The organism is Pantoea sp. ICBG 985 (assembly GCF_002928365.1).
Lineage (GTDB): Bacteria > Pseudomonadota > Gammaproteobacteria > Enterobacterales > Enterobacteriaceae > Pantoea > Pantoea dispersa.
This window is the reverse complement of record NZ_POWM01000002.1, coordinates 230,687-461,372: the sequence shown is the minus strand read 5'-3', so window position 1 is coordinate 461,372 and position 230,686 is coordinate 230,687. Positions and strand designations below refer to the sequence as shown.

General features: G+C 54.7%; 197 protein-coding genes, 2 tRNA genes, 4 pseudogenes and 1 other annotated feature (2 of these 204 cut by a window edge). Of the genes and pseudogenes, 100 read left to right on the top strand and 103 right to left on the bottom strand.

The window, feature by feature from the left end; all coding sequences use genetic code 11:
* The 6 genes from C1Y42_RS08130 to C1Y42_RS08105 all read right to left on the bottom strand — a co-directional run.
* Positions 1-762, bottom strand: partial view of a carbohydrate kinase family protein gene (locus C1Y42_RS08130; protein WP_104093166.1) — the 5' portion only. It extends 291 nt beyond the left edge of the window; the window shows 762 of its 1,053 coding nt (coding positions 1-762); it begins with the start codon at positions 760-762; the stop codon falls past the left edge of the window.
* Between the two features lies 1 nt (position 763).
* Positions 764-1,624 (bottom strand): ketose 1,6-bisphosphate aldolase, encoded by an 861-nt coding sequence (locus C1Y42_RS08125; RefSeq protein WP_104093165.1) that lies wholly within the window; start codon positions 1,622-1,624, stop codon positions 764-766.
* A 12-nt stretch (positions 1,625-1,636) separates the two neighbouring features.
* Positions 1,637-2,320: a D-lyxose/D-mannose family sugar isomerase gene (locus tag C1Y42_RS08120; RefSeq protein WP_104093164.1), complete on the bottom strand. Its 684-nt coding sequence runs from the start codon at positions 2,318-2,320 to the stop codon at positions 1,637-1,639.
* A gap of 57 nt (positions 2,321-2,377) precedes the next feature.
* Positions 2,378-3,316 (bottom strand): ABC transporter substrate-binding protein, encoded by a 939-nt coding sequence (locus tag C1Y42_RS08115; protein WP_021509812.1) that lies wholly within the window; start codon positions 3,314-3,316, stop codon positions 2,378-2,380.
* 289 nt (positions 3,317-3,605) lie between these two features.
* Positions 3,606-4,589 (bottom strand): COG4158 family protein, encoded by a 984-nt coding sequence (locus C1Y42_RS08110; protein ID WP_021509811.1) that lies wholly within the window; start codon positions 4,587-4,589, stop codon positions 3,606-3,608.
* Between the two features lie 10 nt (positions 4,590-4,599).
* Entirely contained in the window at positions 4,600-6,105 is a 1,506-nt protein-coding gene (locus C1Y42_RS08105; RefSeq protein ID WP_104093163.1) for a sugar ABC transporter ATP-binding protein, read from the bottom strand.
* A 144-nt stretch (positions 6,106-6,249) separates the two neighbouring features.
* Between C1Y42_RS08105 and C1Y42_RS08100 the strand changes: the two genes are divergently transcribed.
* Entirely contained in the window at positions 6,250-8,835 is a 2,586-nt protein-coding gene (locus C1Y42_RS08100) for an ATP-binding protein (protein ID WP_104093162.1), read from the top strand.
* On the opposite strand, the gene phnE (C1Y42_RS08095) is transcribed toward C1Y42_RS08100, so the two are convergent.
* From phnE (C1Y42_RS08095) to phnF, 14 genes are all read right to left on the bottom strand, one after another.
* Complete coding sequence (gene phnE / locus C1Y42_RS08095) at positions 8,789-9,673, bottom strand: phosphonate ABC transporter, permease protein PhnE (protein ID WP_104093161.1); 885 nt, start codon at positions 9,671-9,673, stop codon at positions 8,789-8,791. The two genes, C1Y42_RS08100 and phnE (C1Y42_RS08095), sit on opposite strands and share 47 nt — an antisense overlap.
* Positions 9,670-10,533 carry a phosphonate ABC transporter, permease protein PhnE gene (gene phnE, locus C1Y42_RS08090; protein WP_058757354.1) on the bottom strand — a complete coding sequence of 288 codons (864 nt, stop codon included), beginning with the start codon at positions 10,531-10,533 and terminating at the stop codon, positions 9,670-9,672. The genes phnE (C1Y42_RS08095) and phnE (C1Y42_RS08090) overlap by 4 nt, the downstream gene beginning before the upstream one ends.
* Before the next feature lie 266 nt (positions 10,534-10,799).
* Positions 10,800-11,729, bottom strand: coding sequence for a phosphonate ABC transporter substrate-binding protein (phnD, locus tag C1Y42_RS08085; RefSeq protein ID WP_031280167.1), 930 nt, complete (start codon positions 11,727-11,729; stop codon positions 10,800-10,802).
* A 26-nt stretch (positions 11,730-11,755) separates the two neighbouring features.
* Positions 11,756-12,583 (bottom strand): phosphonate ABC transporter ATP-binding protein, encoded by an 828-nt coding sequence (phnC, locus tag C1Y42_RS08080; protein WP_021509805.1) that lies wholly within the window; start codon positions 12,581-12,583, stop codon positions 11,756-11,758.
* Positions 12,584-12,663: 80 nt separating this feature from the next.
* Positions 12,664-13,434 (bottom strand): phosphonate metabolism protein PhnP, encoded by a 771-nt coding sequence (phnP, locus tag C1Y42_RS08075; RefSeq protein WP_104093160.1) that lies wholly within the window; start codon positions 13,432-13,434, stop codon positions 12,664-12,666.
* A complete protein-coding gene (phnN, locus tag C1Y42_RS08070) occupies positions 13,431-13,967 on the bottom strand; it encodes a ribose 1,5-bisphosphokinase (RefSeq protein ID WP_104093159.1) in 537 nt (178 codons plus the stop codon). Before phnN ends, phnP begins: the two co-directional genes overlap by 4 nt.
* Complete coding sequence (gene phnM, locus C1Y42_RS08065; protein ID WP_058774782.1) at positions 13,967-15,103, bottom strand: alpha-D-ribose 1-methylphosphonate 5-triphosphate diphosphatase; 1,137 nt, start codon at positions 15,101-15,103, stop codon at positions 13,967-13,969. Before phnM ends, phnN begins: the two co-directional genes overlap by 1 nt.
* The gene (phnL, locus tag C1Y42_RS08060) at positions 15,100-15,804 is read right to left on the bottom strand and encodes a phosphonate C-P lyase system protein PhnL (protein ID WP_021509801.1); all 705 of its coding nucleotides are present in this window, start codon (positions 15,802-15,804) and stop codon (positions 15,100-15,102) included. Before phnL ends, phnM begins: the two co-directional genes overlap by 4 nt.
* 167 nt (positions 15,805-15,971) lie before the next feature.
* Positions 15,972-16,733, bottom strand: coding sequence for a phosphonate C-P lyase system protein PhnK (gene phnK, locus C1Y42_RS08055; protein ID WP_021509800.1), 762 nt, complete (start codon positions 16,731-16,733; stop codon positions 15,972-15,974).
* Positions 16,723-17,571, bottom strand: a complete 849-nt coding sequence (locus C1Y42_RS08050) for an alpha-D-ribose 1-methylphosphonate 5-phosphate C-P-lyase PhnJ (protein WP_058782061.1) — start codon at positions 17,569-17,571, stop codon at positions 16,723-16,725. The genes phnK and C1Y42_RS08050 overlap by 11 nt, the downstream gene beginning before the upstream one ends.
* A complete protein-coding gene (locus C1Y42_RS08045) occupies positions 17,564-18,640 on the bottom strand; it encodes a carbon-phosphorus lyase complex subunit PhnI (RefSeq protein WP_021509798.1) in 1,077 nt (358 codons plus the stop codon). Before C1Y42_RS08045 ends, C1Y42_RS08050 begins: the two co-directional genes overlap by 8 nt.
* The gene (phnH, locus tag C1Y42_RS08040; protein ID WP_104093157.1) at positions 18,640-19,215 is read right to left on the bottom strand and encodes a phosphonate C-P lyase system protein PhnH; all 576 of its coding nucleotides are present in this window, start codon (positions 19,213-19,215) and stop codon (positions 18,640-18,642) included. Before phnH ends, C1Y42_RS08045 begins: the two co-directional genes overlap by 1 nt.
* On the bottom strand, positions 19,212-19,661 hold the full coding sequence (gene phnG, locus C1Y42_RS08035; protein ID WP_058757348.1) for a phosphonate C-P lyase system protein PhnG: 450 nt from the start codon (positions 19,659-19,661) through the stop codon (positions 19,212-19,214). Before phnG ends, phnH begins: the two co-directional genes overlap by 4 nt.
* Positions 19,658-20,374, bottom strand: coding sequence for a phosphonate metabolism transcriptional regulator PhnF (gene phnF / locus C1Y42_RS08030; protein WP_059012653.1), 717 nt, complete (start codon positions 20,372-20,374; stop codon positions 19,658-19,660). Before phnF ends, phnG begins: the two co-directional genes overlap by 4 nt.
* Before the next feature lie 312 nt (positions 20,375-20,686).
* On the opposite strand from phnF, the gene C1Y42_RS08025 reads away from it, so the two are divergent.
* Both C1Y42_RS08025 and C1Y42_RS08020 read left to right on the top strand, forming a co-directional pair.
* Entirely contained in the window at positions 20,687-22,852 is a 2,166-nt protein-coding gene (locus tag C1Y42_RS08025) for a bifunctional diguanylate cyclase/phosphodiesterase (protein WP_104093156.1), read from the top strand.
* A 572-nt stretch (positions 22,853-23,424) separates the two neighbouring features.
* A complete protein-coding gene (locus C1Y42_RS08020; RefSeq protein WP_104093155.1) occupies positions 23,425-23,877 on the top strand; it encodes a transposase in 453 nt (150 codons plus the stop codon).
* Positions 23,878-23,945: 68 nt separating this feature from the next.
* Here the strand turns inward: C1Y42_RS08020 and C1Y42_RS08015 are convergent, their stop codons facing one another.
* The 4 genes from C1Y42_RS08015 to nac all read right to left on the bottom strand — a co-directional run bounded on the left by C1Y42_RS08015 (position 23,946) and on the right by nac (position 28,936).
* On the bottom strand, positions 23,946-25,727 hold the full coding sequence (locus tag C1Y42_RS08015; protein ID WP_104093154.1) for a thiamine pyrophosphate-requiring protein: 1,782 nt from the start codon (positions 25,725-25,727) through the stop codon (positions 23,946-23,948).
* Positions 25,728-25,853: 126 nt separating this feature from the next.
* Positions 25,854-26,693: a GNAT family N-acetyltransferase gene (locus tag C1Y42_RS08010; protein ID WP_104093153.1), complete on the bottom strand. Its 840-nt coding sequence runs from the start codon at positions 26,691-26,693 to the stop codon at positions 25,854-25,856.
* Positions 26,694-26,786: 93 nt separating this feature from the next.
* Entirely contained in the window at positions 26,787-27,746 is a 960-nt protein-coding gene (cbl, locus tag C1Y42_RS08005; protein WP_021509789.1) for an HTH-type transcriptional regulator Cbl, read from the bottom strand.
* A 272-nt stretch (positions 27,747-28,018) separates the two neighbouring features.
* The gene (gene nac / locus C1Y42_RS08000) at positions 28,019-28,936 is read right to left on the bottom strand and encodes a nitrogen assimilation transcriptional regulator NAC (RefSeq protein WP_058757341.1); all 918 of its coding nucleotides are present in this window, start codon (positions 28,934-28,936) and stop codon (positions 28,019-28,021) included.
* A 185-nt stretch (positions 28,937-29,121) separates the two neighbouring features.
* Here nac and C1Y42_RS23555 point away from each other — a divergent pair, with 185 nt between their 5' ends.
* Entirely contained in the window at positions 29,122-29,271 is a 150-nt protein-coding gene (locus C1Y42_RS23555) for a hypothetical protein (protein WP_158251395.1), read from the top strand.
* 122 nt (positions 29,272-29,393) lie between these two features.
* Here C1Y42_RS23555 and C1Y42_RS07995 read toward each other — a convergent pair whose 3' ends face one another.
* From C1Y42_RS07995 to C1Y42_RS07985, 3 genes are read right to left on the bottom strand one after another with little or no spacing between them, the layout of a single operon-like run.
* The gene (locus C1Y42_RS07995) at positions 29,394-30,425 is read right to left on the bottom strand and encodes an ABC transporter permease (RefSeq protein WP_058777949.1); all 1,032 of its coding nucleotides are present in this window, start codon (positions 30,423-30,425) and stop codon (positions 29,394-29,396) included.
* A gap of 14 nt (positions 30,426-30,439) precedes the next feature.
* A complete protein-coding gene (locus C1Y42_RS07990; RefSeq protein WP_021509786.1) occupies positions 30,440-31,924 on the bottom strand; it encodes a sugar ABC transporter ATP-binding protein in 1,485 nt (494 codons plus the stop codon).
* A gap of 32 nt (positions 31,925-31,956) precedes the next feature.
* A complete protein-coding gene (locus C1Y42_RS07985) occupies positions 31,957-32,880 on the bottom strand; it encodes a sugar ABC transporter substrate-binding protein (RefSeq protein WP_104093152.1) in 924 nt (307 codons plus the stop codon).
* A 507-nt stretch (positions 32,881-33,387) separates the two neighbouring features.
* On the opposite strand from C1Y42_RS07985, the gene C1Y42_RS07980 reads away from it, so the two are divergent.
* From C1Y42_RS07980 to C1Y42_RS07970, 3 genes are all read left to right on the top strand, one after another.
* Positions 33,388-33,463, top strand: a tRNA-Asn gene (locus C1Y42_RS07980).
* A gap of 300 nt (positions 33,464-33,763) precedes the next feature.
* A complete protein-coding gene (locus tag C1Y42_RS07975; RefSeq protein ID WP_104093151.1) occupies positions 33,764-34,609 on the top strand; it encodes a DUF3289 family protein in 846 nt (281 codons plus the stop codon).
* A complete protein-coding gene (locus tag C1Y42_RS07970) occupies positions 34,606-34,998 on the top strand; it encodes a DUF943 family protein (protein ID WP_233210691.1) in 393 nt (130 codons plus the stop codon). Before C1Y42_RS07975 ends, C1Y42_RS07970 begins: the two co-directional genes overlap by 4 nt.
* Before the next feature lie 136 nt (positions 34,999-35,134).
* Here C1Y42_RS07970 and C1Y42_RS07965 read toward each other — a convergent pair whose 3' ends face one another.
* Both C1Y42_RS07965 and C1Y42_RS07960 read right to left on the bottom strand, forming a co-directional pair.
* Complete coding sequence (locus C1Y42_RS07965) at positions 35,135-35,584, bottom strand: GNAT family N-acetyltransferase (protein WP_021509782.1); 450 nt, start codon at positions 35,582-35,584, stop codon at positions 35,135-35,137.
* 85 nt (positions 35,585-35,669) lie between these two features.
* Complete coding sequence (locus C1Y42_RS07960; protein WP_021509781.1) at positions 35,670-36,614, bottom strand: LysR family transcriptional regulator; 945 nt, start codon at positions 36,612-36,614, stop codon at positions 35,670-35,672.
* A 146-nt stretch (positions 36,615-36,760) separates the two neighbouring features.
* On the opposite strand from C1Y42_RS07960, the gene C1Y42_RS07955 reads away from it, so the two are divergent.
* The 9 genes from C1Y42_RS07955 to C1Y42_RS07915 all read left to right on the top strand — a co-directional run bounded on the left by C1Y42_RS07955 (position 36,761) and on the right by C1Y42_RS07915 (position 45,667).
* On the top strand, positions 36,761-37,711 hold the full coding sequence (locus C1Y42_RS07955) for a PDR/VanB family oxidoreductase (protein WP_199188969.1): 951 nt from the start codon (positions 36,761-36,763) through the stop codon (positions 37,709-37,711).
* Positions 37,708-38,904 carry an amidohydrolase family protein gene (locus C1Y42_RS07950; RefSeq protein ID WP_021509779.1) on the top strand — a complete coding sequence of 399 codons (1,197 nt, stop codon included), beginning with the start codon at positions 37,708-37,710 and terminating at the stop codon, positions 38,902-38,904. Before C1Y42_RS07955 ends, C1Y42_RS07950 begins: the two co-directional genes overlap by 4 nt.
* Positions 38,894-39,349: a RidA family protein gene (locus tag C1Y42_RS07945; protein WP_021509778.1), complete on the top strand. Its 456-nt coding sequence runs from the start codon at positions 38,894-38,896 to the stop codon at positions 39,347-39,349. Before C1Y42_RS07950 ends, C1Y42_RS07945 begins: the two co-directional genes overlap by 11 nt.
* A gap of 14 nt (positions 39,350-39,363) precedes the next feature.
* The gene (locus C1Y42_RS07940) at positions 39,364-40,242 is read left to right on the top strand and encodes a creatininase family protein (RefSeq protein ID WP_021509777.1); all 879 of its coding nucleotides are present in this window, start codon (positions 39,364-39,366) and stop codon (positions 40,240-40,242) included.
* 13 nt (positions 40,243-40,255) lie between these two features.
* Positions 40,256-41,227 carry an ABC transporter substrate-binding protein gene (locus tag C1Y42_RS07935; RefSeq protein ID WP_021509776.1) on the top strand — a complete coding sequence of 324 codons (972 nt, stop codon included), beginning with the start codon at positions 40,256-40,258 and terminating at the stop codon, positions 41,225-41,227.
* Positions 41,224-42,054 carry an ABC transporter ATP-binding protein gene (locus tag C1Y42_RS07930; protein WP_021509775.1) on the top strand — a complete coding sequence of 277 codons (831 nt, stop codon included), beginning with the start codon at positions 41,224-41,226 and terminating at the stop codon, positions 42,052-42,054. The genes C1Y42_RS07935 and C1Y42_RS07930 overlap by 4 nt, the downstream gene beginning before the upstream one ends.
* A complete protein-coding gene (locus C1Y42_RS07925; RefSeq protein WP_021509774.1) occupies positions 42,051-42,848 on the top strand; it encodes an ABC transporter permease in 798 nt (265 codons plus the stop codon). Before C1Y42_RS07930 ends, C1Y42_RS07925 begins: the two co-directional genes overlap by 4 nt.
* Before the next feature lie 54 nt (positions 42,849-42,902).
* Positions 42,903-44,291 (top strand): FAD-binding oxidoreductase, encoded by a 1,389-nt coding sequence (locus C1Y42_RS07920; RefSeq protein ID WP_021509773.1) that lies wholly within the window; start codon positions 42,903-42,905, stop codon positions 44,289-44,291.
* 104 nt (positions 44,292-44,395) lie between these two features.
* Complete coding sequence (locus tag C1Y42_RS07915; protein WP_021509772.1) at positions 44,396-45,667, top strand: TonB-dependent receptor; 1,272 nt, start codon at positions 44,396-44,398, stop codon at positions 45,665-45,667.
* Positions 45,668-45,841: 174 nt separating this feature from the next.
* Here C1Y42_RS07915 and C1Y42_RS07910 read toward each other — a convergent pair whose 3' ends face one another.
* From C1Y42_RS07910 to C1Y42_RS07900, 3 genes are read right to left on the bottom strand one after another with little or no spacing between them, the layout of a single operon-like run.
* On the bottom strand, positions 45,842-46,498 hold the full coding sequence (locus C1Y42_RS07910; protein WP_088518053.1) for a methionine ABC transporter permease: 657 nt from the start codon (positions 46,496-46,498) through the stop codon (positions 45,842-45,844).
* Positions 46,479-47,603 (bottom strand): methionine ABC transporter ATP-binding protein, encoded by a 1,125-nt coding sequence (locus C1Y42_RS07905; protein WP_104093149.1) that lies wholly within the window; start codon positions 47,601-47,603, stop codon positions 46,479-46,481. The genes C1Y42_RS07910 and C1Y42_RS07905 overlap by 20 nt, the downstream gene beginning before the upstream one ends.
* Positions 47,604-47,614: 11 nt before the next feature.
* A complete protein-coding gene (locus C1Y42_RS07900; RefSeq protein WP_104093148.1) occupies positions 47,615-48,442 on the bottom strand; it encodes a MetQ/NlpA family ABC transporter substrate-binding protein in 828 nt (275 codons plus the stop codon).
* A 212-nt stretch (positions 48,443-48,654) separates the two neighbouring features.
* Between C1Y42_RS07900 and C1Y42_RS07895 the strand changes: the two genes are divergently transcribed.
* The 3 genes from C1Y42_RS07895 (at position 48,655) to C1Y42_RS07885 (ending at position 51,603) form a co-directional block, all read left to right on the top strand.
* On the top strand, positions 48,655-49,296 hold the full coding sequence (locus C1Y42_RS07895) for a TetR family transcriptional regulator (RefSeq protein ID WP_021509768.1): 642 nt from the start codon (positions 48,655-48,657) through the stop codon (positions 49,294-49,296).
* Positions 49,297-49,374: 78 nt separating this feature from the next.
* Positions 49,375-50,757 (top strand): D-arabinono-1,4-lactone oxidase, encoded by a 1,383-nt coding sequence (locus tag C1Y42_RS07890; protein ID WP_104093147.1) that lies wholly within the window; start codon positions 49,375-49,377, stop codon positions 50,755-50,757.
* Between the two features lie 18 nt (positions 50,758-50,775).
* Positions 50,776-51,603: a glycosyltransferase family 8 protein gene (locus C1Y42_RS07885; protein WP_104093146.1), complete on the top strand. Its 828-nt coding sequence runs from the start codon at positions 50,776-50,778 to the stop codon at positions 51,601-51,603.
* A gap of 290 nt (positions 51,604-51,893) precedes the next feature.
* Here C1Y42_RS07885 and C1Y42_RS07880 read toward each other — a convergent pair whose 3' ends face one another.
* Positions 51,894-52,916, bottom strand: coding sequence for an LLM class flavin-dependent oxidoreductase (locus tag C1Y42_RS07880; RefSeq protein ID WP_021509376.1), 1,023 nt, complete (start codon positions 52,914-52,916; stop codon positions 51,894-51,896).
* A gap of 217 nt (positions 52,917-53,133) precedes the next feature.
* Here C1Y42_RS07880 and C1Y42_RS07875 point away from each other — a divergent pair, with 217 nt between their 5' ends.
* Both C1Y42_RS07875 and C1Y42_RS07870 read left to right on the top strand, forming a co-directional pair.
* Positions 53,134-54,201 (top strand): fatty acid desaturase, encoded by a 1,068-nt coding sequence (locus C1Y42_RS07875; RefSeq protein WP_104093257.1) that lies wholly within the window; start codon positions 53,134-53,136, stop codon positions 54,199-54,201.
* On the top strand, positions 54,098-54,883 hold the full coding sequence (locus C1Y42_RS07870) for a phosphate/phosphite/phosphonate ABC transporter substrate-binding protein (protein ID WP_040679873.1): 786 nt from the start codon (positions 54,098-54,100) through the stop codon (positions 54,881-54,883). The genes C1Y42_RS07875 and C1Y42_RS07870 overlap by 104 nt, the downstream gene beginning before the upstream one ends.
* 39 nt (positions 54,884-54,922) lie before the next feature.
* On the opposite strand, the gene fusA is transcribed toward C1Y42_RS07870, so the two are convergent.
* Positions 54,923-57,022, bottom strand: coding sequence for an elongation factor G (fusA, locus tag C1Y42_RS07865; RefSeq protein WP_104093145.1), 2,100 nt, complete (start codon positions 57,020-57,022; stop codon positions 54,923-54,925).
* Between the two features lie 211 nt (positions 57,023-57,233).
* On the opposite strand from fusA, the gene C1Y42_RS07860 reads away from it, so the two are divergent.
* Positions 57,234-58,145 (top strand): ketopantoate reductase family protein, encoded by a 912-nt coding sequence (locus C1Y42_RS07860; protein ID WP_104093144.1) that lies wholly within the window; start codon positions 57,234-57,236, stop codon positions 58,143-58,145.
* A 215-nt stretch (positions 58,146-58,360) separates the two neighbouring features.
* Here C1Y42_RS07860 and C1Y42_RS07855 read toward each other — a convergent pair whose 3' ends face one another.
* The gene (locus C1Y42_RS07855; protein WP_104093143.1) at positions 58,361-59,131 is read right to left on the bottom strand and encodes a YdcF family protein; all 771 of its coding nucleotides are present in this window, start codon (positions 59,129-59,131) and stop codon (positions 58,361-58,363) included.
* Positions 59,132-59,230: 99 nt separating this feature from the next.
* Between C1Y42_RS07855 and C1Y42_RS07850 the strand changes: the two genes are divergently transcribed.
* Positions 59,231-60,298 (top strand): LacI family DNA-binding transcriptional regulator, encoded by a 1,068-nt coding sequence (locus tag C1Y42_RS07850; protein ID WP_104093142.1) that lies wholly within the window; start codon positions 59,231-59,233, stop codon positions 60,296-60,298.
* Between the two features lie 43 nt (positions 60,299-60,341).
* Here C1Y42_RS07850 and tmaR read toward each other — a convergent pair whose 3' ends face one another.
* The 3 genes from tmaR to dacD all read right to left on the bottom strand — a co-directional run bounded on the left by tmaR (position 60,342) and on the right by dacD (position 63,221).
* A complete protein-coding gene (gene tmaR / locus C1Y42_RS07845; protein WP_021509369.1) occupies positions 60,342-60,662 on the bottom strand; it encodes a PTS system regulator TmaR in 321 nt (106 codons plus the stop codon).
* Positions 60,663-60,833: 171 nt separating this feature from the next.
* Positions 60,834-61,892 carry an FUSC family protein gene (locus C1Y42_RS07840; protein ID WP_058757324.1) on the bottom strand — a complete coding sequence of 353 codons (1,059 nt, stop codon included), beginning with the start codon at positions 61,890-61,892 and terminating at the stop codon, positions 60,834-60,836.
* A gap of 162 nt (positions 61,893-62,054) precedes the next feature.
* Positions 62,055-63,221, bottom strand: coding sequence for a serine-type D-Ala-D-Ala carboxypeptidase DacD (gene dacD / locus C1Y42_RS07835; protein ID WP_182689020.1), 1,167 nt, complete (start codon positions 63,219-63,221; stop codon positions 62,055-62,057).
* Positions 63,222-63,423: 202 nt separating this feature from the next.
* On the opposite strand from dacD, the gene sbcB reads away from it, so the two are divergent.
* Positions 63,424-64,845 carry an exodeoxyribonuclease I gene (gene sbcB, locus C1Y42_RS07830; protein ID WP_104093141.1) on the top strand — a complete coding sequence of 474 codons (1,422 nt, stop codon included), beginning with the start codon at positions 63,424-63,426 and terminating at the stop codon, positions 64,843-64,845.
* A 208-nt stretch (positions 64,846-65,053) separates the two neighbouring features.
* Here sbcB and C1Y42_RS07825 read toward each other — a convergent pair whose 3' ends face one another.
* Together C1Y42_RS07825 and C1Y42_RS07820 are read right to left on the bottom strand one after the other, a co-directional pair.
* On the bottom strand, positions 65,054-66,412 hold the full coding sequence (locus C1Y42_RS07825; RefSeq protein WP_021509365.1) for an APC family permease: 1,359 nt from the start codon (positions 66,410-66,412) through the stop codon (positions 65,054-65,056).
* 366 nt (positions 66,413-66,778) lie between these two features.
* Entirely contained in the window at positions 66,779-68,194 is a 1,416-nt protein-coding gene (locus tag C1Y42_RS07820; RefSeq protein ID WP_021509364.1) for a glutamine synthetase family protein, read from the bottom strand.
* 211 nt (positions 68,195-68,405) lie between these two features.
* On the opposite strand from C1Y42_RS07820, the gene puuD reads away from it, so the two are divergent.
* The 3 genes from puuD to C1Y42_RS07805 are packed head-to-tail and all read left to right on the top strand — an operon-like array spanning position 68,406 to position 71,026.
* Positions 68,406-69,170 (top strand): gamma-glutamyl-gamma-aminobutyrate hydrolase, encoded by a 765-nt coding sequence (gene puuD, locus C1Y42_RS07815; protein ID WP_104093140.1) that lies wholly within the window; start codon positions 68,406-68,408, stop codon positions 69,168-69,170.
* Positions 69,167-69,724 carry an HTH-type transcriptional regulator PuuR gene (gene puuR, locus C1Y42_RS07810; protein ID WP_031280073.1) on the top strand — a complete coding sequence of 186 codons (558 nt, stop codon included), beginning with the start codon at positions 69,167-69,169 and terminating at the stop codon, positions 69,722-69,724. The genes puuD and puuR overlap by 4 nt, the downstream gene beginning before the upstream one ends.
* Before the next feature lie 21 nt (positions 69,725-69,745).
* The gene (locus C1Y42_RS07805) at positions 69,746-71,026 is read left to right on the top strand and encodes an FAD-binding oxidoreductase (protein ID WP_058782004.1); all 1,281 of its coding nucleotides are present in this window, start codon (positions 69,746-69,748) and stop codon (positions 71,024-71,026) included.
* A gap of 195 nt (positions 71,027-71,221) precedes the next feature.
* On the opposite strand, the gene C1Y42_RS07800 is transcribed toward C1Y42_RS07805, so the two are convergent.
* Complete coding sequence (locus C1Y42_RS07800) at positions 71,222-72,049, bottom strand: SDR family oxidoreductase (RefSeq protein WP_058782005.1); 828 nt, start codon at positions 72,047-72,049, stop codon at positions 71,222-71,224.
* Between the two features lie 180 nt (positions 72,050-72,229).
* Between C1Y42_RS07800 and hisL the strand changes: the two genes are divergently transcribed.
* From hisL to C1Y42_RS07740, 12 genes are all read left to right on the top strand, one after another.
* Positions 72,230-72,277 carry a his operon leader peptide gene (gene hisL / locus C1Y42_RS23400; protein WP_100396937.1) on the top strand — a complete coding sequence of 16 codons (48 nt, stop codon included), beginning with the start codon at positions 72,230-72,232 and terminating at the stop codon, positions 72,275-72,277.
* Positions 72,253-72,374, top strand: a sequence feature (His leader region). (Overlaps the previous gene by 25 nt.)
* A 54-nt stretch (positions 72,375-72,428) precedes the next feature.
* Complete coding sequence (hisG, locus tag C1Y42_RS07790) at positions 72,429-73,328, top strand: ATP phosphoribosyltransferase (RefSeq protein ID WP_031280070.1); 900 nt, start codon at positions 72,429-72,431, stop codon at positions 73,326-73,328.
* 3 nt (positions 73,329-73,331) lie between these two features.
* Positions 73,332-74,639, top strand: a complete 1,308-nt coding sequence (hisD, locus tag C1Y42_RS07785; protein WP_058782006.1) for a histidinol dehydrogenase — start codon at positions 73,332-73,334, stop codon at positions 74,637-74,639.
* Positions 74,636-75,712: a histidinol-phosphate transaminase gene (gene hisC / locus C1Y42_RS07780; protein WP_058757314.1), complete on the top strand. Its 1,077-nt coding sequence runs from the start codon at positions 74,636-74,638 to the stop codon at positions 75,710-75,712. Before hisD ends, hisC begins: the two co-directional genes overlap by 4 nt.
* Positions 75,709-76,776 carry a bifunctional histidinol-phosphatase/imidazoleglycerol-phosphate dehydratase HisB gene (gene hisB / locus C1Y42_RS07775; RefSeq protein ID WP_021509354.1) on the top strand — a complete coding sequence of 356 codons (1,068 nt, stop codon included), beginning with the start codon at positions 75,709-75,711 and terminating at the stop codon, positions 76,774-76,776. The genes hisC and hisB overlap by 4 nt, the downstream gene beginning before the upstream one ends.
* Positions 76,776-77,366 (top strand): imidazole glycerol phosphate synthase subunit HisH, encoded by a 591-nt coding sequence (gene hisH, locus C1Y42_RS07770; RefSeq protein ID WP_021509353.1) that lies wholly within the window; start codon positions 76,776-76,778, stop codon positions 77,364-77,366. Before hisB ends, hisH begins: the two co-directional genes overlap by 1 nt.
* Positions 77,366-78,103 (top strand): 1-(5-phosphoribosyl)-5-[(5-phosphoribosylamino)methylideneamino]imidazole-4-carboxamide isomerase, encoded by a 738-nt coding sequence (gene hisA, locus C1Y42_RS07765; RefSeq protein ID WP_059011594.1) that lies wholly within the window; start codon positions 77,366-77,368, stop codon positions 78,101-78,103. The genes hisH and hisA overlap by 1 nt, the downstream gene beginning before the upstream one ends.
* Positions 78,085-78,861, top strand: a complete 777-nt coding sequence (gene hisF / locus C1Y42_RS07760) for an imidazole glycerol phosphate synthase subunit HisF (protein WP_104093138.1) — start codon at positions 78,085-78,087, stop codon at positions 78,859-78,861. The genes hisA and hisF overlap by 19 nt, the downstream gene beginning before the upstream one ends.
* The gene (gene hisIE, locus C1Y42_RS07755) at positions 78,855-79,466 is read left to right on the top strand and encodes a bifunctional phosphoribosyl-AMP cyclohydrolase/phosphoribosyl-ATP diphosphatase HisIE (RefSeq protein ID WP_021509350.1); all 612 of its coding nucleotides are present in this window, start codon (positions 78,855-78,857) and stop codon (positions 79,464-79,466) included. Before hisF ends, hisIE begins: the two co-directional genes overlap by 7 nt.
* A 105-nt stretch (positions 79,467-79,571) precedes the next feature.
* Positions 79,572-80,048, top strand: a complete 477-nt coding sequence (locus tag C1Y42_RS07750; protein WP_104093137.1) for a YbaK/prolyl-tRNA synthetase associated domain-containing protein — start codon at positions 79,572-79,574, stop codon at positions 80,046-80,048.
* A 66-nt stretch (positions 80,049-80,114) separates the two neighbouring features.
* Positions 80,115-80,912, top strand: a complete 798-nt coding sequence (locus C1Y42_RS07745) for an ABC transporter substrate-binding protein (protein ID WP_021509348.1) — start codon at positions 80,115-80,117, stop codon at positions 80,910-80,912.
* Between the two features lie 112 nt (positions 80,913-81,024).
* Complete coding sequence (locus C1Y42_RS07740; protein WP_104093136.1) at positions 81,025-82,323, top strand: succinylglutamate desuccinylase/aspartoacylase family protein; 1,299 nt, start codon at positions 81,025-81,027, stop codon at positions 82,321-82,323.
* A gap of 145 nt (positions 82,324-82,468) precedes the next feature.
* Here C1Y42_RS07740 and C1Y42_RS07735 read toward each other — a convergent pair whose 3' ends face one another.
* The 28 genes from C1Y42_RS07735 to wbaP form a co-directional block, all read right to left on the bottom strand.
* Entirely contained in the window at positions 82,469-82,861 is a 393-nt protein-coding gene (locus tag C1Y42_RS07735) for a GtrA family protein (protein ID WP_104093135.1), read from the bottom strand.
* Between the two features lie 48 nt (positions 82,862-82,909).
* Positions 82,910-84,949 (bottom strand): hypothetical protein, encoded by a 2,040-nt coding sequence (locus C1Y42_RS07730; protein WP_104093134.1) that lies wholly within the window; start codon positions 84,947-84,949, stop codon positions 82,910-82,912.
* Positions 84,939-85,892: a glycosyltransferase family 2 protein gene (locus C1Y42_RS07725; RefSeq protein ID WP_104093133.1), complete on the bottom strand. Its 954-nt coding sequence runs from the start codon at positions 85,890-85,892 to the stop codon at positions 84,939-84,941. Before C1Y42_RS07725 ends, C1Y42_RS07730 begins: the two co-directional genes overlap by 11 nt.
* Before the next feature lie 134 nt (positions 85,893-86,026).
* On the bottom strand, positions 86,027-87,436 hold the full coding sequence (gndA, locus tag C1Y42_RS07720; RefSeq protein ID WP_104093132.1) for an NADP-dependent phosphogluconate dehydrogenase: 1,410 nt from the start codon (positions 87,434-87,436) through the stop codon (positions 86,027-86,029).
* Between the two features lie 133 nt (positions 87,437-87,569).
* Positions 87,570-88,682 (bottom strand): glycosyltransferase family 4 protein, encoded by a 1,113-nt coding sequence (locus C1Y42_RS07715; protein ID WP_104093131.1) that lies wholly within the window; start codon positions 88,680-88,682, stop codon positions 87,570-87,572.
* Positions 88,679-89,827, bottom strand: coding sequence for a glycosyltransferase family 1 protein (locus C1Y42_RS07710; RefSeq protein WP_233210690.1), 1,149 nt, complete (start codon positions 89,825-89,827; stop codon positions 88,679-88,681). Before C1Y42_RS07710 ends, C1Y42_RS07715 begins: the two co-directional genes overlap by 4 nt.
* A 39-nt stretch (positions 89,828-89,866) precedes the next feature.
* A complete protein-coding gene (gene gmd, locus C1Y42_RS07705) occupies positions 89,867-90,901 on the bottom strand; it encodes a GDP-mannose 4,6-dehydratase (protein WP_104093130.1) in 1,035 nt (344 codons plus the stop codon).
* Positions 90,902-90,944: 43 nt separating this feature from the next.
* Positions 90,945-92,123 (bottom strand): acyltransferase, encoded by a 1,179-nt coding sequence (locus C1Y42_RS07700; RefSeq protein WP_104093129.1) that lies wholly within the window; start codon positions 92,121-92,123, stop codon positions 90,945-90,947.
* Positions 92,124-92,145: 22 nt separating this feature from the next.
* On the bottom strand, positions 92,146-93,039 hold the full coding sequence (locus C1Y42_RS07695; protein WP_104093128.1) for an NAD(P)-dependent oxidoreductase: 894 nt from the start codon (positions 93,037-93,039) through the stop codon (positions 92,146-92,148).
* A 3-nt stretch (positions 93,040-93,042) separates the two neighbouring features.
* Positions 93,043-96,018, bottom strand: a complete 2,976-nt coding sequence (locus C1Y42_RS07690) for a glycosyltransferase (RefSeq protein WP_158251394.1) — start codon at positions 96,016-96,018, stop codon at positions 93,043-93,045.
* A 55-nt stretch (positions 96,019-96,073) separates the two neighbouring features.
* Positions 96,074-97,603, bottom strand: a complete 1,530-nt coding sequence (locus C1Y42_RS07685) for a methyltransferase domain-containing protein (RefSeq protein WP_104093126.1) — start codon at positions 97,601-97,603, stop codon at positions 96,074-96,076.
* On the bottom strand, positions 97,600-98,889 hold the full coding sequence (locus C1Y42_RS07680; protein ID WP_104093125.1) for an ABC transporter ATP-binding protein: 1,290 nt from the start codon (positions 98,887-98,889) through the stop codon (positions 97,600-97,602). Before C1Y42_RS07680 ends, C1Y42_RS07685 begins: the two co-directional genes overlap by 4 nt.
* Positions 98,886-99,680 carry an ABC transporter permease gene (locus tag C1Y42_RS07675; protein WP_104093124.1) on the bottom strand — a complete coding sequence of 265 codons (795 nt, stop codon included), beginning with the start codon at positions 99,678-99,680 and terminating at the stop codon, positions 98,886-98,888. Before C1Y42_RS07675 ends, C1Y42_RS07680 begins: the two co-directional genes overlap by 4 nt.
* Entirely contained in the window at positions 99,681-101,060 is a 1,380-nt protein-coding gene (gene cpsG / locus C1Y42_RS07670) for a phosphomannomutase CpsG (protein WP_104093123.1), read from the bottom strand. It lies immediately after the preceding gene.
* Between the two features lie 14 nt (positions 101,061-101,074).
* Positions 101,075-102,490, bottom strand: a complete 1,416-nt coding sequence (locus C1Y42_RS07665) for a mannose-1-phosphate guanylyltransferase/mannose-6-phosphate isomerase (protein ID WP_104093122.1) — start codon at positions 102,488-102,490, stop codon at positions 101,075-101,077.
* A gap of 519 nt (positions 102,491-103,009) precedes the next feature.
* The gene (gene galE / locus C1Y42_RS07660) at positions 103,010-104,023 is read right to left on the bottom strand and encodes a UDP-glucose 4-epimerase GalE (protein WP_104093121.1); all 1,014 of its coding nucleotides are present in this window, start codon (positions 104,021-104,023) and stop codon (positions 103,010-103,012) included.
* Positions 104,024-104,068: 45 nt separating this feature from the next.
* Positions 104,069-104,965: a UTP--glucose-1-phosphate uridylyltransferase GalF gene (gene galF / locus C1Y42_RS07655; protein WP_021509335.1), complete on the bottom strand. Its 897-nt coding sequence runs from the start codon at positions 104,963-104,965 to the stop codon at positions 104,069-104,071.
* Between the two features lie 442 nt (positions 104,966-105,407).
* Entirely contained in the window at positions 105,408-106,748 is a 1,341-nt protein-coding gene (locus tag C1Y42_RS07650; RefSeq protein ID WP_104093120.1) for an MOP flippase family protein, read from the bottom strand.
* Complete coding sequence (locus tag C1Y42_RS07645) at positions 106,745-107,968, bottom strand: glycosyltransferase (RefSeq protein ID WP_104093119.1); 1,224 nt, start codon at positions 107,966-107,968, stop codon at positions 106,745-106,747. Before C1Y42_RS07645 ends, C1Y42_RS07650 begins: the two co-directional genes overlap by 4 nt.
* Positions 107,969-107,971: 3 nt before the next feature.
* Positions 107,972-109,234, bottom strand: coding sequence for a colanic acid biosynthesis pyruvyl transferase WcaK (gene wcaK / locus C1Y42_RS07640; protein ID WP_058757295.1), 1,263 nt, complete (start codon positions 109,232-109,234; stop codon positions 107,972-107,974).
* 309 nt (positions 109,235-109,543) lie between these two features.
* Positions 109,544-111,754, bottom strand: a complete 2,211-nt coding sequence (locus C1Y42_RS07635; protein ID WP_058757294.1) for a phage tailspike protein — start codon at positions 111,752-111,754, stop codon at positions 109,544-109,546.
* A gap of 69 nt (positions 111,755-111,823) precedes the next feature.
* On the bottom strand, positions 111,824-112,858 hold the full coding sequence (locus C1Y42_RS07630) for a glycosyltransferase (protein ID WP_104093255.1): 1,035 nt from the start codon (positions 112,856-112,858) through the stop codon (positions 111,824-111,826).
* Positions 112,859-113,017: 159 nt separating this feature from the next.
* Positions 113,018-113,770: a glycosyltransferase family 2 protein gene (locus C1Y42_RS07625; RefSeq protein WP_058769966.1), complete on the bottom strand. Its 753-nt coding sequence runs from the start codon at positions 113,768-113,770 to the stop codon at positions 113,018-113,020.
* 70 nt (positions 113,771-113,840) lie between these two features.
* Positions 113,841-114,758 (bottom strand): glycosyltransferase family 2 protein, encoded by a 918-nt coding sequence (locus C1Y42_RS07620; protein ID WP_058757292.1) that lies wholly within the window; start codon positions 114,756-114,758, stop codon positions 113,841-113,843.
* 447 nt (positions 114,759-115,205) lie between these two features.
* Entirely contained in the window at positions 115,206-117,383 is a 2,178-nt protein-coding gene (gene wzc, locus C1Y42_RS07610; protein ID WP_021509327.1) for a tyrosine-protein kinase Wzc, read from the bottom strand.
* Positions 117,384-117,395: 12 nt separating this feature from the next.
* Positions 117,396-117,830, bottom strand: a complete 435-nt coding sequence (locus tag C1Y42_RS07605; protein ID WP_021509326.1) for a protein-tyrosine-phosphatase — start codon at positions 117,828-117,830, stop codon at positions 117,396-117,398.
* Between the two features lie 9 nt (positions 117,831-117,839).
* Positions 117,840-118,970 (bottom strand): polysaccharide export protein, encoded by a 1,131-nt coding sequence (locus C1Y42_RS07600; protein WP_031280061.1) that lies wholly within the window; start codon positions 118,968-118,970, stop codon positions 117,840-117,842.
* A 299-nt stretch (positions 118,971-119,269) separates the two neighbouring features.
* Complete coding sequence (gene wbaP, locus C1Y42_RS07595; protein WP_058757291.1) at positions 119,270-120,703, bottom strand: undecaprenyl-phosphate galactose phosphotransferase WbaP; 1,434 nt, start codon at positions 120,701-120,703, stop codon at positions 119,270-119,272.
* Between the two features lie 789 nt (positions 120,704-121,492).
* Here wbaP and C1Y42_RS07590 point away from each other — a divergent pair.
* The gene (locus C1Y42_RS07590) at positions 121,493-123,061 is read left to right on the top strand and encodes a TerC family protein (RefSeq protein WP_104093117.1); all 1,569 of its coding nucleotides are present in this window, start codon (positions 121,493-121,495) and stop codon (positions 123,059-123,061) included.
* A gap of 199 nt (positions 123,062-123,260) precedes the next feature.
* Here the strand turns inward: C1Y42_RS07590 and asmA are convergent, their stop codons facing one another.
* The 3 genes from asmA to udk all read right to left on the bottom strand — a co-directional run bounded on the left by asmA (position 123,261) and on the right by udk (position 126,459).
* Positions 123,261-125,060 (bottom strand): outer membrane assembly protein AsmA, encoded by a 1,800-nt coding sequence (gene asmA, locus C1Y42_RS07585; protein WP_104093116.1) that lies wholly within the window; start codon positions 125,058-125,060, stop codon positions 123,261-123,263.
* Positions 125,061-125,119: 59 nt separating this feature from the next.
* Positions 125,120-125,701 (bottom strand): dCTP deaminase, encoded by a 582-nt coding sequence (dcd, locus tag C1Y42_RS07580; RefSeq protein ID WP_021509321.1) that lies wholly within the window; start codon positions 125,699-125,701, stop codon positions 125,120-125,122.
* Between the two features lie 119 nt (positions 125,702-125,820).
* Complete coding sequence (udk, locus tag C1Y42_RS07575) at positions 125,821-126,459, bottom strand: uridine kinase (protein ID WP_010615887.1); 639 nt, start codon at positions 126,457-126,459, stop codon at positions 125,821-125,823.
* Positions 126,460-126,688: 229 nt separating this feature from the next.
* On the opposite strand from udk, the gene C1Y42_RS07570 reads away from it, so the two are divergent.
* From C1Y42_RS07570 to yegD, 3 genes are all read left to right on the top strand, one after another.
* Complete coding sequence (locus C1Y42_RS07570) at positions 126,689-127,300, top strand: phosphatase PAP2 family protein (RefSeq protein WP_021509320.1); 612 nt, start codon at positions 126,689-126,691, stop codon at positions 127,298-127,300.
* Positions 127,301-127,643: 343 nt separating this feature from the next.
* Complete coding sequence (locus C1Y42_RS07565; RefSeq protein ID WP_104093115.1) at positions 127,644-130,208, top strand: diguanylate cyclase; 2,565 nt, start codon at positions 127,644-127,646, stop codon at positions 130,206-130,208.
* Positions 130,209-130,283: 75 nt separating this feature from the next.
* Positions 130,284-131,636: a molecular chaperone gene (yegD, locus tag C1Y42_RS07560; RefSeq protein ID WP_104093114.1), complete on the top strand. Its 1,353-nt coding sequence runs from the start codon at positions 130,284-130,286 to the stop codon at positions 131,634-131,636.
* Positions 131,637-131,751: 115 nt separating this feature from the next.
* Here the strand turns inward: yegD and C1Y42_RS07555 are convergent, their stop codons facing one another.
* Both C1Y42_RS07555 and C1Y42_RS07550 read right to left on the bottom strand, forming a co-directional pair.
* On the bottom strand, positions 131,752-133,086 hold the full coding sequence (locus tag C1Y42_RS07555) for a carbohydrate porin (protein WP_058780350.1): 1,335 nt from the start codon (positions 133,084-133,086) through the stop codon (positions 131,752-131,754).
* A 221-nt stretch (positions 133,087-133,307) separates the two neighbouring features.
* Positions 133,308-134,270, bottom strand: a complete 963-nt coding sequence (locus C1Y42_RS07550) for an aldo/keto reductase (RefSeq protein ID WP_021509316.1) — start codon at positions 134,268-134,270, stop codon at positions 133,308-133,310.
* 240 nt (positions 134,271-134,510) lie between these two features.
* Here C1Y42_RS07550 and C1Y42_RS07545 point away from each other — a divergent pair, with 240 nt between their 5' ends.
* The 8 genes from C1Y42_RS07545 to yegS all read left to right on the top strand — a co-directional run bounded on the left by C1Y42_RS07545 (position 134,511) and on the right by yegS (position 148,175).
* Positions 134,511-135,740 (top strand): MdtA/MuxA family multidrug efflux RND transporter periplasmic adaptor subunit, encoded by a 1,230-nt coding sequence (locus tag C1Y42_RS07545; RefSeq protein WP_058780348.1) that lies wholly within the window; start codon positions 134,511-134,513, stop codon positions 135,738-135,740.
* Complete coding sequence (locus C1Y42_RS07540; RefSeq protein WP_104093113.1) at positions 135,740-138,862, top strand: MdtB/MuxB family multidrug efflux RND transporter permease subunit; 3,123 nt, start codon at positions 135,740-135,742, stop codon at positions 138,860-138,862. The genes C1Y42_RS07545 and C1Y42_RS07540 overlap by 1 nt, the downstream gene beginning before the upstream one ends.
* Positions 138,859-141,933: a multidrug efflux RND transporter permease subunit MdtC gene (gene mdtC, locus C1Y42_RS07535; protein WP_104093112.1), complete on the top strand. Its 3,075-nt coding sequence runs from the start codon at positions 138,859-138,861 to the stop codon at positions 141,931-141,933. Before C1Y42_RS07540 ends, mdtC begins: the two co-directional genes overlap by 4 nt.
* 98 nt (positions 141,934-142,031) lie before the next feature.
* Positions 142,032-143,438, top strand: coding sequence for a multidrug transporter subunit MdtD (gene mdtD, locus C1Y42_RS07530; RefSeq protein ID WP_031280060.1), 1,407 nt, complete (start codon positions 142,032-142,034; stop codon positions 143,436-143,438).
* The gene (gene baeS, locus C1Y42_RS07525; protein ID WP_058757282.1) at positions 143,435-144,820 is read left to right on the top strand and encodes a two-component system sensor histidine kinase BaeS; all 1,386 of its coding nucleotides are present in this window, start codon (positions 143,435-143,437) and stop codon (positions 144,818-144,820) included. Before mdtD ends, baeS begins: the two co-directional genes overlap by 4 nt.
* A gap of 9 nt (positions 144,821-144,829) precedes the next feature.
* Entirely contained in the window at positions 144,830-145,537 is a 708-nt protein-coding gene (baeR, locus tag C1Y42_RS07520; RefSeq protein ID WP_031280058.1) for a two-component system response regulator BaeR, read from the top strand.
* A gap of 139 nt (positions 145,538-145,676) precedes the next feature.
* Positions 145,677-147,047, top strand: coding sequence for a tRNA 5-hydroxyuridine modification protein YegQ (gene yegQ, locus C1Y42_RS07515; protein WP_104093111.1), 1,371 nt, complete (start codon positions 145,677-145,679; stop codon positions 147,045-147,047).
* A 228-nt stretch (positions 147,048-147,275) separates the two neighbouring features.
* Positions 147,276-148,175, top strand: a complete 900-nt coding sequence (yegS, locus tag C1Y42_RS07510) for a lipid kinase YegS (RefSeq protein ID WP_058757280.1) — start codon at positions 147,276-147,278, stop codon at positions 148,173-148,175.
* A 132-nt stretch (positions 148,176-148,307) separates the two neighbouring features.
* Here yegS and C1Y42_RS07505 read toward each other — a convergent pair whose 3' ends face one another.
* Positions 148,308-149,429, bottom strand: coding sequence for a Gfo/Idh/MocA family protein (locus C1Y42_RS07505; RefSeq protein WP_104093110.1), 1,122 nt, complete (start codon positions 149,427-149,429; stop codon positions 148,308-148,310).
* A 308-nt stretch (positions 149,430-149,737) separates the two neighbouring features.
* Between C1Y42_RS07505 and C1Y42_RS07500 the strand changes: the two genes are divergently transcribed.
* Positions 149,738-149,813 (top strand) — tRNA-Asn (locus C1Y42_RS07500).
* Positions 149,814-149,974: 161 nt separating this feature from the next.
* On the top strand, positions 149,975-151,225 hold the full coding sequence (locus C1Y42_RS07495; RefSeq protein WP_047727089.1) for an integrase arm-type DNA-binding domain-containing protein: 1,251 nt from the start codon (positions 149,975-149,977) through the stop codon (positions 151,223-151,225).
* 217 nt (positions 151,226-151,442) lie between these two features.
* Here the strand turns inward: C1Y42_RS07495 and C1Y42_RS07490 are convergent, their stop codons facing one another.
* Positions 151,443-152,297 carry an AraC family transcriptional regulator gene (locus C1Y42_RS07490; protein ID WP_104093109.1) on the bottom strand — a complete coding sequence of 285 codons (855 nt, stop codon included), beginning with the start codon at positions 152,295-152,297 and terminating at the stop codon, positions 151,443-151,445.
* A gap of 310 nt (positions 152,298-152,607) precedes the next feature.
* Between C1Y42_RS07490 and C1Y42_RS07485 the strand changes: the two genes are divergently transcribed.
* The 5 genes from C1Y42_RS07485 to C1Y42_RS07465 all read left to right on the top strand — a co-directional run bounded on the left by C1Y42_RS07485 (position 152,608) and on the right by C1Y42_RS07465 (position 157,752).
* Complete coding sequence (locus C1Y42_RS07485; RefSeq protein ID WP_052949064.1) at positions 152,608-153,270, top strand: TetR/AcrR family transcriptional regulator; 663 nt, start codon at positions 152,608-152,610, stop codon at positions 153,268-153,270.
* A gap of 66 nt (positions 153,271-153,336) precedes the next feature.
* Positions 153,337-154,581, top strand: coding sequence for a S9 family peptidase (locus C1Y42_RS07480; RefSeq protein ID WP_146068789.1), 1,245 nt, complete (start codon positions 153,337-153,339; stop codon positions 154,579-154,581).
* A gap of 52 nt (positions 154,582-154,633) precedes the next feature.
* Positions 154,634-155,503: an aldo/keto reductase gene (locus C1Y42_RS07475; RefSeq protein ID WP_047727086.1), complete on the top strand. Its 870-nt coding sequence runs from the start codon at positions 154,634-154,636 to the stop codon at positions 155,501-155,503.
* A gap of 43 nt (positions 155,504-155,546) precedes the next feature.
* Positions 155,547-156,797 carry a carboxylesterase gene (locus tag C1Y42_RS07470; protein WP_199188968.1) on the top strand — a complete coding sequence of 417 codons (1,251 nt, stop codon included), beginning with the start codon at positions 155,547-155,549 and terminating at the stop codon, positions 156,795-156,797.
* A 25-nt stretch (positions 156,798-156,822) separates the two neighbouring features.
* Positions 156,823-157,752, top strand: a complete 930-nt coding sequence (locus C1Y42_RS07465; RefSeq protein ID WP_047727084.1) for an NAD(P)-dependent alcohol dehydrogenase — start codon at positions 156,823-156,825, stop codon at positions 157,750-157,752.
* Between the two features lie 372 nt (positions 157,753-158,124).
* Here the strand turns inward: C1Y42_RS07465 and C1Y42_RS07460 are convergent, their stop codons facing one another.
* Positions 158,125-158,739 (bottom strand): TetR/AcrR family transcriptional regulator, encoded by a 615-nt coding sequence (locus C1Y42_RS07460; RefSeq protein WP_047727083.1) that lies wholly within the window; start codon positions 158,737-158,739, stop codon positions 158,125-158,127.
* An 83-nt stretch (positions 158,740-158,822) separates the two neighbouring features.
* Here C1Y42_RS07460 and C1Y42_RS07455 point away from each other — a divergent pair, with 83 nt between their 5' ends.
* The 7 genes from C1Y42_RS07455 to C1Y42_RS07425 are packed head-to-tail and all read left to right on the top strand — an operon-like array spanning position 158,823 to position 166,590.
* On the top strand, positions 158,823-160,280 hold the full coding sequence (locus C1Y42_RS07455; protein WP_341843858.1) for an efflux transporter outer membrane subunit: 1,458 nt from the start codon (positions 158,823-158,825) through the stop codon (positions 160,278-160,280).
* A gap of 14 nt (positions 160,281-160,294) precedes the next feature.
* A complete protein-coding gene (locus C1Y42_RS07450; protein WP_047727081.1) occupies positions 160,295-161,455 on the top strand; it encodes an HlyD family efflux transporter periplasmic adaptor subunit in 1,161 nt (386 codons plus the stop codon).
* A 20-nt stretch (positions 161,456-161,475) separates the two neighbouring features.
* Positions 161,476-163,023, top strand: coding sequence for a DHA2 family efflux MFS transporter permease subunit (locus C1Y42_RS07445; protein ID WP_104093108.1), 1,548 nt, complete (start codon positions 161,476-161,478; stop codon positions 163,021-163,023).
* A gap of 18 nt (positions 163,024-163,041) precedes the next feature.
* Positions 163,042-163,701, top strand: a complete 660-nt coding sequence (locus tag C1Y42_RS07440; RefSeq protein WP_195765224.1) for a paraquat-inducible protein A — start codon at positions 163,042-163,044, stop codon at positions 163,699-163,701.
* The gene (locus C1Y42_RS07435) at positions 163,698-164,321 is read left to right on the top strand and encodes a paraquat-inducible protein A (RefSeq protein ID WP_047727079.1); all 624 of its coding nucleotides are present in this window, start codon (positions 163,698-163,700) and stop codon (positions 164,319-164,321) included. The genes C1Y42_RS07440 and C1Y42_RS07435 overlap by 4 nt, the downstream gene beginning before the upstream one ends.
* A complete protein-coding gene (locus C1Y42_RS07430) occupies positions 164,318-165,979 on the top strand; it encodes an intermembrane transport protein PqiB (RefSeq protein ID WP_104093107.1) in 1,662 nt (553 codons plus the stop codon). Before C1Y42_RS07435 ends, C1Y42_RS07430 begins: the two co-directional genes overlap by 4 nt.
* The gene (locus C1Y42_RS07425) at positions 165,976-166,590 is read left to right on the top strand and encodes a membrane integrity-associated transporter subunit PqiC (protein ID WP_047727077.1); all 615 of its coding nucleotides are present in this window, start codon (positions 165,976-165,978) and stop codon (positions 166,588-166,590) included. The genes C1Y42_RS07430 and C1Y42_RS07425 overlap by 4 nt, the downstream gene beginning before the upstream one ends.
* A gap of 234 nt (positions 166,591-166,824) precedes the next feature.
* Here C1Y42_RS07425 and C1Y42_RS07420 read toward each other — a convergent pair whose 3' ends face one another.
* From C1Y42_RS07420 to C1Y42_RS24030, 13 genes and pseudogenes are all read right to left on the bottom strand, one after another.
* The gene (locus C1Y42_RS07420) at positions 166,825-167,748 is read right to left on the bottom strand and encodes an SDR family NAD(P)-dependent oxidoreductase (protein WP_199188966.1); all 924 of its coding nucleotides are present in this window, start codon (positions 167,746-167,748) and stop codon (positions 166,825-166,827) included.
* Between the two features lie 70 nt (positions 167,749-167,818).
* Positions 167,819-169,048: a lipid A deacylase LpxR family protein gene (locus C1Y42_RS07415; protein WP_199188965.1), complete on the bottom strand. Its 1,230-nt coding sequence runs from the start codon at positions 169,046-169,048 to the stop codon at positions 167,819-167,821.
* A complete protein-coding gene (locus tag C1Y42_RS07410) occupies positions 169,041-170,000 on the bottom strand; it encodes an MBL fold metallo-hydrolase (RefSeq protein ID WP_104093105.1) in 960 nt (319 codons plus the stop codon). Before C1Y42_RS07410 ends, C1Y42_RS07415 begins: the two co-directional genes overlap by 8 nt.
* Before the next feature lie 149 nt (positions 170,001-170,149).
* Entirely contained in the window at positions 170,150-170,986 is an 837-nt protein-coding gene (locus tag C1Y42_RS07405; RefSeq protein WP_229692546.1) for a MipA/OmpV family protein, read from the bottom strand.
* Positions 170,987-171,243: 257 nt separating this feature from the next.
* The gene (locus tag C1Y42_RS07400; RefSeq protein ID WP_104093104.1) at positions 171,244-174,333 is read right to left on the bottom strand and encodes an efflux RND transporter permease subunit; all 3,090 of its coding nucleotides are present in this window, start codon (positions 174,331-174,333) and stop codon (positions 171,244-171,246) included.
* On the bottom strand, positions 174,330-175,463 hold the full coding sequence (locus tag C1Y42_RS07395) for an efflux RND transporter periplasmic adaptor subunit (RefSeq protein ID WP_047727069.1): 1,134 nt from the start codon (positions 175,461-175,463) through the stop codon (positions 174,330-174,332). Before C1Y42_RS07395 ends, C1Y42_RS07400 begins: the two co-directional genes overlap by 4 nt.
* Positions 175,460-175,981: a TolC family protein gene (locus C1Y42_RS23695; RefSeq protein WP_047727068.1), complete on the bottom strand. Its 522-nt coding sequence runs from the start codon at positions 175,979-175,981 to the stop codon at positions 175,460-175,462. The genes C1Y42_RS07395 and C1Y42_RS23695 overlap by 4 nt, the downstream gene beginning before the upstream one ends.
* On the bottom strand, positions 175,981-176,571 hold the full coding sequence (locus C1Y42_RS07385; protein ID WP_047727067.1) for a TetR/AcrR family transcriptional regulator: 591 nt from the start codon (positions 176,569-176,571) through the stop codon (positions 175,981-175,983). The genes C1Y42_RS23695 and C1Y42_RS07385 overlap by 1 nt, the downstream gene beginning before the upstream one ends.
* 837 nt (positions 176,572-177,408) lie before the next feature.
* Positions 177,409-177,999 (bottom strand): TetR/AcrR family transcriptional regulator, encoded by a 591-nt coding sequence (locus C1Y42_RS07380; protein ID WP_047727063.1) that lies wholly within the window; start codon positions 177,997-177,999, stop codon positions 177,409-177,411.
* Between the two features lie 525 nt (positions 178,000-178,524).
* Complete coding sequence (locus C1Y42_RS24035; RefSeq protein WP_154299577.1) at positions 178,525-178,941, bottom strand: hypothetical protein; 417 nt, start codon at positions 178,939-178,941, stop codon at positions 178,525-178,527.
* A gap of 107 nt (positions 178,942-179,048) precedes the next feature.
* A pseudogene (locus C1Y42_RS07365) lies at positions 179,049-179,457 on the bottom strand (hypothetical protein); the annotation flags it as partial.
* Positions 179,458-179,689: 232 nt separating this feature from the next.
* Positions 179,690-180,034: a hypothetical protein gene (locus C1Y42_RS23820; protein WP_052949062.1), complete on the bottom strand. Its 345-nt coding sequence runs from the start codon at positions 180,032-180,034 to the stop codon at positions 179,690-179,692.
* Positions 180,035-180,080: 46 nt separating this feature from the next.
* Positions 180,081-180,362 (bottom strand): annotated as a pseudogene (locus C1Y42_RS24030) (RNA-dependent DNA polymerase); the annotation flags it as partial.
* A gap of 213 nt (positions 180,363-180,575) precedes the next feature.
* Between C1Y42_RS24030 and C1Y42_RS07355 the strand changes: the two are divergent.
* The 26 genes and pseudogenes from C1Y42_RS07355 to C1Y42_RS07235 all read left to right on the top strand — a co-directional run bounded on the left by C1Y42_RS07355 (position 180,576) and on the right by C1Y42_RS07235 (position 206,143).
* Positions 180,576-181,583, top strand: a complete 1,008-nt coding sequence (locus C1Y42_RS07355; RefSeq protein ID WP_104093103.1) for a TauD/TfdA family dioxygenase — start codon at positions 180,576-180,578, stop codon at positions 181,581-181,583.
* A 20-nt stretch (positions 181,584-181,603) separates the two neighbouring features.
* A pseudogene (locus C1Y42_RS07350) lies at positions 181,604-183,193 on the top strand (phenylalanine aminomutase (D-beta-phenylalanine forming)).
* Positions 183,190-184,242: a histidinol-phosphate transaminase gene (locus C1Y42_RS07345; RefSeq protein ID WP_047727057.1), complete on the top strand. Its 1,053-nt coding sequence runs from the start codon at positions 183,190-183,192 to the stop codon at positions 184,240-184,242. The pseudogene C1Y42_RS07350 and the gene C1Y42_RS07345 overlap by 4 nt, the downstream one beginning before the upstream one ends.
* 71 nt (positions 184,243-184,313) lie before the next feature.
* Entirely contained in the window at positions 184,314-185,036 is a 723-nt protein-coding gene (locus C1Y42_RS07340; RefSeq protein WP_229692544.1) for an alanyl-tRNA editing protein, read from the top strand.
* A gap of 59 nt (positions 185,037-185,095) precedes the next feature.
* A complete protein-coding gene (locus C1Y42_RS07335) occupies positions 185,096-186,097 on the top strand; it encodes a hypothetical protein (RefSeq protein WP_233210688.1) in 1,002 nt (333 codons plus the stop codon).
* 51 nt (positions 186,098-186,148) lie between these two features.
* Positions 186,149-187,507: an FAD-binding oxidoreductase gene (locus C1Y42_RS07330; RefSeq protein ID WP_233210687.1), complete on the top strand. Its 1,359-nt coding sequence runs from the start codon at positions 186,149-186,151 to the stop codon at positions 187,505-187,507.
* Positions 187,508-187,547: 40 nt separating this feature from the next.
* On the top strand, positions 187,548-188,783 hold the full coding sequence (locus tag C1Y42_RS07325; protein ID WP_047727051.1) for a hypothetical protein: 1,236 nt from the start codon (positions 187,548-187,550) through the stop codon (positions 188,781-188,783).
* Positions 188,780-189,964, top strand: a complete 1,185-nt coding sequence (locus C1Y42_RS07320) for an MFS transporter (protein WP_047727049.1) — start codon at positions 188,780-188,782, stop codon at positions 189,962-189,964. The genes C1Y42_RS07325 and C1Y42_RS07320 overlap by 4 nt, the downstream gene beginning before the upstream one ends.
* A 263-nt stretch (positions 189,965-190,227) precedes the next feature.
* Positions 190,228-191,145, top strand: coding sequence for a hypothetical protein (locus C1Y42_RS07315; protein WP_072059297.1), 918 nt, complete (start codon positions 190,228-190,230; stop codon positions 191,143-191,145).
* A gap of 348 nt (positions 191,146-191,493) precedes the next feature.
* On the top strand, positions 191,494-191,688 hold the full coding sequence (locus tag C1Y42_RS07310; RefSeq protein ID WP_041165340.1) for an AlpA family transcriptional regulator: 195 nt from the start codon (positions 191,494-191,496) through the stop codon (positions 191,686-191,688).
* 53 nt (positions 191,689-191,741) lie between these two features.
* A complete protein-coding gene (locus C1Y42_RS07305) occupies positions 191,742-192,329 on the top strand; it encodes a DUF2857 domain-containing protein (protein ID WP_047727047.1) in 588 nt (195 codons plus the stop codon).
* A complete protein-coding gene (locus C1Y42_RS07300) occupies positions 192,319-192,528 on the top strand; it encodes a TraR/DksA family transcriptional regulator (RefSeq protein ID WP_038807496.1) in 210 nt (69 codons plus the stop codon). Before C1Y42_RS07305 ends, C1Y42_RS07300 begins: the two co-directional genes overlap by 11 nt.
* 393 nt (positions 192,529-192,921) lie before the next feature.
* On the top strand, positions 192,922-193,140 hold the full coding sequence (locus tag C1Y42_RS07295; RefSeq protein WP_047727043.1) for a hypothetical protein: 219 nt from the start codon (positions 192,922-192,924) through the stop codon (positions 193,138-193,140).
* Positions 193,141-193,212: 72 nt separating this feature from the next.
* Positions 193,213-193,863 carry a lytic transglycosylase domain-containing protein gene (locus C1Y42_RS07290; RefSeq protein WP_047727039.1) on the top strand — a complete coding sequence of 217 codons (651 nt, stop codon included), beginning with the start codon at positions 193,213-193,215 and terminating at the stop codon, positions 193,861-193,863.
* Positions 193,860-194,138: a TrbC/VirB2 family protein gene (locus C1Y42_RS07285; RefSeq protein WP_047727037.1), complete on the top strand. Its 279-nt coding sequence runs from the start codon at positions 193,860-193,862 to the stop codon at positions 194,136-194,138. Before C1Y42_RS07290 ends, C1Y42_RS07285 begins: the two co-directional genes overlap by 4 nt.
* A gap of 11 nt (positions 194,139-194,149) precedes the next feature.
* Positions 194,150-196,897 carry a VirB3 family type IV secretion system protein gene (locus C1Y42_RS07280; protein WP_047727036.1) on the top strand — a complete coding sequence of 916 codons (2,748 nt, stop codon included), beginning with the start codon at positions 194,150-194,152 and terminating at the stop codon, positions 196,895-196,897.
* Positions 196,898-196,919: 22 nt separating this feature from the next.
* The gene (locus C1Y42_RS07275; protein WP_047727034.1) at positions 196,920-197,648 is read left to right on the top strand and encodes a type IV secretion system protein; all 729 of its coding nucleotides are present in this window, start codon (positions 196,920-196,922) and stop codon (positions 197,646-197,648) included.
* Between the two features lie 11 nt (positions 197,649-197,659).
* Positions 197,660-197,935 carry an EexN family lipoprotein gene (locus C1Y42_RS07270; RefSeq protein WP_047727032.1) on the top strand — a complete coding sequence of 92 codons (276 nt, stop codon included), beginning with the start codon at positions 197,660-197,662 and terminating at the stop codon, positions 197,933-197,935.
* A gap of 71 nt (positions 197,936-198,006) precedes the next feature.
* A complete protein-coding gene (locus C1Y42_RS07265; protein WP_047727031.1) occupies positions 198,007-199,038 on the top strand; it encodes a type IV secretion system protein in 1,032 nt (343 codons plus the stop codon).
* 89 nt (positions 199,039-199,127) lie between these two features.
* Positions 199,128-199,268: a hypothetical protein gene (locus C1Y42_RS23685; protein ID WP_047727029.1), complete on the top strand. Its 141-nt coding sequence runs from the start codon at positions 199,128-199,130 to the stop codon at positions 199,266-199,268.
* Positions 199,261-199,944 carry a virB8 family protein gene (locus C1Y42_RS07260; RefSeq protein ID WP_047727028.1) on the top strand — a complete coding sequence of 228 codons (684 nt, stop codon included), beginning with the start codon at positions 199,261-199,263 and terminating at the stop codon, positions 199,942-199,944. Before C1Y42_RS23685 ends, C1Y42_RS07260 begins: the two co-directional genes overlap by 8 nt.
* On the top strand, positions 199,941-200,831 hold the full coding sequence (virB9, locus tag C1Y42_RS07255; protein WP_195765223.1) for a P-type conjugative transfer protein VirB9: 891 nt from the start codon (positions 199,941-199,943) through the stop codon (positions 200,829-200,831). The genes C1Y42_RS07260 and virB9 overlap by 4 nt, the downstream gene beginning before the upstream one ends.
* Complete coding sequence (virB10, locus tag C1Y42_RS07250; protein ID WP_047727024.1) at positions 200,828-202,135, top strand: VirB10/TraB/TrbI family type IV secretion system protein; 1,308 nt, start codon at positions 200,828-200,830, stop codon at positions 202,133-202,135. Before virB9 ends, virB10 begins: the two co-directional genes overlap by 4 nt.
* On the top strand, positions 202,125-203,144 hold the full coding sequence (virB11, locus tag C1Y42_RS07245) for a P-type DNA transfer ATPase VirB11 (protein WP_104093102.1): 1,020 nt from the start codon (positions 202,125-202,127) through the stop codon (positions 203,142-203,144). The genes virB10 and virB11 overlap by 11 nt, the downstream gene beginning before the upstream one ends.
* A 313-nt stretch (positions 203,145-203,457) precedes the next feature.
* Complete coding sequence (locus C1Y42_RS07240) at positions 203,458-204,819, top strand: MFS transporter (RefSeq protein WP_047727021.1); 1,362 nt, start codon at positions 203,458-203,460, stop codon at positions 204,817-204,819.
* On the top strand, positions 204,797-206,143 hold the full coding sequence (locus tag C1Y42_RS07235) for an enolase C-terminal domain-like protein (protein WP_047727020.1): 1,347 nt from the start codon (positions 204,797-204,799) through the stop codon (positions 206,141-206,143). The genes C1Y42_RS07240 and C1Y42_RS07235 overlap by 23 nt, the downstream gene beginning before the upstream one ends.
* 53 nt (positions 206,144-206,196) lie before the next feature.
* On the opposite strand, the gene C1Y42_RS07230 is transcribed toward C1Y42_RS07235, so the two are convergent.
* The 3 genes from C1Y42_RS07230 to C1Y42_RS23395 all read right to left on the bottom strand — a co-directional run bounded on the left by C1Y42_RS07230 (position 206,197) and on the right by C1Y42_RS23395 (position 208,748).
* Positions 206,197-207,768: an IS66 family transposase gene (locus tag C1Y42_RS07230; protein ID WP_104093101.1), complete on the bottom strand. Its 1,572-nt coding sequence runs from the start codon at positions 207,766-207,768 to the stop codon at positions 206,197-206,199.
* A 19-nt stretch (positions 207,769-207,787) separates the two neighbouring features.
* On the bottom strand, positions 207,788-208,135 hold the full coding sequence (gene tnpB, locus C1Y42_RS07225) for an IS66 family insertion sequence element accessory protein TnpB (protein ID WP_047727017.1): 348 nt from the start codon (positions 208,133-208,135) through the stop codon (positions 207,788-207,790).
* A gap of 241 nt (positions 208,136-208,376) precedes the next feature.
* Positions 208,377-208,748 carry a winged helix-turn-helix transcriptional regulator gene (locus C1Y42_RS23395; protein ID WP_158251393.1) on the bottom strand — a complete coding sequence of 124 codons (372 nt, stop codon included), beginning with the start codon at positions 208,746-208,748 and terminating at the stop codon, positions 208,377-208,379.
* 96 nt (positions 208,749-208,844) lie between these two features.
* On the opposite strand from C1Y42_RS23395, the gene C1Y42_RS07215 reads away from it, so the two are divergent.
* The 3 genes from C1Y42_RS07215 (at position 208,845) to mobC (ending at position 212,462) form a co-directional block, all read left to right on the top strand.
* Positions 208,845-209,147, top strand: coding sequence for a TrbM/KikA/MpfK family conjugal transfer protein (locus C1Y42_RS07215; protein WP_047727016.1), 303 nt, complete (start codon positions 208,845-208,847; stop codon positions 209,145-209,147).
* A gap of 699 nt (positions 209,148-209,846) precedes the next feature.
* Positions 209,847-211,706 carry a type IV secretory system conjugative DNA transfer family protein gene (locus C1Y42_RS07205; protein ID WP_104093100.1) on the top strand — a complete coding sequence of 620 codons (1,860 nt, stop codon included), beginning with the start codon at positions 209,847-209,849 and terminating at the stop codon, positions 211,704-211,706.
* A 9-nt stretch (positions 211,707-211,715) separates the two neighbouring features.
* On the top strand, positions 211,716-212,462 hold the full coding sequence (gene mobC / locus C1Y42_RS07200; RefSeq protein ID WP_044784812.1) for a MobC family replication-relaxation protein: 747 nt from the start codon (positions 211,716-211,718) through the stop codon (positions 212,460-212,462).
* 192 nt (positions 212,463-212,654) lie between these two features.
* Here the strand turns inward: mobC and C1Y42_RS07195 are convergent, their stop codons facing one another.
* Positions 212,655-213,602 (bottom strand): ArdC family protein, encoded by a 948-nt coding sequence (locus tag C1Y42_RS07195; protein ID WP_047727009.1) that lies wholly within the window; start codon positions 213,600-213,602, stop codon positions 212,655-212,657.
* A 543-nt stretch (positions 213,603-214,145) separates the two neighbouring features.
* On the opposite strand from C1Y42_RS07195, the gene C1Y42_RS07190 reads away from it, so the two are divergent.
* Positions 214,146-216,071, top strand: a complete 1,926-nt coding sequence (locus C1Y42_RS07190) for an ATP-dependent endonuclease (RefSeq protein WP_047727008.1) — start codon at positions 214,146-214,148, stop codon at positions 216,069-216,071.
* The gene (locus tag C1Y42_RS07185; protein WP_104093099.1) at positions 216,068-217,735 is read left to right on the top strand and encodes a UvrD-helicase domain-containing protein; all 1,668 of its coding nucleotides are present in this window, start codon (positions 216,068-216,070) and stop codon (positions 217,733-217,735) included. Before C1Y42_RS07190 ends, C1Y42_RS07185 begins: the two co-directional genes overlap by 4 nt.
* A gap of 190 nt (positions 217,736-217,925) precedes the next feature.
* Here C1Y42_RS07185 and C1Y42_RS07180 read toward each other — a convergent pair whose 3' ends face one another.
* Positions 217,926-219,659, bottom strand: coding sequence for a hypothetical protein (locus C1Y42_RS07180; protein ID WP_104093098.1), 1,734 nt, complete (start codon positions 219,657-219,659; stop codon positions 217,926-217,928).
* A gap of 59 nt (positions 219,660-219,718) precedes the next feature.
* Positions 219,719-220,804, bottom strand: a complete 1,086-nt coding sequence (locus tag C1Y42_RS07175; RefSeq protein WP_047727201.1) for a DUF4297 domain-containing protein — start codon at positions 220,802-220,804, stop codon at positions 219,719-219,721.
* A 771-nt stretch (positions 220,805-221,575) separates the two neighbouring features.
* Between C1Y42_RS07175 and C1Y42_RS07170 the strand changes: the two genes are divergently transcribed.
* Entirely contained in the window at positions 221,576-221,875 is a 300-nt protein-coding gene (locus C1Y42_RS07170; RefSeq protein WP_047727006.1) for a DUF2188 domain-containing protein, read from the top strand.
* A gap of 2 nt (positions 221,876-221,877) precedes the next feature.
* Positions 221,878-222,498, top strand: coding sequence for a hypothetical protein (locus tag C1Y42_RS07165; RefSeq protein WP_044784805.1), 621 nt, complete (start codon positions 221,878-221,880; stop codon positions 222,496-222,498).
* A gap of 209 nt (positions 222,499-222,707) precedes the next feature.
* On the opposite strand, the pseudogene C1Y42_RS23680 reads toward C1Y42_RS07165, so the two are convergent.
* The 4 genes and pseudogenes from C1Y42_RS23680 to C1Y42_RS07145 all read right to left on the bottom strand — a co-directional run.
* A pseudogene (locus C1Y42_RS23680) lies at positions 222,708-222,863 on the bottom strand (restriction endonuclease); the annotation flags it as partial.
* Between the two features lie 20 nt (positions 222,864-222,883).
* On the bottom strand, positions 222,884-223,684 hold the full coding sequence (locus tag C1Y42_RS07155) for a TIGR02391 family protein (protein WP_047727004.1): 801 nt from the start codon (positions 223,682-223,684) through the stop codon (positions 222,884-222,886).
* Positions 223,685-223,705: 21 nt separating this feature from the next.
* Positions 223,706-224,185, bottom strand: a complete 480-nt coding sequence (locus tag C1Y42_RS07150; protein ID WP_044784598.1) for a hypothetical protein — start codon at positions 224,183-224,185, stop codon at positions 223,706-223,708.
* A 78-nt stretch (positions 224,186-224,263) separates the two neighbouring features.
* Entirely contained in the window at positions 224,264-225,202 is a 939-nt protein-coding gene (locus C1Y42_RS07145; RefSeq protein ID WP_044784574.1) for a hypothetical protein, read from the bottom strand.
* A gap of 843 nt (positions 225,203-226,045) precedes the next feature.
* Between C1Y42_RS07145 and C1Y42_RS07140 the strand changes: the two genes are divergently transcribed.
* On the top strand, positions 226,046-227,407 hold the full coding sequence (locus tag C1Y42_RS07140) for a HEPN/Toprim-associated domain-containing protein (protein ID WP_044784577.1): 1,362 nt from the start codon (positions 226,046-226,048) through the stop codon (positions 227,405-227,407).
* A gap of 321 nt (positions 227,408-227,728) precedes the next feature.
* On the opposite strand, the gene C1Y42_RS07135 is transcribed toward C1Y42_RS07140, so the two are convergent.
* From C1Y42_RS07135 to C1Y42_RS07125, 3 genes are read right to left on the bottom strand one after another with little or no spacing between them, the layout of a single operon-like run.
* A complete protein-coding gene (locus C1Y42_RS07135; RefSeq protein ID WP_021509306.1) occupies positions 227,729-228,502 on the bottom strand; it encodes a molybdopterin-binding protein in 774 nt (257 codons plus the stop codon).
* Complete coding sequence (locus C1Y42_RS07130; RefSeq protein ID WP_104093097.1) at positions 228,499-229,329, bottom strand: cytochrome b/b6 domain-containing protein; 831 nt, start codon at positions 229,327-229,329, stop codon at positions 228,499-228,501. The genes C1Y42_RS07135 and C1Y42_RS07130 overlap by 4 nt, the downstream gene beginning before the upstream one ends.
* Before the next feature lie 41 nt (positions 229,330-229,370).
* Positions 229,371-230,006, bottom strand: a complete 636-nt coding sequence (locus C1Y42_RS07125) for a hypothetical protein (protein WP_104093096.1) — start codon at positions 230,004-230,006, stop codon at positions 229,371-229,373.
* 230 nt (positions 230,007-230,236) lie between these two features.
* Here C1Y42_RS07125 and C1Y42_RS07120 point away from each other — a divergent pair, with 230 nt between their 5' ends.
* Positions 230,237-230,686, top strand: partial view of a chorismate mutase gene (locus C1Y42_RS07120; RefSeq protein ID WP_058775774.1) — the 5' portion only. Its footprint extends 96 nt past the window's final position; the window shows 450 of its 546 coding nt (coding positions 1-450); its start codon is at positions 230,237-230,239; its stop codon lies beyond the right edge, outside the window.

The following is a 230,686-nucleotide window of genomic DNA, read 5'->3' as shown; positions in this document are numbered from 1 at the left end:
TGGCTGCTGGCCCCAGGCGCCTTCCGGTGCATGAATCACCACGCGCTGGCGCACACCCTGCGCCAGCAGCCAGCGTGCCGCAGCAGCAAACGCCGCCGGTGACGCCAGCGTGCCACTGCTGCGCAGCTCGATGCCGGTGAGCGCCTGCGCTTCCAGTTCGTTAATCACCAGATAATCGAGCCAGCGTAGCGCCGGCTTCACCAGCGTCTGATACTCGCCGGCGCGCGAAACCAGATCGAGCGAAGTGAGATAGCCGCGCTGCTGCATCTCCGCCAGCAGCCGGGCGCTGCGGGTACCGTACTGCGCATCGGGCTGGTCGAGCTTATCCAGTAACAGCAGATAGCCGAGGTGGAAGATGCGGTGCGCGGTGGCGAGGTGAGCAAAGTGCGCCACATCGAGCTGCGCATTGGCCCCGCGCGCGTGAAAAAAGGTGCGCTGACCGTCCGGCGCGGTCATCACCTGCGTCATCGCCGTGGCTGCCGCACCGGTGCGCTGTACGTGCTGACGGTCAACATGATGCTCATCCAGCAGTTGCAGCAGGTAATCGCCGTCGCTGTCCTCGCCCAGCATCCCCACGGCGGCCAGCGGCAGACCGACCTGCATGCGCGCCAGGGTAAACAGCACATTCAGCGCCGCACCGCCGCTGCATTTCTCGCTGTGGCTAATCTCGGCCAGCCAGCCCTGTTCTGGCCAGTGGCTGATGCGCTGCACGTGATCCACCAGCATGTTACCCGCCGCCAGAATGCCGTTGCGTGCTGCCATGTCAGGCCCTCCCGGCGCTGCCAAACACCTGCATCTGCTGGGCCACAACGCTGACGATGTCGCGTTCAACCGCCATTAACAGTTCGGCGAACGAGTCGTAGCGCGCGTCGCGCTGGGTGATTTGCGTTTCAATCGCCCCGAGCGCCGCCTGCGACATACCGGTGTAGAAGTTGATTTTGTGGATGCCGAGGCTGATGGCGCGGCGGAAATCGGCGTCGCTGATGCCGGAACCACCGTGCAGCACCAGCGGAATGCCGGCCGCTGCGCGAATCGCCGCCAGACGGTCAAAATCAAGCTTTGGCTCGCCTTTGTATTTGCCGTGCGCGTTGCCGATGGCCACTGCGAGGCAGTCGATGCCGGTTGCCTGGACAAATTCCGCCGCCAGCGCCGGGTCGGTGAATTTATTGCTGTCCGCTTCGCCAAACAGCGCGCCCCCCTCATCGCCGCCCACGGCGCCCAGCTCGGCCTCAACCGAAATACCCAGCGCGTGGCACATCTTCACCACTTCCCGCGTCTGGCGAATGTTCTCGTCATAGCTCAGGGTTGAACCATCGAACATTACCGAGGTGAAGCCGAGGCGAATCGCCTGCATCACCGCATCAAAATGCAGGCCATGATCGAGGTTGAGCACCACCGGGATGGCGTGCAGCGCCGCTTCGGCACGGATAGCGGCGATCAACGGTTCCAGGCTGACGTATTTAAAATGCACCTCGGCAATGTTGATGATAAACGGCGAACGCTGCTGCTCCGCCGCATGGAACAGCGCGCGCAGAAAGTGGGTATCGAGAACGTTGAACGCGCCGAGCGCGTAACCGTGCTGCTGCGCATGGGCGAGGCCCTGCGCCAGAGAGATCAGTGCCATGGAACACTCCTGTTATGCCAGCCAGCGGTGATATTCGTTACACAGCAGCCAGCGCGGCGCTTCATCCTCATCAATCGGATTAAAGCGCGCCAGCGGGGTAAGAAAGACGTTGTCGTGCTCATCGTCATTGGGCATGGAGACTTCGCCCACCAGCACATCGCCGTAGCCGGTTTCGCCCCAGAAGCTGTGCCAGACACCGGGCAGTAACGTGACGCTTTCGCCGGGTGACAGCCGCAGCTGGGAACCGGCGGCATGAGTCTGGCAGATGCCATCCAGCGTGACCTGTACCGGCGTATCCGCCAGCCGATCGCCGTCGCGATTGTGTAGCGTGACAATCAGGTTGCCACCGCCGCGGTTGATAATGTCTTCCATTTTTTGCGGATGATAATGCATCGGCGTCACCTGCCCTTCGCGCACGTGCATGATCTTCTCTGCATACGGTTTGCCCCACGGCTGTCCGCCGCGTGAACCGTTGCGCAGGGTAAACAGCGTCAGGCCGGTCTGGCTGAAATCATCGGCACCAAAACTGGTGACATCCCAGCCGAGGTGCAGCGCCAGCAGTTCGGCGGCGGCTGAAGTGTCCAGCGCGCGCCACTGGCTGAGACCGTAATCGGCCCACGGCGGCAGATGCACATCCTGCCGCAGAAAGAATTCACGGGTCAGTTGCAAAATAGCGTTAACTTCGGAACGTTGCATAGCTGCGTCTCCGGCGGGCGTCGCGGCGCGCAGTGTGCACCGCGACGCCCGTGTGGCTTATTTCACCGTCCAGCCTTTGTAGCTGCTGACATTGTTACGATCGATCAGCGTTACCGGAATCAGCACCGGCTTATCCGGCGCTGGCTTGCCCTGCAGGATGTCATAGCCAATCTCAACCGCTTTGGCCGCCATCACCTGCGGATCCTGGGCTGGTGTCGCGACAAACAGCGAGCCTTTGCGCTTCAGCGCCTCTTCGCCGTCTGGCGATCCATCGACGCCGACGATAAAGAATTCGTTGCGCTGCGCCTGTTTCGCCGCCAGATCGGCACCGATAGCGGTAGGATCGTTGATGGCGAACACGGCATCAATCTTCGGATTGGCCGACAGCAGACCGGTCATCACTTCCAGTCCGCCTTCGCGACTGCCTTTGGCGTTCTGGTTGTAAGAGAGCAGTTTGATATCCGGGTGGGTTTTCAGCTCATTCATACAACCTTCCACGCGGTTCTGCACCGCTGACACCGGTGGTCCGTTGATGATGACCACGTTGCCTTTGGCTTTCAGGCGGTCGGAGATGTATTTACAGGCCATGGCCCCGGCCTGGGTGTTATCGGAAGTGATGGTGGCATTGGCACCGTCGGCGGCCACGTCCACCGCCACCACCACGATGCCGGCATCACGCGCGCGCTTCACCGCCGGCGCGATGCCTTTGGAGTCGGCGGCGTTGAGGATGATCATGTCCACTTTAGCGGCAATGAAGTTGTCAATCTGCGCTACCTGCTGGCCAAGATCATAGCCGCTGGAGACCAGCGTCACGTTGACCTTATCGCCCGCCAGCTGACGCGCCTTGAGCTCCGCCCCTTTGGTGATCTGGACGAAGAACGGGTTAGCCAGATCGCCCACCGTCACGCCGATGGATTTCAGTTCTTTGGCCTGCACAAATGGCGCACTGAACAGCGTCGCGGCCAGCAGTCCGGTGATAATCGGATTAAAACGCATAGTCGATGTTCTCCTGCTTTTTTGGTTTTATGCCCTGATTGCCTTTGCCTTTGCCCTCACCCTAACCCTCTCCCGCGTGCGGGAGAGGGAACCGTTCTGCATAGTTTTCAGGTGAAGCTCTCGTTTTCCAGATCTTCGCTCCGGGCTGCCCCCTCTCCCGCGAGCGAGAGAGGGAACCGTTCTGCATGGTGTTCAGGTGAAGCACGTTAGTTACCTCTTCTCTCCGGACAGCCCCCTCTCCCGCAAGCGGGAGAGGGTTGGGGTGAGGGCCAAAGCCAGCGCCCGCCCCTCACCCCACGTGATGCCGCGTACGGTACTTATCGATCAGCACCGCAATGATGATCACCCCGCCCTTAATCACCAGCTGCCAGAAGTACGACACGCCCATCAGCGTCATGCCGTTGTTCAGCGTGGCGATAATCAGCGCGCCAATCAGCGTGCCGGTAATGGTGCCAATGCCGCCGACAAAGCTGGTCCCGCCCAGAATCACCGCGGCGATCGCGTCCAGCTCATAGCCCACGCCGAGGTTGCCGTTAGCGCTGTACAAACGCGATGCGCTCATCAGGCCACCCAGCCCGGACAGCAGGCCGCTCATGGCGTAGACGAACACCAGTACCGCGCCGACTTTAATACCGGTCAGGCGCGCTGCCTGCATGTTGCCGCCCACCGCATAGATATGCACGCCAAGCGTGGTGCGGCGCAAAATAAACCAGCACAGCGCAATCACCGCAAAGGCAATGATAATCAGCCACGGGATCGGGCCGAGATAACCGTTGCCTATCCACTCAAAGTTGATATCCGAGTTAATCACCGTGGTGCCGTTAGCCAGCAGATAGGCCGCCCCGCGCAGCGCGGTATAGGTGCCCAGCGTGACGATAAACGGCGGCAGGCCCGCCCAGGCGACCAGAATGCCGTTGAACAGCCCCATGATCAGCCCGGCTCCGAGCGCGGCGGGGATGGTTAGCCCGGCAAACGCCGGATCGAGCGACACCACCATCGCTACCACCGCCGTGGTGCCCAGCATTGAGCCAACCGACAGGTCAATACCGCCGGTGAGAATGACAAACGTCATGCCCGCCGCCAGTACAATGTTGATCGAGGCCTGACGCGTGATATTCAGCAGGTTAGCTTCGGTAAAAAAGTTCGGGGCGACAAAGCCAAATACCGCCACGATCAGGATCAGAATCGGCAAGATACCCACGGTTTGCAGCAGGTCACTCATCAACGCACGTTTTAGCGTTGGACTTTTTACGCGTGCGGTTTCACTGGTCATTCCCGTCTCCTCAGGCCTGGACCGGCTGCGCGCCGGTGGCCAGTGTCATTATGTTTTCCTGGCTAATCTGCTCGCCGCTCAGCTCGCCGGCGATGGTGCCTTCGCGCATCACGTACACGCGGTCGCTCATGCCCACCACTTCCGGCAGCTCGCTGGAGATCATCAAAATTGCCACGCCCTGCTGCGCCATCTGGTTCATCATGCGGTAGATTTCACTCTTGGCGCCGACATCCACGCCGCGCGTCGGCTCATCCAGAATCAGGATGCGCGGCGCTATCGATACCCAGCGCGAAATCAGCAGCTTCTGCTGGTTGCCACCGGATAAACCGCCAGCGCGCACCTGGGCGTGCGGCACGCGGATATTCAGCGATTGAATCGCCTCGCTGGCGATCTTCTGCCCTTTACGCCGGTTAAGCAGGCCGTAGCTGGCATCGCGCTCAAGCGTGGCCATCACGATGTTTTCCTGCGCTGCCAGTTCCAGAAACAGCCCCTGCTCTTTGCGGTTTTCGGTCAGGAAACCGATGCCGCGCGCAATGGCGTCTCGCGGCGAGTGAATCTGCACTTTTTCCCCGTCGATCCAGATTTCTCCGCCGGCTGGCTGATGCACACCAAAAATCAGCTGCGCCAGCTCGCTGCGGCCGGCACCGACCAGTCCGGCCAGCCCGACAATCTCCCCGGCGCGCACAGCCAGGCTGCTGGGATGCACTTTGCGGTTGTCGGTCAGATGATTTACCGCCAGGCGAATTTCGCCGAAGCTAATGGCGCGATCTTTGTTGAACAGATCGCTGAGCGGACGGCCAACCATCATGCGCACCAGTTCGCTGGCGTTCAGCTGTTCGCGCGTCAGGCTGCCGACGTACTGGCCGTCGCGCAGCACGCTGACGCGATCGGAGAGTTCATACACCTCCGCCATGCGGTGGCTGATGTAGATGATCGCCATGCCTTCGCTGCGCAGGCGTTTGATCAGCGCAAACAGCTGTTCGGTTTCGCGATTCGAGAGCGCAGCGGTGGGTTCGTCCATCACCAGGATGCGGCTGTTGCGATGCAGCGCGCGGGCAATTTCCACCTGCTGCTGTTCGGCGATGCTCAGGCGACTCACCAGATCGGTGGCGCTGAACTGCGCGCCAAGGCGGTTAATCACCTGCTGCGCTTCTTCCGCCATCTGGCGACGCTTCACCAGCCCGCCACGGGAAATTTCACTGCCGAGAAAGATGTTTTCCGCCACCGTCAGATTCGGTGCCAGGTTGATTTCCTGATAAATCAGGGTGATCCCTGCCGCCAGCGCCTCTTTCGGGCCCCGGATGGCGTAGGGTTGACCATCGATAAGAATTTCCCCGCTGCTGGCGGTATACGCGCCGGCCAGAATCTTCATTAAGGTACTTTTACCGGCACCGTTTTCGCCCATCAGCGCGTGCACTTCACCCGGCCAGACGGTCAGGTCGACGCCTTTCAGCGCATAGAAGCTGCCGAAGCGCCGGGTAATTGCCCGCATTTCTAATATCGGTGTCGCCGCCATCTTCAGGCTCCTGCTGCCAGTGGATAGCCGCGAGTTAAGCAACGCCAGATAAATGGAAAATGTCAGACGCCGTTCATATTTGTCATATTGCGCTCCGGTCGCGCTTCTATACTCGCCGGAGTTGAGCGGTAAGGAGCGGCAGCAATGAGTCACAGTCTGCACTGGCACGCCGGCGCGCGCGGGCGCCTGCTGATGTTTAACCTGCTGGTGGTGAGCGTTACGCTGGCGGTGAGCCTGGTGGCTATTTTCGGTTTTCGCCACGCCGGTCACATTCAGGAGCAGGCGCAGGCACAAACGCTGGCCGATATGAACGGCAGCCTGGCGCTGGCGCGTGATACGGCCAAAGTTGCCATCGCCGCGGTGCGGCTGGCGCAGGTGGTGGGCGCGCTCGAATACCAGAGCGAATCGGCGCGTCTGCAGCAGACCCAGCAGGCGCTGCAGCAGTCGCTGAGTCAGCTGGCCAGCGCGCCGCTGGCCGCACAGCAGCCGGCGCTGCTGGCACGCATCCGCGAGCGCAGCCAGATGCTGGAGCAAAGCATCAGCCAGCTGCTGCTGGAGGGGCATCAGCGCCATTTACAGCGTAACGTGATGCTCAGCGGCCTGTGGCAGGCGCAGCTGCTGCTCAACCGTATCGACCTGCTGGCCAGCGACGGCGCGTTTCTGCCGCTGCGCCAGCAGACGGCCGCGCTGTTAACCGTGGCAATTCAGTCCGCCACGCCGCAGGCCGCAGTGCAACAGCTCAACAGCGTGCTGCCGATCTGGTCTGCGCTGCCGCTGCAGGGCGTGCTGGCGATGCAGCGCGCGCGGCTGGTCAGCACCAGCCAGCAGCTGCTGCCGGTGGCCGGTCAGCTGGAGCAGAGTGACATCGCCATCGCCTACGCCACGTATCGCATCAAGGCGCTGGTGGCGATGCTCAACGAAGACATCACCCACTACGTTCAGCTGGTGGCGCAGCAGAGCGATGCGCGCAGCGCCACCGCCCATCAGGAACTGGATTCAATCATCGGTTTCATCGGTCTGTTTATGCTACTGGCGCTGCTGATTACCGGTTACGCCGGTTACTACATCTACCGCAATCTCGGTTCCAGCCTTACCGCCATCGCACACGCCATGACGCGGCTGGCGCAGGGGGAGAAAAGCGTCAGCGTGCCCGGCCTGGCACGGCGCGATGAGCTGGGCGATCTGGCGCGCGCCTTTAACGTGTTCGCCCGCAACACCGCTTCGCTGGCCCACACCTCGCAGCTACTGAAAGAGAAAAGCAACCAGCTGGAATCGACCTTCCTCGCCATGCGCGACGGCTTCGCGCTGTTTGATAACAGCGGTCAGCTGGTGGTGTGGAACGCGCAGTACGCCGAACTGCTGGGCTTCGCGCCGCGCGAGCTGCATCGCGGCATGCACTATCAGCGTTTGCTCGATCGCGTCGATGTGCAGCTCAGCAGCCTGCACGACGCGCAGGAAGTCAGGTTGCCGGATGGCCGCACGCTGGAACTGCGCTTCAGCCCGGTGCCGCGGCGCGGCATGGTCAACACGGTGCTGGAGCGCACCTCGCGTAAGGCGCTGGAAGCGGCACTGCTGCACAGCCAGAAGATGAAAGCGGTCGGTCAGCTGACTGGCGGCCTGGCGCACGATTTCAATAATTTGCTGGCGGTGATCATCGGCAGCCTGGCGCTGACCGTCGATCAGTTGCCGCCCGGCACGCTGGCCAGCCGCATTGAGCGCGCGCGGCTGGCCGCCGATCGCGCCGCACAGCTGACGCAGCGTCTGCTGGCCTTCTCACGCAAACAGGCACTTTATCCGCGTGCCGTTGCGGTGGTGGAACTGGTGGAAAACCTGCAGTCGCTGCTGCAGCACTCCCTGCTGCCCGGCCAGCATCTGGTGGTGGATGCGCAGCGCCCAGGCTGGCCGGCGTGGATTGATGCCGGCCAGCTGGAGAACGCCCTGATGAATCTGGTGGTGAACGCGCGCGATGCCATGGAGCGCCAGAGCGGCGAGATCCGCCTGCGCATCTGGAATCAGCGGATTCAGGAGGCCGATGGCAAGCGCGACCGCGTCACCATTGAAGTGATCGACCACGGCTGCGGCATGTCCGCCGAAGTGAGGGAACAGGTGTTTGAACCCTTCTTTACCACCAAAGCCACCGGCAGCGGCAGCGGACTGGGGCTGTCGATGGTGTACGGATTTGTGCGCCAGTCCGGCGGACAGATCGAACTGGAGACCGCGCCGGGCCAGGGCACCACGGTGCGTCTGCTGCTGCCGCGCGCGCCGGAAGCCGCGCAGCCGCTGGTGAGCGCGCCGGTGCTGACGCCGCGCGCCAGCCGCGATCGCCTGATACTGGTGCTGGATGACGAGCCGGCGGTGCGCCAGACGCTGTGCGAACATCTGCATCAGCTGGGTTACCTGACGCTGGAGTGTGCTGACGGCGAGAGCGCGCTGACGCTGCTGCGCCAGACGCCGGATATCGATCTGCTGATCAGTGACCTGATGCTGCCGGGCGCCCTGAACGGTGCAGATGTGATTCGTCAGGCGCAGCAGCAGTGGCCACAGCTGGCCACCCTGCTGATTAGCGGTCAGGATCTGCGCCAGACGCCGGTGACGCTACCGCTGTGTGAACGGCTGGCGAAACCCTGGCAGCAGGCGCAGCTGGTGCAGGCGCTGGAGCGCGCCTGGCAGCGCAGCGAACGGCTCAGTCGCGCACGGCAGGCTGCCACAGCGGCACCCCTTTCCCGGTGATGTAGCGTTTACGCAACCGGCTGGAGATGGCGTCCATCACCATCACCACCACCACCAGAATCACGGTCAGGAACATCACTACATCCCAGTTCCACAGGCGCATGTTTTCGGCGTAGACCAGCCCGACGCCACCGGCGCCGACAAAGCCCAGCACCGCCGCCGAGCGGGTGTTGGACTCAATCTGATACAGACTCAGCGCGAGAAAGGTGGGAAACGATTGGGTAAAAATGCCGTAACGGTGTTTTTGCAGGCTGTTGGCCCCCACTGCGCTCAGGCCGCGACTGGGTGAGCGTTCAACCGCTTCATGCCCTTCGGCATACAGCTTGCCCAGCAGGCCGATGTCCTGCATCACAATCGCCAGCACCCCGGCCAGCGGGCCCATGCCCACCGCCCGCACGAAGATCAATCCCCAGATGGCCATGTCGATGCCGCGCAGCACATCCAGCAGCCGGCGCACCAGCAGCGATATTGGCCGCGTCAGCGGATCGTGCATCACATTGCGCGCCGCCAGAAACGAGATCGGCAGCGCGATGACGGTGGCGGTGAGCGTGCCGGCAAACACGATCGCCAGCGTGATACCGACCTGCGAGAAATAGTAGCCAAACGGCCAGTTGACGAAATCCTGCCAGACGAACATGCGCAGGAAATAGCGTCCGAGCTGCTGGCAGCCGATGACAAAGCGCTGCCAGTCGATGCCAAACACGCTGAAGAAGAACAGATAGTAGAGCACCAGCGCCAGCGCAATCAGCGCGATGCGCCGCAGATAACGGTTTTGCGCGGCAAACAGTGCAGCATGCTGCTGTTTCAGTTTCGCCACGTCGGGCGCTAAGGCGATCATTTTACGTCTCCTTCAACCACACGGCGGCGCAGCCAGCCGGATAGCGTATCCAGCAGCGACACCACCACGATGATCAGCAGCAGCGTCATGCTGACCTGATCGTAGCGATCCAGTTTGATGTTGGTCATCAGCTCCTGACCGATGCCGCCCGCGCCCACCAGCCCGAGGATGGTGGAGGAGCGGAAGTTAATTTCCAGCCGCATAAAGCTGTAGGAGAGAAAGGTCGGTTTCACCTGCGGCCAGAAGGCGAAGCGCATACGCTGCAGCTTGCTGGCACCACAGGCGGCGAGACCGCGCACCGGTTTGTCGGAGGCGCTCTCAATCGATTCGTAGAACAGTTTGGTCAGGCTGCCGATGGTGTGCAGCGCCAGCGCCAGAAAGCCGGGGATAGCGCCGATGCCGAACGCCATCACGAACATTACCGCCCACGCCAGCTCCGGCATGGTGCGCAGGAAGGCAACAAAGGCGCGAATCGCCATGCGCAGGCTGCGCGGCGTCTGGGTGTTATCAGCGGCGAAAAACGCCAGCACGGCGGCGATCAGTACCGCAATAAGGGTGGAGGACAGCGCCAGCTGCAGGGTTTCCCAGATCAGCGGCAGCTGAAAGTGCAGGCGATAGCCCCAGTAAGCCAGCGAACCTTCGGTTTTAACGTCCGCGAACAGCAACGGCAGGTGCAGCACCGGCAGCGTCGCGCCGATGTAGTCAAAGAAGTGAGGCAGCGATTGCCAGACCGTGACCAGGTTGAATTCCGCCACGTTGCCGGCTGCGAGATAGAGCGCCACCAGCAGCAGCGACCACAGCAGCGTGTCGCGCTTTTGCTGGCGGCGAATACGTTGGTAGTAGTGTTCGAAATCGGTCAAGGGAGAGATCCTTTGTTGATGGCGAGGGATTGCCCTCACCCTAACCCTCTCCCGCCAGCGGGAGAGGGAATTGTCCGGCAGTATGATGCAGGCACGTGCTCCATCCTCTACTGCCAGCGGCGAGGGAATTGTCCGGTAAACAATGCCGGCACGTGCGTCCCCCTCTCCCGCCAGCGGCGAGGGAATTGTCCGGTAGCTCGTGCGGCCCCCTCTCCCCCCGGGAGAGGGCTGGGGTGAGGGAAATACCGCACATAGCCACCCGCTCGTTACCCGCGAGCACCCTTCATCAGGTCGCGCTTCATATCGATGATATTCTGGTAATCCGCGACGCTGGCGGCGCCGATGTGCTGGGCACCGCCCACCGCTTTAACAAAGCAGCTGTGATCTTCTTTATCCAGCTTTTTGATCGCGGCCACCACTTTCGCTTTGAAGTCAGCGGGCAGGTTATTACTCACCAGAATCGGGCCGTTAGGAATCAGCGGCGACTGCCAGATGATGCGGATCTGCTTCATCAGATCCGGGTGATCCATACGAATCAGACGACCAAAGGCCCCCGAGGTATAGCCACTGTTGTAATCGCCAATCAGCGACGTCCAGGTCACCGCGCCGTCGAACTGGCCGTTCAGCACGCCGAGGATGTCCTGCTCGTGGCCACCGGAAAACGTCACGCTGGAGAAGGTATTGTTGTACTTATCATCCACCGTACCGCCAAACTCTTTCTTAAAGGCCTGATTCGGCATCAGGAAGCCGGAGGTGGAATCCGGATCGGCCATGCCAAACGATTTACCTTTCAGATCTTCCAGCTTCTTATACGGGCTGTCGGCTTTGACGATCACCACCGAGTGGTAGCCTTTCGAGCCATCTTTGTCGTCCACCACGATACCGACGATATCCACGGCCTTCGGGTTTTGCAGATAGACCGAGGCGTAAGACGCTGGCGACATGCTCAGCACCATATCGATCTTGTTGCCCAGCAGTCCCTGAATCACGCCGGCATAGTCAGACGAGTTGCGCAGTTGCGTATCCACGCCCAGCTCTTTATCGAAGAAGGTCTTCACGCACTGGTTATCGCCAATCTGCTGGGTGGCGTTCTGCCCGCCCAGAATTCCCAGGTTCAGCTGTTTCGGTGCATCCGCTGCGTTAACGCCAAAAGCCATCAGAGCGCCTGTCAGTAAAGCTAAAGCAGTCAGTTTCATTGTGAGATTTTCTCTTGCCGTGGGAGTTAGTGGAGCTGGTTAATTTCGTCGCCGTACAGCGCATGCAGCAGGCTGTCGGTCAACTGAGCAGGATGGCCGTCAAACAGCACTTTGCCGCGCTGGATGCCGATCACCCGGGTGCAATACTGCTGCACCAGTTCAATCGAGTGCAGGTTGACCATCACGCTGATGCCCTGCTCGCTCACCTGGCGCAGCACATCCATGATGCGTTTGGTATTTTTAGGATCGAGCGACGCCACCGGCTCGTCGGCCAGCAGGATTTTCGGGCGCTGCATCAGCGCGCGGCAGATGGCGACGCGCTGCATCTGGCCGCCGGACAGATTCTCCGCCCGCTGCAGCGCCTGCGGCAGCATGTTCATCCACTGCAGCAGTTCAATGGCCTGCGCACGGTCGGTGTCGGAGAAGATTTTGAAAAAGGATTTCAGCGTTGAGGTCTGGCTGAGCCGGCCCAGCAGCACGTTGGTCAGCACGTCGAGGCGCGGCACCAGGCAGAAGTCCTGAAAGATCATGCCGCACTCGCTGCGCCATTCGCGCATCTGCCGGCTGTTGAGCGTCACCACATCGCGGTCCGCCTCGCCGTGACGCATGCTGAGAATCGCGCCTTCGCTGCTGGCAATGGTGCCGTTCAGCATATGCAGCAGGGTCGATTTGCCTGCGCCCGAGCGGCCGATTACCGCCACCAGCTCGCCGGCATGCAGATCGAAACTGACATCATCCAGCACGCGGTTATCACCGAAGGCTTTGCACAGCCCCTGCACCGACAGCACCTTGTCGCCATGGCGCTGGGCAGGATGTGCATTGTCGACGACGGTTTTGAGTAGTGCCTGTGCCATGTTGCGCTCCATCTCTTCTGAGGTGTTGATTGCCCGTTATTACGGACACTGGCGATGAAGGTCTGATGACAGAACCATGATTAAACGGTGACAGCGTCGCGCAAACCGACAGCAATCTGCTGGCCGTCGAACGGTACGCTGACGTTTTCGGGTAACCCATTGTCCAGCAACCAGTTATCCATCTCATGTGACAGGTGCACCAGCCATGCCTGACGCGGAGCCAGCCGGGCCACGATGTGCAGTGCGCGGGTGACGTCGTTGTGATTACCCACCGCGGCGCGCGGCGCATCGTTGCAGTCGATCACCAGCTGATCAAGCGGCTGGCCCTGCAGGAAATCGGCGGTGTCCGGCGGCAAACCACAGGTGTCGCACAGCCACGCCAGCCGCGTGCCATGCCAGTCGAACAGGTAGCCGTAAGTCAGCCGCGAATGCTGCAGTGGCAGCGCCGTCACCTGCAGGGTGCCGAAGCTGTGCGCGACAAAAGGCGTCAGCGCCGGGCGAAACGCCAGCAGGCCGGGATGCTTAAACAGATCGTCGCAGCCCTTTTCATCCGGCGGTGCCCACACCGGAATCGGCGCGCCCCGGCCCCAGCGCAGACTGAACAGGCCGGCCACGTGATCCATGTGGAAATGCGTTAGCAGAATGCGGCTCAGCTCACCGGGCTGGAAGCGCTGATGCAGATCGGGCAGACCGGCATCGAGCAGGATGCGCTCGCGACCGGTGTCGATCAGCGCGCTGGTGGCGTGACGCGCATAGCGTGGCTGCTGCCGGGCGCGTTCACAGGCGCGACAGTCGCAGCCGAACAGCGGCGCGGCCTGCACGCCGCCCGTACCGAAAAAGGTCAGATTCATGGCGGATGCTCCAGTAACTGGCGCAGCTGATGGAGCGTGTCGATCAGCGCGCCGTCGTTGTTGAGCGCGTGGCAGTGGGCGGGCAGCGGTTCTGCCGCACGCGCCAGCCGTCGCTGAATGTCAGCTTCACTTTCGCGTCCGCGCTGGCGCAGCCGTGCCGCCAGCACGGCCGGCGAGACCTGCAGCACCAGCGGCAGCAGCTGCTCGCCATAGTGCTGGCGCACGACTGGCAGATGCAGACGTGAACCGTTGACCAGCACGTTAAGACCGCGCGCCAGCCAGTGGTCAATCTCCTCGCCGAGCGCGTAGCTCAGGTCGTGTGCGCGCCAGCTGATGGCGAACAGGCCGAGCGCTTCCCGCCGACGGAATTCGGCTTCGCTCAGCGCCACGTGGTTTTCACCGCCGGCATCGGCCGGCCGCGTGATATAGCGATGGGCGATCACCAGCTTGTCCGGCGGCGCCTCGCGCAGCGCGTTCAGCAGGCTGTCTTTACCCGAGCCCGAGGGCCCGGTCAGCCAGATGAGGCGCGCCATCAGAACACCAGCCTGCCCTGTGACCAGACGTGGCGAATGTGCACATGACCGTGATCGGTGTGTGCCAGCACCAGATCGGCGCGCAGCCCTTCCGCAATCGTGCCGCGATCGTGCAGGCCAATCGCCTGTGCCGGGTTACGCGTGACCAGCGCCGCCGCCTGCGGTAGCGTCAGCGCATTACGCTCGTCGGCCACCAGGCGGAATACCGCATCCAGCAGGCTGGCCGGATAGTAATCTGACGAGAGGATGTCCAGCAGGCCGTGGCTGGCCAGCTGCCACGCCGCGACATTGCCGGAGTGCGATCCGCCGCGCACGATATTTGGCGCGCCCATCAGCACCCGCATGCCGCAGTCGCGCGAGGCGCGTGCCGCTTCCAGCGTGGTGGGAAACTCGGCAATGGCGCTGCCCACCGCGTGTGACTCCGCGACGTGCGCCGCCGTGGCATCATCGTGGCTTGCAACCGGAATACCGCGCGCCTGGCACAGGCCAGCGATGGCGTTGCGGTTCGGCGTGGAGAATTCGGCAGCCAGCGCCAGCTGTTCGCGCTCAAACTGATCCATCTGCTCATCGTTGAGCTGATATTTGCCCTGATAGTAGGTGCGGTACATCTCCAGCGATGCATACTGGCGCTGGCCGGGTGAATGATCCATCAGCGACACCAGCGACAGCTCCGGGGTGCTCATCAGCGCTTCAAACAGCGGCAGCGTGGTGTGGTGCGGCAGCTCACAGCGCAGGTGCAGCTGGTGGTCGGCGCGGTTGATGCCCTTGCGGTTGCTGTCCTGAATCGCCGTAATCATTTTGCTCAGGTTTTCGAGGCGATGACCGCCGTCGCGCACGTCACCGACGCCGATGGCGTCCAGCACCGTGGTGATGCCGCTGGCGACCATCAGTGCATCGTGGCTACTCATCGCCGAATGCGCTGGCCAGTCGACTTTGGGCCGTGGCGTAAAGAATTTATCGAGGTTGTCGGTATGCAGCTCGACCAGCCCCGGCAGCAAAAACGCGTTCCCGCCGTCCAGCGCGCCTGGCTGCTGACTGCCGCTGTCGCTGAAGCTGGCGATCCGGTCGCCGCGCATCTCCAGCGATCCGCTGACGACCTCATTTTCCAGCACCAGCCGGACATTATTCACGATCATGCCTGTTCTCCTGTGTGCAGCGGCTGCATGACGTGCAGGCGGTCGGCCACCCGGGCGCGCACCGCTTCGTCATGGAAAATACCTACGATAGCGGCGCCGCGGGCGCGCGCCTGTTCAATCAGCTCCACCACCGCCGCGCTGTTAGCGCTGTCGAGTGACGCCGTGGGTTCATCCAGCAGCAGCACCGGATAGTCAGCGATAAAGCCGCGTGCGATGTTGACGCGCTGCTGTTCCCCGCCGGAGAAGGTCGAGGGGGCCAGCGACCACAGGCGCTGCGGCACGTTAAGACGCGTCAGCAGTTCGCGGGCGCGCTGTTCACAGCGGGCGCGTTCGACGCCGCGCTCCAGCAGCGGCTGCATGACGATCTCCAGCGTCGGTACGCGCGGAATCACGCGCAGAAACTGGCTGACCCAGCCGACGGTGTCACGGCGGATCGCCAGCATCTGACGCGCCGGTGCCTGTGCCAGATCGACCCACTGGCCGTGATGCTGCAGCCAGATGTGGCCACTGTTGGCCTGATAGTTACCGTACAGCGCACGCAGCAGCGTGGATTTACCGCTGCCGGAGCGCCCGTGCAGCACCACGCATTCGCCGGCGGCCACCTCAAGGCTGGCGTGCTGCAGCACCGGCAGCTCGGCGCTGTTCTGGTTGTGCAGCACAAAGGTTTTGCTGAGATTCTCTACGCGCAAAATGGGTTGCATGTTGATGTCCTGATAATGATTCGTGCAGCCGCACGTAACCGTAGCGGCGCGATTTATCGCGCATTTAACAGCAACGCTCGCTGTTCAACTGGGCGCAATAAATTGCGCCGCTACGATTGGTGCACACCTCATGAGTAGGGCGCATTAATGCGCACCGCCAGCGTGTTCTATGCCAGCACCGATGAAACCAGCAGCTGGGTGTACGGATGGTGCGGATCGTCGAGCACCCGGTCGGTGAGTCCGCTCTCCACCACTTTGCCCTGCTTCATTACCAGCAGGCGGTGCGCCAGCAAACGCGCGACGCCGAGATCGTGGGTGACGATAATCACCGCCAGATTCAGTTCGCGTACCAGCGTGCGCAGCAGATCCAGCAGGCGCGCCTGCACCGAGACATCCAGCCCGCCGGTCGGCTCATCCATAAACACCAGCGTCGGCTGCGTTACCAGGTTGCGCGCAATCTGCAAACGCTGCTGCATGCCGCCGGAAAAGGTGGTGGGCAGATCGTCGATGCGGTTGGCCGGAATTTCGACGTCCTGCAGCCAGCGCAGCGCCTCGTTACGGATGTCGCCGTAATGACGCTGTCCAATCGCCATCAGACGCTCACCAATATTGCCGCCCGCCGTCACCTGCGGACGCAGGCCATCCAGCGGATGCTGATGCACCACGCCCCACTCGGTGCGCAGCAGCCGCCGGCGCTCGCTCTCGCTGAGCTGATACAGATCGCGGCCGCGGTAAAGAATGTTGCCCTGCTGTGGCGCCAGACGCGCCGACAGGCTGCGCAGCAGCGTGGTTTTCCCCGAGCCGGATTCACCGACAATCCCCAGCACCTCTCCGGGATAGAGCGCAAAACTGACGTCTTCAAAACCTTTGCCCGGCGCGTAGAGGTGCGTCAGGTTATTGACCGCGAGCAGCGGCTGTTCACTGTGCATGCTGTTGTTCCTGCTGCTGGTGGCAAAAATCGGTATCGGAGCAGACAAACATGCGCGTACCGGCATCATCCATCACCACTTCGTCGAGATAGCTGTGGCGCGAACCGCACAGCGCACAGGGGTGTTCCCAGCTCTGCACGCTGAACGGGTGATCGTCGAAATCAAGACTTTCCACTTTGGTGTAGGGCGGCAGCGCATAAATGCGTTTTTCACGTCCGGCACCAAACAGCTGCAGCGCCGGCATCATGTGCATCTTCGGGTTGTCGAATTTGGGAATCGGCGACGGATCCATCACATAGCGATCGTTAACCTTCACCGGATAGGCATAGGTGGTGGCGATATGGCCGTAGCGGGCGATATCTTCATACAGCTTGACCTGCATGATGCCGTACTCCTCCAGCGCATGCATGGTGCGGGTTTCCGTCTCACGCGGCTCAATAAAGCGCAGCGGCTCCGGGATCGGCACCTGGAAAATCAGCACCTGATCCTCTTCAAGCGGCGTCTCCGGAATGCGGTGCCGCGTCTGGATCAGCGTGGCGTCTTTGGTAGCTTCGGTGGTTGCCGCCCCGCTGACGCGCTGGAAGAAGCGCCGGATAGAGACCGCGTTGGTGGTGTCATCCGCGCCCTGATCGATCACTTTCAGCACGTCGCTGTCGCCTATAATGCTGGCGGTGATCTGGATGCCGCCGGTGCCCCAGCCATACGGCATCGGCATTTCGCGGCCGGCAAACGGCACCTGATAGCCAGGGATCGCGACCGCTTTCAGAATGGCGCGGCGGATGGTGCGTTTGGTCTGCTCATCCAGGTAGCCGTTGTTGTAGCCGGTTAACTCACTCATCATTCTGCTCCTGATGCTGTTGGCGCAGCCGCTGCAGCAGCTCCAGCTCCGCCTGGAAATCCACGTAGTGCGGCAGTTTCAGGTGCGAGACAAAGCCGGCGGCTTCGACGTTATCGGCGTGCGACAGTACGAACTCTTCGTCCTGCGCCGGCCCGGCAATGCGCTCCTGATACTCGGGTGCCTGCAGCGCACGGTCCACCAGCGCCATCGCCATCGCCTTTCGCTCTGCGCGTCCGAACACCAGACCATAGCCGCGGGTAAAGTGCGGCGCGCTGTCGCCCTGGGTGGTGAAGCCGTTGACCATTTCGCATTCGGTCAGCAGGATCTCGCCAATTTCAATCTCAAAACCCAGCTCTTCGGGGCAGATCGACACGCTGAGATAGCCGGTGCGGATTTCACCGGCAAACGGGTGGTTGCGGCCATAGCCGCGCTGGGTCGAATAGCCAAGCGCCAGCAGAAACCCCTCGTCGCCGCGCACCAGCTGCTGTAAGCGGGCGGCGCGTGACGCCGGATAACCCGGCGGCTGGCGCGTGATGTCACACGGCTCGCTGCCGTCATCCTCTTCACGCGCAGCCAGCCCTTCACGCGTCATCATGCTGAACACATGCGGGCAACGCTGCGCCAGCGCCTGATCGTCACGCGCGGCGGCCGGCGTTTCGCCGTTGGCCAGCAGGGTAAAATCCAGCAGGCGGTGGCTGTAGTCATAGGTCGGGCCCAGCACCTGGCCACCGGGCAGATCTTTGTAAACCGCCGAGATGCGGCGCTCGATGCGCATTTCCGCGGTTTCCAGCGCCAGGCTGTCCGCGAGGCGCGGCAGCGTGGTGCGGTAGGCGCGCAGCAGGAAAATCGCCTCGACCAAATCACCACTGGCCTGTTTGATGGCTAAGGCCGCCAGCTGTGTGTCAAAGATGCCGCCTTCGGTCATCACCCGGTCCACCGCCAGCCCCAGCTGTTGCGCCACCTGGTCGCAGCCCAGCTCCGCCACGCTGCGATCGCCACGGCGCAGATCGGCCTGCAGCTGATGGGCGCTGGCAATCGCCTTTTCGCCCCCTTTCACGGCTACATACATCAGCACACCTCCACGTCGGTGGTGCGTGGCAGCGCCATCATCGCTTCACCGCAGGTGAAAATCAGATCCACCCCCTGCGGGAACGGATGCGGGCGCTCACGCAGATAGGTCAGAATGGCGGCCGGCAGCTGCGGCGCGATGGCGCGCGGCTCACGCAGGCCGGGCCCGGAGAGGCGCAGCGTCAGTCCGCCGTTGAGCGACGGCACTTCGACAATCAGCGTGGTGCTCTTCTCAGGGGACAGATTGTCACCGGCGGCGAAGCAGGCGGGATCGGGATTGGCCGCCGCGTGGGTCAGCGCAAACGGGGCATCGCGCTCATCGACAATCGGTACGCCGGTGTGAAAGCGCAGGTTGCTGCGCAGGATATCGCTGTCCACGCGGCGATCCAGCCACAGCGCGCTCTCCTGATCGACCAGCGTCAGCAGCACCGCCGTTGCGGCCGGGGAGAGATCGCCCCAGCCCTGCGCCAGCGGCAGCGAGACCATCACGCCCGGCTCGCTCATCGCTTTGAGAATGCGGCGGAAGGAGCGCTGGGCGTCGGCAACCGGATGGTTAAAACTTGCCAGTAATGTCATTCGTTATCTCCGCGAACCAGCGTAAAGAAATCCACTTTGGAGCTGGCGATCTCCCGCGCGCGCAGCTGGCGCTGCTCTTCACGCAGTGCCGCCAGCGGGGCAATAATTTTTTCCTGCAGCAGCGCCTGGGTTTCCGGCTGTTGCAGCAGCGCATCAATCAGCGCGCAGCGTTCGGCATGCGCCTTATCGCGCCCCAGCACATAGCTAAAACCCAGCGTGCCGTCGTGCAGTCTGATCACCGCGCGGGTGACGGTGGCATCGCCCATGACGAAGCGTTTCCCGCTGCCGCCCATGCGCGCCTGCAGACGGGTTAAACCGGTTTCCGCCGGGCGCAGGCGCTCGAAGGCGGGTGTAAGCTGTAGCGACTGCCAGTGGCTGGCCAGCGCGCTGGCTTCACTGTGCGCCAGCACCGAAAGCCAGTGCTGACGGGCGGTTTGCTGTTTCATTGGTGCTCCAGAGTGAGTTCAATCATGTCGCCACGCGTCAGGCTGACGGAGTACTCCGCCACCTGACCGTCCGGCTGTGTATTCAGGGTGCGCACGCACAGCAGCGGCGCGTGCAGCGTAATCTCCAGCTGTTTGCACTCTTTGGCCTGTGCGCGGCGGGTACTGATGCGGGTCTGACGGCGACTCAACTGCAGGCCGAGCTGCTGCTGCATGAAGTCGTGCAGGGAACCGTGCTGGAACGTCTGCAGCGCCGGCCACCAGCACAGGTCGGGCAGATAGTGGTTGATCACGCACACCGGCACGCCGTTGACGCGGCGCAGGGTGCGTAAGTGAATGACGCTGGCGCCCTCGTCACTGCCCAGCGCGGCGGCCACGTCGCTGCTGGCCGGACGCAGTACCGCCAGCAGCCGTTCGCTGGTGGGATGACTGCCCTGCTCCAGCAGGTTCTGGCTAAAGCGCGCCTGGGCATGCAGCGGGTAGTCGTACGGGCGCATCAGCACCAGGATGCCGACGCCATGGCGCCGCTGCAGCAGGCCTTTGTTCACCAGCTCATCTACGGCCCGGCGCAGCGTGTGGCGATTGACGGCGTAGTGATCGGCCAGCTGCTGTTCTGACGGCAGATAATCGCCGCAGCGATAGCGCTCCTGCAGCGCCTGCTCCAGCTGGGCGGCAACCGCCTGATAGACAGTGGTCGGATGTCTGGATATCTCCATCACGCTCAATACCTCATTCGCTTCAGGTTGAGGGGCGCAGCGGAAGAGGCTGCGGAATGGCGACTACAGTGCGGGAGACAGATGACAGTGCCGTGACGGCTCAGTGACGTACGGATGAATTTGCTTTAAGGCAGCAGGATGGCAGCCAGACGGCGACCAATTCAATAAAATCCACTTAACTGTTACCTTTGTGACTAAGCGCAAAAAAATCGCGTGCAGTTTCACGCCTTTAACGCTTCCCTTACCGGATGCAGGCTGCGTAAATTCTGCTAATTTAATCAGTAAGCCCTGCCCGGAGCGCGAAACCTTAAAATGATAAACACCTTCAAACTTTCGCACGGTTTTCGCCGCAATTTTTTGCGCGAAGTGATCCTGCCGCTGGTGGCGATTTTGCTGCTGACTTTTCTCGGTGCCGGTTTCGGCCTGTTCTGGAGCACCTCGGCCACCAACCATGAGGCGCGCGAGCAGCAGCAGCGGATGATCGCTGCCTCGTTCAATCAGAGCCTGAGTGAACATCTGCGCCAGCTGCGCAGCCTGACGCGCTGGTCCCCGCTCGCCGATCAACTGGCGCAGCCGCAGCCGGACAGCGACTGGCTGAACCAAAACGTCGGTAGCTGGCTGTACGATATGTTTGATCATCAGCTTATTGTGCTGCTTGACCGCACCAATCAGCCGACCGCCGTGTGGCGCAACGGCCAGCCGGTGGCGGATCTGCGCATCGGGCCGTACCTGCGCGATCTGTTGCAGACGCCACTGGTGCAAAGCAGTGATGAGGTACCCGGTCCGGCCGACCGCGCGGATTTTGTGCGCATCGGCCAGCGTGCGGCAGCGCTGGCGGTGGGCGATATCAGCACCACGCGCGAGGCCGGGCGCTACCGGCTGGTGAGTATTAAGTTTCTTGATGATGGCTATCTGCGCAACTTGTCTGAACGCAGTCAGCTGCGGCAGCTCTTCTTTAGCGATGGCGTACCGCAGAACGACCGCAAAGCACGCTATCCGCTGACCTCGCGTCAGGGCGATATCGTCGGCTACCTCAGCTGGGATCCGGACAAGCCGGGCGCGCAGATGTTGCGTACCCTCGGCCCTTCCACGCTGATTTCGGTGCTGCTGATCACCCTGCTGTGTCTGTTTATGGTGCGGCGCATCTGGACTTCCTCGCTCGATTTATCGCAGTCGCTGCTGAAGCTCGGGGCCAGCGAGGCGCAGGCGCAACATCTGGCGTTTCACGATGTGCTGACCGGGCTGCCGAACCGGGCGCTGGTTGAAGATCGGCTGACTCAGGCACTGGCCGCCGCGACGCGTCACGACCAGCGCGTGGCGTTGCTGCTGCTGGATCTGGATCGCTTCAAAATCATTAACGATACCTGGGGCCATCACGCTGGCGATGATCTGATTATCGAGGTGGCGCGCCGCCTGAGTCACCTGGTGCGCGCCAGCGATACCGTCGGGCGTATTGGCGGCGATGAATTTATCATCGTGATGCCGGAAGTAGAGAATATCGGTCAGGTGCAGGCGCTGGCGCAGCGCATCATCACCGCGCTGGGCGAGCCGTATCAGCTGGTGGGCAACGAACTGTGGGTTGGCGTCAGCATTGGCCTGGCGCTGGCACCCCGCGATGGCATTGACCGGCTGGAGCTGATGCGCAAAGCCGACATAGCGCTGTACGAGGCGAAAAATGGCGGACGCGGTCAGTATCGCCAGTTTGAAAAGGTGATGGATGAATCGCTGCGTACGCGGCAGCAGATAGCGGCGGATCTGCGTCAGGCGCTGGTCACGTACGACGGTCTGGCGGTGTGGTATCAGCCGCTGATGGAGATCAGCGGCCAGCGGATTGTCGGACTGGAAGCGCTGCTGCGCTGGCATCATCCGCAGCGCGGCGATGTGTCGCCTGCGGACTTTATCGCCATCGCCGAAGAGACCGGCATGATTATTCCGCTGGGCGAATGGGTGCTGCGCGAGGCCTGCAAAACCGCCCTGAAGTTACCGCAGGTGATTGTGGCGGTGAACGTTTCGCCGGTGCAGTTCCGCGCCAGCGGGTTTGTCGAACGCATGATTGAGATTGTGCAGTCGGAAGGTGCCGATCCGCAGCGGCTGGAGCTGGAAATCACCGAAGGCGTGTTGATTGAGGATGAACACGAAGCGCGCAACAGCATTATCGCGCTGCGCGACGCCGGGTTCCGTATCGCGCTGGATGATTTCGGCACCGGCTATTCGAGCCTGAATTATCTCAGCACGTTTCCGGTCGACAAGATTAAAATCGACCGGTCGTTTACCCAGTCGCTGGGCGTGGCGGAGAACTCCACCGCGATTGTCGAATCCGTGGTGCGCCTCGGCCACGCCATGGGCCTGACCGTCACCGCCGAAGGCGTCGAAACCGAGGGCCAGAAAAACGCGCTGGCCGATGCCGGGTGTAATGAGCTGCAGGGATATTTGTTCAGCCGGGCGGTGCCGTTGAGCGAGATTGAGCGGATGGTGTGAGGGGAGTACGGCGTTCAATTCGTTTGTTTTTGTCCTGGTGCGCATAAATGCGCACCCTACAAAATCTTGTACCGTCCTGTGGGTTTGCCATTTACGGCGACCAAACACAACCCCGCGCCGTTCGATGGGGTCGCCATTTATGACGACCTGGTAAAAACCCGCACTCATCTAAAATTATCCTGGTGCGCATAAATGCGCACCCTACAAAACCTTGTACCGTCCTGTGGGTTTGCCATTTACGGCGACCAAATAAAACCCTGCGCCGTTCGATGGGGTCGCCATTTATGACGACCTGGTAAAAACCCGCACTCATCTAAAATTATCCTGGTGCGCATAAATGCGCACCCTACAAAACCTTTTACCGTCCTGTGGTTTTGCCATTTACGACGACCAAACACAATCCCTACCCTGTAGGGTCGCCATTTATGGCGACCTGGTAAAAACCCGCACTCATCTAAAAATAACCCATTCATCGCACTCTGAATATCTGGAATGTAACTCCCAACGTTCCCCTCTTCTAATGGCTTTCCGCAAATAAAAGGAGCACATTCTTTTTGCACAAGGAGGTCATAATGAAAAATCGCCAATATCCCCGCCTGAAGCATTATAATTATCGTTCGGCAGGCGCCTATTTTTTAACGCTGGTGTGTCATCAGCGTCGCTCCTTATTTGGCGATATACATCATGGCATAATGATAGCCTCGCCTTTAGGGAATATCGTTATCTCCGCCTGGAACGAGGTTCCGCGCCGGACGCGTTTCGCCACGCTTGATACATTTGCGCTGATGCCCAATCACTTCCATGCCATCCTGTGGTTACAGGAACGTAATGAACGATCCATCAATCAAATAATTAATTTGTTTAAAGGCGGCGTCACGCGCCAGGCAGGGTATCAAATCTGGCAACGCAGCTTCTACGATCGCGTTATCCGCAATGAAAACGAATTACTGCATATACGGCAATATATTATAGATAATGCAAAACAGTGGGAATCAGACCGATTGTATATTTCAGGTGCGCATTAACGCGCACCCTACAGTGAAACAGTAAATATGTAGCCCGGCGTTATCCCGGGCATAAACAGGACAGCGCGCTAACCCTTGCTGTGCAGCAACTGGCTGGCGGTGTCGCTAATCACCTGCGCCATGCCGCGGTCGCCCTTCGCCATTGACGACATAAAAGCTTTGGCCTGCTTAAGTGTGATATGCGGCGGCAGCGGGGCCACTTCCGGATCGGTTTTCACCTCCAGCACTACCGGTCGGGTGGCGCTGAGCGCCTGCTGCCACGCCGCCGCCAGATCCTCCGGCCGGTCGACATAGATGCCCTGCAAACCGAGGCTGTCGGCAAAGCGCGCATACTGCACATCCGGCAGCTGCTGCGAAGCTTCAAAGCGTGGATTGCCTTCCATTACCCGCTGTTCCCAGGTGACCTGATTGAGATCCTGATTATTGAACACGCAGACAATCAGGCGCGGATCGGCCCACTGCTGCCAGTATTTCTGAATGGTGATCAGCTCGGCCAGGTTGTTCATCTGCATCGCCCCGTCGCCCACCAGCGCCACCACTGGCTGAGTGGGAAAGGCAAATTTCGCGGCGATGGCAAACGGGACGGCGGCCCCCATGCAAGCCAGCCCACCCGACAGCGTGGCGCGCTGGCCCTGCTTCACCCGATAATCGCGCGCAAACCAGTTGGCGCAGGAGCCGGAGTCCGAGGTGACAATTGCATCTTCCGGCAGCTGCGGGGACATCTCCCACACCACACGCTGCGGATTGACCGGGTTGGCGGGCGCCATGGCGCGCTGTTCCATCAACGTCCACCAGTCACGCACCTGCACCGCGATCTCCTCCTGCCAGTGGCGATCCGCTTTATGGGTCAGTAACGGCAGCAGCGCGCGCAGGGTTTCTGCCGCGTCGCCGTGCAGGTTGACCTCGCACGGATAGCGCAGCCCCAGCATCGCCGGATCGATATCGATTTGTACCGCGCGCACTTTACCTTCCGGCGGCAGAAACTCGGTCCACGGAAAACCGCTGCCAATCATCAGTAAAGTGTCGCAATTCTGCATCAGCTCCCACGACGGTTTGGTGCCGAGCAGGCCGATCGAACCGGTGACAAAAGGTGCATCGTCCGGCAGCACGTCTTTGCCCAGCAGCGCTTTGGCTACGCCCGCGCCGAGCACATTGGCAATTTGCACCACTTCAACCGCAGCACCGCGCGCACCGGCGCCAATCAATATCGCAACTTTCTTGCCGGCGTTAAGTACCTCAGCGGCACGGCGCAAATCCTCGTCGTAGGGCACAATCTTCGGCCGCTGATAGCCCGGCCCGGAATGGGTAAATCCGTGCGCATGCTGCGGTGGCTGCCAGTTCTCATCCTGCAGATCTTTCGGCAGGATGATCACCGCGACGCCGTTCTGCGCTTTGGCAATGCGCACGCCGCGATCGACAAGATGCTGAACCTGCGCCGGGGCTGCCGCTTCCTGCACAAAGTTCGCCACATCGGCGAAGATGCGGTCTAAATTCATCTCCTGCTGGTAGCTGGCACCGCGCGCGGTGGTTTCCGCCTGGCCAGCAATCGCCAGCACCGGCGCGTGATCCATTTTGGCATCATACAGGCCGGTCAGCAGATGGGTGGCACCGGGGCCGCCGGTCGACAGACAGACGCCGAGCTCACCGGTAAATTTGGCGTGACCGGCAGCCATAAAAGCCGCCATCTCTTCATGTCGCACCTGAATAAATTCGATGCCTGCACCGGCTTTATTGGCCCGCTGGATAGCGCCCAGCACGCCGTTGATGCCATCGCCCGGATAGCCATAAATGCGCGTGACGCCCCATGCCTGCAGGCGTTCAACAAAGAAATCGCTGGTTTTCTTGCTCATGACGGGCTCTCCCTTAGACGTTTGCAATAAACGTTAAGGGTAGCCGACGAAATGGAATGTGACAGATTACGCCTGTTCGGCGACGTTCGCCGCGTCTGGCTTAGAAATCACCGCCGTTACGCTTAGTTAACCCAGCGCAGGCGAGGCCAGCGCAAAGGTCTGAGGCCCGTTCGGTGCCGCCCGCCACGCTGTGCCGTGTACCATCGCGAAAGGCGCATCGACCTGCGCCAGCCCAAGGTTGAGCAGCCACGCGCCGAGCCGGGCATCGGGCGTGTCCAGCCGGACAAACTGCTGCGTCAGATCCTGCATCAGCTGCGACACCAGCGCCTGCGCCGCCGCAACATCGTCAGCAATCACCGGGCCGATGGTCCAGCCGTGCCCAAAGCGGCGGCGACTGGCAAACCCCTGCAACCTGCCCTGTGCATCCTGCAGCACCACGCTTTGCGCCAGCAGCTGCTGGTGCAGACGCGTTCGCCGCAGCCCGTTCGCCTGATAATCCAGTGCGTCGATGGCGGCGGCATCCGCCTCAACGGCCGGCCGCAGCGTCAGGCCATCCGGTACGATTACCGCAGGCTGCTGCGCCAGCGCGCGCGTCTGGTGCTGCGCCACGCGATCGCAGGCCTGGAAGCCGAGCTTCTCATACAGCACCTGCCCCATATCGGTGGCGTGCAGCCGCACGTTGCAGCCGGAGAATTTTTCCAGCATTGCCTGCATCACCTGGCGGCCAATACCGCGTCCGCGCGCCTGTTCGCTCACAATCACCAGACCAATAGTGGCGGCATCCGCTCCCCAGCGCCAGCCAATCGCCCCGCCGAGATAGTCGCCCTGCGCCTCAACCACCACGCCTTCACCCAGGGCGATGAGCTGCTGCCAGTCTTCGCGGCGGTGCGCCCAGCCCAGTTGCTGAGTCAGGCGATAACCCGCTTCGGCGTCCGCGAGGGTCATGGCGCGCAATATCGTATTCATTCTGTTCTCCCTGAGAGGCGTTCTGCCCGCCAGCTTGCCACGTCCGTTTGGGGAAGCAAATAAAAAAGGCCCGCACCGGGCCAGAGAGGAAACTCAGATTTGGAAATCGATGGCGGGTTCGTCGTCGGTTTCGTAAGAGAGCGCCTGCCGTTTGATCTCTTCCAGTGACAGGTTAGCGTTACACAGTTCAAGGAACTGCCAGACGTAGTTGCGCTGGAGCTGGCCGCGCTTCAGCCCGAGCCACACGGTGTTGGCATCAAACAGATGGTGAGCATCGATCTTCACCAGGTCTTCGCCATCGTAAATATCGCACGCCTGATCGGCGAGGATACCGACGCCCAGCCCGAGTTCGACATAGGTTTTCACTACGTCAGAATCCTGCGCGCTGAGCACGATATCCGGGCGGAGGCCAGCAGCCTGGAAGGCGCGGTCCACGCGCGAGCGACCGGTAATCCCCTGACGATAGGTGATCAGCGGATGGCGGCTGAGGCTGGCGAGCGTGACCGGCTGATTCGCCAGCAGCTCGTGATCGTGCGGTACCAGCAGCGAGTGGTGCCAGCTGAACCACGGGAACGCCGCCAGGCTGGTGTTATTCACCAGCTGCTCCGAGGCTATGCCGACATCGGCCTCACCGGCCAGCAGCATGGCGACGATCTCCTGCGGTGAACCCTGATTGAGTTCCAGCCGCACGTTGGGATAGAGCTGGCGAAACGCTTTGATGACGCGCGGCAGGCTATAGCGCGCCTGGGTGTGCGTGGTGGCGATGGTCAGCACGCCGCTGGTCTCATTGGTAAACACATCCGCAAGGCGGCGCACTTTGCCGGCCTCATCAAGGATGCGTTCAGCAATGGTCAGCAGCGCTTTGCCCGGTTCGGTCATGCCTAACAGCCGCTTGCCACGACGAATGAAGATTTCCACGCCCAGTTCATCTTCCAGATCGCGAATATGCCGGCTCACCCCCGATTGTGAGGTAAACAACGTATTGGCGACTTCTGTCAGGTTGAATTCGCAACGGGCTGCTTCGCGTATAATTTTAAGTTGCTGGAAATTCACACCCTTTTCTCCTGTTTCCTGCCCCTGTTTCATCCATGTTATGAAGTTGGTGTGATTGCAACAAATAATAAAAAACTGTGTGTTATGCGGAATAGTAATAAGCGTGGGGTTGGGGATGGGTGCGCTTTGCCGCCCTCACCCCTGCCCTCACCCATGAGGAGAGAGCGGATCGCGCGAGATTGAGATGGCGTGCCGGGATAGATGGCCGCGCCAGACGGTTCCCTCTCCCGCGGGCGGGAGAGGGTTAGGGTGAGGGGAAAAACCTCTCTCTATCACCCCACTAACATCAGCTCGCGCTCTTCCACCATCGGCTTATTCAGCAGCGACAGCAGAATATTTTTGACCGCCTGCGCCGATGGCGACAGCGGCAGGCGCGCTGAGACGTTCAGCGACAGCGGCAGATTCAGCGACGGACTGTTAATGCGTGCCATCCACGCATGCGTTGAACTCACCAGCGCGCGTGCCGCCGATTCCGGCAGTACGGTAACGCCCATGCCGCTCGACACCGCCGCGGTTAAAGTTGAGATCGACTCAATTTCACCGATGATTTTCGCACTCAGGCGACGCAGCGAGAACGCTTCGTCCACGCGTTTGCGCACGGCGCTGTAGTCACGCGGCAGGAACAGGTTCATCTGTGCCACGTCAGCCAGATCCACCGTAGCACCCGGACAGGCCGTCGCCCCTACCAGATACAGCTCCTCTTTCATCAGCGGAATGCTGTTGATGCCGGCAGTCGGCGCGCGATCGTACAGCACGGCCATATCCAGCTGGCCATTCATCACTTTCTCATTGAGTGAAGTGCCGCTGTTCTCGTGCAGATAGACCAGCACATCAGGATATTGCTCGCGCACCGTTTGCAGCAGCGGCATGGTGAGCGAAGAGGCTGCCGTGCCCGGCGCGAGGCCAATCGATACCTGACCATTGAGCGCCTGGCCAGCGTTGATTACCGCTGTCTGCGCCTGTTCGCACTGGCGCAGGATGGTGCGTGCGTGAGCATAAAGAATTTTACCGGCTTCGGTTGGCGTTACGCCGCGCTTGGTGCGGATCAGCAACTGCTGGTCGAGTTCGTTCTCCAGCGTCGCCACCTGTTGGCTGAGTGCAGGTTGTGCGATATGCAGGACTTCTGCTGCCTGCGTCAGGCTGCCGATATCGACGATTTTTACAAAGTATTTCAGTCGTCTTAAGTTCATATTGCCTCCGTCACGGATCCCCGAATGCCCAAATGATGAGTTCTCAGCCTGCTGGCTTGTGACAAAGAAATTGCAATATGCAGGCCAGGTTTGATCTTTACCCGGCGGGCACTGACCAGAATTTTCCTAACGAACGGGAAAATAAGCGTTTCTGATTACCCCGAATGGGTTAATAAGTGCCGCACATGACCCATAACGTTTATCCGCAGGCGATGACGCACCCTGATGGTGCAGCATTTGCGAGGCAGATGTGCAAAAAAGTGATGACTGCGCGTGCTGCTGTGGTGCAAAACGGGCAGAAAATGCACGGATTGCGGGGGCAGAAAGGAGAATAAAGAGAAATTGCGCGGTGGCTATCAGTGGGAAAACTTATTGTGTCTGACGATGCCGGCAGCCCGGCAGCGTGCAATTACCGCCTTAACCCTGCTCCTCTCCCGGAAGAGAGGAGCAGAACGGGTTAGCGTTTTTTGCGGTTGCGGTGCATATCAATTGAAACCGCCGCCACGATGATCATCCCTTTGATGATGTCCTGCACGTAAGCATCGACGCCAACAAAGGTAAAGCCACTTTTGATTAAACCGAGGATCACTGCGCCGATCAGCGTGCCGGTAATCCGCCCGACGCCGCCCATCAGGCTGCTGCCACCGATAACTGCGGCGGCGATGGCGTCGAGTTCATACGCCATGCCCATGCTCGACTGGCCGCTGCTGACGCGCGCCGCCAGCACCACTCCCGCCAGACCCGAGAGCGCCCCGGCGATGGTATACACGATGATCAGGTATTTATTAACGTTGATGCCCGACACTTTGGCGGAGGTCATGTTGCCGCCAATCGCATAGACATATTTGCCGTAGCGGGTGTGTTTGAGTGCGATGTGGAACAGGAAGGCGACCACCAGGAAGATAATCACCGGCATCGCGCCCTGACCGATGGAGGTGAAACCGTCCGACAGGAAGCTGATCGGGTTGCCCTGGGTATAATATTGTGCCAGACCGCGCGCCGACACCATCATACCGAGCGTGGCGATAAACGGCGGAATGCCGGTTTTGGTGATCAATACGCCGTTGACCACGCCGCACAGCAGGCCGACGCCGATGCCCGCGACGATCGGGATGGCGGCGGGCAGATTGACCAGTGACGGATACATCGGCGACAGGCTGTCAGACGTCTGCGCCAGGCTGGCGGCAACCACCGCCGTCAGGGCGATAACCGAACCCGACGACAGGTCGATACCGGTAGTAATAATGACCTGGGTGACGCCGACGGCGATAATACCGATGATCGCTACCTGCAGCACAATCAGCACTAAACGGTTGGTGTTGAGCAAAAATGACTGGTCACGCACGTACCAGCCGGCTATTTCAAAAATCAGCGCAATGCCTAACATCACGACAAAGATGCCGGTGTCTTTCGGCAGTTTATGGCGCAGATTGCCGAAGAAAGAACTCTGTTCGGTGGCCTGCGGGGCCGTTACTTTTACGTTACTCATAGGGGTCTCGTGCCTCACTCGGATGCCAACGACAAAATGGTTTCCTGGTCGGCCTCTTCTTTATCGAGGATGCCGGTTATACGTCCGCCGTGCATCACCATCACCCGGTCGCTCATGCCGAGAATCTCCGGCAGCTCAGAGGACACCATGATGATGGCCACGCCACGGTTAGCCAGTTCACTGATCAGGCGGTAGATTTCGGCTTTGGCGCCAACATCAATGCCGCGGGTTGGTTCATCGAGGATCAGAATCTTCGGTTGCGCCAGCAGCCAGCGCGCAATCAGCACCTTCTGCTGGTTACCGCCGCTGAGGTTATTGATGATCTGATCCATGGTCGGCGTTTTAATATTGAGTTTGCGGATCTGCTCCATGCAGTCCTGCGCCATCTTCATGTGGCTAACGAAACCGCTTTTGCCGATGTAATCGGGCATATTGACGATGCTCATGTTCTCCAGCACTGACAACACCAGAAACAGCCCGGACTTTTTGCGATCTTCGGTGAGGAACGCCATGCCCTTCTCAATCGCCGTTGACGGCGAATCGATTTTCACCGGCACACCATCAATCAGCACTTCACCGCTGTCGAAGCTTTCCATGCCGAACAGGCTCTCCATCACCTCGCTGCGTCCGGCCCCCACCAGCCCGGCCACGCCGAGGATCTCGCCTTTGCGCACGCTGAAGCTGACATCGGTAAAGCGGTCTTTGCAGGTCAGATTGCGCACCGTCAGCACTTCTTCGCCGATGGCACTGTTGAATTTAGGGAACAGCTGCGTCAGTTCGCGTCCCACCATCTGGGTGATCAGCGACTGACGGGTAAAGGCGGTGGTGCTGTTGCTGCCGACCCAGGTGCCGTCGCGGAAGATGCTGATCTCATCGGTGATGGCAAAAATTTCATCCATTTTATGGCTGATATAGATGATGGCTTTGCCCTGGGCACGCAGGTCGCGGATGATGGTGAACAGATGCGCCACTTCAGTTTCCGTCAGCGCCGAGGTAGGTTCATCCATAATCACGATGTCGGAGTTCCACGACACCGCTTTGGCAATTTCCACCATCTGCTGGGACGCAATGCTGAGCTCGCCGACCAGCCGATCGGCTTTCAGACGGATATTCAGCTTGTTAAGCAGTTCCTGCGTCTGCTGATTGAGCTTGCCGTGATCGACAAAGCCGTATTTCATCGGTTCACGACCGAGCCAGATATTCTCCGCCACGGTCATGTAAGGCACCAGATTCAGCTCCTGGTGAATCATGGAAATGCCGGAACGCAGCGCGTCCATGGTGTCCTGAAACTGCACTGGCTCCCCTTTAATGCGGATGGTGCCCTTATCGGGACGATACATCCCGATAAGGCATTTCATTAAAGTGGATTTGCCCGCGCCATTTTCACCCATCAGGGCATGTACCGACCCCGGCTTAATACGCAGTGAGACATTGTCGAGTGCCTTCACTCCGGGGAAGAACTTGCTGATGCCTTCGGCTTCAAGCGCAAAAGCGGTCATACATCACCTCCGTACGGCTTAAGGGGGAGCGATTATTTCTGGTTACGGTTTTCGAACTGCGTCATGTTGTCTTTGGTGATCAGCTGGTAAGGGATGTTGATGATTTTTTCCACTTTTTCGCCGTTCGCCAGTTTCACCGCAGTCTGTACGGCACCTTCGCCCTGACCTTTCGCATCCTGGAATACGGTGGCAACCATTTTGCCATTCTTCAGCATTTGCAGCGCATCAGGCGTACCGTCCACGCCGGCAATCAGGATGTGGTTCGGGTTTTTACCCAGCGCCTGCAGCGCACCAATCGCCATTTCATCGTTGTTTGAGGCAATAGCCTGGATATCGTCACCGGCGGTCATCCAGTTGCTCACCACGTCTACCGCATCGTTACGCGTAAACTTGGCGGTTTGCTTCTGTACCACCTTAATGCCCGGATATTTGGCGACCACCGCTTCGACGCCTTTAGTACGGTCACGGGTTGATTCGTTCGCCAGGTCGCCCATCAGGATCGCCACGTTGCCTTTGCCGTTCATCGCTTTGGCCAGTGCTTCCATCTGCAGACGGCCCGCCAGTTCAGAGTCGGAGCCGACGTACGCCATCTTGTCGGTCAGCTGACCCGCCGGTTTGCGGTTGACGAATACCAGTGGAATACCGGCTTTGGTCGCGGCATCCATGATCGGCTTCACCGCGTTAGTATCGACCGGGTTAACGACGATGGCGTCGACGCCCTGGCCGATGAAGTTTTGTACCTGCTGCAGCTGCTGAGAGACGTCGCCTTTGGCATCTTCCACCTGGCCTTTCACGTTGTCTTTTTGCATCTCTTTTTGCATGGCTGTGCGCAGGATGGTGAGGAAGTTGTCATCAAACAGCGCCATAGAAACGCCCAGCTGGATATCTTTTGCCATCACAGCGGCAGGTAACATGCAAGCTAACAGGGAAGTCACTAACGCTTTTTTGAATTTCATAGGTAACCCTTCTTATTTGTTAACGTGCTCAGGTTGGCTGAGTCCGCGAATGAAAAATATCTTTTACATTCACTCAACGTCGCTGGCGTTTTTTTTCTGTTCGTAGAGGTAAGGCTTCTGGTCTGACGCTATCGGTACCGTGCTGCTCCTTTTTTCAACATCTTCCTTATCAATATGTTACTTTCGCAAGAAGCGTTGAGCGGACAAAACTCGTTTCGGGCGTGATGATAAGCAGTTCATTTGTTTCATCCTTTCTTCTTTTGAAATTTTCATCATAAAAGCACTGAAATGATTGTTTTAAAATCGGCAAATAACAAAACTTTGACACGCATCTAACATCTCAAAGGAAATGCGTTTAAAGTGAGATCTTGCTGGCAGTTTGAAATCTGCCCATTCAAGGCAGAAAAGCAGCAATCCGCTGCTTTTACGCGCACTTAAACCAGAAGTGTGCGATCGGGCTTTGACAACGGGGATCGGCATCGCTAATATTCGCCTCGTTCCAACGATTCCTCTGTAGTTCAGTCGGTAGAACGGCGGACTGTTAATCCGTATGTCACTGGTTCGAGTCCAGTCAGAGGAGCCAGATTTAAAGAAGCCCGCTCAGGGAAACCTGAGCGGGCTTTTTGTCTTCTGCGTCCCCCCTTCTCCACACCACCATCCTGCCATGGCTTGCTGGCTGACCAGCGCTGTATTCGCCCTGTCCTCAGTCGCAGGCATGTGCTCCCCGGGGATGCTCCGCAAAAACTCTGTGCCGCTTACGGAATTTAATGACCATTTTTTGTTCTGGCACCAGGCAGTGAGGCGGTAAAACCCGCAGCATGGGCAAATCTGCGCATTCATGTGTGTTTCAACAGGGACAAACACCAGCAAGGGAGCACTTTCTATGAGTAATGCTGTATTTCCAGCAACGGTTTTCAACACCCAGCGGCGTTTTAATGATTACTCTTCTGACGACATGCGTTATGGGGATATCCCGGAAGAGAGGCTGAAAAGAGAGTTTGGACTGGTCAACATATCAAACGTGGTGGATCCTTACACCCTGACCCGATTGACTGCCTTTGATACTCCGCAATCGAGGTTCGCAGGGGCATACAATGGCATACACCGTGGTGGCAAACTCAGCGTTGAACAATGTGCGCAACTGCTGTTTGAAGAGATGCAGGTAACCTCTCTGCCTTACTCTTTCATCGGTCCGCACAGATATCTTATCAATCAAATGCTGAGGCATTTTCAGCTTTCACGCGGTTCAGCATTCTATAACGCTCAACTTAATTTAGCGTACCGTGATAAGTTACATTCTGATTATGATGCCAGAAAAACAACGTCGATCATGCGTGAGACCATTGGGTTATTTATTGACTATAACAGCATGGGATTTCCTCAGGAAAAATTAGAGCAATTAACTTCAGCCATTAAATTGTCAATTCTACCGAAATTTGACTCGATGCTACTTGATAAAATCAATGGCATGGGGATTACTGTGCATGATGTCCATGCAACGAAAATAGAAATTATCCGTCTTAATGTTAACAACACTGGATGGTATGCGAGTATCAAATTTTCCGGGCAGGATCATTTTGGGCTTGACGCCCGTGATATAGGTAAGCAAAAATTCAGCCAGTTCCAGTTTTTCAAAATCTGGTTTGTGTTGCAACATTTTGACAGATTCGGCTTCCGTCCATTTCTGACTAACATGGAAGCGGTGATCGATATCGAGGGAAAGCGATGATGCGTAAGTTAGTTATTCCAGCCCTGGTGATAGCTTTATGCAGCCTCATTTATTTTTTTTTCGGAAATGATAAAGTTTCTGTTATTTATGCTCATTATGATGGCAACACAGCACAGATTATTGTTAATAATTTACCTTCCTCTGAATCCAGGAAAATTGATTGGTGGACAAATAATCGTGAAAAAATACTGGATAAATATAACATTCCATCTGGAAATAACACGCCATTCCTGATTGCTATTTATGCTTTGGGAAAAGGCTATCAAGCGCAAGGTAACGAAGACAGGCTTTGCTTCTCTGATATGAAACCGCCAAAAAATTGTATCGACAAAAATATTCTTATGATGATTTGGCGTACCCGCGAAGGCGGCGTTAAATATCAATTTTAATATCCGGCCAGATTTAAAGAATCCCGCTCAGGGAAACCTGAGCGGGCTTTTTGTTTGTCGGTGGTCGGCGGGAAGATGAAGGGAGATACGCGCCTTCAAGAAAAACCCGCCAGACTGATGGCAGCTAATCGCGCAGTTAAAGTGTCTTACCCAGGCAAATGGCCTCTTCCCGGCCGCGGTAAGGCCCGTAATTTTCAATTTGCCGGTAACCCTGCTTCAGATAAAAATCCACGGCACGCTGATTAACATGCCGCGTTTCCAGCCACAGTTCACGATATCCCAGAGTTTTTGCCGCGGTTTCCAGAAACGCCAGCAAAGCGCGTCCGATGCCCGGTAAACTGCGGTCTGAGAACATTCTTTTCAGTTCGGCGATCCCGGGTGCCAAAGGCCGTAATGCGCCGCAGCCGACGGCACTGCCCTGCGCATCTCTGGCGATCACCCACAATGCGCCTTCACCCTGGAGGGTGTCCACGCTGGCGCGGCTGTTCCCGCCATCGCCAGTAATAGCCGCAAGCTCGGCGGAGAGTTTTTCAATCAGCCACTGTGATTCCGCCGAGCGCGGGTCTGCATGTTCAATCTTTACCATCGTGATACCTGTATAGCAGGAGGCTGCTGGGCCGTTAGTGGGTTGACATATCTTGTGCTGCGGGCCAGTCAGGCCACCCAGGCTTTTATACGCGGTGCTTTTCTTCCTTGCCGGCCTGCGCTTCCTCGCTCTCAATCATGGCAAAAAATAACTCCAGTTGACCCAGCATCATTGACGCGGCGACGGATAACTGGCGTTGGGGTGCCACACACAGCGACAGGGTAAAGGGTTTTAATACCGTGTCGATCAACGGAATGAATTTCAGTTCACCGCGACGATATTCGTCCACGATATCCAGCCAGCACATCAGGCTGATCCCGACATCATCACGCACTAACGATCGCAGCATATGAATGTTATTGGTGCGTCCCACTTCCTTCAGGCGTATGCCGGAACTGTTTACCAGCGCGTCCAGTGGATCGGCCAGCATTAACGGCGCAGCGGGCACAATAAACGGCCACGGCTCGCAATGGCTGAAGCGAATAGATTCCAGCGCTGCCAGCGGATGGTGACGGCTTACCACAATTCCCAGACGAAGATCGGCGAAGGATTTCACCAGCAGTTCACGCGAGCTTTGCGGATTTAGCATGATGCCAAAATCCGCATCGCCGGCGGTCAGCGCATTGGCGATATGGATGTTACTCATGGTAGTGAGGGTAAACGAAATGCCGGGATAATCTTCACGTATGCGCTGCAGGATGGATGAGAAGAAGCCACGATTTATGGCATCAATGGTGGCGATATGCACATGGCCATGTCGCAAACCACGCAGATCCTCTAATTGCGTACAAACCCGGCCAAAATCACGTTGCCAGTTTTTAGCCGCATTAAACAGGATCTCCCCCGCTGCCGTCATACATAAACCTGATGGATGACGTTCAAACAACGGCATATCCAGCTGTTCTTCCACACGTAAAATCTGCCGGTCAATTGAAGAGGCTGAGACGTGTAACACCTCGGAAGCCTTACGGAGCGAACCCTGACGGGCCACTTCGGTGAAATAAATCAGAAAACGGGAGAAGGCAAACATAGTGGGTGCTCTCTTTTTTGCAACGCATCATGCGAATTAAACAGATGGACGCTTACACAACGGCAAAATAATAATCGCCTCCATGATAAAGACAAGGGCATGCGCGGCATTAACGCTGATGACAGCCCTGTAAAGACAGGCTGATTATGAAATCATCACACCTGGCCGCCACCGTCATCGCAAAGCAGTCCAACGGTGCTGGCAATCTGTTACTGACGCTGGAAAGTGCCAGCGGCCAACCGCTCCCGGCCTTTACACCGGGCGCGCACATTGATGTCCATCTGCCAGCCGGCGGGGTGCGCCAGTACTCCCTGTGTTCGCCAGCCAGTGCGGCTGGCTATGAAATCTGCGTGCGTCTTGATCCCGCCTCGACGGGCGGTTCCCGCTGGTTGCATCAACAGCTGAATGTCGGCGATACCTTAACCCTGTCGGCACCGCGCAACCATTTTCCCCTGCCGGATGCACCGCGCACCTTACTCTTTGCGGCCGGTATTGGCCTCACGCCGCTGCTGGTGATGGCGGAAGCCCTGGCCGCGCGGCAGGCGGCGTTTACGCTGCATCTCTACCTCAAACGTCATGATGAACTGGCGTTTGCACCGCGTCTGGCGCAACTCGGTGATCGTGTCGTTATTCACTACAGCAGCGAAGGTGACAGCCTGCGCACCCGTATACCTGACGATCTGGAAACATCAGCCAATAGCGCGCTGGTAGCCTGCGGCCCGGCTGGCTTTATGCAACATCTGCAGCAGCGGGCGCTGGAACAGGGCTGGCAGCCAGAACAATGGCACAGCGAACGTTTCCATGCTGATGCGGCAATCCCCCCTGCAGGCGACAGCTTCGAGGTGGAGATTGCTTCTTCCGGCGCGCGTTTTCACGTCGGGCAGACGCAAAGCATTGCCGGGGTGCTGGCAGCGGCAGGCATCGACATCGAACTCTCCTGCGAACAGGGCATGTGCGGTGCCTGCATTACCGGGGTGTTAGCGGGTGAACCCGACCACCGTGACGAGGTGTTAAGCCAGAAAGAGCGTGCCGCGAATGACTGCATCGTGCTGTGCTGCTCACGTGCGCAATCTCCGCTGCTGGTGCTGGATTTATGAAAATCTATCCGGGCGCGACCGGCGCACGCTTACCCCGCTGGCTGCTGCCAGACAACTGGCCGATGCAGGGCCATCAGCCGCAGCTGGCGACGTTACATTTTCACCCTGAAGGGCTGAAATTCGCGCCCTGTGAAGGAGCATGTGCCGATTATCTGCCGCTCAATGGCGCGCTGGTGCTTCCCGCACTGATCGAACCGCATGCGCATCTGGATAAAACGTTCACCTTTGAGCGTAGCCCGGCACGCCAGCCCGGTTTACTGGCTGCGATTTCCGCGATGCATCAGGATCGCGTGCACTGGAGCCGTGAGGATTTGCAGCAGCGCGCTGAGCAGGCGTTGCGCTGGGCGGTGGGGAGTGGCGTAGGTGTATTGCGCACCCACGTCGACTGGTTCAGCCCTGAAGCGCCGCTGGCGTGGCAGGTGATCGGTGAGTTACAGCATCCGCTGTGCCGTATTGAACGCGTGGCGCTCGCCCCGCTGAGCTTTTTTGCCCGCCAGGATGATGCGCAGCATATTGCCGCCCAGGTGGCCGTCAGCGGTCCGGGCGCGCTTCTCGGCGGTTTCATCCACAGCAGCAACTGGGATGCAGTCGCCTTCGCCAATCTGCTGCACGCGGCCGAACAGTGGCAGCTCGATATCGACCTGCACATAGATGAAGAGTTGAATGCCGATGCGCAGGGCATGCGCTGGCTGGCGAACTACCTGCAACAACATCCGTTCAGTGGCCAGATTACCTGCAGCCACAGCTGTGCGCTGTCTCAACAGGAAGATGCCCTGCAAATTCTTGACCGGCTGGCCCTGCACCGCGTGACGCTGATCGCCCTGCCCCTGACCAACCTGCTGCTGCAGGACGCGGTGCCTGATCGCACACCGCGTCAGCGCGGATTGACGCTGGTGAAAGAAGCGCAGGCGCGGGGGCTTTCACTGCTGCTGGGCGCTGATAACGTGCAGGACGCTTTCTGCCCCCTCGGCAGTTATGACCCGCTCGATACCCTGTTCAGCGGCGTATTGAGCCTGCAGCTGGGTTCTGCCTTTGATGAAGCCTCTCAGCTCATCTGCCAGCCCGATGCGCTTTATCACAACGATGTGGTGATTTTTCCGTCTGCCGATGCGGCAAGCTGGCCGCTGCGCCAGCGCCAGCGCTATCGGCTCAAACAGGGTGTGCGTTATGGAGACGAAACAGATGACGCTTGATGATGGCGCGGGTAAACCGCTGGCCAAATATGCGGCGTGGCGACGCGTCGGCGACTTTATTTTTCTCTCCGGCATTATTCCGGTGAACCCGCAAACCGCCACCATCGTGCGCGGTTACAGCGATATCCCTGACGCGGCGCAACGGCTGCTGGGACGCAGCGGTGAATTCTCTACCGATTTCAAAGAGGGCCCGATTCTGGCACAGAGCTGGTATGTGCTGGAGAGCATCCGCACCACCGTTGAACGCGCCGGTGGGCAGATGAGCGATGTGTTCAAACTGGTGCAGTATTTCCGCAATCTGGACCATTTCCCGCACTACAGCCGGGTGCGCAGGCAGTTCTTCCCGGATGAACCGCCGGTGTCAACGGTGGTGCAGGTCAGTGAAATGTTGCCCAGCCCGGACGTATTAATCGAAGTTGAAGCCACGGCGTGGTTGCCACAATAACGCGAGGAAACAGTATGTTGCATGGTTATATCCCGGCAAACCGCTTTTTGCCGTATCTGAGCTGGACCGACATTGCCACGCTGGATAATAAAGCCAACACGGTAATCGTTTTGCCGACCGGGGCGATTGAACAGCACGGCCCTCATCTGCCGTGCGCCGTGGACAGCGTGATTTCATCGGGCGTGGTCGGGCATGCGCTGGCACGTTTGCCCGCTGACATCCCCGCGTACGCCATTCCGCCGATCACCTACGGTAAATCCGATGAGCACCTGCATTTTCCCGGCACGTTAACGCTGACCGGCGAAACCTTATTACATACCATTCTGGAGATTGGTGAATCGCTGTATCGCGCCGGTTTTCGCAAGTTTCTCATGGTGAATGGCCATGGCGGCCAACCGCAGCCGCTGCAAATGGCCGCACGCGAACTGCGTCTGCGCCACGGTGACATGATCATCATTATGCAGGACACCTTCAAAGTGCCTAACTGCGCCGAAAGCTTTATGGACGATAAAGAGCGCCAAATGGCGATGCACGCCGGTCACGCGGAAACCGCGCTGATGCTGGCGCTCGCCCCCGATACCGTGCAGATGAGCCAGGCCGTGGCGAATTATCCGCCTGAATTTCCCTGCCCGACGCTCTCCACCAGTAAACCGATGGCGGCATGGGCTTCCTATGATTTCGGCCCCAGCGGCGTGATTGGCGATCCACGGCCTTCCACGCCCGAACAAGGCGCGGCGATTCTGGATTCGCTGGCGGAAAGTTGGGCACAGGTCATCACCGAAGTGCATCAAATGAGCTGGGTGACGCGCGCTGAACCGGCATGGGGCACCGGTCACTGGCAGGGCAAAGTGTTAGACCACAACGACGCAGCATCACTCTTACCACCGCGCTAAACGGGGATCGACGATGAATAAAAAATTGAACATGATTGCGGCACTGTCGCTGGCGCTGTCGGCCCAGAGCATGGCGGCGGAGAAATTCACCTTCATGACCAACTGGTATGCGCAAGCCGAGCATGGCGGTTTTTATCAGGCACTGGCGCAGAATCTGTATAAAGATGCCGGGCTCGACGTCAGCCTGAAAATGGGTGGCCCACAGGTTCACACCATGCAGCTGATGGCGGCAGGCCAGGCGGACTGCATCATCAGCGACAACATGCAGGCACTGGAATCCTGGCAGCAAGGCGTGGAAGCCATGCCCGTTGCCACCACGTTCCAGCACTCGGCGATTGCTTTTCTCACCCATCCTGATGTGAAAGATAAAGCCGATCTGCAAGGCAAAACCTTCCTGCTGGCGGCGGAAGCTTACACCTCCTACTGGCCGTGGGCCCAAAGTGCGCTCGGCCTGAAAAATGCGCGCGTGCGCCCTTACACGTTCAGCATCCAGCCATTCCTGGCAGATAAGACGCTGGTGCAGCAGGGTTATATCACCTCGGAACCTTTTGCGGTGCAGAAAGCCCATGCGCAAGCCAATGTCTACCCGATCAGCGAATGGGGCTATCCGCCTTACGGCAACAGTATTGTGTGCATGAAATCGACCATTGAAAAACGTCCGCAAGCGGTGGCCGCGTTCGTCAAAGCCTCAATGCAGGGCTGGAAAAACTATCTGCAGGATCCGCGCGCTGGCAATGCGCTGATCCGCAAAGAGAATCCGCAGATGAGCGAGGAGCAGATCGCCTTCGGCATTGCCCAGATGAAGAAATACCAGATGCTGACGGGCGGTGATGCGCAAACGGCGGGTATCGGTATCATTACCGAGCCACGGCTCAAACAGACATGGCAACTGCTGGTGGACAACAAGCTGATCGATCCGGCCAAAGTGCCGTTTGCAGGTAGCTACACGCTGCAGTTCATCAAAGACGTTAAGGTCATGCCATGAACACCGCCAGCAACATAACGCCGATCAATCCGGATAGCCAGCCGCGGCCTGTAGCGCCGCCGGCGATTGAGGTGCTTTCTGCGGAGAAAATCTATCCCAACGGGACGCGGGCGCTGCTGCCGGTCGAACTGACGGTGCGTCAGGGCGAATTTGTCTCACTGCTCGGTCCCTCCGGCTGTGGCAAAAGTACGCTGCTGAAAATGATTGCCGGCTTAATTGAACCCAGCGATGGCAAACTGATGTTGTTCCGCCGCGATCGCCGGGAGAATCAACGTGACCTGCCGCTTTCCTTTGTGTTTCAGGAAGCGACACTGATGCCGTGGAGCAGCGTGCACAAGAATGTCCGCCTGCCGCTGGATCTGGCGGGCGTTCCGCGCGCCGAAGCCGATACCCGCGTGCGCGAGATTCTGGAACTGGTTGGCCTGGGCCAGTTTGGTCACGTATTACCGCGCGAGCTTTCCGGTGGCATGCAGATGCGGGTGTCGATTGCTCGCGGTTTAGTGACGCGTCCCAGGGTGCTGTTGATGGATGAACCGTTCGGCGCCCTGGACGAAATCACCCGCAACAAACTGGACAGCGACCTGCTGGAGCTGTGGCAGGAACAGAAGCTGACGGTCGTGTTTGTTACCCACTCCATTCAGGAAGCCGTATTCCTGTCGCAGCGGGTGATCATGATGGCCGCACGACCGGGCCGCGTGGTGGATGATATCCGCATTGACACCAGCCAGCCGCGTGATGATGCGTTTCGTGTCAGCCAGCCGTTTACCCATTATGCGCAGTTGCTGCAGCGCGGCCTGCTGGCAGCCAGTCAGGAGAGCCAGTCATGAAACCGCTCGCAGCAAACCGTAGATTTCAACAGTGGCTGTTTCCAGCGGTGGTGGCCGTCGCCATGCTGCTGTTGTGGCAGTTTCTGGTTACCGCGTTTAAGGTCCCGGCGTTTCTGGTGCCTTCGCCGGTGGTGGTGGCACAAAGCCTGGCGCAAAACTTTCCTGCCTTGTTTATGTCGCTGCTTTACACCCTGAAAATCACGCTGATCTCGTTTGCGCTGGCAACGGTGATCGGTTCCCTGATTGCCTTTTTGCTGGTGCAAAATCGGTTTATCGAGACGGCGTTATTTCCTTACATCGTCTTTCTGCAAGTCACGCCGATCGTGGCCATTGCACCGCTGATCATTATCTGGGTGAAAGACACCACCGCATCGCTGGTGGTGTGCGCCACCCTGATGGCGGTGTTCCCGATCATCTCCAGCACCACCCAGGGTTTACGCAGCGTGTCGCCGGGTCTGCTGAGCTACTTCAGGCTGAACCATGCCTCGCGGCTGCAAATTTTACTCCGCCTGCGCATTCCATCTGCATTGCCCTACTTCTTTGGCGCGCTGCGTATTTCCAGCGGTTTGTCACTGATTGGTGCCGTGGTGGCGGAGTTTGTGGCGGGCACCGGCGGCACGGATACCGGGCTGGCCTACCAGATTTTACAGGCTGGCTATCAACTCAATATCCCGCTGATGTTTGCCGCATTGTTACTGATTTCTCTGGCCGGCTTTCTGCTGTTTGCCCTGATGTCGTGGCTGACGCGCCGCGTATTAGCCGCCTGGCACGAGAGTGAGTTAAGCCCGAATTAATGCCAAACGGGCGGAAAACCTCCGCCCTGCGCCCCCTACGAACAGGAGCATTACATGTCTGAACCCGATCGCCAGTCTGCCCTGGCGGCGCTGGTCGCGGCGTTGCCGGAACTGGAGTGGATTAAAGAAGCGCCGAAAGTGAAACGTCTGTCACGCGACTTTCACTGGTTCAGCCCGGTGCTGAAATCCCAGCTGGAAGAGAAATTTGCCGAGCTGGCCGTGCGTCCTCGCGATGAAAACGAGCTGCTGGCGGTGGTGGCCGCCTGTGCAAAAGCCCGTGTGCCACTGAACCTTCGCGGTGGCGGTACCGGCAACTATGGCCAGCTGATTCCGCTCAATGGCGGTGTGATAGTCGACATGACACGCCTGAACAGCGTCACCGCGCTGGGCACCGGTACGGTGCGCGCGCAGGCGGGTATTCGATTAGGCGATCTCGAAGCCCACACGCGCCCGCACGGCTGGGAGTTACGTTGCATGCCCTCAACCTGGAAACTTGCCACACTTGGCGGGCTGTTTGGCGGCGGTTTTGGCGGGGTGGGATCGATTAACTACGGTCCACTGGCCGCGCCAGGCAACGTGCTGTCGATTCGGATGATGACCATGGAAGAGACGCCGCGCATCATCACTTTACAGGCACCGGATGCGCTGCTATTGCATCATGCCTATGGCAGCAATGGCATCGTGCTGGAGATCGAACTTGCGCTGGCGCCCTGCCATGACTGGATCGAACGTCTGGATACCTTTGCCGATTTTCCCTCCGCGATGGCTTATGCCGATGCGCTGGCGCGGTCGCCGGGCATCGTTAAACGCCAGATTGCCGTGTTTGCCGCACCGGTACTGGATTATTTCAGCGATTTAGCGGATGCGCAGGTTAAGGGGCAACACGGTGTCATTTCGGTAACAGGAAGCGAGAGTGATGGTCTGCTGCCCGCCCTTGTGGCGCAACACCATGGCCATAATGCATTGCACTTTGCCGAAGGTGAAAATAGCGGCCACTCCCTGATTGAATATTGCTGGAACCACACGACCTTGCAGGCATTGAAGATCGACAAGACCCTGACCTATCTGCAAACCGCGTATTCCCCGGATAATTATTATCAACAGGCACTGGCGATGGAAGCCGAATTATCGGATGAGGTGATGTCACATATTGAATTTCTGCGCGACATGAACGGTGCGCTCACCTGTAGCGGCCTGCCATTAATCCGTTACAGCAGCCCGGAACGGCTCAACGCCATTATGGATATTTATCGTAGCCATAATGTGAAAATAAATAATCCGCATGTCATTCATATTGAGGATGGCAAACAAGGTATGGTGCGGCCTGATGTGGTTGCCCTAAAATCCGCCTGCGATCCTTACAACTTATTAAACCCCGGCAAGCTACGTGGCTGGGAAGTACGTGAAACCTTGCCGGCGGTACATATTCCCGGCGTTAATTGATCATCACTTTTTATTTACGGCATAACTCACCGCCGGGTGATCCTCTCACCCGGCTGGCATCGTTACGCTTTCCTCATCGGGTGTGTTTATTCAGGGATCATGCAATGAGAGCACTAAAACGTGTCGGTTTACTTGCGCTGTTTTTCCCCTTCGCGCCAGCAACACTGGCTGCGACACAAAGTAATATCAGCGACTGTCATTACGATGCCAGCGGTGTAGACAGCTTCAGCGATATATTCACCTGCGGTACCGTTAGCGGCAGTTTACGTACGCTCTACTACTCCACGCACAATGCCTATTTTTCCAAAGGCTTTAATCAGGACACCACCAGTTACGGCGGCAGTGTGAAATATGAAACGGCTCCCGCGTATGGTTTTCGTGCTGGCGTGAGCGCCATCTTTTTGCGGGGGATTGATCACCCGGATGAAGCGCATACCATCAGCGACATTGGTGATAATCAGACCAATATCGGGGAAGCTTATTTAAGCTGGCAACAGGATGATTTTAAAATTACTGCCGGCGATCAACGCATTAACATTCCCTTCGTCGGTGACTATGACTGGCGTATTACACCGATACTCTTCAGGGGCGTTGATGCCAATTATGGCGACAGCACCCAGTATTTACATGCGACCAAAGTCTGGCGCTACAAGCCCTGGGGCGACGATCAGTTCCTGGATACCACGGCCTATTCGGATATCGATGAGCGCACTAACGGCATGTGGGCGATTGGTGGCGGACAGGGCACGCAGTGGGGTAACAAAAAACTTACCGGACAAGTGTGGTATCAGGAATATGCTGATTATTCCCGCGTTGTCTATGGCGAAAGTCATGTGCAGTGGCAGGATACATTGTTGCAGCCGGATGTGGCTCTGCAGTTTATTCGCGGTACCAGCTTAGGGAAAGCGCTGGCCGGAGAGGTCAATAGCACCTCTTACGGTGCTCAGCTCGCGCTGAGTTTCACTCCTGCACTGAACTGGAAATTGGGCTACGACCATATTGCTGCCAGCCCCAATAGCTGGGGTAACGGTTCACTGGTGGTGCCTTATGCCCACAACAGTTCATCGGGTCCCTATTTCGCCCAGCCGTTTTTCACCAGTACCCAGGATCTTGGCAGTGGCAATGCATATATGACCAACCTGAACTACGTGCTTAATGAGCATCTTTCTCTGGGTACACAATATTCGTTTATGGATTTAAAACCCTCGGCACAGTCTGCCAGCATTAATCAGTCGGAATATCTGGTGTATTTCACCTGGGCGTTCAGCGGTGTATTAAAAGGATTAAGCGTGACCGATTTTGCCGGCGTGCAGACATCGCCTCTGTACGATTCACATTTCTGGCAGAATCGTTTGAGTTTGCAATACGACTTTTAATCATTCATTCCATCAGAATTAACTGTCTTTACCTGCTGCCCAGGATGGATGAATTGCTGATTAACCCATAGGCCCCTTTAACAGGGGCCTGTTGAGTTTTTGTACAATATTCACCGCCAGCGCCTGATGCGAAGCATTTGTCTGCAGGAGAGCGTACTGGCGCAGACGTTTTTCTCAGTGCCGCCTGTCAATGCGCTGCACCAGCCGATCGCCGAGCCACTGGATACCGCACACCAGCACGATCAGTACGGCGATCACCGCCACCATCACCGCAGTGTCAAAACGCTGATAACCGTAGCGAATCGCCAGATCGCCCAGGCCGCCCGCCCCGATGGCACCCGCCATTGCCGAGGCGCCGATCAGCGCCACCAGCGTGACGACAAAACCGGAAAGAATGCCCGGCAGCGCTTCAGGAATCAGCACCTCCCAGACAATACGTAATTTGCTGGCACCCATGGCACGCACCGCATCAATCAGCCCGCGATCGACATCGCGCAGTGAAACTTCCGCTACCCGGGCAAAATACGGCGTGGCGGTGATCGATAACGGTACAATTGCGGCCCAGGTGCCCAGAGAGGTGCCGACCAGCAGACGGGTAAAGGGAATCAGCGCCACCAGCAGAATAATGAACGGCAGCGAGCGAAAGCCGTTGATCACTACGCCCAGCAGACGATTGATGCTCCGGTTTTCAGCAATGCCGCCGGGGCTGGTGGTCACCAGAATCAGTCCCAGCGGTAATCCGGCCAGCAGCGAAAACAGGCCGGCCACCGCCGTCATCAGCAGCGTTTCACCCAACGCATTGAGCAGTAAATCAATCATCACTGGCGACATAACCGACCAACTCCACCTGTGCCTGCTGCGTACGCAGCCAGCTGAGAACCTGATACTCATCGGCAGCGTTGGCGGCCGGGAGCGCAATAAAGAAACGCACTACCGCGTAGTGCTGAATGTGGTCGATGCCCCCCTGCAGCAGGCGAAATTTACCCGGCAGAGCGCTGGCAAACTGCGTCAGCAAATCCCCCTGCGCCGCCACACCAGCAAAGTGAACGCTATAGATCGCCTCACCTTCACGCTGTTCGCTGAGCCGCGCTGCGAGATTCTCCGGCAGCTGCGGCAGCAGCCCGCGCAGCAGCGTGCGCGTCAGCGCGGATTGCGGATGGGCGAACACCTGCCACACCGGGCCCTGCTCGACAATCTCCCCGGCGTCGATGACGGCCACGCGATGCGCCACGGATTTGATCACCTCCATCTCATGCGTGATCAGCAGAATGGTGATACCAAGCTGCTGATTGAGCGATTTCAGCAGCGCGAGAATCGAGCGGGTGGTTTCCGGATCGAGCGCCGACGTGGCTTCGTCACACAGCAGCAGCGCCGGGCTGGCGGCCAGCGCGCGGGCAATACCGACGCGCTGTTTTTGTCCACCGGAGAGCGCCGCCGGATAGTGTCCGGCCTTATCGCTCAATCCTACCAGCGCCAGCAGTTCCGCTACGCGCTGGTTGCGCTGTGCCTTTTCCATGCCAGCTATTTTCAGCGGCAGCGCCACATTCTGCGCCACGGTTTTTGCCGACAGCAGATTGAAGTGCTGAAACACCATGCCGACGCGACTGCGCACCGCCTGCAGCTGCTGTTCCGAGAGACCGGTAATACCCCGCCCTTCAATCTCGATTACGCCTTCGTCGGGCTGCTCCAGCCCGTTGAGACAGCGAATCAGCGTCGATTTTCCGGCGCCGCTGCGCCCGATCAGGCCAAGGATTTCGCCTTTTTGCACCGTCAGTGAGACATTGCGCAGCGCCTGTGTCTGACCGAAACGGCGCGACACGCCCTGTAAACGCACCACGTTGCTGTGCTGCGCCACGCGATCGCGTACTGTTGCCTCATCGATCACGCCGCGCGCCACGGCGGTCAGGGGCACGGTGGCCTCGGAAAATAGCGTCATGGATGGGTTCCTTACCAGGCGGTTTCGCCCGTGCCTTTGTAGACCTTGTCAAACACCGTTTTGACGGCATCGTTCTGGTACGATGCCACCAGGGTTTTCACCCACGGGGCGCTGGCGTTCTCTTTTTTCACCGCGATAAAGTTGTTGTACGGATTGTCTTTTACCGGCTCCTGCGCGATACGATCCGACGCGGTCAGGCCGCTTTTCAGCGCCCAGTCGGTATTGACCACTGCTGCATCAAGATCCGGCACCGAGCGACCAATGATGCCGGAATCCAGCTCTTTGATTTTCAGGTGGTGGGGATTGTCAGTGATGTCGGCCGTGGTCGCGGCAATGCCGGCGCCCGGTTTGAGTTTGATCAGCCCTTGCTGCTGCAGCAGCACCAGACCGCGCGCCTCGTTCGACGGATCGTTAGGCACGCCGATTACCGCTCCGTCTTTCAGAGCGGCGGCACTTTTCACTTTCTTCGAATAGAGACCGATCGGCCAGACGGCGGTATCGCCGACGCGCACGATATCGTAATGATTGACCTTGATTTGATTATTCAGGAACGGCTGATGCTGGAAGGCATTGGCATCCACTTCACCATTCTGTAACGCTTCGTTGGGCTGATTATAATCATTGAAAATCACGGTCTTCACCGTCAGCCCTTTCGCGGCGGCCTGCTTGATCACTTCACGCCAGACGTCTTCGTCCTCGCCGCTCATGATACCGACCTTCACCGCGGTTTTATCCGCCGCCTGCGCCAAAGAAAACGGCGCGACCACGCTGCCGGCAACCAGTAACGCGCCGACGGTTAACAACAATTTCTTTTGGGCTGATGCGAAGCGTGTGTGCATAAATTATTTCCTGAGTGTTATTATTACGCGAGTCAAAATAAGCTGCCGTGATCGACAGATACGCGCAGTATACGCAGTTGCTTATTCCATCATTATGATTTATCCGGGAATGCTATTCCTGAAATGAATAAAGCCATGCCGCCGCTCGTCGCGCCAAAAGGCCCCGGGCGGCTGTGCTACCATGCCTGTTTGATTGACCGTTATTGAGCGCTATGTCGGATACCACACCCAAACGTAAAAATGACCCGGAAGGGTTGAAAAAACGCATCCTCGCGGGTGCGCTGCAAACCTTCGCCGAATACGGTATGCAGGGCGCACGAATGGAGCAGATTGCTGAACTGGCACAGACCACCAAGCGCATGGTGGTGTATCACTTCATCAACAAAGAGAAGCTGTATATTGAGGTGCTGGAGCAGGTGTATCAGGCGATCCGCCAGCATGAAACCGGCCTGAATCTTACTACGCTGGAGCCGGAAGAGGCGATGATAAAACTGGTGGAAGCCAGTTTTGACTATCACGTCACGCATCCCGATTTTATGCGCCTGGTGTGTACAGAAAACCTGCTGCGCGGGCGTTACATCATGCAGTCTGAGCGCATCAAAGCGATGAACAAAAGTACCCTCGATTTGCTGGATGACATCCTGTCCCGCGGCCAGCGTCAGGGCATCTTTATCGACGGCCTGGATACCGTGGACGTACACCGCCTGCTCAGCAGTATTTGTGTGCATCACGTCTCCAACCGCTACACCTTCCACACCCTGTTTACCCCCCACGACAGTGAAGAGGACAGTATTCGCCGCAACCGTCAGCTGGCGGTGACGGCCACGCTGCGCTATATCCGCAAAGCCCCGTAATCTGCGGGTTCGCTGTGATGGTCTACGCTTGATCAAATAACCGGGACCGTGACAGACCTCAGATTAAGGAACGCTGTAGTGAAGAAAGATGCTCTCCTCTATCCGTTACGCAACACGCAACATACCGATAACACGCCTGCGCTCTGGAACTGGGCGCAGAATTCGGTAGTTGGCCAGCGCCAGCAGTTGCATCAGCCGCGCAGTGAAGCTGAGTTGCAACAGCTGTTGCGTGACTCGCACGGCAAAGTGCGCGTGCTCGGCAGCCGTTTGTCGCCCGGTCGCATGCTGTGCGTACAGCCGCAGGACGTACTGCTGGATCTCAGTGCGCTGCACGGCATCCTCGCTCAGGATGAAGAGAGCGTCACGTTTGCCGCGGGCACGCCGCTGCAGCAGGTGTATGACAGCCTGACAAAGATGGATCGCATGCTCGCCTCCTCGCCCGGCGTGATAGCGGTGCAGACGCTGGCCGGCGCGCTGGCAACCGGCACCCACGGTCAGGGTCTGGCACAGAGTTCGCTGGCGGACGAAGCGCTGCATATCCGCATGGTGCTGGCCGATGGCAGCGTGCGCGAGTTTCAGCGCGGTGACGCCGATTTCCCGGCGGCGATGGTGTCACTTGGCGTGCTCGGCATCGTCACCGCCATTACGTTGCGCACTCAGCCATTTCGCCTGTTTACCTGCCATAAATTCGCCGCGTCTGCCGATTCACTGGAGCAGGATTTGCTGACGTGGAATGAGCAGCACGAACTCAGCAAAGCCTGGTGGTTTGTCGATGACAACCTGATGCATGTCTGGAACGCCGATGTCGCCAGTGCCGAGGACAGCCAGGCGTGGTACGACCATCAGCGCGAAGTGATTGAGCACGGCGATCAGGCCGACAGCAGCCTCAACGACACCATTGATCAGACGCTGGAACACATGCATCGCGACACGCAGATTCACGGCAAAGGCGGCAAACAGTTCCGTACCGTCACCCGCTTCCGTGATTTCACCGACATCAGCGGCGATATCTACCAGCTGTTTTGTCGTGGCATCGCCGTACCGCAAATCAACGTTGAGATTGGCGTGCCGCTGGCCAAAACGCCGGAAATTATCAGCAAGATCAAAGCCTGGTACGCACAGAATCGTCCGCACATGCACTATCCCATCATCCTGCGCTGCACCGGCGCTTCACAGGCGTGGATGAGCCCGGCGCATCAGCAACCGACCTGCTTTTTTGGTTTCGTGGTGTATTACGCGGATGACGGCTCGCTGTCGCAGGACGGACTGCATTTCCTCACCGAAGTGGAAAAACTGCTGGCGGCGGAAGGCGGACGTCCGCACTGGGGTAAATATTACGATCCGCAGCGCTATCAGTGGCGCGCCATCTATCCGCAGTGGGATGCGTTTCGTGCAGTGCGTGAACAGCTGGATCCGACGCACCGCTTTAGCAATGACTATATCACGGCTTTGTTTGATTGAGTTTGATGGGGAGAAGCTATGTACGCCTGGGTAACGCTGTTAACGCAGCCGGAATATTATGTCGGGGTGAAAGCGCTGCATCGCTCACTCAAACGCAGCGAAACGCGCTGGCCGCTGATTGTGATGGTCACCGATGCCATCGACCTGAGCATGCGCGAAGCATTACAGGCGCTGGGCTGCGTGATCCATCCGGTCCAGCCGCTGATGCCGGACGCCGCGCTGGAGCAGCATTATGCCTCGGCACAGTTTGGTGAAGTATGGAGCAAGCTGCGCGCCTGGGAGCTGACCGGCTGCGAGCGCGTGGTGTTTCTTGATGCCGATATGCTGGTGCTGCGCAACATGGATGAGCTGTTTACGCTTGACCTCGGCAAGCATGCGCTGGCGGCCTGTCACGCCTGCCGCTGCAACCCGAATCAAATCGCCAGCTATCCCGACAGCTGGCAGCCGGAGCATTGTCACTACACCTGGCAGGCGCGCGGTGAAACGCCTCCCGCCGATCTTGATAACTATCTCAACGGCGGCTTTCTGGTGCTGCAGCCGGATCAGGCGGTTTTCGACTGGCTGCAGCAGAAAGTAGCTGAGATTGACGACCTGCGCCGCTATCCGTTCTCCGAACAGGATTTGCTCAATGAAGTGTTTGCCGGACGCTGGCTGCCGCTGCCGTACATCTACAACGCGCTGAAAACCCTGCCGTTCCAGCACGCCGGCTTATGGCATGACGACGAGGTGAAGAATCTGCACTACATTCTCGCCAAACCGTGGAAGCGCGACCTGAACCAGCCAGAGTCGCAGCGCGACCGTTATTACGCGCTGGATAAGCTGTGGTGGGAGCTGGGCGCGGATTAATGGCTGGTCGCGGCGCGATTTATCGGGCAATAGTTGGTCGCCATGAATGGCGACCCTACAGAATCTAAAACAGGTCAAAGCCTTTGCTGATTTTCGTAGGGTGCGCATTAATGCGCACCTGGTAACGGCGCGATTTATCGCGCAATGATTGGTCGCCATCAATGGCAACCCTGCAGAATCTAATACGCGTCAAAAGACCTTGCCGCATTTCGTAGAGTGCGCATTTATGCGCACCTGGTCGCGGCGCGATTTATCGCGCAATAATTGTGCGCTTCCCTGCGCACTGTGGCTTAACGCCAGCCGAGCTCTGGCGCGACGTGGGTCAGAATGCTGTCGATCACGTGCGCACAATAATCCACGCCAAGCTGATTAGGGATGGTCAGCAACAGGGTATCGGCTTCCGCAATCGCTTCATCCTGTGCCAGTTGTTTAATCAGCTGCTCCGGCTCTGCGGCATAGCTACGCCCAAAGATGGCGCGGGTTTTCTCATCGAGGAACCCGACGGAATCCTGCTCCTGTCCGCCGCGACCGAAGTAAGCGCGATCGGTGTCGTTCATCAGGGCAAAAATACTGCGGCTGACCGACACGCGCGGTGCACGCTGATGCCCTGCCGCCTGCCAGGCTTCTTTATAGGCGCGAATCTGCTTCGCCTGCTGCACATGGAACGGTTCGCCGGTCTCGTCATCCTTCAGCGTCGAACTCTGCAAATTCATCCCCAGCTGGGCTGCCCAGATCGATGTGGCGTTCGAGCCAGAGCCCCACCAGATACGCTCGCGCAGGCCTTCGGAATATGGCTCCAGGCGCAGCAGCCCCGGTGGATTCGGGAACATCGGCTGCGGATTGGGTTTGGCAAACCCTTCGCCACGCAGCACTTCCAGCAGCTCTTCGGTGTGACGACGTCCCATATCCGCATCGGTTTCCCCTTCGCGCGGATTAAAGCCAAAGTAGCGGTAGCCTTCAATCACCTGCTCCGGCGAGCCACGGCTCAGGCCGAGCTGCAAACGGCCGTTGGCGATCAGGTCCGCTGCCCCGGCGTCTTCCGCCATATACAGCGGATTTTCGTAACGCATGTCGATCACACCGGTACCAATCTCGATGCGGCTGGTTTTGGCACCGACCGCCGCCAGCAGCGGAAACGGTGAACTCAGCTGGCGGGCAAAGTGGTGTACGCGGAAATAGGCACCGTCGGCACCCAGTTCTTCGGCGGCGACGGCCAGGTCAATCGACTGCAGCAGCACATCCTGCGCCGAACGGGTGGCCGAGTGTGGTGACGGGGTCCAGTGACCGAAAGATAAAAAGCCAATTTTTTTCATGCTAAATGCTCCTCGCGGGCCAGAACGGCGCCGGCGTCATCAATCAGAATTCGATGAGGTAAGGTTACGCCTGTGCGAAGAGGACTGATAGCCAATAGTTTTCGCGCGCTTCTTCAACTTTTTTGCATAACAAAGCAATTTTCCGTCTTTGTGTTTATCACGCGTATCGCGCATCGTGAGCGCATCTTTTCCCGTCTCGCTGACTGAACACATGAACATGGTCAAAGGAACCTCCGCCTACCTCAGTGCGCAACAGCGCGAAGTGGTGCATCAGCTGGCGCGCAGCTGGCTCTGGCGCAGCGAATTGCCGACCTGGCTGTTAATCATTACCGTTTATAGCGGCTGGTTCGCCAGCGTGCTGTACTGGCAAACGCTGGGCCTGCCCCTCGCCACGCTGCTGCTGATCCTGTTCACCACCCGGTATTTGTCGCTGCAGCATGAGTTGATTCATGGCCATCCGACGCGCCTGCCGCGCCTTAATCAGCTGTTTGGCACGCTGCCGCTGGCGGTGTGGTATCCGTATGGTCTGTACCGGGATTCGCACCTGGCGCATCACCGCAACCACACCCTGACCGATCCGCATGATGATCCGGAAACCTATTATCTGTCGCCGGCGCACTGGGCTCGGCTCAAACCCTGGCAGCAGCGCGTTATCCATCTGCGCAACACCTTTCCGGGACGTCTGCTGCTGGGACCGCTGCTGGATATCCTCGCCACGCTGCGCGCGCTGACGCAAAGCGTGGTGCAGCGCGACGTGCCGGCGATGATGATGTGGCTGGTGCACCTGCTACTGCTGGCCGGACTTTTTTACTGGCTCAGCCTGCACGGCTTTTCCCCGCTGTGGCTGGTGCTGGCGGTGAGCTATCCGGCGCTGATGCTGACCAAGGTGCGCTCATTTTACGAACATCGTGCCGATGAGGCGCCGCTGGCGCGCTCGGTGAATAACGAAGCGGCCTGGCCGTGGCGCCTGCTGTTCCTGAATCTCAACTATCATTCTGTACATCACGATCTGCCCGGTTTACCCTGGTACGGTCTGCGCAAAGTCTATTTGCTCTACCGCGACGGCTACTATCAGCGTAATCAGGGTTTTCGCGTTGCCGGTTACGGCGAATGGATGAAGCGCTTCTGGCGTCAGCCGATCGACGTTAACGCCCACCCGGGACACCACAAGGACGCACAGAATGCACATCATCTCTTTACCGATGTACGACATCGACCACCCGAGCACGCTGGCCATGACCTCAGTGCTGACGCGGCTGCTGGCGAAGCGCGGCGTGCAGGCTGAGGTGCAGTGGCACGACGACCTGCTGCCACACTGGCGTGATGACAATCTGCTGCTGAGTCAGACCTGCGGCTATCCGCTGGTCGCGCTATTGCCTGACGTGCAACTGGTGGGCACGTTTCAGTCCAATGCGCCTGGCTGCCATGATCTGCGCTATCGCAGCTGGCTGGTGGCACGGCAGGAAGATGAGAACCTGAGCCTCGCCGATTTCCGCGACCGTCGCGCAGTGTGCAACAGCAATGACTCACACTCCGGATACAATTCGCTGCGCTACGTGGTCGCGCCGCTGGCCCAGGACGGCAAATTCTTCGCCACTACCCGGTTCAGCGGCAGCCACCGCCAGTCGCTGGCCGCGCTGCGCGCCGGAGAGGCCGACCTCGCCGCCATTGATTGCATCACCTGGGCGCTGCTGCGCAAATACCGGCCGCAGGAGCTGCAGGGCTTAGCCATTATCGGTGAAACCCCGCTGTGTGCCGCGCTGCCGCTGATAACCTCGGCGAAAACCGACAGTCTGCTACTGGAAAAGCTGCGCAGCACGCTGTTTGAGCTGGCCAATGTGGAGGATTACAAGGATGTGATGAAGGCCAACCTGCTGGCGGGCTTTTCTGTGCCGCAGCGCGACTGGTTTGACGAGGTTAAACGCTGGGAAGATGACGCCGCCGCGCTGGGCGTGACGGCGCTGTAAATAAAGCACTAACCGGCGGCATCCCTGCCGCCAGCGGACTTACTGTGCGCGAGCCGCGATAATCGCCTCTGCGACGTTACGCGGTGCTTCGGCGTAGTGGGCAAACTCCATGCTATACGTGGCGCGGCCCTGAGACATTGAGCGTAGCGTGGTGGCGTAGCCAAACATCTCGGCCAGCGGCACTTCAGCACGGATAATGCGCGCGCCGAAACGCTCGTCCATGCCCTGCAGCGTGCCGCGCCGGGATGACAAATCGCCCATCACGCCGCCGGCATACTCTTCCGGCGTCTCCACTTCCACTTGCATCACCGGCTCAAGTATCACCGGATCGGCCTGCTTCGCTGCCGCTTTGAAGCCAAAGATCGCCGCCATGCGGAACGCCATCTCGGACGAGTCAACGTCGTGATAAGAGCCAAACGTCAGCGTGGCTTTGATGTCGACCACCGGATAACCGGCCAGCACGCCGCTGTTGAGCGCTTCGCGAATGCCCTTCTCCACTGAAGGAATAAATTCGCGCGGCACCACGCCGCCTTTGGTCGCGTCTTCAAAGGCGAAACCGCTTCCGGCCGCCTGCGGCTCCAGCGTCAGCACCACGTGACCATACTGGCCCTTACCGCCCGACTGACGCACGAATTTCCCTTCCACCTCGCGCACCGTTTTGCGGATGGTTTCGCGGTAGGTTACCTGCGGCCGGCCAATATTGGCTTCCACGCCGAACTCGCGTTTCAGACGGTCGACGATAATCTCCAGATGCAGTTCGCCCATGCCAGAGATGATGGTCTGACCGGACTCCTCATCGGTGTGCAGCCGGAACGACGGATCCTCTGCCGCCAGCCGCTGCAGCGCCAGCCCCATTTTTTCCTGATCGCCTTTGGTCTTTGGCTCAATCGACAGCGAAATCACCGGATCGGGAAATTCCATGCGCTCCAGCGTGATTACCGCATTAGGATCGCACAGCGTTTCGCCGGTGGTGACCTCTTTCAGCCCGACGCAGGCGGCAATATCGCCGGCGCGGATCTCATCAATTTCGATGCGATCGTTAGCCTGCATCTGCACGATGCGGCCAATGCGCTCTTTACGCCCTTTTACCGCGTTCCACACGCTGTCACCCTTGCGCAGCACGCCAGAATAGACGCGCACAAAGGTCAGCTGACCGACATAAGGATCGCTCATCAGCTTGAACGCCAGCGCCGAGAAAGGTTCCTCATCGTCAGCATGGCGTTCGTCGTGTTCGCCGCGCTCGTTGATGCCGGCGACCGGTGGCACGTCGAGCGGCGAAGGCATCAGTTCGATGACCGCATCGAGCATGCGCTGCACCCCTTTGTTTTTAAACGCGCTGCCGCACAGCATCGGCTGGATTTCGCCCGCCAGCGTGCGCTGCCGCAGCCCGGCAATCACCTCTTCTTCACTGAGATCGCCCTGCTCAAGATAGCGATCCATCAGCGCTTCGCTGGCTTCTGCCGCTGCTGCCACCATGTTTTCCCGCCACTCCGCCGCCTGCGCCTGCAGCGCGTCCGGAATCGGCGCATAGCTAAAGCTCATGCCCTGGCTGGCGTCGTCCCAGTAGATGGCACGCATTTTGTTGAGATCGATGACCCCGCTGAACTGCTCTTCAGCGCCGATGGGAATGACAATCGGCACCGGATGCGCCTGCAGGCGATCTTTCATCATCTGCACCACGCGGAAAAAGTCCGCGCCCTGGCGGTCCATCTTGTTGACGAACGCAATGCGCGGCACGTGGTATTTATTCGCCTGCCGCCACACGGTTTCTGACTGCGGCTGAACGCCACCGACCGCGTCGTACACCATCACGGCACCATCCAGCACGCGCATTGAGCGTTCCACTTCAATGGTGAAGTCAACGTGTCCGGGCGTATCAATGATGTTGATACGGTGCGGCGTGAAGCTGCCGTCCATGCCCGGCCAGTAGCAGCTGACCGCCGCCGAGGTGATGGTAATGCCGCGCTCCTGCTCCTGCGCCATCCAGTCGGTGGTTGCCGCGCCATCGTGCACTTCACCCAGCTTGTGGCTCATTCCGGTGTAAAACAGGATGCCCTCAGTGGTGGTGGTTTTACCGGCATCGATGTGCGCGGAGATGCCGATGTTGCGATAACGTTCGATGGGGAGGGGTCGGGGCATGATGCGTCCTTAGTCTGTTGACGAAAAAAACCGGCAGGCACCATTGCCCGCCGCTGTGCCCCAGCATAAACCCATTGTACGAATGAATACGAACAGTTTGAGCTTTTTTTGCTCATCGCTGAGATTGTCACGGTTTTCCGCATTTGCGGTGTGGCGCAGTGACGCGCAGCGTTTTAAGGTAAGGCTTTCATGCTTAACGGGAAAACAGTCCATGCGTATTCTGATTGTGGGAGCCGGTGCCACCGGCGGGTACTTTGGCGCGCGCCTGGCGCAGGCCGGCCGTGATGTGACCTTTCTGGTGCGCGAGCGCCGCCAGCAGCAGCTGCAACAGACCGGACTGGTGCTGCAAACGCCGGAGGGCAGCACGGTGCTGCAGCCGCAGCTGGCGCTGGCCTCGACGCTGACCGGTGATTACGATCTGATCATCCTGACGGTGAAAAGCTTTGCGCTGGAACAGGCGATGGAAGACATCGCCCCGGCGGTTGGGCCGCAGACGCTGATCATGCCGATCCTCAATGGTATGCGTCACATTGATACGCTGCGCGCACGTTTCGGTGACAAGGTGATTGGCGGGCTGTGTAAGATTCACGCCACGCTGGGCGAGCACGGCGAAGTGATGCAGCTGTCGCCGCTGCACGTGCTTTACTACGGCGCGCTGGACGGCAACAACGATGCCCATCTGGCGCGCGTGGATGCCGCGCTGCGTGACGCGCAGTTTGACAGCGTGTTCGCCGATAACATTATCAGTGAGCTGTGGGAGAAGTGGCTGCTGCTGAGCACGCTGGGCGCCGTGTGCTGTCTGGCGCGCGGCAATACGCAGCACATCCTGCGTTCAGCCGGTGGTGAAGCGCTGCTACAGGGCATTTTCGCTGAGGTGCTGGCGGTGATCACCGCCGATGGCTACCAACAGCGTCCGGCCGTGACGGCGAAGATTTATGAGACGCTGAACAATCCTGATGCGGCGATGACCTCATCCATGTACCGCGATTTAACCCAGGGCTACGATATCGAAGCCGATCAGATCATCGGCGATTTGCTGGTGCGCGGCGCGCGCCATGCGGTGGCGACGCCGCTGCTGAACGCGGTGTATGTGAACTTGCAGGTGTATTTGCAGACGCGGTGATCGGTCCGGTGCGTGGCGTGCCTGGTGCGCATGAATGCGCATCCTGTTATTTGTGCGACATGTCATTGCAGCACCAGCCAGTCGCACAAACCGTAGCGGCGCGATTTATCGCGCAATGTGCATTTCCGCACCGCGGCCGGTTGCGCAATAAATTGCGCCGCTACGGATAGTGCAAAATATTATTTTACTCAATCACATATGCTTTTGGTGACGGCTTAACCCAACCGCGACTGCACGCCGGGCAGCTGCATCAGGCGCTGCCAGGCTGCTTCGACCGCGTCGGGTACATCAACGTGACCGAAGAACCCCTTGCCGTTCGGGCCGTAGCCGCTGGCGTCGTCACGCAGGCGCTGCACCTCGCCCATCAGCAGCGACAGAAAACGCTCCACTGACCACAACCCCTGCGGCGGCGCGCCAACGATGCGCAGCATGCCCGCATCCATCATCACCTGCGGCACAAACACCGGCCAGCTGATGAATTCCGGCGCATGCTCGCGATCGCGCCACTGCCAGCGGAAGGTTTCCCAGCTGCGGCGCTGCATCAACGGATCCTGCACCAGCAGCACGCGCTGCGGCTGCCACTGCTGCTCATCCAGCAGGCGCTGGCTCAGGACGGCGTTTTCGCCACAGTTGCGTGAGGCGGTTTCCAGCAGCAGCTGATCGTCAGGCAGCTCAGCGAACACGCGCGCCATCTCGCCCAGCAGCTGCGCTTCGCCCTTGCCGGCGGTGTCGATCTGGCGGTAGAGCGGATGGCTGGCAATCATCGCGGCCAGCAGCGCGGTTGAGTGACCGATGCCGCCGCTGATCAGCAACGGCAGCTGATATTTCTTCGCCAGCGCAATCACCGCTTCGACGTTCGGCAGCACCGCATGTCCGGCAAGTATGGCTAAATCGACCTCCAGCGTACCGTCCTTTGGCAGCTGATCGAGCGCCAGCCAGGCGGCAATGGTGTTGATATCCTGAATTTGATGGTCATTGAGCTGCATCACTTTCTCCTTGCGTTATCACTGGCAGTGTAACGCCTTAATACCGCGACGGCAGGGAAAAATTTGCTACACTCGCCGCATTCTCATCAGGAGGGATTAATGACAGCGCGTTCCGTAACGCTTGACGATGTCGCCCGGCTGGCTGGCGTCTCCTATCAAACGGTTTCCCGGGTGCTGAACCATTCGGCGCAGGTGTCACCCCGCACCCGCGCACGGGTGGAAGCCGCGATGCAGCAGCTCAGCTACGTGCCAAACCGGGTCGCGCAGCAGCTGGCCGGCAAGGCCACGCGCACGCTCGGTCTGGCGACCAGCGATCTGGCGCTGATGGCGCCAGCGCAGATTGCTTCGGCGATTCAGCAGCGCGCGGCGGCGCAGGGCTATCATCTGGTGATCGCCATGGCCAATGCCACCAGCCACGCGCAGGACACGGTGCATGAATTGCTGGCGCAGCGCGTCGATGCTCTGCTGATCAACCTGCCGCTGGATGCCGCGCAGGCGGCGCAGATTCAGCAGCAATGCGGCAGCAAACCGACGCTGTTTCTGGATGTGGAGCGCAGCGCGGTCGTGGCGCAGTGTCAGTACCGGAGCACCAGCGGTGCGCAGCAGGCGGTGGATCATCTGGTGGCGCTCGGCCACCGGCAGATTGGCGTGCTGAACGGGCCTGCCAGCTCCGCGTCAGCCCGGGCGCGATTTAGCGCCTGGCAACAGGCGCTGGCGCGTCATCAGCTGGTGCCGCACTGCGTACTGAGCGGCGACTGGAGCGCAGCGTCCGGCTACCAGGCGCTGCTGACCCGGCTGCCCGACCAGCTGCCGCAGGCGCTGCTGGTGGCTAACGATCAAATGGCGCTGGGGGCTATGCGCGCGCTGCATCAGCATGGCGTACAAATTCCGGCGGAGATGTCGATCATCGGTTACGACGATACGGCGGAGAGCGCGTGGTATCAGCCACCGCTGACCACGGTGCGCCAGGATTTACAGCAGTTAGGCACAGTGAGCGTCGATCGTCTGCTGGCGCAGCTGGAGGGAGAGATACCGGACAGTCAGCCGCTGGAGACCGGGCTGGTCCTGCGCGCCACCACAGCGGCGCCGTTGCAGCAGCAGGTGGATGTGGCGGAGATTGCGCATCAGTTACAGCAGCTGGCGCGGGCATTAAAAAGGTCGCCGTAAAGGGCGACCCTGGAGCAAAACGCGGCTATCAAGCCCGTGAGGCTTACTGCCCTTTTGGTTCGCCCATCGCTTTGAGCTTTTTCGACAGCTCGCGACGCTCTTTCGACAGATCGGCGTTTTTGATGATGTACTCGTCTACGCGATCTTCATAATCCACGCGCATGCTGGCGATGATTTCCTGAATCGCTTCCACGCTCATACCAGGTTTGATGTACTCGCTCAGGTTGTCCAGCAGCAACACACGTTTCTGGTTATCACGGATTTTCTTTTCGTTGTCCGTAATTTCGCGCTGCAGTTTGTTTTTACGACGAAACATACGCACAAACTCCAGTACGTCCTGAAATGATTGCTTGGCATTTTCCATGTTGGCACCTTTCTTGTGGCCTGCCGCGGCAGGCAAAATAGTCATAAACCGGGAAGACATTTAGCTTAGCGGCTTATAAGCCGGGTTCGCAATTTTCACCGCTAAATTCGGACTGGCACTTATCTTAGCGCAAAGAAAGGGCAATTCGCACTAAGTCATTGCCTGAGAAAACTATTTGCGCAGCGCCAGACGCACCAGGTCTGTCATGCGCTCCAGCTGACGCGCCTGCTCCAGACTCAGCCAGACGTAACCGTAAATCGCGGTGGTCTCCAGCCGCGCGCTGCCGTTGGCGATCAGCGCTTCCAGCTCCTGGGTGATGGCTTCCAGCTCGTGGCTGTTGGCAATCACCTGTTCAGTCTCGCCTTTCACCATCAGCGCTGACAGCGCGTTCAGGGTGTTCTCGGTCATCTGCTGCGTGCGGCGCAGCGTCGGCGCGTTCAGCAAAATCAGATGGCTTTCGCGCGACGCCCACCAGGCTTCAATCTGCATCTGCATGGTGTTAACCATATTACGGTTAATGGTCTGAATGGCTTCAAACACCGATTTAGGGATGCGCGTCTCTTTGCTCGCCGGCTCCAGCAGCGCGCGCATTTTGATCACGCTGGTAAGCAGCTTCTGGAAGCGCGGATTGAGGCGCGGCTTCTCCACCAGATTGGCAGAAAAGCCAGCGTGATGAATCTTCGCCATGTTGATAAAGGCGTCCGACAGCTGAATGCGCCAGTGAGTGTAGGCGCGCTGCGCCCAGATGGCGCTGAACAGCAAGGCCATCAGCGAGCCGAGAATCACATCGCCGCCGCGCCACAGCGCCACGGTGAAATCGCCGGCCGGCGCGCCGACCACCACGCCAAGCGTGATGCCGATCAGCAGTGCCATATACGGGTGTTTGCCAAGCGTCAGATAGCCGCAGACGATCATCACGATAAAGCACCACACCAGCATCAGCGGCAGTGACAGCAGCTCCAGCTTCAGCGCGATCAGCCCTGATATCAGCCCGGCAAAGGTACCGCTGATACGCTGCACCACGCGCGGCAAAACATTGCCCCAGGTGGAGATCGGTCCCATCACCACCACCAGCGTGATCAGCGGCCAGGTGCCTTCCGGAATATCGGTGAGACGGACAAACAGAAAACACAGCACAAAGGCGATAGCGATGCGTACGCCGTGCACGGCGCGGTAGTGGCGGTAAAACCAGAACTCAATCGGAGAGATGGGCTTGTCAGCGCGTAACATGGTGGTCCGGGTGCGATAAAAATTTGCGCGCTATGTTACCCTGGCGCAGCACGAACATTGAGGGGCTGGCGCAACTTTTTGCGCAATAATACAACTGCGCTACATCTTGTTTTCTCAGTGCACACAAGGATGTAACGCAGCGGTTGCTTATTGCCCGACGGCTTACAGTTTCTGTTTCACGTAATCGCTGATGCGCGTGATGATGCCTGCTTCATCGACCGACTGCAGCGCGTACAGCGGATAGCTGGCCAGCTGCTTGTCTTTATCCAGCACCTGAATTTCGCCCACCTGCTCGCCGGCTTTGAGTGGCGCTTCGAGGTCTTTACGATTGATCACATACTTCGCCATCACGTTCGACACTTCGCTGCGCGGCAGTGACAGATAGATATCGTCGGTGGTACCGACGTCCACTTTGTGCGGGTTGCCGTACCAGACGTTTTCGCTGCCGATCTTTTTCCCGGCGTGGAACAGCTGCACGGTGTCGAAATTGTTCTGTCCCCACACCAGCAGTTTACGCGCCTGCTCTTCACGTCCCTTTGAACTTTTCCCGCCCATGATCACCGCAATCAGACGATGGCGACCGACGATGTTCGAGGCGACGATGTTGAACCCGGCGCTCTCGGTGTGGCCGGTTTTCATGCCGTCGACGTGCAGATTCTGATCCCACAGCAGGCCGTTACGGTTGTTCTGGGTAATACCGTTGAAGCTGAGGGTTTTCTCGCTGTACATGGCGTAGAAATCCTGCTCACCGTTAATGATGGCGCGCGACAGCACCGCCAGATCGCGCGCGGTGGTGTGCTGCCCCGGCGCATCAAGACCGTGCACGGTTTCGAAGTGGGTGTGCGTCAGGCCGAGCTTTTGCACGTAGCTGTTCATCATGTTGACGAAGCTCTCCTGACTGCCGGCCACATAGTCGGCCAGCGCCACGCAGGCGTCGTTGCCGGAATCGATGATCACGCCGCGCATCAGGTCGCGCACGGTGACTTTATCGCCCGGCTTAAGAAACATCAGCGACGAGCCTTTAAACACCGGATTGCCGGCGGCCCACGCGTCTTTGCCTACCGTGACCACATCGTCTCGGGTGATTTTCTTCTGATCGACCGCGCGGTCGACGACATAACCAGTCATCAGTTTGGTCAGGCTGGCCGGGTTGCGCTCCGCATCCGGGTTGCCCGCGGTGAGGATCTGCCCGGTGGTGGCGTCCATCAGCACCCAGGACGCGGCATCAATGGCCGGCGGCGTCAGGGGAAACGGCATGCTGTCATCCGCGTGCGCCAGCGATGCCCAAACAATCATTCCAGATACAGTTACCAACAGACGCCTTTTCAACACTTCTTCCTCAACATCAAATAAATGAATTTACCGCCGCACGTTTTACGGCAAATAGCGCTTTGATATCTGAATAAATTGAAAAAAAGTATGAACCGCGGACAAATGCTGCGCGCCCGCTCGCAGCGATGGCGATCGAGGTTGTGCTGTACCGGGCTGACGACTATTCTGTGCGTTGATTTTCCATAGCCAGGATAACGCCGTGCCCGCCTCTGAGTTCACTTTTCTGTTCCACGATTATGAAACCTTCGGCAAAAGCCCGTCGCTGGATCGTCCGGCGCAATTTGCAGGCCTGCGCACCGACAAAGCCTTTAACGCCGTAGGCGAACCGCAGGTGTTTTACTGCCAGCTCGCGGACGATTACCTGCCGCAGCCGGAAGCGGTAATGATCACCGGTATCACGCCGCAGGTGGCCAACGCGCGCGGCGTGCCGGAAGTGGAGTTTGCTCAGCGCATTCACGCGCTGTTCAGCGAACCGCAGACCTGTGTGATCGGTTACAACAACGTGCGCTTCGATGACGAAGTGACGCGCAATATCTTCTACCGCAACTTTATCGACCCGTATGGCTGGAGCTGGCAGAACGGCAATTCGCGCTGGGATCTGCTCGACGTGATGCGCGCCTGTTATGCGCTGCGCCCGGAAGGCATCGTCTGGCCGGAGAACGACGACGGTTTCCCGAGCTTTAAGCTGGAGCATCTCACCCAGGCTAACGGCGTGGCACACGAACAGGCGCACGATGCGATGTCCGATGTGTACGCCACGCTGGCGATGGCAAAGCTGGTGCAGGAGAAGCAGCCGAAGCTGTTTGAGTTTCTGTTTACCCATCGCAACAAGCAGAAACTGATGACGCTGATTGATATTCCGCAGATGAAGCCGCTGGTGCACGTTTCCGGCATGTTCGGCGCGGCGCGCGGCAATACCAGCTGGATTGTGCCGCTGGCGTGGCATCCGGATAACAAAAACGCGCTGATCGTGGCCGATCTGGCCGGCGACATGATGCCGCTGCTGACGCTGTCGCCAGATGAGTTGCGCGAGCGGCTGTATACGCGACACAGCGATCTGGGCGATTTGCCGGCGGTGCCGATCAAGCTGGTGCACATCAATAAGTGCCCGGTGCTGGCCCCGGCCAATACATTGCGCCCGGAAGATGCCGAACGACTGGGTATCGATCGTCAGCACTGTCTGGCGAATCTGGCACTGCTGCGCCAGCATGCCGAAGTGCGGGAAAATGTGGTGACGCTGTTTGCCGAAGCGGATCCGTTCACGCCGTCGGAGGATGTCGATGCGCAGCTGTATGACGGCTTCTTCAGCGACGCCGATCGCGCCGGCATGAACATCCTGCGTCAGACGCCGCCGCAGAACCTGCCGGCGCTCGATTTGACCTTTGAGGATAAACGTATCGCGAAGCTGCTGTTCCGCTATCGCGCCCGCAACTTCCCCGGCACGCTGGATGATAAAGAGCAGCAGTGCTGGCTGCAGCACCGCCGCGAGCAGCTTAATGCTGAGCGGGTACAGGCGTTTTTGCTGGAGCTGGAGTCGCTGGCCAGTTTGCATGAGGGCGATGCAGAGAAGATGGCGCAGCTGAAAGCGCTGTATTTGTATGCGCAGGAGCTGGTGTCGTAGCAGGGTTTCGTGCGGGCTGATGCCCTCACCCCGGCCCTCTCCCACGGGGAGAGGGAGAAGTATAGTGCGTTTTGGTGCCCTCACCCCGGTGCTCTCCTGCGCGGAAAGGTATGGTGCGTTCTGGTGCAGCTACAGAGCTAATACCTGACACAGGCTCGGGCGGTTCCCTCTCCCGCGGGCGGGAGAGGGTTAGGGTGAGGGAAAAGCCTTACACCTCTTCGCTAAACTGCGGTACCGGATTGCGGAACGTGCGGGTCACAAACGCCAGGTAAATAATACCAATCGCCGCCCACACCAGACCGAGCACCATCGAGGTCTCTTCCAGGTTGATCCACAGCGCACCCACCGTCAGCGCCCCCATAATAGGCAGCACCAGATAGTTGAGGTGATCTTTCAGCGTTTTATTACGCTTCTCACGAATCCAGAACTGGGCAATCACCGACAGGTTCACAAAGGTGAACGCCACCAGCGCACCGAAGTTAATCAGCGCCGTTGCGGTGACCAGGTCAAAGTTGATCGCCAGCAGCGCTACCGCACCAACCAGCAGCACGTTCAGCGACGGCGTGCGGAATTTTGGATGCACGAAGCCAAAGAAACGCTGCGGGAACACGCCGTCACGGCCCATCACGTACATCAGACGCGAAACGCCGGCGTGTGCCGCCATGCCGCTGGCCAGCACCGTCACCACCGAGAAAATCAGAATGCCGATCTGCAGCGCTTTACCCGCCACGAACAGCATGATTTCCGGCTGTGAAGAGTCCGGATTCTGGAAACGCGAGATATCCGGGAAGTACAGCTGCAGGAAGTACGAGACACCAATAAAGATCACCCCACCAATCAGCGCGGTCAGGAAAATCGCGCGTGGAATGGTGCGCTCGGCATCTTTGGTCTCTTCCGACAGCGAGCTGATACCGTCAAAGCCAAGGAACGAGAAGCACAGAATGGTCGCACCGGTAATCATCGGCACCACCTGCGCATTTTCAGACCAGAACGGCTTCGTACTGGTCAGCGTACCGGCGCCAATACCGTGTGCCACACCATACACCACCATACCGGTGATCACTGCCATCACCACTACCTGCAGCACCACAATGACGCTGTTGAAGTTGGCCACGGTTTTGATCCCACGCAGGTTGGAGATGGTCATAAACGCCACCAGCAGCACCACGAAAATCCACGACGGAATGCCCGGCACCAGCGACTCAAAGTAGCTTTTCGCCAGCAGGATGTTGATCATCGGCATGAACAGATAGTCCAGCAGTGATGACCAGCCCACCATAAAGCCGACGTGCGGACTGATAGCCTTCTGAGCATAGGTGTAAGCGGAGCCCGCAGATGGGAAGCGGCGTACCAGCTTGCCGTAGCTCACGGCAGTAAACAGTATCGCGATCAGCGCGAAAGCATAAGCGGTGGCGACGTGACCGTCGGTGAGGCCTGACACGATGCCGAAGGTATCAAACAGGGTCATTGGCTGCATATACGCCAGGCCCATCATGACGACCGGGATCAGAGTCAGAGATTTTTTCAGATGTGCACGCTGGGGTGCGGCAGAGGTATTAAGCGACATTGTTCAGGCCCCCTACAGCAACAACTGAGTTCAGTTGTACCACAGGGATACTGCGCAATGTGCTGCAGTGAGAAGTGATATTAGTGTTTGCGATTGTCGCCGCGCCATAATCATCACGGAAGCGAGAACCAGCCTGCGCTGGTGCAATTGTAAACAGTCCCATCTTTGTTCCTCAAATCTCACGCACAAGCGTGTTTCAGTGTCTATCTATCCGGATGCGTGTCCGGCCTCGTTCATGTAGTGAAAGCACCATGCAAAAAAATAACCGACGTAATAAGCGTCGGTTATGTTTTGTCTTTTGCAGGGCGCGTATTTTGCCCCAACTCAGGCCATCGACACAAGATGTTGGATCAATTCTTCTGTCGGTCAGGCGTTCTTTAACATCCAGTCAATTTCCGTGGCGGTGATCAGCCGTTCAAACTCGCGCAGTTCATACTGTTTGCAGCTGTGCCACACGCCGCTGAAACGCTCGCCGAGCAGCTTTTGCAGCGGATAGCTGTTTTCAAACTCGTACAGCGCATCGCTCTGGCGAATCGGCAGTTCCAGCCCTTCCGCCTCGTGGCCATTGCCCTTCACCGGATGCGGTAAGGGTAGCTGATTATCCAGACCGTGCAAGATACCGGCAATAATTGCTGACACCACCAGATACGGATTGGCATCGGCACCCGCCACACGGTACTCGACGCGATGGTTTTCTACATCGCCGCAGGGAATGCGCAGCGCCACCGTGCGGTTATTGTGTCCCCATGACGCCTGCAGCGGCACAAACGCCTCCGGCAGGAAGCGGCGAAACGCGTTGACGTTAGGCGCCAGCAGCGCCATTGATGCCGGCATCAGATCGATCATGCCAGCCAGCGCCCGCTTCAGCAGCGGCGAATCGCTGCCATCATCCAGCGCAAAGGCGTTGTGGTCGGCGGCATCCAGCATACTGATGTGTACGTGCATGCCGCTGCCCGCATACTCCTCATACGGCTTGGCCATAAACGTGGCGGTCATGCCGTGGTTTTCTGCCACCTGACGCACCAGCCGCTTCAGCAGAATGGCGTCGTCGCAGGCTTTAAGGATATCGCGCGTATGGTGCAGGTTGATTTCGAACTGACCCGGCGAGGCTTCCGCCAGCGCGCCGTCGGCGGGGATATTCTGCAGTTTCGCCAGCGCGTCGATATCGCGCAGTACGTCGGCGAAATGGTCGAGATTATCCAGCGAATACACCTGACTCTGCATGTTGCGCTCTTCGCTACCCGGCGCACACGGCGGCTGAATATAGCCTTCGGCATCGCGCTTTTTGTCCACCAGATAGAACTCCAGCTCTACCGCTACCACCGGAAACAGGCCGCGATTGCGCAGCTGTTGCCACAGCCGGTTCAGCACGTTTCGGGGTTCAACGTCAAAGGGAGTGCCATCTTGGTCGCACATGGTCAGCAGCAGCTGGGCGATGCGTTGCGGGTCAGAGGCGGAAGGAATTAAGGTCCCGGGGACCGGTATGCAGAGGTTATCAGGTTCGCCGAGCGCCTGTCCGAGGCCGGCTTCCTCGACGGTGTTGCCGAGAATGTCCATGGCGAAAACCGAGGCCGGAAAGTAACACCCTTTTTCCAGCTTAGCTAACGCGGAGACGGGAATGCGTTTACCGCGAAATACCCCGTTGAGATCGTTTAACAGAATATCGACATACTGCGTTTCCGGATGGCGTTCCAGCCAGGTTTTCACCTCCAGCTGGAACGCGCTGGTTCGTTTTTCTTCACTGTGTCGCGTGAAGTCTTCTACTTCCACGAGGTTCGTCATCTTCCCACCCGCCCTATACCGTTTAAGATGGTTTGCACATGCTCAAAATAACAGCCACACCTCTAACATAGCTCTAACGCAAATGGTGTGCAAATGTAACAATTCTGTTTGAAGAACAACCAGACGGTTGCTAGATTGACAATATATTGCACACTTTTTCTACTTAGCGCGCAAAACCGGCGAAAATATTGAACAGCAGCGTGGAGACGTAATGGGCATTATTTTTGACAAGCCTTTGATTGGCGTAGTGATGTGCCAGAACCCCATCGGCAACCACGTTGGGCAGACCGTGCATAACAAATACCTCGACGCCGTGGTGCTGGCTGGTGGCGTGCCGCTGCCTTTGCCGCATCAGCTAATGCACGCGCCGCAGCTATTAGAAAACAGTATGACGCTGCTGGACGGCATTTTGCTCACCGGCAGCCCAAGCAATATTGAACCCTGGCATTACGGTGGAGAGGGCCATGAGGCGCATGCCGATCCGTCGCGTGACCGCTTATCCTTTGCACTTATCACCCACGCCAGCGGGAAAAAGATGCCGATGCTGGGCATCTGCCGCGGTTTGCAGGAGCTGGTGGTCGCCAACGGCGGCGCGCTGCATCGCCAGCTGCATCAGACGCATCTGTTTCAGGAGCACCGCGAAGATGACAGCCAGCCGCTGGAGCAGCAGTACGCGCCGGCGCATCTGGTGCAGCCCGAACCCGATGGGCTGCTGAGCCAGCTGCTGGGCAGCGCTGCTGCGTTCGCGGTCAATTCGCTGCACGGCCAGGGCATCCGCGAGCCTGGTCCGCAGTTACGCATTGAAGCGCGCGCGCCGGATGGCCTGATCGAAGCCGTCAGCCTGCGCCAGCATCCGTTTGCGCTGGCGGTGCAATGGCATCCGGAGTGGCAATCCGATCGCGATCCGGTCTCGCGCCGTTTATTCGAGGCCTTTATCCACGCCGCAGCACGTTATCACAAGGAAAAGCAGCCATGAATGATGCCACTCTGGCGCCCGGACGACGCTTATCGCAAATCCGGCAGGAGTTGGGATTGTCTCAGCGTCGCGTCGCTGAGTTGTCAGGTTTAACACACAGCGCCATCAGTACCATTGAGCAGGATAAAGTCAGCCCGGCAGTCAGCACGTTACAAAAGCTACTCAAAGTGTATGGGCTGTCGCTGTCGGAGTTTTTCTCGGAGCCGAAAGTGAATGCCACGCCGCGCATCATCGTGCGCCCGGATGATTGCGTTGAGATCGGCAGCCTCGGTGTTTCTTTACAGCTGATTGATAACGGTGCGGCGAAGCGCGCGCTGGCGATGCTGCTGGAGCGCTACGAGCCGGGGGCCAGCACCGGTGAAAAGCTGCGCCATCCGGGGGAAGAGACCGGCACGGTGCTGGAGGGGGAAATCACCCTGGTGGTTAACGGTCAGAGTTATCACCTTAACCGCGGCGAAAGCTACGTGATTGATACCGGTTTGCCGCACAGTTTTACCAATACGTCAGATCAGCCGTGTCGCATTGTCAGCGCGCATACGCCCGCCAATTTCTGAGTTCACGCGCTACAGGAGGTTATGATGCACCACGTGCAAAGTTATTACGCCGCGACCGCCAATGCGCACGCGCCGTGGCCGCAGCTGCAGGAGAGCATTCAGTGTGACGTCTGCATCATCGGCGGCGGGTTTACCGGGCTCTCTTCCGCGCTGTTTCTCACCGAAGCCGGTTACGATGTGGTGGTGCTGGAAGCGGCCCGCGTCGGCTTTGGCGCCAGCGGCCGCAACGGCGGCCAGGTGGTGAATTCCTACAGCCGCGATGTCGATGTGATTGAGCAGCGCTACGGCAAACAGACTGCGCAGATGCTGGGCAGTATGATGTTTGAAGGGGCGGAGATTATCCGCGACCGTATCGATCGTTACGCCATCGCCTGCGACTATCGTCCCGGCGGCATTTTCGCAGCGCTCAATCAACGCCAGATGGGGCATCTGCGCAGCCAGCAGGCCAGCTGGGCGCGTTACGGCAACAGAGATCTGGAGCTGCTGGACGAGCGCGGTATCCGCCGTGAAGTGGCCACCGACCGTTACGTCGGCGGCCTGCTGGACCGGCGCGGCGGCCATCTGCATCCGCTCAATCTGGCGTTAGGTGAAGCCGAAGCGATTCGCCGGCACGGCGGCCGTATATATGAGCAGTCGGCGGCGCTGGCAGTGACCTACGGCGCACCCAATCGGGTCAAAACCGCGCAGGGTGAAGTCAGCGCCACCTTTGTGATTTTTGCCGGCAACGCCTATCTGCCGTCGCAACTGGAACCACGGCTGGGGCGAAAAAGCATGCCGTGCGGCTCACAAATCGTCACCACCGAGCCGCTGAGCCGCGATCAGGCGCTGGGGCTGATGCCAAATAACCACTGTGTGGAAGATTGTAACTATCTGCTGGATTACTTCCGCCTGACTGCCGACAACCGCCTGCTGTACGGCGGCGGCGTGGTGTATGGGGCGCGCGAACCGGAAGACATCGAGGCGTTGATCCGGCCCAAGCTGCTGCGCACCTTTCCGCAGTTGCGCGACGTGAAGATCAGCCATCGCTGGAGCGGTAACTTCCTGCTCACGCTGTCGCGCATGCCGCAGTTTGGTCAGTTGGAGAAGAATGTGTTCTTTATGCAGGGCGATAGCGGACATGGCGTGACCTGTACGCACCTCTCCGGCAAGCTGATTGCCGAAGTGCTGCGCGGCCATGCAGAGCGGTTTGATGCGTTTGCGAAGCTGCCGCACCTGCCGTTTCCCGGCGGAAGACGCTTTAAGGTGCCACTGACGGCGATGGGCGCGGCCTGGTATGCGTTAAGGGATCGGCTGGGGGTTTAGGTGGGTGCGGTTTGCTGCCCTCACCCCGGCCCTCTCCCACGGGGAGAGGGAGAAGGATGGTGCGTTCATCTGCAGGGAGAGGGAGAAGGACGGTGCCTTTATTTAAGCCGGGAGCAGTACCAGGAATGCGCGCTCGGGCGGTTCCCTCTCCCGCGGGCGGGAGAGGGTTAGGGTGAGGGCAACCCCGCACCGCCCCTACTCCAGCGGCATCTTCATCGGGTCATCGTAGCTGTACTCAAACCCCAGCTCGTGACAAATCTTCGAACCGTCAATCACCTTGCCGCTGGCGCGCACCGGCTCGGCAACAAACGTCGGTGGCACCAGGCCTAACTGCTTCGACACCCTCGGGTAAAAGCTGTCGCGTGACGGGTGTTTCGGGGCGCACAGGTTGTAAACGTGCCCGCCCTTCGGCGTTTGCAGCAGCAGCACAATCGCGTCGACCACATCATCAAGATGCACCAGGTTCACCGCGTGCGCGCCGTTTTCCAGGTTGGTTTTGCCGGCGAGGAAACGGCCCGGATGGCGGTTCGGGCCGACCAGTCCGGCGAGACGCACAATATCCACGCTGGTGCCCGGCAGGTCATGCAGCCAGTTCTCCAGCTCTACCAGCGTTTTGCCCGCCACCGTCTCCGGCTGCAGCGCACTGCTCTCTTTTCTCACGACGTCGCCGCTGCCGTATACCGAGGTAGAGCTGGTAAAGATGATGCGCGGCACTCTATTCGCCAGCGCGGTATCGACCACGTTCTGCACCGCCTGCATGTAATCTTCGCCGCCCTGCACGGTGCGGCTGGCAGGCAGCGTCACCACCAGCGCATCCACCGCCATCAGCGCGGCCAAATCGTCGGCTTCACACTCCAGCTCCGGTGACAGCACCAGCTGAAACGCATCAATACCACAGCGGCGCGCCGCATCGACGCCGTCCGGTGAGGTTTTGCTGCCGGTCACCTGCCAGCCGCGCGCTGACAGCGCCATCGCCAGCGGCATTCCCAGCCATCCCAGACCTACAATCGCCACCTTTTTCATATCGACTCCTGCTCTCCCGCGCTAAGACACCCCATCTTAGTGCCAGCGCGCCAGCCAGACCAGCGCAAACTGTTGCCGAAGGTTGCGAAAACTGACGTTAAAAAAGGGTTGCCAAGCGCCGCCATCTTCGTTAGGTTAATCAGCACGCAAATGAATACTCATTCAGCAACGGAATTTTTTATGACACGCGTTCAGTTCAACCACCATCATCACCATCACCCTGACTAGTCTTTCAGGCGATGTGTGCTGGAAGACGTTTAGGATCTTCCAGTGGTGCGAGCGCAAAGAGAGCCCCCGGAAGATCATCTTCCGGGGGTTTTTTTATGGGCGAACGCAACCCGATACGCTTCAGACAGGATTGAATAAGAGGACAGGAACCATGTTAGATAACACCCGTTTACGCATAGCTATGCAGAAATCTGGCCGTTTGAGTGATGAATCACGCGAATTGCTGGCACGCTGCGGTATTAAAATTAACCTTCAGCAGCAGCGTCTGATTGCGTTTGCGGAGAACATGCCGATCGACATCCTGCGCGTACGCGATGACGATATCCCTGGCCTGGTGATGGATGGCGTGGTCGACCTCGGTATCGTTGGCGAAAACGTGCTGGAAGAGGAGCTGCTGACGCGCCGCGCACAGGGCGAAGACCCGCGCTACTTTACGCTGCGCCGCCTCGATTTCGGCGGTTGCCGCCTGTCACTGGCAATGCCGGTGGATGCCGAGTACACCGGTCCGCAATGCCTGAATAATGCCCGTATCGCCACCTCTTACCCGCACCTGCTGAAGAAATACCTTGATAAACAAGGCATCGCGTTTAAATCCTGCCTGCTGAACGGCTCTGTTGAAGTGGCACCGCGCGCCGGTCTGGCCGATGCCATTTGCGACCTGGTGTCTACCGGCGCCACGCTGGAAGCTAACGGCCTGCGTGAAGTTGAAGTGATCTACCGCTCCAAAGCGGTGCTGATTCAGCGCGACGGCGAACTGCCGGCGGCGAAACAGCAGCTGGTGGATACGCTGATGACGCGTATTCAGGGTGTGATTAAAGCGCGTGAATCCAAATACATCATGCTGCACGCGCCAAGCGAGCGGCTGGAAGAGGTTATCGCCCTGCTGCCGGGTGCCGAGCGCCCTACCGTGCTGCCGCTGGCCGGTGAAGTGAGCCGCGTGGCGATGCACATGGTGAGCAGCGAAACGCTGTTCTGGGAAACCATGGAAAAACTGAAGGCGCTGGGTGCCAGTTCGATCCTCGTGTTGCCAATTGAAAAAATGCTGGAGTAACCGATGAGCGCAATCATGCAACCTATCGACTGGCAGGCGTGCAGTGCCGAACAGCAGCAGGCGCTGCTGCAGCGTCCGGCAATCTCGGCATCGGCCAGCATCAGCGCCACCGTGCAGGACGTGCTGGTGCAGGTGAAACAGCAGGGCGACGCGGCATTGCGGGCGTTCAGCGCGCGCTTCGACAAAGCCCAGGTGGAGAATCTGCGCGTGTCTGCCGCTGAGATGCAGGCGGCCGGCGAGCGGCTGAGCGACAGCTTAAAGCAGGCGATGGCAGACGCCATGGCGAATATCGAAACCTTCCACAACGCGCAGATTCTGCCGCCGGTGGACGTGGAAACTCAGCCGGGCGTGCGCTGCCAGCAGATTACTCGTCCGGTGAAGTCGGTCGGCCTGTATATTCCTGGCGGCTCGGCGCCGCTGTTCTCTACCGTGCTGATGCTGGCAACGCCGGCGCGCATTGCCGGCTGCGGCCGTGTGGTACTGTGCTCGCCGCCGCCGATTGCCGATGAAATTCTGTACGCGGCGCAGCTGTGCGGCGTGCAGGAAGTGTTTCAGGTCGGCGGCGCGCAGGCGATTGCCGCCCTCGCCTTCGGCACAGAAAGCGTACCGAAAGTAGACAAGATTTTTGGCCCGGGCAACGCGTACGTGACCGAAGCAAAACGCCAGGTCAGCCAGCGTCTCGACGGCGCAGCGATCGACATGCCAGCCGGTCCGTCTGAAGTGCTGGTGATTGCCGACGAAGGCGCGACACCGGCGTTTGTCGCCTCAGATTTGCTGTCGCAGGCCGAACACGGTCCGGATTCTCAGGTGATTCTGCTGACGCCTTCACGGCAGCTGGCCGAAGGCGTGGCGCTGGCGGTTGAACAACAGCTGGCGCAGCTGCCGCGCGCCGCCACCGCGCGTCAGGCGCTGGAGAGCAGCCGCCTGATTGTGGCGCAGGATCTGGCGCAGTGCGTGGAAATCTCCAATCAGTACGGCCCGGAGCACCTGATTATCCAGACGCGCCAGCCGCGCGCGCTGGTTGAGGAGATCACCAGCGCCGGTTCGGTGTTCCTCGGCGACTGGTCGCCGGAATCCGCCGGTGATTATGCCTCCGGCACTAACCACGTGCTGCCGACCTATGGCTACACCGCGACCTGCTCCAGCCTTGGGCTGGCCGATTTCCAGAAACGCATGACGGTACAGGAGCTGACGCCGCAGGGCTTCCTCAACCTCGCCGCCACCATTGAAACCCTCGCCGCCGCGGAACAGCTGGACGCGCACAAAAATGCCGTGACCCTGCGCGTCGCCGCCCTGAAGGAGCAAGCATGAGCAACAACGTTGAAGATTTAGCCCGCGCCAACGTGCGCGCGCTGACGCCCTATCAGTCTGCTCGTCGCCTCGGTGGCAACGGTGACGTATGGCTGAATGCGAACGAATTTCCGCTGCCGGTGCCGTTTGAGCTGTCGCAGCAGACGCTGAACCGCTATCCGGAGTGCCAGCCCAAATTAGTCATTTCGCGCTATGCCGCCTATGCCGGCGTTCAGCCGGAGCAGGTGCTGGTGAGCCGCGGGGCGGATGAAGGGATTGAGCTGCTGATGCGCGCCTTCTGCGAACCGGGCAAAGACGCCATTCTGTTCTGCCCGCCAACCTACGGCATGTACAGCGTCAGCGCCGAAACCATCGGCATTGAGTACCGCACCGTGCCGGCACTGGATAACTGGCAGCTCAATCTGCCCGCCATCGCGGACCAGCTGGACGGCGTGAAAGTGGTGTACATGTGCAGCCCGAACAACCCGACCGGCAATCTGATTGATCAGGATGACATCCGCCAGCTGCTGGCGATGACCGCCGGCAAAGCGCTGGTGGTGGCCGACGAAGCCTATATCGAGTTCTGCCCGCAAGCAACGCTGGCCGGCTGGCTGCAGGAGTTCCCGCACCTGGTGATTCTGCGCACGCTGTCGAAAGCCTTTGCGCTGGCTGGCCTGCGCTGCGGCTTTACGCTGGCCAACAAGCCGGTGATCGATCTGTTGCTGAAGGTGATTGCACCTTACCCGCTGGCGACGCCGGTGGCCGACGTGGCGGCGCAGGCGCTGAGCGAGCAAGGCATCGCGCTGATGCGTCAGCACGCGCAGCAGCTTAACGACAACCGCGCCTGGCTGTGCGAACAGCTGCCGCAGCTGAGCGTAGTGCAGCAGGTCTTCCCGAGCGAGACTAACTATATTCTGGCGCGCTTCACCGACTCGCCAAAAGTGTTTAAAACGCTGTGGGATCAGGGCATTATTCTGCGCGACCAAAACAAAAACCCTGGCCTGGCGGGATGTCTGCGCATCTCCATTGGCACCCGTGAAGAGTGCGAGCGCCTGATCGCCGCGCTGCAAGCCTTATCTGTGGAGCAAGCATGAGTCAGAAGATCCTTTTTATCGACCGCGATGGCACCCTCATCTCTGAGCCGCCGACGGATTTTCAGGTGGACCGTATGGAGAAGCTGGCGTTTGAGAAGAACGCCATCCCGGCCCTGCTGGCGCTGCAGGAGGCGGGTTATCAGCTGGTGATGATCACCAACCAGGACGGCCTGGGCACTGAACGTTTCCCGCAGGCCGATTTTGACGGCCCGCACAACCTGATGATGCAGATCCTGCGCTCACAGGGCGTGAACTTCAGCGACATCCTGATCTGCCCGCATCTGCCGGAAGAGAACTGCGACTGCCGCAAGCCAAAGACCAAAATGGTTGAAGCCTGGCTGGCCGACGGCGCGCTCGATACCGCCAACAGCTATGTGATTGGCGACCGTCTGACCGACATCCAGCTGGCGCAGAACATGGGCATTCAGGGCCTGCGCTACGGTGCGGAAGGCGAAGACTGGGACGCGATTCAGGCGCGCCTGACCAAACGCGACCGTCACGCGCTGGTGAACCGCAACACCAAAGAGACGCAGATCAAAGTGGAAGTGTGGCTGGATCGCGAAGGCGGCAGCAAAATTAACACCGGCGTCGGCTTCTTTGATCACATGCTGGATCAGATCGCCGTGCACGGCGGCTTCCGCATGAACATCGAGGTGAAAGGCGACCTGTATATTGACGATCACCACACGGTAGAAGACACCGGCCTGGCGCTGGGCGAAGCGCTGCTGAAGGCGCTGGGCGACAAGCGCGGCATCGGCCGCTTCGGCTTCGTGCTGCCGATGGATGAGTGCCTGGCGCGCTGCGCGCTGGATATCTCCGGCCGTCCGCACCTCGAATACAAAGCCGAGTTCAGCTACCAGCGCGTTGGCGACCTGAGCACCGAAATGGTCGAGCACTTCTTCCGCTCGCTGTCGTACGCCATGATGAGCACGCTGCACCTGAAAACCAAAGGCCGCAACGATCATCACCGCGTGGAAAGCCTGTTCAAAGCCTTTGGCCGCACACTGCGTCAGGCGATTCGCGTTGAGGGCAACACCCTGCCGAGCTCGAAAGGAGTGCTGTAATGAACGTGGTGATTCTTGATACCGGCTGCGCCAACCTCTCTTCGGTTAAGTGGGCGATTGAGCGCCTTGGCTACACGCCCGCGGTGAGCCGCGATCCGGACGTGGTGCTGCGCGCCGACAAACTGTTTCTGCCCGGCGTCGGTACCGCACGGGCGGCGATGGACCAGCTGCAGGAGCGCGATCTGATCGAGCTGGTGAAAGCCTGCACCCAGCCGGTGCTCGGCATCTGTCTCGGCATGCAGCTGCTCGGACGCGGCAGCGATGAGAACGGCGGCGTCAGCACGCTGGGCATCGTTGATGAGCCGGTATCGCTGATGGATACCCAGGGTTTACCGCTGCCACACATGGGCTGGAACCAGATCACCGCGCAGGCCGGCAATCACCTGTTCCGCAACATTCCGGACGGCAGCTACTTCTACTTTGTGCACAGCTACGCCATGCCGGTGAATGCCGCCACCATCGCCCAGTGCGACTATGGCCTGCCGTTCACCGCCGCCCTGCAGAAAGATAACTTCTTCGGCGTGCAGTTCCACCCGGAGCGCTCGGGTAAAGCCGGCGCGCAGCTGCTGAAAAACTTCCTGGAGATGTGATGATTATCCCCGCATTAGATTTGATCGACGGCAAAGTGGTGCGCCTGCATCAGGGTGACTACGGCCAGCAGCGCGATTACGGCAACGATCCCCTGCCGCGCCTGCAGGATTATGAACGCCAGGGCGCAGAAGTGTTACATCTGGTGGATTTGACCGGAGCGAAAGATCCGGCAAAGCGCCAGATCCCGCTGCTAACCACGCTTTTACGCGGCGTCAGCGTGCCGGTGCAGGTTGGCGGCGGTATCCGTCATCGTGACGATGTGGCCGCCCTGCTGGCAGCCGGCGCTACGCGCGTGGTGGTTGGCTCCACCGCAGTCAAGCAGCCAGAAGAAGTGAAAAGCTGGTTTAGCGAATTCGGTGCCGACGCCATTGTGCTGGCACTTGACGTGCGCATTGACGCCAGCAATCGCAAAGAAGTGGCGATCAGCGGCTGGCAGGAAGCGGCAGGCGTGACGCTGGAAGAGGTGATTGGCTGGTATCAGCCGGTGGGCCTGAAACATGTACTGTGTACCGATATTTCGCGCGACGGCACGCTGAGCGGTTCCAACGTGGCGCTGTATCAGGAAGTGTCCCAGGCGTTTCCGGACATCGCGTTTCAGTCTTCCGGCGGCATCGGTTCACTGGACGATATCGCTGCCCTGCGCGGCAGCGGTGCACAGGGTGTGATTGTCGGTCGCGCCCTGCTGGAAGATAAATTTACGGTAGCGGAGGCAATTGCATGCTGGCAAAACGGATAATCCCCTGTCTGGACGTGCGTGACGGGCAAGTAGTGAAAGGCGTGCAGTTCCGCAACCACGAAATCATCGGCGACATCGTCCCGCTGGCGCAGCGCTATGCCCAGGAAGGCGCTGACGAACTGGTGTTTTATGATATCACCGCCTCTTCCGACGGCCGCGTGGTGGATAAAAGCTGGGTATCGCGCGTGGCGGAAGTGATCGATATTCCGTTCTGCGTCGCCGGGGGCATCAAAACCCCGGAAGATGCGGCGCGCATTCTGCAGTATGGCGCAGACAAGATCTCCATCAACTCACCCGCGCTGGCCGATCCGACGCTGATTACCCGGCTGGCGGATCGCTTCGGCGTGCAGTGCATCGTGGTGGGCATCGATACCTGGTTTGATGAAGCCAGCGGCAAGTATCACGTCAATCAGTATACCGGCGACGAAGCGCGCACCCGCGTTACCCAGTGGGAAACGCTGGACTGGGTAGAGGAAGTGCAGAAGCTGGGCGCTGGTGAGATCGTACTGAATATGATGAATCAGGACGGCGTGCGTAACGGCTACGACCTGGTGCAGCTGAAGAAGGTGCGCGATGTGTGTAAGGTGCCGCTGATCGCTTCCGGCGGCGCAGGAACCATGGCGCACTTCCTCGAAGCCTTTGAGCAGGCAAACGTCGACGGCGCGCTGGCGGCTTCGGTGTTTCACAAACAAATTATCAATATCGGCGAGTTGAAAAACTTCCTGATCGACAACGGTGTGGAGATTCGCGCGTGTTAACTGCAGAACAACTGGCCAGACTGGACTGGGCCAAAACCGCGGGCATGATGCCCGTCATCGTCCAGCACAACGTTTCCGGCGAAGTGCTGATGCACGGTTACATGAACGAGGACGCGCTGCACAAGACGCTGGCCGACGGCAACGTCACCTTCTTCTCCCGCACTAAAAACCGTTTATGGACCAAAGGCGAAACGTCGGGTCACTTCCTTAAAGTGGTCAGCATCACGCCGGATTGCGATAACGACACGCTGCTGGTGCTGGCCAATCCGATAGGCCCCACCTGCCATCTCGGTACCTCAAGCTGCTTTTCGCCTGCTGCACCGGACTGGACGTTCCTGTATCAGCTGGAGCAACTGCTGGCCTCACGTAAAAGTGCCGATCCGGCCAGCTCCTATACGGCGAAGCTGTACGCCAGCGGCACCAAGCGCATCGCACAGAAGGTGGGAGAAGAAGGCGTTGAGACCGCGCTGGCCGCTACCGTCAATGACCGCCATGAACTGACTAACGAAGCCTCCGACCTGCTGTATCATCTGCTGGTGCTGCTGCAGGATCAGGAGCTGGACCTCAGCACCATCATCAACAACCTGCGCGCACGCCATAAGTAACAATTGTGCGCCATGCTGCTCAAAACGGGCTTTCTGGCTCGATTTTGAGCAGCATACTTCGCAAAAGAGTGCGATCAATTGCGCTTCATCAGAATGGAAACCCTCATGACCACGCATGAAAAACTGCTCGCCCTGCTCGATCAGCATAACGCCCGTTACCGACTCATGGAGCATGAAGCGACCGGAAAGTGTGAAGCTGTGGCCGCGATTCGTGGCACAGAAGTGGGACAAGGTGCCAAAGCGCTGGTGTGTCACGTCAAGGGCAACGGCATCAAACAGCATGTGCTGGCGGTGCTACCGGCCGACCAGCAGGCCGACCTGAGTAAAGTGGCAGCCGCCGTGGGTGGCCGTCGCGCCTCGCTGGCCTCGCCGGCTGAGGTGGATGCGCTGACCGGCTGCGTGTTTGGCGCGATTCCGCCGTTTAGCTTTCATGCGGATTTACAGCTGGTGGTCGACCCGCTGCTGTTCGAGCGCTACGACGAAATTGCCTTTAACGCAGGGCTGCTGGAGAAGTCGGTGATGCTTCAGGTAGAGGATTACCGCGCACTGCATAATGGTAACGTGATGAAAATAATACTCTAATTGCCATACACCACGCTGAGCGGTACTCTCGATGACTTATCATCACGACAAAAGAAGACCGCAACTATGGCAAGTTCCCGTTTTACCGCCCGTCTGCGTCAGACGCTGGCACTGGCTGTGCTGGCAGGCTGCGCGTTCGGCGCTCAGGCAAAAATCGATCAGGTGCGTTTCGCCGTTGATCCAACCTATCCCCCTTTTGAATCCAAAACGCCGCAGGGCAAGCTGGTCGGGTTTGACATCGACCTCGGCAATGCGCTGTGCGCACAGATGCAGGCCAAATGCGTGTGGGTCGAGAGCCAGTTCGACGGCATGATCCCGGCGCTGAAGGCGCGTAAGTTTGACGCCATCCTGTCGGATATGGGTATCACCGAAGAGCGTCTGAAGCAGATCGACTTCACCGTGCCGCTGTATGACACCCACACCCAGCTGATTGCGCGTAAAGGCTCCGGCCTGCTGCCCACCGCGGAATCGCTGAAAGGCAAAACCGTGGGCGTGGAACAGGGCACCGTGCAGGAGCGCTACGCGCTGGCGAAATGGCAGCCGCACGGCGTGAACGTGGTGCCGTATGGCGATCAGGCACAGGTTGAGAGCGACCTGATTTCCGGACGTCTTGACGTGGTGTTCACCGATGCCGCACAGGCCGCGAACGGCTTCCTGAAGCATCCGCAGGGCAAAGATTTCGAGCTGGCTGGCCCGATTGTGCAGGATCCGATTATCGGCCCCGGCACCGCCATCGGCCTGCGCAAAGGCGACACCGAATTAAAAACCGCGCTGGACAATGCTTTCGCGGAGATCAAAAAGAACGGTACTTTTGATACCTTGCAGAAGAAGTATTTTGCAACGGATATCTCTATTAAACAGTGATCGATGGGGCGGCGCATTTGCCGCCCTTTTTCCAGCAGAACTATAATTCCCTTCATCAATTTCATGCGGCGCGGCCACGAGCGTGCCCCAGACACAGGACATCGACTGCGTTATGCAACAACAACATCATCCTTTGTTAAGCGCGACGCTGGGCACCCAGCGGGAAATTGTCAGCTTCCACTTTGGCACCGACTCACAGCAGCGGGTGTATATTCAGGCGGCGCTGCACGGCGATGAGCTGCCGGGCATGGCAGTGGCGTGGTATCTCAAGCAAAAGCTGCTGGCGCTGGAGTCGGCGGGCAAGCTAAAAGCCAAAGTCACTTTGGTGCCGGTCGCGAATCCGCTCGCGCTGGGTCAGCACTGGCACGGCACTCACCTCGGACGTTTTCATACTCTTTCTGGTCAGGATTTTAACCGTCGCTTCCCGGCGCTGGGCGATACGCTGGCGGCTGAACTGGCGGGATCGCTGACACAGAGTGAATATGAAAACAAACGACTGATTCGCGACGCCATCGATCGTCACTACCGCGACCGCATTGCCAAAAGCGAACTGGAGGCCCAGCGCTTCACCCTGATGCGCATGGCCAGCCAGGCAGACCTGATGATTGATCTGCACTGCGACTGGGATGCCTTGCCGCATCTTTACACCACACCGCACGCCTGGCCGGAGATTGAGCCGCTGGCGCGCTGGCTTGGCAGTGAAGTGCAGCTACTGGCGCAGATCTCCGGCGGTGAGCCTTTTGATGAAGCCTGCTGCGAACCCTGGCTGACGCTGGCTGAGCGTTTTGGCAAAGACTACCCCATGCCGCGCGGCCTGCTGCCGGTGACGCTGGAACTGCGCGGCGTAGCCGATGTATCGCCGGAACAGGCGGAGAAAGATGCGGATGCGATTATCAATGCGCTGATTGAAGGGAGATATATTGCTGCGGAAAACCTGCTCGTGTCGGCGGAAGTCGCCGCGCCGGTAATTGACGGCGACGAGTTGACGCAGGTAACGGCCAATGCCGTGGATATCGCTGGCATGACCGAGAACAGCGCGGCGGCCAGAGCGCTGGAAGCGGTGGATGTGCCAGCAGAGAGTGACGTGATTAAGAAGCGCCACAGCGAAGGCGCAGGCGCAGTTTCCCCTGCCCTTAAGCACCCTGCCACGCCGCTGGCTGCGTGCGAATATATTCACTCACCAGTATCGGGACTGATTCTGCACCGTAAGAAGCTGGGCACGCATATTCGTCCTGGTGAAGTAGTAGCGGAGGTGGTCGATCCGATTACAGACAATGTGACGCCACTGGTGGCAGAATTCGGCGGCGTACTCTACGCGCGGCACTGGGCCAAATTTGCGACAGCGGGGATGCTGGTGATAAGACTGGCGGGGAAAGATGAGATGAGGAGCGGGGATTTGTTAGTGGGGTAAACTTCTAAAAAGGCCGCAGTAAGAAGCGGCCTCAATTGTTTTCAAATGCTATGTCACCCACAGTAATTAACAGCTGATAAGGAAATACTGCTATTGAATTATTAGAAATAAAAAAAGGATGCCAAACATAAAGTGAAACCACCTCTTACTCTGAAAGTTTTCCTTCTTTAAACAAAAAATACTTTGAAGTAAGATAATTAACAAAGAGTCCAGATAAACTACCTAATGCCACAGCAATAACAGGAGATGATTTCACCTCAGAAAAAAAGTAAATTGCCGCCGCATAAGCCAGGTAATTAACACATCCACCAATTAACATAAGCTTAAAATACCTAAGGAATTCTTGCCACCCAGGCAACCCGGACTCAGCATCTTTAAAAGTAATTGTCCTATTTAAAGCCCAAGTTGTTATGACCGCACAAACAAAGGATAGAACCCTAGAAATATAGAGCCCAAGTTCGTTTTTTAAAACATACAGTAGTGATGAGTCAACAACAAAACCCATAGCACCAACTAAAACGAAAAGGAAAAAACGCATATTTGGATCCAACGCTAGTTAAGGAAAGGGCAAGCCCTTTCCATGCAATCAAAATTTTACAATAAGTGGTTGAAAACCCAGCCAGTCAAACCATGCTACACCTTCTTCAAGAATGGAAATTGATATATAGTCGTCAGATTGAAAATCATCTGGCAATGCAATATTCATATTTTTTTCACCCCCGCCTGCGGATAAATGAGGTATCTCTAAATGCATATAGTCTTGATTTATAATTTTCCCATCCGCACTATACAATTTAATTCCTAACTTGAGCGGTCTATAACTACCACTTCCTATGTCAAATTCGGATTGGTTCGTTAATCTTATTGAGGCACGATAGTTTTTACTGCTATCACTCGGAATAAAGACATCTAACAACTTAATGTCAATTTTATTATAAATTCTAGAGGTGATTCCTATAGGTTGATCGGCCTTAAATTCAGTCCATTTCATATTCTCGAGATCAAATTCACACATCCCCTTAGAAATATTATTTTTGCTAATGTAATTTTGAACCCTCGCCAAATATGTGGATTTTGGATTTAAAGCAAAATCCCAACCGGGGGGATTAAAGGTCGAAAAACCATTTATTGTCCTAATATTATAAACTTCAGAAATCAACATAGCATCAACATTATGTGGATAGAAGGAAAGAATAATATTTTCTGTTACTGTTGGAAATTCACCTTTACGTTGCCCCACAACGTAAAAAGCATTACATCCCTGAGGCGGTACATGGACAGAACTGACAAAACTTTTACTGAAAGCTCTATTAAAAGTCGCATTAGGAGCAAAATTTATTTGTTCAAGTAGCAATACAAAACATAATACATAAAACAACAGCCCACCTTTCTTGCGGGCTAATCTATCTAAAAAGTAAGTTGAAGCAAGCGTTACAGGGAAAATTAAAAAAAGGAAGTATCGGGCTGTAACCCTCATTCCTTTTGCGCCAGGGAAGTATTGCCAAATATACTTCCAAAGAAAAATATCACCAAATTTAATTGCAAACAGTGCTGTAACCAGAGTAGCTAAGCAAACGGCTGAAATTAAACATTCGACAATGGATTTATTTTTCCTTATTAATAAAAATATTGTTACTATAAATAAAATCACAATACTTACAGGCGCTAACCCTATATTGAGTTCACCAGATCGACTTAACGTTTCTACATTCTTGAAAAAAAAGTCACTTAATTTTCCAAACATGTAATTGTACTGCCCCGGATCGATCACATTATAAATATCAGGAGCATAAGACTCAACTGCAGATAATGTTTGCCCTCCGGTTTCACTGGCTTTTGGTAGATAAACCTTTAAGAAAGGCACTAAAAAAAGGATTAAAGCCAAAAAGGGATAAAGGACTGACTTAATTGAAAAGCGAAGCCTAAGATTACTCGCACCTCCTTTTTCATTAAGACAAATTAAGGTAAAAAAAGCAAAAGAAAACACAAAAAAAAGAATAAAATACCACGCCATGTAATAACTTGTAAAAAGCCAAAGCGCGAGCAATAAAGAAGCTAAAACACCATTAAATATACATCTACTGGTATTATTGAGCTTTAATTCTTTAAAATAATTTAATATAAAAAAAGTCAATAGTGGAGAAAATGCCACACTTAATAATTGTGCGTGTATCATTTGCACTGAAATTGAATTCGCTAAAGTAAACGCTGTAGCGCCACTTAGTGAGGCAAAAAATTCAAACTTTAACACTCGGTTAGTTAGATAATAAAAGCTGTAAAACCCAATAACTTTTAATGATATATTAACCAGATCTGTTGAAATGAATAAATCAAATCCTAACAACCTAAAAATTGAATAAATAACACCATATAGGAAATAGCCATCATTATATCCAAGTGTATTATCAAAGGGATAGAAATAGCCAACTGTATCCCATTCCGCTTTACCTTGTATAACATTGAACCAGTGCAGCAGCAAATTGGTCTCAATTAGCGCATCAAAACGGTCACCAAGCAAAACATTAAAGCCTGAAAAAATCAAGCTATGAAATAATATTATAATAGCTGCCGCACAAAAAAACAATAAAATAATTGAACGCGATACTTTTCCATTCTTATTTAGCATTGCCGTTTCCTCGCGGCAACACTGGGAAAGAAAGATAGGCTAGCCTTTTTATCTCTCTCCGTGCCAAGGTGACATTTTCAAGTATCAGCCCGGCTAAAAAAGAAAAAGAAGAAACAATTACAAGGCCAGTTGATAATAATGCAGTGGGTAAACGAGGAACTAAACCGGTCTCAAAATAGTACGATGCCAAAGGAAGAGCTAGTAGGATACTAATTAAAAAAAGAGATGCAGCAATAATACCAAAGAATGCAAAAGGCCTTTCTGATGAATAAAGTTTTATAATCATTTTTAAGATTTTCAAACCATCTTTATAGGTACTCAACTTGCTAGAGGAGCCTTCCATTCTGGCGCCATAAGGCGTGACAAATTCTCCATAAGGCATTCTTAGCTCAAGTGCATGTACAGTTAACTCTGTCTCCGTTTCAAACCCTTGTGCCATTGCAGGGAATGACTTGGCATAGCGAGCAGAAAAAACTCTATAACCTGAAAGCATATCGGTGAAATTCCCTCCGAAAATACTTTTAACGCATCCAGTTAACATTTTGTTACCGAAAGTATGGCCAGGTCTGTAAGCTAATTCATCCTCATGCTTACGTACACCAACTACCATATCCAGACGTTCAGAAATGAGCTTATCAACCATCATCGGAGCACAAGATGCATCATAAGTTGCATCGCCATCAACCATTACATAAATATCCGCATTAACGTTAGCGAACATTCGTCTAACAACATTGCCTTTGCCTTGCTCAGGAACAGAAAAAACTTGCGCGCCCGCTTCTTTTGCCTCAAATATAGTGTTATCAATCGAGTTATTATCAAATACAAAAAAAGCAGCTTCGGGCAAACTGCTTTTAAAATCATTGATTACTTTTTTTATAGATACGCCTTCGTTATAGCATGGTATAACAACTGCAACATTATGTTTTTCTTTGCTGATCATCTTCTTAGTCAGTTTTTTTATTAGAAATGGACTTTCCTGATTTTACTTATTAGAAACCAGAACGTGAATGTTATTACATTGGGTCACTTAAAATTATCAGCCCAGCACTTAGCTTGCCGGGCTGATGAATCATATTATTCTAACCACTCGGTATGGAACACACCGTCTTTATCAATACGCTTATAAGTGTGCGCACCAAAGTAGTCGCGCTGCGCCTGAATCAGGTTGGCAGGCAGCACTTCTGAGCGATAGCTATCGTAGTATGCAATTGCCGCTGAGAAGGTTGGCGTTGGAATACCGTTCTGGATGGCATAAGAGACAACATCACGCAGCGCCTGCTGATATTCATCAGCGATGTTTTTGAAGTAGGGATCCAGCAACAGGTTTGCGATGTTAGCATCGGTCGCATAAGCATCAGTAATTTTCTGCAGGAACTGTGCACGGATGATGCAGCCAGCACGGAAGATCTTCGCGATTTCACCGTAATGCAGATCCCAGTTGTTCTCTTCTGAAGCCGCACGCAGCTGAGAGAAGCCCTGAGCATAAGAAACGATCTTACCCAGATACAGTGCTCTGCGCACTTTCTCAATGAACTCAGCTTTGTCACCGGTGAAGGCTTGCGCCTGAGGGCCGCTCAGCACTTTAGAAGCTGCAACACGCTGTGACTTGAGTGAAGAGAGGTAACGAGCAAATACTGACTCAGTGATCAGAGAAAGTGGCTCGCCAAGATCCAGGGAGCTCTGGCTGGTCCATTTACCGGTACCTTTGTTGGCTGCCTCGTCCAGAATCACATCAACCAGGTATTTACCGTCTTCATCTTTCTTGGTGAAGATATCTTTGGTGATGTCGATCAGGTAGCTGCTCAGTTCACCGTTGTTCCAGTCGGTGAAAGTCTTAGCCAGCTCTTCGTTGTTCAGACCTAGCGCACCTTTCAGTAACGCATAAGCTTCTGCGATCAGCTGCATATCGCCATACTCGATACCGTTGTGCACCATCTTAACGTAGTGGCCAGCACCGTCCGGACCGATGTAAGTAACGCAGGCTTCACCGTCTTCTGCACGCGCAGCAATTTTATCCAGAATTGGCGCTACCAGTTCATACGCTTCTTTCTGACCGCCAGGCATGATCGATGGGCCTTTCAGTGCGCCCTCTTCGCCGCCGGAGACACCGGTACCGATGAAGTTGAAGCCCTGATCAGACAGTTCTTTATTACGCCGGATAGTGTCTTTATAGAAGGTGTTACCACCATCAATCAGAATGTCGCCCTTATCGAGGTGTGGCGTAAGTGAAGCGATGGTTTTGTCTGTCGCTTCACCTGCCTGTACCATCAGAAGGATGCGGCGGGGTTTTTCTAACGACTCAACAAACTCTTCTACGGAGTAGTAAGGAGCAAGTTTTTTGCCCTGATTTTCAGCGATAACTTCATCAGTCTTTTCACGTGAACGGTTAAAGATTGAGACTGTGTAACCGCGGCTTTCGATGTTAAGAGCAAGGTTACGCCCCATCACTGCCATACCTACAACGCCGATCTGTTGCTTGGACATTACATACTCCTGTCTGTGGTCTCGCTAGGTGTTATCAGTAACACCATTCAGTAAGTGACCAATATGTTAACTCATGAGAGGTGATAAGAGGTAATTATTGATGCTTTTTAAGCAATGCAGCGAGTGATGAAATTTACTTATTTAACAGAGACATATACAAATCTGCATAACTTTCAATCATCTTGTCAGCTGTAAAAAGTTTTTCGAACCGTTGTTGAGCAGCCTGGCCAAAGGTATGAGCCTTCTCTGGGTTGAACCAGATCTCATCCATAGCTTTGCGTAAAGCTTTGGGGTCTGAAGGCGGGACAACCAGACCGGTAAGACCGTCAATGTTGATGAAAGTAGTACCGGTTCCAATTTCGCTTGAAATCAGTGGTTTTGAGTACAAAGCCCCTTCAAGCAAAGAAATACCAAAAGCTTCTGAACGAAGATGTGAAGGAAAAACTAAGCAAGTGCAAAGCTGTAATAATGCAGATTTATCGTCATCCTGCAATGCACCAAGGAAATGAATATTGTCGATACCCAACGACTGGGCTTGCGCTTTCAGTTCAGATTCAATAGGTCCCGCACCAACAATGACAACAGGATAAGCACTACCAGCGACAGCATCGATGAGTATATGAAGCCCTTTATAGTAACGAAATGTCCCAATGAAAAGAAAAAAGCCGTTAGGGAATCGCTGGGACCACTTTTCTAATACCTGGGGGTCATTGTTTTGATAAAAACTTTCATTCAGACCGTAGGGAATGACCTTAACTTTATCTTTAAATTTTTGCAGAATCGGGCTACTTTCGACATAATTTGGTGATGCAGCAACAATGCAATCTACACTGGAAAGGAACCTATTCATCAATGGTGTATAAAGTTTTAGCAGGGCCTTTTGTTTAACAATATCGGAATGATAGCTTACGATCGATGGCTTTTTTGTAAAATTCGAGAAATGCAGGACATCCATAAACGGATAGGGAAAATGATAATGAATAATGTCTGACTTATTAGCAAGCTCTCTGAATTTTTTAAACGAGGAAAGAGAAAAAGGGGTTGAAGCAGCTTCAAAACTTGTCTTATTACGAATGATTAAATGATTATCAAGAGAAGCTTCCCCAGACTCATTTGGCGTATGGGTAAAAACTGTTGAAGAGATATCTCTTGTAACGCCGCCTTCAGCAAGTTGATAGATAACTTGTTCAATACCGCCAAATGTATCGGGATAATAAGTTTTATAACAGTGAAGAACTTTTATCATTCGCATGCATCAACCAATTGATAGGCTTTAAACGTTTCTCTGGCACAGCGTTGCCAGGAAAATTTCTCATTTTGCATAAAACCACGTTTAATAAGCTGGTCGCAAAGAACATCATCCAACAGAACAGAATGAATATTCTTAGTGATTGCATCGACATCATCAGGATCAATCAATAATGCTGCATCGCCAGCGACTTCCGGTAAAGACGAAACGTTAGACGTGATTACTGGCGCACCTGCTGCCATTGCTTCAAGCACAGGTAAGCCGAAACCTTCATAGCGAGAAGGAAAAATAAAACCGCGGCAGGAAGAGTAGAGAACTGAGAGAGCTTCCTGACTGACATAGCCTAAATATTTTACCCATCCCTGCTGTTCTCCAGCTTCGAAGAGCTTATGCAAATCAGAACTTTCCCAACCTTTATATCCGGAAATCACCAATGGGAATTTCGTGCTAACATGTTTCGGCAAATTCTGATAAGCCAGCAGTATATTTTTGATGTTTTTTCTTGGCTCGATCGTACCCGCAAAAAAGGAAAATTGACGATAATTAAGACCGTATTGACTAAGGATATTTTTACATTCTGACTCATTGCGGGGATAAAAATCACCGCTACTTGCCAGAGGAGCCACTATGATTCTGGCAAGATCAAAATCAAAATACTCTGAAACTTCTTTTTTGGTATATTCGGAATCAGTTATCAATACCTTTGCTAAGCGTACAGAACTAAGCAATTCCTTTTTCATCAAATGAACTCTTCCTTTTGGATGATATTCAGGATAACGAAAAATGGAAAGGTCGTGAAAAGTAGCGCAAGATTTGTGATGCCCTTTAGGAATAAAATAGTTTGGGCTGTGAAACACATAATCTTTATATGAAGACAATGCCCTCCCCTTAAGGGATGGCACAATTAATCTATAAACATCTGTAGCGAACTGGCTATCTCGAAGCAGTGACTTTATTCTACTGTTCGATGTTATAATATTAGTGGGGATTTCTGGCAGTTCATTATAAATTTTTATACCGCGCATAAACCTAAGTGAACTAACATCTTGCATAGAACTCAGGTTTTTAATCAATTCCAATGCATAACGTGCAATACCCGTCACCGGGTATTTAATGGAATCAGTAGAAATAATAATCTTCACACTAAAATCCAAATAGCCCCTTACGGGGCTAATATTAAATCAGAAAGAAAAGCCTGCTTTATTACGGCGAAGGTCTGCCTCAACCATCATTTCACACAGTTTTTCAAGCGTGGTTTCAGGTTTCCAGCCAAGTTCGGCAAAAGCTTTCTCAGGATTACCAATCAAAAGCTCTACTTCAGCAGGGCGATAGAATTTAGGATTGATTTTCACTAAAACTTTACCAGATTCAGCGTCTTTACCGATTTCAGCTTCATCTTTACCCGAGAAAACAATATTGATACCCGCAGCTTTAAAAGCCATGGTGACAAAGTCACGAACTGTTTCAGTACGATTAGTTGCTAAAACGTATGTTTCTGGTTGCTCGGCCTGCAACATACGCCACATACCCTCGACATACTCTTTAGCAAAGCCCCAGTCACGCTTCGCATCCAGATTACCTAACTCAAGAACATCCGTAAGACCAAGTTTGATCTTCGCAACCGTGTCGGTAATTTTACGAGTAACAAATTCGCGACCACGTAATGGGGATTCATGATTAAACAGGATCCCACTACATGCAAAAATATTATAACTCTCACGGTAATTTACCGTAATCCAGTGAGCATACAGCTTTGCTACACCGTATGGGCTACGAGGATAAAATGGTGTGCTTTCAATTTGTGGTATGGCCTGGACTTTACCAAACATTTCCGATGTTGAAGCCTGATAGAAACGAATTTCAGGATTAACGATGCGAATAGCTTCAAGTAAGTTAAGTGGTCCGATACCTGTGATTTCAGCAGTTGTTACCGGTTGGTCAAAAGAAACGCCAACGAAACTTTGGGCCGCCAGGTTATATACTTCCGTTGCCTTAGTGTCTTTAAGCAAACGAATACTGGCAGCAAGATCAGTCAAGTCATATTCGACAAGATGTAAGTTCTTATTTTTATCAATACCTAACTCTTCAATACGCCAGAAGTTTACAGAACTGGTACGACGATAAGTACCATAAACATGATAGCCTTTTTCAAGTAATAACTCGGCTAAGTAAGCGCCATCTTGTCCTGTAATACCGGTTACAACTGCGATTTTCATATTCTAACCTCAATAAATTGCTAAGCTAATCGCTCAATGAAAATTATCCTTTAAGGATGGCTTTTCGATGAGACTTTTTCAGAAAGTAATCTTCAACGTATTTAAATGAAAATACTGAAATGGTCAAACCAACAATCATCATCACTGCGCATATTAACACAAAACTCAGTAATGCCTGCGGATTTTTGATTGTCTTGTTGGCTATTGTTATAATATAGAAGTTAACTGCAAGATGCCACAAATAAAAAGAATAGCTTACTTTACCCAGCACCTGTGCTGGCTTCCAGCTCACCAGTATATTCTGTCGCCATTTGTTTATTACAAAGGAAAAGAATACAGGGAATACGGTAAAGATCATAATGGGTACTCTGACATTTTTCTGTGTCAGCGGAGTTTGGAACAGGTAAAATAAAGTCAGTGAAACACCCGCGATGAGCATTATGTAGCCAGAGATACGGGTAAACAGTATCCTCAGCAGACCTTCTCTTTTCCCTTCAAGCTCTGCAGTAAGCGCACCTAACCAAAAAGCTGCTATAAACACGATATCTGTTGTTCCGGTCATTATCTGAAACGGTTGCATGAATAAGATAATGACAAAAAGGGAGAACAGAGTAACCAGTGAGAACCTTTTAAGTGTAGCGAGCAGCGGTAAAACGAAATAAAAAAGCCACTCCCAGCGCAGAGTCCAGATATTGTTTATTCGCAGGAACATGTCTTTACTGAAAACATCATTAACATCACCCACACTATTAATTACACTGCCGAAACCGAACCCATAGTTACGGATCAGAGCTAACATTTGGTCTTTATTAGGCGGACTTAGTCCATGAGTAACCCAATCGAGCAACATCACGCAACTAATCATGACAAACATAGCAGGCACAAGTCGACTAGCTCTCTTGTAAAAGAAACTTTCTGCCTTAAATGCCCCCGCTTTTATCTGTCCCCAAAAAAGGTGTCCAGTGAGCATAAAAAATAACAAGACACCAATTTCCCCCATGGCTGCAGCAACCACCTGGTTTCTGGCATATCCAAAATTCATAGTAGAGTGTGCACCAAACACAAGGAATGCGGCAATCCCACGCAAGACTTCAAGAGAGTTTGAAAATCCTACGGATTCGTTCGCTTCCACACCAAGACGCTTGCCCAGGATGAAAACGTACCAGGCTCCTATAATAAATAAGATTAAGATCAGGAGAATATAAAATAATTCTTGCCGCATTCCATTACACTCATTCTATTTATCAGGCGTTGTACATTGATGTCAGTATCTGATTCAAATCAAGCAAATGAGGTTTTAATCCTAATGAGTTGTGCAGTTGTTCGGGATTACCAACAAGACGCCACACTTCATTACTACGCACATAGTTGTTAACTATTTCTATGCGTGGTCTAAAGCCGCTAATTTCGGTGAGGGTATCCAGAACATCATGCCCACTCCAGCCTCGGCCTGTACATAGATTGAGCGTGAATGGATCGCGATGTTGCTTAGCCATCAGTTGAGCAATCATAGTTGCACAACCTTTTGCCTCAACATAATCCCGGACCGAATCAATATTCCCGAGTTGTAAAAGCTCACGCTTTTCACGGAAATGCTTCACGATCTTGGGAACTAAGAATGATTCTGCCTGACCTGTGCCAATAACATTGAACGGACGTACAATGTGTACTTTTAATTTATCACTAAAACTTTTGGCCTGCATTTCCATAATCATTTTACTGTACGAATAATGATTAGTCGGATTGTAAGGCAGATTTTCTGATAAATACTCTTCTGATTGGTTTCCATATACCCCGGCAGTACTTGCAAGTAACATTGTTGGAGGCTGAATTTCAGCATCCATCACAGCATTAAATAAATTTTCTGTTCCCAGTACATTTACTGCATAGATTTGTTCCACATTACCATGGGTAACCAATGCGATTGCTGCCAGATGGACTATCCAGGTAGGCTGAAACTCTTCAATGATTTCCGTAAGTTTTTTTCTATCAAATAAGGTGACAGATACAAAGTCATCACTGGCAGGATTGCCTACGCAGGTTCCCAGAACCGTTGCACCATGACTTTTCAATTCTGCCATTAAGTAACGGCCAATGAATCCCGAACCGCCAGTGACTAATACTCTTTGTGACTCCATCAGTTAACTCCTTTTGCCGGATTCGATATTGACAAGATTTTTATATACGGTATTCGCACATTCCTGCCATGTCACGGTATCCCATTCGTTTTTAATCCGCTCTTCATAGCTTTTCACTGCCAATGGGTGCTTAATGTAGTACTGCATCTTTTCAGCCCAATTAGTAACATCCCATGGCGAAACGTAATCCACTAAATCTCGACCAGTTTCCATTAATGGATCAACCGCAGAAGTCAGACAGAATTTACCATAGCCTAAACTTTCCGGCAGCGTCAGACTCCAACCTTCATACAAGCTAGGTAATAAGGTAAACAAGCAGTTACGATAAAGTACATCTAGTTCCTGATCGGAAGTCCTTAATAGTAAAATTTTTCCTTTAACGCGATTATCGCGTTGAATAATTTCAAACAGATCTTTGGCTTTCCAGCCTGGTCCGCCAACGAACACCATTTGCGGCACATCATCTGCATTTTTTTCAAGCAGTTGAAGATAGGCTTTGTATAACGCTTCGTGATTTTTTCTTATTTCGAGCGTACCAACAGATAGCATATAATCACCGGTAACACCGAGTTTAGCTAAAATCTCTTTATCATTGGTATGTTCATGGGATGGCGCGATATCAGACCCAAATTTAATTGCTACCCCTTGTGTAATGGGCCAGTTAAATCTGTGTTGCCAAAGCTGGCCATCACGTTTAGCTGTCTCACCACCATAAAGTATTGTATTACTGGCGAGTGAAGCTAAATAGTAGAAGCGGTTATACCAGTCAAAAGCCTCCCGGGCATGCAGTTGCGGAGTAATCAGTGGGGTCATGTCATATATGACTTGCGAATAAATGAAGCCAATTTCCCGGCGGGCCTTAATAATCTCAATCAGAGGCCGCTCATCCCAGTTGATCCCCGCTGAAAAAACGATATCGTTTTTACGGAAAGGCAGTTTCAGGGCTGCGCCTTTCAGCTTTTGTGCTACGTCCTGAATCATGACTTCGTTTTTTTCTTCAGGGGTAAGCTCGGACTGACTTGCAATAATTGCCGGTGATGCGGTGGCAGGGATCAATCCTTTACGATCGGCGTAATCTATCGCTTTTTTTCGTAATGATGCAGGTAAAGCACTGACTAAGTAAGCACCTGCCTTACTGTAATGACTTAACACTGAACGACGTGGCGCGGTGACATTTTCATTCTTAATTTCAGCGGCAGTACCTGACACATCACGTATCATTTCACTGAATGGCAGTCGGTGACCGCGCCCCTGCTCTTCGGCCTCTCCCCAATAACGCTGAAAAGCAGCATATTGTGAAGTCACATCAGCGGATTCAAATAGCCATAACAGCCGGTCTCGTGGGACTTCAAAGAAAGCATCTTCATGGAAAGCATAAAACTTTATTCCCGGTATTATCTTTGAAAGATAGTGGGCTAAAATTAGCTCGGTACGGATTATCCCCGTAACCCCGCCACGCCACATCCCATAAGAAAGTGTTAAATCGTACCAAATAGTCTTTCTGTTGGTTTTATCACCGATCTTTTCACTCAGCGCTTCTACTGCCTCAAGGACATTTTTCCCACATTCAGACCAGGTTGTTGAGTGCCACTCCTGAGAAATTCTCTCCTCAGCCAGTCTGAGCGAATCAGGATGAGAAATATAGTCCTTAATACCTTCAACCCAGCCGTTAACATCGAAAGGATTGAGATACTTTGGAAAATCTTTGCCTATTTCATGTAATGGCTCAATGTCAGATGCAATACATGCCTTACCATAACTGAAGCTTTCAGGCATTGGTAATGCCCACCCCTCGTACAACGAAGGTAGCAAGGTAAACTTACAATTCCGGTAAAGAACATCGAGTTCTTCGTCGCTTGGGGAAGTAATAATAATATTATTTCCAATGCGCGGATCGCGTTTGATTGAATCTATCAAATCCTCAGTTCGCCATCCTGGACGTCCCACAAAAACTATTTGTGGTAATGGCTCAAAACCCGACTCAGCTAGCTTTGCCATAGCTTTGTAAAGCACGTCGTGGTTTTTACGAACCTCAATGGTTCCTACGGTAATCAAAAAATCACGTTCAATACCCAGGCGTGACAGAATCTCTGCATCTTTAGAAGTATCTTTAACACGTACGGGGTCCGTGCCGCCATAGGGCACAGATAAACTAGGAGGAGAAGTCCAGCCATGTTTATTTTGATAAGCAATACCATCTTTTTGAGGACTGTTGCCACCATACACGATGAAGTCACAGTTTTCTGATATCCAGTGAAAATATCTTCTAAAGTTTTCTTCTAAATCCTCTCTATATAGATGTCGTGTTGTATCGCCCACTAGAATAGTGTCATAAACCATATACCCTAGTTTGATATGTGGGTTTTGACTTTTAACTTTGGTATAAAATTGTTCTTTGCCACTATCAGACCAACCGACACTGAGTATTACGTCTTTTTCTCCATAAGGATGAGAAAAAGATGAATCTTCTACCAAACCTATTGAAGATTTGTTTGACGCCCCGTTTTGATTAGTACGGTTTAGCAGTGTTTTCGCGTTGATCACGCCGCCGACCACTTTTTTAGGCAACCACGCCAATACCCGCATTGGGAGCTTATACTGAGTTGGTGTCGCTTCCACAGCGAGTGCCAGTGCATGCTGAAAACGACGTCCACGACTTGGTAACTCTGATTCTAATGACTTTAAAAAATTCTCAACTTTAAGGTCGGCTTCAGAAGCATTTATATTTTTATTGTTTTCCTGAGCTAAACTTTTACGATTTTCAAGATAGACGTCAGCAACGTTACCTTCTGTATAAATCCATGGAATTTCACTTTTTGCTAATGCAACAAACTTTCCATTCTTGAACATACTGAATTTTATCTGAGGATAGATGCGCGCAAGAGAAGCACCAATTTCTAATTCGGCGCGAACAATCCCTACTACACCACCAGTCCACAGCATTGATGTAGTCAAATCAAACCAAAAATCATTTTTCATATTGTCATTCCTGCGATCATAGCCATTAACTTTCAGCATCCCGCTTAGTTAACTATTAATTTGTTTTACTCACATGCTGACTCATCACAGCCAGGCCTTCCAGTTTCTTAACTATTTCGGCCTGAGTATGCATCACCAGGGAATTATCACGAGTGCGCGTTTCATTAAATAAAGTTTCAGTGGTAAACATCCAAAGAGCTAAGTTTTCTGGTGGGATTGAAACGTTAAACTCAAATTCAGCACTGTTTATGATGTCTTCTAAAACCTGCTGAAAGAGTTGATAACTCCAGGTCTGATGTGATATCGACCAAACTTTAGATAAAAACTGTGCAAGCTTCGGAGTTTTCGCCCAGTAAGGAGAAAACATAGGCGTTCTGGCTGGGACTAACTGATAATTATTACGTGCATTAAGTTCGTTAATAAAAATTATGAATCCAAGATAGACATTATAAGGCCATAATACATCTGTATTCTTTTTGGTTATCGCACCGAAATCTATTAACTTATACTGGCCATTATTGTGCATCACATTCCAGATTCGCACATCATTATGGAAGAGGCCATGCGTTTCGAGTTCAGCAAGTGAAGCAAGAACTTGTTTAACCGCATCTATTTCGCTCTCTATCTGTGAATTCTGTAAAACACTGCTCAGTCTTTCACCGGATAATTTTGAAGTTAAAATTATTCCACGCTGCGTGTTTTCATCAAATTCAACCAGTTGTGGCACATCAAGATGATCTAGTTTTAACTTAACGAGTTGTTGCAGTGAAGTGATTTCGCTTTGGTAATCTTTTTTATTATGCTCTGCAAGAGAACCTTCAAATGAGTAACGCTTCAAAAAGAAGTTATCAGAAAAATAATAACGACGTGAGCTTTGATGAACGCCCTGGGCAAACTCATGTGATTCTTTCGTCCAGTGGTTAATCTTTTCCAGCCTGCCCTTTACATACCAATATTTACTGCTCGAAAAAATTAGCGGTCGCGAGACAGTTGAAAGATGTGTTGGGTACTCACCAAGAATGTCATAAAAGCCAATATCTTCAACAATATCTAGTGCATTATCCGGGAGATGCCTTCCCCAATAAAGTCCTTCCTCTTTAACAGCAAGTTCAAGAAGTACTATCTGAGCATAGTTTGCGAGTTTGTTAATTTTTTCTTTGGTTAACAAATATCCGTCAGCATCACAGATATGATGAAAAACACTGAATCCAAGGACGATATCATATTCGTCATGGTTTAGATTGTTGATGACATTCTGGATTGTATCTTCTTTAAATTCGATGTGTTTCGCACCCTGTTCTTCTGCCAGCGCCCGACATACCGAAACATTCTTGTCCAGAAAGTCAATACCAGTAACTTTTTCACAATATTTTGCGAGGCTTAAACTGAAGAATCCTTGTGCACAACCAAGGTCAAGCAAACGTAACGGGCGACCTAATTGTTCTTTCAAAGATATAAATATACCTTCAATTTTTTGTAGTCTGTCATTACAGTTACGCGATGAATTTACGCCTAAGTCTGGATGGCCAAAAATTGGTTGATAACATTCAGGAAGGGCTTTAACTAATTCAGAAATCGAGCTCATTCATTTACCTCAATATAACACTGGGTTTCAGCATCCACTAAACCAATAAATTTCTTTTCATTATCTACATTGAGTATTATTGAGTCATATCTGCGGTCCAGTGGTTCGTCGCTACCGGCTTCGTCAGTGTGCGTCAATCCAACAGATAATAATACAGGCCCAGTATTGAAATTCATTTTCAGTTTAAACGTAAAGTCGACAACCGCACCAGCTTTCACTAAGCCTAAGTTATCATGCATTAATTCACGAGAGCTGGCGCCATATAAATTAACCCCATCAGGGGTTTTAAGTAAAAGGCCAAAGATCGGAGATTCAATATCGTTATGAAAGACGCAACGAAATTTAATATCTAATTCACGGCCTGCGAAAATCGTCACCGGATAGTTTTGATCATCACTCTTAATGATATAGTCCGTGATCTCTGCGGCTCTTGTTCCCCAGCGGTGTTCTATCGTCTGATACAAAGGTTTTGTGTGGAATATATCATCACACGACAGTTCGTTATCCTCTGGCTTATTTAACCTTCCTGATACCGAATCAACACTCTTTTTGGATTTTCCAAACATTCGGTCACGAAACTCATTGACAACCGCTCGGGGTTCCCCAGCCATGGCGATCGAACCTTTATCTAACAAGATCGCACGATGGCAATGTTTTACGATATCGTCGAGAGCATGGGTAACAAAAAGAATTGTAGTACCCTTTTCTTTGAAGTCATTGATTCGTCGGAAGCATTTAGCCTGAAATGCAACGTCGCCAACAGATAGTGCCTCATCTACAATCAATATATCTGGTCTTACTGCAGTCGCTACGCTGAATGCCAGCCGAACCTGCATCCCACTCGAATAAACTCTGGTGGGCATATCTACATATTCACCAATGTCGGCGAAGGCGAGAATTTCAGGCATTAAATTCGTTATGGTTTCTGTATCAAGCCCTAACAATTGCCCGGACATGTAGACATTTTGCCTTCCTGTAAAGTCAGGGTGAAATCCCATACCCAGTTCGAGCAACGCCGCAATGGTACCGGCACGAGTCACTTCGCCTTCAGTAGGCTTAGTTGTACCAGTAATCATTTTTAAAAGCGTGCTTTTTCCCGCACCGTTAACGCCAACGATACCAATCGTTTCGCCTTGCGTGACATCAAATGAAATATTTCTGATTACCCATTTTTTGCTGTGCCTCAGCCCTAAAAATGGCAAAGTCCATTCGATTAATCTTGAGAACTTTGAAGGATATTGTTTATAAGATTTACCAAGATTATTTAGCGATAAGACCTTACTCATAATTCGTCTACCATATCACCAGAATGGCGCCTGAATAAATAAAGACCTAATATCAGTAAAACCATCCCTAAAATTAGAACATACAATAATGAGGTCCAGTCAGGCATTTGATTATTAACAAATATTTTATGCATGCTATCAACTGTCACAGCCATTGGGTTCATCTCGATGAACCCTCGAGCCCAATTCGGGATGATTTGAACCGGATAAACAATTGGTGTAAACCAAAACCAAAACTGAAGCACAATTGTAATTAGTTGACCGACATCTCTGAAGAAGACATTCAGAACCGCTAATACCATAGCTAAACCTGCAGCAAGTGTTAATGTGGTAAAGACCACAGGAACCATCATTAGCAACTGAAGAGGAGACAAACTGCCAATAATTATTAAAAATGCCGCAAATAAAATGAAAATAATAACAAAATTAATTAACGCTGTGAGCACCAGGATTACAGGAAGAGTAATTCGGGGAAAATTCACCTTCTTAATTAAATTAGCGCTATCAATAAATAAGGAAGTGCCTTTGCCGCAAATTTCCAGAAAAAGCCCCCACAGCAATAATCCGGAACATATATATATACTGTAGGAATATTCTCCGTTGATACCTGGAAGTTTAGACTTCATTACTTCAGAAAAAATTAGGGTATAAACTGTGATCATTGCAAGTGGCTGCATCACAAGCCATACCGCACCCAGCATACTGGTACGGTAACGCGCCTGAAAATCTCGCTTCACAGCCCCAATAATGAAGCCTTTATAGTGCAAAATTGCGGACAGTAATGAAAACACTTACCCCTCCGCACGAAGAATTTTCAAAATGTCGGCTGTTTTTTCATTCATACCATCGACATCCCCGCGGCTTTCTACGTTTAACCTAACTAAAGGCTCAGTATTTGAACTGCGCAGGTTAAAGCGCCATTCCGGGAATTCAAAGCTAATACCATCAGTAGCATCATGGCAAAGGCTCTGCTCCTGATAGCGGGTCTTAATTTCTTCAATTTTTTGCGCAACGTGATTAATTTTAGAATTAATCTCACCACTGCAAGGAAACGCTTTCATACGTTCCGCAACCAGTTCAGACAGCGTCATTCCTTTCACCGCCAGCAACTCTGCTACCAACAGCCATGGAATCATTCCGCTATCGCAATAGGCAAAATCACGGAAGTAATGGTGTGCGCTCATTTCGCCGCCGTACACCGCATCTTCTTCACGCATGCGCTCTTTAATAAACGCATGACCTGTTTTAGACATAACAGGTATGCCACCCGCTTTAGTGACGACGTCGATGGTGTTCCAGGTCAAACGGGGATCGTGAATGATCTTCGCGCCAGGCTCTTTTTTGAGGAAGGCTTCGGCCAGCAGGCCAACAATGTAATAACCTTCGATGAACTCTGCGTTCTCGTCAAACAGGAAGCAGCGATCAAAGTCGCCATCAAATGCGATGCCCATGTCGGCTTTGTTCGCTTTCACCGCATCGGAGGTATCTTTCCGGCACTCTGGCAGTAAGGGATTAGGAATACCGTTAGGGAAATGACCATTCGCTTCATGATGAACTTTAATGAAGGTGACCGGTGCATTCGCCAGCTGGAAGCGCTTTTCGATCTCATCGATAACGTGACCGGCAGCGCCATTACCCGAGTTGATGACCAGCGTCATGGGTTTGGTGAAATTTGACAGATCAATGTAGCCCATCAGGTGATCGACATAGGCATCCAATACCGAGATCTGGTTATAGCTGCCACGCTTTGCTGCATCGACCGGCGCAAAATCGTTAGCTTCAGCCAGACGCTGAACATCACGTAAGCCTGTATCGCCACTGATCGGACGGGAACCTTCACGCACCAGCTTCATGCCGTTATAGTTCATCGGATTATGGCTTGCCGTCACTTCGATGCCACCATCAATGCCTAAATGGAAGGTGGCGAAATAAATCTCTTCCGTGCCGCTTAAGCCGATATCAAGTACATTGGTACCCGCATCCATTAAACCATTGGCCAGGGCCATTTTCAGGCTTTCGCTGGTCAGCCGAACATCGCCGCCCACAACAATCGTTTCCGGCTTTAAAAATTCGCCATAAGCGCGACCAATACGATATGCAATTTCTTCATTTAATTCCGCGCCAAGCTCACCGCGAATGTCATAAGCTTTAAAACAGGTCAATGCTGCCATGATCTCGTCTGTCCTTACTTACTTGCAAATTGTTCTTTAATCAGAATTAAATCGTCATCACCCAGATAGGAGCCTGACTGAATTTCCAGCAGCTCTAACGGAATCTTGCCTGGATTTTCTAACGTGTGCTGATGGCCAATAGGAATAAAGGTTGATTGGTTTTCCGTCAGCAATAAGGTTTTATCCTGAATAGTCACTTTGGCAGTGCCGGATAAGATCACCCAGTGTTCAGTTCGGTGATAATGCATCTGTAATTCGAAACGTTCACCCGGTTTAACGGTGATACGATTTACATTAAAACGGCCGGTATTGACCACCAGATCGCAGCGTCCCCATGGCCAGTAAGTTTCACGATGACGACGATATTCCGTACGGCATTCGCTCTTCAGGAACTCCACCACGCGTTTGACGTCCTGAACCTGATCTTTGCGCGCCACCAGTACGGCATCTTTGGTGTTAACAATCACCAGATTTTCCACGCCGATAGCTGCCACTAACTGATCTTCGCTGTTGATGTAGCAATTTTTAGTGTTATGCAGGAAGGTATCGCCTTTCAGCGAGTTACCGGCTGCATCTTTTTCATTCACTTCCCACAGCGCGGACCAGGATCCGACATCGCTCCAGCCTGCATCCAGCGGCACCACGACGGCTGCGTCCGTTTGCTCCATCACGGCATAATCAACGGACTCATCCGGGCAGGCAATGAAATCGTCTTTATCAATGCTGATGAAGTCGTTACCTTCTGCCACATTCGCCATGGCACGGCGGCAGGCATCCAGAATATCAGGACGGAATTTTTCCAGTTCCTGCAGATAACGTTTGGCGCGGAACATAAACATCCCGCTGTTCCAGTAATATTCACCGGAAGCCAGATAATCCTGAGCCGTTTTCAGGTTAGGCTTTTCCACAAAACGCTGCACGCTAAACGGCGCATGTTCATCACCCGCCAGCTGCTCACCGCGATGAATATAGCCGTACCCGGTTTCAGGTCCGGTGGGCACGATGCCGAAGGTGACCAGATGCCCCTGCTTGGCATATTTCGTTGCGGTGATGATGGCCTGGTGGAATGCCGCGCGGTTCTCAATGACATGGTCGGCGGCTAACACTAACAGTACCGGATCATCGCCTTGCTCAATCGCGTTAATCGCTGCCAGAGCAATCGCCGGCGCCGTGTTGCGACCAACCGGTTCAAGGATGATGTTATGGGAAAGTTTGTTGATCTGACGAAGCTGTTCAGCGACGAGGAAACGGTGCTCTTCGTTGCAGATGACCAGCGGAGCTCGCGCTTCGACACCGGTCAGGCGGTTGACAGTCTCCTGCAGCATCGAGTGCTGTCCGTGCAAGCTGATGAACTGTTTTGGATACAATTCACGTGAAAGGGGCCACAAACGACTGCCGGTTCCTCCGGCCATGATTACGGGAAGTAACATTCCACAACCTCTAATGTGTCTTTTAGACTGCTCTATCATTTCCAGCGGGACAATTTTTCAGCAAAACAAAAAATAGCCACGCTACCGCCCTTGGCTTGCAGCAACCAATATGCTGTGTAACAAGTCAATCCTGTGCTTTCCGTCTCGGCTAATTATGGTCAATATTGCAGCATCAACCGCTTTGTCTGAGACCATCGCAAATAATACATTTTGTGCTGCCGAATTAACATGGTTATTGTCTGATGCCGGCGCGGCGAATCTTAATTTCTTTTCATCGTTGCGGTTAACCGCAAGCTACTGAGTCGGAAAGAATATAGCTGGCGATTCGCAGAATGAAAGGCTGCGGCAGGTTTTCACTAAATCAATACGATGTGTTACCAACGCCAGGTATTGCTTCATCACGGATTAGGATAATTCTGCATTCGGAAATGGAAAGCCTGGATAAAAAAACAACAAGATAATTAATTTGTACATAAAAAAACCCGGCACAGGCCGGGTTTTTACGCTTTGCGAGTTCAATCAGTTAAACCCATTCGGGTTCTTCGACTGCCAGTTCCAGGTATCGCGCATCATCGCATCGATACCGCGCGTGACGCGCCAGTCGAGCTCTTTGTTGGCCAGGCTGGCATCCGCCCAGAACGCTGGCAGATCGCCGTCGCGGCGTGGTTTGAACTCGAACGGAATCTGTTTACCGGACGCCTGCTCAAACGCCTTGATCATCTCCAGCACTGAGAAGCCTTTGCCGCCGCCGAGGTTGTAAGCTTTATAGCCTTCAACTTTCGGCAGGTGGTCCAGCGCTTTGAGGTGCCCTTCCGCCAGGTCAACGACGTGAATGTAGTCGCGCTGGCAGGTGCCGTCTGGTGTGTCGTAGTCATCGCCAAACACGCCCAGCTTGTCCAGACGCCCGATCGCCACCTGCGCAATGTACGGCAGCAGGTTGTTCGGAATACCGGTTGGGTCTTCGCCAATCTCACCAGATTCGTGCGCGCCGACCGGGTTGAAGTAGCGCAGCGCGATGGCTTTGAAGTTCGGCTCGGCTTTGGCGAAGTCGCGCATCACGAACTCAATCATCAGCTTGGAGGTGCCGTACGGACTGGTGGTGCCACCAATCGGCGTCGTTTCGACGTACGGAACCGGTGCGTCAGCGCCATACACGGTGGCGGATGAGCTGAAGATAAAGTTCCACACGCCAGCGGCGCGCATCTCTTCCAGCAGCACCACGGTCCCGGCAACATTGTTCTCGTAATATTCCAGCGGCATGCGCGTGGATTCGCCCACCGCTTTCAGCGCGGCGAAGTGGATGACGGCCGAGATGTCATTGCTGGCAAACAGATCGCGCAGGCAGGCGCGGTCGCGGATGTCGCCTTCAACGAAGACCGCTTTCTTACCGGCCAGCTTCTCAACGCGATTGATTGCTTCGCGCGAGGCATTGCAAAGGTTATCCAGGACTACAACGTCGTCGCCGCGCTCTAACAGCGCCAGCACCGTATGGGAGCCGATGTACCCTGCTCCGCCCGTTACCAAAATAGCCATGTGTACTCCTTTAAAACCGCGCAACCTGCGCGGCGGGGAAAGAGATTATTTTGCCAGAATTTTTTGGATTGCTTCGCGGAAATCGCGGCCCTGGGTGTTGTTGCGCAGACCGTAAGAGACGAAGGCCTGCATGTAGCCGAGTTTACGGCCGCAGTCGAAGCTGGTGCCGGTCAGCAGCTGGGCATCAACCGGTTTTTTCTGGCTCAGGGAGGCGATGGCATCGGTCAGCTGGATACGGCCCCAGGCGCCTGGCTCTGTGCGCTCCAGTTCACCCCAGATATCCGCAGAAAGCACGTAACGGCCCACGGCGGTCAGGTCTGAGTTCAGCTCGGACGGATGCTCAGGTTTTTCCACGAAGTTGGTGATGGTGCTGATATCGCCCGGGTTATCCAGCGGCTGCTCGGTGGTCAGCACGCCATACTCAGACAGGTCTTCGCCCGGCATGTGTTTCGCCAGAACCTGGCTGCGGCCGGTCTCTTCAAAGCGTGCCACCATCGCGGCAAGGTTGTAACGCAGGTGGTCAGCGGTAGAGTCATCCAGCAGCACGTCTGGCAGGACCACCACAAAAGGGTTGTCGCCAATCATCGGACGGGCACACAGTACCGAGTGGCCAAGACCCAGCGGGTTCGCCTGACGCACGTTCATGATAGTCACGCCCGGCGGGCAGATTGACTGCACTTCGCTCAGCAATTGGCGTTTCACGCGCGCTTCAAGCAGCGCTTCCAGCTCGTAGGTGGTATCGAAGTGGTTTTCCACTGCATTTTTGGAGGCATGGGTGACCAGCACAATCTCCTTGATGCCCGCCGCCACACACTCGTCGACAATGTACTGAATCATTGGTTTATCGACGATAGGCAGCATCTCTTTCGGAATGGCTTTAGTCGCAGGGAGCATATGCATACCGAGACCCGCAACCGGGATTACTGCTTTAAGCTTGGTCATATTTATTCCATTTCATGAAGTGAATAAGTGGGGTCGATTATGCAGGATCGGCCGGTTGAGCAAGTATAATCTTTATCTGAAAAACCGGCACTAACTCTCTGTCAACACATAAAAAATCGTCAAAAAGTCCATCTGCCACCCGGCAATGAGGCGGGAAAAAAAAGCGGCTAAATGGCTGAAAAACAGTGGAAGGCAGAGTGATGAGCGATGACCGGTGAGGCCAGTGATTGTTGAGCGTTCAGACCGGCGTTGCGGAAACATCATTGGGGCGAAGATGGAAGCGTATTTTTGAAAGGTCGCCATGAATGGCGCCCCTACGGGATCACAGCAGGTTTTTGTAGGGTGCGCATTGATGCGCACCGGCGGTTGCACGTCAGTCACCGATCACATCTGATGATGCCGGGCGGTCGCCGTTGCCAACGACCACTCCCGTCATCACCGCTTACAGCCAGCCCTCAAACCACTCGGGCATCACGAACAGGTTGAAATGATTCACCAGCAGCATCAGGCCGACAAACACCACCGACACCGACACCCACTGGCGCGCATACGGCATAAAGCGGATGCCAATCACCGGTTTGATGAAGAACGGATGCGCGAAGGCGGAGATCAGCACCTGGGAAATCGACAGCGTCAGCGCCACGTAAATCACGTTCGGCCAGATCCACGTAGTGGCCAGCACCACCACCACCACCAGGCTGGCGACGATATTCCAGTAGAACTCGACGTTGGTGCGTCCGTTCGCCTGGGAGATCGCGCCGGTCAGGCCGCCCATCGGGCGCAGCATACCGAACAGCAGCATCAGCGGGATCAGGTGATACACCTGCTCGTGCGAAGCGCCGTACAGCACACGCACAATCACCGGAGAGAGAATACCAATCGCCAGGTACATCGCACTGCTGAACAGCATGATGACGAAGGTGCCCTTGAGGAACAGTTTTTTCAGCTGCTCGGGATCGTGCTGCTTCTCGGCGAAGCGCGGCAGCGCCAGGCGGTTAATCACCGGCGACACCAGTTTCAGCGGCTGCAGAATCAGCTCTTTCGCCAGTGAGTAAACCCCCAGCATCTCGGCACCCATCACTTTACCGACGATCAGCGCATCGGCCTGAGTACGCAGCTGGTTAATAGTCTGTGAACCCAGCTGATAGATACCGTAACGCACCGCACTGACAAAGGTTTTGCCGTCGAACTCCCACGTTGGTCGCCACGACTTCTCGCCAAAGTAGATCATGCAGAGAATGCGCGTGAAGGCGTTGATGAACAGCCCGAGAATCGCTGCCGCTACCGTCAGGGAGGTGAAATAGAGCATCGCCACCGTACACAGGAAGGCAAACAGCTTGGTGCCCATCTCAATCTTCGCCAGCGTCACCATGCGTTTGGTTTTCACATAGTGCGCCTGATACTGCGACAGGTGACCGAGCACGAGGAAGTTGAGGCTGGTGAGCATAATCAGCGCTGTCAGCTCCGGCAGATGGTAGAACCACGCCACCGGCCAGGCGATGGCCAGCATGATCAGACCGGTACAGAAGCTCAGCGAGACGTTAACCCAGTAAATGGTGCTCTGCTCACGACGTGTAATCTCCTGACGATGCACGATGTAGCTGCTCATGCCCATGTCCTGCAGCACGGTAGCCACCGCCAGAATGGCGTTGATGATCGCCAGCAAACCCAGCTCGTGCGCTTCAAGCTTGCGCGCCAGCACCGCCAGCTGCAGCACCTGCAGCAGCGCGGCAAAGCAGGTGCTGCCAAACAGCCACACCGCCTGTTTTTTTAATCCACTCACACCATGCGCTCCAGAATTTTCGCCAGCTCACCGTAAGCGATGTGCTGATTGAACTCGGTTTCCACTTTATGGCGCGCTGCGGCCACCACCGGTGCAACGTCAACGTCGCCGCGCGACAGGCGCAGCAGCGTGTCCGCCAGCTCGTCGGCATCATTTTCCGATACCAGCCAGCCGCTGACGTTATTCTGAATCAGCTCCGGGATACCGCTGTGGTAGGTGGACACCACTGGCAGGCCAACCGCCATCGCTTCCATCAGCGCCACCGGAATGCCTTCCATATCGCCATCGGCGGCGGTTTTCGACGGCAGCAGGAAAATGTCAGCCTCGCTCAGCGCCTGACGAATCTCCTCCTGCGGCTTGAAGCCTGGCATGGTCACCATGTCTTCCAGGCCAGCACGCGCGATGTGCTCGCGCATCATGCCGTCCTGCTCGCCGTTACCAATGATGGTGAACTGGAACTGACCGCCGTTATCGCGCAGGATTTCACTGGCTTTGACCGCCACGTCCAGCCCTTTTTTCTCGGTCAGGCGCGCCACCGAAACGATGCGCAGCGGTTTGTGGAATGCTTCACGCGGCTGGAAGTTAAACTTCTCCGGCTCGATACCCATACGCGTGACGTGCACTTTCTCGCGCGGACAGCCCATCTCAATCAGCTTGTTCTCCCACAGATGGCTGATCGGCAGCATCAGTTCGCTCTGTCTGAACAGGTTGATGTAATCCAGTTTGTGCTCTTCAAGAATGTGGCGACGCGAGATATCAGCGCCGTGGAACACCGTCGCCTGCTTGCCCTTCAGTACCCCCAGCTCGCGCAGTTTATTTGCCAGCGCACCGGCATAGCCGAAGTGCACCAGGAACACATCGGCGGTAAAGGTCTGCCGGGCGTTTGCGACAATGGCTGGCAGCAGCAGCTTTTTCGCCTGCGCACCGTAGCGGCCAACGTTAAGCGACTTCAGCAGCGCCGGTTTGGCGATTTTCGGCAGCATCAGCCCGATGCGCTGGGTCAGTTTGTCGAGGTTTGATACCTTCTCTTCCGGCAGCAGATAGTGGGTTTTCGCCGCCAGATTGTACTCATCGAACGCGGCATGACGGTTGATCATGTCGCCCGGAAACACCGAGATGATCTCGACGTCATAGCCGGCATCGATGAAATGCGTCACCTGATTGAGGACAAACGTCTCAGAGGCAACCGGAAAACGCATGGTGAAAAAGGTTAGCTTCATCACTTACCCCAGGACGTTGAGAATTTCTTCGGTGATGCGGTTGCCGATTTCACGCTCCTGCGCCACCGCGGTGTTCACTTTTTGCTTCACGTTGTCATAGTCCGCCAGCACCGTCTGCACTTTGTCGATCAGCGAGCCGTCCATCAGGCTCTGCACGTCGGTGGCCATCTGCGGCAGACCCAGCTGGTTCATCACGCCGAGCGATTTGTGCTCGTAGTTGATGGCCACGGCTGGCGTGCCGAAATTCATGGAGATGATTGCTGAGTGCAGGCGCGTGCCGATGGTGAGATGGCAGTGGCTGAGCAGGATGCCGAGTTCCAGGTCGTTGAACTCGTCCATGATCACATGGTAGTGCTCCGGCTGCTCAACGTGGTCGCGCAGCGTCAGCGCCACCATACGGTCATCTTTGGCATAGCTGTCGATGCCGGTACAGGTGGAGAACGCCACCACCTGATAACCTTCGGCGATCATGGCGTTGATCACCCGGCCAAACGCGGCTTCGTACTCTTTCTGCGTGACGCCAAGACGTTTGTCGAACGGTGCCAGCTCACGCACGGTGATAGCGATGGTTTTGCGCGACTGAATGATGTTCTGCCAGTGCAGCAGGTTGTGGCTCGGATTTTCCACCTCGCGCGCCTGCACCAGGAACGCGGTGTCCACGCCCTTCTTCACCCGGCTGGTGGTCACGCCATCCTGCTTCAGGCGATCGAGGCTGACCTCTTCGCGCAGCACCAGGCTGTCGACGCGGTCAAAAACAAAGTTTGCCAGCGCATTGACGCGCGGGTTTTCGAACGGGCCCACCGAGTGACCGATCATGTGCAGCGGCTTCTTCGCCATCAGCGCGCATAGCGCGTGATCAAACTGGGTAACACCGTACAGATCGACGAAGAACGAGCCGCCGACCTGAATGATGGCGTCATATTTCGCCAGGCTGCGGGTGAATTCCGCCAGATGCGGCGGCACCGAGAAGGATTTATACACGCCGCCTTTGCCGAGGTGCGCCATCATGATGTCCGGCATCAGACGGTTGGCGACTTTGCGCTTCAGGCTGCTGACCAGCCCTTTTGGCGCCTTACTGTTGTGCAGAAACAGCGAATCCTGCTGGATGTGCTGCTGCAGTAAATATCCGGAGCTGGTTGGATAGCGGCTGATGACATCGATATCCAGATCCCCACGCGCGGCCTGTAATGAATCAATCAGTCCACGTAAAATCGCGCCATCCCCACGATTTCCACAGGTATGGTTACCCACCAATAAAATCTTCATAAAAACTCCAGATAAATTTTTGTAATTTTTTACAAGCCGCCAGTTCCATACTGGCTAAGTGAACTCTGTAAGAAAAAACTGCTAATGGGCCAGCGGCCCGAAATTAACGACTGCCTGTTGTGACGTAATTGATACCTGCGACAGGTGTTACATGCGCGATAAATCGCGCCGCTACAGACTGTGCAAAGGGTCAGTGCAGAAATCACCTCTGCACAAACCGTAGCGGCGCAATTTATTGCGCTTTGCCCGTCCTGGCTCGATGCCGTTGTGGCCTCCGTGATAAATTGCACCGTTACCTGCGTTAAATCCTCACGACTTCAGCGCAAAATACGGCAGCGCCACCTGCTCGCCGTTGATCACCACTGAAACAAACCCCTTCGGCTGGCGCGTATCCACCTGTTCGGGCTTTAGCGCGCGCGACGCCAGCAGCAAATCGCCCTGCTCATTGCCGCCGATGCCGGCTTTACCGTTGTGCAGGCTAAACCGCTGCGGGGCCGGCTGGCTGCCGCTGGTCGGACTGCCCTGCGCCATGGTGGCGTCAACGCGCGCACAGCGGCCGGTGAGGAACCGGTCTTTGGCGGTGCTCTTAATCAGCACCACCGCCGTCGGCGTCCAGCCCGCCAGTTTGACGAACACTTTGCTATCGGTATCGCTGCGCGCATCGACGCGCACCTCCAGCACCGGCGAACTGCCTTCCGCGGACCAGCTGGCTTCCGCCTTGCTGGTTTTGCGCTGCAGATGAATCACCGCGCGACCGCCGGTCTGTTTACCGCCCATCACGTCGAGCAGCGGCTGCTTGTCGCTGCCGTTGCTGAACTGCGACTGACCAAACAGCTCGATCTCCCAGCTGTCACCCACGGTTGGCGAGTAAAAATTCCCCAACTCGAACCAGGTGGCCTGATTGGTGTTGTTGGTCAGACGGAAACGCGACGTGATGTAGTTGTATTTCAGGCTGCCGTCGATGGCCACGCCGTAAGACTCCACCCGCGTTGAGCCCATCTCCCAGATATTCAGCCAGCGCTCACCTTCCAGCGAGTTATCGATCCAGCTGCCAGACTGCAGATTGGTCTGGCGCATATTGAGGCGGGAATTGCGCGCGTTCAGCGGGTTTTTGCAATCTTCCAGGCTCAGCGCATCAATAATCCACTGGCCGTTCGAGATGTCGCCGGGGTGCTCGCTGTGCTCAATCCAGCCGTTATGAATGATCGACTGGCTGCAGCGCGGCAGGTTGAGCACCATGCCACCGGTACAGCGCTGGGCGTTGAAGTTCGACAGTTCAATCGCCGTACTGTGGTCCCATGCACCCTGCTTCTGTCCGGACCAGCTGGCTTTGATCACGTCACCGGTACAGGTGTCGGCGTACCACTGGTCGATTTTGCAGTCCAGCGTATCCAGCAGGCTGATTGAGGTGCCGCCGACGCGGTTGAAGCGCAGGCAGGCACCGCGGAAGAACTGACCGCCCGGACAGGTGTTGCGGAACAGCCCCTGTTTGTTTGGCCGCTTGTCGTTCTGACCGTTGAAGATCAGGTTGGAGATTTCGGTCCAGCGCGCATTCACCTGGAACAGGAATTCGGAACGACCGTCAGATACCAGCGTAGTCGCCGGGAAATAGCCGAAGTTAACCATCGCGCCGGAAATGCGGAAGAAGCGCTGCTGCTGATCGCCAAAGTCACAGCCGGTCACGAAGAAGGTGCCTGCCGGAAACTGAACGCAGATCTGCTGGTTAGCCTTGAGCGACCACTGATACATGGCTTTGATCGCCGGTGCCGTATCGGTTTTGCCGTCGGCGATGGCGCCGAAGTCAAACAGCGTCAGACGGTTGAAATCTTCCACCACGCGGCGCCAGTAGAACCCGTTACCGCTGAAAATCACGCCGCCATCATCTTCGCCTTCGCCATACACGCCGACGAACTCGCCGCCGCCCACTTCCAGCCCTTCGTGCCAGCTTTTCAGCTTGATTTTCGCCCCGGCAAACAGCGGTCGGGTTTTACGCAGCTCTTCCACCGACGGGATTTCGCCGATCAGCTGATAGCCATTCGGCTGCGCCAGGCGCTGGCTGAAGTTGCTGGCGTTCGGGCGCGACACATCGCTGATGGAAAACAGCGTATTACCCTGGTTATCTTCCACCACCATCGAGTGCGCAGGATTGGCGATTAACGCGGCATTATCGTGAATGAACTGGGCAAAGTTGCCTTTATTGAGCGCAATTGGCTGGCTCACCTGGGAAACCTTACCGCTGGCGTCGCGCAGATACACCGGAATCTGGTTGCCGGCCTGGCTGGCATCTTTGCCTGCTGCGCCAATCCACAGTTTGCCCTCAAAGTTCTGCCAGAACTGCGGTGGCATGGTATAGACGTTTTCCGGCGTCAGAATCGGCACATCGCCCGGCGGGACGCTGGAGGCATCAACCGCTTTCAGCGCCGGCTGACCACTTTTGGCGGCGTAACTGGAAAACGCGCTCACCGACAGCGCGGCAACAATGGAGGAGGCTGCAGTTTGCAAGACTTCTCTTCTTTTCATGCTAACAATCCCGTGGTCATGGGGCCGCATGGCGGCCGAAAAGGTATCCCCGAGGCACGATAAAAGTGGTTACACCAGCGCCAGCCAGCTCTGTTTGATCTGATTACCGTCAAACTTCAGCGCCGTCTCTTTGGTTTTTTCGCTCATGGCAAAGAACAGGCGATCGTCGCTGGCCAGCTGCTCCATGCGCGCCAGGAAAGTGGCTTTGTCGTTCATTGGCACCAGGAAGCCATCTTCGCCGTGATTGATGATCTCCTGCGGTCCGGTCGGACAGTCATAGGCCACCACCGGCAGCGACCAGGATTTGGCTTCCAGCAGTACCAGCGGCAGTCCTTCATAACGTGAGGTCATCAGCGCTATGTCGCTGTCGCGGTAGTAATCATTGATATTGCTGACTTTGCCGACAAAGTTAACGCTGCCGGTGATGCCCAGCGCCGCGGCCTGATCGTGCAGTTGCTGGCGCAGTTCGCCGTCACCGGCGATCACCAGCTTCCACTCCGGGTGTTTTTTGCTGAAGTCGGCCCAGATATCCAGCAGCAGGTCAAAGCCCTTCTGGTTATCGAGGCGGCCCACCGCCAGCGCCTGACGACTACGCGTCTCGCGCTGCCATGATTTGTACACCACCGGATTAGGAATTTGCTGGCTGGGGATATGCCAGCGGGTGAAGACCTGATGGTCTTTGTCAGTCAGCACGATCACCTGGTCGTAGTAGCGCAGCAGCAGCCACTTCAGCAGTTTGATCGGCTTGCTGAACGAGTTGATGGCGATGTGCTCGCAGGCGTAGGCTTTGAAGGTTTTTTTCTTCATTGCCATCAGGTTCCAGAAGGCAAACATCACGCTCAGGCGCCCCATACTGATCAGGAATACGCTGTCGAAGCCCTCCTGGTGGATGCGCGCCACGGCACTTTTAATCGGGTTGCTGTGGCCTTCGAAGCTGACAATCTCTTTCACCCGCTCAAACGGGTAAAAGGTTTTGCCGTGCCCTTCCAGCGAGTAAATGGTGACGGCATGCTCTTCACCGAGGCACTCCGACATGAAGTTGCAGATATTCTCCGTGCCTGCGTAGGAGTAGGCATCCTTAATAACCAAAACAATCTTTTTCATGAAAATGCTTTCCACCTCAAACAAATGGCGATTTCAATAACCGAGTAGTTTGAGTTGCAGCAAGGCGGCAAGCGGGACCATCCGCAGGAGCTTACTCAGGTAAGTGACTGTGGTGGGCACGCGCAGCCAACGCCGCTGCAGCTCAAAGTAAGACGGTTATTAGCGATGCTTAAGGGTGAAAAGAACCCCATTCACCATATACCAGCCGTAATAGTAATAGATTTTTAAAGGATTGTTTTTATAGATAATTCTTAATAATTCGAGGTGCCATTTCGCCGCTTTATTTTTGTTACGCGACAGCGAATCGCCCAGCTCGTAGTAGTTGACCAGCGTCTTCTGGATCACCCGGGCTTGTTTGTAGCGGAGGAACAGCTCATAGAGGAACAGGAAGTCTTCATGGCCTTTACGCTGGAAGAAGATGCCCTGTGGCGGACGACGGAAACACACCGAGGAGAAGCAGACGCGATACTGCTTCTTCACGAAGTTTTCCTGCTGCAGATAAGGTTTGTTGTAATTGATGTCGTGATCGGCGGTTTTGGTTTTGTAGTGATAATGGGTGATCACAAAGTCGTCACCGGCGGCCAGCGCCGCGGCCTGCTCGGCCAGTTTCTCCGCGTGCCATTCGTCATCGCTGTCGAGAAACGCAATGATCTCCTCTTTGGCCGCGCGCAAGCCCACGTTGCGCGTTTCCGCCGCGCCGAGGTTGACCTCGTTGCTGAGGATAGTGATGCGCGCGTCCTGGCAGTGCTCGCGTACAAAAGCGAGTGAATCATCGGTGGATTTATCATTGACCAGGTAGAGATGCCAGTCGCTGTAGGTCTGATTCACGATCGACTCAACCGCACGCAGCACGGTGTTGCGCGCGTTGTACATCGGCATCACGATACCGATGGTGCCAACATGATTTGTCATTTGTATACCCGGAGTGTCAGGAACCGAAAAAATGCTCCCGCTGCGGGAGCAAGTGAAAGTCATAAATCGATCAGGAAACCGCTCTTCGCCCCGTGAAGCGCGACTTCAGCTTATCGACCAGGCGATTGATGAAGTAGGCGCGGTTATCACGGTTGGTGAGGAAGAAGTAGCGCGCAAAACTGACGCTGGCCAGCAGCGAATTGCCATCCATTTTGTAGCGCAGCGGCAGCTTGAACGCTTTGTAGGTATGGATATCGCGCGCCGTCAGGTGCGGCTTCATGGTGTCGAGCCAGAAGAAGGAGTACTTCACCGACTCGCCTTTGTGTTTGGAACCAAATTTGGTCACCAGATGGTAGGTCGCCAGCGGTTTGGCGATCATCACAAATTCATAGCCCATGCGGTCGGCGCGGATGCAGAAGTCATAATCCTGATGGCGAATATAGCGCGCATCAAACTGGATTCTGGCGGCATCTTCGCGTTTCAGCACGATGGTACTGGTCTGGATAAAGCCGTAACAGCCAAACAGGTACTCCGCCACGGTCTCGTTCTTACCCGGCGGCTGCATCGGCATCACTTTGAGGAAGCTGCCGTCCTGATGAATATTGACCTGGCTGAAGATGACATAGCGCGATTTACCCTGCGCTTCCAGCTTGCGGATGGTATCGCACACTTCCAGCAGCTTGTCCGCGTGCCACTCGTCGTCGGCGTCGAGGAAGCTGATGAAGTCGCCCTGCGCCAGTTCAATACCTTTGTTCCGCGCGCCGGCGCCGTTGAGTTTGACCTCAGACAGCTCCAGTTTGATGTCCAGATCCTGATAGCGCTCGCCGCGCACCACCTGCGCCAGTTCCGCGGCATCGGCGGATTTGTCATCCACGATGATGACTTCAAAGTTGCGATAGGTTTGCGCTTTGACGCAATCCAGCGTCGTGACAATCGATTTCGACGCGTTATAAGCGGGAATTACAATTGAGAAGCGGATGTCCTGCATTGCCAGCACCTCTTAAACAGCTGTTCCAGATTCAACGGTAACGCGAGCGGCCTGTAGAAAGGAATCGGCTTTGTTCTGAAAAATCATGCCGTTAGTATTCTTTTTCAATAAGACTTTTCGTACCGTCACGGAAATACCTAAGATTGTGCTGTGTGTATGTTGGGTGGTGCAAAACGCACCGAAAAATTTAGTCGCCATGCATGGCGTTATGTTCGAGAAAGCGATTTGGGGTCGCCATCAATGGCGTTATATCCGACAGAGCGGTTTGCCGGTCGCCATGAATGGCGACCCTACAGCGTCGGGTACGGTTCTGACCGTCAGTGCATTTATGCGCACGGGTAAAGAGGTCAACTCTCCTGCACCGTCCACGTAGGGTGCGCATTTATGCGCACCTCGCTAACGCTTTTTAGCCATAAAAAGGGGCGGAAAATCCGCCCCCGATAGTGCTTAGCTTTTGCTCTCTTTGCCGTATTCGTAGTTGTAATAGTCGTAGCCATAACCATAGGCATTCGACGCTTTACGGACCACGGCGTTGAGGATGACGCCTTTAATCTCGATACCGTTCTGGGCGAAGCGCTTGTAGCTGACATCCAGCTCTTTGGTGGTGTTGGTTTCGAAACGCGCCACCATCAGCGAAGTACCGGCCAGCTTACCGATGATGGAAGCGTCGGTCACAGCCAGAATCGGCGGCGTATCGATCAGCACCAGGTCATAGTTCTTGCTCGCCCAGTCCAGCAGCTCCTGCATGCGACGATGCATCAGCAGCTCAGACGGGTTCGGTGGCACCTGACCGCGCGGCAGGAAGTCAAAACCGTACACGCCCTTCTGAATCATCGCCGGCGAGAACTCGCTCTTGCCTGACAGTACGTTAGACAGGCCAGTCTTGTTATCCGCACCCAGCAGCTCGTGGGTATAGCCGCGACGCATATCACCATCGATGAACAGCACGCGCTGACCTGCTTTGGATACCAGCGTCGCCAGGTTGGCACAGATAAAGGTTTTACCAATACCCGGGCTGGCACCGGTGATCATCAGGATGTTGTTTTTCGCTTCCATCATGGCGAAGTGCAGGCTGGTACGCAGGCTACGAATCGCTTCGATGGAGAGGTCCGTCGGATTGCCCAGCGCCAGCAGCGTGTTGTGCGGATCCGACTTCTCTTTGCTGCCGCGTCGCGCCAGCGCTTCGGTGTCTTTCTTACGCTGCCACTCGGAGAGCGGTACGCTGGCATAGACGTTCATGCCCAGCTCTTCCAGCTGCTCCGGGTTGTCGATACCGTGGTGGAACAGTGCTTTCAGCAGCACCAGACCAACCGACAGCATCAGACCCACAATCAGGCCCGCGACAATAATCAGCAGCTTCTTCGGTGCTACCGGGCTGGTGCTGGTTTCAGCACGGTCGATGATGCGCACATCACCCACGGTGCTGGCCTTGCTGATGCCCAGTTCCTGCTGACGGTTCAGCAGCTGCATGTAGATTTCCTGACCGGCCTGCACATCACGCGTCAGACGCAGAATCTCCTGCTGGGTCTGCGGCATGGCCGAGATTTTCTTGTTCAGCTGCGCCTGTTCCGCTTCCAGCGTTTTGCGTTTTTCCAGCAGTGCGCGGTAGGTCGGGTGGTCTTTGGTGAACAGCTGGGAAACTTCGGCTTCACGGAAGGTCAGCTCGTTCAGCTGGCTCTGGACGCTAACGGAAGAGTCGAGCGCCGATTTGGCTTCCAGCGACATGTCGACCGACTCGTTCTGACGACGGAAGGTGTTCAGCTTGTCTTCCGCATCGTCCAGCTTGGCACGCACGTTAGGCAGCTGGGTGCGCAGGAATTCGAGGCTCTTTTCCGCCTGCTCAGACTTACGCTCAACGTTCTGCAGCAGATAGTTGTTGACGATCTGGTTCAGCACGCGGCTCGCCTGCTCCTGATCTTCATCCTGGAACTCCAGGCCCAGCACGCCGGTGGTTTTGCCTTTATCGGCGACGGTCAGCGCGCCCAGTACGGTTTTAATCGCCTGCAGGTCGCTCAGCTTGGTGACGCTGAAGCTGGTGCCTTCGTCAGCCTGAATGCCGCTAACCAGCATGGTGACGTCGCCGTGCTGCTCCAGCTGACCGACGCGGCCTTTGAACAGCTCGTCGCCGTCTTTGCTCACGGTATAGGTCTGCGGACCGGTGACTTCCAGCTCAACGGTACGTTTGTCAATGCTGCGCGGAATTTCCAGGCGTGAAATGGCAATCTGCGCCGGCTTGTTGCCCATCAGGCGCGACAGACCTTTACCGATTACCGGGAAGTAGTTTTGCTGAATGACCGTGTCCAGACCGAGGTCGTTAACGGTTTTACCAATCACCATGCGGGATTCGATGATCTGAATCTCGGTGTCTGATGCTGGCGTGGTCGGAATCACATCCTGTAATTCGTTCAGCACCGAGGCGGTGTTTTTCTGCTCCACCTGCACCATAGCGTCCGCGCTATAGATTGGCGTAGCAAACAGTGTGTAGAGCGTTGCCATCAGCATAAAGAAAGCGGTGACCGCCACGATGATCCAGCGATGATCGATCAGCTGTCCCACAAGATGCGCCAGATCCCATCCATTCGAATCTTCTTTTGGCGCAGTCATAACCTTGTTTTTGATATTCATGGATATTCCCAACTATCGGCTTAGTACGTTAACCCATTTCTGGGTAGCGTTTTCCAGTAACCCGTAAACCTCTTCAAAGGCCTCACGGCTTTTTTTGTACGGATCCGCAATTTCCTGTTGGTTAAGCCAGTGGCCCAGCAGCATGGTCTTCCCCCGCGCGGCCGGATCGATGCGATTCACCTGCTCAACGTGGCGCTTCTCCATTACCAGAATCAGGTCAAAGTCACGGCACATGCTGGCCGTTAACTGCTGAGCCTCATGACCGTCCAGCGAGACGCCATGTTCAGCGGCGACGGCGCTGGCCGTCTTATCCGCCGGATGGCCCTTCAGGGCGCCAAGACCGGCAGAGGCGATACGGGTATGCGGAAGTGCGCGTTTAAACAGACGCTCCCCGGTGGGGGAGCGGCAAATGTTGCCGACGCAGACGACTAACACTGACTTAATCATGGTAAAACCTTAGTCCGACCAGTTGCGGAAACGCAGCGCTGCGGAGCTTGCATCGTCGATACCCACGATGGTCGGCAGCAGTCCGGAAATCACGCGGTTCCAGCGGGTGATTGGTGTTGCGGTGACGTAGACAATGTCGTACGGCTCCAGTTGGAATTCGGTGCCCATCACCATCGACGCCGCATCTTTGGTGTTCAGCTGATAGATGTTGGCGATCTTGGTGCGGTTAGCACCGCGAATCGGACGAATGACGAATACGCCGGTGGCGTCAGAGGTGGTTTGATCCATGCCCTGTGCGTTACCCAGCGCTTCAGCCAGCGTCATGCCGCTGCGGTCCATCTTCAGCGTGGTCTGCTGTTTCACTTCGCCCATCACGAAGATCTTCAGATCGTCGTTACGCGGTACGTAAAGGATATCGCCCGGATAGAGCAGATGGTTCTGGCTCAGGTCGCCGTTTTGCATCAGCGCCTGCAGCGAAATGCGCTGCTCGCGGCCGTTGTGCGTCAGCACCACGTTGCGCCAGTCGGCGTCGGCAGCAAGGCCACCCGCGGCGTTCACCGCATCCAGCACGGTCAGCGGCACGTTGGTGATCGGCTGCTGGCCGGACGTGGTGACCGAACCGGTCACGTAGGCTTTCTGCGAACGGAACGCGGCCACGTTGACATCCACCTGCGGACTTTCAATGAACTGCGCCAGACGACGCGCGATTTCACTGCGGATTTCCGTCACGGTGCGGCCTGCAACGCGCACTTTACCGATGTACGGATAGAAAATGGTACCGTCTGCCTGCACCCAGTTACCGGTGTCGCTGGCGCTACGGTACTGACCGGCCGGCGTGGTCAGCTCAGGGTGATCCCATACGGTGACGTTCAGTACGTCGCCGATGCCAACGCGGTATTGATAGCTCTGAATCTCGTTCTGCAGCAGCGGGTTAGCCTGAGCAACCAGCGGCTTCGGACGCATCTGTTCAACCAGACGCGGCGTCAGAGGGAAGACGTTAACGTATTTGTCGATGTCAAAATTGCTATCCTGTTGCTCAATGACATCTTTTCCGCTAGTGGAAAGGTGCGAACCTGGTTCGATGGTGCACCCGGAGAGGAAAGTCGCGGATACCAGTAACGGTATCAATTTAGTTTTCATTATCATCTGGTTCTTCGCTATCAGTTAATGATTGATAGAGGCGAAAACGCCGCTGTGTAAGCGTCTAACAAAAATAAAGGCAAGGAATTAAACACTGAAACTGAGGTTCATTATCATTAGCTCCCTGGTTTATGTTGTCATCCTGGTTGCAGACGACTTCAATTAAAGTGGGTTATCGTTAAGCGGCTTAATAACCCGCTCTGTTCGGGCTCGATAATGGCAGTTATCAGTTACAGACACTCCCAGCACCGGCAGTTATCAGGCGGGAACGTTATTTCGTCCCCTGCCCTTGCTGTCTATCAATAAGCGCCGTCGCGTTTGAGTACCACGCCGACCGTCTTAAACAGAATCGCGATGTCATTCCACAGCGACCAGTTTTTGACATACCACGAATCGAAATAGACGCGCGTCTCATAGTCAACGTCGTTACGACCGCTGACCTGCCACAATCCCGTCATGCCTGGCTTTGCCATCAGGTAATAATCAACATCACCGGCATAACGGCAGAGTTCATCTTCAATCACCGGGCGCGGGCCAACAAGGCTCATGTCACCGCGCACGACGTTCCACAGCTGCGGCAGCTCATCCAGGCTGGTTTTACGGATGAAATGACCGACTTTGGTAATACGTGGATCGTTTTTCAGTTTGAAATCTTTGTCCCACTCGGCACGGGCTACCGGGTCGGTGCGCAGCACCTCTTCCAGCACCTCTTTCGAGTTAATTACCATCGAGCGGAACTTCAGGCACTTGAACTTGCGGCCATTGAGACCCACACGTTCGTGACCGTAAATCGGTGGTCCGCCATCACGGCCAACCATGAAGCCGAGTACCAGCAGCGCAGGTGACAGCGCGATGATGATGCTGAGCGCGCCGACGATATCGAATGCCCGCTTCAGGACACGCGAGGTGCGTTTCGCCAGGTTGTTATTCACACGCAGAATCATCACTTCATGGCTGAAGATGTAAGCCATATCGGTGCCGTACAGCGGTACGCCGCGCAACGTCGGGATAACCGAGACCGAGCGACAGTTATGCATCGCCAGCATTTTCAGCCAGCGGTCGCGGTGCTGACTCTGCTCGAACTCAACCGCAACGATAAACTGGGTTTCGCTGTTGGTCAGTTGCCACAGCTCCTGCTCGTTATGCAGCACCGGTACACCGGAGATGCTAGCCTGCGGGCAGCTGCCATCGACGTCGAAGAAGGCGATCACGTCAAAGCCCATCACCTCTTCGCTCTGCAGCGCCTGCCAGGCTTCCTGCGCGTTACGGTTGCTACCAATAATAATGGTTTGCTTTTTCCACATACCGAAATGATTCAGCACGCGTTTGGAAATAGCACGCGCCAGCGGAATCAGCACCAGCGCTAAAATCCACGTTAATACCCAGACAAAACGGGACATCTGCCATTGTGATAATGCTGAAATTGACAAATCGATGACAGAGAAAATGAGAATGGTACGAAAGATCTCTTTCAGCTCAAACCAGAAGGGTTTGCGATAGGTATAATGACGCAGGCGAACCCAGAACCAGCCTGTACAAATTAAGGACAGACAGACATGGGTGGCGATTTTTAAGTTGAGGTCTTTTTCAGAAATATCTGCCAGTGGAGAATCGGCGAACGAATTAATCAGCGCGAGTGCAATAAACAATGCCGCGTTGAAACAAATTAAATCCGAGCACGCCAGTAAAATTTTTGTCAGAAGACTTTTATATGTAAATTCATTATCGCGCATATTTGACTCTTTTATTTTATTTCCCTTAATCCCTAACGCCTAAGCCTGAGTAATTAATGAGCGATGCACTAACTAAACCAGCGAGACAAACTGCGGCGAACTCCCCGGCATTTAGGCCAATTCTCTTTCCAGTTAAGCAAGAAAATTGTGATAAATACCAACAGATTAGTCTGACTTCCTTTTGCCGCAAGGCCAGACAATTCTTAACCTGTGAAAACCACGTCAGGCACGCTACCGCCCTTGGCTGTCGCTGCCAATACCGCTTACAACACCCTATTTTTTGTCCGCGCTTTGTCGCCACGCCGGGAAATACCCGCCTTAACCCGTGCACGATCACAATTCACAACATTAAGAAGCTAAACAGCGCGCTATTAACAACATTGGCGCAGACATTTACTAACACGTTGCTATACTAGTTATTACTGGCTTGTTTACAAGTAGGCCCCGTCTTCCCTGCACTATTTTAGGAAAAAGACTACCAGCCATAAGTATTGATGCCAGCCCCGCCAGGCAATTTCACGCCAAAATTCAGAATAATTCGATACCCGCCTTCAGATTAGTCGCATTAAAAATGTACGCTTTTGCCGCTGGATAAGAATAAATAGTGGTCTTCATCCACACAGGATGTTTATCCATACTTTTCACTTATCGCCCGGCTGAACAAGGTAAGATTAATCCTAATAAGCCGCCAGCCCGCGACATCCGCGCGGCCGGGGCGTATTTGTACCCTGTCTGACGATTAACTATCATCAGACTAAGCTCATTTTTAGACATTATGGTGATGAAAGTATGTGGGAGTGGATCATCGATCCGTCGCTCTGGGCAGGATTAGTCACGCTAATCGTTCTTGAGCTGGTGCTGGGTATTGATAACCTGGTTTTCATTGCCATCCTGGTGGAGAAGCTGCCGCCGACGCTGCGCGACCGCGCGCGAGTGTTCGGCCTGCTGCTGGCGCTGGTATCACGGCTGGTGCTGCTGGCGTCGCTGTCGTGGCTGGTTACGCTGACCCAACCGCTGTTCACCCTCTTCCAGCACAGCTTCAGCGCACGCGACCTGCTGCTGCTGGGCGGCGGTATCTTCCTGTTGTTTAAAGCCACCACCGAACTGAACGCCCGGCTGGAGGGCAGCGACGAGGAATCGGGTCAAAATAACAGCGGTGCTAAATTCTGGCCGGTGGTGGCGCAAATCGTGGTGCTGGACGCCATCTTTTCACTTGATGCCGTCATTACCGCCGTCGGTATGGTCAACGACCTGCCGGTGATGATGATCGCCGTGACCATCGCCATCCTGTTAATGCTGCTGGCCAGCAAGCCGCTGACGCGCTTCGTTAACGGCCATCCTACCATTGTGATTCTCTGCCTGAGCTTTCTGCTGATGATCGGCTTTAGTCTGGTGGCAGAGGGTTTCGGCTTCGTCATTCCGAAAGGCTATCTGTACGCGGCCATTGGCTTCTCGATTGTGATTGAGATTTTTAATCAGCTGGCGCTGTTTAATCGCCGCCGTTTTCTTACCGCCGGACGGCCGCTGCGCCAGCGCACCGCCGAAGCCGTGCTGCGCATTCTGCGCGGTGAAGCGCAGCGCGCCGATCTGGATGCCGACACGGCATCGCTACTGAGCGATAACCAGGGCGCAGCGCTGTTTAACCGTCAGGAGCGGCGCATGATAATGCGCGTGCTGGGTCTGGGTCAGCGCCAGATCAACAGCATCATGACGTCACGCCATGACGTCGAGCACATCGATCTGAGCGAAGACCCGCAGTCGATCATGGATAAACTCGACCGCAACCAGCATACGCGCCTGCTGATCACCGAACAGGGACGCGAGCCGCTGGGCGTGGTGCATGTGATCGATCTGCTGCATCAGTCGCTGCACAGTAAATCGCTGGATTTGCGTGCGCTTATTCGCCAGCCGCTGGTGTTTCCCGAGCGCGTCACCCTGCTGCAGGCGCTGGAGCAGTTTCGCCATGCGCGCACCCATTTTGCCTTTGTGGTGGATGAGTTTGGTTCGGTGGAAGGCGTGGTAACGCTGAGCGACGTGATGGAGACCATCGCCGGCAACCTGCCCAATGAAGGGGAAGAGATTGATGCCCGTTACGATATTCAGCCTGCGGAACATGGCGGCTGGATCGCCAACGGCCATATGCCGCTGGAAGATTTAGCGCTGTATGTGGCGCTGCCGCTCGACGAGAGGCGCAATTACCATACGCTGGCGGGATTGCTGATGGATAGCCTGCAGCACGTGCCGGCCGAAGGTGAGGAGTTGCGCGTCGGGGATTATCTGCTGCGCATCCTGCAGGTGGAGAACCATCGGGTGCAAAAAGTCGAGATTGTGCCGGTCGCGCCCGCACCATTTATTTAACCCGGTGCCGGGGCGTGATTTGTTATGCGTGTCCGGCCACCAGTGTTGCGATTTGTAGCGGCGCGATTTATCGCGCATGCCTGACATCCGCACCGTTGTAAATTGCGCAATAAATTGCGCCGCTACCCGTCAGTGCAACGCGGGGTCGCGGCGCGAATCATCGCGCGATGAACAATCCGATAACGTCGTCCTGGTCCTTTTATTGCCGCGGTGCAGACTTCTGACTATCCAGCCACTGATTAAGGCGCGTTTTGGCTTCGCCCTGCAACTGCTGGCGCACCACATCATCCACTGGCAGCGAATACTGCAGGTTGTTCCAGTTACCGTACATGCGCAGCGGAATCGGCTGGCCGTTGAGGACTTTCGCCAGCCGGTCGTCGCCCTGCCAGCCGCGCAGAATCATATTAATGGTGACATCCAGCTGCTGCTTCACCACATCCACGTTGCCGTGCGTTTGCAGCGCCAGCCGGCTGCTGCCGCCCTGCAGATCCGGCAGCGTGACGTTGCCCTGCTTCAGGCTGATGCGCCCGCTTAACTGTTCAATTCCCTGATCATCCGGCTGATCGTTACTGACGCGATTGCTGACGCGCGCCACGGCGCGGCGCACCATCTGCTGCAGATTCAGCTGCGCCAGCTGCAGATTAGTCGCTTCCAGTTCTGCACTGCCCTGCCAGTTCTGTTTCGCCTCTGCCACGCTCAGCCCGGCACCGCTGATGTCGCCCTTGAGCGAGACCGTGCCCTGCAGCGAAGCCGGCAGTTCCAGCGCTTTAAGCAGCGGCGCGATGGCAATGCTGCTCAGCTCCGGCTGAAACGCCACCTGCGTGACCGGCTGACGGATATCCACCGAGCCGGGAATGGAAAAGTGGCCGTCACCAAATTTGCCCTGCAGCTTGTTGAGCGTCAGCAGCCCGCGCTGATTGCGGGCGTCAATTTGCAGATTACTGAGCGTCAAACCGCGCCACACGCTGCTGTCAGCGTCGAGCGTCAGCTGCAAATCCATGCTGTTGAGCGGCGAGTCGGCATTATTGTGCGCGCGCGGCTCAGCGATCACCGGCGTGCGCATCACGTTAGCCTGCTGCGTGGTGCTGTTATCGCTGGCGGGCGCGCTGGCCATCAGGTTATCCAGATTGAGCGAGGTCGCGTGCAGCGCGAGGTTGAGCTGCTGCGGCAGGGCCAGCCGGCCCTCAGCGCTGCCGTCGAGGGCGCTGTCGTTCGCGGTTAACTGCAGCTTGTTCAGCGCAAACTGCTGCTGGTCGCCATCCCACTGCGCCTGCCCGCTCAGCGTCCCTTTAATGCCCTGCGGCGGCAGGTTCGCGCCGTCCAGCGTGTAATCCAGCTCATCCAGCTGGCCGCTGATACGGTGCGGATAGTGCGCCACGTCCATCTGCCCTTTCAGGTTCAGGCTGAGATTACGCTGATTGCGGGACACGCGTGTCGCCAGCTCAACGCTGGCCTGCCGGTTATCGTCCTGATTCAGATTGAGGTTGAGATCGCGGAAGTTGTACTCGTCACCGCCCGGCTGCTGCCAGATGAGCAGGCTATCGGCAATGCGCAGTTTACTGATGTTAAAGGTCCAGCCATTGCTGGCTGCGATGGCCGGTTCACTGTCGCCCGGCTCAATCGGCGCGCCCTGCGGTTTCTGCACCGCGCTGTCCGGCGTAGCGCGAATAATCGCGTTTTTCAGCATCACCTGACTGACGCTCAGCTGATGCGACAGCAGCGGCCACAGATTGACGTCCAGACGCATATTGTCAGCGGTCACCATCGGCTGGCTGGCGCCGGGCGCGGTCAGGCTCATGCGGCCCGCCAGAATGCTGAGCTGCGGCCAGACGTGCCAGCGCAGGTCGCCGCTCACTTCAAGCTGATAACCACTGCGCTGTTTTACCTGCTGTACCATATAGGTACGAAAGTCGTTGGGATTGACCAGCAATACCAGTGCCGTCATGCCCGCTACGACCACCACTAACAGGATGGCCAGCGTGGTTATCAGTCTTCTCATTGCATCCTCATCACCGTCAGATTTCAGGCCGCTGGCGCGAAATCACTCCAGGAGAAACGTTAGTCTTTATCAATACGGCTGGCGTCAGCGCCCTGCTGCCCGCGATATTTGGCGTCTTCGCGGCGATTGTAAGGACGCGCCGCCGGCCCGGACAGCGGTTCAAAGCTCAGTGCGCCAATCAGCATGCCGGGACGCAGCGCCAGCGGCAGCTTACCGGAGTTGTAAAACTCCAGCACGATACGGCCCTGCCAGCCCGGATCGATACGGTGCGCGGTAACGTGCACCATCAGCCCGAGGCGCGCCAGTGACGAGCGGCCATCCAGCCAGCCCACCAGATCGTCGGGAATGGTGACGGATTCCAGCGTCACCGCCAGCGCCAGTTCACCCGGATGCAGAAAGAACGCTTCGCCTTCCGGCAGCACAATCTCATCGCTCATCACGCGATCCAGCGCCGCGCTCACTTCATGCTTTGGACCACTCAAATCTATAAACGGTGCGGTGTGGCCGCTAAAGGTTCGGAACTGGTTACCGAGGCGCACATCCACGGTAGCACCGTTGATGCGCTCAACCGGCGGACGGGGATCGATGGCCAGCTTGCCGCTGTCCAGCCAGCTTTCAATATCGCGATCGCATAATCTCATCGCAGCAACTCCATGATTAAGTGTAGCGAAAGGTGGTCAGGTTGTGACAAACCGTTCGCGTCACGTCCATCCGGACGCACGGTGTCCCGTTCCGGTCCCGCTGAACCGGACGGGCGTCGTCAAAGATACTGGTTAATTTTGGCCTTGAGGATATCAATGGCGATGCGGTTTTTACCACCGCGCGGCACAATGATGTCGGCATACTGCTTGGAAGGCTCAATAAACTGCAGGAACATCGGGCGCACGGTCTTTTGGTACTGACTCATCACCGAGTCCATCGAGCGCCCGCGCTCGTTGACGTCGCGCTTCATACGGCGCATCAGGCAGATATCCAGCGGGGTATCAACGAAGATCGAGAAGTTAAGCTCCTGGCGCAGCCGTGCATCGGTCAGCAGCAGAATCCCTTCCAGAATAATCACTTTCTTCGGCTTCAGGTGAATACACTCGTCGGTGCGGGTGTGCTCAACGTAGCTGTAAACCGGCAGGTCGATATCTTCGCCGGCCTTGAGCGCGCGCAGATGCTGCAGCAGCAAATCGTGGTCCATCGCGCTCGGATGGTCGTAGTTGGTTTTCACCCTCTCTTCCATGGTGAGGTGGCTTTGATCTTTATAGTAAGCATCTTCGGGGATCACACCGATATGCTCGTCACCGACCTGGTCACGGATTTCACGATAGAGCGTGCTGGCAATAAGACTTTTTCCGGATGCGGATGCACCTGCAATGCCAACGATCACGCACTGATGAGACTTGTCAGTCATACTTTTTTAAGACCTGATAACTGGAGCCGGTTTCTGTCTGCACAAAAACAGGCCGATTGAGAGGGTTAGTTGGCGGCAATTATAGGGATTTCACCGGGTTGATGCCAGTGAAAACCGGCGCGCCGCCTTTTCAGACTATCCCGTTTTGCAGCCAGCGGCTTAATCGATACACTGTTTCTCTGCCCGCCGTGTGACTGGCGGGAGCCCGATAGTCGTTGCAAGGAAAAGTATGAGCTGGAGAACCCTGACCTATTTCGGCGACAGTATGTTGCTGATCCCCACTGCGGTGATCATCGCACTGGTGCTGCCGTGGAAAAGCGACAACCGTCGCACCGTCTGGTACTGGCTGCTGGCGTTTGGCCTGGCGGGCCTGCTGGTCAGCATCTCGAAGATTATGTTTCTCGGCTTCGGCATTGGCAGCGCGCGCTACAACTTCACCGGGTTCAGCGGTCATAGCGCGATGTCAGCGACGCTGTGGCCGGTGATGATGTGGCTGATTTCCGGCCGCTGGCCCACGTTCTGGCGCGCCCTGACCATCGGTATCGGCTATCTGATTCCGCTGATGGTGGGATTATCGCGCCTGGTGATCCATGCGCACTCGGTGAGTGAAGTGCTGGCCGGACTGATGCTGGGCTTTACCCTGAGCAGCGCGTTCCTGCTGAGCCAGCGCCGCACCGCGCTGAAGGGGTTTAGCGTGGTGCAGGTGGCAGTGGCATTTTTGATTCCGCTGTTGCTGATGGGCCACGGCCGCGTCGCCACCACCCAGCAGTTCCTCGAGCGTTTTTCCGCTGACCTCGCCGGGCTGGAAAAGCCCTTCACCCGCGCCGATTTGTTCCGCTGAGTGCGTTGCGCGGTAAAGGGTGTAAGGTCTGTCCAATACGTTTTGAACACGTTCCACAAATGATTGCACATACGGTAGCGGCGCAATTTATTGCGCGATAAATCGCGCCGCTACAAAATTGTGCAATTTGTCGTGTCCTTACCTGAATCGCTGCAGATCCAGCAGTCGCGATACTGCCAGCAGATTTCACCGGTTTTGTAGGGTGCGCATTTATGCGCACCTGGATGCAGGCCGCAAAAAAACATTTCCGCACAAAGATATCTGACAGATGTGCTAGCATGGATTAAGAGATTGACTGGCGCATTTTTCTTCGAGTAATCAATGCGCGCTGCTGGATTCGTGCATGACTCTTGAGATAGTAACCTCGCAGGATAATCCGCAAAAAAAGTGGCTCAGCGCCCTGCTGCTTTGCGCGCTGGCATTTTTACTGACGCTGTTCTGTCTGGAACTGATTGTCGTCAGCGGCCGCATTTCCCCGCTCTGGTACTCCACCGCGTTAATGACTGTCGTGGTGTTCCGCGCGCCCTCGCGACAGGTACCGCTGCTGCTGGCCAGCTGCGTGCTCGGCACGGCGCTGGCCAATCTGCTGGTGATCGGCCCGGCCCTGAGCAATGTCAAATTCGCCATCCTTAATATGGTGCAGGCCATCCTCGGCGGGCTGATGCTGCGCGCGCTGCTCGACCGCAAAGCCCCGCTCAACTCACTGGCCGACTGGATACGCTTTGCGCTGGCTGCGGGCCTAATCGCGCCGCTGCTGGGCGGCGTCGTGGCGCTATGGATGCTGCACGTTGACGGCCACGCCTCGCTGCCGTTTTTCTCCACCTGGGTGATCTCTGAAGTGATTGGCGTGCTGGCCTTCGGTCCGGTGCTGCTGCTGTGGCCTGATAAACCGCTGCGCCAGCTGATCACGCCGGAACGTCAGCTGGAAACGCTGCTCACGCTGATTGTCACGCTGCTGGCCAGCTATCTGGCGCTGCGCTTCCTGCCGTGGCCGTTTACCTTTATCGTGGTGATTCTGTTCTGGTGCGCGGTGCGCCTGCCCAAATTCGAAGCCTTTCTGCTGTTTTTCCTCAACGCCAGCTTTATCTCGCTGCTGCTGGCGCTCGACTGGGTCAACCTGGCGCGCAACGATTTGCTGCTCGGCCAGGTCAGCACCTGGCTGCCGTTTCTGCTGGTGCTGCTGCCGAGCCACGTGATGTCGCTGGTGATGGATGCCTTCCAGCGTGAAAAGCACCACATCAGCGAAAGCGAAACCCGCTTCCGCAACGCCATGGAGTATTCCGCCATCGGCATGGCGCTGGTATCGCCGGAAGGCGGCTGGCAGCAGGTCAACCAGTCGCTGTGCCGCACGCTGGGCTTCGCGGCGGAAGAGCTGAAAAAACTCACCTTCCAGCAGATCACCCATCCGGACGATCTCAACAGCGACCTGCAGCAGCTGGAGCGGCTGATCGCCGGTGAGATCCTGACCTATACCCTGGAAAAGCGCTATTTCCGTAAAGATGGCGAGATCGTCTGGGCGCGCCTCACGGTCTCGATGGTGCGTGATGCGCAGCTGCACCCGCTCTACTTTATCGCGCAGATTGTGGATATCTCCGAGCTGAAGCAGAGCGAGCAGGTCAACCAGCGACTGATGGAGCGCATCACGCTGGCCAACGAAGCGGGCGGCATCGGCGTGTGGGAGTGGAACCTGCTAAACGGCGAGATGTTATGGGACAAGCGCATGTACGAGTTGTTTGCGCTGGAGCCCCACCGGGTACCGAGCTACGACCTGTGGCTGCATCTGGTCGATGTTCAGGAACGTGAAGCGGCCGCGCTCACCATTCAGCAGGCGATTGAACGCCGCAGCGCCTTCCAGCTGGAGTACCGCATCAATCTGCCGCAGGGCGTGCGCTACGTGCGCTCCGAGGCCAATAGCATCATCAGTAAGGACGGGCAGATCGAACGCATGCTCGGCATTTGCCAGGACATTACTTCGCTGCGCACGCTGAATGAAGCGCTGTTCCAGGAGAAGGAACGCATGGCGATCACCCTCGACTCGATCGGTGAAGCGGTGATTTGTACTGACGATGAGATGCGGGTGACCTTCATGAATCCGGTGGCCGAGACGCTGAGCGGCTGGCCGCAGGCGAAAGCGGCTGGCGTGGCGCTGAGCGAACTGCTGACGATTACGCGTGGCGCGCAGGGGCCGTGCGTGGAGAATCTGTTGCTGTGCAGCCTGCCCGCCAGCAAAACCACACCGGACCTCGAAGAAGAGCTGGTGTTGCATACACCGGATGGTGCCCAGGTCGAGATTCACTACAGCATCACGCCGCTGAAAACCCTGACCGGCAGCGACATTGGTGCCGTAATGGTCATTCATGACGTCAGCGAGTCGCGCCGCATGATGAAACGCCTGAGCTACAGCGCCTCTCACGATATGCTGACGCGCCTGCCGAACCGTCACAGCTTTGAACAGCAGCTGAAGCGACTGGTGAATGACGCCGCCGCGCATCACAGCGAGCACGTGCTGGTGTTTATCGATCTGGATAAGTTTAAAGCGGTCAACGATACCGCCGGCCATGCTGCCGGCGATGCGCTGCTGCGCGCACTGGCCGATCTCATGCAGCAGCACCTGCGCAATAGCGATGTGCTGGCGCGCCTCGGCGGTGACGAATTTGGCCTGCTGCTGCCCTACAGCAATGTTGACCAGGTGCGCGAGGTGGTGCAGAGCATCGTCAGCGCGGTGCATGACTTTACCTTTATGTGGCAGGACCGGCCGTATCACGTCGGCGCCAGCGCCGGTATCACGCAAATCGATCAGCATAACTGCATCAGCAATGTGGTGATGTCGCAGGCCGATGTCGCCTGTTACAGCGCCAAACACGCCGGGCGCGGCCAGTATCAGGTTTACCAGGAAGTTCAGGGATAAACTGCGGCGCTGCCCATTGCCAGCCCGCGTTGGCTGCGCTAAAGTCGCCCCCTTTTTTCTGGCATGGGGGATACAATGTTTATCGGATTCGACTACGGCACGGCTAACTGTTCCATCGCGGTAACGGATAGCGGCACACCGCGGTTACTGACACTGGAAAACGGTCAGCGCCTGCTTCCCTCCATGATTTGCGCGCCCACGCGCGAAGCCATCAGTGAATGGCTGCACCGCCACCATCAAATCCCCACGCCAGACAGCGAAAGCACCGCGCTACTGCAGCGCGCGTTGCGTTATAACCGCGAAGAGGATATCGAGGTAACGCCTGCCAGCGTGCAGTTTGGTCTGACCGCGCTGCAGCATTATATGGTCGATCCGGAAGAGGTGTGGTTCGTCAAATCACCGAAGTCGTTCCTCGGCGCCAGCGGCCTGAAACCCCAGCAGATCGCCTTCTTTGAAGATCTGGTGTGCGCCATGATGCTGCACATTCGCCAGCAGGGTGAAACCCAGCTCGATCAACCGATTGACCAGGCGGTGATTGGCCGGCCAATCAACTTCCAGGGGCTGGGCGGTGACGACGCCAACCAGCAGGCGCAGGGCATTCTGCTGCGTGCCGCACAGCGTGCCGGGTTCCGCGACGTCGAGTTTCAGTTCGAGCCGGTTGCCGCCGGTCTGGAGTTTGAAGCCACGCTGCAGCAGGAGACACGCGTGCTGGTGGTGGATATCGGTGGCGGAACCACCGACTGCTCCATGCTGCTGATGGGGCCGCAGTGGCGTAATCAGTCCGATCGCCGTGCCAGTCTGCTTGGCCACAGCGGCTGCCGCGTCGGCGGTAACGATCTCGATATTATGCTGGCGTTCAAAACGCTGATGCCGCTGCTGGGTCTGGGCGGTAACACGCTGAAGGGCACTGCCCTGCCCGCCCTGCCGTGGTGGAACGCGGTGGCAATTAACGATGTGCCGGCACAAAGCGACTTCTACTCAGCCGCCAGCGGTAAGTTGCTGCGCGATCTGGTGCGTGATGCCGAACAGGGCGATAAAGTCGCGCATCTGCTGAAAGTATGGCAGCAGAAGCTGAGCTACCGGCTGGTGCGCGCGGCGGAAGAGAGCAAGATTGCGCTCTCCGAGGAGCGCGAGACCGCAGCCTCGCTGGCGTTTATTGCGCAAACGCTGCAGGCGGAGATCAGCGCCGCGCAGCTGGAAGAGGCGATCAATCAGCCGCTGGCGCGCATTCTTGAGCAGGTGCAGCTGGCGCTGGCCAGTTGTGACACCCGTCCGGAGGTGATTTACCTCACCGGCGGCAGCGCCCGTTCGCCGATCCTGCGCGCCGCGCTGCAGCAGGCACTGCCCGACACGCCCATCGCCAGCGGCGATGATTTCGGCTCGGTCACCGCCGGCCTGGCGCGCTGGGCCGAAGTGATGTTCAGATAATTCCCTCTCCCGCTTGCGGGAGAGGGTTAGGGTGAGGGCCAGATAGCCCTGTGCGATTTTCCCCTCACCCTGCCCTCTCCCAAAGGGAGAGGGAAAAGTCACACATTCTGCCAGATTAGAAATTCACGTTCGCACTGATCCCACCCACAAACGCATCTTTCACCTCGCTCACCGCACCCGGTGCCACCACGTATTGCAGGTTTGGACGCAACTGCAGCCATTTGGTCAGCTGCGCATTGTAATAAACCTCGTAGTTGTACTCGGAACCATCCTGAATCGGCAGATAAGTTGGGCTGTCGAAATTCGTTTCGCCGTTGGCATCATTCTGCTGACGCAGCGAACGGGTATACGCGCTGTTGACGTGAATACGCGCCGCGCCGACGCCAATCTCATCCTGCGGACGCGCATCAAACGGCCCTTTCCAGGTAAAGCTGATGGACTGATAGTTGTCGGTTTTCGAGGTTTTGTGATCGTTCATCACCGCCTGCACCGTCACGCCCAGACCCCGGCTGGCATCGCCGCCCTGCGCGGTCAGCTGCTGCTGTAACAGCACGTAGCCGCCGTAGGCGTGATCCTTGCTCTGATAAGCGCCATCGCGCCAGCTGCCGTAGTTATCGCCGTTGGCCGACGAGTAGTAGTAACCAATGCGGTAGTTACCCGGCAGGTTGGCCGGCCCGAAGGTCGGCTTCCAGCCCAGTTCCACCGGCACCAGGTTGCCTTCGGAGTTGCTGGTATCCAGACGGAAACCGTCACCGCGATCGTAGTTGGCACTGTTCTGGTTGTAGAAGCCCACCTGGAAGAACACTTCCGGCGTGAAGTTAACCTTCACGCGGCCGCCCCACTGGGAAACCGGCCAGTTAAACCAGCGGTCGCCGCGCCAGTTACCCGCCTGGCCGCTGCCGAATGCAAGGTTCTGGAACTTGCTGTCGAAGTTGTCGAAATCTTCCCCGACGGTGACGCGACCGGCTTTCAGGTTGACAGTGTTATCAAACAGCCCTTTGCTGAGCCAGAACTGCGTCAGACGCCAGGTCTGGCCACGTCCGTACACTTCCTGCACCGATGACAGCATGCCGGTACGGCGGTCTGCCACCTGATCGGAGATGTTGCGACCGTTACGGTCGGTAATGGTCATCTGGAACTGCGCATCCTGCCAGTCGAGCAGTTTTTGCAGGTCAAGATTCAGGCCAAACGCCCACTGATCGCTGTAGCGCATCGAGGTGTTGGTATCGGCACCGCCGCCCAGGTTCGAGGCACTCTCCATGGTGTAGTTAACGTCGAACTTCACGCCGTCGTTTTCCAGCTGCGTTCGGTTACCGCCCCAGTCGCCAAACATGTAGGGGGAATCGTAGCTGAACGCATCGGCTGCCACCGCCGACGCACTCAACATGGCAAACATCAGGGTGCCCGCTGCCAGGCGAGGCATATGCTGCACTGCTTTTTTTCTGTTCATGATGATTATTCTTCTGTGAGTTTCCGGAGAGGAACGGGCAGAGAATAATGCTGAGGTTATGTCAATTTTTGCAAATCTGTGCGCAGTGAGTGCAAAGGTGACAGTGACTTAACGCAATTGTGACAGTGATCGATGAATGGATATGTTCTGGAGGAAAAAGGCATTTTTTGCGTGGCGAAAAAAATATTACGTGACGGGACGCCGCGGCGTCCCGCTTCGCGTTACGGCTTGCTGGCGCTGGCCAGCTCTTCAATCTCCTGCTTGCTGAGCTCCAGCTCAGTGGCTTTCACCAGCTCATCCAGCTGCTGCAGCGAGGTGGCACTGACAATCGGTGCGGTGATGCTCGGTCGCGCAATCTGCCACGCCAGCGCCACCTGGGTAGCAGAGGCGTCGTGCGAGGCCGCGACATCTTCCAGCGCTTCAATGATGCGCTTACCGCGATCGTTGAGGTATTTTTCTACAATGCCCTGGCCGCGCGCGCTTTTGCTGGCGTCTTCCGGCTTTTTGTATTTCCCGCTCAGGAAACCGCTGGCCAGCGAGTAGTAGTTAATCACGCCCAGACCGTTTTTCACCGCCACCTGCTCCAGTCCGCTTTCATACTCCTGGCGATCGTACAGGTTGTACTCCGGCTGCAGGGTTTCATAGCGCGCCAGTCCCTCCTGCTTACTGATGTCGAGCGCTTCCTGCAGGCGCTGCGCGCTGTAGTTGGACGCACCGATTGCCCGCACTTTCCCCTCTTTGATCAGCGAGTCGAAGGCTTTCAGCGTCTCCACCAGCGGCGTGCTGTCGTCATCACGGTGCGCCTGGTACAGATCGATGACATCCGTCTGCAGGCGGCGCAGCGAATCTTCCACGGCCTGGCGGATATAGGCCGGTTTCAGCCCGGTTTTCTCCGGCGTCAGCTCCATGCCTACCTTGGTGGCGAGCACGATACTGTCGCGCTTACCGCTTTTTTTCAGCCATTTACCGATGATGGTTTCCGATTCACCGCCGGCGTTGCCCGGCGCCCAGCGTGAGTAAACGTCTGCGGTATCAATGAAGAACAGCCCCTTTTCCACCAGCGCGTCGAGCAGTGAAAACGAGGTTTTTTCATCGACGGTCCAGCCAAAAACGTTGCCGCCAAACGTCAGCAGCGGCACGCTGATACCGCTGTCGCCCAGCTGACGGGTTTTGTGTTGACGCATGTGATCCTCCTTAGTGAAACGAGACTGGTCTGTCATTCAGCTTAGCAAAGGAAAAAGTCACGCTTATGCGTATTGCTGCCAAAATATTTACTGAATATGAATACTTAGCGTGCCCGGGGCGATATTCTTAATTCCTTCAATTTTTGCCCGGCCCGGGCGACTACAATCATTTCGTTTGCGCCGCGGTTCGTTTGCGCGCGCATATGGGGAAAACGAAACCGCCGGAGAGCACACAGAGCAATGAATAAACGATTAAAAACAGGCCTGATTAGCGTGGTGGTGCTGGCTGCGCTGGCGGGCGCTTACTACTGGTGGCAGCATCCGGCCGAGCCTGCGCAGGCTACCCAGGCTGATGGCCAGCCGCATCACGGACGCGGTGGCAACAACAGCGGCGGACGCCGTCCGCTGGCACCGGTGCAGGCCGCAACGGCGACCACCGAAAGCGTGCCCTATTACCTCAGCGGACTTGGCACCGTCACCGCGGCCAATACCGTTACGGTGCGCAGTCGGGTCGATGGCCAGCTGATGGCGCTGCACTTCACGGAAGGTCAGCAGGTGGAGGCCGGCGCGCTGCTGGCAGAAATCGATCCCCGCCCATGGCAGGTAGCGCTCACCCAGGCGCAGGGCCAGCTGGCCAAAGATCAGGCGACGCTGGCTAACGCGCGCCGCGACCTCAGCCGTTATGAAAAGCTGGCGAAAACCTCGCTGGTGTCGCAGCAGGAGCTGGATACCCAGCGCTCGCTGGTCAGTGAAACCCTCGGCACCATCAAAGCCGACGAAGGCAATGTGGCCAGCGCGCAGCTCAATCTGACCTACAGCCGCATCACCGCGCCGATTGCCGGACGCGTCGGGCTGAAGCAGGTGGATGTCGGCAACTACATTACCGCCGGCGATACCAATGGTCTGGTGGTGATCACCCAGACGCACCCGATTGACGTAGTGTTCAGCGTTGCCGAGAACAACATCAGCCAGATCCTGAAAGCCCAGAAAAGCGGCCAGCCGCTGCCGGTTGAAGCCTGGGATCGCAGCAATAAAACCCTGCTGACCACGGGTGCGCTGCTGAGCATTGATAACCAGATCGATGTCACCACCGGCACCATTAAACTCAAGGCGCGCTTCAGCAATCAGGACGACGCCCTGTTTCCCAATCAGTTTGTTAATGCCCGGCTGAAGGTGGATACGCTGCAAAACGCAGTGGTGATCCCGACCGCCGCGCTGCAGATGAGCAACGACGGCCACTTTGTCTGGGTGGTGAACAGCGATAACAAAGTGAGTAAGAAACGCGTCACCGCCGGGCTGCAGGATAGCCAGAAAGTGGTGATTGATGCCGGGCTGCAGGCCGGTCAGCGCGTGGTCACCGACGGTCTCGACCGCCTGACCGAAGGCGCCACGGTGGAAATTGTCGCCGCACAGAGTACCGCCACGCACAGCACGCGCGCGGCGCAACCGGCTCGCGGAGAACGTCAATAATGCAGGTGATGCCTCCCGACGCCAGCGGCGGCCCGTCACGCCAGTTTATTCTGCGCCCGGTGGCCACCACGCTGCTGATGATCGCGATTTTGCTGGCCGGCGTGCTGGGCTATCGCTTCCTGCCGGTTTCCGCGCTGCCGGAAGTCGATTACCCGACCATCCAGGTCGTCACGCTCTATCCCGGCGCCAGCCCGGATGTGGTGACCTCGTCGATTACCGCGCCGCTGGAGCGTCAGTTCGGGCAGATGTCCGGCCTGAAGCAAATGGCGTCGCAAAGCTCCGGCGGTGCCTCGGTGATTACGCTGCAGTTCCAGCTGACGCTGGCGCTCGACGTTGCCGAACAGGAAGTGCAGGCGGCGATCAACTCTGCCACTAACCTGCTGCCTAACGATCTGCCGAATCCGCCGGTGTACAGCAAAGTCAATCCGGCCGATCCGCCAATCATGACGCTGGCCGTTACCACCACCAGCATGCCGCTGACGCAGGTGCAGGATATGGTGGAGACGCGGGTGGCGCAGAAGATTTCCCAGGTCTCCGGCGTCGGTCTGGTCACGCTCTCCGGCGGCCAGCGTCCGGCGGTGCGGGTGAAGATGAACGCTCAGGCACTGGCGGCCCTCGGCCTCACCAGCGAGACAGTGCGTACCGCCATCAGCAACGCCAACGTCAATTCGGCGAAAGGCAGCCTCGATGGCCCAACGCGCTCCATCACGCTGTCGGCCAATGACCAGATGACCTCCGCGGAGGATTACCGCAAGCTGATCGTCAGCTACAGCAACGGCGCGCCGGTGCGGCTGGGCGACGTCGCCACGGTTGAACAGGGCGCAGAGAACAGCTGGCTGGGCGCCTGGGCCAACCGTCAGCCGGCGATTGTACTGAACGTGCAGCGCCAGCCGGGCGCCAATATTATCGCTACCGCTGACAGCATCCGCGCGCTGCTGCCGTCGCTGACTGCCACGCTGCCGAAGTCGGTTGACGTCAAACTGCTTACCGATCGCACCACCAACATTCGCGCCTCGGTAGCGGATACCCAGCATGAGCTGATGCTGGCCATCGGGCTGGTGGTGATGATCATCTATCTGTTTCTGCGCAACGTCCCGGCCACCATTATTCCGGCAGTTGCGGTGCCGCTGTCGCTGGTCGGCACCTTTGCCGCCATGTATTTCCTTGGCTTTTCGATCAATAACCTGACGCTGATGGCGCTGACCATCGCCACCGGCTTTGTGGTCGATGACGCTATCGTGGTAATCGAGAACATCTCGCGCTACATCGAAAAAGGCGAAAAGCCGATGACCGCCGCGCTGAAAGGTGCCGGTGAGATTGGCTTCACCATTATCTCCCTCACCTTCTCGCTGATCGCGGTGCTGATTCCGCTGCTGTTCATGGGCGACGTGATTGGCCGTTTGTTCCGCGAGTTCGCCGTAACGCTGGCGGTGGCGATTCTGATCTCGGCGGTGGTCTCGCTGACGCTGACGCCGATGATGTGCGCGCGCATGCTGAGCGCCGAATCGCTGCGCAGGCAGAACCGCTTCTCCCGCGCCAGCGAGGCGATGTTCGATAAAGTGATTGCCGGCTATAGCCGCTGGCTGACGCGCGTGCTGCGCCATCCGTGGCTGACGCTGTCGGTGGCGCTTGGCACGCTGCTGCTGACGGTGCTGCTATGGGTGGTGATTCCGAAGGGCTTCTTCCCGCAGCAGGACAACGGCATCATTCAGGGCACATTGCAGGCACCGCAGTCGGTCTCTTACGCCAGTATGGCGCAGCGCACCCGCGACGTGGCGTCGATCATTATGAAAGATCCGGCGGTGCAGAGCCTGACCTCGTTCGTCGGTGTGGATGGCACCAACGCGGCGCTTAACAGCGCGCGGCTGCAAATCAACCTGAAACCGCTGGACCAGCGTGACGATCGTATTCCGGTAGTGCAGCAGCGGCTGCAGCAGGCGATCGATCGCCTGCCCGGCGTGTCGCTGTGGCTGCAGCCGGTACAGGATCTGACCATTGATACCCAGGCGAGCCGCACGCCATACCAGTTTACCCTGCAGTCGGGTTCGCTGGAGTCGCTGGGCAGCTGGGTGCCGAAACTGCTGGCACAGCTCAATACGCTGCCGCAGCTGCGCAACGTCAGCAGCGACTGGCAGGATCAGGGGCTGGAAGCCTTTGTGCGCGTCGATCGCGACAGCGCCAGCCGGCTTGGCATCAGCATGGCCGACATTGATAACGCGCTGTACAACGCCTTTGGCCAGCGCCTGATCTCAACGATTTACACCCAGGCCAACCAGTATCGCGTGGTGCTGGAGCAGGACAACACGCAAACCCCCGGTCTCGCCAGCCTCGACGCGATTCGCCTGAACAGCAGCGACGGCGGCAGCGTGCCGCTCAGCGCCATCGCGCAAGTCGAAGAGCGCCACGCTGCGCTGAGCATTAATCATCTCGACCAGTTCCCGTCGGCCACCTTCTCGTTTGACGTGGCGCACGGCTACTCGCTCGGCGATGCGCTGCAGGCGATCACCACGGCGGAAGATCAGGTCGGCATGCCGGCAGAGATGATGACGCAGTTCCAGGGCAGCACGCTGGCGTTTGAAGCGGCGCTGACCAGCACCATCTGGCTGATCGTCGCGGCGGTAGTGGCGATGTATATTGTGCTCGGCGTGCTGTATGAGAGCTTCATCCACCCGATTACCATTCTGTCGACGCTGCCCACCGCCGGCGTTGGCGCGCTGCTGGCGCTGATGCTGAGCGGCAACGAGCTGGATATCATCGCCATCATCGGCATCATTTTGCTGATCGGCATCGTGAAGAAGAACGCCATCATGATGATCGACTTCGCGCTGGCCGCCGAGCGTGAACAGGGCATGGCACCGCGTGAGGCGATCTATCAGGCCTGTCTGCTGCGCTTCCGGCCGATTCTGATGACCACACTGGCGGCGCTGCTTGGCGCGTTGCCGCTGATGCTCAGCACCGGCGTCGGCGCGGAACTGCGTCGTCCGCTCGGCATCGCCATGGTCGGTGGTCTGGTGCTGAGCCAGGTGCTGACGCTGTTTACCACTCCGGTGATCTATCTGCTGTTTGATCGCCTTGCTCATGCCACGCGCCGGCGTCTGAAAGGCACGGAGGCGCAGTCGTGAAGTTTTTCGCCCTGTTTATCCATCGGCCGGTTGCCACCACGCTGCTGACGCTGGCGATTGCGCTGGCGGGCATCCTCGGCTTCCGTCTGCTGCCGGTGGCGCCGCTGCCGCAGCTGGATTTCCCGGTGATTCTGATCTCGGCCTCGCTGCCCGGCGCGTCGCCGGAAACCATGGCGGCCTCGGTCGCCACGCCGCTGGAGCGCTCGCTGGGGCGCATTGCCGGCGTCAGTGAAATGACCTCCACCAGCTCGCTGGGCAGCACGCGCATCATTCTGATGTTTGATTTCGACCGCGACATCAACGGCGCGGCGCGCGACGTGCAGGCGGCGATCAATGCCGCCCAGAGCCTGCTGCCGACTGGCATGCCCAATCGTCCAACCTACCGCAAAGCCAACCCGTCTGATGCGCCGATCATGATCCTCACCATGACCTCGGACATTTATAATCCCGGTCAGCTGTATGATTACGCGTCGACGCAACTGGCGCAGAAGCTGTCGCAGATTGATGGCGTCGGTGATGTCACGGTGGGCGGCAGTTCGCTGCCGGCGGTGCGCGTCGACCTCAATCCGCAGGCGCTGTTTAATCAGGGCGTGTCGCTGGATGCGGTGCGCACCGCCATCAGCAACGCCAACCAGCGCCGTCCGCAGGGCGCCATCGACGATACCCAGCAGCGCTGGCAGGTACGGACCAACGATGAGCTGCAAACCGCCAGCGTCTACCAGCCGCTGGTGGTGCACTACAACAACGGCGCAGCGGTACGGCTGAGCGATGTGGCGAACGTGCAGGATTCGGTACAGGACGTGCGCAACGCCGGGATGACCAACGGTAAACCAGCGGTGCTGCTGGTGGTGCGCAAGTCGCCGGACGCCAACATCATTGATACCGTCGACCGCATCCGGGCGGAAATGCCGGAGCTGCATGAGGTGATCCCGGCAGCTATCGACCTGCAAATCGCCCAGGACCGTTCGCCCACTATCCGCGCCTCGCTGCATGAAGTGGAGCAGTCGCTGGTGATCGCCGTGGCGCTGGTGATTCTGGTGGTGTTTTTCTTCCTGCGCGACGGCCGCGCCACGCTGATTCCGGCGGCGGCGGTACCGGTATCGCTGATTGGTACCTTCGCCGCCATGTACCTGTGCGGTTTCAGCCTGAATAACCTGTCGCTGATGGCGCTGACCATCGCCACCGGCTTTGTAGTGGATGACGCCATCGTGGTGCTGGAGAACATCGCGCGTCACGTCGAAGCTGGGATGAAGCCGCTGCAGGCGGCACTCACCGGGGTGCGCGAGGTGGGCTTTACCGTGCTGTCGATGAGCCTGTCGCTGATTGCGGTGTTCCTGCCGCTGCTGATGATTGGCGGTATTATTGGCCGCTTCTTCTCGGAGTTTGCCATCACGCTGTCGGTGGCGATTCTCATCTCGCTGTTTATCTCCATTACCCTGACGCCGATGATGTGCGCTTATCTGCTGAAACCACAGGCGAAGCGCAGCCAGCCGCGCACGCGCGGATTTGGCCGCGTGCTGCTGGCGGTGCAGCAGGGCTATGCGCGCTCGCTGGGCTGGGTGCTGAACCACGCGATCTGGGTGCTGTTGCTGCTGCTCGGCACCGTCGGGCTGACCATCTGGCTGTTTATCGCCATCCCGAAAACCTTTATGCCCGAGCAGGACACCGGCCGTCTCAACGGCTTTATCTCCGCCGATCAGAGCATTTCGTTTCAGGCGATGCGCGGCAAGCTGCAGGATTTCATGAACATCATCAAGGCTGACCCGGCGGTCGATAACGTCACCGGCTTCACTGGCGGCTCGCGCACCAACAGCGGCTCGATGTTTGTGTCACTCAAGCCGCTGTCAGAACGCAGCGAAAGCGCGCAGGAAGTGATCGCCCGCCTGCGCGTGAAGCTGGCGAAAGAACCGGGTGCCAACCTCTACCTCAATGCGGTGCAGGATATTCGCGTCGGCGGCCGCGAGTCGAACGCCAGCTATCAGTACAGCCTGCTGTCGGATAACCTCGCCGATTTACGTGAGTGGGAGCCGAAAATCCGCCAGGCGTTTGCCGCGCTGCCAGAACTGGCCGATGTGAACTCGGATCAGCAGGACAACGGCAGCGAAATGGCGCTGACTTACGATCGCGAAAGTATGGCTCGCCTCGGCATCGACGTGTCGGCGGCCAATGCGCTGCTGAATAACGCCTTCGGCCAGCGGCAAATCTCCACCATCTACCAGCCGCTGAATCAGTACAAAGTGGTGATGGAGGTGGATCCGCGCTATACCCAGGATGTCAGCGCGCTGGATCAGATGTTCGTGATCAACAGCGACGGCAAAGCGATTCCGCTCAGCTGGTTTGCCAAATGGCAGCCGGCCAACGCGCCGCTGTCGGTCAACCATCAGGGGCTGTCGGCGGCCTCGACCATCTCGTTTAACCTGCCGGAAGGGGTCTCGCTGTCGCAGGCGTCAGAGGCCATTGACCGCACCATCACGGCGATTGGCGTGCCGTCCAGCGTGCGCGGCAGCTTCGCCGGCACCGCGCAGGTATTTCAGGATTCGCAGTCGAACCAGCTGTGGCTGATGCTGGCGGCGATTGCCGCGGTGTATATCGTGCTCGGCATTCTGTATGAGAGCTACGTGCATCCCCTGACGATTCTCTCTACCCTGCCCTCGGCGGGCGTCGGCGCGCTGCTGGCGCTGCAGCTGTTTAATACGCCGTTCAGCCTGATTGCGCTGATCGGCATCCTGCTGCTGATCGGCATTGTGAAAAAGAACGCCATCATGATGGTGGATTTCGCGCTGGAGGCGGAGCGCAACGGCAACCTGTCGGCGCGCGACGCCATTTTCCAGGCGTGCCAGCTGCGTTTCCGCCCGATTCTGATGACCACGCTGGCGGCGCTGTTTGGTGCGCTGCCGCTGGTGCTGACCAGCGGGGACGGCGCGGAGCTGCGCCAGCCGCTGGGCATCACCATTGCCGGTGGGCTGGTGATGAGCCAGCTGCTAACGCTGTACACCACACCGGTGGTGTACCTGATGATGGATAAACTGCGCCGGCGGAAAAAGCAGCCGCGGTTGATAACGGAGCCATAACGTCATACCTGCACTAAGCGTAGCGGCGCAATTCAACGCGCGATAAATCGCGCCGCTACGCGACCTGCGGCTGATGAAACTGTTAACACGGGATGACCATGAACGCACAAACCGCCACCGTCCGCTGGCAACTGTGGATTGTGGCCTTCGGCTTTTTTATGCAGACGCTGGATACCACCATTGTGAACACCGCGATACCGGCGATGGCCCACGATCTCAACGTCAGCCCGCTGCATATGCACTCGGTGATTGTCTCCTACGTGCTCACCGTGGCGGTCACGCTGCCGCTCAGCGGCTGGCTGGCGGACCGCTTTGGCGTGCGCAACATCTTCTTCTGCGCCATCGTGCTGTTCAGCCTCGGTTCGCTGCTGTGTGCCTTCGCCACGTCACTTGACCAGCTGGTGATGGCGCGCGTGGTCCAGGGCATTGGCGGCGCGATGATGGTGCCGGTCGGCCGGCTGACGGTGATGAAAATCGTGCCGCGTGAGCAGTACATGTCAGCCATGACCTTTGTCACCCTGCCCGGCCAGATTGGCCCGCTGCTCGGCCCGGCGCTGGGCGGCATTCTGGTGGAGTATGCCAGCTGGCACTGGATCTTCCTGATCAACATTCCGGTCGGCATTATCGGTGCCATCGCCACGCTGCTGCTGATGCCGAACTACACCATGCAGACGCGACGCTTTGACTTCCTCGGTTTTGTGCTGCTGGCGGTGGGCATGGCTACGCTGACGCTGGCGCTCGACGGCCAGCGCAGCGCCGGCGGCTCACCGCTGCTGCTGTGCCTGCTGATTCTGCTGGGGGTGTTTTCCCTGCTGTTCTACCTGATGCACGGTCGCAACAACGATAACGCGCTGTTTAGCCTGAAGCTGTTTGATAACCGTATTTACGCCATCGGCCTGCTCGGCAGCTTTACCGGCCGCATCGGCAGCGGCATGCTGCCGTTTATGACGCCGATTTTTCTGCAGGTGGGTCTCGGCTTTAGCCCGTTCCACGCCGGGCTGATGATGATCCCGATGGTGCTGGGCAACATGGGCATCAAACGCGTGGTGGTGCGCATCGTGAACCTGTTTGGCTATCGTAACGCGCTGGTGGGCGGCACGCTGGCGCTGGCGCTGGTGGTGCTGCTGTTTCCCGTGGTGGCGCTGCTCGGCTGGATCTGGCTGCTGCCCGTGGTGCTGCTGTTGCAGGGCATGGTCAATGCCATCCGCTTTTCGTCCATGAATACCCTGACGCTGAAAGAGCTGCCTGACGAGCTGGCCTCGAGCGGCAACAGCCTGCTGTCGATGATCATGCAGCTGTCGATGAGTATCGGCGTCACCGTGGCCGGTCTGCTGCTCGGCGCTTTCGGCCATGGCGCGGTGAGCGACAGCGCCGCGACCCATCAAACCTTTATGTACACCTATTTGTGCATGGCGCTGGTGATTGCGCTGCCGGCACTGGTGTTCTGGCGCGTACCCGCCGATGTGAGTAAAAACGTGGACCTGAGAGGCAGGAGAAAAGGATGAAGCAGCCGGTAAAACTCGGCATCAGCGCCAAACTGTTCATGGCGATTTTTTCCACCTGCATGCTGGTGATCATCACCATGCACTGGGGCGTGCGCCTCAGCTTTGAGCATGGCTTTGTCGATTACATCAAAAAGGGCAACGAGCAGCGCCTGACGCTGCTGAGCGATGCGCTGGCCGATCAATACGAACAGCACGGTAGCTGGGATTTTTTGCGTAACAACGACCGGCTGATTTTCACCATTCTGCGCTCGCTGGAACAGAATCCCGGCAGCGGCACGCAGCTGCCGCCGCACGGCTGGCGCACCCAGTTCTGGATTATCGATCAGCAGTACAAAATATTGTCCGGCCCGCGCTCGCCGGTGCCGCCGGAAGGCTCGCGCCGCAATATCACCACCAGTAACGGCAAGATTGTTGGCTGGGTGATTGCCTCGCCCGCCGAGCGGCTGACGCGCAGCACCGACATCAACTTTGACCATCAGCAGCGCCAGACCAGCTGGCTGATTGTCGGCCTCACCACGCTGCTGGCCGCGCTGGTCACCTGGCTGCTGGCGCGCGGCCTGCTGGCGCCGGTGAAACGGCTGGTGGACGGCACCCATCAGCTGGCGGCGGGCAAATTTACCACCCGGGTGGAGGTCGGCAGCAGCGACGAAATTGGTCAGCTGGCGCGCGACTTCAACCAGCTGGCGCGCTCGCTGGAGAAAAATGAGAGCAACCGGCGCGCCTTTATGGCCGATATTTCCCATGAGCTACGTACGCCGCTGGCGATTTTGCGCGGTGAACTGGAGGCGATGCAGGATGGCGTGCGCAAGCTGACGCCCGACGCCATTAGTTCGCTGCAGAGTGAAGTCGCGCTGCTGACCCAGCTGGTGGAAGACCTGCACCAGCTGTCGCTCTCCGACGCGGGTGCCCTCGCCTACCGCAAACAGCCAGTGGATCTGGTCAGTCTGCTGGAGGTGGTGGCGGGCAGTTTTGGCGAACGCTATCGCAGCCGGGGGTTGACGCTCAGCCTGATGCTGCCGGCACAGGCCAGCAGCTTTGGCGATCCGGACCGGCTGATGCAGCTGTTTACTAACCTGCTGGAAAACAGCCTGCGCTACACCGATGCCGGCGGCACGGTGCAGCTCAGTATGCAGCTCAGCGGCGAGCAGTGGCAGCTGCAGTTTGCCGACAGCGCACCGGGCGTCGAGCGCCAGCAGCAGGCACAGCTGTTTGAGCGCTTCTTCCGCGCCGAAAGCTCGCGCAATCGCGCCAGCGGCGGCTCCGGGCTCGGTCTGGCGATCTGCAAGAATATTGTTGAGGCGCATGACGGCAGCATTAATGCGGCCGACTCTGATTTAGGTGGGCTGAAAATCACGCTAAACTTGCCGTATGTTCCTCACTAGACACCCTTTATGAGCACGGAAAATAGCGATCCCCTGATTCTTGTTGTGGAAGACGAACCCAAACTGGCGCAGCTGATGATTGATTATCTGCAGGCGTCAAACTACCGCACGCACCATCTCGCCGATGGCAACGCGGTACTGAGTTATGTGCAACAAACGCCGCCAGACCTGATGCTGCTGGATTTGATGCTGCCGGGCCGTGACGGCCTGACGCTGTGTCGGGAAATCCGCCGCTTCTCCGAGCTGCCGATTATCATGGTGACCGCACGCACGGAAGAGATTGATCGCCTGCTCGGGCTGGAGATTGGCGCTGACGACTATATCTGCAAACCCTTCAGCCCGCGTGAAGTGGTGGCGCGGGTGAAAACCATTCTGCGCCGGGTGAAACGTTCACCAGAAGAGGCGCAGCTGGCCTCGCATCTGCTGATCGACGAAGGGCGTTTTCAGGCCAGCTGGCGCGAACAGCCGCTGGAGCTGACGCCCGCCGAGTTCCGCCTGCTGAAAACCCTGGCGCTGGAGCCGGGCAAAGTGTTTTCGCGCGAGCAACTGCTGAACCATCTGTATGACGACTATCGCGTGGTCACCGATCGCACCATTGACAGCCACATCAAGAACCTGCGGCGCAAGCTGGAGAACCTTGATGCCGAACAGCCGTTTATTCGCGCTGTGTACGGCATGGGATATCGCTGGGAAGCGGATGTGGGCCGCCTGCTGTAACCGCTTAGATTGATCCAGGTCAATTTACATCGGGAGTCGCCCTGCCTACAATTCCCCACCTTTTGCAGGGCCGCCTGACGCGGCCGCTGCACGTGCCATCCGTGATGGCATGCTGACCTGACATCAGTGAGAACGCCCCATGCTTAAACCCGAACTGCTTTCGCCGGCAGGCACGCTGAAAAATATGCGTTATGCCTTTGCCTACGGCGCCGACGCGGTGTATGCCGGCCAGCCGCGCTACAGCCTGCGCGTGCGCAATAACCAATTCACCCATGAAAACCTCGCTAAAGGCATCAGCGAAGCGCACGCGCTCGGCAAGAAGTTTTACGTGGTGGTAAACATTGCCCCGCACAACGCCAAGCTGAAAACCTTTATCCGCGATCTGACGCCGGTGGTTGAGATGCAGCCGGATGCGCTGATCATGTCCGATCCCGGCCTGATCATGCTGGTGCGCGACGCCTTCCCGCAGATGCCAATTCACCTGTCGGTGCAGGCTAACGCGGTGAACTGGGCCACGGTGAAGTTCTGGCAGCAGATGGGGCTGACGCGCGTGATTCTGTCGCGCGAGCTGTCGCTGGAGGAGATCGCTGAAATTCGCCAGCAGGTGCCGGAGATGGAGATTGAAATCTTTGTTCACGGCGCGCTGTGCATGGCCTACTCCGGCCGCTGCCTGCTCTCTGGCTATCTGAATAAGCGCGATCCCAATCAGGGCACCTGTACCAACGCCTGCCGCTGGGAATATAACGTGGCCGAAGGCCAGCAGGATGAGGTCGGCAACATTGTTGGCTTCCATCAGCCGGTTGCGGTGCAGCCCGCGACGCTCGGCGTCGGTCAGCCCACCGACCGGGTATTCCTGCTGGAAGAGAAGATGAAGCCAGGCGAGGTGATGAGCGCGTTCGAAGATGAGCACGGCACCTACATCATGAACTCGAAAGATCTGCGCGCGGTGGCGCACGTCGAACGCCTGAGCCAGATGGGCGTGCATTCGCTGAAAATTGAGGGCCGCACCAAATCGTTCTACTACTGCGCGCGCACCGCGCAGGTGTACCGCCGCGCAATCGACGATGCGGCCGCCGGCAAACCTTTCGATCCGGCACTGCTGGAGACGCTGGAAGGGCTGGCGCACCGCGGCTATACCGAAGGTTTTTTGCGTCGCCACACCCATGACAGCTATCAAAACTACGAGCAGGGTTTTTCCATTTCGGAGCGTCAGCAGTTTGTCGGTGAATTTACCGGTGAGCGGCGCGGTACATGGGCGCAGGTGGCGGTGAAGAACAAGTTCATGCTGGGCGATAGCGTAGAGATCATGACGCCGGACGGCAATCTCAACTGCACGCTGCAGGCGATGCAGAATGACAAGGGTGCCGCGGTTGAGGTGGCGCCGGGAGATGGTCATCGCGTCTGGATTAGCGTGCCGGAGGGAGTCGATCTGGCCTATGCGCTGCTGCTGCGCAATTTTACCGACGGTAACAGCACTTACGATCCGCACGGTAAAAATCGCACTAAATGAAAAGAAAACGGCGAAGTTAGAACAGGATCACAGACCGCCGCTTCGCCGCGCTTTAGAATCGCGCCTGCTGCTAACGAGTAACAACAAACAGCAGGTAGTACCAGGAACCACCTCATTCACCCGCCCGGCTCCCCCGTGCGGGTTTTCTTTTTTCATCGTTCGCCGATAAAGTTCCCGCCGCAGCTATGCTATAACCACAGCTCTGTCTTACTCATCAGGGAAGCGATAATGCAAAATAAACCCCTCACTTTGCTGATTCTGAATGGAAAAGGCGCAGGCAATGAAGAGTTGCGTGCCGCCGTGAATACCCTGCGCGACGAAGGCTTTAACCTGGCGGTGCGCGTGACCTGGGAAAAAGGCGACGGTGACCGCTACGTGCAGGAAGCGCTGCAGCTGCAGGCGGAGACCGTGGTGGCTGGCGGCGGCGATGGCACCATCAATGAGATTGCCACCGCGCTGGCCGCCCTGCCGCCAGCGCAGCGGCCGGTGCTGGGGATTTTACCGCTTGGCACTGCCAACGATTTTGCTACCAGCGCCGGTATCCCGGCAGAAATGGAAGCGGCACTGCGGCTGGCGGTACTGGGCAAAGCCACGGCCATCGATCTGGCGCGGGTGAACGGCGACCGTTACTTCATCAACATGGCGACCGGCGGTTTTGGCACGCGCATCACGACGGAAACGCCGGAGAAACTGAAATCGGCGCTGGGCGGCGTCTCCTATTTTATCCATGGCCTGATGCGCGTTGATGCGCTGAAGCCGGACAGCTGCGAAATCAGCGGACCGGGCTTTCACTGGCAGGGTGACGCGCTGGTGATTGGCATTGGCAATGGCCGTCAGGCCGGTGGCGGGCAGCGGTTATGTCCGGAAGCGCTGATCAATGACGGACAGCTCAATCTCAGCATCGTAACCGCCCAGGAGCTGCTGCCAACGTTGCTGCACTCGCTGACGCGCGACGACGAAAACCCGAACATTGTCGCGGCACAGCTGACGTCGCTGACCATCCGTTCACCGCATGAGATGACCTTTAACCTCGACGGCGAGCCGCTGTCCGGCAGCGAGTTTGTGATTGAGGTGCAGCCCGGTGCGTTGAGCTGCCGCCTGCCACCGCAGTGTGCGTTGCTGGCGTAATCATTGGAAAATTCCTGCATTATCCCGGTGCGCATAAATGCGCACCCTGTGAGGCTCGCCATCCCTGCACGCACCGTGTAGGGTCGCCATTGATGGCGACCGGTCACGTGCGTCTGCGGCTGACGCTCTGCATCACACCTTCATCCAGCGGCGCTCCACGGCGGAAATCGCCACCGCTTCCAGCACCTTCTGCACCTGCAGCCCTTCGGCAAAATCCGGCCACATGCGATCGCCGGCGGCAATGCCGTTGATCAGATCGCGAATCTCGACCGTTTTCTGATCGTTAAAACCGATGCCGTGGCCGGCCGAGACGCAGAAGCTGGCGTAATCGGGGTGCGCCGGACCGGTGAGAATGGTTTTAAAGCCCTGGCGACCGGCCGGATCGTCGTGCAGATACAGTTCCAGCTCAGCCATGCGCTCCTGCGTGTAGCGCAGCGTGCCTTTGGTGCCGGTCACCACATAAGTCAGCCCCATCTTGCTGCCGCAGGCGATACGCGAGGTTTCAATCACGCCGTGCGCACCATTTTTAAAGCGCAGCAGCGCGCTGGCCTGATCTTCGTTTTCCACCGGCAGCAGACGTGACGGCGCCTTCGGATCCGGTCGCTGTTTGATCACCGTCATCATGTCACCGCTCACCTCATCAATATCACCGACCAGATAGTGCGCCATGTTGACGATATGCGCCGCCAGATCGCCAAGCGCGCCGAGACCGGCCAGCGCTTTCTGGCAGTGCCAGTCGAGCGGCGTCTCCGCGCGCGCCAGGTAATCTTCGTTATGGGTGCCGTAAAAGTGCACCACTTCGCCGATCTCACCGCGCGCGATAATCTCCCGTGCCAGCTGGCTGGTGGGGTTTTTCATGTAGTTGAAGCCTACCAGGGTTTTCACCCCCGCCTGCTCTGCCGCCTGCACCATCTCTTCGGCATCGGCCACCGAGAGCGACAGTGGCTTTTCGGAGTAGACGTGCTTGCCGTGGCGAATCGCCTCCAGCGCCATCTCTTTGTGCAGGAAATTGGGCGCGCAGATATCGACCACGTCGATGTGCGGATCGCGCACCAGCTCGCGCCAGTCGCCCGTCGAACGGGCAAAGCCAAACGTTGCCGCCTGCTGCGCCGCCAGCACCGGATTCACCTCTGCCAGCATCTCACGCACAATCTCACCCTTCAGGGCGAACACCGTGGGTGCCTGCGCATAGGCAATCGCGTGACAACGCCCAATATATCCACTGCCAATCATACCGATTCTGACTTTGTTCATGCTGCACCTGCGGTTCACGGGGAAGAGTTTCACGGAATATATGTTTCGTTTTGGGCGGCGACAACGGCGAAATGAAATATCTGTGATCATACATGCGAGGTATCTGACAGAAGCGACAAATCAGAATGTAATTTTGCATAGCATTGGTGACATCTCTCACAATCAGGCGCAGTGCTGGCGCTAATTCGCGCCATCGCGCGGGCCCGCGTCGGGCAATTGACGCTTTATTCAGCAGTCAGAAAAAATTGTGAAAAAGAGCTTTGACAAGCCACAGCCTGCCCGATAATATGCGCCCCGTTCCAAACGATTCCTCTGTAGTTCAGTCGGTAGAACGGCGGACTGTTAATCCGTATGTCACTGGTTCGAGTCCAGTCAGAGGAGCCAATTTCCTGTTTTCATGCATCCTTGCGAATCATTATATGATGTTGGTTCAACAGGTTAGCGTGAAAAGTCTTCCCGGTGCATTTTGATTTTACCCTCCGCATCGGGAAAAATTGGTGGTCAAATCTGGGGTCAGGTTAGTTCGATAATGGAGTGACCCCCATATGTTCCTTACCGACGCGAAAATCCGCACTCTCAAGCCTTCTGATAAACCCTTTAAAGTATCCGATTCCCACGGTCTGTATCTGCTGGTCAAGCCGGGTGGCTCACGTCACTGGTATCTCAAGTACCGTATTAACGGTAAAGAATCCCGCATTGCGCTGGGTGCCTATCCTGCCATCTCCCTGTCTGAGGCGCGACAGCAGCGTGAAGGTGTCCGTAAAATGCTGGCGCTGAACATCAACCCGGTACAGCAGCGGGCTGCTGAACGTGACTCACGAACACCGGATAAAGTTTTTAAAAACGTGGCGCTGGCGTGGCATAAAAGTAACCGGAAATGGTCGCAGAACACCGCTGACCGTCTGCTTGCCAGCCTGAACAATCACATCTTTCCGGTCATCGGGAACCTGCCTGTATCAGAACTTAAACCCCGTCATTTCATTGACCTGCTGAAAGGGATCGAGGAAAAAGGTCTGCTGGAAGTTGCGTCCCGCACGCGGCAGCACCTGAGTAACATAATGCGCCATGCGGTCCATCAGGGGTTAATCGATACGAACCCGGCAGCAAACCTTGGCGGCGTGACCACACCTCCTGTCAGACGGCACTATCCTGCCCTGCCACTGGAGCGGCTGCCTGAACTGCTTGAACGTATTGAGGCATATCATCAGGGCCGCGAACTTACCCGGCTTGCCGTCCTGCTGATGCTGCATGTGTTCATTCGCTCCAGTGAACTGCGTTTCGCCCGCTGGTCAGAGATTGATTTCACAAACCGGGTCTGGACGATACCCGCGACGCGAGAACCCATTATTGGCGTGCGTTATTCCGGGCGCGGGGCCAAAATGCGAATGCCGCATATCGTCCCCCTCTCAGAACATGTCATCGCCATTCTGAAACAGATTAAAGATATCACCGGTAATAATGAACTGGTCTTCCCCGGCGACCATAACCCGTATAAGCCAATGTGTGAAAACACGGTTAACAAGGCATTGCGGGTGATGGGCTACGACACAAAAAAGGATATCTGTGGCCACGGCTTTCGGGCGATGGCATGCAGTGCGCTGATGGAATCGGGTTTATGGTCAAAGGACGCAGTAGAACGCCAGATGAGTCATCAGGAGCGCAATACCGTGCGCATGGCTTATATTCACAAGGCAGAACATCTGGAAGCCCGCAAGGCGATGATGCAGTGGTGGTCCGATTATCTGGATATATGCCGTGAAGCCTACGTTCCACCATATTTTCTTATCAGAAAATAAAGCATTACGCCAGATAGTTCATGAACTATCTGGCGTAACAAATCAACCCCATATCGGCGTCAATTGATATGGTTTTTTTAGTTTAAATCCCATGACTGCGAAGGAGTAATGGCTCCTGTAAGGTATTTTCTTTTGAAAAAGACTATAGCCTCTTTACGGAGGTTCTCTACAGGACATTTACAGTGAACATTTGCGCATGAATATCGACAGTTGCAGATTAGTGTGTCGCCGTCGCTGCTTCGAGTTGCGCAGGTTCCATCAGTGCGAATGCTGTGCGCATTTTACGCGTCTCCTCTCCGGGGCTGCGACCAAACAGTCTTTTGAACTCCCGATTGAACTGCGACGCACTTTCGTAGCCGTCCCGCGCTGCTGCCCCTGCTGCAGTAACGTTGTCCCGTATCATCATCAGTCGCGCCTGATGAAGACGCACTGACTTGATGTACTGGATGGGAGAAGTCGCCGCAACGGCTTTGAAATGTGCATGAAAAGCCGGAACGCTCAGGCCAGCTTCGTGCGCAAGTGAAACCACATCCAGTGGCCGGGCGTAATCGAGGTGGATACGCCGTAACGTACGCGCAATACGTCCAAAGTTGCCATGACAGGCCAGCGCAGCACGAATGGCTCCGCCCTGTTCACCCAGCAGAACACGAAAAATGAGCTCTCGCACAATCCCCGGCCCCAGAACCCGCGCTTCAAGTGGTGAAAATAATACCTTCAGAAGACGAACTGTCGTATCTGCCAGCGTGTTGTCAAGTGGTGTGGAGACAATGCCAACGGGTGAACCTGATGCAGTGGCATGGTGATCGACAGCCATAACCAAGTCTACCACAGCTGTCATATCCAGATGAATGGTCACAGCAAGCAAAGGCTCTGCCGGACTGGCATCTGTCTCGCTTGAAAATGGCAGAGGTACTGACAGCACCAGGTAGTGCAATGTGTCGTAGTGGTAAACCCTGTCGGCCAGGTAACCTCTTTTGTGCCCCTGACAGACAATAACAATGCCTGGTTCATACAACACGGGGGTACGCCCCAGCGCGCCGTCAGCACGCATCAGACGCACGCCATTCAGCAATGTAAGGTTGTGGCCTTGGTATGTGTCAAGAACACTGAGTAACTACGGCTTCACTTACATCTCAAGGGGCAATAAACATTCCACAGGAAGCCCAACACCAGCTATATTCCCGGTGAAATATCCTTTTGCAAAGGGAAATAAACCTCAGGTCGCCATTAAAGCTGTGGCCCGAAAGTTGATGGATTTTATGTGAGACATTGCATTCACTGCCTGACCGTCTAATTGCGCTCTTATTTCTTCTCAAATCTTGCGTTTTACCATATGTACCGTATAGTACAGTACATATTAATATTCAGACTGGAATAATGAAATGTTAGCTAACGAAAGAACCTCACCCCCTATGCACAGGACTGCCAGAGGAGCCCAACGAGTCCGTGACCTGACTGATGCCGCCAGCGAGTTGTTCCTTGAACGGGGCTTTGATGCAGTCGCTGTTGATGACTTGATTGCACGTGTTGGCGGGTCACGAAGCACCATTTACAGCCACTTTGGAGGCAAAGAAGGTCTTTTCAGGCATGCAATGATCGACCTATGTACCGAGGTTGCCAAGCCGCTAGAGCAACTGCACATCGCGGATGGAGAGCCAAGTAAGGTACTCCCAGTTCTCGGCCAGCAACTGCTGAGATCCGCCCTGTCTCCGCGCACACTGGCTTTGCATCGACTTCTGGTCAATGAAGGCCGGCGCTTTCCAGACGTTGCCAGGGCTATGTGGGACGTTAGCTACGGCAAAGCCATTCAAATTCTTTCTGTCTGGATTGCCGCGCAACAGCAGCCGGGAAAAGGATTAGGCCACGACGTCCCCGCCAAAGCGCTGGCGGAACATTTTGTCAGTCTGGTGGCCGCTAACACTAAGCTTCATGTTGCATCAGGACTTCGATCACCATCATTGTCCGATGCCGAGATTGAGGAAATCGTTGGTCATGCAGTACAAATCTTTCTTCACGGCGCATCAGCGGGTGGGCGTACGGACTAGAACTGTAAGAAATGACACGTTTTTTAACCACGTAGCAACCAGTAGAAAGGATCGAGGTAGAAACGTATGAATACACAAATTAGTCAGACTGGTAAAGAGCAGGCCAAAAAGAATGCGGTCAATGAAAAAGTTGCCAGCCCCCAAAAAAAACACTGGGCACAACCGAGTTTTTTCAACGACAACGTGCTGCTTGATGCGCTGGTCAAGCACATACTAGGCTTAATGCCCTATGGCATGACCGACTTCGGCGAGGTCATGGATGTGGTGCACCAGCTCAGGGGCAGCGACGAAGAGGCCTGGGTCAGTGCCTGGGCCGCGCTGGCAACCCGGTTGCAAGACAGGGCCGAAGATGCGGACAGAAATGGCAGGTCCATCACTGCGGCCAGCGCCTACCTTCGCGCTTCGACGTACTGGCGCTGTGCTTTGCTGTACTTCAGCGACTTCGAAGATAAGCGTATGAAGGAGTACGCAATCGCCAGCGCATCGTGCTATGAACGACACATCTCTCTGTCCGGCTATCCAGCCGAACGCATCGAAATTCCCTACGAAGGCAGCTTCCTACCTGGCTATTTCTACAGATCACCTCATGCTGGCGAGAAAGCCCCGCTGCTCATCGTCACACCGGGTAGGGATACCTGGGCCGAGGACACCCGATGGGTTTGCGAAGGTGCGCTTCAGCGGGGCATCCATTGCCTGACCTACGATGGTCCTGGGCAGGGTTTCGCACTACGTATGAACAACCTGACATTCCGCCCCGACTGGGAGAAGGTTGTCAGCCCGCTGATCGACTTCGCGCTCGAGAAATTCGCGGAGATAGACGCCTCCAATATCGCGCTGATGGGCCTGAGCTTCGGCGGCTATCTGGTGCCTCGCGTGGCTGCGTTCGATAAACGCATCAAGCTCTGCATCACTGATCCGGGCAATATCAGTTGGGGACGTCAGATCATCGCGGAACTGGAGCGTTTCGCCGACCGGCCGCTGGCCGAGCTTCCTAAGCAGTTGCAGAATCTGGTAAGCGATTACGCATGGAAGCATGGCGTACCCAACTCTATTAAGGATGTAGTGCAGGCACTCAAGCCCTATGACAACTCGGCTATCCTAGACCAGGTGACCTGCGAAACGCTCGTGCTGGACGGCACCGGCGAGGTCTTCCACGGAGCTAGGCCGTTCTTCGAAGCCTTGAATTGCCCCAAAGAGTATCTGTTATTCGATGAAGCTTCGACGGCACAGTCGCACTGCCAGATCGGAGGCTACGCCACGGCCACCGAACTCATTTTCGACCGGATTGCAGACCGGCTTGGGCGCGCGTAAATGCGCATCTCGCTGAACCTTTCGGTCCTCTCAAATTTTATCGGAGCATGACATGGACTTATCGGCTACACCCTCCCTTGAATTCCATCTCGGCGGAGATCTACCGATCAGTAGGCTCGGCTTTGGCGCCATGCGACTGCCTTGCAATGGTTTTCGCGGTCCGGCTCGCGATCCGGAGACCGGCCGCGCAGTGCTAAGCCGCGCGGTTGAACTTGGCGTCAACCTGATCGACACGGCCGAGTTCTACCAAAGCACAGATGGTACAGTACGAGCCAATGCGCTCATTCGCGACGCGCTACACCCCTATCCATCCAATTTGGTGATCGCAACTAAGGTTGGTGTTGTATTCAATTCAGACGGCAGCCACCGGCCCGCTTCGGGTGGGGATATGCGCAAGCTTGTCGAGGAGAACCTAGCAAGCCTCGGCGTAAACCGCCTCGACCTTGTGTACCTGCGCATCGGTGAGATGACTGTGCCCCACGGTGAGTCGCTGGCGGAGCGCTTCGAGGCGTTGGCCGCACTTCGCGAAGAAGGCTTGATTCGCCACCTCGGCATCAGTAATGTCGATATCGGGCATTTCAATGAGGCCCGCGCTATCGCTCCGGTCGTGGCTGTGCAAAACAACTTCCATATCGGCAAGCGCGAGGATCGGAACATGTTGCTGACGTGCGAAGCATCAGGTATCGCCTTCTGCCCATTTTTCCCGCTAGGCGGCGGTATGGGCGAGATCGACGATGGGCGGCTTACCCGCGCGGCAAAGCGGCACGGTGCTACGCCAGCCCAAGTCGCGCTAGCGTGGTTGCTGGCGTCCTCGCCGGTCATGCTGGCCATACCTGGTACAGGGTCGGTCAAACATCTTGAAGAAAATGTCGCCGCTCTCGGCATCCGGCTCACTGATGAAGATCATGCCGAACTGGCCTAAACCGGTTCGCCGCAGAATTCTGGGTCGCCCGAGGTGCCGTTTTATGCTGCTCGCAACGGCCGTGATCGCAGCGAGCATATTGGCCGGCTGCGTAAGCGTAAAACTAAGCGCCCCGCCCGCTGCAGCAGTGAGCTTCGAGGACTATCGACGAGAAGCGATCCAACATATACAGGCAAGTCGTAGCTTCCAGCTTGCCGATCACGATGTCGAACTGGCGTGGAATACACCGCAGGAGTGGCGGCCCTCGTCGTCGGAGAACGGCAGTCGTCCCCGAAAGGGAATATTGCTTGTGCATGGTTTGGGCGACTCGCCGTGGTCATTCTGGGACCTTGGCCAGCCGCTGGCAATGCAAGGGTTTCTTGTGCGAACGGTGCTTCTCCCCGGACACGGGACCCGCCCTGAGGATCTGTTACAAACCACAGTAGAGCAATGGCAGCAGGTCGTGTGGGAACAGGCCAACGCATTGCAGAAGGATGTCGAAGGACCAGTCTACATGGGGGGCTTCTCCACGGGCGCCAATCTGGTTCTCGACTACGCCTACTCCCATCCAGAAATCGCAGGGCTGGTGCTGTTTTCGCCAGGGTTCAAGAGCATGCCATTCGATTGGCTTGCGCCACTGGCAGCCCATATCAGGCCCTGGCTCATCACGCCGGACGGCAACGTTCCGATGCAGAATGCCGTCAAATACTTCAATATACCGGCCAACGGTTTCGCACAATTCTACCGGACCAGCGCCAACGCACGCCGACTATTGCGCGAGCGGGCCTATGACAGGCCGGTGTTTATGGTGGTCGCCGGGCATGACTCCGTGCTGGATACCGGCTATCTGCTAGACGTTTTCCAGCGGCGCTTCACACACCCGGACAGCCGCCTGATCTGGTATGGCGTTGCACCGGACGGTCTGGTGGATAAGCAACGCGTTATGATTCGTCCCGACAGGCTCGCCGCATGGCGCATTAGTCAGTTCTCGCACATGAGCCTGACATTTGACCCGGCCAACCCCGTGTATGGCGAAGGCGGAATTATTCGTATCTGCCTGAATGGCTTTAGTGCAAAAGACACGCAGGCCTGCGAGCAAGGCGTACCTGTCTGGTATTCGGACTGGGGCCATCGTGAGGAGGGAAAAGTCCACGCGCGGCTGACTTTCAATCCCTATTTCAACTGGCAGAACTCGGTGATGGCGACGGTTTTGGGCAGGCCGCAGACAGCGGATGCTTCCTGCGAAAGGCCGACAGCTGCCAGAGGCAAAGACATCGACATCACTATTGCGCTGCGCGACGCGGTGACGTTCTAAATACCATTGTCATTACGAGGCATCCATGAAGAGAGTCCAGTTCAACCGCTACGGCGGCCCCGAAAAAATGTCGCTTGCAGAATATTCGCTGCCAGCCCTCGAACCCCGGCGAGTCCGCGTGCGCGTGAAGGCCGCAGCAATCAACCCCCTCGACTGGAAGATTCGGCGTGGCGTCATGAAGTTCGTGACTGGCAACCGGTTTCCCCAAGGCATGGGGTCTGACTTTGCAGGCATTGTCGACGAGGTTGGCACCGCCGTGACAGACGTCCGGGTGGGCGATGAGGTGTTCGGCACAGTAGAAATCAAAAGGCAGGGTGCGTTTGCCGAGGTCGTCGATGCTGACGCGAGGCTAGTTGCCCCCAAGCCCGCCGCGCTGTCTTTCAGTGAAGCTGCGTGCTTACCCATTCCATTCGCTACCGCTTGGGCGGCCATTGTGGGCGCAGCGTGTGCAGGCAGCGAGTCGCGGATATTCATTCACGGCTGCAGCGGCGCGGTCGGCAGCAGTGCTTTGCAACTAGCTCAGGCCTATGGAGCGCAGGTTTCTGGCGCCTGCGGCGAAGCCTCGCTGGCAAGCGTAGAGCTGGCCGGTGTACGCCCGGCCTTTACCTACGTGGACAAAACGTCCTTCGCCGCTTATGGTCCTTACGACGCGGTGTTCGACACGCTCGGCACGCTCGACGTCGCCGATGGCCTGGCGATGCTGAAGTCCGGGGGACGCTTCATCGACATTAATCCGACACCGGGCAGAATGCTGCGCGGCTTTATTTCAGGGCGCTACCGGATGGTGTTCGCAACAGGGGGATTCAGGAACCTGCGGGAGATAGCCCGACTGGCCTGTGAAGGAAAAATCCATGTATCCATTGGACTGGAAGCTCCGTTCACCGACGCGCTGACTGTCATCAGGAACGCAGAACTCGGCCGGCGGCCTGCCGGGCGGATTGTGCTGATCATGTAATCAGCTACAGACCTGTCTCAGTAACCCGGCAATGGCCGTTTTCTGCCATTGCCGAACATAATACCAACTGAAACTCAGTGGCGATCATGACGGTGCATGGCGACTCTGGTTAAACAAGATTGTTCATGGAAGAGCAATGCCACAGCAATATCGCATGGACTAAAGCAACGAAACGACTCCAGCCTAGCCCGGGCGGCAAGGTACACGGATCGCCAGTGGTGCACGAGAATACGGGTCTTACAGCGACACAGGTATCGGCACCTACTGCTGTACCGTGACGAAGGTTCCGGGCAGCATGTTGTCGGTGGTGACCTGTGCTCTTTCGCTCTGAATTTGGGCTTTGCGATGAGAAGGTCAGACCGAGAACAATGGTTACTGTCCTCCGTCGTTGCTGCCACTGCCATAAGCCCGAAGGAACACATCGACCGCTGTTGCTACAGCTTCCTTTGGTGTAAACCAGGGTTGAGCACCAAATAACAATGGTTCAATAAATCCGATTTCTATCAAACCCTTTAGATGCGCCGCGGCTACTCGAGCGTCTACCGGACGAATCACACCATTCTCCTGCTGACGAGCAATATAGTTTGTCATTTGTTCCCACGCTCGCCCGGCCCCCATCTCGTAGAGAATGGCTCCCAGCGTAGAATTTGCCCCTTCGGCAATGGCAGCTCGCATGATGGCAAGCGTATCTGCAGAAGTCAGCAAAGCAAGCAGGGCCTCACCAAAACGCCGAAGTGCCAGTGAAACATTCGGTTCGGAAAGGTCAAGCAGCGCCATGAGTTCATCTGCCTGCTTTTCCATAACTGCCATCATGGCAGCAGCGAATAACGCTTCCTTGGATTTGAAGTAACCATACAGGGTGCCTTTCGATCCTCCGATTCGCGCTGAGATCATCGCCATGCTGGCGCGCGCATAACCGACCTCGCGAAAAATCTCGATTGCCACATCAAGGATCGCCTTACGACGATCGTCTGTCTTTACTCTCATTCAAAGCCTCACTTTTTTCATACAGCACTGTACGATTTTGCATTGACACCTGCAAGATCATATATCTAAAATGACCATACAGTATGGTTATAAAGAGACATATTATGGTGTCGTCAAATTTCCGATGGCGGACCACGGCGTCGGGAGGGGTCACCGCCTTTGTGGTTGTGCTCATGCTAAGCAGCTGTGCTCCCATGCCACAAAAAAATGACGTGGTGCCTGCAGGGCCAGAAAGCTTCGCGAGTTCAACAAGCTTTTCCGCACCCGGGAGGGCTTGGCCCTCGGATCGCTGGTGGGAAGAATTTGGCGACGCCCAGCTCAATGCACTGATCACCGAGGGATTGAAGGGAGCGACCGATTTGCGCGTGGCTTCAGCACGTTTTGCCCGTGCCGAAGCACTCGTTCAGGAGACCGGGAGCCGGTTGTTTCCCGCCGTCACAGCAAATGGTGAGGTCGGTTCGAGCAAGCAAAGCTACAACTATCTTTCCCCGGCAAGTGGGCTGCCCGAGGGCTGGCGTGATTATGGTCAGACAACCCTCAATCTTACCTGGGAGCTCGACTTCTGGGGCCGCAACCGCGCTGCATTAGCAGCAGCGCGCTCACAAGCCGAAGCAACAGGTGCCGAAGCTGCGGCCACTCGTCTGGCTGTGTCAGCAGGCATCGCCAGCGCCTACGGAGTTCTGGCCGGAGATTATGCCGAACATGATGCCGCCGAACATGCTATTGAAGTGCGTAAGCGCACACTGGAACTGATAGAGGGTCGTAATAAGCAAGGGCTGGAAAATAAAGGTGCGGTTGAGCGCGCCCGTTCAGCACTCGCCACAGCTCAGGGCGATCTGGCTGAACAGAATGAATCCCTATCCCTCACTCGTCACCGGATTGCAGCACTGATTGGGGCTGGCCCTGATCGCGGACTGACTATATCGCGTCCGGTCGCGACCATTACTGGCAGCTTCGGCCTGCCAGCCAATCTACCGGCCGAATTAATCGGACGACGCCCTGACATCATTGCCGCACGGCTCCGGGCAGAAGCTGCTGCGAGCCAGATCAAAGAAGCCAGGGCGGCCTTCTATCCAAACGTCAATCTGACAGGTCTGATTGGCCTGCAGGCTCTCGGCATTGGAAATGTGTTTGAGTCAGGCTCCGATTTTGGAACAGTCGGCCCGGCCATCAGTTTGCCGATCTTCGACGGCGGGCGTTTGCGCGGACAGTACCGTGCCGCCGAAGCCGATTACCAGGTGGCCGTTGCTCAGTATGACGGCGCATTAACGCAGGCGCTGCGAGATGTGGCAGATGCAGCCACAAGCACACGCGCGCTGGACCTGCGGCTTGACCACGCACAGGAGGCAGAGCGCGCTGCCAGTGCCGCATGGTTCGTTGCCAGCAATCGTTATCGTGGCGGCCTTGCGACCTATCTTGATGTGCTGGCTGCCGAAGACGCCCTCATCAGCACCCGCCGCACGGTCGCGTCTCTGAAAAGCCGCGCCCTTGTCCTCAAGATCGCCCTCATCCGTGCGCTCGGTGGCGGCTATCGCTCATGAAGGAAATCCGAGCCATGTCTGAATCCACCAACACCATTGAACAAGATGTTCCCGCTGCAAACAATACTGCTGCGGATAGCAGAACGCAAAACTCCAAGAGAAAGCGGCTATTTCTGGGCCTGCTGGCGAGCGTTGCTACGCTCGGTGGTGGCTATTACGCATATGATCTTTTCGTCGCATCCCGTCATGCTGAAACCGACAACGCCTACGTTGGGGCCAATATCGCGCAAGTGACGCCACTGATCGGTGGTCCTGTACGCGAAGTGCTGGTGGATGACGCTGTGCCCGTGCGGCAGGGCGACGTTCTTATTCGACTGGATGATACGGATGCCAGAATCGCGCTAGCACGCGCCGAAGCGCAACTGGCGTTAACCGAGCGCCGCGTGCGCGGACTTATTGCCACCGATGGGGGCCTTGACGCGCAAATAGCGGCACGGGCTGCCGACGAAGTGCGCGCCCAGGCGCAGGTCTCTTCTGCACAGGCTGATCTTGCCAGAGCGAAAATCGATCTTGACCGCCGCAACGCCTTGGCTGAGTCGGGCTCCGTCTCAGGCGAAGAGTTGACGACAGCGCGCAATGCCTACAGCACTGCGCTCGCCAGTCTGAGAGTTGCTGAAGCAGCCCGTACGCAGGCCGCGGCCAATCGTGCCACTGCCATCGGGAACCGTGACGCCAACCGGGCACTTATAGACAAGAGTACACCTGACACCAATCCCGAGGTGCTGGCAGCCCGTGCTGCACGGGAGCAGGCTCAGGTCGACCTCGAACGCACCATTCTTCGTGCACCCGTTGATGGGATCATCTCCCGTCGCCAGGTGCAGGTTGGTCAGCGTGTGCAGCCTGGTGCAATGTTGATGGTCGTGGTCCCGATCCACGCCAGCTATGTGGACGCTAACTTTAAGGAGGGTCAACTCAGGAAGGTTAAGCCTGGCCAGTCAGTTAAGCTCACCTCAGACCTCTACGGTAATAGCGTTAAGTATGACGGCAAAGTCGTCGGTTTCTCCGGCGGTACCGGCTCGGCCTTTTCTGTAGTGCCGGCGCAAAACGCAACCGGCAACTGGATCAAGGTCGTCCAGCGCCTGCCAGTGAGGATTGCACTCGATCGCAAACAACTTGCAGAGCATCCTCTTCGTGTCGGTCTGTCTATGACCGCCGATATCGACGTTTCCAACTGATTGCGAGGAACCAGACGATAATGGTTGATTCCATGTCTCAGCATGAAAATCCAACCGCCCGGTCATTAAGGGGCGGGAAACTCATCCTCGCCGCTATCCTGATCGGGCTGGGCAATTTTTTGGTCGTACTGGATACCACTATCGCCAACGTCTCGATCCCCCATATCGCCGGCGGGTTAGGGGTCTCGTCCAGCCAGGCAAGCTGGGTTATCACCTCCTACGCAGTGGCCGAAGCGATTACTGTGCCGCTTACCGGGTGGCTCATGCGCCGCTTCGGTGGTTATCGTGTGTTCATTACCTCTTATCTGGCCTTCGGCGTGCTCTCGCTAGTGTGTGGCCTGTCGGGCACGCTTGGCATGCTCGTCGCCGGGCGCATATTCCTGGGTTTGGCTGGTGGCACGATCATTCCCCTGTCGCAGACTCTTCTGCTGCGTATCTTCCCACCGGAGAAGGCGACAATCGCGACAATCATATGGGCGATGACAACCACAGTCGCACCGATCGCCGGCCCCATTCTTGGCGGCACGATCTCCGATAACATCGGGTGGGAGTGGATATTCTTCATCAATGTGCCGGTTGCTGCCGCCGGTGGCCTTGGACTTCTGTACCTGATGCGAGGCCAGCAGGAAACGGTCACCCAGTCTCCGATTGATGTAGTGGGTCTTGGCCTGCTTATTGTGTGGGTTGGTGCTCTCCAAATCATGCTTGATGAAGGCCGCAACCATGACTGGTTCGCTGCAACAGAAATCCGCGTGCTTGCCGTGATTGCAGTAATCGGCTTTGTCGCCTTCTTGATATGGGAACTAACTGAGAAAAACCCCATCGTTAATCTGCAGGTGTTTCGCCATCGCGGCTTCGTCGCTGCTTCCGTGACCTATTCCGTTGCCTTCGGTGCATTTTTCGCGGGCATTGTTCTGATCCCGCTTTGGCTGCAGCAAAACATGGGCTACACCGCCACATGGGCAGGTTACGCCACTGGAATCATGGGTATCTTCGCGGTACTTAGTTCACCCGTTATCGGTCAGGTCGCCGGAAAGCTTGACCCTCGGTTAATCGTATCGATCGGAGTGTTGGGGCTAGGCGGCATATCCGCATGGCGCGTGGGATTCACGCCCGACATCACCTTCCTCCAAATGGCGTGGCCCATGCTGTTAACGGGACCATTCCTAATGATGTTCTTCATTCCCGTCACCGGCCTGTGCATGGCCAGCGTCAAGGCAGAGGAACAGGCCGACGCCGCCGGGATCTCGAACTTCATGCGCACGCTCGCCGGCGCATTCGCGACCTCGATAGTTCAGACCGGCTGGGCTAGCGCGACACGTGAAAACCAAACCGAGCTGGCCAGCGCGATGACGCAAGGGCAGATTACCCTCGACGGCATGATGGCAAGCGGCATGTCGAGGGAAGCCGCCACGGCCATGTTGACCAGCATCGTCGAGGGCCAGAGCGTCATGCTAGCTACGCTCAATATGTTCGCCGCGATTGCCATCTGTTTCGCCTTCGCAGCCGCATTGATCTGGTTCTCTCCGAGACCAAAGGGACCCATTGACATGAGCGGCGGCCACTAGAAAGACGGGTATGCGACTTTGACAAAGAAACTATATGTCTCCGAGAGCCTCGCGGTGTTTCCGGACCTCGTTGTCTGCGAGCACTGCGATAGCGTGTACCGGCGCATCGCTCTGACCTCGGACGAGGTGGCACGCTGCGACCAATGCGCCGCCATTCTCTACCGTGCCAACCGTCTCGATGTCGATCGCTGGCTGGCGCTGACCCTCACCGCGGCCATCTTGGCCGTGATCGCCAACGTGTGCCCAGTCGTGCGCATCAGTCTGCAGGGGTTGCACAACGAGGCCACGCTCTGGCAGTCGGCGGCGGCGCTCGCGCACGGGCCAGCCTCTCCCATCGCAGTGCCGACGGCAATATCGATCATTGTGGCGCCACTCATCCAGATCGGTCTGCTGGCCTGGGTACTGACTTATGCTCGCATGGGACGTCGCGCACCAGGTTTCGCGCAGGCAATGAGGATACTGGTCATGCTACGCCCCTGGAGCATGATCGAGGTCGGTCTACTCGGCATTTTGGTGGCAGTCATCAAACTGTCTAGTTTTCTCCAGGTGGCTCCTGGACCGGGTATCTGGGCTACAGCCGGGTTGATGCTGCTGATCACGTTGATCGCCAACCGCGACGTCCATTGGCTGTGGGACCTGACTGAATACAACCGGCCGCGCAAGGCGGCACTTGTATGACCCCGCCGCCTCGCGCAGGACAGCTGGGCGTCCTCGGCTGCCATACCTGCGGGCTGGTCTGCAAGGACACGCCCGCTGATGCCGGGCGTGCGCGTTGTCCGCGCTGCGGGGTAGCACTGCATCGCACACACCCCGACAGCATTGCACGCGCCTGGGCTTTGTTGATCGCTGGTGTGATCTTCTACATCCCGGCCAACGTGTTGCCAGTTATGTATACCAGCTTACTCGGCAGCGGGACCGACAGCACCATCATGGACGGTGTCATCGAATTCTGGAAATCAGGATCTTACGGCATCGCCGTGGTTATTTTCATCGCTAGCGTGGCAGTCCCTTGCACCAAGTTTCTTGTCCTCGGACTGCTACTGATTACTTCACAGCAACGCAGCAGCTGGGCCAGGCGCGAGCGCGCCAAGCTCTATCGCCTCGTTGAGTTGATTGGTTATTGGTCAATGCTCGACGTACTGGTGGTAGCTGTAATTGCCGCATTGGTCCAGTTCCCGGGCCTGAGTGATATCGAGCCACGCATTGGAATTTTCTTCTTTGGCATGGTGGTGATTCTGACCATGCTCTCGGCCATGAATTTCGACCCTCGCCTAATATGGGATGGTGACAAGGAATGAACGACGTGCGCACACAGACGCAAGAACCACGCTATCCCACTGTGAACCAACGCCGCTGGCGAATTTCGCTAGTTTGGCTGGTGCCAGCCTTGGCCGCACTGATCGGTCTGTCCATGCTGGCGCATGCTTGGCTATCGGCGGGTCCCGAAATCACCATCACCTTCCGCACGGCGGCGGGACTGGAGGCTGGCAAAACACCGGTCAAATACAAGGACGTGACTGTGGGCGCGGTAACGGCGATAACGCTGAGTGACGATGGATCACACGTGGTCGCCACGGTATCATTGGCCAAGAGCGCGGGGAGTCTGACACGCAAGGACACGCGGTTCTGGGTCGTCCGCCCGCGCATCGGAACCGGGGGGGTATCAGGCATCGATACACTGCTTTCTGGTGCATACATCGCAGTTGATGCAGGATCGGAGCAGGCGTCCAGCAAAGTGTTTACCGGCCTTGAAATGCCGCCTACGGTGATTGGTGGAATGCCCGGGAAGTCATTTATCCTGCATACCGAGGATCTGGGATCGTTGGACGTTGGCTCGCCGGTTTACTATCGGCGCATTCAGGTGGGCCGTGTGGCCTCCTACAAGCTTGATGATGATGGCAATTACGTCAGCTTGCAGGTCTTCGTCGACGAACCCTACGACAGCTTCGTCACTACCGACACCCGGTTTTGGAACGCCAGTGGGGTAGATGTCTCGTTGGGTGCCGACGGGCTCAAGCTCAAAACGCAATCCGTGGCCACGATTGTTGCGGGCGGGATTGCCTTCGCCGCCCTCCCGCGCACCCAGGATAATGTTGAAAAAGCGCCTGAATATGCGCAGTTCACACTCTCTCCAGACCAGGCCAGCGCCATGGCGCCGCCGGATGGTCCGGCGCAGTATGTCGAGCTACGCTTCGATCAGTCGTTACGCGGCTTGTCCATCGGTGCTCCCGTGCAATTCTCAGGGGTAGATCTGGGCAAGGTTGTCTCCATAGACCTCGACTACGATCCGAGCACGCGTCGCTTTCCCACGACTGTTGGCATCGTGGTGTACCCCCAACGGCTCGGACGTCTGCTAGATAAGCTGCCGGGTACAGATACCGAACAACAAGCTGCACAGTTTCTGCGTGATATGGTCCAACATGGTCTCCGAGCACAAGCGCGCTCGGGCAATCTACTGACCGGGCAGCTCTATGTTTCGCTGGAATTTTTTCCGGATGCCCCGAAAAGAACGATTGACGTATCGGCACGGCCACTAACTGTTCCCACGATCAGTGGAAGTTTCGATCACTTGCAGGCGCAGGTGGCCAATATCGTCGCCAAGATCGAGAAGATGCCGCTCGACTCGATTGGGCGCAACCTCGATACCACACTGGCAGAATTGGATAAGACCCTGAAGCAAGTCAATGCCCAGACGTTGCCACAAACCACTCGTACCTTACTGCAGGCTCAGCAAATCTTCGGAGCTGCACAAGGTGCACTGGCTGAGGATGCACCATTGCAGCAAAACCTGGGCCAGACGTTACAGGAGGTGCAGCGGGCGTCACGCTCACTGCGTGTGCTCACCGACATGCTCAGCAGGCATCCTGAATCCCTGCTGCGTGGCCGACCAGTTGATCAGTCCTCGCCACCAACAGGAACTGACAGGACAACCGCTTCACAGGAACCCCTTCGATGAATTATTTCCGTCTTCTTGGGCCTGCCGTGCTTGCCTTGCTCCTGAATGCTTGCACCTCCGCGCCGATCCATTACTACACGCTTCTCGCACCGTCTTTAGGAACAGGGACGGTGGAGCCACCTGCTCCTTTCGTGATTGACGTGTTACCTGTTGGCATCCCGTCACAGTACGACCAGTCGCAACTGGTGGTGCGCCAGGGCGGCACAGGCGCCGTCGTCCTTGATGGCGAGCGTTGGACTGGCTCATTCGATGACGAAATTCGCAGTGCTTTGTCGTCGGCGCTGACACATCAGTTGGCCACTCAAGATGCTGCGGGGTTGCCCCCGCCCTCTGCCAAGCCTGTAATGAGGATCAAGCTCCAGCTTCGGCGGCTCGATGCCTGGCCCGGACAGCGGGTTCAGCTCGATGCCGACTGGAGTTTGAGCTTCGCGAATGAGCAGGGAAAACCACGACTAATTTGCCGTAGCCAATTGGGGGAGCCTGCACCAGGTGGCTATGCTGAAATGGTTCAAGCCCAACAACGTATGATCGCAGCCCTTGCGAAAAGAATTGCGACCAACGCTCGTGCGTGGGAACGTTCACGCCAAGGACTTTGCACGGATCGGCAGTAGTAGTAATAACTTAAAACCCTGTGTTCCTCCAGAAGACTAGGCTTAATTCAACGAGGTGAGCACCTACATCAAGCAAGGTTTCTCTTGAATCTTCAATCCGACATCGCGATATAGCATCTGGGACTAAGCCCGCCCTGCCCCAAAGCGGCGCCGACCAAAGTGTGAGTCAGGTTGTCCACGACAAGAAACTCCCAGTTTGGTTGTTTATTGGCCGAATCGGCCCTCTTGAGAAGCTCATGCAGACGACTCCTCCAAGCCCACCATCACGGCACTCTCGCGCCACAAGCGCTCCTGGGCCTCACGGTCGCGAGCCAGCTCCGAGGGATCGGGAAAGGTGGGATTACCCTTGACGAGGGAGATGTAAATGCGTCCATCCGGCAGGGAAAGCGTTCCGAGCGCCACGTCGGACAGCATTCGACCCGAGTGCTCGGGCGCATTCATCACGAACTCGGGGCGGAAGAGACCGACCAGAGGGAAGATCGTGCGCATCACGATGCCAAGGAGCGCCTTCTGCAACGCAGACGCCTCGCGGCCGGCAGCGCCACCCGTTAGGCCCGGGTTGAAGGCGATGACCTCGATCTGGCGCGCCACCAACGTGTCATGCCGGGCCAGGGATAGTGCCGTCATCAGGTTGCACAGTTTCGAGGCCGTGTAGGAGCGTATGCCGTCGCCCGCCCCGCCTTTTGACGGATGCGCCCACTCCTGAAGGTCGAGTGTCTTGGGGCCGATCGCCTTGATGGGTGGGTTGTGCATGTTGCTCGACGTGATCACCACCCGGCCCTGCTCGGCAATGTGCGGCAGCAGGAGCCGCGCCAGCAGATAGTGGGCAAGGTGATTGACCGCGAACGTGAGGCCATAGCCCTCAGCGCTTCGCTTGTCAGCGGCCGTGCCGTGCAGGCCGGCATTGAGGATAAGGATGTCGATGCGCTTGTCACCGAGCTGCCGTATCACGGCACCAACAAAGTCACGGACGCTGGCCAGAGAGGAAAGATCGAGTGGGAGCACCTCGACGCCCTTCGGCACTGTGCGGTTGTTTCCTCGCGCGCCCACGATCACTCTCGTGTCAGGAGAAACGGCGAGATCCTGGAGGGTGAATACACCAAAGCCACTTGTGGCTCCGGTCATCACGACGACATACTGCGAGTTCACGGGTTCCACCTCGTTTCTCCTTGGGTCAGACCATCTGCGCGACGGTCTAGTCGCTGCAGCGAGAACGCGATTTCTTCCATCAGAACCGCCTGCCAATGGTGAAGCTCCCAAAGGCCGGCCGCTCGCGCTGTCCATCGAACTCGCGGGTCCGGTGGTAGCGCGCGAAGGCGAAGCGCCAGTGGCCATGGGTCAATGCGAAACCGAAGCCGATATCTGCAACCAGTGGGCGCTTGTCCACGCTGTGGCTGGAGCGGAAGGTATTGCCGTCAAGCGTGATGTCGCGCAGGACCCAACGCGCATCGGCAGCGACGAAGAAGTGGCCGCGCCAGCCCTGTGTCGGGCTCGTGCGGATCGGCGATGTGTTTTCACCCGCCGGCCGCAATGACGCCGTACCGAAGTCGTCCGGCATCAAGTAGCCGAACCGAAACTCAATCCCGGTATTGGCGTAGGTGGCGAAGTTGCCCAGACTGCCGCCCCAATGGGCGATCGCATCCCACCGCCATGGGCCAGCAGGCTGCTGCAACGCGAAGCGCTTGCGCCGCTCGTGAATGAACTGGACCACGGGTTCATTGTGTAGTTGGTTGTCCCAGCCATTGAACCTGTCCACGCCAATGACGCCGTGCCACCAGTCCTGAACTTCTCCGGCTTTGGCAGCCGGCCCCACGATGCCCAACCGTAGTTGCGAAGTCCGCAGGTCGTCACCTTTTCGAGCGTTGTAGCCCACGCTGAACATCAATGCGCCAGCGTAAGGCCGGTCGTCTGCAATGAGTTCGCGCGGCTCGCGGTCGGTAGGCGTGTACATCATCTGACCGAGTCCGATGGTCATGTTCAACTCATCGAACCCGCCAGGCTGCAAGCCGGAAAACGCGTGGTTCAACCGTCTGGCGATATCGGGCAGGCACGGGTCGTCCGCACGGTGGATCAGGTTCGGCGAAACCAGCGTGAGCAGGAAGCCATTGGAGTAGCCCTGGTCCTGCCCGAGACCGCCGAACATATCGTTATCGATCCGCAGATTCACCGTGGATTCGGCCGCAATGCCTTTGCGGTCGCAGCGCTCCTCAGCCAGCGCCGAGCCACTCCAGAGCATTGCCCCAATCGCCATCCAGCCTTTCCACGCAGGGGATTCACTCGCTACATGTGGCAAGCGGCCAGAGCGCTTCGCCGCCAGGCGAACGGAGCACAGCGTCTCCAGTTCGGGCACTTCTGTCTGGCACATGACCGGCTCGCATGCGCCGTCGATGAAGCGTTGTCGGCGCGGCGTTGCAGCACGTGACGGCGCGGACCGCCGCTGTAGAGCCGGCTTATTCATTTGGACGTCGCACTTCTGCGGTTTCGCCAACGGCGAGAACCCGCTTTCCTGATGCAGTCAGCCTAAGTCTTTCCCACTCCGTCGCCAGGCGAACCGGAGGTTCATCGAGCGGTTCGTAGGTCAACTTGAACGTCCCCCAGTGCATGGCGAAAAAGCTCCGCGCACCCAGGTTCAGATAGGCCTGGACAGCTTCCTCTGGATTCATGTGTTGCGCCCGCATGAACCAAGCCGGTTCGAAGGCGCCGATCGGGAGAAGCGCCGCGTCAATCGCCGGAAAGCGACGGCCGATTTCCCGGAAGCCGTCGAAATATCCCGTATCGCCCGAGTGATAGACGCAGGCGGATGGCCCTTCGACAACGAATCCGCCCCACAGCGTTTCGTTGGCGTCGGTGAGGCCTCGACGGCTGTAGTGCTGAGCAGGCACGAACGACACCTTGGTGGAGCCAAGTTCGATGGATTGCCACCAATCCAATTCGCTTGCGGGAATGCCCTTCTTCGCCAGGAACGCCTGCATGCCCAGACCGGCGATTACCGGCGCACCGACCTGCTGTACGGAGGGAAGATCGAGGTGATCGTAGTGGTTGTGCGTGATCAGCACGGCGTGGATGGGCGGTAGATGCTCGGGCAACACGCCGGCCGGAACATTGCGCCCCCCTGGCCCCAGGGCAAGGTCGCCAAAGATCGGATCAATGAGAAGCGACTTGCCCTCTAGCTGTACCAGCCAGCTTGCATGTCCAATCCAGGTAAGGCGAGCGCCTTCGCCCGGTCCCGGCGGAATCGCGATCCCTGCGAGGTCGGCCTCGATACGCGGGACGGGTGCTTTTCTTGAAACACCACGGCCACGCCCGGCAAGGCTGTCCAGGACCAACATGCGAAATGCCGGCACCACCGTACCGGGAGCCGCGCTGCCGTCGAGATTCCTGAAACGTCTGGAGCCATTGCGAGTTGCCATAGCTACCCCTCTCACAAAAGAAGATCGAGATGAACGCAGTTGGAAGTGGCCCGCCAGCACACATTCCCAATGCCCTGCGTCCCGCTCATTTCGAGTCAAATCCCAAACACGGCAAAAGCCCACAACGGGCCATGCCATGAATCGCTTTCTCAGAACCGATACAGGTAGCCGAGTCCCACGCCGTACTGCGTGCTCTTTTCGACCAGCGGGCTGTTGCGGATCGAACTGCCCATGTGCTTGGCGCCCATATCGAGGAACACCGTGTGCTTGGGCACAGGCTGCCAGTCAACGCGCAGTCCGATTTCGGTATTGACCGAGGAACTGCCGCTGGAGGCCGGGCGCCAGCTTTGCGCTTCGTCCGACCTCACGCCGTAGTAGTAATCCACGTACTTGCTGTCCACCCACTCGGCCGCGAGCCGCGGTGTCAAACCGATCGGACCTGCGGTGAAACGCCGATCGATCTGCAGCGTCGCCCGCGTTCCCTTGCTGTTGCTCATGGCATCGGTCAGCACTTCGGCGGACAGGTTGGCAATGCCGGTGCGCCAGATGGCGGCACCGCCGACCCAGAAGCTGGAATCCCGGTCACGCATACCCGCGAAGTACGGCGAGTCGCCAGAATCGAACTCCTCCATGAGATACCGGCCACGCAGCCTGAAAGACACCGGCCCCAACGACGGGAGCTTGACGTCCAGGCCAGGGCCGGCCACCTGAATCCACTTGTTCTCATAGGTGATCATCGGCAAGCCACGCACGCGGTTATCGAAGTCCCGGTAAACCCGGTACTGCATGCCACCGGCGACGCCGATCCCCCACGTCGATTCACTGCGCTCGGCTTCGGCCATGGCCTGGCCTCTCGCGGACTTCTTCGTGTCGTCGGTCTGAGCAAATGCGGCTGGGGCGGAAAAAATGCCAGCGACCAGAATCGGCAACGCTGCATAAGACGGATGGCGTCGCAGCCGGGCTGCGCAATGAAGGCGTGATGACATGATTGATCCCTTTCAAGGAGAACGTGAAAAATGCCTCTCCCCATGCAGGGGAACGGCTGCTGGCAGACCGCGCCATCGAACTGCGCCGATAGGCTCGCGGACCATCGGCAGATGGCCGCACTCCACTGTCTGCCTGACTTCCATCTCGCTTTGACGACCCGACGTCGTCTCGCACCAGTCCGGCCACACGCTGCTCGCCATGCAGGGATGCGACGGACGTGCTGCGGGAGTGCCGCATCGTGGCGAAGGCTGCTGTGTCATCGTTCAAGCGCCCCCTCGCCGGCGGTTGCGCGCTCGGCGTGTCGAAAGAACCCGAGCGATGCCAGCCATTTCTCGAATTTGTCCACGTACAGGAACACCGCAGGCACGACGAGCAGGCTCAATGCGGTCGATGTGATCAGGCCGCCGATCACCGCCATGGCCATGGGCCGGCGGAAGCTCGAATCCGCGCCAAGCCCCAGCGCGATGGGCAACATGCCGGCGATCATTGCGATGGTGGTCATCACGATGGGGCGCGCGCGCTTGTGGCACGCGTCCAGCAAGGCGTCGTGAACCGACAAGCCGCGATCGCGCATGCCGATGACCGCATACTCGACGAGCAGAATGGAGTTCTTGGTGACGATCCCCATCAGCATGACCAGCCCGATCATTGAAGGCACGCTCAACTGGCTGCGCGTGACCAGCAACGCGAGGAACGCACCACCGATGGACAGCGGTATGGCCGAAAGTATGGTGATGGGCTGGAGGAAGTCCCTGAACAGCAGCACCAGCACGCAGTAGATGCACAGGACACCGACCACGAGCGCAATGCCGAAGCCCGCGCCGAGTTCGGCAACGATCTCTGCATCGCCGGCCTCGACCACCTTCACGCTGGACGGAAGGGACTTGATCGACGGCAGGTTGGCGGCTGCCGCTTGCGCCGTTCCGAGTGCGGTGCCCCCCAGGTCAGCCGAAATGGTGACGTTGCGAAGGCGGTCGTGCCGGTCGATCTGCGCAGGACCACTCTCCACGGACAGACTGGCAACGCTGGCAAGTGGCACCGGCCCGTCGCGGCCCGGAACACGCATGTTGCCGATCGTGTCAATGTCCTGCCGTGCTGCATCGGGAATGCGCGCACGGATATAGACCTGCCGGTTGTCCAGGTTCAGGCGCGCGACCTGCGAATCGAAATCGCCGCTCGTCGCCACCCGTACCACGTCGCCGATCGCTGCGGTCGTCACGCCACGCTCGGCCGCGCGCTCCGGGTCGGGGCGGATGATGATCTCGGGACGTTCCAGGCTCGCGGTGGAGGCGATGCCCGTGAGGCCCTTGACGTCGCGCAGTTCGGATTCCACCGCCTCTGCGCTCGCCTTGAGCACCTCGGCATTGTCGCTGGCGAGGATGATCGAAAGTTTCTCACCCGGCCCTCCACCACCAACAGCGAAGCGCGCGCCTGCAACGTTGAGCAGGCGCTCTCGCACAGCTTTCTCAATGACCTGCTGCGATGGCCGATCGCCACGCGGCCCCATCGTGAGCGTGAGCGACGCCCGCCGAACTTCGCCAGCACGCGTGCCTCCTGGCCCGGCACTCTGCGCAGTGCCCACCGTGGCGAAGACGTCAGCGATGCCATCGACATCGCTGACGGCCTTGCGCGCAAACTCGGCAACCGCCAATGTGTCCGCCATCGAACTGGCCGGCGGCAACTCGATGCTCACGGTCGTCGTGCCACTGTCGGAGGCCGGGATGAAGCCCGTCTCGATGAAGGGTACAAGGGCGAGCGAAGCGGCCAGAAAGATGACCGCGCCGCCCAAGGTGGTCTTGCGGTGCTTCAGGCACCAGCGCGCCGTTGCCATGTACCAGCGCATGACCCGGCCATCTTCCTTCTCGGGAATCGGCTCGGGCTTGAGCAGGTAGGCTGCCATCATTGGCGTGAGCAAGCGCGCGACGAGCAGCGACGCGAGCACGGCGATCACGGCGGTCCAGCCGAACTGCTTGAAGACCAGGCCGCCAATGCCGCTCATCATGGCGGTCGGCAGGAAGACGACCACCAGGCTCATGGTGGTCGCCATGACGGCCAGGGCGATCTCGGTCACGGCATCCTCTGCTGCCTTCCGAATCGATTTGCCCATGTGCCGGTGGCGCTCGATGTTCTCGATCTCGACGATGGCGTCATCGACCAGGATGCCCACGACCACCGCAAGCGCCAGCAGCGTGACGGTGTTGAGCGTGAAGCCCAGCCAGGCCATGGCCGCGAACGCGGGCAGGATGGACAGCGGTAGCGCGGTCGAGGCGATCAGTGTCGCGCGCCAGTCGCGCAGGAAGAGCCAGACGACGATCATCGCCAGGATGGCGCCTTCGTACAGCATCGCCATCGAACCTTCGTATTGCTCCAGCGTCTGGCCGACCGACCCCGAAATCTCCGTCAGGCTGAGCGCCGGGTCGGCCTGCTGGAGGCTGGCCAGGGCCTCGCGAACGCCCTCGGCCAGCCGCACTTCGTCAAAGCCCCTGGCGCGATACACGCTGAAGCCGACCACGTGCTTGCCATCAAGCAAGGCCGCGTGCGTGGGATCAGCCTGACCATCGATGATGGTCGCGATCTGGTCCAGCCTGAAGCTCGTGCCGTTCGACAGCGAGATCCGCAGGCCCGCAAGCTCCGATGCCTGGCGAACCGTGGCGATCGTGCGAACCGACTGCTCCTCGCCGCCGAGCTGTCCGCGGCCACCAGAGGACTGCTGCTGTACCTGGCGCAACGCTCGGGAGACATCCGCCGCGGTGATGCCAAGGGCAGACATGCGCAGCGGATCGACCTCGATCCGAACCTCGCGTTCGATACCGCCAAGCCGCTCGAACCGGCCAACACCGGACACGCCGAGCACGGTCTTGGCGACTGTATCGTCCACGAACCAGGAAAGCTGCTCCTCGCTAAGACGGGAGGAAGCGATGGCATAGGTGAGCACCGGAGCACCGACGCTGTTGGACGCGCTGACCGTCGGTTGTAGCAGATCAGGCGGGAGGTCGGAGCGAATGCCGTCCACCGCGTTCTTGGTCTCGATCAGCGCGTCCGACAGATTCTTTTCCAGTACGAATTGCACCTGGATCGACACCAAGCCATCCGTGACTGATGTGGTCAGATGGTTCAGCCCGCTCAAGGTCGCGAGCGCGTCCTCGACCTTGCGTGCGACCTCCGCTTCGAGTTGAGCGGGGGCCGCCCCCGGCTGCGACAACGCTACCGTAACCATCGGCAGATCGAGGTCGGGCAAGTCCTGCGTGGGCAGCTTCTGGAATCCCCACAATCCGGCGAGCGCCAGCAGCGCGAACAGCAGGATCGAGGGTATGGGATTGCGAATGGACCAGGTGGCGAAGTTCATGGCTTGGCCGCTCCTGCCGGACGGCCTTGGGAGATGCGCACCAGATCACGATCCTTGAGGAACCCTGCGCCCTGGACGACGACATGTTCATCCTTGCCAAGCCCGTCGGTGATCTCGACCTCCCGGCCATTGCGCCGGCCGACAGTGACGCTTCGCAGCGACACCCGGGGCGTTGAGCTGGCGTCGGCCAACGCGAGCACATGGCTGCGCCCATCGCGAATGACGACGCTCTCGGCGGGCACGACCAACGCCGCGCCGCTCCCCAGCCCAAGGCTGCCGCTGGCGTACATGCCAGCCCGGGCCGAGCTACCTGGTCGGAGGTCGGCATAGACGATGGCCAGGCGCGAGGCGCTGTCCAGCACGGGCGAAGTCTGTCGAACGGTCGCCGTCGCGGTGTTGCCGTCGGGAAGTTCAAGAGTGACTTCCTGGCCGATCTTGACTTGGGCCAGTTGTCCGGCTGTCAGCTCGCCACGCCATTCCAGGCGCGCCTGGCGAATCATCCGGAACAGTTCCTGGCCCACCGGGACGACGGTGCCGAGGGTCGCCGTTCTGGCGCTGATGACACCATCATCGGGCGCCCTGACGTCGGTGTAGCGCAGCCGTAGCGCATTGGCCGCGAGCAAGGCATCGGCGGTCTTGGATTGGGTCACGAGCTGCAGCACGTCCTGATCGCTGATGGCGCTGCTACGCTGCAACGCCAGACCGCGCTGGCGGTTGGCGGCCGCTTGATCGGCATTCGCCTTCAGTTGCGCGTGTTCCGCCTCCAACAGCGCGCGATCGAAACGGGCGATCACCTGGCCCTTTTTCACAACGTCCCCGACGTTGACGCGAACGTCGATGAGTTGGTAGCCGCCGATCTGCGAGCCGATGCTGGCTTCTTCCCATGCGGCGATCGCGCCGGTGGCTTTGATTTGCAGCGGCCAGGACACCTCGCGTGGCGCGGCGCTCGTCACGGTGAGCGCTGGCGTGGCGGCGGGAGTAACTTCGGCCGGGCTCCGATCGCGCTGCACGAAGACGAGCGCCATCGCCGCCGCAACGACGGCGATGGTCCCGATGGCATACGCGACCCGGTTCCTGCGCAGGTGACCAGGAGTGGGCGAATTGCGGGGGTGCACTTGTTCTGAGCTCATCTGCGATTACTTTCGTTGCGGGCGATAGGGGTGTCGGCCATGTTTTGGGCCGCCGGCGGCTCCGGTGCCGCCGCCGACAGCGGCGGATTCCCTGCGGCACGCACGAGGGAACCCCAGGATCGAGCGCGATCAGAAGCAGCCGAAATGGCGCTATCCTGCACACTGTTTAACTGCAGACACGAGCACTCCAGCTCGAACAGGCTGATGGCACCGGCGCGATACCGAGCTTCATTGGCTTGCAAGGCGATGCGAGCTACATCGGTATCCTGTAGGGGCATGTCCACACGCTGCTGCGCCGACGACAAAGCAGCCAGAGCGTCCTCGACGTCACGGGTCACGTCTTCCGTCGCACGAGCACGGCCCCAAAGATCAAGCTTCCAGGCGGGGCTGGCACCTAGGGAACACTTGGTAGCGTTGATTGTCTCAGTGCTACCGACGCAAAGTACTGCGGCCATCACACACGCCTCAAGCTGCGGTCCGCGGCCCCCGAGACGCGTCAGATCGTGCATCGTTGCCATCACAGCTCGTGCACCAGTGAGAACGCTTTTGCCATGATCGGGCACATGTTTGCCTGCCCACCGCCGGCGTACCATTCATCCAAGGCTGCCGTCCATGATGACGTCGCCGCACCAACGATGATGCGCGCCTCCAACAGGCTCAGGCCACGCTCACTGCATCGCTCAGCTAGTACAGTAGCAAGCGCCACCTCCCGCTTTATTCGTTTCTCGCACTCCTTGGCGAGTAAGGACGGATCTTCCTTAAGGAGTCGCACTTGAGCGAAAGCCATGTCAGGTTTGGCGTCATAGAGTTTGAGCACCGTCCCAAGCGTTTCGCAGACCGTATTCAAGGGGCTCTCCTCGGCTGGCCTGCCCCTCAACTCGTCGGCTAACTGAACGTTCTTTTCTTCATGCCCGGCAAAGACCAGATTCTCTTTAGTTTTGAAGTAGCGAAAGAAGGTGCCCCGCGCAATGCTTAGGGGCTCCACGATCTGCTCGATGGTGGTGTGGGTGAAGCCTTGCTTCAGAAAAATCACGAACCCGAGCTTGGACAACTCCCTGCGGGTGCTCTCCTTGTGTTTTTCGCGTAGGCCTGAGTTTTCCTGTGTCATGGATGAATCCCGCCTAATATGGCACCGAGTGACAATAATGCATTATGAGACAATTGTCACTCAGTGTCAAAAAAAGGAGTTTTGGCTGAATCGGCCCTGTTGCCGTTTCATTGGCTTCAGAGGAGAGAAGCTCTATGGAAGACGTATCCTAAGCCACGGTTGAGCCGTGCGAACCTATTCGCATGCCTCATGCGAAATGGTGCGAGTCAGCCAAAGCGTAAGGCCGTACTGTGGAGATTTTTGGTATCTGATCAAGGTCAGACGATGAGGCCCCTGTTGCCCTCGGGAGCGAAAACAGTAATGGCCTCGTACGCGTAATGCCAGCATGATCTGACTGAATATGCTAAGTTTCGACCGATACCGCAACTCACACGTGCCGTCTTCACTGCAGCTCCGTACTGCGGCACATCCCGAACAGCATTAGCAACCTGACCGATCGTGACCCATTCGTGCATGCGGCTGCGCAATTGCAGATCAGCACGAGGGCAAGCAACCATTCGATCATTAGCAACGAACACCCTAAAAATGTACTGGCGCAGTCTAAAGACGGCGTGGTGCCTTATGCCAGTGCACACCTCAAAGGCGCGTTGTTCGGGAGGGTCTTTAAGTCATGGCACAAGCGTGCAGGGAACATCTGAGGCGATATTGAATGTACGACGCATCCTGTTGGATGCTTCTCTTGTCGGCCACAAGCCATCTCTGCTGCGAGGGCTGTTGATAGGAAATGCAAGGCCTTCTGTACGATGCGAAACAGCCGGTATGGAAAGCCCCCGGAACATGCTCCAGGGCAATGGTACACCGGTCAAAGGCAATGCTGCGCGTCAGCTATGGTGGTGATCACAGCTCATGTACCAAGGCGAACGCACTTGTCATGATGGGCCTCAGGTTTGCCTGCCCACCATCTGCATACCACTCATCCAGCGCTGCCATCCATGCTGACATTACCGAACCAACGATAATGCGCGCTTTGAGGGGACTCAACCCCTGCTTACTTTCTCGCTCCACCAATGCAGCAGTAAGCGCCAACTCCCGCTCCATCCGCTTTTCGCATTCTTTGGCGAGCAAGGCCGGAGTTTCTTTCAGGAGGCGTACCAACGCAAAGGCGAGGTCTGGATTCGCGTCATAGCGTATGAGGGTTGTCGCTATGGTTTCGCTGACCGCGTCCAAGGGGCTCTCCTTCACGGGTCTGCCCTTCAATACCTCGATCAACTCAATCGTCTTCTCTGCGTGCCACGTAAAAACCAATTCCTCCTTCGTCTTGAAGTAGCGAAAGAAGGTGCGACGCGCGATGCCAAGCGGCTCGACGATCTGCTCGATCGTGGTGTTTTCAAACCCTTGTTTCAAAAACAATTCCAGTCCGATGTTGGACAAGTCCGTTCGGGTACTTTGTTTTCGCCTTTCACGAAGGTTGGGGGTCTTCGCTTTCATTCAAATTGCCCTGCCTTCATGGTATTGAGAAGCACTTATGCACAATGAAAAATGGACCTCTGCGCCAGAATAAAGTGAAAATGGACTGAACACCGCGTCTTCGACGTGCGATACACTTCTTGGTAAACCATAACACAAAAGAAAGGACCTCTGGAAAAAACACTGGAAGTTGAGGCTGAGCGGTGTAAGCATCGGCCGGGCAAATTTATGCCAGTTATAGCTCGAAACCGCTGCGAGGGAAAGGCCGACTGCATCAGCGCCTGTTCAAAAGAAGTGTTCGTGCTTGAAATCCTCGCTAAATCCGAATGGGGAGACCCACCTGAATTGGCATGGTGAGGGGATATCCTATGGCAAGAAAACCTCCATGCCAAATATACCGCTTAGCAAAGCCGTCACCTGAGTGTCATCGGTAACACCGACCGAGGTACTACACCGATCGCAAAATGCCCTGGATGAAGCCGCAGATGAGCGGAACATGGATGAAGTGCCCCCTTCGGCAGCCTATTCAACATCGCGGAGTCAAATTTAAGCCATACTGCAGTAAGACAGCCAGTATGTTTCTGGCATATATCGCAAGAGCAGGAATGAGGGGCTGAAGGATTCACCGCTGTGAATCTGATAAATCCACATAAACACCCACCAGATAATTTCATATCCATCGGGCACTGTTAAAACGTTCAGAGAGACAAAGATAGCATCGACCTCCCCTCGCTCAAAGCAGTCTGTCAACGAGATTAAGCTCCTCACCGCGGCTCCGGGATATACGGATCTCTGGATGATAAGCAGATACCATTGCTCCTGCATCACTGAAGCGAAGCCGGTTTTCAAGTGCGATAACGCAGCAGTTGATGGAGTCTTTAAATACTTTGAACCGGTGGTGATACCGGGCCGTCTGACTGAACAACTTAACAAAAGCTTTTTCGTGGTAATCAAGCCAGACATACTTTTCTCCATAAAAAAAGAAGATACGCAACCTGACCAGGTGAAGTGTCCCATGAGGGTAAAAAGCCACGGCAGTGCCGTGGTTGGGTAAACGGAGGAGCAGGCTTTTAATCCCGGACTTCACGATATGATGCAGCGTCCTGAGCCGGTGAATCGAGCTCATCGCTGACCAGATAAAACCAGGCCGGGCTGAAGCGCGACGGGCGCACCTTTGTGCCCGTCGACATGTTCACCGCCGTCATAGCAGTCGTAACCACTGAGACCGCTTACGGGCTCGCCATAGCTGTGACGCACCTCGCAGTCAAACACCGCTGGGATTTCCTCGACCACTTCACCTGACGGCGGGAGCCAGAGCGTATCCATCTGCTGCTTAAGACTGTTTGGCGTATTCCGCTGCCAGTTGACATTGTGCCCAGCCGGCCACTCCATGCCGTACTGTCGGCAGTACAGGCTGGTTGTGGTCGACACACATGACTTCAGTCCGCCGGCGCCATTCAACTCTGCCGCCAGCAACGTGGAACCGAGGAAGCTCGTACCGTCTGTCGCCTTACTGATTTTGCACTTTTCTGGTGACACCTCAAGATGGCGGTTTTCGGAAAGAAACACTGTGACTTCACACATTATGTCTCTGGCTTCATCTTTGGAACCAACGACGCCAAACAGAAAATCACCAGCATAACCACAGAACCCTAAACGTTTATAATTGGGATCCATTCATCTTTTGACGGTATAGAAACCCGCATTCTCTTTATTTCCCGGACTTTTTTAATACTGCCTTCGCGGTCGTGTTGTTGCCTTCACTCCGCAACTTTTTGGCCCGGACTCTCTGTCGGTACATTCTTCTGGTCAGCTTTCCATACTGTGGATTTTCATCCCGATATTTACCGTTGTTAAACTGTTCCTTTTTCTGCTCCAGAAACTGGTCCATTTCTTGCAGGTAAATATTGGCAAGAATTTGAGAAACAACACCGCCTTGTGGTGTTCCACTGTAAATGACATTGAACTTCCAGTCTTCCATATAAACCGCTTTCAGAATATTTCCAATCAGCTGGAGAAAACGTTTGTCCTCGTTCTTCCTGCCCAGCAGTTTCAATAAACACGGTAATCAATGTTGTCAAAAAAAAGACCACATCGATATCTATTAACCACTTAACACCGATCCAGTGGTGCTTAATATCAAGAAGTGCTTCATGGCACGAGCATCCCCGCCTGAAACCATATGATTTCGGCGAAAATACATGCTCATAAATGCGCTCCTGAATAAGTTTCATTACCGAATGCACCTGTTTGTCACTCGCCGTTGGTATACCTAAATGGCGGGTCTTACCATCAGCTTTGGGAATTAGTATCCGTCTGACAGGGGAGAACTTGTAGGTGCTGTTACTGAACTGACCGATAATTTTGGTTAACCATGCAAACAACTACTGAATAAACAAACTAATGAAAAATATTTCCAATAGTTTTGTGTGTTTATATGTTATTGATTTTAAATCAATTAAAAATTAACAAATGATGTTTGAGTGCCATTTATTTCTTTTAAAAGAAAAAATAATCTTTTTGTTGACTTTGATGACCCGTAACGATTAATTAGTAGACAGACATATCAACATTTCTTAAGACTCAAGGAGACTAAGATGGTGATGTTGAAAGAATGTAATGAGAGTGGACTGTGTGGATTCACCATTGATGGGTTATCGGTCACTGAGACGCAAAACTTCTTTATTCAAGCTGCACCAGATATTCGGGCAGCACTGCTCAACAACGGAGCGTTGCTCCTACGCGGCGTTGCGCAAAGTGCAGAACCCTCTGTGTTTGAAGTGATAATGAATGCGCTAGGTTTTCGCACCAGAGATTACATTGGTGGTTCATCTCCCCGTTCAACCATAAAAGGTAAAGTTATGGAGGCAACCCGAACGCCTCCGGCATGGTCAATCATCCTCCATCAGGAAATGGCCTATGTAAAACACCCACCGGAAATCATTGCCTTCTCTTGCGTCAAACCCGCCGCAGAGGGCGGAGAATCTACTATTGGCGATATGCGCCGAATAACAAAACTGGTAGAGCCTTCAACATTACAACTTCTGACAGAACGCGGCCTCAGACTGCGCAGAACACTGCCTGATGAAAACCGAGTTCATCTGAAACCCGGAATAAAAAAAAGCTGGCAGGAAGCGCTTTCTGCAAAAACAAAAGAAGAGGCAGAGTTTGCCTGCCGCTCCAGGGGTTGGGAATTTGAATGGTGGAATGATGATTTAATCCTTTGGCAGGACTGTATTTCGCCGGTAAGTCAGCATCCTCTTAAAAATGAGTTGATCTGGTGCAATCAGGCACATTTCTGGGGTGCTGCTGCGATGATTGAATGGGCGCGGGTGGATTCCAGAAACGAAGACGAAGAGGAGTTAAAAGATGCTGCTCAGAATTGTCCTGAACTTCTCGAATCCATGTGTTTCGGCGATGGAGAACCGCTACCGGAAGAACTGACACTTAACTTATTTCATCTGGTCAAGGGGTTAGAACAGGACGTGAATCTGAACACCGGCGATATTTTGCTGCTCGATAACCTGCAGTTTGCTCATGGCAGGCATGCATTTTCAGGAAACAGAGAGATTAACGTCATTATTGCCGACTGGACTGAACATTAATTCAAACAAACAGAAGGAAAATGGTCATGAATATTACACAGCATAATAGCTCATCCACAGGCGATACCTTCATTCTCAGCCCAGGCCGTAACGTCAGTCTGAAAGACTTTATTGAATTCTCTAAGTTCAGTAAAAAAATAGTTGCTTCAGAAGAAATCAGAGAAAGAATTGCCACATCAAGACGAGCCCTTGAAAAATTAGTGAAAGAAGGCTCGGTTATTTACGGGGTCAACACTGGGATGGGTGGGTTTGTCGATCATCTCGTTCCGCTCGAAAGGGCTGAAGAATTACAAAAAAACCTTATCCGTGGTGTTGCTACAAATGTTGGTGAAAGATTTTCAGATATAATTTGCCGGGCAACTATGTTCGCCCGAATTATCTCACTTTCTCGCGGCAACTCAGCATTATCTCTGGAAAATTTCGATCGATTTATCGCAATCTACAACGCTGGTCTGATTCCTGAGATACCACGTAAAGGGTCATTGGGCACCAGCGGAGATCTGGGGCCACTGGCAGCCATGGCCCGTATGCTCACTGGTGAGGGCAATGCCTAGTTCAATGGTGAACGCTTGGCTGCAGAAGATATTCTGCACCAGCTGGGGCTCGCACCGCTTGAGCTAAGTTATAAGGAAGGGCTGGCACTCATCAACGGCACCTCCTGCATGGTTGCGCTTGCCGCCCTGAATGTCATCGAAACCAGGTCACTTCTTGAACAATATGCATCAATCTCCGCCTTTGCCTCAGAAACGCTTCTTGCCAGGATTCGGCCATTTCATCCCGACGTTCATCAACTAAAACCGCATACAGGCCAGCAAAAAATTGCAGAGATGATATGGAATAACCTACAGGGAACAAGGCTGGCGGTTGATGATCTACAGCTTTCATCAGAACTCGGAAGCAGGCTTACGAATAGCATCAAACAAGAAGATATGCCGATTGAAGATGCCTATTCAATTCGCTGCACACCACAGATACTTGGCCCGGTTTTGGAGACAATAGAATTTGTAGAACGAATAGTGAGTAATGAATTAAATTCGTCAAATGATAACCCCCTTATCACACCCGAAAACGGTCAGGTCTTCCATAACGGTCATTTTCACGGACAGTATATATCTGCCGCGATGGACTATTTGACGATAGCAATCATTACCATGTGTAACTTATCTGACCGGCGAATAGACAGATTGCTGACCAGTGCGAACAGCAACGGGCTCCCCCCTTTTCTATGTGCAGAAAATGGTGGGCTGCGGTTTGGTTTAATGGGGGGACAGTTTATGTCATCTTCAGTCACAGCGGAAAATCGTTCTCTGGCTACACCGGTTTCAATACAGACACTAACAACAACAGGTGATTTTCAGGACGTAGTCTCTTTCGGTCTGGTTGCTGCTCGTAGAACGGCGGAGGTACTACAGAATACCCGCTATGTTATTGCTTTTGAGCTGGTCTGCGCCGCTCAGGCAGCTGATATCAGGGATGCCACAAAATTAGGAAATTCAGGTCGCCTGTGGTATGCAAAAGTGAGGGAGTCAGTCCCTTATTTGGACCATGACGAGTCAATAACACCTTATCTGGAAGAACTCGTATCCCGGATACTTGGAGGCCACTCATGATGTTATCTAAAAAAATCCGGGAATGTGTTGAGGGAGCAAATAATAATGCTTCCACCCGCCTGCACGCCAATGAAAATCCGTTGGGTTCACCAGACCTAATACAAACAGGACGATATGATGTGTCTTTGCTGAGCCAGTATCCCGATCCCACCTACAATGCACTGAGAGCAGCAATTGGAGTACGCTGGAATATTAATCCGGAACAGATCATCACGGGTAATGGCTCTGACGAACTCATTGATATCACACTGCGTAGTCTGCTGAAACCAGGTGCACGGCTTACCGCTCCTCGTCACAGTTTTATGATGTACAAAAAGAGAACTGATATTCTCGGAGCCTTATACAGTGAGATCCCAGTGAATAGTGGGCGCATCCTCCCTGAGGATTTGCAAGAGGCGGTCAGTCATAAACCTGACATTCTGGTCCTGGTTAATCCTTCTAATCCTTTGGGTCACTATATTGCACCTTCAGAAATGATATCTTTAATTGAAACCATACCGCCAGAAACGACCATTATCATTGATGAGGCCTACGTAGAATTTACACCTGATATCGAAAATACGGCAGGTATTCAAATAGTTCATAAACGCGTTAACTCGATATGCTTACGAACATTTTCAAAAGCGTATGGACTTGCCGGATTGCGTCTTGGCTGGGCTTACGTCAGCGCAGATCTGTATCCACAACTGGAAGCTCGCCGGGCGCCTTACAATGTCAGTGCTTTATCTGCTCTTGCTGGTGAACATGCACTACAGGATCGTGAGCATCTTTTCAAAACAACGGAATATTGTCTTAGCTGGGGAAGAAAACTGGTAGGTTTATTTGAAGATTACGGAGTCAAAGCCAGTGCCCAATATGTCAATTTCGTCTTTGTTGAATTTGACAGTGAAGAACGCAGCCGGGAGTTCCAGAACAGTCTTAACAGTGAAGGTTTCCTTATAGCCAGGCTGACCGATTATTCTTTGGATCATTGCCTGAGAATTTCATTCGGACCCCGGGAACAAATGGAAAAGTTATTCTCTGTTTTAGAGAAAGAACTAAAAGCATAGATTCTGCCAAGGTTATTTACATTCATTCAAATAAATAATTAAAAGTATCTATTCAATTGAGGTTTAAGAATATGAATAAAGTATCTGGGCTATACCATACAGCCCCATATCTAAGTCAAACCCAAACGCGACTCCTTCATGTTAATCTTGATGAGTCAAATTCTCCCTATTGTGTCCTCAGTCCGACCATTTTTTACCCACAGGGTGGTGGGCAATTGGGTGACAGAGGTTATCTTGTTTTACCGGATATGCTGACATCACAACAAAAAATCGGTGTTCTCACAACAAAACGGAAAGATGAAGAGATCAGACACTATCTTGATATTAATGAGATCGGTTTTGACTTGCTGAAAAAGCAGACAAGTCAGCAAGTGACTGCTATTCTTGATTGGGATCTGCGATATCACCAGATGCGTATACACTCGGCTGTACATCTGATCCATTGTATACTCGAGCAGGTAACAGGCCATTCAATCCCTTACCCTGTTCGTTCACCACTCAATGATGAAAGCGGAGAGAATCATTATCAACTTCTTGACTATATTGATAAAGATATTCTTGAAAAGGCAACAACAGAACTAAATGAATTTTGTTCATCGGGACATGAGATACAAACTGTAAATGTTACCGAACAGGGAAATAACTTTCGGATATGGAAATGTGGACGATGGTCAATTCCTTGTGGAGGTACACATGTAAAAGATACAAAAGAGATCGGGATGATATTTTCCACGTTAAAAATCAAAAAAAACATGACGCGTATAGCACTCAGGCTCTCTGATAATTCAGGTTAACTTGGTAGATGTCTATAGAGTCAATATCTAATCAACAAATAACGATGGTAGCCTCTGGTATGAGAACAAATAAAAACAAAACAAAGCACTTAGATAGTCTCCCTGGTAAAACGTCTAACAAGCCAGATGAAAAACATGCTCTTGGTTCATTCCTGACACAACTTCGTGTTGAAAGGGGACATCTTAAAGTTTCGACGTTTCTGGAAGGGATAGATATTCCTTTTTCTGCTAATTATTATCGTGATATCGAAGCAGGCAGGAAATATCTCAGTATAGACTCAGCAGTAGAACTCCACAACTCTCTTGGTATAGAAACATCAAGCAAATCAAGCTTTGATTATTTCTGGCATTATTTCAAGGATTTATTACCTTCTGATATGCATGAAATGTTATTTGGGAAAGGAATAGAAACAAGAGATCTGTCTTCAAGACTAGAACTGAGAGACCATGATTCCAAAATATTACGCCGCGCACTCAGCCTAAGTCGATATGAACGCGAATTTATTATTTCTGATGAAATAATTAGAGGATTTAAGAACAATTTTGATTTATGGCCTCTTATGACATATCTATATATGGTTGACACTGCATCCGTGGCCGAAATCAAACAAGTTTGCCATCAACTTGACATTGCATTCGATTCTCGTGTGGTCGAATTTTTGAGTCTTGTAGCAAAAGAACGAAACCATGAGGAAGCCCCTTTCATTCGCCAAGCACCGACACTCAGAATGCCAAGGACCCCAGAATCTATTAATCTTAAAGACAAATTTATGTGTTATGAAACTGAGAAATCCCTGTCCAAACCCGAAAAAAGTGAATATTTTGACATAGATGGGACATTTAAATTTAGTGCGATGGTTACGCTTAAATCGCCGGAAATTGAACAAATACAGGACAGACTTGTTGATCTCTTTTCCGCTATTGAGGTACACACTAAATCCGGACGACAGCTTGAAGATGAGAATGCACATCCTTATTTTTTGGAATTGATCATTTCAGGCAGACCAGAATATGACGGTCGAACTGCCAGAAAAACTTCAGGGTTTAAAAAGCCAGAATAGTTCCACCATAAAGTCCTGACTTTATATTTACTATGGAGGCAATGAATGAACATGTCAGTTATCGAAAAATTACAGGAAAAATTTGGCGATCATTTTCATACGGAGCCGACATTCAGGGAACAGTACTGCCAAGCTCCGACGGGAATTACTCTTAGTCCTCCCGATGGGGTTGTGATCGTCCGTAATGAGCAGGATATTGTGGATATCGTGACGTTCTGTTCTGTTGAAGGACTGCCCATGATACCAAGTGGTGCCCGGACCTCAATCGAGGGACAGATCAATGCCCCGCAAGGAGGTATATGCATTGATTGCTCTGAAATGAATGCCATTACGGACATCAGCATTGAAGATATGACCGCGACAATCCAGCCCGGTGTCACGCGCGAACAATTGAATGAAGCTCTCCGGGGAACAGGGTTGTTTTTTTCAGTTGATCCAGGTGCAAATGCCTCAATTGGCGGTATGGCCGCAACCCGTGCCTCAGGAACAAACTCAGTGCGTTATGGCACGATGGCAACGAATGTCCGGGCTGCCCGTCTTGTCATGGTTGACGGGTCTATAGCAAACATCGGATCCAGAGCGGTGAAATCAGCTATGGGTCTTGACCTGCTTTCACTTGCCGTTGGTTCGGAAGGCACACTAGGCATTTTCAGTGAGTTAACCGTTAAGCTTCATCCACTCCCTGAAGTTATTCTTTCCGGTGTTTGTGCGTTTGACTCAGTAGAGAATGCCGTCAGGGCTGTGACAGACACCCTGAAATCTGCACTACCTATTGCACGTATTGAACTCCTTAATGTTTCCGCAGTTCGGGCATGTAATGCTTATTCAAAACTGGGATTATCAGAAAAACCGCATTTGTTTGTGGAGTTACACGTTAATAGCCTGTCAATGCCAGGTAATATCGCGTTATTTGAAGAACATGTGCACAGGTACGGGGGGGAAGTACAGCTTTCTTCTCATCCAGAAGAAAGAAAAGCGTTGTGGGTAGCACGTCATGATGCGTGGTGGGCATTCCATGCCTTTTATGAAGGTTGCCAGGGGATCCCTACAGACATCTGTGTCCCTCTGTCATGCCTGAGTGCTTGTATTTCTGCAACAGAAACGGATATCGCGAATACCGGGCTCAAGGCTCCCTTAATAGGGCATGTTGGAGACGGTAATTTCCATCTTTTACTTATGCTCCGTGAAGGAGAGGAAGAAACTCCTGTTATACAGGGATTTCTGAGTCGTCTGGCTGAACGAGCTTTGTCATATGGTGGAACCATCAGTGGCGAGCACGGTGTCGGACAGGGAAAAATAAAATGGATGTCAGTGCAGCATGGTGCAGCTCTGTATTTGATGAAAGCCATTAAGTCTGCTTTGGATCCGCATAATATCATGAATCCAGCAAAAATGTATTGGCCGGAATAAGCATAATCATTCTGGTTACACTAAAACGGGAATATTTACCATGCATTACATATTAATCGTAGGAATAAACAAGATATCGGTGAAATATATTAGTGACGCAATTCGCCATGCAGGTCACGACCTTATTCTTTCTATTGATAAATCTGCACTTTGTGGCGATACCCTACAAGCAATTAGTGATGTTCAATGTATTCCTCTTTTTTCTGACCATAATGCTCTGTCTGACTATTTGAATGCCCATCCGGATGTCACTCAGAATATCCACAGCATTACGACTTTTTTTGATGAATTATTCCCGATGGTCAACAAAATCGCTGAGGAGTTTAACTTTAGAGGTCCACCTTCCGTCTTTGCTGAGCTGGCGTCAAAATATGCGGTCGGTAAGATAGTCCCTGAGCATGTTCCGGAAGAGGTACAAATCTCATTTTCCGAAGAGAAATTCGTTCTACCTTGGCTTAAGGTACGTGAAAACAATACGATCATATTGAAACCAGCGATCGGTTCCGGCGCGCTTGCTACATCCACATTGCATATTGAAGCAGACCAGGACCCGACGCATGCGATCAAGTCAGCGATATTAGCAAGCGGTGCTAAATCCTGTGAAACCCTTCCCTGGATTATCCAAGCATATTGTTCAGGAACGCTAGTGAGCATGGAAGGATTTGTGCAGGGAGGTAAAACTATTTACCTGGGGTTGTCCAGACGTGAAAGAGTTCGGTTTACTGAGGTGGCAAACCATTTTCCAAACGACTGCGGTATTGAGCCCATCGTACATGCAAAAATTCAGGCGGCTATTCACGATCTTGTCTTACGTTCAGGATTTGATAACGGATTCTTCCACTGTGAATTTATCGCCACAGATACGACAGCATATCTTATTGATGCCAATATGGGACGTTTAGGTGGGGCAACTATCGTAGAACAGGTTGCTCTCGCCTATGGATTTCCTCCTTCATCTGTTTTGCAGCATGCAGCATTACTCCCTTTAGGTCTTGCAGAATCCATCCCCGCATATGACCAAGCAGCTCAGATCAATAATACCTTGAGCTACTGGTATGGTCTGGCGGAAGAATCGGTTATCCGTGGATGGGACGTTCCGGCGATTTCATCCATTCATACCCCGATAGCCAGTCCAGGCAGTCGCATCCAGCCTGTGGGGGTATCGGATTATTCATGGGTCGGGATGCTTACCGGGTACACCGACATTGTTCAGCAGGAAATCAACCTGATACGCGTAAAAACTGACCATGGGGACAGGGTACCTGTATTCAAATGATATACATTATTCGCTTTTTCTCAGCAGCGGCCTGGAGCTTTTTTTATCCCTTCATGGCTGTCTGGCTTAATAGCGTTGTGGGACTCAGCAGTAGCGCTGCCGGTATCGTCGTCGGGTTTGCTATTGTGGCGAACCGTACAGGCGCGCTCGCTTTCCATCGCCTGCTGGACAAAACAGAACGAAAAGCAGAGATCGCAATGACGCTTTTGGGTGTTGCCATATCAGCATTCCTGATGCTCGTCGCAGCAGTAATGGACGTTTCTGATATCTTTGTCTGGATTGTTCTTGCAACTTTATTTGGCCTGACTAACTCTGTATCAGTCATATCGCAGATTTCATATATCGTGCATGTTTTCCATGACAGCGAGCATGAGCGTGTGCTTTCATATGAAAACGTTGCAGCCAATGCTGGCGCTGGTATTGCACCATTTCTGGCGTCCTTCATGCTTTCAGGTACAGGTTACTGGTTTGTTACCTTTCCCTTGTTACTTGGGACACTGGGCGCAATAGCCACCCTTCCTCTACCCTCAGCAACCCATCCTGAGGTGGCTGACACAAAAAGTGAAACAGCAAATTCATCAGAGGATACTGGTAATCACCAAATTATCGCGTTTATGGTAATTAATTTCCTGACGATGATTGGCTATGCCCAGTTTTATTATGTATTTCCGACCTATGCGGTGGAAAAGTTTTCCAGTGAACTGGTGGGTACTCTATTTCTTCTATCAAGTATTATCATCATTATCGGACAGATTTATATCACTTCATTCTCACACAGGATAAGCCGACTATGGCGGGTTGTCATTTCAAACTTATGTATTGGTTCAGGATGTGCATTATTAATATTCTCATCTGAGCAGCAAGCCGTTATGTATATTGTCGTCGTTCTGATCGTAACCGGAGAAATGATTTGTGGTCCGTTGTATCAGGCGCAGGCAGTTAGAATCTGGCGAGGACGTCGATCTGTTGTAATGGCAATACAGACCTGTGTCTGGGGCGCTGCTGAAGCCACTGCTACAGTAGCAGGGCTGTTACTTATTGCAGGAAAGCTGAGTGTCATTTCCTTCCTGTTGGGAGTTTTGACCTGTTTTATTGCAGCAGCTGGAGCATGGTTATCAATTCTCCAGAAACGACCTTTAATCGGTATTGAGACGGATAAAAATTTCGCAGACTCGTCATAATCAGACGAGGCGAAACCAACACTATAACATAATGATTGTGGTAACAGTTGTTATCGCAACGTATGTGAATGCTGCGGAAAACGGCATCATTAACTTTACGAACATTATGCATGACAATTTTAAAACTTTCTAAGTATATAATCTGATTTATCCGTGGGCAGTGGTACACGATTTTTAAGATACATCAAAGATTATAAGAATAAAATCATTAAGCATAGCAAGTAATATCATATTTACTCTGTGATATTCAAGAGGTTTATTTTATGCAATATGATGTTAGTAAAGACAATACCTTTTTCCCTAAGCCAGCCTGGGTTACCATCCGTGAAGCTGTAAAAATAACCAATAAACTTAGGGATATAAAAATAGCAGAATATGATATTTATCGACATGCCTTGTATGGTAACATTTCACTTTCGATATACTTTCAATCACCTGTTATACTGAGAAAAATTCGTTCCTCAGTGAACAAAATAAAATTACGCCCAGTAGGTGATTCTCTACCATATCGGCTTTGCATGCTTGAACGAAATTTATTTTTAAATGGTAAAGGTTTAATTCTCAGTACAGAGGGGGAATATATCTCACCTGCTCAATTAGTCATGAACATAGGTATGCTGGGACATGAATTCGTTCTCATTCAGCGACTACTTGCACATTCTCTAAATATGCCGTTGCCTATTACAGGTGCAAATAATGCCAATTATGGTTTTACAATTACTTTGGCAGGTCAATCATATCAGATTTTTGAAAAAAAGACATGGCAGGACAGAATTAATCAGCAAATCACGCGATTACCGGCGCATATCATTGCAGATATTTACGAGGATGAATCAGTAAACAGATTCATGAATTGTTCCGATAAAGGATATTTTCCTGTTTATGAACTCCCGGAAGATGCCTGCTTTGTGATACGACAAGAGGAACTTGATAAATTACTCGGTACACATGCAGATCGCTATACCCACACTTCATCCAGTAGGCTTTCTACACCTCTCTCACGCTTATTCTGGTTAGCATGCAAACATAATGATTCGATCAGCCCACTGCTAAGGCATCCCTATAAACTTCTTCCCATTTTTGAAGAATGGGCATCAGTCGATGGTATTACCGATCATCTGAGCGCGGACACGCTGAAAAGAGCGCTTGAACGCGGTTCCCCGAATCAGATTTCAAAATAATATGGCATACCCGAATTAAGATTCGTATCAATAGTAAAACCATTCATAATACGGACTCACACTCTCACTAACTTTTTCCTTCCCTGTCGAATCCCATTTCTTTTCATATCAAACCTGCCTTATCTCTCACCTAATAGAATAACCAAAACATCAAATCGATTGTATGCCAAATAGAAAAGACCACTACCCTGGCAATTCAACACAAAAGTTAAGACATTTCATTCACCCTAAAACCCTTATTAAGGATATTGTAAACCTTAATAATGGTTCAGAAACTTTTCCTCCGCTCTTTCCTGTGTTTTTTATGATTGCCGGACACCTCGGTTAATTGTGATGCAGGAGCAGACGATGACAACACATCAGTTATTACGTTTAAAACAGGTCGAAGAAAAAACTGGCCTGAAACGCTCGCAGATCTACCTGTATATGAAAAATGGCGACTTTCCTCGTTCCATTAAAATCGGCCCTGCTAGTGTGGCATGGCTCGAATCGGAACTTGATGAATGGATCAACCGGAAATTATCCAGACGTGAGAGTAGTTAAAACATCCGTTTATGTACTCAACTTTCCCCCCAACAAATTGAGGAGATAACAGAATGATCCCATCAATTAATTACGCCATCATGACCGATGCATTGCATGCACTGAAAGAAGGCAATATTCGCCACTGTGAAGCTCTGGGTTTTACTTTCGACGAAATATATGCTCTCGATCAATTATCTCTTGATGAACTGTTTACTGTCAGCCGAACAGTGGCACCCTTCATTTCGATTACTATCAGCCATGATGTTCTGTCTCATTTACTGACACAGGCCCGCCGGGAATACCGGCGGCAACAGCAGATTAAACGCGCTATCCGCCTGGGTGGTTCTATCGCTTTGCTCAACCGCTATTTTGGCCTGACATCAAATGAAGTCTGCCTTCGCCGACGTTTACTGGGTATCAGCGTTCCATATGGGCGTACACCTGAGCCAGATGAAGAGACGGATACGGAGATCTGGCGGCAATGGCAACGATGCAGGGTGGATAACCTTGAATCACCCGACGCGCTGATAGCAATGATGAAGGTGACTGAATCCCTGCTGCCAAGGACCGAAGGACTGTCACTCACCACGGTCTGGAAGCGTATTGCGTTGTGTGAACAGGAGGTCGTAGCTAACAGGAGGGCGCCCCATGCCCGATGAGATCGATCGCGATCAGGAATTTAATGAGCAGCGCCTGGAGGAGATGATTGAACATAGTCGTTTTAAGCCGGGGTCGACACCATCATTATTTCACTGTCGTGTATGTGGTAAACCCATTCCAGAAAAGCGACGGCAAGCACTGCCGGGTGTAACCACCTGTACGGAATGTCAGGAAAAACTTGAACGTAGCAGTCGCTGACAGGATAAAAAGGACGTGTAGAGATGTTATATCTTTGCACGTCTTTATTATTCACGGTGAATGTTAATACCACTCTCTCGTGTTTTTTAAATCCTCATTACTCTCACTGCATCTTAAATACTCCGCTATTTTTCTCTCTTCTTTTTGTTTTGAGTTTCTCATTTATATCCCTCGCCAGATATTCGATTCTGAAAACGCCATTACAACATGGTTGCCCTGATGGACGTTAATTCGTCCGGGCGGGTATTGCTCTTTAACAAAATGGATCGGGCTGTCACGTAACCACAATTCAGGGTGCCGCTGAATGTTCTCGCTGACCCGTTAAAACCGGAATGCAGAACCGGAATGTGATTCATTTATTTCATCCATTGCTGTTTTATTAAAGGAAATTCCATGAGAAAACCCGTTTATCACGTCTTTGTTACCCAGGAAAGCCAGCCCGATGCTCAGGGCGAAAAAAACACGTACTGGACAAAAGTTGGCGTAGCCTTCGCACATAACGGCAAGCCCGGTCTGAATATCGTTTTGATACCCGGTATTGCCGTCTCCGGCAGACTGGTGCTACTTGAACCCAGGGAAGATAGTGACATTTCACAGAATGCGGCCGCTTAATCCATTTTCTCTTCTTCTCCCCCGGCGGCATATTTTTCTATAAGCCGTCGGTCTCTCTGTTACGAGGCCAGCATGCTTTCCACCACTGCCTTTCTGGCACTGGCGGTGCAGTGCGCCGCCAGTATTCACCCGTCTACGGCACTTGACGTCGCGCGGGTCGAATCCGGTTTCCACCCTTACGCCATTGCTGAAATCCTGCCAGACAGTCGGGGCGTGATTTCTCATTTTCCCACGAGCCTGCCGGAGGCGGTCCGCCTCACCGGACAGCTGACTGCACAGGGCCGACGCTATTCGGTCGGCCTGATGCAAATCTCCAGCACCAATTTCCGCCATTACGGCGTCACGGCCAGCGACCTGCTTAACCCTTGCATCAATCTGTCGGTATTTGAGCGCATTCTCGCCGACTGTTACCGGCGCGGCAGAACGCTGAAACGGGCGCTCAGTTGTTACTACTCCGGCAACTTTGAAACCGGCCAGCGACCGGAATCCGCCTTTAACCAGACCAGCTACGTACAGCGCATTGGCTATGTCGTCCCGTCCACCCGGGAAGACCGGCAGCGTGCCCCTTCCCCTTACCCGAGCACACAACCGTCTGTCCGTTATCCCGCCGTTGTGCTGCGCGGCGAGCCTGCCGGTGCCACTGCGCCGGTCCTCACTTCCCTGCATTATCCCGGTGCCGTCATTCGCGGCGCTATCCCTGTTGTCCCTGATGAGGAGAAATGATCATGCGTAAACGCCGTTACTCTGCTGTTGCTTCCATGCTGCTGTCTGCCCCGGCGCTGGCGGCAGACAGCGGATTTAACAAGGCCAGTGAGACACTGAGCAATACTTCGACCGGCCTGCTGGGTCTGGCCGCCGTCACCATCACGCTGGCGACAATGTGGGTGGGCTACAAGGTGCTGTTCGATGGCAAGAGCCTGCACGACATGCGTAACGTCATCATCGGCGCGATCCTGATTGTTGGCGCGTCCGGCTTCGGTGCCTACTGGGCATCATAAGGGAGGCAACGATGGCTACGCTGAATAAAGCGCTTACGCGGCCTGCCACCATTATGGGCATTCCTCTCGTGCCGTTCGTTCTCGTCAGCGGGGCTATCGTCCTGCTGGCGGTCTATGTCAGCTATTACCTGGCACTGTTGCTGATCCCGGCTTGGGCGGAAATGAAAAATAAAGCCCGAAAGGACATTCATTATTTCAGTCTGCTCTGGCTGGCGTTTAAAACCCGTGGACGACTTTTCACCAATACCCATTTTGGCGCGAATGCCCTTCTGGCGAATCAGTACGATAACGTTGATGTCTCGGAGTTTATTCAGAAGATGAAATTAAACGAGCGTATTACGCTGGATAAATATATTCCGTACTCCTCCCATATTCACCCTTACGTCATCAGAAACCGTCACCGTGATTTTGTTGCCACCTGGGAGCTGGGCGGCACAGTCTTTGAATGTGAAGACGAACATCACCTGACCCTGATGGCCACGCACCTGAATAACGTTATTCGTTCGTATGAAGGTCTGCCGGTAACATTCTATATTCACCGGCTCCGTGAAAAATACCATGATGCTTTTGAAGCCTGTTCGGGCATTCCCTTTTCCGATGAGGTAACACGTCGGTATTACCAGCCGGTAAAAGAAAAACCGTTCTGGCGGCACCGGCTGTTTTTCACCGTCTGCTACGCGCCGTTCTCTCAGATTGAGAAGAAAACCATGAAAGCGCAGTCGCCCGGTAAACGGCAGGCAACACTGGATGACGCGCTCAAAATCATGCTGGAATACCGCGAATCTCTGGAATCTTCATTATCCCGCTATATGGCAACGCCGCTGGGGATATATGAAGAAAACGGGCGGGTGTATTCCTCACAACTGGCGTTCTTCCATCGTCTGCTTACCGGTCAGTGGCAGAAGGTGGCCGTAACGCGCTCACCATTTTATGAAACGCTCAGTACGCCAGATGTCTTTTTCACCACCGACACCGGTGAATGCCAGACGGTCAGCGGTTCCCGCTTCTTTCGCAGTCTGGAGATTAAGGATTATTCCCCGAAAACCCATACCGGTATGCTGGATGCGCTGCTGTACGCCGAAAGCGAGTATGTTCTGACGCAGTCCTTTACCTGTATGGCACGGGATGAGGCGCAGAATCATATCCGGCTGGCGGAAAAAAGGCTGAATTCGGCAGACGACGACGCGACTTCCCAGCGAGAAGAGCTGATTGTCCTGCGCGACCTGCTCCAGTCCGGGCATGTGTCATGCGGTAAATTCCACTTTTCCCTTCTGATCTCCTCAGACAGTGCCGGACAGGTGGTGAAGGACACTAATGTTCTGGCCCAGCCCTTCGCCGATCTTGGTATTATGACGGCGCTTTCCACCCTGTCACTACCCGCCGCATATCTGGCGCAACTGCCGGGCGTCTATACGCTGCGCCCCCGACAAGTGGCCGTCAGCAGCCAGAATTTCGCCGATATGGCCTGCCTGCATAACTTCCATCCCCACAAACGCAGCGGTAATCCGTGGGGGGAAGCCATCGCCCTCCTCACATCTCCCGGCGGTGGCGGGTATTACCTCAACCTGCATGACAGCCAGGCCGGGCGGGATGACACTGGTGAGAAAACGCCGGGGAATACGGCGATTATCGGGAAAACCGGCTCCGGTAAAACCCTGCTGATGACCGTAATGCAACAACTGATGCAGAAATACCGTAACCCGGCGTCGTTTGCACCTTCTGCCACCCTCAAACGGCTGACCACGGTGTATTTCGATAAGGACCGGGCGGCGGAGATGGCGATCCGCCAGGTGGATGGACGATACTTCCGCATCCGTACCGGCGAGCCCACCGGCTTCAACCCGTTTGCGCTGGAGCCAACCCGGCGGAACATCCGTTTCATCAAACGGCTGGTGCGCATGCTGTGCCGCCGCAACGGTAAGCCGCTCGATCCGCGCGATGAGGAGCGGATTAGTGCCGCCGTGGATACCATCATGCTTGATTACCCGCCGGAGTACCGCCGGTTCGGGATCACCCGGTTGCTGGAAGTGCTGCCGGAACCGCCGACTACAGACGCCCGCACCAACGGGCTGCGTATTCGCCTGAAACAGTGGGCGCAGGGGGGCGAGTTCGGCTGGGTGTTTGATAACGAGGCTGATACTTTCACCATCAGCGATGTCGATAACTTTGGTATCGACGGCACCGAATTTCTGGATGATGACGATATTCGCGGCCCCGTGACCTTTTACCTGCTGTACCGTGTGACCAGTCTTCTGGATGGTCGCCGCCTGGTGATGTTTATGGATGAGTTCTGGCGCTGGCTGGCCGATGTCGAATTTTCCCGCTTCTCGCTCAATATGCTGAAAGTCATCCGCAAGCTGAACGGTATCTTCGTTCCGGCAACACAGTCACCGGATGAAATCGTCAGACACCCCATCGCCCCGGCGATTATTGAGCAGTGCGGTACCCAGATTTTCCTCGCCAATCCGAAAGCCAGCTATGCGGATTATGTGGAGAAAATGAAAGTGCCGGACAGCGTTTATGAGACGGTCAGAAATCTGGATCCGGGCGAGCATTATATGGTCATCCTGAAAACACCGCTGCGGGCCGGAGAAACCCGCCCGTTTGTGGCAATGGCAAAAATGGATCTGTCCGGACTGGGTAAACTCACCCGGCTTCTCAGCGGCAGTGAGGACAATCTGAAAATATTCGATGCCATTTATCAGGACGGTATGCGACCTGATGAATGGAAAGACGCTTTCCTTGAGCGGGCCATCTAATATTCATACGGAGGTCATTGATATGCGTACCAGATATACCTATCTGGCATTATCGTTATTTTTCTCGACGCAGGCGTTCAGCGCCGGAATACCGGTTTTCGACGCCGTGCAGAATACCGAGTCAATTAATCAGTGGATGCAGAAACTACAGCAATGGGAGGATACGGCTACCCATTATAAAAGTGAACTTGATGCATATAAAAAACAATTAGCCACTGCAACCGGCGTACGGGATATTCAGGGTTTTCTCAGTGATGCCCGAAGCCTGAAAACCGATATTGATAATCTCCGTAAGAGCGGTATTTCACTGGATGATCTACTGACCACGCAGAACAGTTCCTATTCTGCTGAACTGCAACACCTTTACAGTAAATACAAATCGTTCAGCGTATGCAACCCTGAACAGGAAGGAATAAAATCTCAGTCTCTGGCCGACAGTTGCAAACAGATAATCCTCAATCAGGCAATGGCGATTGAGAATACCACTGACGTTGAAAACAGGATCAACAGCACACTCAGCGATATATCAGACTTATCTGACCGTATATCGAATGCGCAGGACTCGAAAGAGTCTCAGGATCTGGCTAACGCCATCGCGGCGAAAAGCGTACAGTTAAATGCGCTGACAAATCAGTGGGAGATGTCTGTCAGGCAGGCTGAACAGCGAACGACATTGCTGGAACAGCAAAGACAGAAAGCCTTTGAACAGCAGCAGCTAACGGCACCTGTTGCTGACCTTAATAATTTATAAGGAGATTATCCATGCTCAGATCCTTATTCACCTTATGCACACTCTCAGGCGTGATATTACTGTCCGGCTGCAAGGAAACCAAATCCGAAGCCTGGTATAAGCAGCATCCTGACGAAACATATGCGGTTTATACGCAATGCCTGAAGGATGGTGAGGCAAGCGATAACTGCGAGTTTGCTCAACGGGCTGCCATTATGTTCGCTCAAATTGGCAAGCCCGGAACAAAAGAAAAATTTGAGACACTCTTTCAGCTGGAAGCCGAAAAGAGAAAATCCGTCACCCGGTAATATCTCCTCCAGCAAAACAGGGAATTCTCCCTGTTTTTTATTTCCTTTCTTTATATATCAGGTGAGGCACCATGTCCGGTGGTATTTTTGTTGGTATGGACAAAAACATCATGGATGGACTGAATGCCGTTCTGGAAGGTCAGTCTTCCACTTACGGCACTATGATCAGCGTCATCATCGTCAGTTCTTTTACCTTATTTATACTGTATCGCGGTTACCAGACACTGGCTGGCAAACTCCGGACCCCGGTAGAAGATGTCGCCTGGGATGTGGGGCGAATGTTGATGATCACCACCTTTGCGTTAAACCGGGATGGCTGGCTGGATATGGCGGTAGCGGCTATCCAGGGACTCAAAGACGGTGTCAGCGGCGATGATAACGTCTGGGCGTTGCTTGATACCGTCTGGGAAAAGGCGCAGACACTGGGACAGACGCTGTTCAGTATGGACACTTCGACTTACGTCAAACTTAATGGTGGCTTTGCCGAAGTGCTGGTATGGGGCGGCGCGATCGTTCTGTTACTGGCGGCCACCTTTGTCAACCTGCTCGCCGAAATTACCATCCTGTTAATGACGACCACCGCGCCGCTCTTTATTTTCTGCCTGCTGTACGGTTTTCTTAAGCCAATGTTTGATAACTGGCTGAAAACGATTTTCGCGGCAATATTAACGATCATGTTTTCCGCCTTATCCATCCGTATCGCCATCAATTACCTGAATAAAATCCTTGATGCAGCGACCCGGACATCCAATGTCAGTAACATGGTGACGCTGGCAGCACAGTGCCTGCTGGCCGGGATTGCGGCGGGTGTGGTGGTCTGGTTCTCCGCGAAGCTCGCCAGCGCACTCAGCGGGGCCGCCGTACAGGCAGTGCTGCAGGGGGCAGCCATGAGTGGTCTGAGCGGACTGGCGAATAAATCCGCCGACCTCGCCGGGCCGGGGATAAAGGGCGGTGCCCGCCTGGCTGCGAAAGGCGGCATGGCCGTCGTCGCGTCGACCGGCAGGCTCACCGGCGCAGGCGCGGGTAAAACCGTGAGCGCCTGGCAGAAACGCGCCGCCGCCATCGAAAGCATGAAACGCCTGAACCGTCAGCGTCACCGTTAATCCTCCCTGCCGTTAATTTCCTTTCCCCGTCACGCCGTGGCCTGCACCACCGGTGCGGCATTCCTGCATCCATATGATAAGGGGCTTCCATGAAATTCAGCATCATCCTTCTGATGCTGTGCGCGCTCACAGGCTGTGCACAGCATCAGGGCGACCTCCCGCCGGTATCCGGCGAACCCGAGCCGGTGAATTCCCCCGCCATCATTCAGGAGCTGACTCACCATGTCTGATATTCAGAAGATTGTTAATGTTTCCCGCTCTTTTGAATCCATCCTGCTGGAAAAGGAAGAGCGTTACCGAAAAACCGCCTGGCGGGTGGCCGCTGCCGGACTGATTCTGGCCGCAATGGCAGTTGCGGCCATTATTATTCTGTTGCCGCTGAAAACTACCGACACTGAATTATGGTCGGTGGATAAACAGACCGGGCGCTATGAATATATGACCCGTGTTAAGGAGCGGGATATTTCGTCTGAAAAGGCACTGGCGCATTCACTGGCAGCACACTATGTCAGACTCCGCGAGGGATATAATTATTTCTCCCTCCAGCGTGATTATGACGACGTGCAGTTATTTAACAGCGACAGCGTGAACCGGGACTATCTGGACGGGTTTAACGGCGACCAGGCCCCGGACGTGATTTTTAACAAGGCGGAATATATTGTTGATATCGACATTATTTCCAATGTGCATGCGCCTGCCACCGGGCCGGATAATCTGGCAACCCTGCGTATCAAGCGTACCATCCGCAGTATTGCTGATAATTCCGTGAAAACAGATGTCTGGAATATCCGCCTCACATACCGCTACGTCCCGCACCGGCAACTGACCGACAGCCAGCGCGAAGTGAACCCGCTGGGCTTTATCGTCACCAGCTACCAGCGCGACAAAGAGCTGAGGGGGGAATGATGCTGAAACACATTCTGCTCCTCACGGGTTTACTGGCGTCATGCGTGGCATGGAGCGCGGCGACACCGCGCGGCAGCGCGTATGACAGCCGGATGCAGAACGTCACGTACAACAGCCAGAACGCCACGGTCGTCAGTACCCGCCCCGGCTACGTCACCATGCTGGTGTTTGACGATGATGAAACCGTTATCGATGCGCAGGCGGGTTTTCCCAGAGGCTGGACCGTGACGAAAAGCGATAACCGGGTAGGCGTCAGCCCGAACCCGATTACCCAGCCGGTCACGGATGCCAGCGGCAACAACGTCAGCCAGGTGTTTCTGCCGACGGCAAAAGACTGGAAAACTAACCTGTTCGTGGTGACATCGAAGCGCGATTACAGCCTGGAGCTGAACGTGCTGGATAAAGACTCGCCCGCTCAGACCTTTGTTATCCGCTACCGCTATCCCGACGAACTGCGGAAAAAGTCTGCCGCCGCCAGCATCGCCCGTCAGCAACATCAGCAGGAAGCACTGGACCGGCAGCGGATAGCGGCGGCATTCGGGCAGGCCACCACGCCGCGCAACTGGCGCTATACAAAACGGGTGGCCGCAGGCTCAGCCTCCATCGCCCCGGACTTTACCTGGGATGACGGTCGTTTTGCGTATATCGGTTTTTCTCCCTCGAAAACCCTGCCTTCCGTTTTCCGGGTGGTTAATGGTCAGGAGCAGGCGGTCACGCCCCGGACCATTAAACAGGGCAACTACACCGTGATGGCGGTTCCGGCATCGCCGCAGTTGGTTCTGCGTTACGGCACCTCGGTGGTGGGGATCGAAAACGACGGGTCCGGGCGTATCCCGCTGACCAACAGTGACACTGTTTCACCCTCCGTTATGCTGGAGGCAAAATGACCGACAAATCTTTCCCGGACGAACCGGAAAAAACCACCGCAGAACGGGAAGCGGAAGCCCGTGAACGCGCCCGCGCGGCAATGGCATATCAGGAGCCGGAGCAGAAAACGCCGCCCGGTCAGCCGGAAGTGACCCGTTTCCGTAAAGCTTCAGGTCGCCGCACGCTGATCGTCAGCCTGCTGAGTCTGGTTCTGGTCATTGCACTGGCATCCGGTGGCGATCGTCTTCTCAACGCCCTGAAAAGGGGTGATGAGAAAGAATCCGACACCGCGCCGCCCTCTTCCTCCGGGGCGGTGCAGCAGGAGCGTAAGAATCTGGGTCTGGACAGTAACCCGTTTGGCCTGTTCGGGCCCGGGAGGAAGGAAAGTGCAGACCCTGCCAGTCAGAGCGCCCCGGCCACTCCAGCTCTGCCGCCCGGGCCGCCCGCCCTGAACAAGGCGGCAGCACTGGCAGACGGGCTGAACAGCGGCAGCACAGGGTCAGGCGACAATACACGCACGTCCCGAAGCGGAGTGCGCAGTAACGCGGAAACGTCGGGTAGCCCGTCAGCCTCCACGGTGTACACATCCTGTCAGTCTGCACTGGTCAGTGGCGAAGATGGACGCCTGCGCTGCCCGGATACGACAACACCGGCAGGCAGCAATAATAACGACAATCCGGGCGTTGCCCGTGTCACCGGTGTCAGACGACTGGGCCTCGATCCCGATCTCTATATTCCGGTAGACCGCTATATTCCGTGTTCGATGATGCGGCGCTTCGTATCCGATGTTGGCGGTCATATATCCTGCCTGATTGGGGAGGATATCTGGAGCGCCAGCAACCATGTGAAGCTGATCCCGGCCGGAACAGTCGCCCGTGGCGTCTACCGCACCGGCGCACTGCAACACGGGCGCAGCCGGATGTTTGTGCTGTGGACGGAGCTGCGCACGCCGGAGCCCGGCAGCCTGCAAATCCCGCTCACCGATACGCAGGCCACCGGCCCGCTAGGCGAGGCAGGGATCGCGGGCTGGATCGACAGCCATTTCTGGGCGCGTTTCGGCAACGCCCTGCTGCTGAGTACCGTGCAGGACGTGGCGGCAGCGGCATCGGATGCCGCGCCGGGGAAAGACCGTAATACCGATTATACCGAAAACACCCGCGCCGCTACGGCGGAAATGGCGAAAACGACGCTGGAAAACAGCATCAGTATCCCGCCTACGATGTATCTGAACCAGGGCGACGTGATCGGCATCATGACCGGTACGGATATTGATTTTTCCTCTGTTTATCAACTGCGACTGAAAAAGAAATGGTATGAGCACTGAAAACCTGTCACTGGATTTTATGAAAAATCAGCTGTTCGGTGATTATCTGCCAGTCGAAGGGCTGACCGAAATCGTGATTAACCGTCCAGGGGAACTGCATACAAAAATAAAGGGTGCATGGAAGCGGCGTGAATCCCCGGTCACGCTGCGTCAGTGTTACGCCTTTGCCAGAGCACTGGCGTCCTGGCAGGACGATAATATTGACGATACGTCACCGATACTGTCGGCCACGCTCGAATCCGGCGAGCGTATTCAGACGATTATTCCCCCGGCCTGTGAGCGTAAGACGGTGTCCATTACGCTGCGCAAGCCCTCGTTTGAACAGAAAACACATCAGTCATGGATTGATGCGGGATTTTACCAGCGCGTGGCCGGACAGGAAAAAACGGAAAGCCAGGATAATGCACTGATCCGGTTATATCACAGCGGGGATATTCCCCGCTTTATGGAAAAGGCGGTGGAATACGGCAAAACGATTTTTATTGTGGGTGAAACCGGCTCCGGCAAAACCACCTATATGAAAACGCTGCTGCAATATATTCCGCTGCATCTCCGTCTGGTAACGATTGAGGATAATCCCGAAATCCGTTTTTATCACCACGGCAATTATGTTCATCTTTTTTACCCGGCGGATGCCGGGGATAACGCTATTGTCACGCCCGGCAGGCTGATCCGTGCTAATTATCGGATGAACCCTGACCGGATATTACTGGCGGAAATTCGTGGGCGGGAAGCGTGGGACGCGCTGAAAATTATTGGTTCCGGGCATGAGGGATTAATCACCTCCATGCATGCGGGCAGCCCGGAAGAATGCATTGAAGGTATCATTGACCGCTGCTATGAAAACCCCGACTGCCGGAATATTCCTTTTGATGTGCTGTTACGCAAGGTACTTAAAAGCATTGATGTCATCGTCAGTATTGATATACACGGCGATGTTCGCCGGATGCATAATGTTTACTTTAAACCAGTTCATTTAAATAGCATGAAAGAGACATTCAGAAAATAACTCTGGCAAATAACATTATCCAGAATACGTAACCTTTCAGTAAGCGGCACATTAAAACCGTATTGACTCTCAGCAATAATGAAATCTGTTTTGACAGCGGTGGGGTTGAATATGTACGGAGACTGTTCATTCAAGGTGACCGGTGAGCCAGCGCACAATTCTTTACTAAAATTTTTGCAACATGGTTTACTAACCTTCTGAAATAAATGTCTTTTTGTTCGAATGCCCAAAACACTTCGGGCATTCACACAGTACCCCACGAATTAACAATGTATATATCTATATGCAGTGTTTCTTACCCGAAAGGTGACACATGGCAACGCAACAATATGCTGATTTCTCAGCCAATCACACCCTGCTGTTGACTACCGCTATCAGCAAATTCTTCCGCCGGATTATCCCGATGTTGGCGGTAATGCTGATTATCAACCAGATTGACCGGGCCAACATAGGCTTTGTCAAAGCAGAGCTTCAAACCGATGCCGGCATCAGTGCGGCAGCATTCGGTCTCGGAGCCGGACTCTTTTTCATCGGTTATGCGCTGTTTGAGGTGCCGAGTAATATCATGCTGAAAAAGCTCGGTGCGCGGGTGTGGCTGACACGTATCATGATCACCTGGGGCATGGTTGTGGTACTCACCGGTTTCGTCAGTTCTCCGGTGCATTTTTATTTGCTTCGTTTTCTACTTGGCGTGGCAGAAGCGGGATTCTTCCCCGGAGTTTTGTTCTATTTCAGGCAGTGGGTGCCCAATGCCTGGCGCGGGCGCGCCACCGCGATGATACTGAGTGCAACTGCCAGTGCGTTTCTGTTCTCCGGCCCGCTGACCGGAGCAATTCTGATGATGCACGATTTTATGGGCATCGCCGGCTGGAAATGGGTGATGTTTATCGAAGGCAGTGGATCTATTGTGGTTGGTCTGCTGGCGGCAATGGTACTGGTTTCCCGACCGGAACAGGCACGTTGGCTGTCTGCCGATGAGAAACAGGCCCTGACGTTGCAGCTGGCTCAGGAAGATACTGCGCGTAATGAGCTCTCACAGGAATATGGTCGCTGGGGATTGCTGAAAGATCGCAGTCTCCTGTTTTATTGCCTGATATTTTTCACTATGACTATGACTGGCTACACGCTGGTATTCTGGCTGCCGCAGATCATTCAGCGCATTCAGGGATTCAACAGTTTTGAATCCGGGTTGCTTACAGCTGTTCCCTGGTTATGCGCCATCATTGCCCTGTTTCTTCTGGGTAAAACCACCGACCGCTATTGCGACAGACTTGATAAAGGGCTGGGGCTGGCAATGCTGCTTGCCGCCTGCGGTACATTTATGGCTACGACAGGTACTCCCTGGTTCGGTTTTGCCGCGATGATAGTTGCCTGCATTGGCTCAAAAGTCAGTGCGGCTTTTTTCTGGCCGATGCCACAGGCGCAATTGCCCATGGCTATTGCTGCACCGGGCATTGCATTAATCAATTCTGTCGGCAACCTTGGAGGGTTCTTTGCTCCGACAGTCTTTGGCTACCTGGAAATGCAAACCGGCAGCACCCGTGGGGGACTGTATGCACTGACCAGCATCTCGGCGATCACCGGCATCTGGTTGTTGATGCGGCGCAGGCCGGTTCCCCCCGCCTTTGGTCATATGGAGAAGGAGAAGCACCATGTCAGAGAGTCCAGTCATTAAATCAATGCGAATTGTGCCTGTTGCCGGTTACGACAGCATGCTGCTGAATATTGGTGGCGCGCATAACTGTTACTTTACCCGTATTCTGGTAATTATGACCGACTCCGCAGGACACCAGGGGGTAGGCGAAACGCCCTGTCATGCGACAACGTTAAAATTGCTGGAACTGTTCAGACCGCAGATTGAGGGGAGTTCATTGCTGCGCCTCAATGCCACCCTGAGTCAGTTATTTGCCAGCGATGCCCGCCATCAGCAAACAGCACATACCCGAGATATTCATATTCCGCAGATGAACCCTGAGAAATTCTACAATGCCGCGGCCGCAATTGAAGCAGCATTGCTGGATTTGCAGGGCCAGTTTCTTAACCTCCCGGTGGCGGATCTGCTTGCCAGCGGCAGGCAACGCGACCGTATTCCTGTGCTGGGTTATCTGTTCTATATCGCTGATCGCAGTAAAACCACCATGAATTATCAGGCGGGCCGTCAAGACAAAAGTGACTGGTTCCGGCTGCGGCATGAACCAGCGATGGACAGTGCTGCGGTGGTACGGCTGGCAGAAGCTGCACAGGACCACTATGGTTTTCGCGACTTCAAACTGAAGGGCGGTGTTCACCACGGCGACGTAGAGGTCGAGACAGTTGAAGCGTTATTGAAAAATTTCCCGCAGGCCCGTGTGACAGTTGATCCCAATGCCTGCTGGTCACTGGGAGAGGCCATAAGCTACGGCAGGCAACTTGCGGGAAAAGTGCCCTATCTGGAAGATCCCTGTGGGGCAGAACAGGGCTACTCCGGCCGGGAGACGCTGGCTGAATTCCGGCGTGCCACGGGTGTGCCGGTCGCAACAAATATGATCGCCAATGACTGGCGTCAGCTGAATCATGCTTTGCAGTTGAATGCTATTGATATCCCGCTTGCTGACCCGCACTTCTGGACGATGCGCAATGCTAACATGGTGGCACAATTGTGCAATGAATGGGGACTGGTCACCGGCTGCCACTCCAATAACCATTTCGATATCTCTCTTGCAATGGTGGCGCACCTGGGCGCGGCTGCTCCGGGAGAGCGTCAGACGGCGTTTGATACGCACTGGATTTGGCAGGATGGCCAGCATCTGACAAAGCAGCCGCCGCAAATCCGTCAGGGTTACCTTGAACTGCCCGAAGGGCCGGGACTTGGCATCTCACTGGATATGAAACGCGTAGAGGAAGCACATGAACTCTATAATGCACTGCCGGATAAAAATCGCAACGATGCACTTGGTATGCAATTTCTGATTGAGAACTGGCGGTTTGATGCAAAAAGACCGGCTCTGATCCGCTCCTGAGTCAGGAAAAACTGGTATCGGATAGCCGGTATTGTAAGAACCCGTATTCATTCTCAGAGAGATGTAATACCGGCTTTCCACGGCATCAGATCACGTACACGGTTAGCCGGCCAGTCCTGGATATGTCCCAGTACGTAACGGAGCCACGCTTCGGGATCAACACCGTTCATCTGGCAGGTGCCGATCAACGAGTACAGAACAGCAGTTCTTTCTCCCCCCTCGTCTGAACCGGAAAATAACCAGTTTTTTCGGCCGAAAGCCACACCGCGCAGCGCGTTCTCCGCAATGTTGTTGTCAATTTCTGCCCAGCCATTTGTACAGTACAGGTTAAGGGCGTCCCACTGTTTCAGTAGGTACGCGAATGCCTTCGCCGTGTCGGAGTGGCGTGACAGTTTTGTCATCCGGCTCTGTATCCAGTCGTACAGCGACTGCATCAGCGGAACAGTTCTGGCCTTTCTCACCGCCAGTCGATTTTCTGCCGGACTGCCGCGAATCTCGGCTTCAATGGCGTACAACTCGCCAATACGCCTCAGTCCCTCGGTGGTGATATCGGTCGGCGTATGGACATGCACGTCGAGGATTTTTCGCCGGGCATGTGCCATGCAGGCCGCTTCAGAAATTTGGCCATCCTCATACAGGGCATTGTACCCGCCGTAAGCGTCGGCCTGAAGAATACCACTGTACCCGCTCAGATGCTGCTGTGGGTGCATGCCCCTGCGGTACGGCGAGTACGCGAACCACACCGCAGGTGGGAGCTGTGACCCCGCGTTGCGGTCATCCCGCACGTACACCCACAGCCGGGCCGTGCGCGTTTTGCCGCTGCCCGGTTCCTGCACCGGTACCGGAATATCATCAGTGTGAACCTTGCCCGGCATCAGCACGTACTGGCGCAACAGTTCATACAGGGGTTCCAGCAGCTTACTGACCGCACCGGACCAGCGTCCCAGAGTGGCGCGGCTCAGCTCAACGCCCTGCCGGCGGTATATCTCAGACTGGCGGTAGTGCGGTGTGTGCTCTGCGAACTTCGCTGTGACGATACGTGCCAGCAGACCGGTGCCGGCGTAGCTGCGCTCAATGGGTTTTGAGGGCATGGGTGCCTGAACGATCTGGTCGCACTGACAGCAGGCCAGCTTCGGCCGCTGCGTTTCGATAACCTTAAAGGCGCTGCTGATGAGATCCAGCTGTTCTGAGATGTCGCAGCCCAGCGGACTGAGGTCACCGCCGCAGGCCGGACAGACCGCATCTTCCGGCAGCAGCGTGATGGTTTCGCGTGGAAGTGAGTCCGGCAGCGGTTTACGGGCTGAAGACTGGCGCAACGACTGTGGGAGTACCGGGTCATGCTGCTCACCCAGCACTTCCGTCATCTCCTCCTGCAGTGCACTGATGCGTTCTTCTGCCTCCCGTACCTGGCGCTGCATTTTGTCGCTCAGCTTTTCGGAGCTTTTGCCGAACTGCATGCGCTGCAGCTTCGCAACCAGCGCCTTCAGCCGGCTGATTTCGCTGGCGTACGCCGCCACCCGCTGTGACAGGAGGCGGTTATATTCGGCCATCTGCTTAAGGCTTCGCTGCTGCGTATCCAGCAGGGCCCGGAGCCGGGTGTTTTCTGCAGAAAGTGAGCGTTCCATTCCTCCACCTTACTCCGGTTCAGATACGCAGGCCAGGCCGTTCTGTCCGCTGCGGATGCTTCCAGTTGATGCCTTCCAGCAGCATCGCAGGCTGTGCCTGAGTGAGGTGTACCCTGCCGTCACGATTCACCGGCCAGACGAAACGCCCCCGCTCAAGGCGCTTCGTAAAAAGACAAAGACCATCGGGGTCTGCCCAGAGGACCTTAACCATATCGCCGCGACGGCCACGGAAGATAAACAGATGACCGCCGAACGGGTCGGCGCGCAGCGTATTCTGCACCTTTGCCGCCAGCCCGTTAAAGCTGCAGCGCATGTCAGTCACACCGGCAACCAGCCAGATACGCGAGCCTGCAGGAAAGCTAATCATATTTCATCTTTCCTTAGTTCACTGACCAGCGACCGCAGCAGTTCCGGTGTCATGGGGCCCGTCAGGCTCAGAGTGCCGCCCGGCAGGGTAAGCTTGCAACTGATTACCGGCATCGTCTCCGCAGATACGACATTACCTTTCCGGGCAGGAGCCGGAAGGGGTTCTACTGTAACCGGGATAAGCCCGGCGCGGGTGGCGGGGGCAAGCATGCCGTGCCGGTGCTGATTTCGCCAGTTAAAAATCAGGTTATCGTTAACGCCGTTTTCCCGCGCAGCTCAGCCACACAGATGCCGGGTTGCAGGCTCAGCTCCGCCATGCGGATTTTGAACTCCAGCGGCCAGTCAGGCCGGCGTTTTTTGACGGGCTGATTCGTCTCAAGATTAAAAGCGTAGAGTTCAGCCTCGAGCTTTTCCGGCGTGTAGTCCGCCGGAAGCGGCCAGGCAATGCCGGTGCGCCGGAAACGCGTAAACATCTTGTGGGTAGCAGAGGCGCTGATGTTCAGCTTCTCCGCGATTTCACGGTATGTGAGAGCGTCATTGTACCGCAGGCTCAGCGCTGAGATGATCCAGGGCCTGTTGGTGTAAGGCGTGTTTCTGTCCACGGTAGTGTCCATGTTCGCGAAAGTGTCCATGGTAAGAAACACGGGCAGAAATGAAAGACGGTCTGAACGATACGCTTACACCTTTCATTAATCATAACGGTAACTGAAATGAAAAAAACAATATCCTCCGTATTATTGCTCTGCGTTATTGCGTCATGTTCAACAACTGTACTGGCTGCTGATGCCTGCGAAGTGGTGTTATGTATGTACGGTAAAGCAACCGGAAATGGCGGCGGCAGTGAATGTCATTCCGCTGAACGTGCATTCTTTAATATCGTGAAAAAGAATAAACACGGCTTTCTTCCTGACCATACGGCCGATGCCAGACAATTATTTTTAAGTGAATGTGATTTGGCAGACCCGGCGGCTATCGGTCAAATCATCAGTAAATATGGCCGCGTTCGTAGTTAATACTGGCGAGACGGCACAGAGCATGACGGTTTTCAGGTTTTTACGGCTTCTGTTTTTCGCGGATTAAGAAGCGAAGAAACAGGGGCCGTAAAAATGAGGCAGCGGACAGAAATATTTTCGCGGGTTAAGGAGCGAAAATAATTCAGGCACCGCGCCTCACCTGCAAACAGCCGCGCCCACGCGGATTTTGCAGGCCGGGGGGGAGCCGGATAAATTTCGCCGCCCCAGCGAGCGAAAAGCTGTCGCCCACGACAGCGGTTTACCCGGGGGGCACAGCCCCGCACACCGTCGCGGCTAAGTCTCCGGCCCAAAGCCGGTAGCATGGCGCGACCACCCCCTTTAAAGGTCAGCTTCCCTTTTATTCCCGCTGTGAGGAACGAGCAAAGGGAAGAAAAAGGCGAAAGCGACCGTCTTAAAGGGGGTGGTCGCGCGTAGCGTGCGACGGTGTGCCGCCGTTGACCTTGGGGGTTTTGACGCGGCGTTCAGCCGCAACATTACCCCCATGCGACAGGCAATAAGGGCGTCCAGCCCGCATGTACTGGCGCACGCCGTGTCGTGCAGGAAAGCATGCTTTCCTGCACATGGCCGCACAGCGGCCACCTTCTTTACCCCATACGCTCGCCCCGCCTTTTCGCCCGACACCATGGGGCGAATTGATGGGGCGATGTTATGGGGTGAATAGCTGACGAGGGAGGTATCATGATTTTAAATAAGCTTGCCGCTTCACTGTCACCGATAGTGAACGGGATGCTGGCGCTGCTCGCTTTTGTGCAACAGCAACAACTGGTGCTGGCGTTATTAGCGGGGCTGACGATGCCGTTTTTTGCGTCGATGAAAAGCGATGAACGGCAGAAAGCCCCGCTCTGGAAAAAGCTGATTATCGCTTTTTCCCTGCTGTGTTTTCTCTCCGGCACAGTGGCTCCGGTCGTTATCGGAACCTTTCAGTGGTTGTATAAGATCAGACCCAGCAGTGATAATACGGTACTGGCCTGGTCAGTACGGATTGCATTCACTGTAACCGGGGTTATTTTTCATATTATGCTTCGCCGGGTATTCACGCCGGAACTGGACAAAATAAAGAAACGCCTTGTTAAAAAAACCACCCTTGAACGGGAATTGCGCACCGATGTCCGCACCGTAAAGTCCCTGCTGCCCGAAACACTGCATTATGATCCGCTGGATTATATCGACCTGAATAAAGGCATTTTTACTGGCATGGACAGGGAGAACGAACCAATGTATCTCCCGTTAAAAGACTGGCAGAAACAGCACGCGGATATTATTGGCACCACCGGAGCCGGTAAAGGGGTAGCTGCCGGGATCTTGCTATATCAAAGTATTATTGCCGGTGAAGGCGTTTTTGTTATGGACCCCAAAGACGATGAATGGGCACCACACCTTTACCGCAAAGCCTGCGAGGATGCAGGAAAACCCTTTGCCTTAATTGACCTGCGAAAACAGCAATACCAGCTAAACCTGATTGAAGATATTACGCCAGATGAACTGGAAGAATTGTTCGTTGCCGGTTTCAGCCTGGCAGAAAAAGGGCAGGAATCGGACTTCTATCGTATTGATGACCGAAAAGCCGCCCGTATGGCCGCGCAATTTGTCAGTGATAACCCATCGGCAACTCTCCGTGATATTTATAACGGTGATTACGTTCAGGGTATTGCCGAAAAAATCAAAGCGTTCTTTGGGAAGATTGAGGAACTGGCATTACTCAATGCCATTAACTCACCAGAAGGCTTTTCGATTAAGCACATATTTGATGAGGGCGGCTGCTGTTATGTAGTCGGCTCCATGCGAAACAGCAAAATTATTACCGCCCAGCGCATGCTGCTGGTTCGCCTTTACCAGTTAGCAGAAAGGCGCGACCGTGTAACAGACGTACCCCGCCCCATTGCTGTTTATCTTTCCGAACTGAAATACCATTTATCCAGGCCAGCGTTGGAAGGTTTAGGCGCGGCGCGGGATAAAGGCGTACACATTATTATGGACCACCAGTCCATCGCCGATTTAAAAGACTGCCCGGCAGATTTGAAAGGTGACGCCGTTGTCGGTGCGGTCGTTGAAAATGCCAAATTCAAACTGGTTTACCGGGTTATGGATCCGGATACGGCAGACTGGGTGGCAAGAATGTCAGGCACGATTCTGGTGGATGACGAACTCCGCAAGGCTAAGACAGATAATATGCTGACAGAAACCATCGACAGTGAGCGCACAATCCGCCAGGCCGAACGTTTCTTTATTGACAGCAATATGATCCTGAACCTACCCGATTTTGTCAGCTTTATCTTTACGACAAAAACGCTACCTTTTGCCTCCTTGATTTCACCGATAAAGGTCAGAAAGCGTCAGCTAAAAATCTTCTCGGTTTCCCCTGATATTGCCGCAGCGGCAGCCCCGGTGAAGATCATGCTGGATTTTGGCGAGGATGATAAACCAGCCATACCGGATGTGATGACAACCCATCCGGCTCTTTTCTTCGACGAAAGCGAAGTAAAACCGGCAAAGTCCCAATCTGATGATGAAGAACACTTCTCCCCACTGCATTTTTAAGGAGTGGTTATGCTGATTTCGTCATATCACGAGCGCCAGACGCGCAACAGCGAGAAAATAAGACAACTGCTGAACTTCCTGAAAGAAGAAACCTACAGTGATTTTAAAACGCTGATGCAGTTATTTAGCTTCCGGGATCATAAGTCGCTTTATTCGCTGCTGGCAAAAACGGAGCGAATGGGGTTAATCCAGAAGCATATGCTTGAATCACGGACAATCAAGATTTCATTATGGGGGATCACCAGCGACGGGCTGGCGGCGGTCTTAACCCCGAATGATAAAATCTTTCCTGCGCGGTTTGAACCATCAAAAATCACCGGCTGGACACTGGAGCACCATCTTGATAATCAGGCCGTCAGGCTTATTCTGGAGAAGAAAGGTGCTTCGGGATGGATTAACGGCGACCGTGCCAGCTTTCTCAGCCAGTATCAGGTAAAACATCGCCCGGACGGGTTACTGACCCTGCCTGACGGTAACGTTATTGCCATTGAAACCGAGCGCCGCCTGAAAACCCGAGCCCGCTACCAGTCGATTATCGCCAGCCACCTGCTGGCCCGAACAAACAAGCACTGGATTTACATTTTTTATGTTGTGCCCGATCCACAGAAGAAGCGTGCGCTTGAACTGCTGTTTGACAGCATCAGGCATGTCATCATCAACCATCAGCACATCCCGCTGGAAGAACGCCACCGTAGGGTGTTTCGCATTTATACCTTTGATGAACTGAAACACCTGTCATTAGGCAGCTATACGTAAGCTTTTACTCAGGCCATCGTGATGGCGTCACCGGCCTGGCGGCGATACCGCTAGGCCGGAAATTTTTTATTCCACTGCGAGCTGCAGACTGTTCGGTACTCGCTGTGCTGCGTTCCGCCTCAGTCTGCGCCTTGCAGCGTTGCCGGTTAAAAACCATGTAACCGCATTCCCTTGCGGTGTCTGATTCCGGTCTCAGAGTTTATCCATCAGGTAACGATGTGCTTTAGAGGCTGCGCTGGCCGCTTTGAAAATATAACGCTTGTCGTTTTTTAGCGCTTTCAGCCAGGAAGCAATATAGCTTCCATGTTGTACCTCTCCCTCAATCCCAAGATCCGCCATCAGAAAGGCACTTCCCAGCTCTGCTACCAGTTCTTCCTCTGCATAATCCGCACTGCCAAACTTCCCTTTCATTTCACGGTTCAGACGTTTTTTGCCACCACTCCAGTGAACCAGCTCATGCAGACCTGTAGCGTAGAAATTAGCCGCATCCGAAAACAGATGGCGCTCCGGTAGCCAGACTTCATCTGTTGATGGGCTGAAAAAGGCGTTTTGTCCTTTCTCGATGATGTTTGCGCCACTCTTCCGCAACAGGTTCTCAGCCTGCGGCAACGGGTCAAAGGTTGCTTCCGGGCTGACAGTTTCAGTTGTCAGGGACAGGCCGTCGATTTGCTGAACGTTAAACACGGTGAAGGTTTTCAGCATCGGGATATGTTCAACTTCTCCGGCGTCGTTTTCCTTCTCCAGCGTGGTGTAAAAAATAGCTGTTGTACCATGCTCCCCCTTGCGAACCTGTCCACCTGCTACCTGTGCCTGTTTGTAGGTCATCCAGCGTGAATCGCTGAAACCCTGCTTAGATGCGCTGCACCACAGCAACATGATGTTCATACCGCTGTAGGCTACGCCGGTGGCGTAATTCGATGGCAGACCAGACATGCCGGATACGCGTTGCCACGGGCAGGACCACGGTTTTACACCGCCTTCAAGTGCTGCAATGATGTTGTCGGTAACGGTCTGATAAATGTCGGCTCTGGTTTTAGAAAATTTCGTTTTTGAGGAGCCTGACGGGTCCAGCGGGGATACGCTGGTCGCCGCTGCGGTGTTAGGGGCGCTTGTCCGGGTGGTATGCAGGGAAATCGTCATGGTTTTATCTCCGTCAGTGTGTGATTTTCGTCTTCGTATCGCCTGACGGTTCGCTTTCCCTGCATCGTTCTGTCCTGCAAGGGCGCAGCATGCGTGCCATTTACCCTTGCGGGACGGGTTGTGTTGGGAAACGATTAACCGGAAGCCGATATCGGAACGAAAAGCGCACAGGAGAAAAAACTTGCCCCTGCATATCCGGGCGTAGCGCCCTTGCTCCGCAGAAGTGAAATGGTTTTATTTTTTTGAGGGTATAGCGGTTTATTGAATTTAGGCATAAGGTAATTTTGTCGGGGCCACCCAAAACTGATCTTTGCTTCAAGATTTACCAGAAATTTTTTGTTGCATCCGGTTTAATTACAATCGCTGAAATTTCCTATGAGTGTAAGGCCACCTAGACTCCCTAGGCTCGCTAATGACTATACCCTTTAACAACTCTCTTTAAGGGCTGTATGGGATTAATGGCAGAATGGTTACCGTATTATTAACAACAAGTGGGTTCGCTTATCATTTCAATGGATAACTTGTACTGAGGGAGGAAGTAGAATGAAGCTTGAAGCAATTCGGTTATCTGGTTTCCAGTCTTTTGGCAAAGAACCAACTGAACTAGGCTTGGAAGATGTGACCTATCTCATTGGTCCTAATGGATCAGGTAAAACAGCAGCACTTCAGGCTTTATGCCGACTTTTTGCGTTTGATCCAACATTGCGTCGTGTCCAGCGAACAGATTTCCATGTCCCTTTTGATGAGGATGAAGTTCCTCCTGAGAGACAGTTGTGGATTGAAGCTGACTTTCTGTTTCACGAACTTGCGGAGGACGAGGATAACAGCACTGTGGCTCCTTATTTTGGTCACATGCGACTTGATGAGCCAGAAGGTATTCCACGTGTGCGTTTTCGCCTCACTGCTACTATGGGAATAGATGGGGATATAGAAGAAAACTTAGCATATGTTTTGGATGTCAGTCCTGATAGCTCACCTCAAACCACAGCTCAAGTAACCAGGGCAGAGCGTAATAATATTCAAGTTCACTACTTACCAGCCAGACGGGACCCTGCAGACCATATTGCTTACGGTGCTAACGCTTTACTCGGACGTTTGCTCCGTGCTGTTCGTTGGGATGATGAACGTAATACGATTAGAGGATTAACCAACCAGATAAGCGACAGCCTAGCAGCTAATCCCTCCATCAATGCTTTCAGTGAAAGTTTGAAATTAACTTGGGCAACCCTACACAAAGGTAAATTTTTCTCGGATCCTAAAATTACATTTGTGGCTTCGGAGATTGAAGCATTGCTACGCCATTTATCGGTTTCATTTACTCCCGGCCATGATGGCTCTCTTGTCGATTTTTCTCGGTTGAGCGATGGTCAAAAATCGATGCTTTACCTTTCTCTTGTTCTATCATCTCAAGCGATCGGTAGAGCTGTTCTCGCAGAGGAAGATGTTACATTTGATCCCGACAAGTTGCGCCCTCCGATTTTTACGCTGGTCGCAGTGGAAGAACCAGAGAATAGCCTTTCTCCCCATTACCTGGGACGTATCGTCAGTGCCTTGAATACCATGGCAAAAAATATTGATGCTCAAGCCTTAATTGCTACTCATGCACCATCAATGTTACGAAGAGTTGATCCTAAATTTATACGTTATCTACGACTTACTGAGGAAAGAAAAACACGAATTACGTGTATCAAATTGCCCCCTAAAACAGATGAAGCACATAAATTTGTGAGAGAGGCTGTACAAGCATTCCCTGAGATCTATTTCTCACGCTTGGTTGTGCTTGGTGAAGGAGATAGTGAAGGAATCGTACTGCCTCGTTTGCTCCAAGTTAAGGGCACTCCTGTGGATGAATCAGCTATTACGGTAGCACCGTTAGGTGGCAGGCATGTAAATCATTTCTGGCGGTTGCTTTCAGCACTGCAGATTCCCTATCTGACTTTGCTTGACCTGGATGTAGCTCGGTATGGCGCTGGATGGGGGCGAATTAAATACGTTAACGTTCAGCTTGCAGCATTTGAGCCGGAGAAAGTACTTCCTACAGAATGGAAAATTACAAAATGGAATGATGAAACTACGCCAATAAGAACTCACCATTTTTTTAATAAAGGCACTCAAGACATTTTCGAAGAACTTGAAAACCGATCTGTGTTTTTTTCCTTTCCTATGGATTTGGACTTTTCTATGTTGCTAGCTTATCCCGAAGCTTATGGAGTTGAAAAAGAGGAGCCGGATGAGTCAACAATAAAAGCAGTGCTTGGCAAAAGCTATAACAATATTTCTCAATATAGCGTAGATGAACAGAGTTTTTTCGCTACATATCATCTACGTTTTAAATTAGGTAGTAAGCCCGCCGCACACATTGATGCTCTAGCGAAACTAAGCGACAAAAAATTAATTGCGAATATGCCAGAGTCGCTTAATAGACTAGTTGATGCCGTTATTGCCAAACTTGGAGAATTACCTGAATGATTCCTATTGAAGCATGGCAACCCGCAGATGGATTAACGCTGGAACCAAATGCAAAACGAGCAGCAAAAGCCCGTAAACGTTGCTTAGCTCTTACCGCTGGACCGGGCGCAGGTAAAACTGAAATGCTTGCGCAGCGGGCAGATTTCCTGTTACGGACAGGGACATGTCGGTATCCGAAGCGGATTCTCGCTATCTCCTTCAAGGTTGATGCTAGTAGAAATCTAAAAGAGCGCGTCGAACGGCGCTGTGGTGCAGACCTTGCCTCCCGTTTCGATAGTTATACTTGCCATGCATTTGCCAAGCGAATAATTGATCGCTTTAGACCAGTACTGAAAGGAAGAGAGGCATTAGATTCAGACTATACGATCGTTGATAAGAAAATCAGTATTTCTCGTTCCCAAATCGAATTTAGTGATCTTGTTCCGTTGGCTATTAAAATATTGCAAAACTCAAAAATTGCTCGTAATTCTATTCGTCAGACTTACAGCGATATTTTCCTTGATGAATTTCAGGATTGTACAAATTTGCAATATGAATTGGTTAAACTTGCTTTTCTAGGGACTAAAATCCGGCTTACTGCAGTAGGTGATACCAAGCAAAAAATCATGGGTTGGGCGGGAGCGATGGATGGTATATTCCAAACATTTACTGATGATTTCAATGCAGTTCCACTTAACATGTACCGTAATTTCCGGTCAAAGCCACAATTGCTGCGAGTACAAAACGAAATAATCCGTCGGCTTGATCTTGCATCTGTCATGCCAGATGAACAATTGAATGGTGACGAAGGTGAGATTCATGTCGAGAGTTTCAGAAACAGTCAAGAAGAAGCCATTTATTTGGCAAATATTATTAATGACTGGATTAATAAAGAAGGATTGGCACCAACAGAAATTGCCGTCTTAGTTTCTAAGCAGTTAGATCTCTATGCTGACCACCTAATGATGGAGCTGGAATTACGAGGAATTCCATATCGAAACGAGCAGCAAATGCAGGATATTACTGTTGAGCCAGTTGCACGTTTAATCGTAGATTATCTTTCATGCCTCTATGGAAAGCGTGAACCCAAGGCTTGGATCCGTCTGATGAATCAGCTGATTCCTTTTGCTGATGAAGAAGTACAGTCCTGTGCGCGAAAGGACCTTGATCGTTTGTTAAAAAAACAGCGCAAAGAAGCAACTAGTGCTGAACAGCTTGATTCACCTTTTTCTTGTTGGTGGAAGTTTGTAAAGGAGTTTTTAAAACATATTGGCTCTGATACAATCGTAGCCCTATCACCTGATTACGAATCACACAAGCGTCTACAGGAAGTTTTTCGTGATACCAAAGCAAGGATTGAAGAGTTGCTTGAAATTGAATCAGATTTGCCACAAGCTCTTGGACGGTTTACGGATGACCAAGCAGTCAGAATTTTAACCATTCACAAAAGCAAAGGGCTTGAGTTCGATTCTGTAATTATAATGGCGGTGGAAAACGAGATTTTCTTTGGTAACCAAGATGAGAATCGATGTGCATTCTTCGTTGGTGTTTCACGGACGAAGAGACGATTATTTTTAACTCATGCTGCACAGCGTGAACGACCTGCTAATGCCAAACGTTGGGAAGTCCATCGAACTGTTCAATCCGAATATATTGGTTATGTTACACCATTTATTAAACGGTAATAATTAGCAGCGTTCAACTATTTGTTAAACGCCGTAGTAATTTTGAAAAGACCACTATCCTCCTCACAGAAAGGTCATGAATAATTACTTAGCTCTACTATATAAAATTAGATCAGTGCTAAGTAAGATTCATATGGTATATAGCAATATACTCGCTACTATGCATAAAGCTACAAATAATATTTATTGTTTAATCATCATCCCTCGTTTCTCTTACAGCCAATTGAATGTTTTTATACTCAGATCTTAGAGAGTCATATTGGGAAGAATCCAATAACTTTTCAGAATTTAATGTAATAACATTGGCATCATGTTTAAATTCATTTAATGCATTATTCTCCATTGCACACAGTATTATCTGATAATCCTCTGGGATACTGCGCATTAGTTCTTTGATGACGGTTTCATAACGATGCTCCGCCTGTTCTTGCTGGTTGGGTGTATCAATGACGAAAGGAGGCACTATGCAAGTTTTAGCACTATGTATTTGTTGCAGTACGGAGAGTTGATAAGCAAGCAATCCCCTGGCAGCCTCAGCAGCACCGCCACCAAGTAACTGTTTATAATCAGTAGGCGATTTCACTTTGCTAAGATTTACTCCTGTTGAACCTAGTGCTTCAATATTTCCCAATAGCTTTGACATAAAAGAAGAATTCAGTTCTTCCTTATCCTTGTTTGAAAGAAGTTTTCTCTGATCTTTTTTCAATTCTGCGACAGAGTTATTGGCTTTGCTGATTTTAAGATCTTCATTATCAATTTTAACTTGAATACTTCTTGAGACCTTTTCTTTCGAAATAGCATCAATTACTTGTGTAATGAGTGTTTTTTCGCCCTCATTGTCATCGGTGAGATACTTCTTATTAATTCTTTCAATTTCATTAGTAGCAAATTGAGCTACTTCATTTAACTCAAATAATGAGGATCTAAGCGCCTCTATTTCTGATGCTATTGAGTTTGCCTCGTCAAGTAGCGAATCCTTCTCTGAAAGAAGCAATGCTCTGTTAGTCAGTGAGTTATCGTGAAGAGTACCACACAATGGGCACTCTAAATGATCTGTCGGTATAGACTCGACCGCAAACTTATAATCTTCTTCGAGTTCGTTTGCAGAACTGGTGGCTAATTCATACTGTTTTTCGAGATCATATATATTTGAGGTAATCGTAGCCTGAGCATCATAAAGCTTCCTTTGGTAATCGATAAACTCTTGAAGCTCAGTATTTATCTCTTTCTGAATTTCGCTAAATTTCTCATTATCTAATGCTATGGTGATATCAGCAGAATTATCAACTATGACGTCAACTGCGCTTTGAAATTTTTCTATTTTTGCTGTTGATTCTTTTTTTACCTCACTATATTCATAAATTTCTTCTTCTAATTCAAAATGTTCTGGTTTCAGATAGCCAGTAAAATACTTTATTAACGATTTTTTCCAGTTGGCATACTGACCTAAGTTTTCAAATGAATCCCAAGGAGAACTCCAGCTTTTTATCTGGTCAATATAGAATGGTAAAAAATAATATGCTGGCGGAGGAGTCTCTAATTTCTCATCAGTCCGATTAGGAAGCTTCATTTTAAAGTTAACAAGATCTGATAGGTCTTGTGAAAAATCACCAGTTATATGTGTGTATCTTTTCGCTTCACCATCGATAGCGCCCAAAATTATTGAGTGGCTTCCACGGCAAGAAAAATATTCTTTATTATTTATAGTGAAATATAATATCGATTTAATGTCATTTGATTTCCATTCTTCGTCGATAACTGGATCGCATCCTAGCGACCATAGTAAACTCTTGGCTAGAGTGGACTTGCCGATACTGTTATCTTCTCCTGTAATTAGATTCAATCTCTTCGGGAACGTGAACTGATTCGCAAGTCTTTTCGAATCTGATATCAGAACCAATCGTTGAAATTGCAAGCTTCTCATTTTTCTTGTTCCTTAAATTTCTAATTAATAATTTATAATGATCTTTTGTTATTTTTATATTATTCATGCATCACCTTCAAAAAACAGTAAATTATCTCGCAAAGTATATCATCATCTTCTGGGATTTGGCTTTCAATATTCAGCTCTTTAGCTTTCATAACAACTGCCTTAATGTAATCGCTTGTTTCAGTATAGTCTTCTTCCGGAACATTACTGAGCGCCTGTTGAGCTATTCTCATTATATTCATATCAAAAGCTGAAGCATACCCGACTCTACGTAAGTAAATTTGTTTTATTTTTCTTACCATCTTTCGATATGTTAAGGTATTCCATTTCATATCGCTTTTAGCTAAATACTCAAAGTCTTTCTCAAAGTCTTCAAATTTTGGACTCGTTGTATTTACAGCTATGACATCTTTTACCGTATGAGATGTGAGAGACTTATCCTCTACCATTTTCTCCCACATAGTAAAGTCGTAAGTATTCTGTCCTTTGCGATGAATCTCATCGATAATTGCCCTATAAATATTGACAGCATTACAATGACTATTTGGAAATATTTCATTTACTAATTCAGCAAATCTGGCAATAACGAATTCTTCTTGATTTTCTAACTTTATTTTTGGAATGATGAACTTTAGATTTTCTGGAAAAATATCTATCCCAAGCTCGTACTTTAATTTCCCAGTTAAGCCCGATAGACAATCCACGCTAAGATCACCCGAAGTTATAATATCTAACTTTAACTTATTATCTTTCTGATCAAATGAGAAGCCACTAGAGGATACAAGACCTATTTCCGTAATACGTGTTTCATACTCAGTGCCTATACATGAGCTTAATAGTTTTCCTAGAATGGAGTTCTTAAGTCCCTCTGCACCTTTTACTCGTTTAGTTAAAGAGTCAACAGTGAAGGAATTCCCAGTATTTTTCACTTGAAAAAATTCAAACTTCGCCGAACTGCCAAACAATGAGTCTGCGATAACGACATCCTCATGATATTCAATTAATAATGCATAGTCTGCATTGGATTTATGTTTTTCAATTATTCTGCATAAAGCCCAATGATATTGGAAATTATATTTTCCAAATGTAGTTGCTCCTGAAGTTTCTCTCTGAGCATGACCTAAAATATTACTTTCCATTGATAAGTCCATCCTTCTAGTGGAGATGACTCGGCTCACCATTAATATTTCTTATCAATTTAATTTATGAATGACACAAAGTCTATCAGATCATGCTTTTTAGCCTCTTTCACAGTAGATCCATCAAATGGATAGAGTGCAGCTCATCAGATGCACCTTGGACGTTTCAATTTTCTCCCCTTGCGACCCTTTGAGTTACTAGGTTTTTATACAGTACTTTAAACAGAACGAGAGTATCAAATAGTATGGTATGCATCAGCTAACCTCAACAAATACACAGAGTAAGGTGCGCTTGTCGCCACTACTGTGTTAAGGACGCTAATCCGGGTATGCAGGGAAATTGTCATGATGTTTTCTCCGTTATGTAGTGTGATTTTGTCTTCGTATTGCCTGATAGTTCACCTTCCAGACATTGTTCTGTCGTGCAAGTGCACATAACGCCTGTCATTAATCCTAGCGGGACGGGTTGTGTTAGGAAACGATCAGCCGTAAGCCTATAATTGAACGAAAAGATCACAGGAGACCCTAATGCAACATTGTTTGTATGGGCGCCTCTTGCGCGTCTAAAACAACAGGTTTTTTGACAGTGCTTCTTTTCATCAGTTTTAGGTGCTCTGATGGTCTTTACCTGTGAATATGTTTGATAAGTATCACTCTTATTGAAAAAATTTTTTCAACCGTACGAAGCTCGCTGACAAAAACCAGGCTGTAAGGTATGCTGAATCTTAAAGCAGCTAGTGCCTTAATTTTTCTAACTGAATGGGGGAGTTCATGAAAAACTACTATACCATTGTTAAATCTGGCGCTGATTGGCGAATATTGTCGGCCAAAAATGAAAAGATAGCTACCAGTCAAAATTACAGGACACAAAAAGATGCTATAGAGGCAGCAAGAAATTTAATTAAGAATGGAGGGATTGTGTCCATTCATTCTGCAGATGGAAAAATACGTGATGTCATTAGCCAGAACAGCGAAAATTGGAACATTAAAAGGGCAAATACTAGCAACAGAATAGCTAAGAAAGAGATATTTAAAATCCTTGCTGACAACATAGAAAAAAACAAGGCGTAAGTATGAGCTATGAGACTAATGTTTTTATAAACTGCCCATTTGACGATGCTTACACTGATTTTATTGATGCAGCATTGTTTGCAGTTTACCGTTGTAATTTTAAACCTCGATGCGCATTGGAAATAAATGACGCTGGTGATCAACGGCTCGATAAAATAAATCGCATAATCAAAGATTGTAAAATTGGAATCCATGACATATCTAGAACTGAATTAGATCACGTCAATAATTTGCCTAGATTTAATATGCCGTTGGAACTAGGGTTATTTCTTGGTGCTAAAAAATTTGGCTCGAGTAAAAATCAAAAAAGCAAACTAGCAATTATTGTCGACAATGAAAAATACCGATATCAAAAATATATTTCAGATATTTCAGGACAAGACATTATGTCACATGACAATAGCCCTGAAAAATTCATAAAAATCATAAGGGACTGTTTATCCTCATACAGAATCGTTCAAAGAATCCCATCTGCAGCAATAATTATTGAAGACTACCGTAGATTCTTAGGAATTAAGCCAGCGCTGTGTGCTCAACTACAACTAGTTGAGCATGAGCTTACTTTTAATGATAAAACCAGCATTATTGAATGTTACATAGAGTTTTATGCAGCAGCAGCATAACTCTAAACAGGGGCAATCAATCCATATGCCCCTTAATGAAACATGAATAACAGCATTGCCTCCGAGATAAATGAAGATAGCCGGTTGTACTAATGGATTAAAATATCAGACTGTATACTCCTCTAATAAGGCCATTCGATATATCGTAATAACGCCAATAATAAATACTTCGTTTTAGCGTTTACTTACCCTCCCACCGCCACGATTCGACATCCACTACCCGGTCGAAGAAAGATCGCGAATACGTCAATATCATGAGCCGCTCGATTGCCTTTGCCTCTATAGTCAATCAGAGCATTACATCCAAGACGTAGAAATACCTCTACAATGGCCTCCTGATAAACTCGCCAGTCCGTATAGCTCATGCAACTCTCCTATGGGGAGGCTATTTTTTGTGTGTGCCATCCAGCTTGCGATGAATAAGCGAAACCAACGTAAGGATGTCCAGCGCATCCAGTTCAGACATGGGCCAATTCTTCTTAGGCGCATGGGCTAGTGGATTGCGCACAGCGCCGAATAGACCAATCAGTAGATTCGCAAAACCTTTCTGTTCGCTCTTTTCTGAGTCGGTGGTGAGCGATCCCAAAGTCAGAACAGGTTGTTGTCCGGTAAATGCCTTGTTCACCAAGTCAGCACCATCACCGCTCAACCCGGACAACTGACGAATACGTTCCGCAACCCCCTTCGTCGCCTCGAAGACGGCATGAAAATAGTTTTCGTCAAGAAGTTCGGCACGGCAATAGTTCAAAACTTCCGCATGCACAGCACGGCTTTCGAGTGCAGCCTTAAGTCGCCCGGCGCGGGCTCGAGCAGAATCCAGAGTCGTTACTTTAGCGGCGCTCGCGACCTTACCATCCTCACGGATATAAAAACCGGAAAAAGCCAGGACAACATTGAGTTCATCACGTCGCCAGGCAAACACCGATGGATCACGGGCGTAATTAACCGGGTTCATCGCACGGTTAATGAACATAATAAGATGGTTGCCGACCTGATACTGGTTCTGCGCACCTGCGAGCGCATTAAACAGACGTTTCCACTTTGTCATTCCTGGCGATATGTCCGCAACTTTAATTTCTTGTAGCAGTCGCTCGATCTGCGACCCACTCAAGCCACGTTCGGTATCAGCAAGGACGCGACAGGCGGCCTCAAGGTGCTGAGAGTTGAATGATGGAATACGTATCATGAATTATCTTTCTATCACCTCTCAGACCCACACGAGCGACGTGATGATCGATTGCCCTTCGGTGCCGACCTCCACAAACAGAGCGTGCTCGTAAGCAAGCTGCTGCTTATAACCTCGAAGTTTTAGTAGATCGATCTCTCTATCTACGCGACTCGTTGATTTTTTGAACTCCAAGACCAAATGATTCTGTCGTGTACCTCGCCGATGCACGATCACATCAGGAAATACTGTCTTTGCCTCAACGTCTTCGCTGTCTGGATAAAGTTCCAAATGTCTGAGCCGTTTAGGTTCAATGCTGTCCCGGTTGTATTCGCAATCTACAGTCCAACCGGGGAAACATTGTTGGAGGTACATCGCAAAGCGAAAGGTAATCGACCGTTCGTTAGCATCGATACCGAGAAGATCATGATCAATGAATAGTAGCTCGGATAATGCATGTGACACAGCTTCGCCTGGTGCATATTGGTTGAGGTAGTGAATTTGTTCCGGGGTCAGTGCCATCATCACATTCGCATACTTAAGAAATTATATTGGGCTTTCAAGAAGAATGAGTACGCTGTAGGTTCCATTTTTCATTGCCTAACTAAGGCTCACACTGAAGGAAGTATACACTGATTGAAACGTCGTGAGGATTCTCTGTCTCGCGTCGTCTAGCTCGTCAGCCACGCGTTGCGTGAGCGTAAACGTGGGGCAATCGGGCTGACCACATCCACAAGGTCTGATTTCCCCTTCCTTAAGCCGAGTTACGAAGATGCGCCGCAGTTGGTCGACCTGACGAACCACTTTTCCCATCACTGTCTGGATGCGTTGATTTTTGAGATGGTGGATCGAAGGAATGCGCCTGATCTCGACGCCCTCACGCGTTCTCCACAAACCTGTATTTAGTGCGCCAATGGTATCTTCGATTGCCTTCTGAAAAGCAGGGAGAGAACTTTCTTGTTGAAACGGTGTGCGAAATGCTGGCCGGTCAAATACGGCAGCCATCAGTTGCAGAACATCGGCGTCGGAAAGGTCGGGAAAATCATCCGTGAATTTTTTAATATCAGCTTCAACATCAGGAAACTCGACGCCCTGGACAAAACGGTGCAGCAGATATTCAGCACGAAGACGCAAGTTTTCTTCGAACTCTACGCCCGACCATATCGTTACATGCCTGACGCCCAAGGAAGCTGCTGCTTGCTCGATGCGCGTTCTGCCAGCATCCGAGACCGCACCACGAGAGACGAACTTAAAGACGTCTGGGACACTGCCAGTTGCTTTAATCGACTTACTCATGTCGCTCTTGGCTTTTGCCAGTGTCAACGTGTCTCGGTTCGCGCATTGGATGATGGTCTTACGTGCTGGCTGGTCATCAAATGGTTCAATACCCGAGATATCTCGCCCTTGATCACCTCCTGATTGACCGTGCCAAATCAGATCATGCCAACCCGCGCGCAGGTGGTATGCAAAAACTAGGCGCTCGAACTGGATACCACTGTAGTCCTCAAAATGAACCGGAGAAACCGTTATCGTCGCCATACTCGCTCCTTTTCTGCTGCTATTAGTCTTCGGTAAACCTTACTACGTCCCTGTGAATTTCCGCCGTTACCCAATGAAAAGCACCAAATATTGGTGGCAGGTCAGCAAACCTTGCTTCGCCAAATGCCCACGGAGTTTGAAATGCAGAATAACTTATTAGTAAACTGGACGCGACAGCAGCACTGTAGCTCGCGCACAAAACAAATCTCCGGATCGAGTGTCCTTAACGACTTTTCTCAATTAATCAAAAACGGCGTTCTGCTATTTCTTAACACAATCCGTCGCCAAGAGCTGAGGCAGATTGAGATTGGCCTTGTAGCCAAAACGACTATCTACGAGATGGGTGCGGGATCTGGCCGAGATGGAAGAATGACTCAAAGTGCTCAAGTAAGCCCCTCGTGTTAACATCTGAAAGCCAGAAGTCCGTCTACAAATATGTAGATGATGCTACCCACTGATTGACTGTGTTTACCAAACAAATTTAGGGAAGAGACAAAGTCTATTAATTAGTTTGACTGCTCCGCGTTGAGTGACACATTACGCCGTTAGCAACGCCTACTGCGGGCACAAAGCGGCCAGTCATGTTGGCTGTCAGATACGCTATGAGCAAAAAGTGGAAGCTCATAATTGTTCTCACCTCCGATGGTGCAATACGTAACTTACAGCGCGATAATCTGCAACGAGCCGATCGCTTGGTTCTGCCCTTGGATTAATTTCTAATGATTGATATTCACTTTGAATTTTGAAGACATTATACCGCTTGTAATTTCATAGCATAGTTGATGACAGATGATATTCCTGATGGTTTAATTAAGTGATTGCCAACAGTTTAAAAGAGGAATTATGGGCACGGAAATTTCACTTAAGGTTTCAGGTGCAACGCTAGATTGGAGTAAAAATAGCTTAGGTGTTGATCATGGTGCATTGTTCCAGTCAACCGACCACATAATGATACCTCAGCACGAACGCTATGATCTGGAAGAAACGGATGAAATTGATGAAGAAAGACGCCTTCAGTGGACCGTACTCAGGAAGCCTCTTGCAGCAGTAGCTGAACGGGTTGAGTTACTTGGTTTTTCTCTTACTGCTATTCGTGCGGAATATGAAAATCTTGTAAAGCATGAGGTTTATCAAAGAAACGAAATGATTGAAGCCTATCCCGATAATTGGGAACCTTTAGAAAATCTTTTTAGTTTTGATGAGTTTCTGGGCTTACTTAAGAGCTATGATCTGGGGGAGTTAAACGATAAAGATATCGACTTTGATAATTCAAAAAAAACAGAGAATGATAATTTCATTTTGAAGTTATTCCCTAACGACATTTTAAAAAGAATTCCTCTCTATGATCCTTATAACAATTTTTACTGGTCAGAAAAAACAGCGTTTTTCAGTGTCATAAACATACTTCATCCATACTCTATGATCAAACTTTTAAGTGAAAACAAACATAATCTTAGTGAGTATGTCGAGTGGGACTATGGGGAAATAGTCGCTAACGGATGGGTTCACATTAACCAAATAAAAACTGAAATTAACCGTGAAAATTCTTTTCTCATAGCAACTGAAGGTTCCTCGGACTCACATATATTACAAAAGGCATTTAAGCTAATTAAGCCTAGCGTTTGTGAATTTTTTCGTTTCATCGATGTAACATCTGGCCATCCATTCCCCGGCACTGGGGGATTATCAAAGTTTGCTGAGGGATTAGTAAAAATTGATGTACAGAACCAAATCATTTTTTTACTCGACAATGATAGTGAAGGGGTTGAAGCTTTCAAGAAAATCATAAAGATGAAGCTTCCTCATAATATGAGTTGCATATGTCTTCCGGATCTTAAGGAGTTTGAAAGTTTCCCTACTTGTGGCCCAGACGGCCTAACCTTATCCAATATTAATGGAACTGCTGCCGCTATAGAGTGTTACTTGGATTTAACATATAGTGAATATGACTCATACACTGTTAGATGGACTAACTATAAAAAAGAGACCGGGATGTATCAAGGCGCACTTGAGTTTAAAGAGTATTACGCAAAAAGATATCTTGATACATCAGAAGTTAAGCTTATCGAAAGTAAATATGACACCTCCAAACTTGAGGCTTTGCTTAATGCGATCATTGATGCTTGTTCCAAATTATCTGGAGCAATACGTATTGAAAAAATAAAGAGTCACTATCCAAATATATGGACTGAAGAAAAAATTTAACTCCATTGAATTATTTTTAACTACCTGAAAATAATATTGTGTATCACGTCATTCAAATATTACAATACGGCATATTGGGTGTCCGTTTCTGGCACAGAACAGACAGCCCTTATAGATGTGACAATAGTAGCGATCACCAAATGCACGAGACCGCTCTAATCAGTTTTGATTGGTGGTCATTCTGGTGGTCTTGACAGGAAGAGTTTTTAGATTTAGCTTATTTATTAGCCAGTTACTGGCAAAGGCGATCCCAGTCAGAGGAGCCAGATTTAGAAAAGCCTGCTTTTACAGCAGGCTTTTTGCTTTTCTGCGTTCTGACGTTTAGATACCGCCATACCACTCATAGCCGCGATCTTCCCAGTAGCCGCCGCGTCCGCCCCACAGCTGGGCAAACGAATCCACCACTTTAATTTCCATCAGATACTTGGCGTGCTTGTAACCGAGCTGGCGCTCGACCCGGAGACGCAGGGGCGCGCCATGCGCGACCGGCAGCGGCTGATCGTTCATACGGTAGGCCAGCAGTGTTTGCGGATGCCACGCATCCTGCAGATCGATACTTTCGTAGTAGCGCCCGCTGCCGTCCAGCGTCTGCTCCAGCTCGTCGGCACACAGGAACACCACGTAGCGGGCACCAGGCCGCAGGCGCGCCGCATCCAGCACCAGTCCGAGCGGTACGCCCTGCCATTTGCCAATCGCGCTCCAGCCCTCCACGCAGTCGTGCCGGGTAATCTGTGTGCGACTGGGGAACCGCTGCAGATCGCTGAGCGATAAACTCAGCGGCTGTTGCACCAGCCCGGTGACGCGCAGCCGCCAGTCGGCAAACCCGTTCGCCAGCAAACGCGCATACTCGTCGGAGTCGGGCATTTGCGTGCCGTTGGCGCGGAACAGCGGCGAAATATCGGCCTCGCTGAACTCCGGTGCCAGCCGCTGGCCGCCCAGCAGGCGCTGGCTGGCACGCGTCAGCCGCTCGGTCTGATTGAGCCAGCCGCTGACCGTGTCATTTTGCGTCAGTTGATCGCAACCGCTCAGCAGCGCCGCGCCGGCGCCGGACAGCGCGCCCAGCAGCAGGCGGCGACGCGACAGCTCGATTTTCATGATGGGGTATCCTCTTTGTCGATCGCGTAACGGCCGGTGATCATCGAACGCAGGTTATTGAACACGCCTGACACCAGCACCATCACTACATGCACCAGCACAAACAGCACCAGCAGCGTGGCGGTGACAAAGTGCACCGTGCGCGCCGTGGGACGGCCGCCAAACAGATCGGGTAAAAACGGCAGTGCCGCATCCAGCGCTGGCGACAGGGTTAATCCACTGAGCAGCATCAGCGGCAGCAGTATGAAGATCACCAGCAGATAGCTGAGTTTCTGCAGCGCGTTATAGCGCCTCGCCGCGTCACCGCGGGCGAAGCGTAGCCGGGCGTGGTCGCAAATCTCCTGCCACAAATGACGCGCGCCCAGTTGCTGACGGTCGGGCAACAGATCGCGGCGAAAGTGCCGGTGCCAGAAACCGTGCAGCAGATAAATCACGCCGTTGAACAGCAGCAGCCAGGCAAAAAAGAAGTGCCAGTGGCGACCGGCTCCCAAATCCTGCCACGACGGCAGCGTCATCCAGCCGGGGAACGCGCGCGCTGTCAGCGTGCCCTCCAGCTTCGAGACACCGAGCACGCCGGTGGTATTCAGTTGCAGCGAGCCGAGCCGGACAAATCCCTGCTGCTGACGATTACCGATTTCAAACACCGGCTGCTCATGGTCCGCGCCATACAGGCCGACATATAGACGCGGATGCGCATTAAAGATTTGCAGTCCGCTCATCAGCAGTACGGCAAAACACAGGGCGTTGACCCAGTGCGTCACGCGCACCAGCAGCGAATGACGACGGATTAGCGTTTTACTGCGGGAAGGTGAAGGCTGTTGCATCATCGAGCCCCTTACCAGCCAGGCGAGGCCTGGCTGGAGCCGGATTACATCGGCGGCACTACGCCGTTTTTGCCGACAATGATATTGCCTGCGGTGAGCTTACCGTCGGCGCCCTTCTCGGCAGGAACAAACACCGTGGTGCCGGGTTTCAGGTCATCCGGGGTGGCCGCCGCCAACGTCACCACCGGCGTACCGGCCGGAATAGCAATTTTTTTCTGATGGCCGTGATAGCTCACCGTCACTTCGCTGTTGTCCACCGAGGTGACGCTATTGGCGACCGTGGCATTGGTCATTGAGCTGCCCGGCTTCAGATCCCAGCTGAAGTTGCCTTCGCCTGCACCTTTCAGCTGCGCCGGGAAAATCAGCACTTCGAGCGCGCCATCACCGCCGCCCGCTTTCGGCAGCGAGGCAATGCCCACGTAATCGCCCTTTTTAATGTCGCTGATACTGGCCTTCGCCACCGCAGACACCATCGCGCCTGGCTTCATGGCCACGCTGACCTCCGATCCTTCGCGTGACTTGATAGTGAGCTGCTGCCCGTTTACCGATTCAACAACGCCACGTACCTGCACTTTTTGCCCTGCCATCTCTGCCGCCATCGCCGGCGACAGCGTGGCGCCGGCCAGCAGTGAACCGGCAATCAGCAGTGAAAGGCGTTTGTAATGTGATAAGACCGTCATGGAGTGTTCCTTTTGATGATAAGCGCTGCCTCAGCGGCAGCCCTGTGCCAGAAATCATTCAACCTGAAGCGCAATAACATTGCGGCAAAAGGCGCTGGAAAACAAACCTACTAGTTGGTAGATTAAAAAACAAGATAATTTTTCACCCTGTACTTTGTCATGTCATTATTTTGTCTTAGCCTGAGCCTCGCGCAGATCCAGCGCCTGGGTTGAACATTGGGAGCATCAGTATGGAAATGCAGTTACGATCGGCCACGTTAGCGCTGCTGATTTGCAGCTGTTCCGCCGCCGCGGCAGAACTCAGCAGTCCTTCGCCAGGCCAGCTTATCAACACGCGTTTGTCTTACATGAAGGATGTGGCGGGCTATAAAGCGCAGCATCATCAGCCGATTGAAGATTTGGGTCAGGAGCGCAAGGTGCTGGACAAAGCCCTGGCGGAAGCGCGTCAGCTGGGTCTGGATGATGCCACGGTGCAGCCGTTTATTCAGGCACAGATGGATGTGGCGAAAGCGGTGCAGTATCGCTATCGCGCCGACTGGCTGGCAACGCCGGAGCCGCACTGGCAGCCGCGTCCGCTGGATGAGGTGCGCAAAAGCATTGGTCATTACAGCGACGCGATTCTGACGCAGCTTGCCGCGCAGTTGAAACAGGGCGCGACGCTGCAGGCACCGCAAAAGGCC

Excerpts from the sequence above, each read along its gene's own strand:
- C1Y42_RS07280 (WP_047727036.1), top strand. The coding sequence starts at position 194,150 with ATGGCTACGCTGAATAAAGCGCTTACGCGGCCTGCCACCATTATGGGC.
- C1Y42_RS07645 (WP_104093119.1), bottom strand. The coding sequence starts at position 107,968 with ATGAAGCTAACCTTTTTCACCATGCGTTTTCCGGTTGCCTCTGAGACG.
- C1Y42_RS08015 (WP_104093154.1), bottom strand. The coding sequence starts at position 25,727 with ATGAGCAAGAAAACCAGCGATTTCTTTGTTGAACGCCTGCAGGCATGG.
- C1Y42_RS07875 (WP_104093257.1), top strand. The coding sequence starts at position 53,134 with ATGGTCAAAGGAACCTCCGCCTACCTCAGTGCGCAACAGCGCGAAGTG.
- C1Y42_RS07320 (WP_047727049.1), top strand. The coding sequence starts at position 188,780 with ATGATATACATTATTCGCTTTTTCTCAGCAGCGGCCTGGAGCTTTTTT.
- C1Y42_RS07195 (WP_047727009.1), bottom strand. The coding sequence starts at position 213,602 with ATGACGATTTCCCTGCATACCACCCGGACAAGCGCCCCTAACACCGCA.
- phnN (WP_104093159.1), bottom strand. The coding sequence starts at position 13,967 with ATGGCGCGCCTCATCTGGCTGACCGGGCCCTCGGGCTCGGGTAAAGAC.
- C1Y42_RS07955 (WP_199188969.1), top strand. The coding sequence starts at position 36,761 with ATGAAATCATCACACCTGGCCGCCACCGTCATCGCAAAGCAGTCCAAC.
- C1Y42_RS07300 (WP_038807496.1), top strand. The coding sequence starts at position 192,319 with ATGCCCGATGAGATCGATCGCGATCAGGAATTTAATGAGCAGCGCCTG.
- hisB (WP_021509354.1), top strand. The coding sequence starts at position 75,709 with ATGAGTCAGAAGATCCTTTTTATCGACCGCGATGGCACCCTCATCTCT.
- C1Y42_RS23685 (WP_047727029.1), top strand. The coding sequence starts at position 199,128 with ATGAAATTCAGCATCATCCTTCTGATGCTGTGCGCGCTCACAGGCTGT.
- C1Y42_RS08045 (WP_021509798.1), bottom strand. The coding sequence starts at position 18,640 with ATGTATGTAGCCGTGAAAGGGGGCGAAAAGGCGATTGCCAGCGCCCAT.
- mdtD (WP_031280060.1), top strand. The coding sequence starts at position 142,032 with ATGAACGCACAAACCGCCACCGTCCGCTGGCAACTGTGGATTGTGGCC.
- C1Y42_RS07425 (WP_047727077.1), top strand. The coding sequence starts at position 165,976 with ATGAATTATTTCCGTCTTCTTGGGCCTGCCGTGCTTGCCTTGCTCCTG.
- dcd (WP_021509321.1), bottom strand. The coding sequence starts at position 125,701 with ATGAGATTATGCGATCGCGATATTGAAAGCTGGCTGGACAGCGGCAAG.
- C1Y42_RS07850 (WP_104093142.1), top strand. The coding sequence starts at position 59,231 with ATGACAGCGCGTTCCGTAACGCTTGACGATGTCGCCCGGCTGGCTGGC.
- C1Y42_RS07945 (WP_021509778.1), top strand. The coding sequence starts at position 38,894 with ATGACGCTTGATGATGGCGCGGGTAAACCGCTGGCCAAATATGCGGCG.
- C1Y42_RS07340 (WP_229692544.1), top strand. The coding sequence starts at position 184,314 with ATGAATAAAGTATCTGGGCTATACCATACAGCCCCATATCTAAGTCAA.
- C1Y42_RS07555 (WP_058780350.1), bottom strand. The coding sequence starts at position 133,086 with ATGAACAGAAAAAAAGCAGTGCAGCATATGCCTCGCCTGGCAGCGGGC.
- C1Y42_RS07505 (WP_104093110.1), bottom strand. The coding sequence starts at position 149,429 with ATGAACAAAGTCAGAATCGGTATGATTGGCAGTGGATATATTGGGCGT.
- C1Y42_RS07715 (WP_104093131.1), bottom strand. The coding sequence starts at position 88,682 with ATGATAAAAGTTCTTCACTGTTATAAAACTTATTATCCCGATACATTT.
- C1Y42_RS07685 (WP_104093126.1), bottom strand. The coding sequence starts at position 97,603 with ATGAGCTCGATTTCTGAATTAGTTAAAGCCCTTCCTGAATGTTATCAA.
- C1Y42_RS07150 (WP_044784598.1), bottom strand. The coding sequence starts at position 224,185 with ATGGCACTGACCCCGGAACAAATTCACTACCTCAACCAATATGCACCA.
- C1Y42_RS08100 (WP_104093162.1), top strand. The coding sequence starts at position 6,250 with ATGAGTCACAGTCTGCACTGGCACGCCGGCGCGCGCGGGCGCCTGCTG.
- C1Y42_RS08025 (WP_104093156.1), top strand. The coding sequence starts at position 20,687 with ATGATAAACACCTTCAAACTTTCGCACGGTTTTCGCCGCAATTTTTTG.
- C1Y42_RS07190 (WP_047727008.1), top strand. The coding sequence starts at position 214,146 with ATGAAGCTTGAAGCAATTCGGTTATCTGGTTTCCAGTCTTTTGGCAAA.
- C1Y42_RS07970 (WP_233210691.1), top strand. The coding sequence starts at position 34,606 with ATGATGCGTAAGTTAGTTATTCCAGCCCTGGTGATAGCTTTATGCAGC.
- C1Y42_RS07485 (WP_052949064.1), top strand. The coding sequence starts at position 152,608 with ATGTTAGCTAACGAAAGAACCTCACCCCCTATGCACAGGACTGCCAGA.
- C1Y42_RS07625 (WP_058769966.1), bottom strand. The coding sequence starts at position 113,770 with ATGACAAATCATGTTGGCACCATCGGTATCGTGATGCCGATGTACAAC.
- C1Y42_RS07860 (WP_104093144.1), top strand. The coding sequence starts at position 57,234 with ATGCGTATTCTGATTGTGGGAGCCGGTGCCACCGGCGGGTACTTTGGC.
- hisH (WP_021509353.1), top strand. The coding sequence starts at position 76,776 with ATGAACGTGGTGATTCTTGATACCGGCTGCGCCAACCTCTCTTCGGTT.
- C1Y42_RS07590 (WP_104093117.1), top strand. The coding sequence starts at position 121,493 with ATGTGGGAGTGGATCATCGATCCGTCGCTCTGGGCAGGATTAGTCACG.
- C1Y42_RS07135 (WP_021509306.1), bottom strand. The coding sequence starts at position 228,502 with ATGAAAATCGAGCTGTCGCGTCGCCGCCTGCTGCTGGGCGCGCTGTCC.
- C1Y42_RS07465 (WP_047727084.1), top strand. The coding sequence starts at position 156,823 with ATGAAGAGAGTCCAGTTCAACCGCTACGGCGGCCCCGAAAAAATGTCG.
- C1Y42_RS08125 (WP_104093165.1), bottom strand. The coding sequence starts at position 1,624 with ATGGCACTGATCTCTCTGGCGCAGGGCCTCGCCCATGCGCAGCAGCAC.
- C1Y42_RS07570 (WP_021509320.1), top strand. The coding sequence starts at position 126,689 with ATGAGCTGGAGAACCCTGACCTATTTCGGCGACAGTATGTTGCTGATC.
- C1Y42_RS07665 (WP_104093122.1), bottom strand. The coding sequence starts at position 102,490 with ATGTTACTTCCCGTAATCATGGCCGGAGGAACCGGCAGTCGTTTGTGG.
- C1Y42_RS07145 (WP_044784574.1), bottom strand. The coding sequence starts at position 225,202 with ATGGCGACGATAACGGTTTCTCCGGTTCATTTTGAGGACTACAGTGGT.
- C1Y42_RS07295 (WP_047727043.1), top strand. The coding sequence starts at position 192,922 with ATGAGAAAACCCGTTTATCACGTCTTTGTTACCCAGGAAAGCCAGCCC.
- hisF (WP_104093138.1), top strand. The coding sequence starts at position 78,085 with ATGCTGGCAAAACGGATAATCCCCTGTCTGGACGTGCGTGACGGGCAA.
- C1Y42_RS07745 (WP_021509348.1), top strand. The coding sequence starts at position 80,115 with ATGGCAAGTTCCCGTTTTACCGCCCGTCTGCGTCAGACGCTGGCACTG.
- C1Y42_RS23555 (WP_158251395.1), top strand. The coding sequence starts at position 29,122 with ATGACCCATAACGTTTATCCGCAGGCGATGACGCACCCTGATGGTGCA.
- baeS (WP_058757282.1), top strand. The coding sequence starts at position 143,435 with ATGAAGCAGCCGGTAAAACTCGGCATCAGCGCCAAACTGTTCATGGCG.
- C1Y42_RS07125 (WP_104093096.1), bottom strand. The coding sequence starts at position 230,006 with ATGACGGTCTTATCACATTACAAACGCCTTTCACTGCTGATTGCCGGT.
- C1Y42_RS08105 (WP_104093163.1), bottom strand. The coding sequence starts at position 6,105 with ATGGCGGCGACACCGATATTAGAAATGCGGGCAATTACCCGGCGCTTC.
- C1Y42_RS07820 (WP_021509364.1), bottom strand. The coding sequence starts at position 68,194 with ATGACGAACCTCGTGGAAGTAGAAGACTTCACGCGACACAGTGAAGAA.
- puuR (WP_031280073.1), top strand. The coding sequence starts at position 69,167 with ATGAATGATGCCACTCTGGCGCCCGGACGACGCTTATCGCAAATCCGG.
- C1Y42_RS07380 (WP_047727063.1), bottom strand. The coding sequence starts at position 177,999 with ATGAAAGCGAAGACCCCCAACCTTCGTGAAAGGCGAAAACAAAGTACC.
- C1Y42_RS07290 (WP_047727039.1), top strand. The coding sequence starts at position 193,213 with ATGCTTTCCACCACTGCCTTTCTGGCACTGGCGGTGCAGTGCGCCGCC.
- yegQ (WP_104093111.1), top strand. The coding sequence starts at position 145,677 with ATGCTTAAACCCGAACTGCTTTCGCCGGCAGGCACGCTGAAAAATATG.
- C1Y42_RS07690 (WP_158251394.1), bottom strand. The coding sequence starts at position 96,018 with ATGAAAAATGATTTTTGGTTTGATTTGACTACATCAATGCTGTGGACT.
- C1Y42_RS07905 (WP_104093149.1), bottom strand. The coding sequence starts at position 47,603 with ATGACGCTATTTTCCGAGGCCACCGTGCCCCTGACCGCCGTGGCGCGC.
- cpsG (WP_104093123.1), bottom strand. The coding sequence starts at position 101,060 with ATGGCAGCATTGACCTGTTTTAAAGCTTATGACATTCGCGGTGAGCTT.
- C1Y42_RS07345 (WP_047727057.1), top strand. The coding sequence starts at position 183,190 with ATGATGTTATCTAAAAAAATCCGGGAATGTGTTGAGGGAGCAAATAAT.
- C1Y42_RS07635 (WP_058757294.1), bottom strand. The coding sequence starts at position 111,754 with ATGAAAAGAAGAGAAGTCTTGCAAACTGCAGCCTCCTCCATTGTTGCC.
- C1Y42_RS08010 (WP_104093153.1), bottom strand. The coding sequence starts at position 26,693 with ATGAATACGATATTGCGCGCCATGACCCTCGCGGACGCCGAAGCGGGT.
- wzc (WP_021509327.1), bottom strand. The coding sequence starts at position 117,383 with ATGAATATCAAAAACAAGGTTATGACTGCGCCAAAAGAAGATTCGAAT.
- C1Y42_RS07405 (WP_229692546.1), bottom strand. The coding sequence starts at position 170,986 with ATGTCATCACGCCTTCATTGCGCAGCCCGGCTGCGACGCCATCCGTCT.
- C1Y42_RS07885 (WP_104093146.1), top strand. The coding sequence starts at position 50,776 with ATGTACGCCTGGGTAACGCTGTTAACGCAGCCGGAATATTATGTCGGG.
- C1Y42_RS07215 (WP_047727016.1), top strand. The coding sequence starts at position 208,845 with ATGAAAAAAACAATATCCTCCGTATTATTGCTCTGCGTTATTGCGTCA.
- C1Y42_RS08050 (WP_058782061.1), bottom strand. The coding sequence starts at position 17,571 with ATGAGTGAGTTAACCGGCTACAACAACGGCTACCTGGATGAGCAGACC.
- C1Y42_RS07940 (WP_021509777.1), top strand. The coding sequence starts at position 39,364 with ATGTTGCATGGTTATATCCCGGCAAACCGCTTTTTGCCGTATCTGAGC.
- phnC (WP_021509805.1), bottom strand. The coding sequence starts at position 12,583 with ATGGCACAGGCACTACTCAAAACCGTCGTCGACAATGCACATCCTGCC.
- C1Y42_RS07700 (WP_104093129.1), bottom strand. The coding sequence starts at position 92,123 with ATGCGGCAAGAATTATTTTATATTCTCCTGATCTTAATCTTATTTATT.
- yegD (WP_104093114.1), top strand. The coding sequence starts at position 130,284 with ATGTTTATCGGATTCGACTACGGCACGGCTAACTGTTCCATCGCGGTA.
- C1Y42_RS07450 (WP_047727081.1), top strand. The coding sequence starts at position 160,295 with ATGTCTGAATCCACCAACACCATTGAACAAGATGTTCCCGCTGCAAAC.
- C1Y42_RS07735 (WP_104093135.1), bottom strand. The coding sequence starts at position 82,861 with ATGCGTTTTTTCCTTTTCGTTTTAGTTGGTGCTATGGGTTTTGTTGTT.
- C1Y42_RS07855 (WP_104093143.1), bottom strand. The coding sequence starts at position 59,131 with ATGCAGCTCAATGACCATCAAATTCAGGATATCAACACCATTGCCGCC.
- C1Y42_RS07730 (WP_104093134.1), bottom strand. The coding sequence starts at position 84,949 with ATGCTAAATAAGAATGGAAAAGTATCGCGTTCAATTATTTTATTGTTT.
- C1Y42_RS07495 (WP_047727089.1), top strand. The coding sequence starts at position 149,975 with ATGTTCCTTACCGACGCGAAAATCCGCACTCTCAAGCCTTCTGATAAA.
- gndA (WP_104093132.1), bottom strand. The coding sequence starts at position 87,436 with ATGTCCAAGCAACAGATCGGCGTTGTAGGTATGGCAGTGATGGGGCGT.
- C1Y42_RS07310 (WP_041165340.1), top strand. The coding sequence starts at position 191,494 with ATGACAACACATCAGTTATTACGTTTAAAACAGGTCGAAGAAAAAACT.
- C1Y42_RS07680 (WP_104093125.1), bottom strand. The coding sequence starts at position 98,889 with ATGAGTAAGGTCTTATCGCTAAATAATCTTGGTAAATCTTATAAACAA.
- C1Y42_RS07965 (WP_021509782.1), bottom strand. The coding sequence starts at position 35,584 with ATGGTAAAGATTGAACATGCAGACCCGCGCTCGGCGGAATCACAGTGG.
- galE (WP_104093121.1), bottom strand. The coding sequence starts at position 104,023 with ATGGCTATTTTGGTAACGGGCGGAGCAGGGTACATCGGCTCCCATACG.
- C1Y42_RS07285 (WP_047727037.1), top strand. The coding sequence starts at position 193,860 with ATGATCATGCGTAAACGCCGTTACTCTGCTGTTGCTTCCATGCTGCTG.
- C1Y42_RS24035 (WP_154299577.1), bottom strand. The coding sequence starts at position 178,941 with ATGTCTGGCTTGATTACCACGAAAAAGCTTTTGTTAAGTTGTTCAGTC.
- hisD (WP_058782006.1), top strand. The coding sequence starts at position 73,332 with ATGAGCGCAATCATGCAACCTATCGACTGGCAGGCGTGCAGTGCCGAA.
- C1Y42_RS07470 (WP_199188968.1), top strand. The coding sequence starts at position 155,547 with ATGCTGCTCGCAACGGCCGTGATCGCAGCGAGCATATTGGCCGGCTGC.
- C1Y42_RS07155 (WP_047727004.1), bottom strand. The coding sequence starts at position 223,684 with ATGATACGTATTCCATCATTCAACTCTCAGCACCTTGAGGCCGCCTGT.
- puuD (WP_104093140.1), top strand. The coding sequence starts at position 68,406 with ATGGGCATTATTTTTGACAAGCCTTTGATTGGCGTAGTGATGTGCCAG.
- C1Y42_RS07140 (WP_044784577.1), top strand. The coding sequence starts at position 226,046 with ATGGGCACGGAAATTTCACTTAAGGTTTCAGGTGCAACGCTAGATTGG.
- C1Y42_RS07950 (WP_021509779.1), top strand. The coding sequence starts at position 37,708 with ATGAAAATCTATCCGGGCGCGACCGGCGCACGCTTACCCCGCTGGCTG.
- C1Y42_RS07995 (WP_058777949.1), bottom strand. The coding sequence starts at position 30,425 with ATGAGTAACGTAAAAGTAACGGCCCCGCAGGCCACCGAACAGAGTTCT.
- C1Y42_RS07915 (WP_021509772.1), top strand. The coding sequence starts at position 44,396 with ATGAGAGCACTAAAACGTGTCGGTTTACTTGCGCTGTTTTTCCCCTTC.
- C1Y42_RS07240 (WP_047727021.1), top strand. The coding sequence starts at position 203,458 with ATGGCAACGCAACAATATGCTGATTTCTCAGCCAATCACACCCTGCTG.
- C1Y42_RS07430 (WP_104093107.1), top strand. The coding sequence starts at position 164,318 with ATGAACGACGTGCGCACACAGACGCAAGAACCACGCTATCCCACTGTG.
- phnH (WP_104093157.1), bottom strand. The coding sequence starts at position 19,215 with ATGACATTACTGGCAAGTTTTAACCATCCGGTTGCCGACGCCCAGCGC.
- C1Y42_RS23395 (WP_158251393.1), bottom strand. The coding sequence starts at position 208,748 with ATGGACACTACCGTGGACAGAAACACGCCTTACACCAACAGGCCCTGG.
- C1Y42_RS07455 (WP_341843858.1), top strand. The coding sequence starts at position 158,823 with ATGGTTATAAAGAGACATATTATGGTGTCGTCAAATTTCCGATGGCGG.
- hisA (WP_059011594.1), top strand. The coding sequence starts at position 77,366 with ATGATTATCCCCGCATTAGATTTGATCGACGGCAAAGTGGTGCGCCTG.
- C1Y42_RS07395 (WP_047727069.1), bottom strand. The coding sequence starts at position 175,463 with ATGAGCTCAGAACAAGTGCACCCCCGCAATTCGCCCACTCCTGGTCAC.
- phnE (WP_104093161.1), bottom strand. The coding sequence starts at position 9,673 with ATGATCGCCTTAGCGCCCGACGTGGCGAAACTGAAACAGCAGCATGCT.
- C1Y42_RS07630 (WP_104093255.1), bottom strand. The coding sequence starts at position 112,858 with ATGAAAAAGATTGTTTTGGTTATTAAGGATGCCTACTCCTACGCAGGC.
- C1Y42_RS07895 (WP_021509768.1), top strand. The coding sequence starts at position 48,655 with ATGTCGGATACCACACCCAAACGTAAAAATGACCCGGAAGGGTTGAAA.
- C1Y42_RS07275 (WP_047727034.1), top strand. The coding sequence starts at position 196,920 with ATGCGTACCAGATATACCTATCTGGCATTATCGTTATTTTTCTCGACG.
- C1Y42_RS07415 (WP_199188965.1), bottom strand. The coding sequence starts at position 169,048 with ATGAATAAGCCGGCTCTACAGCGGCGGTCCGCGCCGTCACGTGCTGCA.
- C1Y42_RS07435 (WP_047727079.1), top strand. The coding sequence starts at position 163,698 with ATGACCCCGCCGCCTCGCGCAGGACAGCTGGGCGTCCTCGGCTGCCAT.
- phnP (WP_104093160.1), bottom strand. The coding sequence starts at position 13,434 with ATGAATCTGACCTTTTTCGGTACGGGCGGCGTGCAGGCCGCGCCGCTG.
- C1Y42_RS07410 (WP_104093105.1), bottom strand. The coding sequence starts at position 170,000 with ATGGCAACTCGCAATGGCTCCAGACGTTTCAGGAATCTCGACGGCAGC.
- C1Y42_RS07620 (WP_058757292.1), bottom strand. The coding sequence starts at position 114,758 with ATGCAGGACATCCGCTTCTCAATTGTAATTCCCGCTTATAACGCGTCG.
- C1Y42_RS07920 (WP_021509773.1), top strand. The coding sequence starts at position 42,903 with ATGTCTGAACCCGATCGCCAGTCTGCCCTGGCGGCGCTGGTCGCGGCG.
- C1Y42_RS07825 (WP_021509365.1), bottom strand. The coding sequence starts at position 66,412 with ATGTCGCTTAATACCTCTGCCGCACCCCAGCGTGCACATCTGAAAAAA.
- phnF (WP_059012653.1), bottom strand. The coding sequence starts at position 20,374 with ATGGAGATATCCAGACATCCGACCACTGTCTATCAGGCGGTTGCCGCC.
- C1Y42_RS07800 (WP_058782005.1), bottom strand. The coding sequence starts at position 72,049 with ATGAAAAAGGTGGCGATTGTAGGTCTGGGATGGCTGGGAATGCCGCTG.
- tnpB (WP_047727017.1), bottom strand. The coding sequence starts at position 208,135 with ATGATTAGCTTTCCTGCAGGCTCGCGTATCTGGCTGGTTGCCGGTGTG.
- baeR (WP_031280058.1), top strand. The coding sequence starts at position 144,830 with ATGAGCACGGAAAATAGCGATCCCCTGATTCTTGTTGTGGAAGACGAA.
- C1Y42_RS07315 (WP_072059297.1), top strand. The coding sequence starts at position 190,228 with ATGCAATATGATGTTAGTAAAGACAATACCTTTTTCCCTAAGCCAGCC.
- C1Y42_RS07540 (WP_104093113.1), top strand. The coding sequence starts at position 135,740 with ATGCAGGTGATGCCTCCCGACGCCAGCGGCGGCCCGTCACGCCAGTTT.
- C1Y42_RS07740 (WP_104093136.1), top strand. The coding sequence starts at position 81,025 with ATGCAACAACAACATCATCCTTTGTTAAGCGCGACGCTGGGCACCCAG.
- asmA (WP_104093116.1), bottom strand. The coding sequence starts at position 125,060 with ATGAGAAGACTGATAACCACGCTGGCCATCCTGTTAGTGGTGGTCGTA.
- C1Y42_RS07930 (WP_021509775.1), top strand. The coding sequence starts at position 41,224 with ATGAACACCGCCAGCAACATAACGCCGATCAATCCGGATAGCCAGCCG.
- C1Y42_RS07445 (WP_104093108.1), top strand. The coding sequence starts at position 161,476 with ATGGTTGATTCCATGTCTCAGCATGAAAATCCAACCGCCCGGTCATTA.
- C1Y42_RS08110 (WP_021509811.1), bottom strand. The coding sequence starts at position 4,589 with ATGACCAGTGAAACCGCACGCGTAAAAAGTCCAACGCTAAAACGTGCG.
- virB11 (WP_104093102.1), top strand. The coding sequence starts at position 202,125 with ATGAGCACTGAAAACCTGTCACTGGATTTTATGAAAAATCAGCTGTTC.
- C1Y42_RS07185 (WP_104093099.1), top strand. The coding sequence starts at position 216,068 with ATGATTCCTATTGAAGCATGGCAACCCGCAGATGGATTAACGCTGGAA.
- C1Y42_RS07265 (WP_047727031.1), top strand. The coding sequence starts at position 198,007 with ATGTCCGGTGGTATTTTTGTTGGTATGGACAAAAACATCATGGATGGA.
- C1Y42_RS07880 (WP_021509376.1), bottom strand. The coding sequence starts at position 52,916 with ATGAAAAAAATTGGCTTTTTATCTTTCGGTCACTGGACCCCGTCACCA.
- C1Y42_RS07180 (WP_104093098.1), bottom strand. The coding sequence starts at position 219,659 with ATGAGAAGCTTGCAATTTCAACGATTGGTTCTGATATCAGATTCGAAA.
- C1Y42_RS07975 (WP_104093151.1), top strand. The coding sequence starts at position 33,764 with ATGAGTAATGCTGTATTTCCAGCAACGGTTTTCAACACCCAGCGGCGT.
- C1Y42_RS07910 (WP_088518053.1), bottom strand. The coding sequence starts at position 46,498 with ATGTCGCCAGTGATGATTGATTTACTGCTCAATGCGTTGGGTGAAACG.
- phnK (WP_021509800.1), bottom strand. The coding sequence starts at position 16,733 with ATGCACAGTGAACAGCCGCTGCTCGCGGTCAATAACCTGACGCACCTC.
- tmaR (WP_021509369.1), bottom strand. The coding sequence starts at position 60,662 with ATGGAAAATGCCAAGCAATCATTTCAGGACGTACTGGAGTTTGTGCGT.
- C1Y42_RS07385 (WP_047727067.1), bottom strand. The coding sequence starts at position 176,571 with ATGACACAGGAAAACTCAGGCCTACGCGAAAAACACAAGGAGAGCACC.
- C1Y42_RS07545 (WP_058780348.1), top strand. The coding sequence starts at position 134,511 with ATGAATAAACGATTAAAAACAGGCCTGATTAGCGTGGTGGTGCTGGCT.
- C1Y42_RS08020 (WP_104093155.1), top strand. The coding sequence starts at position 23,425 with ATGAAAAATCGCCAATATCCCCGCCTGAAGCATTATAATTATCGTTCG.
- wbaP (WP_058757291.1), bottom strand. The coding sequence starts at position 120,703 with ATGCGCGATAATGAATTTACATATAAAAGTCTTCTGACAAAAATTTTA.
- nac (WP_058757341.1), bottom strand. The coding sequence starts at position 28,936 with ATGAACTTAAGACGACTGAAATACTTTGTAAAAATCGTCGATATCGGC.
- C1Y42_RS08120 (WP_104093164.1), bottom strand. The coding sequence starts at position 2,320 with ATGCAACGTTCCGAAGTTAACGCTATTTTGCAACTGACCCGTGAATTC.
- C1Y42_RS07925 (WP_021509774.1), top strand. The coding sequence starts at position 42,051 with ATGAAACCGCTCGCAGCAAACCGTAGATTTCAACAGTGGCTGTTTCCA.
- C1Y42_RS07460 (WP_047727083.1), bottom strand. The coding sequence starts at position 158,739 with ATGAGAGTAAAGACAGACGATCGTCGTAAGGCGATCCTTGATGTGGCA.
- C1Y42_RS07900 (WP_104093148.1), bottom strand. The coding sequence starts at position 48,442 with ATGCACACACGCTTCGCATCAGCCCAAAAGAAATTGTTGTTAACCGTC.
- C1Y42_RS07165 (WP_044784805.1), top strand. The coding sequence starts at position 221,878 with ATGAGCTATGAGACTAATGTTTTTATAAACTGCCCATTTGACGATGCT.
- C1Y42_RS07330 (WP_233210687.1), top strand. The coding sequence starts at position 186,149 with ATGTCAGTTATCGAAAAATTACAGGAAAAATTTGGCGATCATTTTCAT.
- galF (WP_021509335.1), bottom strand. The coding sequence starts at position 104,965 with ATGACCAAGCTTAAAGCAGTAATCCCGGTTGCGGGTCTCGGTATGCAT.
- hisG (WP_031280070.1), top strand. The coding sequence starts at position 72,429 with ATGTTAGATAACACCCGTTTACGCATAGCTATGCAGAAATCTGGCCGT.
- C1Y42_RS07270 (WP_047727032.1), top strand. The coding sequence starts at position 197,660 with ATGCTCAGATCCTTATTCACCTTATGCACACTCTCAGGCGTGATATTA.
- C1Y42_RS07170 (WP_047727006.1), top strand. The coding sequence starts at position 221,576 with ATGAAAAACTACTATACCATTGTTAAATCTGGCGCTGATTGGCGAATA.
- C1Y42_RS07550 (WP_021509316.1), bottom strand. The coding sequence starts at position 134,270 with ATGCGTCAACACAAAACCCGTCAGCTGGGCGACAGCGGTATCAGCGTG.
- hisC (WP_058757314.1), top strand. The coding sequence starts at position 74,636 with ATGAGCAACAACGTTGAAGATTTAGCCCGCGCCAACGTGCGCGCGCTG.
- C1Y42_RS07205 (WP_104093100.1), top strand. The coding sequence starts at position 209,847 with ATGATTTTAAATAAGCTTGCCGCTTCACTGTCACCGATAGTGAACGGG.
- phnG (WP_058757348.1), bottom strand. The coding sequence starts at position 19,661 with ATGAAACAGCAAACCGCCCGTCAGCACTGGCTTTCGGTGCTGGCGCAC.
- yegS (WP_058757280.1), top strand. The coding sequence starts at position 147,276 with ATGCAAAATAAACCCCTCACTTTGCTGATTCTGAATGGAAAAGGCGCA.
- C1Y42_RS07600 (WP_031280061.1), bottom strand. The coding sequence starts at position 118,970 with ATGAAAACTAAATTGATACCGTTACTGGTATCCGCGACTTTCCTCTCC.
- C1Y42_RS07130 (WP_104093097.1), bottom strand. The coding sequence starts at position 229,329 with ATGATGCAACAGCCTTCACCTTCCCGCAGTAAAACGCTAATCCGTCGT.
- wcaK (WP_058757295.1), bottom strand. The coding sequence starts at position 109,234 with ATGAAGATTTTATTGGTGGGTAACCATACCTGTGGAAATCGTGGGGAT.
- C1Y42_RS07480 (WP_146068789.1), top strand. The coding sequence starts at position 153,337 with ATGAATACACAAATTAGTCAGACTGGTAAAGAGCAGGCCAAAAAGAAT.
- phnD (WP_031280167.1), bottom strand. The coding sequence starts at position 11,729 with ATGAAACTGACTGCTTTAGCTTTACTGACAGGCGCTCTGATGGCTTTT.
- C1Y42_RS07260 (WP_047727028.1), top strand. The coding sequence starts at position 199,261 with ATGTCTGATATTCAGAAGATTGTTAATGTTTCCCGCTCTTTTGAATCC.
- fusA (WP_104093145.1), bottom strand. The coding sequence starts at position 57,022 with ATGCCCCGACCCCTCCCCATCGAACGTTATCGCAACATCGGCATCTCC.
- udk (WP_010615887.1), bottom strand. The coding sequence starts at position 126,459 with ATGACTGACAAGTCTCATCAGTGCGTGATCGTTGGCATTGCAGGTGCA.
- C1Y42_RS07605 (WP_021509326.1), bottom strand. The coding sequence starts at position 117,830 with ATGATTAAGTCAGTGTTAGTCGTCTGCGTCGGCAACATTTGCCGCTCC.
- C1Y42_RS07325 (WP_047727051.1), top strand. The coding sequence starts at position 187,548 with ATGCATTACATATTAATCGTAGGAATAAACAAGATATCGGTGAAATAT.
- C1Y42_RS07235 (WP_047727020.1), top strand. The coding sequence starts at position 204,797 with ATGTCAGAGAGTCCAGTCATTAAATCAATGCGAATTGTGCCTGTTGCC.
- C1Y42_RS07870 (WP_040679873.1), top strand. The coding sequence starts at position 54,098 with ATGCACATCATCTCTTTACCGATGTACGACATCGACCACCCGAGCACG.
- C1Y42_RS07565 (WP_104093115.1), top strand. The coding sequence starts at position 127,644 with ATGACTCTTGAGATAGTAACCTCGCAGGATAATCCGCAAAAAAAGTGG.
- C1Y42_RS23695 (WP_047727068.1), bottom strand. The coding sequence starts at position 175,981 with ATGGCAACGATGCACGATCTGACGCGTCTCGGGGGCCGCGGACCGCAG.
- C1Y42_RS07985 (WP_104093152.1), bottom strand. The coding sequence starts at position 32,880 with ATGAAATTCAAAAAAGCGTTAGTGACTTCCCTGTTAGCTTGCATGTTA.
- C1Y42_RS08115 (WP_021509812.1), bottom strand. The coding sequence starts at position 3,316 with ATGCGTTTTAATCCGATTATCACCGGACTGCTGGCCGCGACGCTGTTC.
- gmd (WP_104093130.1), bottom strand. The coding sequence starts at position 90,901 with ATGAAAATCGCAGTTGTAACCGGTATTACAGGACAAGATGGCGCTTAC.
- C1Y42_RS07475 (WP_047727086.1), top strand. The coding sequence starts at position 154,634 with ATGGACTTATCGGCTACACCCTCCCTTGAATTCCATCTCGGCGGAGAT.
- C1Y42_RS07935 (WP_021509776.1), top strand. The coding sequence starts at position 40,256 with ATGAATAAAAAATTGAACATGATTGCGGCACTGTCGCTGGCGCTGTCG.
- virB9 (WP_195765223.1), top strand. The coding sequence starts at position 199,941 with ATGATGCTGAAACACATTCTGCTCCTCACGGGTTTACTGGCGTCATGC.
- phnM (WP_058774782.1), bottom strand. The coding sequence starts at position 15,103 with ATGATCGTGAATAATGTCCGGCTGGTGCTGGAAAATGAGGTCGTCAGC.
- C1Y42_RS07840 (WP_058757324.1), bottom strand. The coding sequence starts at position 61,892 with ATGTTACGCGCTGACAAGCCCATCTCTCCGATTGAGTTCTGGTTTTAC.
- C1Y42_RS07990 (WP_021509786.1), bottom strand. The coding sequence starts at position 31,924 with ATGACCGCTTTTGCGCTTGAAGCCGAAGGCATCAGCAAGTTCTTCCCC.
- C1Y42_RS07960 (WP_021509781.1), bottom strand. The coding sequence starts at position 36,614 with ATGTTTGCCTTCTCCCGTTTTCTGATTTATTTCACCGAAGTGGCCCGT.
- C1Y42_RS07335 (WP_233210688.1), top strand. The coding sequence starts at position 185,096 with ATGAGAACAAATAAAAACAAAACAAAGCACTTAGATAGTCTCCCTGGT.
- C1Y42_RS07400 (WP_104093104.1), bottom strand. The coding sequence starts at position 174,333 with ATGAACTTCGCCACCTGGTCCATTCGCAATCCCATACCCTCGATCCTG.
- C1Y42_RS07725 (WP_104093133.1), bottom strand. The coding sequence starts at position 85,892 with ATGATCAGCAAAGAAAAACATAATGTTGCAGTTGTTATACCATGCTAT.
- C1Y42_RS07355 (WP_104093103.1), top strand. The coding sequence starts at position 180,576 with ATGGTGATGTTGAAAGAATGTAATGAGAGTGGACTGTGTGGATTCACC.
- C1Y42_RS07805 (WP_058782004.1), top strand. The coding sequence starts at position 69,746 with ATGATGCACCACGTGCAAAGTTATTACGCCGCGACCGCCAATGCGCAC.
- C1Y42_RS07750 (WP_104093137.1), top strand. The coding sequence starts at position 79,572 with ATGACCACGCATGAAAAACTGCTCGCCCTGCTCGATCAGCATAACGCC.
- C1Y42_RS07305 (WP_047727047.1), top strand. The coding sequence starts at position 191,742 with ATGATCCCATCAATTAATTACGCCATCATGACCGATGCATTGCATGCA.
- virB10 (WP_047727024.1), top strand. The coding sequence starts at position 200,828 with ATGACCGACAAATCTTTCCCGGACGAACCGGAAAAAACCACCGCAGAA.
- C1Y42_RS07175 (WP_047727201.1), bottom strand. The coding sequence starts at position 220,804 with ATGGAAAGTAATATTTTAGGTCATGCTCAGAGAGAAACTTCAGGAGCA.
- phnL (WP_021509801.1), bottom strand. The coding sequence starts at position 15,804 with ATGCAACCCATTTTGCGCGTAGAGAATCTCAGCAAAACCTTTGTGCTG.
- C1Y42_RS07695 (WP_104093128.1), bottom strand. The coding sequence starts at position 93,039 with ATGGAGTCACAAAGAGTATTAGTCACTGGCGGTTCGGGATTCATTGGC.
- mobC (WP_044784812.1), top strand. The coding sequence starts at position 211,716 with ATGCTGATTTCGTCATATCACGAGCGCCAGACGCGCAACAGCGAGAAA.
- C1Y42_RS07230 (WP_104093101.1), bottom strand. The coding sequence starts at position 207,768 with ATGGAACGCTCACTTTCTGCAGAAAACACCCGGCTCCGGGCCCTGCTG.